General features: G+C 65.9%; 193 protein-coding genes, 2 pseudogenes and 3 riboswitches. Of the genes and pseudogenes, 114 read left to right on the top strand and 81 right to left on the bottom strand.

The window, feature by feature from the left end:
* Nucleotides 1–98: pseudogene (locus P0R31_RS20330) on the top strand (IS5/IS1182 family transposase); the annotation flags it as partial.
* 169 nt (nucleotides 99–267) lie between these two features.
* Here the strand turns inward: P0R31_RS20330 and P0R31_RS20325 are convergent.
* Nucleotides 268–1,179 carry an arginase family protein gene (locus tag P0R31_RS20325; protein WP_275515843.1) on the bottom strand — a complete coding sequence of 304 codons (912 nt, stop codon included), beginning with the start codon at nucleotides 1,177–1,179 and terminating at the stop codon, nucleotides 268–270.
* A 199-nt stretch (nucleotides 1,180–1,378) separates the two neighbouring features.
* Between P0R31_RS20325 and P0R31_RS20320 the strand changes: the two genes are divergently transcribed.
* Complete coding sequence (locus P0R31_RS20320) at nucleotides 1,379–2,353, top strand: magnesium transporter CorA family protein (protein WP_275515842.1); 975 nt, start codon at nucleotides 1,379–1,381, stop codon at nucleotides 2,351–2,353.
* Between the two features lie 40 nt (nucleotides 2,354–2,393).
* On the opposite strand, the gene P0R31_RS20315 is transcribed toward P0R31_RS20320, so the two are convergent.
* The gene (locus P0R31_RS20315; RefSeq protein ID WP_275515840.1) at nucleotides 2,394–3,020 is read right to left on the bottom strand and encodes an alpha/beta hydrolase; all 627 of its coding nucleotides are present in this window, start codon (nucleotides 3,018–3,020) and stop codon (nucleotides 2,394–2,396) included.
* Nucleotides 3,017–3,955 carry a ring-cleaving dioxygenase gene (locus P0R31_RS20310; RefSeq protein ID WP_275515838.1) on the bottom strand — a complete coding sequence of 313 codons (939 nt, stop codon included), beginning with the start codon at nucleotides 3,953–3,955 and terminating at the stop codon, nucleotides 3,017–3,019. Before P0R31_RS20310 ends, P0R31_RS20315 begins: the two co-directional genes overlap by 4 nt.
* 128 nt (nucleotides 3,956–4,083) lie before the next feature.
* Here P0R31_RS20310 and P0R31_RS20305 point away from each other — a divergent pair, with 128 nt between their 5' ends.
* Entirely contained in the window at nucleotides 4,084–4,998 is a 915-nt protein-coding gene (locus P0R31_RS20305; RefSeq protein ID WP_275515836.1) for a LysR family transcriptional regulator, read from the top strand.
* Here P0R31_RS20305 and P0R31_RS20300 read toward each other — a convergent pair.
* The 5 genes from P0R31_RS20300 to cobU form a co-directional block, all read right to left on the bottom strand.
* Nucleotides 4,991–7,684 carry a hybrid sensor histidine kinase/response regulator gene (locus tag P0R31_RS20300; protein ID WP_275515834.1) on the bottom strand — a complete coding sequence of 898 codons (2,694 nt, stop codon included), beginning with the start codon at nucleotides 7,682–7,684 and terminating at the stop codon, nucleotides 4,991–4,993. The two genes, P0R31_RS20305 and P0R31_RS20300, sit on opposite strands and share 8 nt — an antisense overlap.
* The gene (locus tag P0R31_RS20295) at nucleotides 7,681–8,715 is read right to left on the bottom strand and encodes an ABC transporter substrate-binding protein (RefSeq protein WP_275515833.1); all 1,035 of its coding nucleotides are present in this window, start codon (nucleotides 8,713–8,715) and stop codon (nucleotides 7,681–7,683) included. The genes P0R31_RS20300 and P0R31_RS20295 overlap by 4 nt, the downstream gene beginning before the upstream one ends.
* 125 nt (nucleotides 8,716–8,840) lie before the next feature.
* Nucleotides 8,841–9,473, bottom strand: a complete 633-nt coding sequence (gene bluB / locus P0R31_RS20290) for a 5,6-dimethylbenzimidazole synthase (protein WP_275515832.1) — start codon at nucleotides 9,471–9,473, stop codon at nucleotides 8,841–8,843.
* Nucleotides 9,474–9,477: 4 nt separating this feature from the next.
* Nucleotides 9,478–10,260 (bottom strand): adenosylcobinamide-GDP ribazoletransferase, encoded by a 783-nt coding sequence (gene cobS / locus P0R31_RS20285; protein WP_275515831.1) that lies wholly within the window; start codon nucleotides 10,258–10,260, stop codon nucleotides 9,478–9,480.
* The gene (cobU, locus tag P0R31_RS20280) at nucleotides 10,257–10,760 is read right to left on the bottom strand and encodes a bifunctional adenosylcobinamide kinase/adenosylcobinamide-phosphate guanylyltransferase (protein WP_275515830.1); all 504 of its coding nucleotides are present in this window, start codon (nucleotides 10,758–10,760) and stop codon (nucleotides 10,257–10,259) included. Before cobU ends, cobS begins: the two co-directional genes overlap by 4 nt.
* 120 nt (nucleotides 10,761–10,880) lie before the next feature.
* Here cobU and cbiB point away from each other — a divergent pair, with 120 nt between their 5' ends.
* Both cbiB and cobD read left to right on the top strand, forming a co-directional pair.
* A complete protein-coding gene (gene cbiB / locus P0R31_RS20275) occupies nucleotides 10,881–11,822 on the top strand; it encodes an adenosylcobinamide-phosphate synthase CbiB (RefSeq protein ID WP_275515828.1) in 942 nt (313 codons plus the stop codon).
* Nucleotides 11,823–11,833: 11 nt separating this feature from the next.
* A complete protein-coding gene (gene cobD / locus P0R31_RS20270; protein WP_275515826.1) occupies nucleotides 11,834–12,799 on the top strand; it encodes a threonine-phosphate decarboxylase CobD in 966 nt (321 codons plus the stop codon).
* Here cobD and P0R31_RS20265 read toward each other — a convergent pair.
* Nucleotides 12,788–14,236 carry a cobyric acid synthase gene (locus P0R31_RS20265; protein ID WP_275515825.1) on the bottom strand — a complete coding sequence of 483 codons (1,449 nt, stop codon included), beginning with the start codon at nucleotides 14,234–14,236 and terminating at the stop codon, nucleotides 12,788–12,790. The two genes, cobD and P0R31_RS20265, sit on opposite strands and share 12 nt — an antisense overlap.
* Nucleotides 14,237–14,243: 7 nt before the next feature.
* Entirely contained in the window at nucleotides 14,244–14,879 is a 636-nt protein-coding gene (gene cobO / locus P0R31_RS20260) for a cob(I)yrinic acid a,c-diamide adenosyltransferase (RefSeq protein ID WP_275515824.1), read from the bottom strand.
* 40 nt (nucleotides 14,880–14,919) lie between these two features.
* Nucleotides 14,920–15,140, top strand: a riboswitch (cobalamin riboswitch).
* 95 nt (nucleotides 15,141–15,235) lie between these two features.
* Here cobO and P0R31_RS20255 point away from each other — a divergent pair.
* From P0R31_RS20255 to cobJ, 7 genes are read left to right on the top strand one after another with little or no spacing between them, the layout of a single operon-like run.
* Nucleotides 15,236–15,610 carry a DUF1636 domain-containing protein gene (locus P0R31_RS20255; protein WP_275515822.1) on the top strand — a complete coding sequence of 125 codons (375 nt, stop codon included), beginning with the start codon at nucleotides 15,236–15,238 and terminating at the stop codon, nucleotides 15,608–15,610.
* A complete protein-coding gene (cobW, locus tag P0R31_RS20250) occupies nucleotides 15,607–16,671 on the top strand; it encodes a cobalamin biosynthesis protein CobW (protein WP_275515821.1) in 1,065 nt (354 codons plus the stop codon). The genes P0R31_RS20255 and cobW overlap by 4 nt, the downstream gene beginning before the upstream one ends.
* Nucleotides 16,671–19,919: a cobaltochelatase subunit CobN gene (gene cobN / locus P0R31_RS20245; RefSeq protein ID WP_275515820.1), complete on the top strand. Its 3,249-nt coding sequence runs from the start codon at nucleotides 16,671–16,673 to the stop codon at nucleotides 19,917–19,919. Before cobW ends, cobN begins: the two co-directional genes overlap by 1 nt.
* Nucleotides 19,916–21,079 (top strand): precorrin-3B synthase, encoded by a 1,164-nt coding sequence (gene cobG / locus P0R31_RS20240; RefSeq protein ID WP_275515818.1) that lies wholly within the window; start codon nucleotides 19,916–19,918, stop codon nucleotides 21,077–21,079. The genes cobN and cobG overlap by 4 nt, the downstream gene beginning before the upstream one ends.
* Nucleotides 21,079–21,708: a precorrin-8X methylmutase gene (locus tag P0R31_RS20235; RefSeq protein WP_275515817.1), complete on the top strand. Its 630-nt coding sequence runs from the start codon at nucleotides 21,079–21,081 to the stop codon at nucleotides 21,706–21,708. Before cobG ends, P0R31_RS20235 begins: the two co-directional genes overlap by 1 nt.
* Nucleotides 21,709–21,710: 2 nt before the next feature.
* The gene (locus P0R31_RS20230; protein ID WP_275515816.1) at nucleotides 21,711–22,442 is read left to right on the top strand and encodes a precorrin-2 C(20)-methyltransferase; all 732 of its coding nucleotides are present in this window, start codon (nucleotides 21,711–21,713) and stop codon (nucleotides 22,440–22,442) included.
* A complete protein-coding gene (gene cobJ / locus P0R31_RS20225) occupies nucleotides 22,439–23,173 on the top strand; it encodes a precorrin-3B C(17)-methyltransferase (RefSeq protein WP_275515815.1) in 735 nt (244 codons plus the stop codon). The genes P0R31_RS20230 and cobJ overlap by 4 nt, the downstream gene beginning before the upstream one ends.
* Here cobJ and P0R31_RS20220 read toward each other — a convergent pair.
* The gene (locus P0R31_RS20220; protein ID WP_275515814.1) at nucleotides 23,149–23,895 is read right to left on the bottom strand and encodes a cobalt-precorrin-6A reductase; all 747 of its coding nucleotides are present in this window, start codon (nucleotides 23,893–23,895) and stop codon (nucleotides 23,149–23,151) included. The two genes, cobJ and P0R31_RS20220, sit on opposite strands and share 25 nt — an antisense overlap.
* Between P0R31_RS20220 and cbiE the strand changes: the two genes are divergently transcribed.
* The 8 genes from cbiE (at nucleotide 23,894) to cobT (ending at nucleotide 31,095) form a co-directional block, all read left to right on the top strand.
* Nucleotides 23,894–25,075: a precorrin-6y C5,15-methyltransferase (decarboxylating) subunit CbiE gene (gene cbiE, locus P0R31_RS20215; protein WP_275515812.1), complete on the top strand. Its 1,182-nt coding sequence runs from the start codon at nucleotides 23,894–23,896 to the stop codon at nucleotides 25,073–25,075. The genes P0R31_RS20220 and cbiE overlap by 2 nt on opposite strands.
* Nucleotides 25,072–25,440, top strand: a complete 369-nt coding sequence (locus tag P0R31_RS20210) for a cobalamin biosynthesis protein (protein WP_275515811.1) — start codon at nucleotides 25,072–25,074, stop codon at nucleotides 25,438–25,440. Before cbiE ends, P0R31_RS20210 begins: the two co-directional genes overlap by 4 nt.
* Nucleotides 25,437–26,219 (top strand): precorrin-4 C(11)-methyltransferase, encoded by a 783-nt coding sequence (gene cobM / locus P0R31_RS20205; RefSeq protein WP_275515810.1) that lies wholly within the window; start codon nucleotides 25,437–25,439, stop codon nucleotides 26,217–26,219. The genes P0R31_RS20210 and cobM overlap by 4 nt, the downstream gene beginning before the upstream one ends.
* Nucleotides 26,219–27,529: a cobyrinate a,c-diamide synthase gene (locus P0R31_RS20200; protein ID WP_275515808.1), complete on the top strand. Its 1,311-nt coding sequence runs from the start codon at nucleotides 26,219–26,221 to the stop codon at nucleotides 27,527–27,529. Before cobM ends, P0R31_RS20200 begins: the two co-directional genes overlap by 1 nt.
* Complete coding sequence (gene cobA / locus P0R31_RS20195; protein ID WP_275515807.1) at nucleotides 27,526–28,257, top strand: uroporphyrinogen-III C-methyltransferase; 732 nt, start codon at nucleotides 27,526–27,528, stop codon at nucleotides 28,255–28,257. Before P0R31_RS20200 ends, cobA begins: the two co-directional genes overlap by 4 nt.
* Before the next feature lie 45 nt (nucleotides 28,258–28,302).
* Nucleotides 28,303–28,521: riboswitch (cobalamin riboswitch) on the top strand.
* 37 nt (nucleotides 28,522–28,558) lie between these two features.
* A complete protein-coding gene (locus P0R31_RS20190) occupies nucleotides 28,559–29,236 on the top strand; it encodes an energy-coupling factor ABC transporter permease (protein ID WP_275515806.1) in 678 nt (225 codons plus the stop codon).
* 46 nt (nucleotides 29,237–29,282) lie between these two features.
* Nucleotides 29,283–30,032, top strand: a complete 750-nt coding sequence (cobF, locus tag P0R31_RS20185; RefSeq protein ID WP_275515804.1) for a precorrin-6A synthase (deacetylating) — start codon at nucleotides 29,283–29,285, stop codon at nucleotides 30,030–30,032.
* Between the two features lie 10 nt (nucleotides 30,033–30,042).
* A complete protein-coding gene (gene cobT, locus P0R31_RS20180) occupies nucleotides 30,043–31,095 on the top strand; it encodes a nicotinate-nucleotide--dimethylbenzimidazole phosphoribosyltransferase (RefSeq protein ID WP_275515803.1) in 1,053 nt (350 codons plus the stop codon).
* A 6-nt stretch (nucleotides 31,096–31,101) separates the two neighbouring features.
* Here cobT and P0R31_RS20175 read toward each other — a convergent pair whose 3' ends face one another.
* Nucleotides 31,102–31,674, bottom strand: a complete 573-nt coding sequence (locus tag P0R31_RS20175; RefSeq protein WP_275515801.1) for a histidine phosphatase family protein — start codon at nucleotides 31,672–31,674, stop codon at nucleotides 31,102–31,104.
* Between the two features lie 72 nt (nucleotides 31,675–31,746).
* Nucleotides 31,747–31,949: riboswitch (cobalamin riboswitch) on the top strand.
* Between the two features lie 115 nt (nucleotides 31,950–32,064).
* Between P0R31_RS20175 and P0R31_RS20170 the strand changes: the two genes are divergently transcribed.
* From P0R31_RS20170 to P0R31_RS20125, 9 genes are all read left to right on the top strand, one after another.
* On the top strand, nucleotides 32,065–34,422 hold the full coding sequence (locus tag P0R31_RS20170; protein ID WP_275515799.1) for a TonB-dependent receptor: 2,358 nt from the start codon (nucleotides 32,065–32,067) through the stop codon (nucleotides 34,420–34,422).
* A gap of 12 nt (nucleotides 34,423–34,434) precedes the next feature.
* On the top strand, nucleotides 34,435–35,868 hold the full coding sequence (locus tag P0R31_RS20165) for a PepSY domain-containing protein (RefSeq protein WP_275515797.1): 1,434 nt from the start codon (nucleotides 34,435–34,437) through the stop codon (nucleotides 35,866–35,868).
* A 240-nt stretch (nucleotides 35,869–36,108) separates the two neighbouring features.
* The gene (locus tag P0R31_RS20160) at nucleotides 36,109–37,626 is read left to right on the top strand and encodes a PLP-dependent aminotransferase family protein (protein ID WP_275515795.1); all 1,518 of its coding nucleotides are present in this window, start codon (nucleotides 36,109–36,111) and stop codon (nucleotides 37,624–37,626) included.
* Between the two features lie 446 nt (nucleotides 37,627–38,072).
* Nucleotides 38,073–40,082, top strand: coding sequence for a hydantoinase/oxoprolinase family protein (locus tag P0R31_RS20155; RefSeq protein ID WP_275515794.1), 2,010 nt, complete (start codon nucleotides 38,073–38,075; stop codon nucleotides 40,080–40,082).
* Nucleotides 40,079–41,659 (top strand): hydantoinase B/oxoprolinase family protein, encoded by a 1,581-nt coding sequence (locus tag P0R31_RS20150; RefSeq protein WP_275515792.1) that lies wholly within the window; start codon nucleotides 40,079–40,081, stop codon nucleotides 41,657–41,659. Before P0R31_RS20155 ends, P0R31_RS20150 begins: the two co-directional genes overlap by 4 nt.
* A gap of 10 nt (nucleotides 41,660–41,669) precedes the next feature.
* Nucleotides 41,670–42,965 (top strand): aminotransferase class III-fold pyridoxal phosphate-dependent enzyme, encoded by a 1,296-nt coding sequence (locus P0R31_RS20145; RefSeq protein ID WP_275515791.1) that lies wholly within the window; start codon nucleotides 41,670–41,672, stop codon nucleotides 42,963–42,965.
* The gene (locus P0R31_RS20140; protein ID WP_430516848.1) at nucleotides 42,962–44,740 is read left to right on the top strand and encodes a long-chain-fatty-acid--CoA ligase; all 1,779 of its coding nucleotides are present in this window, start codon (nucleotides 42,962–42,964) and stop codon (nucleotides 44,738–44,740) included. Before P0R31_RS20145 ends, P0R31_RS20140 begins: the two co-directional genes overlap by 4 nt.
* The gene (locus P0R31_RS20130) at nucleotides 44,740–45,672 is read left to right on the top strand and encodes an N-carbamoyl-D-amino-acid hydrolase (RefSeq protein WP_275515790.1); all 933 of its coding nucleotides are present in this window, start codon (nucleotides 44,740–44,742) and stop codon (nucleotides 45,670–45,672) included. The genes P0R31_RS20140 and P0R31_RS20130 overlap by 1 nt, the downstream gene beginning before the upstream one ends.
* Complete coding sequence (locus P0R31_RS20125) at nucleotides 45,669–46,337, top strand: flavin reductase family protein (RefSeq protein WP_275515788.1); 669 nt, start codon at nucleotides 45,669–45,671, stop codon at nucleotides 46,335–46,337. The genes P0R31_RS20130 and P0R31_RS20125 overlap by 4 nt, the downstream gene beginning before the upstream one ends.
* Here the strand turns inward: P0R31_RS20125 and P0R31_RS20120 are convergent.
* Nucleotides 46,334–46,996 (bottom strand): aspartate/glutamate racemase family protein, encoded by a 663-nt coding sequence (locus tag P0R31_RS20120; RefSeq protein WP_275515786.1) that lies wholly within the window; start codon nucleotides 46,994–46,996, stop codon nucleotides 46,334–46,336. The two genes, P0R31_RS20125 and P0R31_RS20120, sit on opposite strands and share 4 nt — an antisense overlap.
* A 56-nt stretch (nucleotides 46,997–47,052) precedes the next feature.
* On the opposite strand from P0R31_RS20120, the gene hydA (P0R31_RS20115) reads away from it, so the two are divergent.
* The 13 genes from hydA (P0R31_RS20115) to P0R31_RS20055 all read left to right on the top strand — a co-directional run bounded on the left by hydA (P0R31_RS20115) (nucleotide 47,053) and on the right by P0R31_RS20055 (nucleotide 62,651).
* Nucleotides 47,053–48,522: a dihydropyrimidinase gene (gene hydA, locus P0R31_RS20115; protein WP_275515784.1), complete on the top strand. Its 1,470-nt coding sequence runs from the start codon at nucleotides 47,053–47,055 to the stop codon at nucleotides 48,520–48,522.
* A 16-nt stretch (nucleotides 48,523–48,538) separates the two neighbouring features.
* Nucleotides 48,539–49,513: an NAD-dependent epimerase/dehydratase family protein gene (locus tag P0R31_RS20110; protein WP_275515783.1), complete on the top strand. Its 975-nt coding sequence runs from the start codon at nucleotides 48,539–48,541 to the stop codon at nucleotides 49,511–49,513.
* Between the two features lies 1 nt (nucleotide 49,514).
* Nucleotides 49,515–50,264, top strand: coding sequence for an SDR family oxidoreductase (locus P0R31_RS20105; RefSeq protein WP_275515782.1), 750 nt, complete (start codon nucleotides 49,515–49,517; stop codon nucleotides 50,262–50,264).
* On the top strand, nucleotides 50,261–51,697 hold the full coding sequence (locus P0R31_RS20100; protein ID WP_275515781.1) for an NAD(P)/FAD-dependent oxidoreductase: 1,437 nt from the start codon (nucleotides 50,261–50,263) through the stop codon (nucleotides 51,695–51,697). Before P0R31_RS20105 ends, P0R31_RS20100 begins: the two co-directional genes overlap by 4 nt.
* A 119-nt stretch (nucleotides 51,698–51,816) precedes the next feature.
* On the top strand, nucleotides 51,817–53,436 hold the full coding sequence (locus P0R31_RS20095) for an ABC transporter substrate-binding protein (protein ID WP_275515780.1): 1,620 nt from the start codon (nucleotides 51,817–51,819) through the stop codon (nucleotides 53,434–53,436).
* A gap of 28 nt (nucleotides 53,437–53,464) precedes the next feature.
* Complete coding sequence (locus P0R31_RS20090; RefSeq protein ID WP_275515847.1) at nucleotides 53,465–54,499, top strand: ABC transporter permease; 1,035 nt, start codon at nucleotides 53,465–53,467, stop codon at nucleotides 54,497–54,499.
* Nucleotides 54,496–55,344 carry an ABC transporter permease gene (locus P0R31_RS20085; RefSeq protein WP_036005271.1) on the top strand — a complete coding sequence of 283 codons (849 nt, stop codon included), beginning with the start codon at nucleotides 54,496–54,498 and terminating at the stop codon, nucleotides 55,342–55,344. The genes P0R31_RS20090 and P0R31_RS20085 overlap by 4 nt, the downstream gene beginning before the upstream one ends.
* Nucleotides 55,341–57,011 (top strand): ABC transporter ATP-binding protein, encoded by a 1,671-nt coding sequence (locus P0R31_RS20080; RefSeq protein WP_275515779.1) that lies wholly within the window; start codon nucleotides 55,341–55,343, stop codon nucleotides 57,009–57,011. The genes P0R31_RS20085 and P0R31_RS20080 overlap by 4 nt, the downstream gene beginning before the upstream one ends.
* Before the next feature lie 146 nt (nucleotides 57,012–57,157).
* Nucleotides 57,158–58,762, top strand: a complete 1,605-nt coding sequence (locus P0R31_RS20075; protein WP_275515778.1) for an ABC transporter substrate-binding protein — start codon at nucleotides 57,158–57,160, stop codon at nucleotides 58,760–58,762.
* Between the two features lie 17 nt (nucleotides 58,763–58,779).
* Nucleotides 58,780–59,721, top strand: coding sequence for an ABC transporter permease (locus P0R31_RS20070; protein WP_275515776.1), 942 nt, complete (start codon nucleotides 58,780–58,782; stop codon nucleotides 59,719–59,721).
* Complete coding sequence (locus P0R31_RS20065; protein ID WP_036005259.1) at nucleotides 59,718–60,641, top strand: ABC transporter permease; 924 nt, start codon at nucleotides 59,718–59,720, stop codon at nucleotides 60,639–60,641. The genes P0R31_RS20070 and P0R31_RS20065 overlap by 4 nt, the downstream gene beginning before the upstream one ends.
* Nucleotides 60,642–60,672: 31 nt before the next feature.
* On the top strand, nucleotides 60,673–61,662 hold the full coding sequence (locus P0R31_RS20060) for an ABC transporter ATP-binding protein (protein WP_275515774.1): 990 nt from the start codon (nucleotides 60,673–60,675) through the stop codon (nucleotides 61,660–61,662).
* Complete coding sequence (locus P0R31_RS20055; protein WP_275515773.1) at nucleotides 61,659–62,651, top strand: ABC transporter ATP-binding protein; 993 nt, start codon at nucleotides 61,659–61,661, stop codon at nucleotides 62,649–62,651. Before P0R31_RS20060 ends, P0R31_RS20055 begins: the two co-directional genes overlap by 4 nt.
* Before the next feature lie 254 nt (nucleotides 62,652–62,905).
* Here the strand turns inward: P0R31_RS20055 and P0R31_RS20050 are convergent, their stop codons facing one another.
* The 11 genes from P0R31_RS20050 to P0R31_RS20000 form a co-directional block, all read right to left on the bottom strand.
* Nucleotides 62,906–63,193, bottom strand: a complete 288-nt coding sequence (locus P0R31_RS20050) for a YciI family protein (protein WP_100230901.1) — start codon at nucleotides 63,191–63,193, stop codon at nucleotides 62,906–62,908.
* 72 nt (nucleotides 63,194–63,265) lie between these two features.
* Nucleotides 63,266–64,240, bottom strand: a complete 975-nt coding sequence (locus P0R31_RS20045) for a sugar ABC transporter substrate-binding protein (protein ID WP_275515772.1) — start codon at nucleotides 64,238–64,240, stop codon at nucleotides 63,266–63,268.
* Nucleotides 64,241–64,281: 41 nt separating this feature from the next.
* Nucleotides 64,282–65,259 carry an ABC transporter permease gene (locus P0R31_RS20040; protein ID WP_275515770.1) on the bottom strand — a complete coding sequence of 326 codons (978 nt, stop codon included), beginning with the start codon at nucleotides 65,257–65,259 and terminating at the stop codon, nucleotides 64,282–64,284.
* Nucleotides 65,256–66,206 (bottom strand): ABC transporter permease, encoded by a 951-nt coding sequence (locus P0R31_RS20035; RefSeq protein ID WP_197946698.1) that lies wholly within the window; start codon nucleotides 66,204–66,206, stop codon nucleotides 65,256–65,258. The genes P0R31_RS20040 and P0R31_RS20035 overlap by 4 nt, the downstream gene beginning before the upstream one ends.
* Nucleotides 66,199–67,722: a sugar ABC transporter ATP-binding protein gene (locus tag P0R31_RS20030; protein WP_275515769.1), complete on the bottom strand. Its 1,524-nt coding sequence runs from the start codon at nucleotides 67,720–67,722 to the stop codon at nucleotides 66,199–66,201. Before P0R31_RS20030 ends, P0R31_RS20035 begins: the two co-directional genes overlap by 8 nt.
* Nucleotides 67,723–67,732: 10 nt before the next feature.
* On the bottom strand, nucleotides 67,733–69,127 hold the full coding sequence (locus tag P0R31_RS20025; RefSeq protein ID WP_275515767.1) for an FAD-linked oxidase C-terminal domain-containing protein: 1,395 nt from the start codon (nucleotides 69,125–69,127) through the stop codon (nucleotides 67,733–67,735).
* A gap of 51 nt (nucleotides 69,128–69,178) precedes the next feature.
* Nucleotides 69,179–70,063, bottom strand: a complete 885-nt coding sequence (locus P0R31_RS20020; RefSeq protein WP_275515766.1) for an intradiol ring-cleavage dioxygenase — start codon at nucleotides 70,061–70,063, stop codon at nucleotides 69,179–69,181.
* Between the two features lie 15 nt (nucleotides 70,064–70,078).
* On the bottom strand, nucleotides 70,079–70,981 hold the full coding sequence (locus P0R31_RS20015; protein ID WP_275515765.1) for an NAD(P)-dependent oxidoreductase: 903 nt from the start codon (nucleotides 70,979–70,981) through the stop codon (nucleotides 70,079–70,081).
* Nucleotides 70,982–71,002: 21 nt separating this feature from the next.
* Complete coding sequence (locus tag P0R31_RS20010; protein WP_275515762.1) at nucleotides 71,003–72,367, bottom strand: amidohydrolase family protein; 1,365 nt, start codon at nucleotides 72,365–72,367, stop codon at nucleotides 71,003–71,005.
* 4 nt (nucleotides 72,368–72,371) lie between these two features.
* Entirely contained in the window at nucleotides 72,372–73,451 is a 1,080-nt protein-coding gene (locus P0R31_RS20005; protein WP_275515761.1) for a maleylacetate reductase, read from the bottom strand.
* Nucleotides 73,448–73,771 carry a Dabb family protein gene (locus P0R31_RS20000; protein ID WP_275515759.1) on the bottom strand — a complete coding sequence of 108 codons (324 nt, stop codon included), beginning with the start codon at nucleotides 73,769–73,771 and terminating at the stop codon, nucleotides 73,448–73,450. Before P0R31_RS20000 ends, P0R31_RS20005 begins: the two co-directional genes overlap by 4 nt.
* A 107-nt stretch (nucleotides 73,772–73,878) precedes the next feature.
* Between P0R31_RS20000 and P0R31_RS19995 the strand changes: the two genes are divergently transcribed.
* From P0R31_RS19995 to P0R31_RS19965, 7 genes are all read left to right on the top strand, one after another.
* Entirely contained in the window at nucleotides 73,879–74,802 is a 924-nt protein-coding gene (locus P0R31_RS19995; protein WP_157282638.1) for a LysR family transcriptional regulator, read from the top strand.
* Nucleotides 74,803–74,815: 13 nt separating this feature from the next.
* Nucleotides 74,816–76,252 carry a xylulokinase gene (gene xylB / locus P0R31_RS19990; RefSeq protein ID WP_275515757.1) on the top strand — a complete coding sequence of 479 codons (1,437 nt, stop codon included), beginning with the start codon at nucleotides 74,816–74,818 and terminating at the stop codon, nucleotides 76,250–76,252.
* Between the two features lie 137 nt (nucleotides 76,253–76,389).
* The gene (locus tag P0R31_RS19985; RefSeq protein WP_275515756.1) at nucleotides 76,390–77,913 is read left to right on the top strand and encodes a sugar ABC transporter ATP-binding protein; all 1,524 of its coding nucleotides are present in this window, start codon (nucleotides 76,390–76,392) and stop codon (nucleotides 77,911–77,913) included.
* Complete coding sequence (locus tag P0R31_RS19980; RefSeq protein WP_275515755.1) at nucleotides 77,906–78,946, top strand: ABC transporter permease subunit; 1,041 nt, start codon at nucleotides 77,906–77,908, stop codon at nucleotides 78,944–78,946. The genes P0R31_RS19985 and P0R31_RS19980 overlap by 8 nt, the downstream gene beginning before the upstream one ends.
* 97 nt (nucleotides 78,947–79,043) lie before the next feature.
* Entirely contained in the window at nucleotides 79,044–79,991 is a 948-nt protein-coding gene (locus P0R31_RS19975) for an ABC transporter substrate-binding protein (RefSeq protein WP_275515754.1), read from the top strand.
* 149 nt (nucleotides 79,992–80,140) lie between these two features.
* Nucleotides 80,141–80,608: a MarR family winged helix-turn-helix transcriptional regulator gene (locus P0R31_RS19970; protein WP_275515753.1), complete on the top strand. Its 468-nt coding sequence runs from the start codon at nucleotides 80,141–80,143 to the stop codon at nucleotides 80,606–80,608.
* A 68-nt stretch (nucleotides 80,609–80,676) separates the two neighbouring features.
* Complete coding sequence (locus tag P0R31_RS19965; protein WP_275515752.1) at nucleotides 80,677–82,392, top strand: FAD-dependent oxidoreductase; 1,716 nt, start codon at nucleotides 80,677–80,679, stop codon at nucleotides 82,390–82,392.
* On the opposite strand, the gene P0R31_RS19960 is transcribed toward P0R31_RS19965, so the two are convergent.
* The 3 genes from P0R31_RS19960 to P0R31_RS19950 all read right to left on the bottom strand — a co-directional run bounded on the left by P0R31_RS19960 (nucleotide 82,357) and on the right by P0R31_RS19950 (nucleotide 86,647).
* Nucleotides 82,357–83,892: a glucosamine inositolphosphorylceramide transferase family protein gene (locus P0R31_RS19960; RefSeq protein ID WP_275515750.1), complete on the bottom strand. Its 1,536-nt coding sequence runs from the start codon at nucleotides 83,890–83,892 to the stop codon at nucleotides 82,357–82,359. The two genes, P0R31_RS19965 and P0R31_RS19960, sit on opposite strands and share 36 nt — an antisense overlap.
* Before the next feature lie 29 nt (nucleotides 83,893–83,921).
* Nucleotides 83,922–85,094, bottom strand: coding sequence for a glycosyltransferase family 4 protein (locus P0R31_RS19955; protein ID WP_275515748.1), 1,173 nt, complete (start codon nucleotides 85,092–85,094; stop codon nucleotides 83,922–83,924).
* A gap of 206 nt (nucleotides 85,095–85,300) precedes the next feature.
* The gene (locus tag P0R31_RS19950) at nucleotides 85,301–86,647 is read right to left on the bottom strand and encodes a lipopolysaccharide biosynthesis protein (RefSeq protein WP_275515747.1); all 1,347 of its coding nucleotides are present in this window, start codon (nucleotides 86,645–86,647) and stop codon (nucleotides 85,301–85,303) included.
* A gap of 407 nt (nucleotides 86,648–87,054) precedes the next feature.
* On the opposite strand from P0R31_RS19950, the gene P0R31_RS19945 reads away from it, so the two are divergent.
* The gene (locus tag P0R31_RS19945) at nucleotides 87,055–88,272 is read left to right on the top strand and encodes an FAD-dependent oxidoreductase (RefSeq protein WP_275515745.1); all 1,218 of its coding nucleotides are present in this window, start codon (nucleotides 87,055–87,057) and stop codon (nucleotides 88,270–88,272) included.
* A 19-nt stretch (nucleotides 88,273–88,291) separates the two neighbouring features.
* Here the strand turns inward: P0R31_RS19945 and P0R31_RS19940 are convergent, their stop codons facing one another.
* Both P0R31_RS19940 and P0R31_RS19935 read right to left on the bottom strand, forming a co-directional pair.
* Nucleotides 88,292–89,428, bottom strand: a complete 1,137-nt coding sequence (locus tag P0R31_RS19940; RefSeq protein WP_275515742.1) for a GNAT family N-acetyltransferase — start codon at nucleotides 89,426–89,428, stop codon at nucleotides 88,292–88,294.
* A 304-nt stretch (nucleotides 89,429–89,732) separates the two neighbouring features.
* The gene (locus P0R31_RS19935; RefSeq protein ID WP_275515739.1) at nucleotides 89,733–89,855 is read right to left on the bottom strand and encodes a hypothetical protein; all 123 of its coding nucleotides are present in this window, start codon (nucleotides 89,853–89,855) and stop codon (nucleotides 89,733–89,735) included.
* Nucleotides 89,856–90,443: 588 nt separating this feature from the next.
* Here P0R31_RS19935 and P0R31_RS19930 point away from each other — a divergent pair.
* Nucleotides 90,444–91,733, top strand: a complete 1,290-nt coding sequence (locus P0R31_RS19930; protein WP_275515738.1) for a c-type cytochrome — start codon at nucleotides 90,444–90,446, stop codon at nucleotides 91,731–91,733.
* Between the two features lie 65 nt (nucleotides 91,734–91,798).
* Here P0R31_RS19930 and P0R31_RS19925 read toward each other — a convergent pair whose 3' ends face one another.
* Together P0R31_RS19925 and P0R31_RS19920 are read right to left on the bottom strand one after the other, a co-directional pair.
* Nucleotides 91,799–92,098 carry a hypothetical protein gene (locus P0R31_RS19925; protein WP_275515736.1) on the bottom strand — a complete coding sequence of 100 codons (300 nt, stop codon included), beginning with the start codon at nucleotides 92,096–92,098 and terminating at the stop codon, nucleotides 91,799–91,801.
* Between the two features lie 51 nt (nucleotides 92,099–92,149).
* Nucleotides 92,150–94,120, bottom strand: a complete 1,971-nt coding sequence (locus tag P0R31_RS19920) for a 4Fe-4S binding protein (protein ID WP_275515734.1) — start codon at nucleotides 94,118–94,120, stop codon at nucleotides 92,150–92,152.
* A gap of 161 nt (nucleotides 94,121–94,281) precedes the next feature.
* Here P0R31_RS19920 and P0R31_RS19915 point away from each other — a divergent pair, with 161 nt between their 5' ends.
* From P0R31_RS19915 to P0R31_RS19870, 10 genes are all read left to right on the top strand, one after another.
* On the top strand, nucleotides 94,282–95,022 hold the full coding sequence (locus P0R31_RS19915) for a biotin/lipoate--protein ligase family protein (protein WP_275515733.1): 741 nt from the start codon (nucleotides 94,282–94,284) through the stop codon (nucleotides 95,020–95,022).
* Nucleotides 95,019–95,558, top strand: a complete 540-nt coding sequence (locus P0R31_RS19910) for a DUF6505 family protein (RefSeq protein ID WP_275515732.1) — start codon at nucleotides 95,019–95,021, stop codon at nucleotides 95,556–95,558. The genes P0R31_RS19915 and P0R31_RS19910 overlap by 4 nt, the downstream gene beginning before the upstream one ends.
* Nucleotides 95,555–96,562, top strand: coding sequence for a DUF6352 family protein (locus P0R31_RS19905; protein WP_275515731.1), 1,008 nt, complete (start codon nucleotides 95,555–95,557; stop codon nucleotides 96,560–96,562). The genes P0R31_RS19910 and P0R31_RS19905 overlap by 4 nt, the downstream gene beginning before the upstream one ends.
* Nucleotides 96,559–97,074, top strand: a complete 516-nt coding sequence (locus P0R31_RS19900; protein WP_275515730.1) for a DUF3305 domain-containing protein — start codon at nucleotides 96,559–96,561, stop codon at nucleotides 97,072–97,074. The genes P0R31_RS19905 and P0R31_RS19900 overlap by 4 nt, the downstream gene beginning before the upstream one ends.
* Entirely contained in the window at nucleotides 97,071–97,682 is a 612-nt protein-coding gene (locus P0R31_RS19895) for a DUF3306 domain-containing protein (RefSeq protein ID WP_275515727.1), read from the top strand. Before P0R31_RS19900 ends, P0R31_RS19895 begins: the two co-directional genes overlap by 4 nt.
* 128 nt (nucleotides 97,683–97,810) lie before the next feature.
* The gene (locus P0R31_RS19890; protein ID WP_275515726.1) at nucleotides 97,811–98,590 is read left to right on the top strand and encodes a molecular chaperone TorD family protein; all 780 of its coding nucleotides are present in this window, start codon (nucleotides 97,811–97,813) and stop codon (nucleotides 98,588–98,590) included.
* Between the two features lie 29 nt (nucleotides 98,591–98,619).
* Complete coding sequence (locus tag P0R31_RS19885) at nucleotides 98,620–98,829, top strand: twin-arginine translocation signal domain-containing protein (RefSeq protein ID WP_036005112.1); 210 nt, start codon at nucleotides 98,620–98,622, stop codon at nucleotides 98,827–98,829.
* 14 nt (nucleotides 98,830–98,843) lie between these two features.
* Nucleotides 98,844–101,786: a formate dehydrogenase subunit alpha gene (locus P0R31_RS19880; protein ID WP_275515725.1), complete on the top strand. Its 2,943-nt coding sequence runs from the start codon at nucleotides 98,844–98,846 to the stop codon at nucleotides 101,784–101,786.
* A 13-nt stretch (nucleotides 101,787–101,799) separates the two neighbouring features.
* Nucleotides 101,800–102,396, top strand: a complete 597-nt coding sequence (gene fdh3B / locus P0R31_RS19875) for a formate dehydrogenase FDH3 subunit beta (RefSeq protein ID WP_197946740.1) — start codon at nucleotides 101,800–101,802, stop codon at nucleotides 102,394–102,396.
* 40 nt (nucleotides 102,397–102,436) lie between these two features.
* Nucleotides 102,437–103,438, top strand: coding sequence for a formate dehydrogenase subunit gamma (locus P0R31_RS19870; RefSeq protein ID WP_275515723.1), 1,002 nt, complete (start codon nucleotides 102,437–102,439; stop codon nucleotides 103,436–103,438).
* 14 nt (nucleotides 103,439–103,452) lie between these two features.
* Here P0R31_RS19870 and P0R31_RS19865 read toward each other — a convergent pair whose 3' ends face one another.
* Nucleotides 103,453–103,653, bottom strand: coding sequence for a hypothetical protein (locus P0R31_RS19865; protein WP_275515721.1), 201 nt, complete (start codon nucleotides 103,651–103,653; stop codon nucleotides 103,453–103,455).
* 296 nt (nucleotides 103,654–103,949) lie between these two features.
* Here P0R31_RS19865 and P0R31_RS19860 point away from each other — a divergent pair, with 296 nt between their 5' ends.
* The 5 genes from P0R31_RS19860 (at nucleotide 103,950) to P0R31_RS19840 (ending at nucleotide 110,309) form a co-directional block, all read left to right on the top strand.
* A complete protein-coding gene (locus P0R31_RS19860) occupies nucleotides 103,950–105,014 on the top strand; it encodes a HoxN/HupN/NixA family nickel/cobalt transporter (protein ID WP_275515719.1) in 1,065 nt (354 codons plus the stop codon).
* The gene (locus P0R31_RS19855; RefSeq protein WP_275515717.1) at nucleotides 104,995–107,307 is read left to right on the top strand and encodes a TonB-dependent receptor; all 2,313 of its coding nucleotides are present in this window, start codon (nucleotides 104,995–104,997) and stop codon (nucleotides 107,305–107,307) included. The genes P0R31_RS19860 and P0R31_RS19855 overlap by 20 nt, the downstream gene beginning before the upstream one ends.
* Before the next feature lie 405 nt (nucleotides 107,308–107,712).
* Nucleotides 107,713–109,479, top strand: coding sequence for an SDR family oxidoreductase (locus tag P0R31_RS19850; RefSeq protein ID WP_275515716.1), 1,767 nt, complete (start codon nucleotides 107,713–107,715; stop codon nucleotides 109,477–109,479).
* Nucleotides 109,480–109,605: 126 nt separating this feature from the next.
* The gene (locus tag P0R31_RS19845; RefSeq protein ID WP_275515715.1) at nucleotides 109,606–109,824 is read left to right on the top strand and encodes a DUF6894 family protein; all 219 of its coding nucleotides are present in this window, start codon (nucleotides 109,606–109,608) and stop codon (nucleotides 109,822–109,824) included.
* A gap of 14 nt (nucleotides 109,825–109,838) precedes the next feature.
* Nucleotides 109,839–110,309, top strand: a complete 471-nt coding sequence (locus P0R31_RS19840) for a metallophosphoesterase family protein (RefSeq protein WP_275515713.1) — start codon at nucleotides 109,839–109,841, stop codon at nucleotides 110,307–110,309.
* Nucleotides 110,310–110,330: 21 nt separating this feature from the next.
* Here the strand turns inward: P0R31_RS19840 and P0R31_RS19835 are convergent, their stop codons facing one another.
* Nucleotides 110,331–110,519 carry a hypothetical protein gene (locus P0R31_RS19835; RefSeq protein WP_275515711.1) on the bottom strand — a complete coding sequence of 63 codons (189 nt, stop codon included), beginning with the start codon at nucleotides 110,517–110,519 and terminating at the stop codon, nucleotides 110,331–110,333.
* A 169-nt stretch (nucleotides 110,520–110,688) separates the two neighbouring features.
* Between P0R31_RS19835 and P0R31_RS19830 the strand changes: the two genes are divergently transcribed.
* Nucleotides 110,689–110,865, top strand: a complete 177-nt coding sequence (locus tag P0R31_RS19830) for a hypothetical protein (RefSeq protein ID WP_275501111.1) — start codon at nucleotides 110,689–110,691, stop codon at nucleotides 110,863–110,865.
* A 600-nt stretch (nucleotides 110,866–111,465) separates the two neighbouring features.
* Here P0R31_RS19830 and P0R31_RS19825 read toward each other — a convergent pair.
* The 3 genes from P0R31_RS19825 to P0R31_RS19815 form a co-directional block, all read right to left on the bottom strand.
* Nucleotides 111,466–112,467, bottom strand: coding sequence for a patatin-like phospholipase family protein (locus P0R31_RS19825; RefSeq protein WP_275515710.1), 1,002 nt, complete (start codon nucleotides 112,465–112,467; stop codon nucleotides 111,466–111,468).
* Nucleotides 112,468–112,666: 199 nt separating this feature from the next.
* Nucleotides 112,667–114,904 (bottom strand): glycogen debranching protein GlgX, encoded by a 2,238-nt coding sequence (glgX, locus tag P0R31_RS19820; protein WP_275515709.1) that lies wholly within the window; start codon nucleotides 114,902–114,904, stop codon nucleotides 112,667–112,669.
* A gap of 20 nt (nucleotides 114,905–114,924) precedes the next feature.
* Nucleotides 114,925–115,158 (bottom strand): hypothetical protein, encoded by a 234-nt coding sequence (locus tag P0R31_RS19815; RefSeq protein WP_275515708.1) that lies wholly within the window; start codon nucleotides 115,156–115,158, stop codon nucleotides 114,925–114,927.
* Between the two features lie 188 nt (nucleotides 115,159–115,346).
* On the opposite strand from P0R31_RS19815, the gene treZ reads away from it, so the two are divergent.
* Entirely contained in the window at nucleotides 115,347–117,158 is a 1,812-nt protein-coding gene (gene treZ / locus P0R31_RS19810; protein WP_275515707.1) for a malto-oligosyltrehalose trehalohydrolase, read from the top strand.
* A 26-nt stretch (nucleotides 117,159–117,184) separates the two neighbouring features.
* Here the strand turns inward: treZ and P0R31_RS19805 are convergent, their stop codons facing one another.
* Nucleotides 117,185–118,603, bottom strand: a complete 1,419-nt coding sequence (locus P0R31_RS19805; protein WP_271541019.1) for a cytosine permease — start codon at nucleotides 118,601–118,603, stop codon at nucleotides 117,185–117,187.
* Between the two features lie 266 nt (nucleotides 118,604–118,869).
* A complete protein-coding gene (locus P0R31_RS19800; protein ID WP_275515706.1) occupies nucleotides 118,870–119,364 on the bottom strand; it encodes a MarR family winged helix-turn-helix transcriptional regulator in 495 nt (164 codons plus the stop codon).
* 159 nt (nucleotides 119,365–119,523) lie between these two features.
* Between P0R31_RS19800 and P0R31_RS19795 the strand changes: the two genes are divergently transcribed.
* From P0R31_RS19795 to P0R31_RS19750, 10 genes are all read left to right on the top strand, one after another.
* The gene (locus P0R31_RS19795; protein WP_275515705.1) at nucleotides 119,524–120,801 is read left to right on the top strand and encodes an amidohydrolase/deacetylase family metallohydrolase; all 1,278 of its coding nucleotides are present in this window, start codon (nucleotides 119,524–119,526) and stop codon (nucleotides 120,799–120,801) included.
* Between the two features lie 9 nt (nucleotides 120,802–120,810).
* The gene (locus P0R31_RS19790) at nucleotides 120,811–123,204 is read left to right on the top strand and encodes a xanthine dehydrogenase family protein molybdopterin-binding subunit (protein WP_275515704.1); all 2,394 of its coding nucleotides are present in this window, start codon (nucleotides 120,811–120,813) and stop codon (nucleotides 123,202–123,204) included.
* Nucleotides 123,201–124,037 carry an FAD binding domain-containing protein gene (locus tag P0R31_RS19785; protein ID WP_275515703.1) on the top strand — a complete coding sequence of 279 codons (837 nt, stop codon included), beginning with the start codon at nucleotides 123,201–123,203 and terminating at the stop codon, nucleotides 124,035–124,037. The genes P0R31_RS19790 and P0R31_RS19785 overlap by 4 nt, the downstream gene beginning before the upstream one ends.
* Nucleotides 124,034–125,230, top strand: a complete 1,197-nt coding sequence (locus P0R31_RS19780) for a xanthine dehydrogenase family Fe-S subunit (protein ID WP_275515701.1) — start codon at nucleotides 124,034–124,036, stop codon at nucleotides 125,228–125,230. Before P0R31_RS19785 ends, P0R31_RS19780 begins: the two co-directional genes overlap by 4 nt.
* Nucleotides 125,231–125,306: 76 nt before the next feature.
* Complete coding sequence (locus P0R31_RS19775; RefSeq protein ID WP_275515699.1) at nucleotides 125,307–126,461, top strand: ABC transporter substrate-binding protein; 1,155 nt, start codon at nucleotides 125,307–125,309, stop codon at nucleotides 126,459–126,461.
* A gap of 278 nt (nucleotides 126,462–126,739) precedes the next feature.
* Nucleotides 126,740–127,612 carry a branched-chain amino acid ABC transporter permease gene (locus P0R31_RS19770; RefSeq protein ID WP_193760206.1) on the top strand — a complete coding sequence of 291 codons (873 nt, stop codon included), beginning with the start codon at nucleotides 126,740–126,742 and terminating at the stop codon, nucleotides 127,610–127,612.
* Nucleotides 127,609–128,655 carry a branched-chain amino acid ABC transporter permease gene (locus P0R31_RS19765; protein ID WP_275515698.1) on the top strand — a complete coding sequence of 349 codons (1,047 nt, stop codon included), beginning with the start codon at nucleotides 127,609–127,611 and terminating at the stop codon, nucleotides 128,653–128,655. The genes P0R31_RS19770 and P0R31_RS19765 overlap by 4 nt, the downstream gene beginning before the upstream one ends.
* A complete protein-coding gene (locus P0R31_RS19760) occupies nucleotides 128,655–129,437 on the top strand; it encodes an ABC transporter ATP-binding protein (protein WP_275515696.1) in 783 nt (260 codons plus the stop codon). Before P0R31_RS19765 ends, P0R31_RS19760 begins: the two co-directional genes overlap by 1 nt.
* Entirely contained in the window at nucleotides 129,430–130,134 is a 705-nt protein-coding gene (locus tag P0R31_RS19755; RefSeq protein WP_275515694.1) for an ABC transporter ATP-binding protein, read from the top strand. Before P0R31_RS19760 ends, P0R31_RS19755 begins: the two co-directional genes overlap by 8 nt.
* Nucleotides 130,127–130,459, top strand: coding sequence for a Rieske (2Fe-2S) protein (locus tag P0R31_RS19750; RefSeq protein ID WP_430516847.1), 333 nt, complete (start codon nucleotides 130,127–130,129; stop codon nucleotides 130,457–130,459). The genes P0R31_RS19755 and P0R31_RS19750 overlap by 8 nt, the downstream gene beginning before the upstream one ends.
* Before the next feature lie 122 nt (nucleotides 130,460–130,581).
* Here the strand turns inward: P0R31_RS19750 and P0R31_RS19745 are convergent, their stop codons facing one another.
* From P0R31_RS19745 to P0R31_RS19735, 3 genes are read right to left on the bottom strand one after another with little or no spacing between them, the layout of a single operon-like run.
* Entirely contained in the window at nucleotides 130,582–131,442 is an 861-nt protein-coding gene (locus P0R31_RS19745; protein ID WP_275515692.1) for an alpha/beta hydrolase, read from the bottom strand.
* Between the two features lie 24 nt (nucleotides 131,443–131,466).
* Nucleotides 131,467–132,834: an amidase gene (locus tag P0R31_RS19740; protein ID WP_275515691.1), complete on the bottom strand. Its 1,368-nt coding sequence runs from the start codon at nucleotides 132,832–132,834 to the stop codon at nucleotides 131,467–131,469.
* Complete coding sequence (locus P0R31_RS19735; RefSeq protein WP_275515690.1) at nucleotides 132,815–134,023, bottom strand: MFS transporter; 1,209 nt, start codon at nucleotides 134,021–134,023, stop codon at nucleotides 132,815–132,817. The genes P0R31_RS19740 and P0R31_RS19735 overlap by 20 nt, the downstream gene beginning before the upstream one ends.
* A 26-nt stretch (nucleotides 134,024–134,049) precedes the next feature.
* Between P0R31_RS19735 and P0R31_RS19730 the strand changes: the two genes are divergently transcribed.
* A complete protein-coding gene (locus tag P0R31_RS19730) occupies nucleotides 134,050–134,385 on the top strand; it encodes a hydroxyisourate hydrolase (RefSeq protein ID WP_225143130.1) in 336 nt (111 codons plus the stop codon).
* Here P0R31_RS19730 and P0R31_RS19725 read toward each other — a convergent pair whose 3' ends face one another.
* Genes P0R31_RS19725 through P0R31_RS19710 form a run of 4 tightly spaced genes read right to left on the bottom strand, consistent with a single transcriptional unit; the run spans nucleotide 134,386 to nucleotide 138,254 of the window.
* Nucleotides 134,386–135,201, bottom strand: a complete 816-nt coding sequence (locus P0R31_RS19725) for an ABC transporter permease (RefSeq protein ID WP_036004967.1) — start codon at nucleotides 135,199–135,201, stop codon at nucleotides 134,386–134,388.
* Nucleotides 135,201–136,064 (bottom strand): ABC transporter permease, encoded by an 864-nt coding sequence (locus tag P0R31_RS19720; protein ID WP_275515688.1) that lies wholly within the window; start codon nucleotides 136,062–136,064, stop codon nucleotides 135,201–135,203. Before P0R31_RS19720 ends, P0R31_RS19725 begins: the two co-directional genes overlap by 1 nt.
* 18 nt (nucleotides 136,065–136,082) lie before the next feature.
* Nucleotides 136,083–137,129: an ABC transporter substrate-binding protein gene (locus P0R31_RS19715; protein ID WP_275515687.1), complete on the bottom strand. Its 1,047-nt coding sequence runs from the start codon at nucleotides 137,127–137,129 to the stop codon at nucleotides 136,083–136,085.
* Between the two features lie 30 nt (nucleotides 137,130–137,159).
* Nucleotides 137,160–138,254, bottom strand: coding sequence for an ABC transporter ATP-binding protein (locus P0R31_RS19710; RefSeq protein WP_275515686.1), 1,095 nt, complete (start codon nucleotides 138,252–138,254; stop codon nucleotides 137,160–137,162).
* Between the two features lie 88 nt (nucleotides 138,255–138,342).
* On the opposite strand from P0R31_RS19710, the gene P0R31_RS19705 reads away from it, so the two are divergent.
* On the top strand, nucleotides 138,343–139,719 hold the full coding sequence (locus P0R31_RS19705; protein WP_275515685.1) for an amidase: 1,377 nt from the start codon (nucleotides 138,343–138,345) through the stop codon (nucleotides 139,717–139,719).
* Here the strand turns inward: P0R31_RS19705 and P0R31_RS19700 are convergent, their stop codons facing one another.
* Nucleotides 139,720–140,469, bottom strand: coding sequence for an aspartate/glutamate racemase family protein (locus P0R31_RS19700; protein WP_275515684.1), 750 nt, complete (start codon nucleotides 140,467–140,469; stop codon nucleotides 139,720–139,722).
* Nucleotides 140,470–140,471: 2 nt separating this feature from the next.
* Nucleotides 140,472–141,215 carry a GntR family transcriptional regulator gene (locus P0R31_RS19695; RefSeq protein ID WP_275515683.1) on the bottom strand — a complete coding sequence of 248 codons (744 nt, stop codon included), beginning with the start codon at nucleotides 141,213–141,215 and terminating at the stop codon, nucleotides 140,472–140,474.
* A gap of 165 nt (nucleotides 141,216–141,380) precedes the next feature.
* On the opposite strand from P0R31_RS19695, the gene P0R31_RS19690 reads away from it, so the two are divergent.
* Genes P0R31_RS19690 through hydA (P0R31_RS19670) form a run of 5 tightly spaced genes read left to right on the top strand, consistent with a single transcriptional unit; the run spans nucleotide 141,381 to nucleotide 146,158 of the window.
* Nucleotides 141,381–142,385 carry an ABC transporter substrate-binding protein gene (locus P0R31_RS19690; RefSeq protein ID WP_275515682.1) on the top strand — a complete coding sequence of 335 codons (1,005 nt, stop codon included), beginning with the start codon at nucleotides 141,381–141,383 and terminating at the stop codon, nucleotides 142,383–142,385.
* A complete protein-coding gene (locus tag P0R31_RS19685; RefSeq protein ID WP_275515680.1) occupies nucleotides 142,369–143,220 on the top strand; it encodes an ABC transporter permease in 852 nt (283 codons plus the stop codon). The genes P0R31_RS19690 and P0R31_RS19685 overlap by 17 nt, the downstream gene beginning before the upstream one ends.
* Complete coding sequence (locus P0R31_RS19680; protein WP_275515679.1) at nucleotides 143,220–143,996, top strand: ABC transporter ATP-binding protein; 777 nt, start codon at nucleotides 143,220–143,222, stop codon at nucleotides 143,994–143,996. Before P0R31_RS19685 ends, P0R31_RS19680 begins: the two co-directional genes overlap by 1 nt.
* Before the next feature lie 9 nt (nucleotides 143,997–144,005).
* On the top strand, nucleotides 144,006–144,737 hold the full coding sequence (locus tag P0R31_RS19675) for a maleate cis-trans isomerase family protein (RefSeq protein ID WP_275515677.1): 732 nt from the start codon (nucleotides 144,006–144,008) through the stop codon (nucleotides 144,735–144,737).
* Nucleotides 144,698–146,158, top strand: a complete 1,461-nt coding sequence (gene hydA / locus P0R31_RS19670) for a dihydropyrimidinase (RefSeq protein ID WP_275515676.1) — start codon at nucleotides 144,698–144,700, stop codon at nucleotides 146,156–146,158. The genes P0R31_RS19675 and hydA (P0R31_RS19670) overlap by 40 nt, the downstream gene beginning before the upstream one ends.
* A 27-nt stretch (nucleotides 146,159–146,185) precedes the next feature.
* Here the strand turns inward: hydA (P0R31_RS19670) and P0R31_RS19665 are convergent, their stop codons facing one another.
* The 22 genes from P0R31_RS19665 to P0R31_RS19560 form a co-directional block, all read right to left on the bottom strand.
* Nucleotides 146,186–146,812: an FMN-dependent NADH-azoreductase gene (locus P0R31_RS19665; protein ID WP_275515675.1), complete on the bottom strand. Its 627-nt coding sequence runs from the start codon at nucleotides 146,810–146,812 to the stop codon at nucleotides 146,186–146,188.
* Between the two features lie 3 nt (nucleotides 146,813–146,815).
* Nucleotides 146,816–148,390 carry an isochorismatase family protein gene (locus P0R31_RS19660; protein ID WP_275515674.1) on the bottom strand — a complete coding sequence of 525 codons (1,575 nt, stop codon included), beginning with the start codon at nucleotides 148,388–148,390 and terminating at the stop codon, nucleotides 146,816–146,818.
* A 19-nt stretch (nucleotides 148,391–148,409) separates the two neighbouring features.
* The gene (locus P0R31_RS19655; RefSeq protein ID WP_275515673.1) at nucleotides 148,410–149,258 is read right to left on the bottom strand and encodes an MBL fold metallo-hydrolase; all 849 of its coding nucleotides are present in this window, start codon (nucleotides 149,256–149,258) and stop codon (nucleotides 148,410–148,412) included.
* 30 nt (nucleotides 149,259–149,288) lie between these two features.
* Nucleotides 149,289–150,173, bottom strand: coding sequence for an amidohydrolase family protein (locus P0R31_RS19650; RefSeq protein ID WP_275515672.1), 885 nt, complete (start codon nucleotides 150,171–150,173; stop codon nucleotides 149,289–149,291).
* Complete coding sequence (locus P0R31_RS19645) at nucleotides 150,170–151,288, bottom strand: vWA domain-containing protein (protein ID WP_275515671.1); 1,119 nt, start codon at nucleotides 151,286–151,288, stop codon at nucleotides 150,170–150,172. Before P0R31_RS19645 ends, P0R31_RS19650 begins: the two co-directional genes overlap by 4 nt.
* Entirely contained in the window at nucleotides 151,285–152,166 is an 882-nt protein-coding gene (locus P0R31_RS19640; RefSeq protein ID WP_275515670.1) for an AAA family ATPase, read from the bottom strand. The genes P0R31_RS19645 and P0R31_RS19640 overlap by 4 nt, the downstream gene beginning before the upstream one ends.
* A gap of 10 nt (nucleotides 152,167–152,176) precedes the next feature.
* Nucleotides 152,177–153,199 carry a xanthine dehydrogenase family protein molybdopterin-binding subunit gene (locus P0R31_RS19635; protein WP_036023767.1) on the bottom strand — a complete coding sequence of 341 codons (1,023 nt, stop codon included), beginning with the start codon at nucleotides 153,197–153,199 and terminating at the stop codon, nucleotides 152,177–152,179.
* Entirely contained in the window at nucleotides 153,200–154,792 is a 1,593-nt protein-coding gene (locus tag P0R31_RS19630; protein WP_275515667.1) for a xanthine dehydrogenase family protein molybdopterin-binding subunit, read from the bottom strand.
* A gap of 9 nt (nucleotides 154,793–154,801) precedes the next feature.
* Nucleotides 154,802–155,278 carry a (2Fe-2S)-binding protein gene (locus P0R31_RS19625; RefSeq protein ID WP_275515666.1) on the bottom strand — a complete coding sequence of 159 codons (477 nt, stop codon included), beginning with the start codon at nucleotides 155,276–155,278 and terminating at the stop codon, nucleotides 154,802–154,804.
* Between the two features lie 6 nt (nucleotides 155,279–155,284).
* Complete coding sequence (locus tag P0R31_RS19620) at nucleotides 155,285–156,103, bottom strand: FAD binding domain-containing protein (protein ID WP_275515664.1); 819 nt, start codon at nucleotides 156,101–156,103, stop codon at nucleotides 155,285–155,287.
* 3 nt (nucleotides 156,104–156,106) lie between these two features.
* Complete coding sequence (locus P0R31_RS19615; RefSeq protein WP_275515663.1) at nucleotides 156,107–156,550, bottom strand: SRPBCC family protein; 444 nt, start codon at nucleotides 156,548–156,550, stop codon at nucleotides 156,107–156,109.
* Between the two features lie 2 nt (nucleotides 156,551–156,552).
* Nucleotides 156,553–156,990, bottom strand: a complete 438-nt coding sequence (locus P0R31_RS19610) for an SRPBCC family protein (RefSeq protein WP_011086163.1) — start codon at nucleotides 156,988–156,990, stop codon at nucleotides 156,553–156,555.
* An 11-nt stretch (nucleotides 156,991–157,001) separates the two neighbouring features.
* Nucleotides 157,002–159,917, bottom strand: coding sequence for a flotillin family protein (locus tag P0R31_RS19605; RefSeq protein WP_275515662.1), 2,916 nt, complete (start codon nucleotides 159,915–159,917; stop codon nucleotides 157,002–157,004).
* A gap of 27 nt (nucleotides 159,918–159,944) precedes the next feature.
* A complete protein-coding gene (locus P0R31_RS19600) occupies nucleotides 159,945–160,778 on the bottom strand; it encodes a phosphoenolpyruvate hydrolase family protein (protein WP_275515661.1) in 834 nt (277 codons plus the stop codon).
* Between the two features lie 3 nt (nucleotides 160,779–160,781).
* Entirely contained in the window at nucleotides 160,782–162,992 is a 2,211-nt protein-coding gene (locus P0R31_RS19595) for an ABC transporter permease (protein ID WP_275515660.1), read from the bottom strand.
* Nucleotides 162,985–163,767, bottom strand: coding sequence for an ABC transporter ATP-binding protein (locus tag P0R31_RS19590; protein WP_036023786.1), 783 nt, complete (start codon nucleotides 163,765–163,767; stop codon nucleotides 162,985–162,987). The genes P0R31_RS19595 and P0R31_RS19590 overlap by 8 nt, the downstream gene beginning before the upstream one ends.
* Entirely contained in the window at nucleotides 163,760–164,842 is a 1,083-nt protein-coding gene (locus P0R31_RS19585) for a branched-chain amino acid ABC transporter permease (protein ID WP_275515659.1), read from the bottom strand. The genes P0R31_RS19590 and P0R31_RS19585 overlap by 8 nt, the downstream gene beginning before the upstream one ends.
* Nucleotide 164,843: 1 nt before the next feature.
* The gene (locus P0R31_RS19580) at nucleotides 164,844–165,854 is read right to left on the bottom strand and encodes a branched-chain amino acid ABC transporter permease (protein ID WP_275515657.1); all 1,011 of its coding nucleotides are present in this window, start codon (nucleotides 165,852–165,854) and stop codon (nucleotides 164,844–164,846) included.
* A gap of 284 nt (nucleotides 165,855–166,138) precedes the next feature.
* Nucleotides 166,139–166,963 (bottom strand): helix-turn-helix domain-containing protein, encoded by an 825-nt coding sequence (locus tag P0R31_RS19575; RefSeq protein ID WP_275515656.1) that lies wholly within the window; start codon nucleotides 166,961–166,963, stop codon nucleotides 166,139–166,141.
* Nucleotides 166,964–167,087: 124 nt separating this feature from the next.
* Nucleotides 167,088–168,338, bottom strand: a complete 1,251-nt coding sequence (locus P0R31_RS19570) for an ABC transporter substrate-binding protein (protein ID WP_275515654.1) — start codon at nucleotides 168,336–168,338, stop codon at nucleotides 167,088–167,090.
* 198 nt (nucleotides 168,339–168,536) lie between these two features.
* Entirely contained in the window at nucleotides 168,537–169,532 is a 996-nt protein-coding gene (locus tag P0R31_RS19565) for an alpha/beta hydrolase (RefSeq protein WP_275515653.1), read from the bottom strand.
* Nucleotides 169,533–169,545: 13 nt separating this feature from the next.
* Nucleotides 169,546–170,481: an MBL fold metallo-hydrolase gene (locus P0R31_RS19560; protein ID WP_275515844.1), complete on the bottom strand. Its 936-nt coding sequence runs from the start codon at nucleotides 170,479–170,481 to the stop codon at nucleotides 169,546–169,548.
* Between the two features lie 230 nt (nucleotides 170,482–170,711).
* Here P0R31_RS19560 and P0R31_RS19555 point away from each other — a divergent pair, with 230 nt between their 5' ends.
* The 9 genes from P0R31_RS19555 to P0R31_RS19515 all read left to right on the top strand — a co-directional run bounded on the left by P0R31_RS19555 (nucleotide 170,712) and on the right by P0R31_RS19515 (nucleotide 181,503).
* Nucleotides 170,712–171,656 carry a LysR family transcriptional regulator gene (locus P0R31_RS19555; protein WP_275515652.1) on the top strand — a complete coding sequence of 315 codons (945 nt, stop codon included), beginning with the start codon at nucleotides 170,712–170,714 and terminating at the stop codon, nucleotides 171,654–171,656.
* Between the two features lie 310 nt (nucleotides 171,657–171,966).
* On the top strand, nucleotides 171,967–173,316 hold the full coding sequence (locus P0R31_RS19550; RefSeq protein WP_275515651.1) for an ABC transporter substrate-binding protein: 1,350 nt from the start codon (nucleotides 171,967–171,969) through the stop codon (nucleotides 173,314–173,316).
* 77 nt (nucleotides 173,317–173,393) lie between these two features.
* Complete coding sequence (locus P0R31_RS19545) at nucleotides 173,394–174,296, top strand: ABC transporter permease (RefSeq protein ID WP_275515649.1); 903 nt, start codon at nucleotides 173,394–173,396, stop codon at nucleotides 174,294–174,296.
* On the top strand, nucleotides 174,293–175,198 hold the full coding sequence (locus P0R31_RS19540; protein WP_275515648.1) for an ABC transporter permease: 906 nt from the start codon (nucleotides 174,293–174,295) through the stop codon (nucleotides 175,196–175,198). The genes P0R31_RS19545 and P0R31_RS19540 overlap by 4 nt, the downstream gene beginning before the upstream one ends.
* A 2-nt stretch (nucleotides 175,199–175,200) precedes the next feature.
* On the top strand, nucleotides 175,201–176,307 hold the full coding sequence (locus P0R31_RS19535; protein WP_275515647.1) for an ABC transporter ATP-binding protein: 1,107 nt from the start codon (nucleotides 175,201–175,203) through the stop codon (nucleotides 176,305–176,307).
* A gap of 21 nt (nucleotides 176,308–176,328) precedes the next feature.
* Nucleotides 176,329–176,820, top strand: a complete 492-nt coding sequence (locus P0R31_RS19530; protein ID WP_275515645.1) for a (2Fe-2S)-binding protein — start codon at nucleotides 176,329–176,331, stop codon at nucleotides 176,818–176,820.
* Nucleotides 176,821–176,822: 2 nt separating this feature from the next.
* Nucleotides 176,823–179,210 (top strand): xanthine dehydrogenase family protein molybdopterin-binding subunit, encoded by a 2,388-nt coding sequence (locus P0R31_RS19525; protein WP_275515643.1) that lies wholly within the window; start codon nucleotides 176,823–176,825, stop codon nucleotides 179,208–179,210.
* A gap of 11 nt (nucleotides 179,211–179,221) precedes the next feature.
* Nucleotides 179,222–180,019: an FAD binding domain-containing protein gene (locus P0R31_RS19520; protein WP_275515642.1), complete on the top strand. Its 798-nt coding sequence runs from the start codon at nucleotides 179,222–179,224 to the stop codon at nucleotides 180,017–180,019.
* Between the two features lie 17 nt (nucleotides 180,020–180,036).
* Nucleotides 180,037–181,503, top strand: coding sequence for an amidase (locus tag P0R31_RS19515; protein WP_275515641.1), 1,467 nt, complete (start codon nucleotides 180,037–180,039; stop codon nucleotides 181,501–181,503).
* 12 nt (nucleotides 181,504–181,515) lie between these two features.
* Here the strand turns inward: P0R31_RS19515 and P0R31_RS19510 are convergent, their stop codons facing one another.
* From P0R31_RS19510 to P0R31_RS19480, 7 genes are all read right to left on the bottom strand, one after another.
* Nucleotides 181,516–182,415 carry a LysR substrate-binding domain-containing protein gene (locus P0R31_RS19510; protein ID WP_275515640.1) on the bottom strand — a complete coding sequence of 300 codons (900 nt, stop codon included), beginning with the start codon at nucleotides 182,413–182,415 and terminating at the stop codon, nucleotides 181,516–181,518.
* Nucleotides 182,416–182,605: 190 nt separating this feature from the next.
* Entirely contained in the window at nucleotides 182,606–183,442 is an 837-nt protein-coding gene (locus P0R31_RS19505; RefSeq protein WP_275515639.1) for an ABC transporter substrate-binding protein, read from the bottom strand.
* 71 nt (nucleotides 183,443–183,513) lie between these two features.
* Entirely contained in the window at nucleotides 183,514–183,996 is a 483-nt protein-coding gene (locus P0R31_RS19500; protein ID WP_275515637.1) for a MaoC family dehydratase, read from the bottom strand.
* 9 nt (nucleotides 183,997–184,005) lie between these two features.
* On the bottom strand, nucleotides 184,006–185,589 hold the full coding sequence (locus P0R31_RS19495; protein ID WP_275515635.1) for an acyl CoA:acetate/3-ketoacid CoA transferase: 1,584 nt from the start codon (nucleotides 185,587–185,589) through the stop codon (nucleotides 184,006–184,008).
* Between the two features lie 4 nt (nucleotides 185,590–185,593).
* Nucleotides 185,594–186,736, bottom strand: coding sequence for an acyl-CoA dehydrogenase family protein (locus P0R31_RS19490; protein ID WP_275515633.1), 1,143 nt, complete (start codon nucleotides 186,734–186,736; stop codon nucleotides 185,594–185,596).
* Nucleotides 186,737–186,747: 11 nt separating this feature from the next.
* Nucleotides 186,748–187,116 (bottom strand): tautomerase family protein, encoded by a 369-nt coding sequence (locus tag P0R31_RS19485; RefSeq protein ID WP_275515632.1) that lies wholly within the window; start codon nucleotides 187,114–187,116, stop codon nucleotides 186,748–186,750.
* A gap of 3 nt (nucleotides 187,117–187,119) precedes the next feature.
* Complete coding sequence (locus P0R31_RS19480; protein WP_275515631.1) at nucleotides 187,120–188,217, bottom strand: LacI family DNA-binding transcriptional regulator; 1,098 nt, start codon at nucleotides 188,215–188,217, stop codon at nucleotides 187,120–187,122.
* 184 nt (nucleotides 188,218–188,401) lie between these two features.
* Here P0R31_RS19480 and dapA point away from each other — a divergent pair, with 184 nt between their 5' ends.
* From dapA to P0R31_RS19405, 15 genes are all read left to right on the top strand, one after another.
* Nucleotides 188,402–189,310 (top strand): 4-hydroxy-tetrahydrodipicolinate synthase, encoded by a 909-nt coding sequence (dapA, locus tag P0R31_RS19475; RefSeq protein WP_275515630.1) that lies wholly within the window; start codon nucleotides 188,402–188,404, stop codon nucleotides 189,308–189,310.
* A 15-nt stretch (nucleotides 189,311–189,325) separates the two neighbouring features.
* Nucleotides 189,326–190,516, top strand: a complete 1,191-nt coding sequence (locus P0R31_RS19470; RefSeq protein WP_275515629.1) for a CaiB/BaiF CoA transferase family protein — start codon at nucleotides 189,326–189,328, stop codon at nucleotides 190,514–190,516.
* Complete coding sequence (locus P0R31_RS19465) at nucleotides 190,513–191,676, top strand: acyl-CoA dehydrogenase family protein (protein WP_275515626.1); 1,164 nt, start codon at nucleotides 190,513–190,515, stop codon at nucleotides 191,674–191,676. The genes P0R31_RS19470 and P0R31_RS19465 overlap by 4 nt, the downstream gene beginning before the upstream one ends.
* Nucleotides 191,677–191,687: 11 nt before the next feature.
* Nucleotides 191,688–192,095 (top strand): MaoC/PaaZ C-terminal domain-containing protein, encoded by a 408-nt coding sequence (locus P0R31_RS19460; RefSeq protein ID WP_275515625.1) that lies wholly within the window; start codon nucleotides 191,688–191,690, stop codon nucleotides 192,093–192,095.
* A 3-nt stretch (nucleotides 192,096–192,098) separates the two neighbouring features.
* Nucleotides 192,099–192,527 (top strand): MaoC/PaaZ C-terminal domain-containing protein, encoded by a 429-nt coding sequence (locus P0R31_RS19455; protein ID WP_275515623.1) that lies wholly within the window; start codon nucleotides 192,099–192,101, stop codon nucleotides 192,525–192,527.
* A gap of 11 nt (nucleotides 192,528–192,538) precedes the next feature.
* Nucleotides 192,539–193,477: a dihydrodipicolinate synthase family protein gene (locus P0R31_RS19450; protein WP_275515621.1), complete on the top strand. Its 939-nt coding sequence runs from the start codon at nucleotides 192,539–192,541 to the stop codon at nucleotides 193,475–193,477.
* 438 nt (nucleotides 193,478–193,915) lie between these two features.
* Entirely contained in the window at nucleotides 193,916–194,752 is an 837-nt protein-coding gene (locus P0R31_RS19445; protein ID WP_275515619.1) for an ABC transporter substrate-binding protein, read from the top strand.
* 19 nt (nucleotides 194,753–194,771) lie between these two features.
* Nucleotides 194,772–195,503: an amino acid ABC transporter permease gene (locus P0R31_RS19440; RefSeq protein ID WP_275515618.1), complete on the top strand. Its 732-nt coding sequence runs from the start codon at nucleotides 194,772–194,774 to the stop codon at nucleotides 195,501–195,503.
* Nucleotides 195,500–196,291 (top strand): amino acid ABC transporter ATP-binding protein, encoded by a 792-nt coding sequence (locus P0R31_RS19435; protein ID WP_430516846.1) that lies wholly within the window; start codon nucleotides 195,500–195,502, stop codon nucleotides 196,289–196,291. The genes P0R31_RS19440 and P0R31_RS19435 overlap by 4 nt, the downstream gene beginning before the upstream one ends.
* A 12-nt stretch (nucleotides 196,292–196,303) precedes the next feature.
* On the top strand, nucleotides 196,304–197,233 hold the full coding sequence (locus tag P0R31_RS19430) for a dihydrodipicolinate synthase family protein (RefSeq protein ID WP_275515616.1): 930 nt from the start codon (nucleotides 196,304–196,306) through the stop codon (nucleotides 197,231–197,233).
* A gap of 235 nt (nucleotides 197,234–197,468) precedes the next feature.
* Nucleotides 197,469–198,419 (top strand): PDR/VanB family oxidoreductase, encoded by a 951-nt coding sequence (locus P0R31_RS19425; RefSeq protein ID WP_275515615.1) that lies wholly within the window; start codon nucleotides 197,469–197,471, stop codon nucleotides 198,417–198,419.
* Between the two features lie 17 nt (nucleotides 198,420–198,436).
* The gene (locus P0R31_RS19420; RefSeq protein ID WP_275515614.1) at nucleotides 198,437–199,777 is read left to right on the top strand and encodes a Rieske 2Fe-2S domain-containing protein; all 1,341 of its coding nucleotides are present in this window, start codon (nucleotides 198,437–198,439) and stop codon (nucleotides 199,775–199,777) included.
* Complete coding sequence (locus P0R31_RS19415) at nucleotides 199,774–200,250, top strand: aromatic-ring-hydroxylating dioxygenase subunit beta (RefSeq protein ID WP_275515612.1); 477 nt, start codon at nucleotides 199,774–199,776, stop codon at nucleotides 200,248–200,250. Before P0R31_RS19420 ends, P0R31_RS19415 begins: the two co-directional genes overlap by 4 nt.
* A gap of 7 nt (nucleotides 200,251–200,257) precedes the next feature.
* Nucleotides 200,258–201,874: an ATP-dependent acyl-CoA ligase gene (locus P0R31_RS19410; RefSeq protein ID WP_275515611.1), complete on the top strand. Its 1,617-nt coding sequence runs from the start codon at nucleotides 200,258–200,260 to the stop codon at nucleotides 201,872–201,874.
* A gap of 17 nt (nucleotides 201,875–201,891) precedes the next feature.
* Nucleotides 201,892–202,620 carry an SDR family NAD(P)-dependent oxidoreductase gene (locus tag P0R31_RS19405; protein ID WP_275515609.1) on the top strand — a complete coding sequence of 243 codons (729 nt, stop codon included), beginning with the start codon at nucleotides 201,892–201,894 and terminating at the stop codon, nucleotides 202,618–202,620.
* Nucleotides 202,621–202,703: 83 nt separating this feature from the next.
* Here P0R31_RS19405 and P0R31_RS19400 read toward each other — a convergent pair whose 3' ends face one another.
* The 4 genes from P0R31_RS19400 to P0R31_RS19385 form a co-directional block, all read right to left on the bottom strand.
* A complete protein-coding gene (locus P0R31_RS19400) occupies nucleotides 202,704–203,186 on the bottom strand; it encodes a MarR family winged helix-turn-helix transcriptional regulator (protein WP_275501198.1) in 483 nt (160 codons plus the stop codon).
* Nucleotides 203,186–203,680 carry a MarR family winged helix-turn-helix transcriptional regulator gene (locus tag P0R31_RS19395; protein ID WP_275515608.1) on the bottom strand — a complete coding sequence of 165 codons (495 nt, stop codon included), beginning with the start codon at nucleotides 203,678–203,680 and terminating at the stop codon, nucleotides 203,186–203,188. Before P0R31_RS19395 ends, P0R31_RS19400 begins: the two co-directional genes overlap by 1 nt.
* A 157-nt stretch (nucleotides 203,681–203,837) precedes the next feature.
* The gene (locus tag P0R31_RS19390) at nucleotides 203,838–205,403 is read right to left on the bottom strand and encodes an indolepyruvate oxidoreductase subunit beta family protein (RefSeq protein ID WP_275515606.1); all 1,566 of its coding nucleotides are present in this window, start codon (nucleotides 205,401–205,403) and stop codon (nucleotides 203,838–203,840) included.
* Nucleotides 205,400–207,559: an indolepyruvate ferredoxin oxidoreductase subunit alpha gene (locus tag P0R31_RS19385; RefSeq protein ID WP_275515605.1), complete on the bottom strand. Its 2,160-nt coding sequence runs from the start codon at nucleotides 207,557–207,559 to the stop codon at nucleotides 205,400–205,402. The genes P0R31_RS19390 and P0R31_RS19385 overlap by 4 nt, the downstream gene beginning before the upstream one ends.
* Nucleotides 207,560–207,686: 127 nt before the next feature.
* Between P0R31_RS19385 and P0R31_RS19380 the strand changes: the two genes are divergently transcribed.
* The 5 genes from P0R31_RS19380 to P0R31_RS19360 are packed head-to-tail and all read left to right on the top strand — an operon-like array spanning nucleotide 207,687 to nucleotide 211,959.
* The gene (locus tag P0R31_RS19380) at nucleotides 207,687–208,709 is read left to right on the top strand and encodes a carbon-nitrogen hydrolase family protein (RefSeq protein WP_275515603.1); all 1,023 of its coding nucleotides are present in this window, start codon (nucleotides 207,687–207,689) and stop codon (nucleotides 208,707–208,709) included.
* A 48-nt stretch (nucleotides 208,710–208,757) separates the two neighbouring features.
* A complete protein-coding gene (locus tag P0R31_RS19375; RefSeq protein ID WP_275515602.1) occupies nucleotides 208,758–209,864 on the top strand; it encodes a cupin domain-containing protein in 1,107 nt (368 codons plus the stop codon).
* Nucleotides 209,865–209,909: 45 nt separating this feature from the next.
* Nucleotides 209,910–210,818, top strand: coding sequence for a fumarylacetoacetate hydrolase family protein (locus tag P0R31_RS19370; protein WP_275515599.1), 909 nt, complete (start codon nucleotides 209,910–209,912; stop codon nucleotides 210,816–210,818).
* Nucleotides 210,818–211,255 carry an acyl-CoA thioesterase gene (locus P0R31_RS19365; RefSeq protein ID WP_275515597.1) on the top strand — a complete coding sequence of 146 codons (438 nt, stop codon included), beginning with the start codon at nucleotides 210,818–210,820 and terminating at the stop codon, nucleotides 211,253–211,255. The genes P0R31_RS19370 and P0R31_RS19365 overlap by 1 nt, the downstream gene beginning before the upstream one ends.
* Nucleotides 211,252–211,959: a hypothetical protein gene (locus P0R31_RS19360; protein ID WP_275515595.1), complete on the top strand. Its 708-nt coding sequence runs from the start codon at nucleotides 211,252–211,254 to the stop codon at nucleotides 211,957–211,959. The genes P0R31_RS19365 and P0R31_RS19360 overlap by 4 nt, the downstream gene beginning before the upstream one ends.
* A gap of 36 nt (nucleotides 211,960–211,995) precedes the next feature.
* Here the strand turns inward: P0R31_RS19360 and P0R31_RS19355 are convergent.
* A pseudogene (locus tag P0R31_RS19355) lies at nucleotides 211,996–212,202 on the bottom strand (IS701 family transposase); the annotation flags it as partial.

The following is a 212,202-nucleotide window of genomic DNA, read 5'->3' as shown; positions in this document are numbered from 1 at the left end:
GTCTCTCCAAAGACTTTGAGGGGTCTGCCGCCACCGAGCTTGCTTGGCTGCTCGTCGCCCATCTGAGGCTTCTAACTCGCCGCTTGGCCCGACCTTGAAGAGGTCTACGCTTTTTGAGTCAGGCTCTCAGGATGAGGATCGAATGCGTGGCGGCAGTTCCAACGGGCACTGATGCTGACTAGCCTCATCCTGAGGAGGCGCGTTAGCGCCGTCTCGAAGGACGAGGCGTGCGCGCAGGCCGCCGCCGCGATTAATATGTGGTAGCAGCTATACTGCCCGCCGCCCAATGCAACCCAGCGCATTGCAGATGATCCGCGCGACCGCGATGGCTCCCAGATTCTGCACGTCGCGCTCGGGAATGTATTCGACGATGTCCAGGCCAACTATTCTGGACTTTGCCGCGACGCCTCGTATGAGATCGACCACGTCGAAATAGGACAGGCCGCCGGGCTGTGGGACGAGCACGCCGGGGATGACCGAGGGATCGAGACCGTCACAATCGATGGTCACCAGGCACTCGCCGTCAGCCCGGATCGCGTCGAGCACGCTTTCTATTCCTTGGCGCTGGACATGCCTTGCCGTGAAGATCTCCGCGCCCCACGCCCTTGCATCGTCGAATTCGGCACGACCTGAGCCGCCGATGCCGCGCAAGCCGACCTGCACGATGCGCTTGACCCAGGGCAATTCGCTGGCGCGCCGCATCGTGCTGGAGAAGGTATAGCCCGATCCGTTGCGCTGATCACGCCAATCAAGATGGGCGTCGATCTGCAGGATGGTCAGTCCCTTGCTGTCCTGGAACGCCTCGAAGAAAGGGATCGGGACGGAGTCGTCACCGCCCAGGAGGATCGGAACGGCGCCAGCCGAAAGGACGGCCTGCGTGGCTGCTCTGATCGCATCACGGTTGCTCTCTGGCGTCATTGGGTCGGTCGGCACGTTTCCACCGTCCAAGACCCTCGTTTTGCTCGGATCAAGCAACTCGGCGTCCTGGTCGAAATCCCAACGGGTGAGATCGCTCTCATAGTGACGCAGCGCGCGACGGATGACGTCGGGCGCTTTTGCAGCATGGCTGGTCTGGCCTGCAAGGTACGGGGTGGCATCCGACGCGCCGAACAGGATCGCGTCGGCCGCCGGCAGTGCGGCGGTCAAGTCGCAGGCCTCAACACCCAGGAAAGTCGTCATGTCGGGATGCAGATGCACTACGCGTATCCATGGATCACCCGCGCGTCCGTTCAACGTGCATCGCTCGACCGTGTTCCGGTCGGTATCTCCGATGTCCCCTGGAATACCGCCGTCACTTGCAGGTCTTGAACGTCTGGAACTCTCATGCGTTAGTCGGCGGCGCCATCCGGCATGACGATGCGGCCACGGAGATCGGTTCTTGCTCAGACTTTACAGGTGGCCGTCCGACGACTGGCACGGCATCGGCGCGGAAATGCCCTCGGAGATCATCTGGGCCGATCTCTTGAATGGCACCGACGAGGAAAAGCAGTTCGTCGAGCGGCTGCTCGGCATCCGCATTCCCTCGGAGGACTCGCTCAGCGAGATCGAGGCGTCGAGCCGCCTGATCTTCGATCGCGGCACGCTCTATCTCAGCTCGCCCGCGGTCCGGGTCACCGAGGCGGGCGAGGCCGAGATCACGCCGGTGGGCTTCGTCATCGGTCCGCATGTGATGGTGACGGTGCGCTTTGCAGAGCTGCCGATCTTCGACGACATCGGCAAGCGCATCGGCTCCGATGACAGCCTGGAGAACGGCATGTGCGTGTTCGTCAGCCTGCTCGAGGCCATGATCGATCGCGGTGCCGATGTCCTGGAGCATCTCGGCGGCAAGGTCGATCAGCTTTCGCGGGGTGTCTTTAGGGGCGGGCTGGTGCGCACCCGGCGTCCGGTGCGCTCCAGCCGAAGGATGCGGGAGGCCCTGGAGACTGTCGGCGAACTGGCAGACCGGCTCGCCAAGGCGCGCGATGTCCTGCTCGGCGTGGGCCGCATCGCCGCGTTTGCCGGCGACGTCGGCAGCGAGTGGATCACGGCATCCTCGAAGAAGCGCCTGGAGGCCGTGTCCAAGGACGTCGTCTCGCTCAGCGATTACGAGACGCGATTGTCGGACAAGATCCAGCTGCTGCTCGATGCCGTGCTCGGCTTCATCAACATCCAGCAGAACGAATTGTTCAAGATCCTGACGATCGTGTCGGTCGTCGGTGTGCCGCCGACCATCATGGTCGGCGTCTGGGGCATGAACTTCAAGCACATGCCGGAATTGGATTGGAGCTTCGGCTATCCGCTGGCCTGGCTCGCAATCATCGCGAGCGGTCTGGTGCCGCTGATCTGGTTCAAGCGGCGCGGGTGGTTCGAGTGACGGCAGCGGCGCATCGTTCTAACGATGCGCCGCTGTTTGATCATGCGGCCTTGGCGTCGGCCTTGCTGATCCAGTCGCGGGCCAGCGTCACATCGGCTTGCGACAATTGATGGCCCGCCGGCAGCACCTTGTGGGTCACGCTCGCTCCTGCCTGCGACAGCAGCGCGGCGAGCCGTGCCGAATTGCTCGCCGGCACGATTGGATCAGCCTGCCCCGAGAGCAGCATTATCGGCTTGCCGCCAAGGTCAGCCTTGGGCGGATCCGATAGCGGCACCATCCCGCGCAGCAGGATCGCGCCGGCCAGCACGTCCGGCTGCAGCAGCAACAGCGCCGCGGCGATGTTGGCGCCGTTGGAGAATCCGACTGCGATCGGCGCGGCGAGGCCGTAGCGTTGCCGCGCCTCTGTGACGAACTCGCCCAGCTCGTGCGCACGGCGGGCTACGTCCTCCTCGTCGAACACGCCTTCGGCGAGACGGCGGAAGAAGCGCGGCATGCCGTGCTCGAGCACGCGGCCGCGCGGCGAGAGCAGGGCAGAGCCGGGCGAGATCATCTTGCCGAGGCCGAGCAGGTCGTTCTCGTCGCCGCCGGTGCCGTGCAACAGCAGCAGCGGGGGCGAGCCCGCGCTGGCCGCGGGCTCGAAACGATGGATGAATGAAGTCTCCGTCATGACGCGGTCTCTTCCAGATTCGGCAGAACGCCCTCGATCTGCTTGCGATGGGGCTCGAGGAAAGCAGGCAGCTTCAGCTCGCGGCCGAGGCTTGCCACGGGCTCGTCGACCGCGAAGCCGGGGATGTCGGTTGCGATCTCGAACAGCACGCCGCCGGGCTCGCGGAAGTAGATCGAGCGGAAGTAGTTGCGGTCGCGCTGCTCGGTCGGATGCAGGCCGTGATTGCTGACGAGCCTCTCGGCCATCTGGCCTTGCTCGGCATCGTCAGCGGCACGGAACGCGATGTGGTGCACCGAGCCGCCGCCCTGGTGGCCGCGCAGGAAGCCCTTGGCTTCGTAGATGTCGACGACGCTGCCCTCTGCATCGCCGGGTGCCTTGAAGCGGATCACCGAGCCCTCGCGCCCGGTCTCCTTGAAGCCGAACACGTCGGTGAGGATGGCCGCCGTCTTCGCCGCGCTGTCGAGCAGCAGGGTCACGCCGTGGAAGCCGCGGATCGCGTGCTCGGCCGGCACGTCGCCATTGCTCCAACCCGGCTCGTTCTCGGCACCTGATACCCCGACCAGCGCGAGCGCCATGCCATCGGGATCGGTGAACGGCAGCACGGACTCGCCAAAGCGCTTCTCCAGCGCCTCATACGCGATGCCCTTCTCGGTGAAGCGCTGCGTCCAATAGCCGAGCGAGCGCTGCGGTACGCGGAAGGCGGTCTGATGGGTCTCGCCGACGCCGCGGCGTCCGGCCGAGACGCCGGCCCACGGAAAGAAGGTCAGGATGGTGCCGGGGCGGCCGGTCTCGTCGCCGTAATAGAAGTGGTAGGTGCCGGGATCGTCGAAATTGACCGTCTTCTTGACGAAGCGCAGGCCAAGATCCCGCGTGTAGAAGCCGAAATTGCGGATGGGATCGCCGGCAATCGCGGTGACATGGTGCAGTCCAGACATCGTCGTTCTCCAGATTCGGGGAGCGGTCTTGCTCTGGCCGGAAATATCGTTCCGCTTTGGATTGGAGACAATCCATGCAAATATGACGGCTATGTCTACGATTTGGAAACAATCGACGGGGCGATCCCTTGGATAAGCTCGGCAGCCTCCGGGCCTTCGTGAAGGTGGTGGAAAGCGGCAGCTTTGCCGAGGCCGGCCGGCAGCTGCGGCTGTCGCGCTCGGCGATCAGCAAGTACATCGCCGACCTCGAGGAGAGCCTCGGCGTCCAGCTCCTGAACCGCACCACACGGCACGCCAGCCCGACCGAGAACGGCCAGCGCTATTTCGAGCGCGCGGTCGTGATCCTCTCGGAGATCGAGGCGGCCGACCAGGCGGTGACGCAGGCGCAATCGGCGCCGCGCGGGCTGCTCCGCGTCAACGCGCCGATGTCGTTCGGCACGATGCGGCTCGGGCCGGTGCTCGCCGATTTCATGGCGCGTTACCCGGAGCTGCAGCTCCAGATCGTGCTCAGCGACGACCTGCTCGATCCCGTGCAGGACGGCTTCGACGTGACGTTGCGGATCGCGGAGCTGGAATCCTCCAGCCTGATCGCGCGCAAGATCATGCCGGTGGCGCGCATGATCTGTGCGTCGCCGGATTATTTCGCCCGGCACGGCACGCCAAAACATCCGCAGGATCTGCGCGAGCATGCTTCGCTGACTTACGGCTTCCTGCTCACCGGCAATCAGTGGAAGCTCACAGGCCGCGACGGCGACCACTGGATCCAGCCGGCCTGGTCGCTCTGCGTCAACAATGCCGAGGTGCTGCGCGATGTCGCCATCAAGGGCAGGGGACTGGCGCTGCTGCCGGACTTCATTGCGGCCGATGCGTTGCGGAAAGGCGAGCTGCGGACAGTGCTGGATGATTATTCCGCGCCGCCGCTGGCGCTCTATGCGGTCTATCCGCCGACCCGGCACCTGTCAGTGAAGGTGCGGCTGTTCATCGATTTCCTGGTGGAGCGGTTCGGGCGGGAGGAGGGCGCGCGGGAGAGCCGGGCTAGCTGACCGAATGCTGCGGGGCCGGCTGAAGCAGATCGTCCAGCGCACGCATCGAGGCCCGTCGAAGCTCGGCGAGCTCACGCGCCGCATTCTCCTGCTCGTGCCGTGACATCACGGGCGCGGCTTCCTCGAGCTCGCGGCAGCGCTCGAACAGGCGGACGAGGCCGAGCGCGCTTGCCGCGCTGCCGAGCTGGTGCGCGGATCGTGCTAGCTGCTTGTGATCGCCGGCCGCCGCGGCCTTGGCGATGTCGTCGATCAGCCGCGCGCCCGTCTGCTGGAGAAGCTGCTGGAGCTTGTCGATTTGCGCGGCGCCCAGCAGCTCCCGCTGGTCGTCGAGGAAAGGCCGATCGATCAGTTCGGTCGCCGGGCGTTGCGCGGCTGCCGGCTCGGCCACCAGATCATCCTCGATCGCCTCGCGCAGCGCGTTGATCTGGATCGGCTTGCTGACGACCTTGGCGATGCCGGCGCCGGCAAGCCGATCGCGGGCGCGGCCGGAGACGTCGGCGGTCACGGCGATGAGGCGCGGCATCTTGGCAAGACCGAGCTCGCCGATCCTGAAGGCCGCCTCCACGCCGTCCATGTCGGGCATGTGCAGATCCATCAGGATGACGTCGAAGGCCTGATCGCGGGCGAGCTCGACGGCGGCGGCGCCGTTCCTGGCGATCATCGTGCGGTGGCCGAGCCGGTGCAGGATCGCTGCGCCGACCTCGCAATTGACGGGGGCATCGTCGACCAGGAGCACGCGGAGCTGCCGCGACGGCGGCGCAAGCGCGCCTTGCGCCACGCTGCTTCCGGCAAGCCCGAGCGGCACTTCGAGCGTGAACGTGCTGCCCGCGCCGGGCGCGCTCTCGACCTTGAGTTCGCCGCGCATCAGGCGGGTGAGACGGCGAGCGATCGCAAGGCCGAGGCCGGTGCCGCCGAAGCGACGCGCGATGCTGTCGTCGGCCTGGACGAAATCCTCGAAAATCCGCTCGTGCAGCTCGGGCGCGATGCCGATGCCGGTGTCGCGCACGATGATGCGCAGCAGGAGGTGATCGCCGCGCCGCTCGGTTGCCGCGCTCATGCTGATGCCGCCGCTCGGGGTGAACTTGATCGCGTTGCCGATCAGGTTGAGCAGGATGCGATTGAGCCTGACGGGATCGCCATGCGCGGCGGTGTCGACCGTTTCATCGCAGGCGAGATCGAAGCTCAGGCCCTTGTCCAGGGCTTGGGGACGCATCAGGTCGCCGGCGGCTTCGATGAGCTGGTCGAGACGGAAGTCGCGCGTCTCCAGCATTTCCGTGCTGGCCTCGAGGCGCGCATATTCCAGCACCGCATCGACCAGCGCGATCAGCGTTTCGCCCGACGCCGCCGCGGTGGCGAGATGGCGGCGCTGGGCCTTGCTGAGGCTGCCGTCGTCCAACAATTGCAGCACGCCCATGACGCCGTTGAGCGGCGTGCGCAGCTCGTGGCTGACGACGGCGAGGAAGCGCGACTTGGTCTCGTTGGCCGCCACCGCCGCACTGCGCGCGCGCTCGGCGGCGTCGTGCTCGGCGAGCGCGTGGTCGCGGGCTTTCTCCAGCTCGGAGGTGCGCTCGATCACCTTGCGCTCGAGCGTGGCATAGGATTCGCGCAGATGCGCCGCCATGCGGTTGAACTGCTCGCCGAGCGCCTCCAGCTCGTCGCCTGTCTTGATCGCGAGCCGCGAGTTGAGATCGCCGCTGCCGATCCGCCTGGCTCCTTGGGTCAGCAGCTGGATCGGCACGGTCATGCGCCGGCTGAGAACGAGCGAGACCAGCACCGCGCAGGCCAGCAGGATCACGAGGAGAAAGGTCGAGCGGCCGATCGAGGCATAGATCGGCGCGTAGGCTTCGGTGAGCGGCAGCTCGACGAACACCAGCCAGCCGAGCGAGGGTACCGTCGCATAGGTCGACAGCACGCGCTGGCCGGAGAGATCCTCCTTGACGAGGCCGCCCGAAGGCGGCCCGATGCCGTCTAGCGCGGCACGGACGTCGGCATGGCCGGAGAGATCGCTGCGCTGGAGCGCCCGCCATAAATCGGGATGCGCGATCAACACGCCCATGCGGTCGACGACATAGGCCTTGCCGGTGTTGCCGACCCTGATCCCCGCGACGAGGTCCCAGATGAAGCGCAGATTGACCTCGGCGACGATCACATTGGGGTCGCGCCCGGTGCCGCGCGTGGCGAGCGTCATGAAGGGCTCGGTGTCGGCGAAGAAATAGACGGGACCGTAATAGGCCCGACTGTCATTGGCGCCGCGGAAGGCGGCGGAGGCGGAGAGGTCGGCGTTGCTGCCGACCTTGTCGGCGATCCGGCGCGACACGCGCACCTGCTCGCGGCCTTCCGAATTGAGCTGGGCGATCTCCGCGATCGCAGGCGAGAGGCGCAGGAGGCGGATGGCGTTCAGCCGCTCGTCCTCGTGGGTCGACAGCTCCGGCGGCAGGCGCGCGAGCCACCTGATCTGGTTCTCGATCTGGCCGATGAACTGGCCGATCTGAATCGCTGCGGAGGCAGCCTGCTCGCGCTGGGTCGCCGCCAGCAGTTGCTTCTGCTCGCGATAGGAAAACCAGACGTCGAAGCCGGTGTTGATGGCAAGCGCCGCAAAGGCGAGGGCGACGATCGAGTAGAGGTACTTCCTGAACAGCCGGCCGGGGGGCGTGCGCGAATGGTCCTGGTCGCTGGGAGCGCTCACTCGCGGATCTCGTCGGCGCGCGCGAGCAGCGTGAATGGGATGGTCAAGCCGAGCGTGCGGGCGACCGTGCGGTTGATCAACAGCTCATATTTGCGCGGCGATTGCACCGGAAGATCGCCGGCTTTGGTGCCGCGCAGGATGAGATCGACATAATCGGCCGAACGCACCTCGAGCGTCGGCCCGTAGCTCATCAGCCCGCCGGCATCCATGAAGTAATGGAACGGATAGATCGTGGGAACGCGGTACTTGGCGGCTGCCGCGACGACGGCCTTGCGGTTGACGACGAGAAAGCTGTCGACCAGCGCAAGCATCGCCGCCCTGGGCGGGTCGGAGAAGCGCCTGATGGCGTCGTCGATCTCCGCCGGCGCGTTGGTGGGGGCGGCGACCGCGGACACGCCGGACGCTGCGGCCTCCTGCTCGATGGAGTCGAGAAAGAAGCGCCCGCCGCGCGGGGTGGTCGCCGGGTTGAACAGGACGCCGACGCGCGCGACGTCGGGCACGGCCTCGCGGATCAGCTGGAGCCACTTGCCGCCCATCTCCGCGGTGCTGTTGGTGAAGCCTGTGACGTTGCCGCCGGGATGGGCGAGGCTTTCGACGAAGCCGTTGCCGACCGGATCGTTCGCGGTCGCAAACACGACCGGGATGGTCTTGGTGGCGGCAAGGACGGCGGCGGTCTCGACCGTCGACCCCGTCAGGATCACGTCCGGTTTGAGGTCGAGCAATTCCTGGACGGCCATCTTCAGCCTGTCCGGCGCGCCGAAGGTGGACCGGAGCTCGAGGCGGAAGTTGACGCCTTCGACCCAGCCGCGCTGCCGCAAGCCGGCGACGAGATTGCCCAGGCGAGAGCTCGCGCTGTCGATCATGCCGCGTCTGGTCAGTTCGTCGTCGAGCGGCAATGCCGTGAGCGAGGCGACGATCCGCATACGATCCGGCGTTGCGCCGAGCGCGATCCATCCCACGACCGATGCAGTCGCGAGGCGAAGGACGTCGCGGCGATTGACCGCCGAGGAAACGAAAGATCGCTCCGTCATGGACTAAGTTTGCACGATCGCCTTGCCTTGCTCGATGCTTAGCTCGAAAGCGGGGTGCCCACAATCGGCGAAAGGCGCATGTGAATGTTCGTTCGCACGCTTTCGATCCGGCGCCCGGCGGGCGCCTAGCGCCGCAGCGTAAACTCCTCCGCGCTCCGCCGGTGTTCCCATTTCGCCTGCTCCAGCTCGGGCCGGTCGCACTCGATCTCGGGATAGCCGATGCAGAGATAGGCGATGAATTTCCACGAGGACGGCACGTCGAGGATGGCCTGAATGCGATCCGGATTGAGGATCGACACCCAGCCGATGCCAATGCCCTCGGCGCGCGCGGCGAGCCACATCGCGGTGATCGCGGCGACCACGGAATATTCCGTCGTTTCAGGCATGGTCGCACGGCCGAGGCCGTGACCGATGTCGCTGGCCTTGTCGGCGAACACGGCGAGGTGGCCGGGGGCCTGTTCGAGGCCCGACAGTTTCAGTGTGGCATAGCGCGCGGCCCGGTCGCCGGAATAGCAGCTCAGCGCGTCTGCGTTGCACGCCTTGAAATCGTCCGTGATCGCCCGGCGCCGCGCGGCATCGTCGACGACGACGAAGCGCCAGGGCTGGCTGAGGCCGACCGAAGGCGAGAGGCAAGCGGTCTCGATCAGGCGATCGATCGCCCCCTCCGGCAGCGGATCGCTGCGGAAGCGGCGCACGTCGCGACGCCACACGAACAGCTCGCGCAAGTGCTGGCGGAAGTTGTCGTCGAACTCGACCATGAGGTCATCGCCCCATCTGGAAGGACGCGGCCACCAGCAGAATCAGGATCTCGCCCGTCTGCTCGAACGCGCCGAGGATGTCGCCGGTCTGCCCGCCGATCTGGCGGATGGCAAGCCGCGCCAGCAGCAGGCCGGCAAGTGACAGCAGGATCAGGCCGACCAGCGCCTTGCCCGGCCCCAACGTCAGGGCAAGCGCAAGCGTTCCAAGCGCGAAGGCGATGGCCACGCTGCGCCCGGGCGGCGCCCCGGCGCCGGCAGAGAGGCCATCAGGCCGCGCCGACGGGACCAGCGACATGAAGGCCGGCAGGCCGGCGCGGGCAGCAACGTGCGCCGCGCACAGCGCGAGCATGACGGCCCATGGATTTGCGATCGTCGCAAGCGCGCTCCAGCGCAGGCCGAACGACAGGATCAGCACACAGACGCCATAGGTCCCGATCCGGCTGTCGCGCATGATCTCGAGCTTGCGCTCGCGCGTGCGGCCGCCGCCGAGGCCGTCCGCGGTGTCGGCAAGTCCGTCCTCGTGCAGCGCGCCGGTGATGAGGGCGGTTGTGGCTAGCACGAGGAGGGCGGCAAGGCTCGGCGTCAGTCCGAAGCGAATGGCGATCTTGTAAGTGAGGGCGCCGGCGAGGCCGACCAGCAGTCCCGCGACCGGCAGCGCCCACATTGCCCGCGCAACGGCGCCGTCGCCCGCAGGCGTCGAGGATGCCACCGGCAGGATCGTCACGAACGATGTCGCCATCCTGAGATCGGCGAGGATGTCCTTGAGAAGCTCGGCGCGCGGGATCATTTCAGTTTCATCGGCAGGCCGGCGACGACGAACTCGACCTCGTCGGCGACACCGGCAATGATCTGGTTCATGATTCCGGCGGCATCGCGAAAGCTGCGCGCGAGCGCGTTGTCGGGCACGATGCCGAGGCCGACCTCGTTGGTGACGAGGACGACGGGGCTGTTGAGGCGGGGCAGCGTGTCGGCGAGCTCTCTTACGTCTCGCTCCCAATCGCGCGCCGCATGCATCAGGTTGGAGAGCCACAGCGTCAGGCAGTCCACCAACCTCGCGCCGCCACCTTCGGTCGAGAGCAGCGCGGGCACGAGATCGAGCGGCACCTCGTGCTCGATCCAATCGGCTCCGCGTCGCGTGCGATGTCTTGCGATGCGTTCCTGCATTTCGCCATCGAGCGCCTCGGCCGTCGCGACGTAGACGGGCTGCCCGGCAAAGCTGCGCGCGCGCGCCTCCGCCCGGGTGCTCTTGCCCGATCGCGCTCCGCCGGTGATCAAGATGACGGCCATGAAGGTCTCCTGCCGCAGCACTAATCATCAAACGCGGCCAAAGACAAAGCCGAAATCAGGCAGCGAGGGGCTTGCACTCGGCCGCCGTCTTGCGCAACAGGGGCGGGACAGGAGCTAGATGTGGACTTTGCGGGCGCGATGGTGGTGGCGATGGCGGTGGATGCCCTTCTGGGCTGGCCGGCCTGGCTGTTCGCGCGGATCGGCCATCCCGTCACCTGGCTGGGCGGGCTCATTGCGGCCATCGACACCGCCTGGAATCGCGCGTCCGATCCGCCGGCATTGCGCCGAGCCGCGGGCGTCGCCGGCGCGCTTGCGGTGATCGCGCTCTCCATAGCGCTCGGCTGGGCGCTGCAATCACTGCTTCCTTCGGGCTGGGTCCAGATCGTGCTGATTGGCATGCTGGCGTGGCCGTTGGTCGCGCTGCGCTCGCTGCATGATCATGTGGCTGCCGTCGCCACGCCCTTGCTGGCCGGCGACGTTGCCGCAGCGCGCGAAGCGGTCTCGCGCATCGTCGGCCGCGATCCCGCAAGCCTCGATGACGCCGGCATCGCGCGCGCGGCGATCGAGAGCCTTGCCGAAAACGCCTCCGACGGCATCGTCGCGCCCGTGTTCTGGGGCGCGCTGTTGGGCTTGCCCGGTATCCTCGGCTACAAGGCGATCAACACGCTGGACTCCATGATCGGCCATCGCAGCGAACGGCACGAAGCCTTTGGATGGGCGGCAGCGCGAATCGACGATGTCGCCAATTTCATTCCGGCACGCCTGACCGGATTTCTGTTCGTGATGCTGGCGCCGCGAAGATCGGACGCGCTGGCGTGCATGACGCGCGATGCGCGACGGCATCGCTCGCCGAATGCCGGCTGGCCGGAAGCGGCGATGGCCGGCGGGCTTGGCGTGCGGCTCAGCGGCCCCCGCATCTATCACGCCAGCGCGACCGACGAGCCCTGGCTGAACGAGGGTGCGCGCGATCCCCGCGCCGCCGACATCGCGGAGGCGCTGACCGTCTATCGCCGCGCCATGCTGCTGGTCGCGGGCGTGCTTGCGATCCTGGCCTACGCGTGAAACAACGGGGCATGCGCGAGCACGGTGGAAATCTGGACCTGGCCCAGCAGCGTTTTGGCGGACGCGCTGAAGACTGGATCGATCTGTCGACGGGGATCAACCGGCTGCCCTATCCCGTGGGCGAGGTGAGCGCGCGCGCGTGGAGCGCGCTGCCGTCGCGTGCCGAGATCGAGGCATTGCATCAGGCGGCGCGGCACGGTTACCGCACGAGCGCACCAATCGTTGCGATGGGCGGCGCGCAGAGCGCCATTCAATTGCTGCCGCAACTCGCGGCGCCCGGGCGGGCGCGTATTTTCGGGCCGACCTACAATGAATATGCCGGCGTGCTGTCGGCCGCGGGCTGGGATGTCCAGGAGGTTGCGGAGCTCGATGCGCTTGGGGGTGCGGACCTCGCTATCGTCGTCAATCCGAACAATCCCGATGGTCGCCGCCATTCGCGCAAGGATCTGCTCGCGCTGCTGTCGCGCGTCGGCCGCCTCGTCATCGACGAGAGCTTTGCCGATGCTGATCCGCAATTGTCGCTTGCACCAGAAGCGGATCAGCCGGGACTGTTGATCCTGCGGTCGTTCGGGAAGTTTTATGGGTTGGCCGGCCTGCGGCTTGGCTTCGCCATCGGTCATGCCGCCGACATCGACAGGCTTGCCGCGATGTCGGGGCCATGGCCGGTCTCGGGCGCAGCCATCGCAATCGGCTGCCGTGCCTTGCGCGATGATGCCTGGGCGGAGGCAACGTCGGCGCGGCTCGCGCGCGACTGTGTTCGCCTCGATGGGATGGCGCATTCGCAAGGCTGGCGGCTCGTCGGCGGCACACCGTTGTTTCGCTTGTACGAAACGCCTGACGCGTTGGCCGCACAGGAGAAGCTCGCGCGCAGCCACATCTGGTCCCGCGTGTTCGCGCGAGAGCCGACATGGCTCCGCCTCGGGCTCCCCGGCAGCGAAGCCGAATGGACGCGCCTTGCCGAGGCCCTAGCGCGCTAGCGCGAGCAGGCCTTCGACGTCGAGATGCTTTTCCATGTGATCGGCCAGCGCCTCGAGCGCGCTCTCGACCCTGGCGTAATAGGGCTCGTCGCCCGCGGGAATGTCGAGCCTGGCGAGGTATGCCTTGCGGAAATTATCCGACGTGAACAGGCCGTGCAGATAGCTGCCCTGCACGCGGCCGTCCCTGGAGATCGCGCCTTCCGCCTCGCCGTCCAGCTTCGCGAAGGGGCGTGCGCGATCCGGGCCGTCGGTGCGACCGATGTGGATCTCGTAGGCCTGGATCGGCTGATCCGTCGCGGCATGCACGGCCGCAACGCGCGTGAGGGTTTTTTGCGGGCTCATCACGGTCTCGACATCGAGAAGCCCGAGGCCCGGCGTGTCGCCCGCGGGTCCCTCGATGCCATCAGGGTCGGCGACGCTGCGCCCCAGCATCTGATAGCCGCCGCAGAGGCCGAGCACGTGGCCGCCCCTGCGGTGGTGCGCGAGAAGATCGATGTCCCACCCCTGCGCGCGCAGGAAGGCAAGGTCGCCGCGGGTGGATTTTGAGCCAGGGAGGATCACGAGCCTGGCATCGCCGGGAATGGCTTCGCCCTGACGCACCATCACGAGATCGACGCCCGGCTCGAGCTTGAGCGGATCGAGATCATCGAAATTGGCGATGCGCGATAGCGCGAGGCAGGCGATCTTGCATTGGCCCGGCTTGCGCGCATCGCGCAGGCCGAGCACGTCTTCGGCCGGCAGCTCGCCGGCGCGCGGAAACCAGGGCAGCACGCCAAGGCCGCGCCATGCGGTCTTTTGCTCGATCAGCTTGTAGCCGTCGTCGAACAGGGTGGGGTCGCCGCGGAACTTGTTGATGACGAAGCCGGAGATCATCGCGGCATCGTCGGGGTCGATCACCGTCTTGATGCCGACCAGCTGGGCAATGACACCGCCACGGTCGATGTCGCCGACCAGCACGACCGGCACATTCGCCTTGCGGGCAAAGCCCATATTGGCGATGTCGGACTTGCGCAAATTCACCTCGGCCGGGCTGCCGGCGCCTTCGACCAGAACCAGATCGGCCCGCGCCTTCAACCGTTCGAAACTCTCCAGCACCGCGCCCATCAGCGACGGCTTCATCGCCGCGTAGTCGCGCGCGCGTGCGGTCGCGATGCGCTTGCCGTGAACCACGACTTGCGCGCCGACATCGGTCTCGGGCTTGAGCAGCACCGGGTTCATGTCGGTGTGCGGCTCGACACCGGCGGCGAGGGCCTGCAGCGCCTGGGCACGGCCGATCTCGCCGCCATCGACGGTGACGGCGGCGTTGTTCGACATGTTCTGCGGCTTGAACGGCAGCACCCGCAGACCGCGCCGCGCGAAGGCGCGCGCGAGGCCGGCGACGATGAGCGACTTGCCCACGTCCGAGCCGGCCCCCTGGATCATCAATGCGCGTGCCATCTTGCCTTCAAAACTCGACGCCGGCCTGCGCCTTGATGCCGGAGCGGAATGGGTGCTTGACCAAGGTCATCTCGGTGACGAGGTCGGCGATCTCGATCAGTTCGTCCTTGGCGTTGCGTCCGGTGAGCACGACATGCGTCATCTCGGGCTTCTGCGTCGTCAGGAACTCGACGACTTCGGCGATGTCGAGATAGTCGTAGCGCAGCGCGATGTTGATCTCGTCGAGCACGACCATCCGCAGCCGCTCGTCGAGGATCAGCTCCTTGGCCTTCTCCCAGCCGGCGCGCGCTGCGGCGATGTCGCGGGCACGGTCCTGCGTCTCCCAGGTAAAACCTTCGCCCATCGCGTGGAACTGGCAGAGATCGCCGAAATGGCCGGTGAGCAGGCGCCGTTCGCCCGTATCCCAGGCTCCCTTGATGAATTGCACCACCGCGCAAGGGAAGCCATGCGCCACGCAGCGGACGATCATGCCGAAGGCGGAGGAGGATTTTCCCTTGCCCGCGCCGGTATGAACGATGATCAGGCCCTTTTCGCCGCTCTTGGTCGCCATGATCTTGTCGCGGGCGGCCTTCTTCTTCGCCATTTTGGCGGCGTGGCGGGCGTCGGTTTCCTCGGTTGTTTGGGTCTCCGGTTCAGACGTCATCGGTCCCGGTCCTTCGGCTTGACAAGTGGCGGCCGCCGGCAAATGGTGGCCTGGCGCTGGTTCCTGTCCTATGACAGGCGAAGAGGGAATGCGATAGGGTCCGAATCGGCAGATCTGGATCCAAACTGCAGCCGCCCCCGCGACCGTGACCGGAGAGATGCCCGAAGCCACTGATTCCCTCGCGGAATCGGGAAGGCGGGGATCGAAGGGCCAAAACCCTGCTCCGCAAGCCGGGAGACCTGCCAGCGCGGACGAGTTTTGGACCGGCGGACGGGGTGTTCCGCGACGGGGAAGCGGGCCTTTCTGGAGAATGGTCCGTGCGCCTCATCGCCTCCCGCTGTTATCTGGAAGAGGCGATGACCGTCACACTTCATGTCTGCATCACCTGCCGCGCCGGCCAGACGCTTGGCGAGGGCGAGACGACGCCCGGCCAGCGCCTGCATGGCGCGATCCTCGAGGCCGGCGTGCCCGAGGGCGTCAGCGTGGTTCCCGTCGAATGCCTGTCGGCTTGCAGCCAGGGCTGCTCGGTCGCGCTCAGCGCGCCCGGCCGCTGGTCCTATGTCTATGGCCGCCTGTCCGATGTGAATGCGCAGGACGTGGTCGCGGGCGCTGCGGCCTACGCGGCGGCGCCCGACGGTATCGTGCCATGGCGCAGCCGTCCCGAAATCTTCCGCAAGCAATCGCTTGCCCGCATTCCCCCCATTGCCGTCGTGCCGGAGGCCGCCGAATGAATTCGCTCGCAAAAGTCCCGGTCACCGTGGTCACCGGTTTTCTCGGTTCCGGCAAGACGACGCTGATCCAGCATCTGCTCAGCAATGCCGGCGGCAAGAAACTCGCCGTGCTCGTCAACGAGTTCGGCAGCGAAGGCGTCGACGGCGAGATCCTGAAATCCTGCGCCGATGCGAACTGCCCGGAGGAGAACATCGTCGAGCTCGCCAATGGCTGCATCTGCTGCACGGTGGCCGACGACTTTATTCCGACCATGGAGCAATTGCTGGCGCGGCCGGTGCGGCCCGATCACATCCTGATCGAGACCTCGGGACTGGCACTGCCGAAGCCGCTGTTGAAGGCGTTCGACTGGCCGGAGATCCGCTCGCGCATCACGGTCGACGGCGTGATCGCGCTGGCCGACGCCGAAGCTGTCGCCGCCGGCCGCTTCGCGCCGGACCCGGCTGCGGTCGACGCGCAGCGCGCGGCGGACGACAATCTCGACCACGAGACGCCGCTGTCGGAGGTGTTCGAGGACCAGATCGCCTGTGCCGATATCGTGCTGCTGACCAAGGCCGACCTTGCGGGCGCGGCCGGAATCGAAGCCGCAAAGGCGGCGATCACCGCCGAGATGCCACGCCGCGTGCCGATGCTGCCGGTCACCGATGGCGCGATCGACGCGCGCGTCATCCTCGGCCTCGGTGCGGCGGCCGAGAACGATCTCGCCGCGCGGCCGTCGCATCATGACGGCGAGGAAGAGCACGAACATGATGATTTCGCCTCCGTCGTGATCGATCTGCCCGAGGTTGCGGATATCGATGCGCTGGTCGCCTCGGTCCAGAAGCTGGCGCGCGAGCAGAACGTGCTGCGGGCCAAGGGCTATATCGCGGTTGCGGGCAAGCCGATGCGCCTGTTGCTGCAGGCGGTCGGCGAGCGGGTTCGCCATCAGTTCGACAAGCCATGGGGCGCGGGTCACAGGCAGTCCAAGCTCGTGGTGATCGGCGAGCATGGCGATATCGACGAAGCCGCCATCAAAGCAGGACTTGGTATCTCAGGACTTGGTCTTTCAGGATCTGGCATCTGATGCACGTCGTCTTCCGCGAGAGCCGCGGTCTGGAGGAGACCGCGACGCCAAGAGACATCGGCCAGGACCCGGCCGATCTCGTGGTGCTCTCGTACTCGGATTCCGATCTCGCCGCGTTCGCCGCCGGCTGGCGGCGCGGCCGGGGCAGCCTGCCGCCGCTGCGGCTCGCCAATCTCGCCGAGCTGCGTCATCCGCTGTCGGTCGACACCTATATCGAGCGCACGCTGTCGCAGGCGCGCGGCATATTGGTGCGCCTGATCGGCGGAGAGTCTTATTGGGCGTACGGGCTTGCGGCGCTCCAGCAACTCGCGAAAGAACGCAACATCGTGCTCGCCGTGTTGCCGGCGGACGGCCGCGACGACACGCGGCTCGATGCGTACTCGACCCTGCCGGTTTCCACGCTGCGGCGGCTCAAGGTGCTCTGCGACACAGGTGGCCCGGTCGCCGCGCAAGCTGCGATTGCGCAGCTCGCGCTGGCCTCAGGCCTCTATGCCGGCCCTGTCATCGGCGAGATGACCGTGCCCGAGATGGGATTCTATGATCCCGCGCGCGGCGTCATTGCCGCGCCGGCGGGCGCCGAGGGCAAGCCGCGCGCGCTCGTGACGTTCTATCGCTCCTATCTCACGGCCGCCGATACCGGGCCGGTCGACGCTTTGATTGTTGCGCTGCGCGAGAAGGGATTTGACGCCTACGGCGCGTTCGTCACCTCGCTGAAGGCGCCAGGCGTTACCGACTGGCTGCGCGCGCATCTGGCGCAACATCCTGCGGCGGCGATCGTCAATGCGACGGCGTTCTCGGCCCTTGGCGACGACGGCACGACGCCGTTCGATGCCGCGTCCTGTCCGGTGTTCCAGGTCGCGCTCTCGACGGCGCGGCGCGAGGACTGGTCGGAGTCGCTGCGCGGCCTGTCCCCCGGCGATCTCGCGATGCATGTGGTGCTGCCGGAAGTAGACGGCCGCCTGTTCGCCGGCGTGGTGAGCTTCAAGTCGGCCGCGATGCGCGATCCGGATCTGCAATTCTCGCATCTGGCCCACAGGCCCGATGCGGAGCGCGTCAACGCCGTTACCGCGCGCGTCGCGGCTTGGCGGCGCCTCGCGGAAAAGCCGCCCGGTGAGAAGCGGCTGGCGATCGTGCTGTCGAACTATCCGGGTCGTCCGCACCAGATCGCGCATGCGGTTGGACTCGATGCACTGGCGTCGGTCGATGCGTTGATCTCCGATCTTGTGGACGCCGGCTTCGATGTTGCGCCAGTCCATGCGCTCGGCGAGACGCTGTTGAAGCAGAGCTTGACTTGGGGCGTCGCCGCTTATCGCGCCGAACTCTCCCGTCTCCCGCAATCCTTGCAGGACGATCTCGCGCAAGCCTGGGGCGCACCGGAGGATGATCCGAACTGTCGCGACGGCGTATTCCATTTCGCCGCAATCGCCTGCGGCCGGTCGGTCATCGCAGTCCAGCCCGAGCGTGGCGATGCGGCCTCGCGCGATGCCGACTATCACGATCTCGCCCGCACGCCGCGCCACGCCTATGTCGCGTTCTATCTCTGGCTCCGGCAGCAGGGCTGCGATGCTGTCGTGCATATGGGCGCACATGGCACGCTGGAATGGCTGCCCGGCAAATCCGTGGCGCTGTCGCAAGCGTGCTGGCCGGAAGCGCTGATCGGCGATCTCCCCGTCATCTATCCCTTCATCGTCAACGATCCCGGCGAGGCCGCGCAGGCCAAGCGGCGCATCGGCGCGGTCACGATCGGTCATCTGCCGCCGCCGCTTGAGACATCCGCGGTGCCGGAAGGTCTACGTCGGCTGGAACGGTTGCTCGATGAGTATTCGACCGCTGACGGCCTCGATCCCGCTCGTCGCCAACGCCTGATCGCGGCGATCCGCGACGAGGCGCGGGTGGCGGGCCTCGAAGACGATCTCGGCCTCGATGCCTCGGCAGCACCGGCCGAAGCCATCCCGCGGATCGACCGCTTCGTCTGCGATCTCAAGGAGAGCCAGTTCGGCGACGGCCTGCACGTGTTCGGCCGCGGCACGTGCGGCGAACAGGAGCGTGATGCGTTGCGTTCCGCGCTCGCCGGCAAACGCGTTGCGCCCGGGCCGTCGGGCTCGCCCTATCGCGGGCGCCAGGACGTGCTGCCGACAGGGCGCAACCTCTTCGCCGTCGATCCGCGCGCGGTGCCGACGCCGTCGGCGCATGCGCAAGGGATAAAACTCGCCGAAGAGCTTCTGCGCCGTCACTTGCAGGATCACGGCGACTGGCCGAAGGGTCTCGTCGTCGATCTCTGGGGGTCGGCGACCATGCGTACCGCCGGTGAAGAGTTTGCGATGGCGCTGCATCTGGCCGGCCTCGCGCCGCGCTGGGATCATGCGTCCGGCCGCGTCACCGGTTACGACATCATCGCGCCGGCCGAGCTCGGCCGCCCCCGTATCGACGTCACGCTCCGCATCTCCGGCCTGTTCCGCGATGTCTTCGCAGGGCTGGCGCAATTGTTCGAAGCCGCCGCCGAGGCGCTCGCGGCGCGCGAGGACGAGGGCGATGAGAATCCCTATCGCCAGCGTGCGTCCCGCGTGTTCGCGCCGCGGCCCGGACAATATGGCGTCGGCCTCTCGGCTATCCCGGATGCGTTCACGCCGGAGACGCGCGAGGCCGCGGGCGAAGCTTGGCTGTCGGCATCGTCCTGGGCGTTCTCTGCCGATGGCGCGATGCAGCCGGATCGCGCAGGTATCGAACAGCGTCTCGCGTCCGCCGACGCTTTTGTCCATATTCAGGACCTGCCCGAAACCGATCTGCTGCTGGCCGCCGACTATGCCGCGCATGAGGCAGGCATCGCCGCAGCAGCCGCGCACCTCGGGGCAGGCGCGCCGTCGCTCTATCATCTCGATGCGACACGGCCCGGCGAACCGCATGCGCGCACGCTGACGGAGGAGATCTCGCGGGTCGTGCGGGCGCGCGCGGCCAATCCGGACTGGATCGCCGGCATGATGCGGCACGGCTTTCGCGGCGCCGCCGAGATCACCGCGACGCTGGAGCACATGGCCGCCTTCGCGCATCTCGCCGGCGCGGTGCCGCCGCATCTGTTCGACCTCTATTACGAAGCGACGCTCGGCAACGACGACGTCCGTGCCTTCATGGCGCGCGAAAATCCGTCCGCACTCGCCGCGATGGAAACCTGCTTCACGCGCCTGCACGAGGCTTCGCTCTGGCGAACCCGTCGCAATTCGATTGCGGCGGCGCTGCGGGAGGCGTCATGAGCGCGGCCACGGTCAAGGGCTGGTGTCCCGGCGCGCTGCGCCCGATGCGATCGGGCGACGGGCTCGTGGTGCGCGTGCGTCCGTTCGGGGGACGCCTTGAAGCGCCGCAAATCTCCGGGCTTGCGGAACTCGCCGAGCGCTTCGGCAATGGTCTGATCGACGTCACGAGCCGGGCCAATCTGCAGATCAGGGGCGTTCGGGAGGACGGCCATCGTCCGTTGCTCGATGGTCTTGCGCAATTGGCACTGCTCGATCCCGACGCCGACATCGAAGCCAGGCGCAACATCCTGGTGACGCCGTTCTGGAGCAACGGCGACGAAACGCAGTCGCTCACGGCGGAGCTCGAAGAGGTGCTTACCGATTCCGGCCTGGCCCTTCCCACCAAGTTCGGCTTCGCCATCGATGACGGGCGGTCGCGCGTTCTCGCCGGCGATTCCGCCGACATCCGCATCGAGCGCGACCGCTCGGGCGGTCTCCTGGTGCGGGCGGACGGCGCAAGGCTCGGCCGCTCCGTCGATCGCGGCCAGGCTGTGAGCGCGGCGCTGGCGCTCGCAAGCTGGTTCCTCATCTCCGGCGGTGCGAAAGGCGGGCGTGGGCGCATGGCAGCTCACATCGCATCCGGCGCCGTGTTGCCTCATTCCTTGCGCGGCGAGACCGAGCCTGCGCCGGTGATGGCCGCGGTGCGGCCCGGGCACTATCCGCAAGGCGCGATGGTCGGGGTGGCGTTCGGGCAGATGCTGCACGCGACGCTGCATCAATTCTCTGCTTGCGGCCATGCGCTGCGCATGACCCCGTGGCGGATGGTGCTGAGCGAAGGCAAGCGCGAGATGCCGAACGGGACGGGTCTCATCACCGAGCCGTTCGATCCGGCCCTACGCGTCATCGCCTGCAGCGGCGCGCCGCGCTGCCGCGAGGCCCATGCCGATACGCGTGCGCTCGCAGCAGCGCTGGCGCCGCGCATCGCCGCCGACGCGCGGCTCCACGTCTCCGGCTGCGGCAAGGGCTGCGCCCATTCCGGCGCGGCTGCGGTCACGCTGATTGCGACGCGCGCCGGGTTCGATCTCGTCCGCGACGGCTCGACCCGCGACGCGCCGGCGCTGCGTGGGTTGAACGGCGCCGACATCGTCAGCGATCCCTCCATCCTGGTCGGAGGGAACTGATGCCGCACACCTACGAGACCGACGGCGCTGCGATCTACCGGCAATCCTTTGCCACCATCCGGGCCGAGGCCGATCTCGCCCGCTTCACGCCGGACGAGGAGCAGGTGGTTGTGCGGATGATCCATGCCGCCGGCATGGTCGGCCTGGAAGCGCATATCCGCTTCACGCCCGATATGGCGATTGCCGCGCGCGCGGCCTTGCAGAAGGGCGCGCCGATCCTGTGCGACGCGCGCATGGTCTCCGAAGGCATTACGCGCCCGCGATTGCCCGCTGCCAATGCCGTGATCTGCACGCTCGGCGATCCCGCCGTGCCCGCGCTGGCGCAGTCCATGCGCAACACGCGCTCGGCCGCGGCGTTGGAGCTGTGGCGGCCGCATCTTGATGGCGCGATCGTCGCGATCGGCAATGCACCGACCGCGCTGTTTCATCTGCTCAACATGCTGGAGGATCGCGACTGTCCGCGGCCGGCTGCGATCATCGGCTGTCCCGTCGGCTTCGTCGGCGCGGCCGAATCCAAGGCCGCGCTGATGGCCGATCCGCCGGCACCGGCGCTCACCGTCGAAGGCCGCCTCGGCGGCTCCGCGATCACGGTTGCTGCCGTGAACGCGCTGGCAAGCCGGAGCGAATAGCCATGGGACGCATCATCTGCTGCGGTCTCGGCCCCGGTGATCCCGATCTGATGAGCGTGCGTGCCGATCGCACGGTGCGAGGCGCCAGCCACGTCGCCTATTTTCGCAAGAAGGGCAGGCCGGGCCAGGCGCGCCGCATCGTCGAGGGCATGCTGGCGGGCGGCGTCACAGAATATCCGATGGAATATCCTGTGACGACCGAGATTGCTTTCGACAGCCCCGAATACGTGCAGCTGCTCGCAGGCTTCTATGACGAATGGGCCGAGCGCCTGGCGCGGCTTTCGCGCGCCGTCGACGTCGTCGTGCTGTGCGAGGGCGATCCCTACTTTTACGGATCGTTCATGCATCTGCACACGCGCCTGCAGGGCCGCGTCGAGATCGAGGTGATCGCCGGCATTCCCGGGATGGTCGGCTGCTGGAACGGCGTCGGACAGCCGATCGCGCTCGGCGACGACGTGACGACGGTGCTGATGGGGACGCTCCCCGAGGCCGAGCTCGAACGCCGCATGCGCGATTCCGATGCGCTGGTCGTCATGAAGACCGGCCGCAATCTGGCAAAGGTGCGCCGCGCGCTTCGCTCCGCCGGGCGGCTGGACGATGCCTGGCTGGTCGAGCGCGGCACCATGCCGGGCGAGCGCGTGGTGCGGCTCGCCGAGATCGACGCGGGCGATTGTCCTTATTTCGCAATCGTGCTCGTGCACGGCAAGGGCCGGCATCTGGACGCCGCCGAATGACGGGCACCCTGACCATCGCGGGCCTCGGTCCGGGCAGCGAGGCGCTGGTGACGCCGGAGGTCACTGCTGCGTTGGCCGCGGCGACCGACATCCTAGGTTATGCGCCCTATGTCGCACGCGTGCCGCCGCGGCCTGGGCTTACCCTGCATCCCTCCGACAATCGCGAAGAGCTGCTACGTGCGAGCGAAGCCCTGCGGCTTGCCGCCGAAGGCGGCCAGGTCGTGGTCGTCTCCTCTGGTGATCCCGGCGTGTTCGCGATGGCGTCCGCCGTGTTCGAGACCCTCGAACAGGCGCCGCAATGGCAGGGACTGCCGATCCGCGTGCTGCCCGGCGTCACCGCAATGCTGGCGGCAGCGGCACGCGCCGGCGCGCCGCTCGGCCATGATTTCTGCGCGATCAACCTTTCCGACAATCTCAAGCCATGGGCTGTGATCGAGAAACGCCTGCGCCTCGCGGCGGAAGCCGATTTTGCCATCGCGATGTACAACCCGCGCTCGGCGAGCCGGCCGGAAGGATTTGGCCGGGCGCTCGCGCTGCTTCGCGAGGCCGGCTGCGGCGAGCGTCTCATGATCTTCGCGCGCGCGATCAGCGCGGCTGATGAAAAGATCGAGATCGTGACGCTGAACCAGGCGACGCCCGAGATGGCCGACATGCGCACGCTTGTCATCCTCGGCAATTCGCAGACACGCCGCGTCGGCCGCTGGGTCTATGCGCCGAGGCGGGTAGAATGACCGAGCCATTGTATCACGTCGGTGACGCGCTCAACCCGTCGGCGCTCGGGAAGCTGCGGTCGCGCGATCATGATTACGGGAAGGCCCAGCGTGCGGGCCGCGTCGATCTTGGCGCGTGCGCCGTCGCCGCCGGAATTGCGGGCAACGATCCACGCGATGCCGCGCGTGCGCATCATCGCCAGCTCACTATGAAGCGTGAACGGTCCGCGCGACACGATCACATCGGCCGCGAAGGGCAGGGTCGCGTCGGGCGGGTCGACGAAGCGCAGCGTGTAGGCGTGCTGCGGCTTCGTCGCGAATGGCGCAACGTGCTGGCGGCCGATGGCGAGGAACACGTTTGCGGGTGCATCCGGCAGCGCGGCAACCGCAGCATTGACATCAGCCACCTCGATCCAGGTGTCGTCGGACGCCTTGATCCAGGGCGCGCGTTCGAGTGCGAGCAACGGCGTGCCCGTCTGCGCGCACGCCTCGACCGCGTTGCGGCTCATCTCGGCCGCGAAGGGATGCGTCGCATCGATCACATGCGTGATGCCTTCGGCGCGGATGTAATCCGCAAGTCCGCTCACGCCGCCGAAACCGCCGATGCGGGTCGGCAGCGGCTGATCGGCCGGCGCGCGGGTGCGGCCGCCATAGGAATAGACAGCGTCGATGCCGGCGCGCGCGATCTCCGCGGCGAGCAGGCTCGCATCGGCCGTTCCGCCCAGAATGAGGGCGCGAATCATGTCTGAGCCCTGGCTGACCATCATCGGTATCGGGGAAGATGGCCTTGCCGGGCTGTCGGAGGCAAGCCGAAAGGCGCTTGCCAAGGCCGAAACCGTGTTCGGCGGCGAGCGCCATCTTGCGCTTGCCGACATTGGCAGCCGCGGCCGTCCGTGGCCGGTGCCGTTCGATGCGAATGTCGTGCTGAGCTGCCGCGGCAGGCCGACGGTGGTGCTCGCCTCCGGCGATCCGTTCTGGCATGGCGCCGGCGCGAGCCTTGCCGAGAAGCTCGGTGGCGACGAGTGGATCGCGCATCCCGCACCTTCGACCTTCTCGCTCGGCGCCGCGCGGCTGGGGTGGCGGCTGGAGTCGACCATTTGCCTCGCCCTGCACGCTGCCCCATTCGAACGTCTCGTTCCGTATCTGGCGCGCGGTGCGCGCATCATTTGCCTCTTACGCGATGCCGCGGCGGTCGACGATCTCGCGAAATGGCTGACCGAGCGCGGCTGGGGCTCCTCCACATTCTGGACTCTCGCCGCCCTGGGCGGGCCGAATGAAAGCGTCGGAAAATATCGCGCCGAAAGCTGTACGCGTGCGCCGGACGGAAATCCGATCGCCGTGGCGATCGAGGCAGAGGGAGGGCAGGGCATTGCTCGCAGCTCGGGCCTGCCGGACGACGTCTTCGTTCACGACGGCCAGATCACCAAGCGGCCGGTGCGCGCGCTTGCGCTCTCGGCGCTGGCGCCGCGTGCCGGCGAGCGGCTGTGGGATATCGGCGCTGGTTCAGGCTCGATCTCCGTGGAGTGGGCGCTGGATGGTGGGACGGCGATTGCGGTCGAGGCGCGCGAGGATCGCGTCGCGAACATTCGCAAGAATGCGGCGGCCTTCGGTCTGGCACATCGGATCACAGTCGTCACGGGCAGGGCACCGGAAGCTCTTGCCGGGTTGCAAGCGCCGGATGCCGTCTTCATTGGCGGTGGTCTCGACGAAGTGTTATTTGATGCGATCTGGACGCGGCTCTCGCCGGGTACGCGGCTCGTGGCGCATGCTGTGACGCTGGAGACGGAAGCTCTGCTCGGCGAGCTGCATCAGCGTCACGGCGGCGAACTGATGCGGGCCGAAATTTCGCATGCCGCCCCGCTCGGCCGCTATCGGTCGTGGGAGGCAGCACGCCCCGTGGTGCAGTGGAGTGTGGTGCGATGAAAGTCGCCGGTTTAGGCTTCAAGCGCGACGTGACGCTGACTTCGCTGCGCGAAGCGCTGCTGGCTGCCGGCGGTACGGAAGGGCTTGCGGCGATGGCAACTGTCAGCGACAAGGCCGATACCGAGGCGCTGAAGCAGCTCGCACGCGAATGCGGCGTGCCGATCAGGGCCGTTCCGGCCGCGACACTGGCCGGGATCGACACCCCCACGCAATCGAAGCTCGTCGCGGAGAAGTTCGGCACCGGATCTGTGGCCGAGGCCGCGGCGCTCGCGGCCGCCGGTCCGCGCGCGCGGTTGATTGCAACACGGGTCGTCTCTCAGGATCGCGCCGCGACCGCCGCGATCGCGGAAGGAGACGGTCCATGACGGTGCATTTCATCGGCGCCGGCCCGGGCGCACCCGATCTGCTGACGTTGCGGGGCCGCGATCTGATCGCGGCCTGTCCGGTCTGCCTCTATGCCGGCTCGCTGGTGCCGGAGGGCGTGCTGGCGCATAGCCCGCCCGGTGCGCGCATCGTCAACACCGCGCCAATGTCGCTCGATGAGATCATCGCCGAGATCACAGCTGCGCATGCGGCAGGCCTGGATGTCGCGCGGCTGCATTCCGGCGACCTCTCGATCTGGTCGGCGATGGGCGAGCAGCTGCGCCGTTTGCGTGCGCTGGGGATTCCCTACACGGTGACACCCGGCGTTCCCTCGTTCTCGGCTGCCGCAGCCGCGCTGGAAGCCGAGCTGACGCTGCCCGGTCTTGCTCAGACGGTCGTGCTGACGCGCACGCCGGGCCGCGCCAGTGCGATGCCCGAGGGCGAGAAGCTCGCCGCGTTCGCGGCGACCGGCGCGGTGCTCGCGATCCACCTCTCAATCCATCTGCTCGACCAGGTCGTCGCCGAGCTCACGCCGCATTACGGCGCGGATTGCCCGGTCGCGATCGTCTGGCGCGCGAGCTGGCCGGAGCAGCGCATCGTGCGTGCGACGCTCGCAACGCTCGATGCGGCCGTGGGTGGCGAGATGGAGCGCACGGCGCTGATCCTGGTCGGCAAGACGCTTGGCGCTGCCGATTTTGACGAGAGCCGCCTCTACGCCGCCGATTACGACCGCCGCTACCGGCCCGTCGGTGCCGAGCCGCGCTTTCCGGAGGCGTCGTGATGGCGGCAAGCTTCGTCATCTCCGCGCCGGCCTCCGGTGTCGGCAAGACCACGCTGACGCTGGCGCTGGCCCGCGCCTGGCGCAATCGCGGCTTGAACGTGCAGTGCTTCAAGAGCGGCCCCGACTATATCGATCCCGCCTTCCACGCCGCGGCCACTGGGCGCGCCTCGGTCAACGTCGACAGCTGGGCGATGGATCGCAGCACCATCGCGCATCTCGTCAGCCGTGCTGCCGATGCAGATGTCGTGCTCGCCGAGGGATCGATGGGCCTGTTCGACGGTGTCGCTACGCGCGGTGTCTCCGGCACCGGCGCCACCGCCGACATCGCGGAGATGCTGGGCTGGCCCGTGGTTCTGGTGATCGATCCCTCCGGCCAGGCGCAGACTGCGGCAGCGATCGCCGCCGGCCTGCGCGATTACCGCGCCGGCGTGCGCCTCGCCGGCGTCGTGCTCAATCGCGTCGCCAGCCCGCGCCACGAGGATCTGGTGCGGCGCGCGCTGAACGAGGCCGGCATCAAAGTGTTCGGCGCGCTGCCGCGCCACGCCGAGATCAGCCTGCCGAAGCGGCATCTCGGTCTCGTGCAGGCCGAGGAGCAGGCGGAGATCGGCAAGCTGATCGACGAGGCCGCGCGCTTTGTCGCCGAGCACGTCGATCTCGATGCAGTGCTCCACGCGGCAGGCAAATGGTCGCCGCAAGCTGCGGCGAACGGCTTGAACGTGACACCGCCCGGCCAGCGCATCGCGCTGGCGCGCGATGCGGCGTTCTCCTTCATCTATCCGCATATGCTGGAAGCCTGGCGCGCAACGGGCGCCGAGATCGTGCCGTTCTCGCCGCTGGCCGATGAAACGCCCGATGCGAGCGCCGACGTGTGCTGGCTGCCGGGCGGCTATCCTGAGCTGCATGCGGGAAAGCTCGCGGCCAACACGCGCTTTCGCAGCTCCTTGCGCGCTTTCGCCGAGACGCGGCCCGTGCATGGCGAATGCGGAGGCTATATGGTGCTGGGTGCAGGCCTGACCGACGCCGACGGTATCAGCCATGAGATGGCGGGGCTGCTTGGTCTCGAGACCAGCTTTGCCAAGCGCCGCATGCATCTCGGCTATCGTCTTGCCGCACTGGCTGCGCCGATGCCGGGGCATCGGCCTGGCGCGCGCCTGCGTGGCCACGAGTTCCACTATTCGACCATCCTTGCGCAACCTGATACGCCACTCGCGGTCGTGCACGACGCCACCGGCGCGGTCATTGCCGAGACCGGCTCGCGCCGTGGCCATGCCACCGGCACGTTCTTCCATCTGATCGCGGAGGATCGGTGAGCGGCTTCGTCTCTTTCGTTTCCGCCGGTCCGGGCGATCCCGAACTCCTCACGGTGAGGGGCGCCACGCGGCTGCGCGAGGCCGACGTCGTGCTCTACGACGATTTGGCCTCCGGCGCGATCCTCGATCTCGCCCGGCCCGGCGCCAATCTCGTCGCGGTGGGAAAGCGGGCCGGGCGCCCTTCGACCAAGCAGCACCACGTCAACCGTCTCCTGGTCGACTATGCCGCAACCGGCGCGCGCGTGGTGCGGCTCAAGTCCGGCGATGCCGGCATTTTCGGCCGGCTCGAGGAGGAGATCGAGACGCTGCGCGAAGCCGGCATCGGCTACGAGATCATTCCCGGCGTCACCTCCGCCTGTGTCGCCGCCGCCCAGGCCGGCATTCCCCTGACCCGCCGGCATACCTCCCGCCGGGTGCAGTTCATCACCGGCGCTGACGTCACCGGCGAGCTGCCGCCCAATCTAAATTGGGCGGCGCTGGCCGATCCCGAGGCGACGACCGTGGTCTATATGGGCCGGCGCACCTTTCCGGCGCTTGCCGCAAAATTGATCGCGCACGGGCTCGCTCCTAACACTCCGGCGCTGTTCGCCGAATCCCTCGGGCGTCCCGACGAAAGGCTGGTCCGCACCACGATTGCCGAGCTCGCCGAGCAGCTTGGGCGCGGCGGCGCCGCTTCCACTGCCGCCGTCATCCTGTTCGGCGCGCTGGCGGGAGAATATCCGGCATGAGCGCTCCTGCAGCGGTTCGCCCCTTGACGCCCGCGATGCGAAAGGGGCACACAAGAGCGGCATGGTGCTCGACGCGGCGCAAAGCGCCGGAGCATAATCGGGAATGGGGAAGGGCGGACCCAGTTGCGGCGCCCAAAACCCCAGCCGCCCCCGCGACTGTAAGCGGTGAGGGGCTCCGAACCGCCACTGGACCGCAAGGTCCGGGAAGGCCGGAGAACCCAGTGAACCGCGAGCCAGGAGACCGGCCGTGCACGTATTGAGGCCAACGCCGTCGGGTGTGACGGCAGGAAGGAATTGAGCCATGCATATCGAACCCGGGATCGTGACGGGCGCCAAGCTCGTATTGAGTTATGCAACCGGCATCGCCGCAGGCGGCGTTGCCCTGAAGCTCGCGGTCGAGACCGTGCGCGAGCAGGGCATCGGCTCGTTCGCGGCGCGGACGCTGGCCACCACCGCTCTCGTCTTCGTTTTCTTCGAGATCCTGCCGCACTTCCCTGTCGGCGTCTCCGAAGTGCACTTCATCCTCGGCTCGACCCTGTTCCTGCTGTTCGGCGCTGCGCCTGCGGCCTTCGGCCTTGCGTTCGGGCTGCTGCTTCAGGGCATGCTGCTGGAGCCGGTCGACCTGCCGCAATACGGCATGAACGTCACCACGCTGCTGGTGCCGCTGTTCGCTATCCAGGCGATCGCCTCGCGGATCATTGCCCGCAACACCGCCTATGTCGATTTGAAGTACGGTCAGGCGCTGGCGCTTTCGACCACCTATCAGGCCGGCGTGATCGCCTGGGTGGCGTTCTGGGCGCTCTATGGCTCCGGCTTTGCGATCAGCAACCTCGCCAGCATCGCAACGTTCGCCGCCGCCTATGCGCTGGTCATCGTGATCGAACCGCTGGCCGATCTCGCCGTGCTGGCGCTGGCGAAGTCGCTGCGCGGCGTCACCGCGCCCGGCCTCGTCACCCCGCGCCTTCACAACGTGGCCTGAGAGACCAGCGAACGGGCGGCCGCTCTGGCCGCCCGTCGCGCGCGCGATGCTCACGCTCTCTCTGATAGGCATCGGTTGCGGCGATCCCGCGCAGCTCACGCGCGCCGCCGTTGACGCCATCAATGCGGCCGATCTCATCCTGATCCCGCGCAAGGGAACGACGAAATCCGATCTTGCTGATCTCAGGCGAACGATTTGCGCGGATGTCCTGACCAACGGCAAGACCGTCGTCGTCGAATTCGATCTTCCAGTCCGCGACGCCGGTGAAGCTGACTACCGCAAGGGCGTCGACGATTGGCACGATGCGGTGGCCGCCACCTGGTCGCAGACGATCGCTGGGCATCTCGAAGATGAAGGCAAGGTCGCGCTGCTGATCTGGGGCGATCCTTCGCTCTATGATTCTTCGCTACGCATTGCGCGGCGGCTCCATCCCTTGCCGAAGATCGAAGTCGTGCCAGGCATCACCTCGATCCAGGCGCTGTGCGCGGCGCACGCGCTGCCGCTCAACGACATCGGCGAGCCGTTCCTGGTCACGACCGGGCGGCGCTTGCGCGATGGCGGCTGGCCGGCGAATGTTGATACAATCGTGGTGATGCTCGACGGCGGCACGGCGTTCCAGTCGCTCGATCCGGCCGGGCTTCACATCTGGTGGGGTGCCTATCTCGGCATGCCCGATCAGATCATCATGTCCGGCGCGCTGGCCGAGGTCGGCCCGCGCATCGTCGCGTTGCGGCAAGAGGCGCGCGAGCGGCACGGCTGGATCATGGACAGCTACATTATCAAGCGCAGGCGTTGAGCGAGGCGGCATGCTTCCCGAATGGATTTATCAGAACTGCCCCGAGGTCTCCGTGGGTGATCGCGAGGCTGCCATTGCGCGGCAGGCGCAGCTGACGAAGCCGACCGGCGCGCTCGGCCGGCTCGAGCAGCTCGCGATCGAGCTCGCGGGCTTGCAGGCGACCGGGCAGCCGCGCGCTGCGTGGGTGCCGATCATCATCTTCGCGGGTGACCACGGCATCGTCGCGCAGGGCGTGTCGGCCTATCCGCAAGCCGTCACCATCGCGATGATGGCGAATTTTGCCTCCGGAGGCGCCGCGATATCGGTGCTGGCGCGCGAGCTGGGTTCGAGCCTCGAGGTGGTCGACGCCGGCACGCTGGCCGAGGCCCAGATGGCGGGAATCGTCACCGACAAGCCGCGCAGCGGCACCCGCGATTTCAGTGTCGAGGCCGCGCTCACGCCCAAGGAATTGGCCTTCGCCTTCGAGGCCGGCCAGCGCGCGGTCACGCGTGCGGCGCTCGATCGACCCGATCTCTTGATCTTCGGCGAGATGGGCATCGGCAACACCACGACGTCGGCGGCGATTGCTGCGAGCCTGCTCGGTGTGAGCGCCGGGGAGATCGCGGGCAGCGGCACCGGCGTCGATGCGGTCGGCCGCGCGCACAAGGCGCGGGTGATCGATGCGGCGATCGCGCGCCACGGCGTCACTGGGGCCTCGGTCGAGAAGATCCTGTGCGCGGTCGGCGGCCTCGAAATCGCGGCGATCTCGGGCGCGATCATCGCGGCCGCGCAACGCCGTATCCCCGTGTTGATCGACGGCTTCATCGTCTCGGTGGCGGCGCTGGCGGCGGCGCGCCTCAATCCGTCCTGCCAGCCGTTCCTGTTGCCCTCGCACCAATCGGCGGAGCAGGGACATCGGCTGGTGTTGCGCGCGCTGAACGTGCAGCCGCTGATCAGCCTCGATCTCAGGCTCGGCGAGGGGTCGGGGGCCGCGATCGCGCTGCCGCTGGTCCGCTCGGCCTGCGCACTTCACAATGGCATGGCGACGTTCGCGCAGGCCAACGTGCCGGATCGGCCGTCTTGATGCGGCTCAAGCCACGCGCTGGTTGACCGAGACGACGCGCCAGCCGCCCGCGAGCCGGTCGATCCGGGTCAGCGACAGCGGATCGATCACGAAGCGCAGCGCAGCTTCCGGTGTCAGATCGAGCGCGACGCAGAGCGCGGCCCGAATGGTGCCGGAATGGACGACCAGCGCCGCGGAGCCTGCGCCAATCTGCGCCAGGCCGAGGCGGACGCGGGCGACCTGATCCGCAAAGCTTTCGCCGTTCGGCGGCCGTCCGTGCGCGGGATCGCGCCAGACCTGCGCATAGGCCTCGCTGCCGGTCGCGGCGAGCTCGTCATGCCGATGGCCGGTCCAGTCGCCGAAATCCTGCTCGCCGAATTCGCTGACCAGCTCCGGTTCGAGTCCCAGGGCGCGCGCCGTCTCGACCGTGCGACGGGCCGGGCTGGCATAGCCGGCGACATCCGCGGGCAAGCGCTGCCTGAGAGCCGCCAATGCCGCGTGATCGCCGAGGTCGGCCCGCGCATCGGGTGCATGGATCGTCCCGGGCACGCCCGCGACGGCCGCATGCCTGATCAACCAGAGGAAGGTCTCGCCTTCCATGCTCATCTCCAGGGAAGTTGGTTGCTGTGGCCGCAACGCCGCAATTGGCACATTGACTCTGTCTTGGTGGTAATCCTAGATGCTCGCGACGGTTTTCCCGAGAGGGAATGAAAAGGGAATGCGGTGCGGGGAAAATTGTCCCCAATGCCGCGGCTGCCCCCGCAACTGTAAGCGGTGAATCCTTCGTCACGAGCCACTGGGTCCTCGGTCCCGGGAAGGCGACGAAGCGGTCACGACCCGCGAGCCAGGAGACCTGCCGTCAGCCGTGGTCACACGCGAAGATGTCGGTCGGGGAGTACAGACATTCGGCTTCATCGGACGGCTGCAAGGCCAAAGGTGAGACCTCGTTCGCTGTGACGTGCCACTGACGTCATACCGAGGTTTTGACCTGTGTCTTCCATCCGTATCGCACGACCGCGCCGCGTCCTGCTGGTTTCCGCCGCGTTCACGTCCTTTGCCGCTCTCGGTCCGCCTGCCGCTCTGGCGCAGCAGGCCCGAGAGTCGCTGCCGCCCATCGAGGTGTCGCCCCCCCAGGCGCGCAAGCCGGCCAAACCGGTAGCAGGAGCGGCGCAGAGCGCGCGCCGCGCGGCGGCGCGCAGGCCGGCGGCTGTATCCGCCGCGCCAAAACCCGTCGTGCCGGATTCGACGGTGCAGACGCCGCTCAACACCAATGCCGTTGCCGAAAGCGCCTCGCGGCTCGGCCTGACCGTGCGGCAGACGCCTGCGACGGTCGAGGTGATCTCCGCCGAAACCATGCGCGAGCAGGGCTATCGCACCGTATCCGAGGTGGCGCAGGGCGCCGTCGGCGTCAGCTCCGGCGACAACCCGGCCGAACCTTCCGCCTTCTCCATGCGCGGCTTCACCAACAGCCAGATCAACACGCTCTACAACGGCATCAAGATCGGTCCGCAGAACATGACCTCGCGGATCGTGGATACCGCCAATCTGGAGGCGGTGGAATTCCTCAAAGGCCCGGCCTCGCTGATTTCGGGCGAGGGCGCCGCAGGCGGCGCCATCAACTTCGTCACCAAGCAGCCGCACACCGGACCGATCAGCAACGAGGCCGATTTCTCCTGGGACTCGCTGAACTCGTTCCGTGCCCATTACGGCTCCGGCGGCAGCACCAATGTGCAGGGGCTGGACTATCGCTTCGACATCAGCCGCTCCACGCTCAACGGCTTTGCCGACGACACCAATGTCAAGACGTTCGGCACGTCCGGCCAGCTTAATTACCGCATCTCGGACAGTCTCAAGATCTGGGGCGCGCTCGAGTACCGCGAAGACCGCTCGAAGGCCTATTGGGGCGCGCCGCTGGTGCCGGTCGCCTTCAGCGGATCGCACGCGACGACGGGGATCGTCTCCGGCAATTACGTCTCGAACTACAACGGAACGAATCTCGGTGCCGTCACCATCGACGACCGCACCTTCAACACCAATTACAACGTTCTCGATAACCGCAACGTGGCGCAGGAAGTGTGGCTGCGTGGCGGCTTCGAGCTGAAGCTCGCGCCTGACCTCACGTTGAAAAGTCAAGCCTATGGCTATGGCGCCGAACGGACCTGGTTCAACAACGAGATCGAGGCGTTCAACTCGACCACGAACCTGGTCGATCGCGAGCGCTTCTATGTCGCCCACAGCCAGCGGCTGGTCGGCAACATCACCGACCTGATCTGGGACACAAATATCGCGGGCTTCGACAACCGGCTGGTCACGACGCTGTCGTCGAGCTATCTCGATTTCGTCAGGCCCGGCGCGGCAAACTTTCCCGGTGATTCCGTTTCGCTGGTCGACCCCAACCGCGGCTTCTACGGCCTGCTCACGACACAGCAGCAGACCGCGCGCATCGACAACGAGGCGCTGTCATTCGAGGACAGGCTCAAGCTGACGCGCAGCTTCGCGCTGATCGGCGGCCTCCGCGTCGAGCATATCGGGCTCGACCGCAATTCGACCGACAAGAACGGGATCGTGAAGGCGGGCTTCCCGTTCACGAAAGACTGGGCGCCGGTGACGGGGCGCATTGGCTATACCTGGGAGGCCGTTCCCGGCCTGACCTTCTTCAGCCAGTACGCCACCGGCGCCGACGTCGCAGCCAACAACATCTTCCTGCTCTCGCCCGCCCAGCCGCTCGACCTGACCACCGCGCGCACCTACGAGACCGGTGTCAAGCACCTGTTCTGGGACAACCGGGCGGAATGGTCGTTCTCGGCCTACGACATCCTGCGCAAGAACGTCTATGCGGCGGCCGGCGGCATGCAGCTGAACATCGCTGGGCGGCAGGAGTCGAAGGGCATCGAGCTTGCCGCCTCGATACGCCCGATCGAGCCGCTGCGGCTGTGGGGTAATATCGCCTATGTCGATGCGCGCTATGCCGACTACAATTTTGCCGGCGGCTCGTTCTCCGGCAACACGCCGCCAAACGTGCCGCGTATCGTCGCCAACGCCGGCGCATCGTACCGGTTCTTCACACCCTGGCCGGTGGAGCTCGGCATCACCGGCCGTCACGTCGGCGACCGCTACAACACCGACGCCAACGTCGTGACGATGAAGGCTTACACCGTGGCCGACGTCTACGCCTTCGTCGACATCCCCAAGACCGTGTTCAATGCAGTCGACCGGGCGCGCCTGACCTTCCGGGTCCGCAACATCACCGACAAGCGCTACGCGGTCTGGGGCGATCCGTTCTATCCGGACCAGATCCTGTTGGGCGCGCCGCGCACCTATGAAATATCGGCCGCGTTCAAATGGTGAGGCCTTGAGCGCATGATGGGCGCGATCGTCCTCGCGCATCGCTGGCTCGGCATCGCGTTCTGCCTGCTGTTCGCGATGTGGTTCGCGACTGGAATCGTGATGCACTTCGTTCCGTTTCCGTCGCTGACGGAAGCGGAGCGATTTGCCGGACTCGTGCCGGTGGATCGCGGCGAGATCAGGATTTCGGTCGCGGACGCCGTTGCGGCGAGCGGGATTGCCGATGCGACACGTGTTCGGCTGATCCAGCGGAGCGATGGACCGGTTTACGTCGTCTCCGGCCCCGCAGGCTCGCGAGCGGTCAGCGCCTCCGATGGAGGAGACGCGTCGGTGACATCAGCCGAGATCGCGCTCACCATCGTGCAAGCTTATTCACGTCAGCGCGGGCGCGACGCGCTACGCGCCGCGATCGTCGCGCGGTCGGACTACGATCAATGGAGCGTGCCGAACGGTTTTGATCGCCATCGGCCCTTGTTTCGCGCCGCTCTCGGCGATGCCCCTGGAACGGAGGTCTACGTTTCGTCGCTGACCGGCGAAGTTGTCCTGGATACGACGCGCAGCGAGCGCGCGTGGAACTGGGCCGGCAGCGTGCTGCACTGGATCTATCCGACGGTTCTGCGCAGCAGCTGGGCGCTGTGGGATCGCGTGGTCTGGACGCTGTCGCTGCTGGCCCTGATCGCTGCATTGCTTGGCGCGGCGCTCGGAATCGTGCGTGTGAGGATGCGGGGACGCCAGCTCTCGTCGCCCTATCGTGGCTGGCACGCCCTGCATCACGTCATCGGTCTTGTCGCGACCGTGTTCGTGCTGAGCTGGATCTTCAGCGGCTGGCTGTCGATGGATCACGGCCGGATGTTCTCGCGCGGGCAACTGACACCGGCTGAGGCCGCCGTGGTCGATGCCGCCCCGGATTGGCGAGACGCGTCGTCGCTCGATCCGCAGCCAATATCGCCGTTGGCCCGCGAGGTCGAATGGTTCGCCTTCGACGGGAAGGTCTATCGGCGCGATCGGATCGCGCTCGGCCACCAGACTTTGATCAGGGCAGGGGACGCGCCGCGCGATGGACCGGCGCCATACCTGGACAGGCAGGAGATCGGCGACCTGACGGCGCGCCTTGGCGCCGGCTGTGCCGCACCGTTCCTGCTCGCCGGCAACGACGACTATCCGGCGCAATCCGCACTTCCGGGGGCTCCTGTCTACCGCACGACCTGCGGCGATCTCTGGTTCGATGTCGATGCCGCCGATGGCAAGGTGCTGCAAAGACTGGACCCGTCGCGCCGCGTCTATCGCTGGCTCTACCGTGCGCTGCACACGCTTGACTTCCCGATTCTGCTGGCTCATGCGCGGCTGCGTGACGCTCTCATTGTCGGGCTCTGTACGCTCGGGCTGATGTTCTCCATCACCGGCATCGTCATCGGTTGGCGGCGCTTGCGGGCATGGTTGGCCGCCTGAGGCAGGCCGCAAAGGACACGTATGGGTCGGCAGAGCAGCGATGCGCCGAGCGGCAGCACGGTCTCTTTTCGCCGGCTGCCTTTCGGTGTAGCTCTGCGGCGGCTTGAAAACGGCGGACGCCCGGAATGACGGCGGCCCGGATGAGCGCTGCGACATCTGGGTTCTTGCCTGCGGCATTCCCGGGTATCGCAGCGCTAACCCGGGCTACGATCCCCTGCGTTGCCTGATGACCGGCGAGACATGGACAACAGCCGTCACCCCAGCAAGCGCGTGTCCCTTGCGGGAATGCACATCGACCGGACCTCGGCGGTGCCGCTGCATTTGCAGATCGCGGCTCACATCCGCGACGGCATCCTGCGCGGCGCCTTTGCGGCCGGAACGCAATTTCTGGGATCGCGCGAGATCGCGCGCGAATTGGGCTGTTCGCGCACTGTGGTGCTGACCGCCTGGGATCTGCTCTATGCCGAAGGCTATCTCGCATCGACGCCGCGCGGCAGTGTCATGGTGGCCGCCGTTGCGGCTGCGCATGTGGAGCCGCCGTCCGCCGCCTCGCCCGCGGCCGAGCCTGCCCACATGTCGGAGCGTTGGCGATCGCTGCTCGGCCTCGACTACGAGACCAATTGGCCGTCCGTGTTCGCCCCCGGCGCTCCCGACGTTTCATCGTTCCCGTTCAAGCAATGGTCGCGCCTGCTGCGCCAGGCCTGGCAAAATCCAAGAGAGCAGGAGTGCCTCGATCTTCCGCCCGAAGGCCATCCGCAATTGCGGAGCGAGATCGCGAACTTCCTCGGCTCCGTGCGCGGTCTCGTTTGCTCGCCGGAAGAGGTCGTCGTCACCTCCGGCACATCGGGGGCACTGGATTTCTGCAGCCGGATGATCCTCGATCCCGGCGACGAGGTCTGGGTCGAAGAGCCCGGCTTCGTCGAAGCGCGATGGGCGCTCACCGCGGCTGGCGCAAGGCTCGTTCCTGTACCGGTCGACGACAAGGGGCTGGTCGTCTCGGAGGGAATCCGGCGCGCACCGGGTGCGCGGCTGATCGTGGTCACACCGTCGCATCAATATCCGCTCGGGGTCAGCATGGGGCTGGAGCGGCGGCTCGAACTGCTCGACTGGGCGAACAAGAACGACGTCTGGGTGATCGAGGACGATTACAATTCGGAGTTCAGGCACCAGGACAGCATGATTGCCTCGCTGCGCTCGCTCGATCGCGAGGGCCGGGTAATCTATTTCGGCACCTTCTCGAAGATCATGATGCCGAACCTGCGGCTTGGATACCTCGTCGCGAACAGGCATTTCATCGCAGGATTCGCCAAGGGCCGCGCGCGCATCGACGTGCACACCTCCGGCATCGGACAATTCGCTTTGGCAGAATTCATGCGGGAAGGGCATCTGCTGCGCCACTTGCGCACAATGCGGCGGGTCTATGCTGCCAGGCGCGGGGCGCTGATCGATGCGATCGCAGCGCTGATGCCGGATGACCTGACCGTGTCCTCCGCCGTCACCGGCCTGCACCTGGTGGCGCTGTTCACCGAGACAATGCAGGCGCGGATGAGCGATCGGGAGGCGGCCGCGGTCCTGAAGCGGGCCGGCATCCACGTGCAACCGCTGGCGCAGAATTTTCTGGAACAGCCGACGCGGCAAGGCCTGGTGTTCGGCTACGGCCGGCTGCGCATCGAAGATGCTGCTCCGCTACTTGCGAGAATCGCAGCCTGCATCAGTGCCGCTTCTCGCAACGCACCATCTAATCCGCTCTCTTACTGATCGTACAATAGAGAGAGGCTGAGCCGACTGCCGTGCATAGCTCCTAGGCACCTGAAGATCCCCCGCCGCCGATTTGATCGCCTGCAAATTAGACAGCTGAACCGGTCGCTTGGATTGCGGTGCAACAGACATCGCGATTTACTCAGAGAAATCCGTGGTGCGCCGCACGTCTCCGGTGTGGACCAGCGCGCACTCGCGTGCTGTCTGTGCAGGCACCGCTGCACCAAAACGTGCACCCTTCGGCGCGCTGCGCCGCGCCGGCAGCTGCTGGCCCAGCGAATTGCGACAACTCTGGCCCTATCGTAGGCCAGCGCTCTGTCGCACGCTCGCAGACGATGGCATGAGAGGGGATGCATCATGAGCGCACTCGGTTCGGCATTCGAGGTTGCGATGGACGGGAAGGACCCGGCGCCGGGTCCGGACGTCACGCGTAGCTGACTGTGCAGATGAGCTACTCCGGCAATCACTGGGAGGTCGGCACCGATATCGGTGGCACCTTCACCGACATCATCGCGATCCGGCGCGATTCCGCGGAAGCGCGAATTGCGAAGGTGCCGTCGCGCCCCGACGCACCGGTGCAGGCGATGCTGGAGGCGATCGAGGCGGTGGGCCTGCGCAAGAGCGAGGTCAAGCGCTTCGTCCACGGCACCACGCGCGTCACCAACGCGATCGTCGAGAACCGGCTGCCGAAGGTGGCGCTGGTCGCGACCGAAGGCTTTGCCGACGTGCTCGAGATCGCCCGCTACCGCCGGCGCGATCTCTACCGTCTCGACATTCCCCCGAAATCGCCGCCCTTGGTGCCGCCTGAACGCTGCTTCGGGCTCGCCGAGCGCCTCGATCACGAGGGCCGGGTGCTCAAGTCGCTCGAGGAAGCGGAAATTGAACGCCTGGTGGCGTGGCTGAAGGGGACCGGCGTCCAGAGCGTCGCGGTCGCGCTCCTTCACGCTTATGCCAATCCGGTGCATGAAAAGATGATCGGCGAGCGGCTCAGGAGCGTCGTCGCCCATGTCTCGCTCTCGCACGAGGTCAACCCCGAGGCGCGCGAATATGAGCGGACCTCGGCAACCGTGTTCAACGCCGCCGCGATGCCGATCGCGGTCCAATATCTCAGCGAGCTGGAGCAGCGGCTGCCGATCGGGCCCGGCCTGCAGGTGTTTCACTCCGCCGGCGCCATGGTTCCGATTTCGGCGGTGAAGCAGCGTCCGCTGGTGATGGCGATGTCGGGCCCGGCGGCGGGCGTCTCGGCGTCGGTCAGCATCGCGCGCCAGCTCGGCTGCGCGCGCATGCTGACCTTCGACATGGGCGGCACCACGACGGACGTGTGCCTGATCGTCGACGGCCAGGCCGAAATGACCGACGGGCGCATGCTCGGCGACAAGCCGCTGCGCCAGCCGATGCTCGCGGTGCATTCGATCGGCGCGGGCGGCGGATCGATCGTGCGCAACGGTCCCGGCGGCCTGACGGTGGGGCCGGAGAGCGCCGGCTCCGAGCCGGGCCCGGCCTGCTATGGCCGTGGCGGCACGGAGCCCACCATCACCGATGCCAATGCCGTGCTCGGCTATCTCAATCCCGAGACCAAGCTTGGCGACCGCATCGGCATCGACATCGAATCCGCCAAGGGCGTCATCGCGCCGATTGCCCGCGCGCTCGGGCTGAATCTGACAGAAACAGCGCTCGGCATCATCAAGGTCGCGAACGCGACCATGGCCCGCGCGCTCCGCCGCGTCACGGTCGAGCGCGGCATCGACGGCCGCGATTGCACGCTGCTGGCCTTCGGCGGCGGCGGCCCGATGCATGCCGCGGGCCTCGCCGATCTCTACGGCATTGCGGAGGTGGTCGTGCCCAGTGCCTCGAGCGCATTCTCGGCGCTGGGCTGCCTCACCGCTGATTTCAGCTTCCTGCAGCAGCAGACCCTTCGCGCTGTGCTTGACGGCATCGATCTCGCCCGCGTCTCGGAACGGATCGAGGCCCTGATTGCCGATGCATCCGCGCCGCTGCTCGCAAACGGAGTTGCGAAGGCGGAGATCCAAGTCGAGCTGGTGGCCTTGATGCGCTATGCGGCGCAGAACGACGCGATTCCGGTGCCGTTCACACTGCCGGTCGATGTCGCCAGGCTGAAGCAGGATTTCCTGGCGCGGCATCATGAGCTGTTCGGCTATGCGACCGGTGAGCCCTGCGTCATCGAATCCGTGCGGGTGCAGGCGCGTCGCCCGTCGACGACCATCGTCAGCCGGCCGGCGACGGCGGCGAGGGCGGTGTCCATGGCCACGCGCACCTGCTCGTTCGACGGCTTCCACGACATCGCAACCGCGATCCTCGACCGCGCCTCGCTCGCCGAGACCATCAATGGTCCCGCCATCATCGAAGACGCCTGGTCGACGGTGGTGGTACCGCCGGGCTGGCAGGCGAGGCCCGATAAATCAGGCAATTTGTTCCTGACGCGGAGGGCGGCGTGAAGCTCGATCCGTTCGTCGTCGAGGTCATCAGGCACGGGCTCTCCGCCGCGGCGGAGGAGATGAGCCTCGTCATGACGCGCTCGGCGCGCTCGCCGCTCCTGCGCGAGGCCGGCGACCTCTCGTCTGCGATCACCGACGGCCATGGCGGCCTGGTCGGGCAGGGCCGCGACATCCCGATCCATCTCGGCGCGATGGCGTATACGATCCCTGAACTCTTGAAGGTGATGCCGCGTGATGGCTTGAACGACGGCGACGTCGTGATCTACAATATCGGCGCGCTCGGCGGCAATCATCTCAACGACGTCAAGGTCGTGCGTCCCGTCTTCTTCGAGGGCGAGATCGTCGCCTTCGCGGTCAGCCTCGCGCATTGGCCCGACATCGGCGGCACCTGGCCCGGCAGCTATTTCGCCAAGGCCGTCGATACGTTTCAGGAGGCGATGCGGATTCCGCCGGTGCTGATCGCGAGCGCTGCCGGCCTCAACACGCCAATTGTGCAGCTGCTCAAGGCGAATGTTCGCGATGCCGAATCCTGCGAGGGCGATCTTCTTGCTCAGATCGCGGCGACCAAGGCCGGCGAGAAGCGCATCGTCGAGCTCTGCCGCGAGCATGGCAAGGCCGTCTTTATGGCGGCGCAGTCGCGCCTGCACGATCTCTCCGAAATCGAGATGCGCGAGGCGCTGCGCGACCTGCCGGATGGCGTCTACGAGGGCGAGGATTATCTCGACGACGGCAGCGCAAACAACGCGCCGGCGCGCATCCATGTGAAGATCACCATCGCCGGGGATGAAGCGACCTTCGACCTCTCCGGAAGCTGCGACCGCGTCTCCAATTTCTGCAACACGACGCCGTTCATGGCGCGCTCGGCTGTCGCCTATGCTGCGCGCATCATGAGCGGACGCGACATGCAGCAGAATGCCGGCGCGCTGCGCCCTCTGACCATCATCACGCGCCCGGGCTCGATCCTCGAGCCCGGCTGGACCGCCTCCGTTGCCGCCGGCAATCACGAGACCTCCATGCGCATCGTCGATGCGATTTTCCGCGCCATGCAGGACACCATTCCCGAGCGCCTGTCGGCGGGCGGGGCGACCACCGCGGGCGTGCTGTTCTTCGCCGAGCCGCGGCCGAACGGGTCGTGGAAGATGCTCTATGAAGTCCATGGCGGTGGCGAAGGCGCGCGGCACGATCGGGCCGGCACGTCCGCAACCCGCGTCCATCTGTCCAACACCTCGAACACGCCGGTCGAGGTGATCGAGGCGAATTACGCGATCCGGCTCGAGCAGCAGGCCATTCGCCGGAATTCCGGCGGCGCAGGCGCGCATCGCGGCGGTGACGGCTCGGTCCGCACCTACCGCATCCTCGCGCCATCGATGCACCTGACCACCTGCGTCGAACGCATGGTGATGGCGCCCTGGGGCATGCAGGGCGGCGATTCTGGCAAGGCCTGCCGCGTCTCGCTGGTCCGGCAGGGCGCCAACGTCGCCATCGACGGCAAGTCGAACCTGGTGTTGCAGCAAGGCGATCTCGTCACGATCGAGATGTGCGGTGGCGGTGGCTACGGCGCCGTTCCGGCGGAGTGAGGCAGTGGCGATGAGCAGATTGTTGCGAACCGGGCTGAATGCGGGCGAGGCCGCGCCGATGGCCGTGGTCGGCGGCGAGGGCGTCTACTTTCACCTTGCGGACGGCCGCAAGCTGATCGACGGCAGCAACACCGGCGGCGGTCTCGGCCATCGCCATCCCGCAATGGTGGAAGCGATCCGCCGTGCGGCCGATACGCCCGTCGTCAACGAAGGCTGGACCTGGGTCGGCCGCGAGCAGGCCGCCGACGATCTGATGGCCATCGCCTTCAAGGGCGAAGAAGGTTGGGTCGGCGCGGTGCGCTTCTGCATCAGCGGCAGCGAGGCCAACGACATGGCGCTGTCGCTCTGCCAGGCGCTGACGCAGCGCTCGGCCCTGGCAACGCGCGAGCGCGCTTATCACGGCATCACCGGCCTCTCGCGCAGCATGACGGTGCAGCCACAATGGCACGGCGGGCTCGCGGTGCACGCCGGCGGCTCGAAGCTGCCGGCACCGATGGCGCCGGTGCGGATCCTGCCGGCGCCGGATGGGGCGATCTATGGCGCGCCGGCTAATAACGCGCCACCCAGCGAATATCTCGCGAATGCTCCGCGCCTGCTTGCGGACACGGCGGCGACGATCATCGACTACACCCAAGGCGGCATCTATTACGACGGTGCCTATCAGGACGAGGTCGCGCGCTGTGCGCGGCAGGCCGGGTCTTACTGGATTGCGGACGAGGTCGTCACCGGCGCCGGCCGCGCTGGGCGCTGGTTCGCGTTCCAGGGTGCGCAGAGCCGCCCCGATATCGTGACGCTCGGAAAGTCGCTCGGCGGCGGCGCGGCGGCCGTGGCCGCTGTGGTGGTGTCCAAGGACATCGTGGAGCGGCTCAAGGGCACGAGCTGGCAGAACTACGGCACGCTGCGTGGCCATCCGATCAGCATGGCGGCCGTCAGCGCCTATCTGAAGGTCGTCAGCGACGACAAGATTCTGGAACACGTGAAAGATCTGGAGAAGCTGTTCACCCGCCGCCTTCTCGCAATCGCGCAAAAGCACCCGAGCGTGCAGCGCGTGGCTGGGCAGGGGCTGCACTGGACGGTGGAACTGCACGGCCCGGACTGGCGGACTTGGCACGCCGACACCACCGAGGTGCCGATCGCCTCGCGCGTCGCGGAGCGCGCACTGGAAGCCGGCGCCGTGATCGGCACCAGCGGCGAGCAGACCTCGCTGTTCCTGGCACCACCGCTGGTGATTTCCGAGTGGGAGGCTAACCAGCTTCTGGACGCGCTCGACCACGGCCTCGATATCGCTGACGAGGAGCACGGGTGAACCACACAACGTCCCTGATGTCACCGGCCTGGCCGGCGGACGAGCCCTGGTATCTCGCGATGCCGGAGGGGACGCTCTACGACGCGCTGGCGCGTGCTGCACGTGAACGGCCAACGCATCCGGCGACAATGTTCTACGGCGCGAGCCTGAGCTACGCAGAGCTGCGCGACCGGGTCGATGCCATGGCCGGCTTTCTGCAAGGCGTTTGCGGAGTGAAGCGCGGCGATCGCGTCATGATCGCGCTGCAGAATTCGCCGCAATACGTCATCGCTTACTATGCGACGATGCGGGCGAACGCCGTGATCGTGCCGGTCAATCCCATGAACAAGACCACCGAAATCGCGTATCTCGCCGCGGACAGCGGCGCCAGGGTTGCAATCATCGGCAGCGAGCTAAGCAATGTGTTTGCACCGCTGGTGGGCGAGGCGATTACGCATGCGATTGTCGCCCAGTACCGCGACGAAGTTCCAGCCGCGACGCCCTACACGCTGCCATCATGCGTGACCGACGCGCCGTTGGAGCCGCCGTCATCACCGGGCTGGTATTCGTGGTCGCCCGTGATTGTGCAGGGCCTGCAGCCGGGTGCGATGGAGGCGGGGCCGGACGATCTCATGATCCTGCCCTACACGTGCGGCACGACGGGTGAGCCGAAGGCGTGCATGCACACCCATCGCAGCGCGCTGTTCACCGCCGTCTTGCAGGCGCGCTGGTATGGGCTCGATGGCAGTGACGTGATGACCGGCTTCATGCCGCTGTTCCATGTCGCGGGCATGCAGGGCTCGATGAATGCCGCCATCGTTTCCGGCGCCACGCTGCTGCTGATGGCGCGCTGGGACAAGGATCTGCTGCCGGATTTGTTCGAGACCTATGGGGTCACGTTCTGGAACGCTGCGCCGACCATGATCGTGGATGTGCTCGCCAGCGCCAGTTTCCGCGACAAATGTTTTGCGAAGCTCAAGGTGCTGACTGGTGGCGGCGCGGCGATGCCGACAGCCGTCGCGGAACGGCTGAAGGGGCGGTTTGGGCTCGATTTCGTCGAGGGCTACGGCATGACCGAGACGATGTCTCCGACGCACCTTAATCCGATGGCGGCGCCGAAGCGGCAGTGCCTCGGCATCGCCGTGCACGAGACCGACGCCAGGGTGATCGATCCCGAGAGCCTGGTCGAGCTCGATGACAATGTCGTCGGCGAGATCATCGTGCACGGGCCGCAGGTGCTGCAGGGGTACTGGAACAGGCCGCAGGCGGATGCTGAAGCCTTCATCGAGCGCGACGGCAAGCGGTTCCTGCGCACGGGCGATCTCGGCTACCGCGATGCCGGCGGCTATTTCTTCGCCGTCGATCGCCTGAAGCGGATGATCAATGTCAGCGGCTTCAAGGTGTGGCCGGCCGAGGTCGAGGCGGCGATGTACCAGAACCGCGCCATCCGGGAATGCTGCATCATTTCAGCGCCGGACGGCTATCGCGGCGAGACCGTCAAGGCGCTGGTGGTGCTCGATGACGCCGCGCGCGACGACGTCGGAGAGCGACATCGTCGGCTGGGCGCGCAGGGCGATGGCGAGCTACAAGGCGCCGCGCGCCGTCGTCTTCGTCGAGTCCCTGCCGCGCACCGCCAGCAACAAGATCAACTGGCGGCTGTTGCAGGATGCCGAATGGGGGCGGACGGCATGAAAGCTGCTTGGCTGGAATATCGGCACGGAGCCGCGTTATGCTCGGCGCGGCGGAAGATCCTGCAAGCCGACGCTTCCCCCCAGACATCACCAGGAACTCGCTGATGCGCATCGTCAATGTCGCCGCCGCCCAGATGGGCCCGATTCAGAAAGCCGACAGCCGCGAGGCCGTGGTCAAGCGCATGATCGCGCTGATGGACGAGGCGAAAGCGAAAGGCGCCGACCTGATCGTCTATCCCGAGCTGGCGCTGACGACGTTCTTTCCGCGCTGGTACGTCGAGGACCGCGCCGAGTTCGACATCTGGTTCGAGCGCGAGATGCCGAACGCGGCAACCAGGCCGCTGTTCGAGCGCGCGGCCCAGCACGGAATGGCGATGAATTTCGGCTATGCCGAGCTGACGCCCGACGGTCATCACTTCAACACAGCTATTCTCACCGACAAATCCGGCAAGATCGTCGGCAAATACCGCAAGGTGCATCTGCCGGGCCATGTGGAATACGACAGCAAGCGCTCGCATCAGCACCTGGAGAAGCGCTATTTCGAGCCGGGCGATCTCGGCTTCAAGGTCTGGCGCGAGCTCGGCGGCATCATCGGCATGGCGATTTGCAACGACCGCCGCTGGCCGGAGACCTATCGCGTCATGGGCCTGCAGGGCGTCGAGATGGTGCTGATCGGCTACAACACGCCGTCCGTGAATGCCGAGAAGAGCGAGGAGGGCGTCGAGAAGCGCCTGTTCCACAACCGTCTCTCGGTGCAGGCCGGCGCCTATCAGAATGCGACCTGGGTGGTCGCGGTCGCCAAGGCCGGCAATGAGGACGGTCATCCCTTGTTCGGCGGTAGCCTGATCGTCGATCCCAATGGCGAGATCGTCGCCGAGGCCAAGACCGAGGACGACGAGGTGCTGGTTCACGCTTGCGACCTCGATGCCACCACCTTCGGCAAGACCACGATCTTCGATTTCGCCCGGCATCGCCGCATCGAGCATTACGGTCTGATCACCAGCCAGACCGGCGCGGTGCCGCCGCCGGAGAAATGACGCCGATGACTGACAAGGGCATATCCTTGCGTGAGCTCGATCCGCGCGATCGCTACAAGCTGCTTTGCGGCGTGGTGGTGCCGCGGCCGATCGCGCTGGTGACGACGCTGGACGAGAACGGGGCGGTGAATGCCGCGCCGTTCAGCTTCTTCAACGTGTTCTCCGAAAGTCCGGCGCTGATTGTGCTCGGGCTGCAGCACAAGCCGGATCACTCGCCGAAGGACACCACCCGCAACATCCATCGCGACGGCGAGTTCGTGGTGCACATGGTCGACGAGGCGCTGTCGGGCGCGATGAACGAGTGCGCGGTCGATTTCCCCTCCGGCGACAGCGAGGTCGCCGCAGCGGGTCTTGCGACGCTTCCCTCTGTCGACGTGAAGGTGCCGCGTCTCGCCGCGGCGCCCTTCGCGCTGGAATGCCGGCGCCATGTCGTGCTGACCTTCTCGCCGGATCGCGAGCTCCTGGTCGGCGAGGTCTTGCGGGTTCACGCCCGCGAAGGGCTGGTCGATACCGCCAACATGTATGTCGATCTCGACGCCTACCGGCCGATCGGCCGCATGTTCGGCAATCTCTACACCACTCAGCGGGATACGTTTGCCCTTGTCCGCGAGAGCCATGCGCAATGGCTCGCGCGCCAGGGTGCCAAAGAGCTGAAGGACGCCTAGTGAGCCGAGAACTGCACCGTACCCAGCGCCATGGTAACGGCCGCCTGCGTCGGGTCGATGACGGGAATCCGCAGCGCGTCTTCCAGCGCACGGCGGTGGCGCGCCATGCCGGCGCAGCCCATCACGACGGCGCGGGCACCGTCCTCGTCGCGCAGCGCGCGGCCGACCTCGATCATTTTGGCGAGCGTACCTTCGCCCGAAGCGGTTTCGGCGACGCTCATGTTCAGCGGCCGCTCGCCGGAAAAGCGGTCGGTCAGGCCCATCTGCCTGAGATAACGCATGTGACGCGGGATCGAGCGCTGGGCGATCGCGATGACGCCGAAGGTCTCCGCGCGGGAAAGCGCCGTCAGCACGCCGCACTCGGCGATGCCGAACACGGGGCGGTCGGTGCCTTCGCGGCAGACCTGCAGCCCGGGATCGCTGTAGCAGGCGATGACGAAGGCGGCCGAGCTGTTGTCGCTTTCGACCAGCTTTCGCAGCGGGATCGCAACGCTATCGGCGTCCGCCTGGCTTTCGATGCCGAACGGACCCTCGGCCAGCGTCTGGCAGACCACTTCCGGCCCGCCCTCGAAATCGAGCGCCTTCAGCGCGTCCTCCAGCCCCTGCGTGACCTTGTGGTTGGAATTCGGGTTGATGACGAGAATGCGCGGCCGGGACATGATGGACTTCCTGCGAAATTAAGAGAACGTGCCTCGAGCCTATCACGGAGTGCCTCATGACTGAACCCGCTTACGACCTGATCATCCGCGGCGGCCGCGTCGCCACCACGACCGACGTCTTCGAGGCCGACGTCGCCATCTCCGGCGAGACCATTGCGGCCATCGGCCGCGGGCTTCCGCCCGGAAAGCGCGAGATCGACGCGCGCGGCAAGGTGGTGTTGCCCGGCGGCGTCGACAGTCACGCCCATATCGAGCAGCTGTCGGCTGCCGGCATCATGAACGCCGATACGTTCGAGAGCGCCACCGTCTCTGCCGCTTTTGGCGGCACCACCACGGTGATTCCGTTCGCGGCTCAACATGTCGGCATGAAGCTGCCACAAGTGGTCGAGGACTATCACGCCCTCGCGAAGAAGGGTGCGGTGATCGACTACGCCTTTCACATGATCATTGCGGACGCGACCAAGGAGACGGTCGAGGAGCACATTCCCGCGCTGGTGAAGCAGGGCCATGCCTCGATCAAGATCTTCATGACCTATGACCGCCTCAAGGTCGACGACGAGCCCTTGCTCGACATCCTTCTCGCCGCGCGTCAGTCCGGCGCGATGCTGTGTGCCCATGCCGAGAACCACGGCATCATCGCCTGGATGGTGAAGCGGCTGCTTTCGCGCGGCTACACCATGCCGAAATACCACGCCGTCAGCCACGCCCGCGTGTCGGAGGCGGAAGCCTTCACCCGGCTGATCGGCATGGCGGCGCTGATCGACCAGCCGATCATGATCTTCCATGTCTCGACCGCCGAAGGCGCCAAGGTGATCCGCGACTCGCGCGGGCAGGGACTCAAGGTCTTTGCCGAGACCTGTCCGCAATACCTGTTTCTGACCGCCGCTGATCTCGATAAGCCCGGCGCGGAGGGGGCGAAGTGGATGTGCAGCCCGCCGCCGCGCACGCATGCCGACCAGGAGGCGCTGTGGCAGGCGCTGTCGCTCGGCGACCTCCAGACCATCTCGTCGGATCACGCGCCGTATCGTTACGACGAGACCGGCAAGCTGCGCGCCGGCCCCAATCCCAACTTCAAGCAGGTCGCCAACGGCCTGCCGGGCCTTGAGCTGCGGCTGCCGCTGCTGTTCGATGCGATGGTGTCGAAGGGACGGCTGGGCCTCGAAAAGTTCGTCGAGCTGACCGCGACCGCCCCGGCAAAGATCTATAACCTGCATCCGCGCAAGGGCTCGATCGCCGTCGGCGCCGACGCCGATATCGCGATCTGGGATCCTAACCGCGAGGTCACCATCGCCGACGAGATGATGCACGACCTCGCCGGCTACACGCCGTTTGCCAGCCGCAAGCTGAAAGGTTGGCCAGTGTCGGTGCTCTCGCGCGGCCGCGTGATCATCGAGGGCAACAAGTGCCTCGCGAGCGCCGGCAGCGGAAAGTTCCTCGCGCGCAGCGGCGGCGAGGCGGCCAGGCCGACCGGCCGGCTCGTCGCCGACATGGATCCCGAACGGAATTTTGGGGCAGAGCTGCTGTGACGGTGGATCGCGCGCGATGAAGATCGTCATCTTCGGTGGCACCGGCTTTGTCGGCCTCAATCTGTCCGAGGTGCTGCTCGCACGCGGGCATGAGGTGACGCTGTATGATCGTGCAGCATTGCCGCCGTCCGCGCAGCGATCTCTTGCCGACTACGGCGCGCGGATAAATGCCGTGCAAGGCGATATCACCGACGCAGACACCATCGATGCCCTGATCGCAAAGGGCTGCGATGCGATCGTGCTCGGCGCGGCGGTTACCGCCGGCGATGACCTCGAACGGGTATCGCCCGCGCGCGTTCTCGAGATCAACGTCATGGCCCAGATCCCGATCCTCCAAGCCGCGATTCGCCATAGCGTTCGCCGTGTCGTGAATCTGTCATCTGCGTCGGCCTACGGCGCCGCGGGTGCGCGGGTCGACATTCTGGACGAGGAAACGCCGTGCGATCCCGTCTCGTTCTATGCCATCAGCAAGTTCACCTCGGAACGATCGGTGGCGCGGTACGCCGCACTTTTTGGCGGTGATTTCCTGAGTGTGCGGTTGACTGCGGTCTTCGGGCCGTGGGAGCGCCCCGGTTCAGTGCGCGATACGCCGAGCCTCCAATATCAGATATTGGCCGCATTCGCTCGCGGCGAGCCGGCCATCATGCCGGAGCCGGGTCTACGAGACTGGACTTACGCGCCGGACGCTGCCGAAGCTGTCGCGATTCTGGTCGAAGCCGAGCGCCCACGTCACCGGCTGTACAACATCTCGAACGGCGGGGTGTGGCCCGCATTGCAGTGGGGCGAGGCGTTCGCAGCATTGCATCCCGGCCTGGAGTGCCGGCTCGCGGCGCCCGGAGAGAAGACGGCCATCAAGCTGCACGGGCCCGATCGCGCGCCGCTCTCGGTCGCGCGAATGGCCGACGAATTCGGCTGGCGCGCGCGGTTCGGCTGTGCCGAGTCCGCTGCCGCAATGAGCGCCTGGCTGAAGCAGCACAAGGAGTGGATCTGAGATGCGGCTTGAGGGGCGCACGGCCATCATCACCGGCGCGGGCTCGGGCATCGGCCGCGCCAGCGCAAAACTGTTCGCGGAGGAGGGCGCACGCCTCGCTCTGGTCGATCGCGACGTCGCTGGCCTCGAGGAGACAATGAGCCTGGTCGGCGAAGCGACGATGCATGTCGGCGACGTCGGCGATGGCGCATTCGCCGAAACCGTCGTCGGCGACGTCGTGGCCCGGCATGGCCGGCTCGATATCCTCATGACGGCGGCTGGCTTCTCCTGTGGTGGCTCGGTGCTGACGACGAGCCTGGAAGACTGGGATGCGGTGTTCCGCGCCAATGTCGGTGGCACCTGGCTGTGGGCGCGGGCCGCGGTGCCGCAGATGCAACGGCAGAACAGCGGCTCGATCATCACGCTGGCCTCGCAGCTCGCCATTGCCGGCGGCAAGGGCAACAGCGCCTATATCGCCGCCAAGGGCGCGATCATCAGCCTGACGCGCACCATGGCGGTGGATTTCGCAACGGACGGCATTCGCGTCAACGCAATCGCTCCCGGCGCGATCGATACGCCGATGCTCCGCCGCAGCTTTGCCCGTCACGCCAATTCCGAGGCGGTGCGTGAAGCCTCGCGCAACCGTCACGCCATGAAGCGGTTCGGAGTGCCTGAGGAGATCGCGCAGACCGCGCTGCATCTCGCCAGCGATGCCTCGTCGTTCACAACGGGCACCGTGATGGTGGTCGACGGAGGCTGGCTCGCGGCATGAGTGGGACGCTGACCCAGCTCGAAGCCGATATTCGCGCCGATCTCGCGATGATCGCGCATCCCGGCGCGGCGTGGCTCGAACCGAAGACGGGGCCAGACGGCAAGCCGGCGCTGGATGTTCTCATCATCGGCGCGGGTCAGTCCGGCATCGCCATCGGCTTCGGCCTGCTGCGCTCGCGCGTCAGCAACATCCTGCTGATCGACAAGGCCGAGGAGGGCAAGGAGGGGCCGTGGCTCACCTATGCCCGGATGCCGACGCTGCGCAGCCCGAAGGACTACACTGGGCCCGACCTCGATATTCCCAGCCTGACCTACCAGTCCTGGCACGAGGCCCGCTTCGGCAAGGCGAGCTGGCAGGAGCTCGGCCTCATCGCGCGCGAGCATTGGGCGGAGTATCTGCTCTGGCTGCGGCGCACGGTCGGCTTGCCGGTGCGCAACGCTTGCGAGCTGCTGGAGATCGCGCCGGCGGCTGGCGGCCTGCTCGCTGCGCGCGTGAAACGGGCAGGAGGGGTCGAAACGCTCTATGCCCGCAAAATCGTGCTGGCGACAGGGCAGGAGGGCATGGGCGGCTGGATGATTCCGGAGCAGCTGATGCATCTGCCGGCGAGCTCTGTTGCAACCGTCGCCGACGACATCGATTTCGAAGGCCTGCGCGGCAAGCGCGTCGCCGTCATCGGTGCCGGCGCCTCCGCCTTCGACAATGCGGCGACTGCGCTGGAGGCCGGTGCCGCTGAAGTGCACCTGCTGTGCCGCCGTGCGCAGATCCAGGTGATCCAGCCCTATCGTTGGCTGACCTTTCGTGGCTTCCTGCGTCATCTCAGCGATCTCGACGATGCCTGGCGCTGGCGCTTCATGCGCAAGATCCTCGAAATGCGCGAGGGATTTCCGCAACCGACCTATGACCGCTGCGCGCGTCATGCCAACTTCACACTGCACGAAGGCGCGCCGGTCGAAGCTGCGCGCAAGACCGATAACGGCGTTGAACTCCAGACACCGCGCGGCGCCATCACCGCCGATCTCGTCATCTGCGGCACCGGCATCGACATGGACTTTGCCGGCCGCAGCGAGCTTGCCCAGTTCGCCGACAACATCGCCACCTGGGCCGACCGCTACCAGCCGCCGGAAGACGAACGCAACGAACGGCTCGGCCGCTTTCCCTATCTCGCCGACGACTATGCCTTCACCGAGCGCGTGCCCGGAAAGACGCCGTGGATCGCCGACGTCCATCTGTTCGCCATCGCCTCGACCATGAGCTTCGGTCCGTCGGGATCGTCGATCAACGCGATGACGACGGCCGTTCCAAAGCTGGTCCACGGCCTGACGCGCGGCCTGTTTCGCGCCGATGTCGAACGGCACTGGGATTCGCTCAGCGCCTATGACGTGCCGCAGGCCGTGGTGACGCGTCCAGCGCGAGAAATGGGGGAATCGCTGTGATCACCCATGCGCCGTCGCGACCTCGCGTCCCTCGAAATGTCCGATCGGACTGGCGCGCAACTTGCTTCCTTCTAAACCTGCCTTGCTGGCGTTCTCGTTCGAAATTCAGGGAAACACCAATGCGTTTTGTGTCTTTCAGACTGGCGACCTCAGTTCTCGCTACCACTGCGCTGTTGCTCATCGCCGCCGCGCCGTCGCAAGCGCAAACCAGGGCAGAGACCTTGCGCTACGTCACCGGCGCCTCCGTCAACACGCTCGATCCCAACATCCCCGGCTCGACCCGCGAATCCTTCGCGCTCAGCATGAGCACCTATGACCGGCTGGTGGCATTCGGCCGCAAGCAGCTCAACGGCAAATGGGTGTTCGACCTCGACACGATCACCGGCGAGCTCGCCGAATCCTATGACGTCAGTCCCGACGGCCTTAAGATCACCTTCCGCCTGCGCAAGGATGCAAAGTTCCAGGACGGCTCGCCGGTCACGGCCGAGGACGTCAAGTGGTCGCTCGACCGCTGCGTCACCGCGCCGATCCTCGGCAAGGCGCAGCTGCTGACGGGCTCGCTGACGTCGGCCGATCAGTTCAAGGTGATCGATCCCCTCACCATCGAGGTGACGCTTCCAAAACCCGACAAGCTTGCGCTGCCCAATCTCGCCACCGTCTACCCGATGATCATCAACTCGAAAGTGGCGAAAGAGCACGCGACGGCTGACGATCCCTGGGCCACGGCCTGGCTGAAGGAGCACACCGCCGGCAGCGGCGCCTATGCGGTCGAGAGCTTCAAGCCGGGCGAGCAGGTGATCATCAAGCGCAACGAGGCCTGGAACCGCGGATCGCCGGGCAAGCCGGCGTTCTTCAAGCGCGTCATCGTGCAATCGGTGCCGGAGCCGGCGACCCGCGCCAACCTCGTCGAGCGCGGCGATGCAGATCTCGTGCTCGACCTGCAGGCCAGCGACGTGCAGTCGCTGGAGGCCAAGGGCAAGCTCAAGGTAATCTCGACGCCGCAATACAACGCGGTCACCTACGTCTCGATGAACAACCAGATCCCGCCCTTCGACAACGTCAATGTCCGCCGCGCCATCGCATCCGCGCTGCCCTATGAGGACATGTTCAAGGCGGCCCTGTTCGGCCGCGGCGCGCCGCTGTTCGGTGCGACCTGGCCGGACGGCAAGCCGCTGAACGGCATCTATCCGTTCCAGCAGCCGGTGAAGTTGGATCTCGACAAGGCCAGGGAGTACCTCAAGGCAGCAGGTCTGCCCGAAGGCTTCTCGACCACCTTCAGCTTCAATGTCGGCCAGGCCGCGACGGCCGAGCCAATGGCCGCCCTCGTCAAGGAGTCTCTTGGCAAGATCGGCATCAAGGTCGACATCCAGAAGCTGCCGGACGCGCAGATGTCGACGCAGATCAACGAGAAGAAGCTGCCGTTCTTCACCGAAGGTATCGTCGCCTGGCTGCCGTCGACCGACTATTTCTACCGCAATTTCTACACCGGCAGTCAGCGCTGGAACTACTCTTCGATCAACAACCCGGACCTTGCCGCGATTGCGCAGCAGGCCCGCTTCGAGCCGGATAAGGCCAAGTACGAGGAAGCCGGCCGCAGGCTCAACGCGATGCATGTCGACCTGATGCCGCAGATCATGCTGTGGCAACCCAATCAGGATGCGGTGATGGCGCCGTCGGTCGAAGGCTACACCTACGAGTTCCATCGCCAGGTGGACTATCGCGATGTCAGCCGCAAGTGACACTTGCGGCCAGCAGGGACGCTGAATGGTGACGACCGGACTTGGTGCAACATTGGTGCGGGCGGGCAGGCGGCTGTTGTCGTCGCTACCGGCGTTGTTCGGTGTGCTGGTCTTCACCTTCCTGTTGATGCGCGTCCTGCCCGGCGACCCCGCGGTGTTCTTCGCCTCGGGGCCCAACGCCGGCAAGGAGGAGATCGAGCAGATCCGCAAGCAGATGGGGCTCGACAAATCCGTCCCGGAGCAGCTCGTGTTCTATCTCTCCGACATCGGCCACGGCAATCTCGGCCGCTCCATGATGACCGGCCAGCCGGTGCTGAAGGACCTGCGCGAGCGATTGCCGGCTTCGCTGGAGCTCACCTTCACCGCACTGCTGATCGCGCTGATCGCGGCAGTGCCGCTTGGGGTGCTGGCGGCGCTGCGGCCAGGATCGATCATCGATCACGGCGTGCGGCTGTTCTGCGCACTCGGCGTCTGCGTGCCGACCTTCGTCTCGGGCCTGCTCTTGATTTACGTCTTCTATTATCTGTTCGGGCTGGCCCCTGATCCGACCGGGCGCATCGACGTCTTCACCTCGCTGCCGCCACAGCGCACCGGCTTCCTCTCGATCGATTTCCTGCTCGCCGGCGACTTCGAGGGCTGGTGGGCGGCCTGCAGGCAGTTGATCCTGCCGGCGGTGAGCATGGCGCTGTTCGTGATCGCGCCGCTGGCGCGGATCACGCGGGCCTCGATGCTGGTCTCGCTCGGCAGCGATTTCGTGCGCACCGCGCGCTCGGTCGGATTGTCCTGGCGCAAGGTGGTCGTCACCTATGCGCTCCGCAACGCGATCCTGCCGGTCATCACCATCGCCGGCATCGTGTTCTCGACCATGCTGGGCGCCAACGTGCTGGTGGAGAAAGTGTTCTCCTGGCCGGGCGTGGCCTCCTATGCGCTCGACGCGCTGCTGTCGTCCGACTATGCGCCGGTGCAGGGTTTCGTGCTGCTGATGGCCAGCCTGTTCGTGCTGGTCAATCTCGTCGTGGACATCTGCTACGGCATCGCCGATCCCAGGGTGTCGATCGAATGACCAGCGCCACACTTCGCCATTCGGTCTGGATCCTGCGCGGCAATCCGCTCACGGCGGTGGCTGCGGCCGGGGTGACGCTGTTCGTCCTGGTCGCGATCTTCGGACCGTGGATCGTGCCCTACGATCCCGTGGCCTCGAACGTGTCGGAGGCGCTGCTGCCGCCGAGCGCGGCGCATATCGCCGGCACGGACCAGCTCGGCCGCGACGTGTTCAGCCGTCTCATCATCGCCGCGCGGCTCGACCTTGCCATCGCAGTCTCTGCGGTCGGAATCTCCTTCGTGATCGGGGCCGTCGTCGGCGCGTTCTGCGGCTATGCCGGCGGACGGCTCGATCGCGCTGTCGGCCGCTTCGTCGACGTCATGATGGCCTTCCCGCTGTTTGTGCTGGCGATGGCGATGGTCGCCGCGCTCGGCAACCGGATCGAGAACATCGTGATCGCGACCGCGATCATCAATCTTCCGTTCTACATCCGTTTCGCGCGCGCCGAGGTCAACGTCCGACGCAATGTCGGCTGGGTCGAAGCCGCACGCGCCTGCGGCGAGAGCCATTTCTCGGTGGTGCTGCGCTTCCTGCTGCCGAACATCCTGCCCGCAATGGCTGTGCAGATCTCGCTCAATCTGGGCTGGGCCATTCTCAATGCCGCCGGCCTGTCCTTCATCGGCCTCGGCGTCAAGCCGCCGACGCCGGAATGGGGCATCATGGTCGCGGAAGGGGCGCGCTTCATCTCCACCGGACGCTGGTGGTTGGTGGCCTTTCCGGGCCTTGCGCTGATGCTGGCCGTGCTGTGCTTCAACCTCCTCGGCGACGGCATGCGGGACATTCTCGATCCCCGGATGCGCACATGAGCGAGGACCTGCTCAGGATCGACGACCTCCACGTCGCGTTCTCGACGCGGCGGGGCATGGTCGAGGCCGTGCGCGGCGTCACGCTCACGGTCAAGGCCGGCGAGATGCTCGGCCTCGTCGGCGAGAGCGGCTCGGGCAAGTCGGTTACCGGCTTTGCGACGACGCGGCTGCTCGATGCAGCCGGCCGCGTCACCGGCGGCAAGATTCTGTTCCGTGGGCAGGACGTCACCAAGCTCCGCGGCGATGATCTGCGCCAGCTGCAGGGCGCCGCGATGTCGATGATCTTCCAGAATCCGCGGGCGGCGCTCAATCCGATCCGCGCGATCGGCCTGCAGATCGCGGACGCGATCCTCACCCACAAGCGCATCTCGAAGGAGGCCGCGCGTGCCGAGGCGCTGGACCTGCTGCGTGCGGTCCAGATCCGCGATCCCGAGGCGCGGATGAACGCCTATCCGCACGAGCTCTCCGGCGGCATGTGCCAGCGCGTCATGATCGCGATCGCGATCTCCTGCAATCCCGCACTGCTCATCGCGGACGAGCCGACGACAGGGCTCGACGTCACCACGCAGAAGGTGGTGATGGATCTCCTGGCTGACATTGCCGCCGCGCGAGGCATGGCGACGATCCTGATCACGCACGACCTCGGCCTTGCCGCGCGCTATTGCCGCCGTATCGCCGTGATGGAGCGCGGCCGCATCGTCGAGGAGGCGAGCCCCGGCATTCTCTTCGGCGCGCCGCAGCACGCTTATACGAGGCGTCTGGTTGCGGCATCGCCGACGGCGACGTCGCGGATCCAAGATCTCGTGACGGAGGAGGAGCGGGAGCGCTACGCGACTGTCGTCAGCAAGCCCAGGCAGGAACCCGCACACGGGACCCCGCCGCTGCTGGAAGTGCGTAAATTGGCAAAACGTTTCGACCAGGGCCCCGCTGCGGTTGCCGACTTCTCGATGACCATAGCGGGCGGCGAGAGCGTCGGGCTGGTCGGTGAATCCGGCTCGGGCAAGAGCACGACCTCGCGCATGATCTGCCGCCTGATCGATCCGAGCGAGGGCGACATCGTGTTCGACGGGCAGTCGATCGGGCATGTGGCGGCGCGCGATTTCCACCGCTCGCCGTTGCGCAAAGACATCCAGATGGTCTTTCAGGACCCGAACGAGAGCCTCAACCCGCGTTTCACGGCGTTCGATTGCATTGCCCATCCCTTGATGCGGCTCGATGGCATGCGCTCGGGCGAAGGCTTGCGCAAACGGGTGGAAGAATGCGCCGAGCGGGTCGGACTGCCGCTCGATCTGTTGCCGCGGTTTCCGCATCAGCTCTCCGGCGGGCAGAAGGCCCGCGTCGGCATCGCCCGCGCCATCGCCAGCAGGCCGCGGCTGCTGGTCCTGGACGAGCCGACCGCCGCGCTCGACGTCTCGGTGCAGGCGGTGGTGCTGCAGCTGCTCGATCGCCTCCGGCGCGAGAACGACATCGCGCTGCTGTTCGTCAGCCACGATCTCAACGTCGTACGCATGCTGTGCGACCGCACCATCGTGCTGCGCAACGGCGGCATCGTGGAGCAGGGCGAGAGCCGGGCGCTGTTCGATAATCCGAAGACGGACTACACGCGCAAACTGGTCGAGGCGATCCCGCATATCGAGACCGGGCCGACGCTGGCGGCCGCTCTGTGACTCGCGCTTCTGGACCGGCCAAATGGGGATGAGATCCCGCTGGCGAAGCCGCATCCAGTGGCATACCATTTGCTTGCAAATGGGTTCGGTTTCACTTGCCCTTTGCCAATGAATAGCTGGCATCACGGCATTTCTGGGAGGACTTCATGGATCGCAGGACGGTATTGAAGGGACTGGCTGGCGCGGGCAGCCTGGCGTTGACGGGTGGCCTGTCGGCCCCGGCGATCGCGCAGGGTGCCGCGGCGCGCACCCTGCGTTTCGTGCCCCAGGCCAATCTCGCCAATTTCGACCCGATCTGGGGCACGCAATATGTCGTGCGCAATGCCGCCGCGATGGTCTGGGACACGCTCTACGGCATCGATTCCTCGTTCCGGCCGCAGCGGCAGATGGTCGAGTCCGAGGAAGTGACCGACGACGGCACCACTTGGACGTTCAAGCTGCGGCCCGGCCTCAAGTTCCACGACGGCGAGCCGGTGCTCAGCAAGGACGTCGTGGCAAGTCTGACGCGCTGGTCGGCCCGCGATCCGATGGGCCTGATGATCAAGGCGCTCCAGCAGGAGCTCACGGCCGTCGACGACCGCACCTTCAAATGGGTGCTGAAGCAGCCCTTCCCGAAATTGCTCTACGCGCTCGGGAAGAACAATTCGCCTTGCAGCTTCATCATGCCGGAGCGCATCGCGCAGACCGATCCGTTCAAGCAGATTTCTGAATATATCGGCTCCGGTCCGCTGAAGTTTGCCAAGAGCGAGTGGGTCCCCGGTGCGAAGGCCGTGTTCGAGAAATTCGCCGACTATTCACCGCGGCAGGAGAAGTCGTCATGGCTGGCCGGTGGCAAGCAGGTGATGGTCGACCGCGTCGAGTGGGTGATCATGCCGGATCCGGCAACCGCGGCGGCCGCGTTGCAGAACGGCGAGATCGACTGGTGGGAGAACCCGATCGCGGATCTCGTTCCAGTTCTGAAGAAGAACAAGAATATCAGCGTCGATATCGGCGATCCCCTCGGCAATATCGGCTCGTTCCGCATGAACTTCCTCTATCCGCCGTTCAACGACGTCAAGGCGCGGCGGGCGGTACTGATGGCGCTCAGCCAGGAAGACTACATGCGCGCGATCGTCGGCGACGACAATTCGCTGTGGAAGCCGCTGCCCGGCTACTTCACGCCGGATACGCCGCTCTACACCGAAGTGGGCGGCGAGATTCTGAAGGGCAAGCGCGATCTGGACGCCGCCAAGAAGCTGCTCGCCGAGAGCGGCTATTCCGGCCAGCCGGTGACGTGCCTCGTCGCGCAGGACCAGCCAATCACCAAGGCGATGGGCGACGTCACCGCCGACCTGCTCAAGAAGCTCGGCATGAATGTCGACTTCGTCGCAACCGATTGGGGCACGGTCGGGTCCCGCCGCGCGCAGAAGACGCCTCCGGGACAGGGCGGCTGGAACATGTTCCACACCTGGCACGCCGGCGCGGACTGCGTCAATCCGGCTCCCTACACCGCCATTCGTGCTAACGGCGACAAGGCCTGGTTCGGCTGGCCCACCAGCGCGGCCACCGAAAAGGAGGTCGCCTCGTGGTTCGAGGCCAAGAACACAGACGAGGAGAAGGCCGCCATCGGCCGCCTCAACAAGGCGGCGATCGATGACGTCGTCTACGCGCCGACCGGTTTCTTCCTGAGCTACACCGCGTGGCGCAAGAACGTCTCCGGCGTTGCCAAGGGACCGCTGCCGTTCTTCTGGGGCGTGTCGAAGTCCGCATGATCGTGCGCTGAGGCCAGATGCTCTCCTACATCCTCCGTCGCATCGTTGCGACCTTGCCGGTCATGGCGATCGTCGCGCTGTTCGTGTTCAGCCTGCTTTACATCGCGCCCGGCGATCCGGCCGTGGTGATCGCGGGCGATCAGGCAAGCCCGGAGGATGTGGAGCGCATCCGCCAGAGCCTCGGACTGGACCGGCCCTTCCTGGTCCAGTTCGGAGGCTGGGTCTGGCGCATCCTCCACGGCGATCTCGGCACCTCGATCTTCACCAACCTGCCGGTCTCGGCGATGATCGGGCAGCGTCTCGGACCGACGCTGTCGCTGATGATCGTCACGCTGCTGCTCACGATCGTGGTGGCGGTGCCGCTCGGCGTGGTGGCGGCATGGAAGGCCGGCAGCCTGATCGATCGCGTCATCATGGGCTTTGCCGTGTTCGGATTCTCGCTGCCCGTCTTCGTGGTCGGCTACATGCTCGCCTACGTCTTCGCGCTGGAGCTGGAATGGCTGCCGGTGCAGGGCTACACGCCGCTCAGCTCCGGCTTCTGGCCGTGGCTTGAGAACCTGATCCTGCCGGCGATCGCGCTCGGCTGCGTCTATATCGCGCTGGTCGCCCGCATCACGCGGGCAGCCATGCTCGAAGTGCTGCAGCAGGACTATATCCGCACGGCCAAGGCCAAGGGCCTCGGGCAGGGCGGCATCCTGTTCATTCACGCGCTGAAGAACGCGGCGGTGCCGATCGTCACCGTGATCGGGATCGGCATCGCGCTCCTGATCGGCGGCGCGGTCGTCACCGAGAGCGTGTTCGCGATCCCAGGCCTCGGCCGCCTCACCATCGATGCCATCCTGCGCCGTGACTATCCGGTGATCCAGGGCATCGTGCTGCTGTTCAGCTTCGTCTACGTCCTCGTCAATCTGATGATCGACGTCGTCTACACGCTCGTTGACCCGAGGATCCGCTATTGACCGACACCACCGTTAATCCGCATTCGCTTCCGGCCGGCCTCGTCCTTGCGCCGCAACTGCCCGAGATCCTGCGGCCGGTCAGGATACGGCGCGGCTTCGTCGGCCTCCTGCGCGGCCACCCGACGGTCGCGATCGGCGGCGCGCTGCTGCTGATGCTGGTGCTGATCGCCGTCTTTGCGCCGTACCTCGGCACGGTCGATCCGACCGCGCTTGCGCCCGCCAAGCGCACCCGCGCGCCGTCGGCCGATTTCTGGTTCGGCACCGACGTGCTCGGCCGCGACATCTATTCGCGCGTGCTGTTCGGCGCGCGGGTCTCGCTCACGGTCGGTCTGTCGGTCGCGATCTGCGCCTCGGCGATCGGTCTTGCCATCGGCATGGTCTCCGGCTTCATCCGCTGGGCCGACGGCATCCTGATGCGGTTCATGGACGGGCTGATGTCGATCCCGCCGATCCTGCTCGCGATCGCGCTGATGGCCCTGACGCGCGGCAGCGTCGGCAATGTCATCCTGGCGATCACCATCGCCGAGATCCCGCGCGTCTCGCGCCTCGTCCGCAGCGTCGTGCTGTCCTTGCGCGAGCAGCCCTATGTGGACGCGGCCGTCGCCTGCGGCACGCGCACGCCGATGATCATCCTGCGCCACATCCTGCCAAACACGGTTGCGCCGATGCTGGTGCAGGCGACCTATATCTGCGCCAGCGCCATGATCACGGAGGCGATCCTGTCCTTCATCGGCGCCGGCACGCCGCCGACCATCCCGTCCTGGGGCAACATCATGGCCGAGGGCCGCGCGCTCTGGCAGGTGAAGCCCTACATCGTGTTCTTCCCGGCGGCGTTCCTGTCCGTCACCGTGCTCGCCGTGAATCTGCTCGGCGACGGCCTTCGCGATGCGCTCGACCCGCGCATGGCCAAAAGCCTGTGATGTTGTCTGTGATGGATCGAGGCTGATTGCGATGGCTTTGCTCGAAGTCGAGAACCTCCAGACCCATTTCCGTACGCCCGGCGGCATCAACCGCGCGGTCGACGGAGTGTCCTTCCATGTCAACGAGGGCGAGACGCTCGCCATCGTCGGCGAGTCCGGCTGCGGCAAGTCGGTGACGTCGATGTCCTTGATGCGGTTGATTCCGGAGCCGCCGGGCCGGATCGCAGGCAGCATCCGCTTCGCGGGCAGGGATCTCTTGAAACTGTCCGACCGCGAGATGCGCGCGATCCGCGGCAACGACATCTCCATGATCTTTCAGGAACCGATGACGAGCCTGAACCCGGTGCTCACCGTCGGCCGCCAGATCCGCGAGACCTTGATGATTCATCAGGGTCTCGACAAGCAGGCGGCGGAGGCGCATGCGGTCGAGATGCTGACGCTGGTCGGCATTCCCGAGCCGAAACGGCGCGTCGGCGAATATCCGCACCAGCTGTCAGGCGGCATGCGCCAGCGCGTGATGATCGCGGTCGCGCTGGCCTGCAATCCGAAGCTTCTCATTGCGGACGAGCCGACCACCGCCCTCGACGTGACGATCCAGGCGCAGATCCTCAAGCTGATGCTGGACCTGAAGCGCCGGGTCGGTGCGGCCATCATCCTGATCACCCACGATCTCGGCGTCGTCGCCGAGATCGCCGAGCGTGTCATGGTGATGTATGCCGGCCGCAAGGTCGAGGAGGCGCCGGTGGCCGAGCTGTTCCGCTCGCCGCGGCACCCCTATACGCAAGGCCTGTTGGGTGCGGTGCCGAAGCTCGGCTCCTCGCTCGCGGGCACTGCGACCCGCCTCGCCGAAATCCCGGGGCAGGTGCCCGACCTCCGCAAGCCCATCACAGGCTGCGTCTTCGCCGGCCGCTGTGCGCTCGCCACCGACGTCTGCCGCCAATATGCGCCGGGACTGGAAGAGAAGGGCCCGCGCCACATCGCTGCGTGCCATTACGCAGCCAAGGGAGCGATCGCGGCATGAGTGTTCCGCTGCTCCAGGTCAACGACCTCAAGAAGCACTTTCCGATCAACAAGGGCCTCTTCGGACGGCAAACCGAATTCGTCTACGCGGTGGACGGCGTCTCCTTCGAGATCGCGCGCGGCGAGACGCTGTCGCTGGTCGGCGAGTCCGGCTGCGGAAAATCGACGGTCGGCCGCGCCATCCTGCGACTGTTCGAGATCACCTCGGGCCAGGTCATCCTCGATGGCCAGAGGATCGACGACGCCGCACCGGGCACGATGCGCCAGATGCGCCGCCGCGTGCAGGTCGTGTTCCAGGATCCGTTCTCGAGCCTCAATCCGCGCATGCGCGTGCGCGACATTCTTGCCGAGCCGATCCGTAATTTCGGCCTCGCCAAATCTGCCGAGGATCTCGAGGTCCGTGTCACATCGCTGATGGACACGGTGCGCCTGCCGCGCGAGGCGCTGAACCGCAGGCCGCACGAATTCTCCGGCGGCCAGCGTCAGCGCATCGGCATCGCGCGGGCGCTGGCTGCCGAGCCCGAGCTGATCGTCTGCGACGAGGCGGTCTCCGCGCTCGATGTCTCGGTTAAGGCGCAGATCGTCAATCTCTTGCAGGATCTCCAGCGCGAGTTCGGTCTCGCGCTACTGTTCATCAGCCACGATCTTGCCATCGTCGAGCACATGACCCACCGCGTCGCGGTGATGTATCTCGGCAAGATCGTCGAGGTGGCCCCGCGCCGCGAGATATTTGCCGCGCCAAGGCATCCCTACACCAAGGCGCTGCTTTCGGCCGTGCCGCTGCCGGAGCCCGGAGCCCAGCGTAATCCCATCATCCTCAAGGGCGACGTGCCGAGCCCGATCAATCCGCCGAAGGGATGCCGCTTCCACACCCGCTGCCCGTTCGTGTTCGACCGCTGCCGGAGCGAGGAGCCGACGCTGCGCGCGGCTGGAGCCGAGCAGTGGGTGGCCTGTCATCTCGAAGAGGCTGCGCCGGCAATGAGCAGCTGAGGGGATCCGACGCCAGTCCGTGTCGCGTTAGTCGCGCCGACGCTTGGGCGGGTGCCCCGACGGCGGACGGGACTGACATCGGGCGATGATGGCACTATGCCCCTGTTTTGCCCGACGAGTCAAAATCCACCGCCGATTTGCGTCGGCATTGGCCTCGGATGCGAGGCCGCGCGGTGCATCGGAAATTCGTAAGCGGAAACAAGCCCCGTTCTACTGTGCATGGGGTTGTTTACGCACTTTCGTGGTGGCGGACCTCAACCCTGCCGGCGCAGGAAGCCGGTGATCGTGACTTTGTCCCAGATGCCGGCCGCGGCAAAGGGATCTGCGCGGTTGAAGGCTTCGACCTCGGCGCGGCCGGGAGCCTCGATCAGGAACAGGCTGCCGATCATGGTCTGGCCGTCGTCGGAGACGAGCGGACCGGACATCACGATCTTGACGCCGAAGCGCGAGGTGTCGCTGAGGAAAGCCTTGTGGGCGTCGTAATTGGCGAGCCGCGTCGGCAACGCGCCGGTGCGGTCGAGGGCGTGAATGGCGAACAGCATGCTGTCTCCGTTTCTTGGCTTCGTTGTTGGGACGGCCGCAGGCTGCGGCCGTCCGGGCTTGGGGTGACGGAGCTACTTCGCGCTGAGCTTGCCGGCGTCCTCGAAAGTCGGGCAGGTCCGCTGTTCCAGCGGCACGTCGAACGGCTGGTAATTGTCCTTGGTGATGACCGTCGGCTTCAGCACGATCTCGCTGATGACAGGCTGGCCCCGCAAGGAGCGGATCGCCATCATGGTGCCGAGGCAGCCTTGCGCAAAGCCGTTGTAGTCGCCGCTCGCCAGCAGCTTGCCGGACTTGATCGCGTCGATCGCCTCCTTGGTGCCGTTGATGCCGATCACCTGCGCCTTGCGGTTGGCGCCGTCGAGCGCCTCGATCGCGCCGACCGCCATGGCATCGTTGGCCGCCAGCACGCCGTCGATCTGCGAATTCGACTGCATCAAATTCTCCATGACCTGGAGCGCCTGGAGCCGCTGATAATTGCCGGGCTGCGAGGCCAAGAGCTTGGCGCCGGGGGCTTCCTTCAGCGCGTCGTTGAAGCCGCGCACGCGGTCGACATTGGTCAGCGAGCCCTTGACGCCCTCGATGATGACGATGTTGCCCTTGCCGCCGAGTGTCTTGAGCAGGAAGCGCGCTGTCTCCAGCCCGAGGCTGTAATCGTCGGCGCCGACGAAGGACAGGAACTTGCCGCCGGCCGAACGGTCGGTGATGTTGACGACCGGGATCTTGGCCTCGTTGATCTTCTCGACGCCCGGCACCATCGCCTTGTAATCGACCGGCGTGAACACGATCGCGCTCGGCTTCTTCACCACGACGTCCTCGATCTGGCTGAGCTGCTCGGGAATCGAGTCCGGCTTGGTCGGGATGTACTGCAGCGTCTTCGCGTTCAGCACCTTCGCCATGTTGTCGGCGCCGACCCGCACCGTCTGGAAGAACGGATTGGTCTGGTTCTTGGTGAAGACGGCGATGGTCTCGCCGTCCGCATGTGCCGCATTCGTGAACGCGGCCGCCATCAGCAGCGGCAGCGCCACATAGCCAATTGTCTTTCTCATGTTGCCTCCATCCCTCATTTTGCTTGTTGGATTGCTAGAACTCATTGCGCGCGGCGGCGGGTCTTCATGTCGAGCCAGACCGCGAGAATGACGATGACGCCGGTGACGAGCGGCTGCCAATTGGCGCTGACCGCGAGCAGGTTCATGCCGTTCAGCACCAGGGTCAGGATCAGCGCGCCGATGAAGGTGCCGAACACGGTGCCGACGCCGCCGAACAGCGAGGTGCCGCCGATCAGCACGGCCGCGATCGCCGGCAGCGTCAGGCTCTCGCCGATGTCCGCCTCGGCCGAATTGAGCCGCGACAGGAAGATGATCGAGGCAAGTCCCGCCATGGTGCCCGAGACCGCGTAGACCAGCAGCAGGCGCCGCGCGACCGGAATGCCGGAGAGCCTCGCTGCGACCGGATTGGCGCCGATCGCATAGATCTCCTGGCCCCAGACCGTGCGCTGCGCGAAGAACGTCCCGATCCCCAGGAACACCAGCAGCAGATAGACCGGGATCGGCAGGCCGAACAGATAGCCGCTGCCGATCTGGCGGAAGCCGGCTGGGAAGCCGTGCAGGGTCTCGCCCGCCATGTACCAATAGGTGAGGCCGTTCAGCACCCAGAGCATGCCATAGGTGGCGATGAAGGAGGGGATGCGGAGCGCCGTGACCATGACGCCGTTGATCAGGCCGACGATGCCGCCGCAGGCAAGTCCGGTGAGGATGCCGAGCGCCGGCGAGCCGGTCTTGTGGATCACGGTGCCGGCGAGGCAGGCGGACAGCGCGACATTGGCGCCGACGGAGAGATCGAGGCCGGCCGTGAGCACCACCAGCGTCAGGCCGGAGGCGATGAAGAAGGTCAGGCTCGCCTGCCTCAGCACGTTGAGGATGTTGCCGAGGCTCAGGAAGGAATCGCTGAGCACGGCGAGCACCGCGCAGATCAGGAAAGCCGCGAGCAGGCGATAGAACAGCTGGACCGCGTCCTGCGACAGGAAGGAGCGGGGCGGCGCGATGGCGCCCTTGGTGATGTCGGTCATGTGCGGCTCCTGAGGCCGTCGAGGAACAGGGCAACGATGACGAGCACGCCGACGCTGGCGACCTGCACCGAAGAGGGCAGCGAGATCAGGTTCAACCCGTTGCGCAACACGCCGACGGAAAGGACTCCGAGCAGCGTACCGAGCAGCCAGCCATTGCCGCGCTCGAACGAGGTGCCGCCGACGGCGACGGCCGCGATGGCATCGAATTCCAGACCGAGGCCGGCGGTGGGATGGCCGGAGTTCATGCGTGCGGTCATCAACAGGCCCGCGATGCCGGCCATGGCGCCGCCGATCGCATAGACCGCGATCAGCAGCCTGTTGGGCGAGAGCCCGGCATAGCGCAGTGCCTCGCGGTTGCCGCCGAGCGCGAAGATGTAGGTGCCGAAGCGGGTGTGATAGAGCAGGCCGTGAAACGCCGCATAAGTCACCAGCGCCATCACGATCGGCACGGGAATGCCGAGCAGCGTCGCCGAGTAGATGTCGCGCACGCTGTGGGGGATGCCGACCACGCTCTGGCCGTCGCTGACGATCAGCGACAGGCCCTGCGCCATGCCGAGCGTGCCGAGGGTCGCGACGAAGGGCGGTATGCCCAGAATGGCGACCAGCCAGCCGTTGGCAACGCCAAAGGCCGTGCCGACCAGAAGGCCGGCGCCGAGGCCCAGCAGCATCGACTTGGTCGCGAGCGACACGATCGCGACGCAGAGCGAAGTCAGCGTCAGCACCGCGCCCATCGACAGGTCCAGCCCCTCCGTCATGATGATGAGCGTCATCGGCAGCGCGAGCATGGTCAGGATGGTCGATTGCACCAGCACGTTGGAGAGGTTGGCGACCGAGAGGAAGCCGGGCGCGATTACGCTGAACAGCGCGATCAGCAGCACCAGCACCATGGCGACGCCGGGAATGCGTTGCAGCGGATTTGGCTCCGAAGCGACTGCGACCTCACGCATGATGCATCCCCAATCGCACGATGTTCTCCTCGGTCAATTCGTTGCGTGCCAGGTGTCCGGCAATGCGTCCCTCGCGCATCACGTAGGCGCGGTCGCAGACATGGCAGATCTCGACCTGCTCGGACGAGATCATCAGCGCCGCCGCGCCTTCCGCGACGAGGCGGTCGATCAGCGCGAAGATCTCCGACTTGGCGCCGATGTCGATGCCGCGCGTCGGCTCGTCGAAGATGAAAAGCTTCGAGCCGGCGGCGAGCCATTTGCCGATCACGACCTTCTGCTGGTTGCCGCCCGAGAGCAGGCCGACGGTCTGGCGTGCGCTCGGTGTCGCGATGCGGAGCTGCCGGATCAGGCCGTCGGCGGTGCGCTGGGCCGAGCGTTGGTCGAACAGCCCGCTCGGAAACAGCTTTTTCAGCGCCGACACCACCAGATTGTCGCTGACGGATCGCAGCAGCGCGAGGCCTTCGCTCTTGCGGCTCTCCGGGATCAGCGCGATGCCGCGGCGGGCGGCGAGATCCGGCTCGCCGGAAATGCTCTTGCCGTCGAAGATGATCTCGCCGGATGTCACGGGATCGGCTCCGAAGATGGCGCGGGCAACTTCGCTGCGGCCGGAGCCGACAAGGCCGCACAGCCCGACGATCTCGCCGCGGCGCACCTCGATGTTGATGTCGGAAATGCCGGTCGGCGCGGAGAGGTTCTTGACCTCGAGCAGCAACTCGCCGGGCTTATGGGCGAAATGGCGCGGATAGGTCATGTCGACGTTGCGGCCGACCATCATGCGCACCAGCTGGTCCGGCGTGACGTCGGCGGGCCGGACGCCGTCGATGCGGCGGCCGTCGCGCAGCACGGTGATGCGGTCGCCGAGCGCGAACACTTCGGCCATGCGGTGGGAGATATAGACGATGGCGACGCCGTCGGCCTTCAGTCGCGCGATCAGCGCGAACAAGAGCTCGGTCTCGCGGTCGGACAGCGCCGCGGTCGGCTCGTCCATGACGAGGATGCGGGCGTTCTGGCTGATCGCCTTGGCGATCTCGACCATCTGCTGCTGGGCGACGCCGAGCTTGTCGACGGTGGTGGCGGGATCGATGTCGAAGCCGATGGTCTCGAGCACGCGCTTTGCGTCGGCCAATATCCTGCGGCGGTCGATGGTGCCGGGAATGCGGCCCTTCGGCTCGCGTCCGAGGAAAATGTTCTGGGCGATGTCGAGATAGGGGACCAGCGAGAATTCCTGGAAGATCACGGCGATGCCGAGCTTCTGCGCATCGGCAGTCGAGGAGATCGCAACCCTCTCGCCGTTGTAATAGAACTCGCCCGCGTCGGCGCGATAGGCGCCGCACAGCACTTTCATCAGGCTCGACTTGCCGGCGCCGTTCTCGCCCAGCAGCATATGGACTTCACCGGGGTAGACGGCAAAGGACACGTCGTCGAGCGCCTTGACGCCGGGAAACTCCTTGCTGATGCCGCGCAGCTCCAGCAGCGGCGTGGGCGAGGTGACCTCGATCGGGAGCGCGTCGCTCATGGCGTGTTGCTCATGTTTTGGCTCCACTCGCAAAGATCTTTCCTGGGTTCATCAATCCGTCGGGATCGAGCGCCGCCTTGATCGATCGCATCACGTCCACGGCTTCGCCAAGCTCGTCGGTGAGATAATCGATCTTGCCGAGCCCGATGCCATGCTCGCCGGTGCAGGTGCCGTCCATGGCGATGGCGCGCGCGACCATGCGGGCCTGCAGCGCCTTGGCGCCTTCGGCCTCCTCGGGCTTTGTCGGATCGATCAGGATCAGCATGTGGAAATTGCCATCGCCGACATGGCCGACGATCGGTGCGGTGAAGCCGTGCGCGTCCGCATCGCGCCGCGTCTCGGTCAGGCATTCGGCGAGACGCGAGATCGGCACGCAGACGTCGGTGATCACGGCGCGTGCGCCGGGCCGCAGGCCGAGGCTCGCATAGAGCGTGTTGTCGCGGGCGTGCCAGAGCCGGCTGCGGTCTTCCTGCGCCTTGGCCCAGGCAAAGCCATGGCCGCCATGATCGGCCGCGATCGCCTGCGCCGCCTCTGCCTGCTCGGCGACTGACGTCTCGGAGCCGTGGAATTCGAAGAACAGCGTGGGGGCCTCGCGATAGCCGAGCTTGGCGTAGGCATTGATGCCGCGCATCATGACATCGTCGAGCAGCTCGATGCGGGCCACGGGGATCGCGGCCTGGATCACGGAGATCGCGGTGTCCACCGCATCGTGTAGGGTGTCAAAGCTGCAGACCGCGGCCGAGATCGCCTGCGGCACGGGGTGTACCTTCAGCGTGATCTCCGTGATGACGCCGAGCGTGCCTTCCGCGCCGACGAACATGCGCGTCAGATCATAGCCCGCCGCCGATTTCCGCGCGCGCCGGGCGGTGCGGATCACGCGGCCGTCGGCCAGCACGACCTCGAGCGCCATGACGTTGTCCTTCATGGTGCCGTAGCGCACCGCCATCGTGCCGGAGGCGCGCGTCGACGTCATGCCGCCGATCGAAGCGTCGGCGCCGGGATCGATCGGGAAGAACAGGCCGGTATTGCGCAGCTCCGCATTGAGCTGCTTGCGGGTAATGCCGGGCTGCACCACGACGTCCATGTCACTGTCGTGCACCGTGAGCACCTTGTTCATGCGCGCGAAGTCGAAGCAGACGCCGCCGGCGACCGCCGCCGCATTGCCTTCGAGCGAGGTCCCAGCACCGAACGGCACGATCGGCATGCCCGCACCGGCGCAGAGCTTGACGATTTCGGCGACCTCCTGCGTGGTCTCGGGGAAGACCACGATGTCGGGCGGCAGGCTCTGATAGTGCGACTCGCTCTGCCCGTGCTGATCGAGCACGCCGCGCGCGACGCTCGCGCGCGGACCGATCATGCCGGCAAGGCGCTCGGCCACAATGCCCGTGCTGACCCGCGGTCCCATCCTAAAGCTCCCGTCCCTGTTTTACGGACTCTTGTTGGTCCGTCGTTGAGCTTAAGCGGCTCTTGCGTTGCTTGCGACCTGCTTCAGGCCGAAATCATAGTTGAGATGAAAATAGTCGCGCTCCACCATGCGACCATCCGGCGCACGGCCGGCGGGATGGCGGACGAATTCGCGGATCAGGCTGTCCTTGACGCCGAACACCACGTCGCTATCGAGATATTGGTCGCCGGCAACGAAGACGTGCGTCACCAGCTGCTCGTAACCGGGCGCTGAGATCATGAAGTGCACGTGCGCCGGGCGCCAGGGATGGCGTCCCTGCACCTCGAGCATCTCGCCGACCGGTCCGTCATGCGGAATCGGATAGGCGGCCGGTTTGATCGACCAGAAATGGAAGCGGCCGTTGGCATCGGTGTGGAAGCGGGCGCGCATCGCGAGATCGTCGATCTTGTCGAGCTGCTGCACGTCGTAATAGCCGTCGTCGTCGGAGTGCCAGACGTCCACGACTGCGCCGGCCAGCGGCTTTCCGTCCACGGCCGAGACCGAGCCGGTGACCAGCATCGGATCGCCCTCCAACGGCCCGGAGATGTCAGCGCCGCTGTCCTTCTCCGGCGCGGCCTGGACGAAGAACGGGCCGAGCACCGTGGTCTCGGTCGCGCCTTCTGGCACCGGATGGTTGATGGCGTCGACCAGCATGGAGACGCCGAGCGTGTCCGACAGCAGGATGAACTCCTGGCGCTTGTCGTTGCACATGTGCCCTGTGCGGGTCAGGAAGTCGATGCCGTACTCCCACTCCTTCTGGGTCGGCCGCACCTCGCGGACGAAGGCGTGAAGATGCCGCACCAGCGCTTCGCTCACCTGCTTGATGCGCGGGTCGGTCGCGTCCGCGATCCGCTCCAGCACCGCATCCGTGATCGTGTTTTCGTTGAAGTTACGCATGTCAGCCTCCGTTTATCACAGCTTCGGTTCGCCGAGGCCGGACAGCCGTTCGAGATGCTTGACCGTCGCGATGAAGTCGGTGTCGCCGTCGCCTTGTGCGACCAGCGAGCCATAGGTCTCGCGCACTTGGGCTGCGAGCTGCAGCGGCACGCCGACGGCGTGGCCGGCGCCCAGGATCAGGTCGAGATCCTTGGCCATCTGCTTGCACGAGAAGGTGGACTCGAAATCGCGTGTCCGCAGCGGCGCGGTCTTGTACTTGACCATGGGGGAGGCGACCGCGCTGTCGTCGAGCACCTTCAAAATGTCCTGCCAGGCGATGCCGCCCTTGCGCGCCAGCGCCAGGCTCTCCGCCATCATTGCCGCCGACACCGCGATCATCAGGTTGACAGAGAGTTTGGCGTAGCGCGCTTCCTCGGCAGGGCCGAGATAGGTCTGAGCGCGGGTGAAGCCTTGGAACAGTGGCTTTGCGCTCTCGAAGGCGTCCTTTGGCCCCGAGACGAAGCAGGTCAGCGCGCCCGTGTGCACGATGCTGGCATTGCCGGAGACCGGCGCGCGCAGATAGGCAATGCCACGGGCCTGCGCGGCGGCCGCGACCTCAGCCGAGGCTTCGACGCTCACAGTGCTGGTTTCGATCAAGACGGCACCTTGTGCCATCGCGGCGATCAGGCCGGCGGGGCCGAGCAATGCGCCGCGCAGAGCGGCGTCGTCGGGCAGGGACGTGATCACTGCAGCCTTGCCGCTCACGGCCTCGGCCGGCGAGGCGGCACTCGCAATGCCTTGCGCGCGTGCCTCGCTGATCCTCGCCGCGCTCTGATCAAACGCGGTGACGGTGTAGCCGGCTTTCGCGACGAGCACCGACATCGGCAAGCCCATCTTGCCGATCCCGATGAAAGCAACTTGTTTCAGAGCGTCAGCCATCGTTCTGGTCCATTGGCGCCTTCAGGCGGCGCGTCCCTGTCGTTCGATATCCTGCACCAGCCGCCGGCCGGATTGCGCCAGCAGCTCCTTCTTCGTCTCGAGCCCCTCAACCAGCAGTCTGCCGTTCCTCTTCTGCCAAACGCCGCCGATCATGACAGACTCGATGTTGGTGAGGCTCGTCTGCATCACGACGGTTGCGATCGGGTCATGCACCGGATGAAGGTTGAGGTCGGAGGCGTTGATGATGACGAGGTCGGCGAGCTTGCCAGGCGTCAGCGAGCCGATCTGGTGCCCGCGGCCGAGCATGCGGGCGCCTTCCACCGTGATCCAGCGCAGCGCTTCGCGCACGGGAATCGTGGTCGTCGCCGGAATGGCGCCACTCGCTTTGCGCGATTCCGCATTGTCCAGTGCCCGCTGCATCGACAGCGCAACGCGCGCGGCGGAGAGGAGATCGCCGGCCAGCACGGATTCCAAGTCGATGCCGATCGTCGGCCGCACGCCGCGCTTCAGAAGGCGGCCGGTGATCGGAAAGCCATGGCCCTGGATCATCTCATTCTCGGGCGTCACCGAGAACGATACGCCGAGATCGACGAGACGAACGAGCAGATCATCTGGCAGATCGTTGCCATGGACGATGTTGATGCCGGGGCCGACCAGGCCGGCCTCGAGCAGCTTCTCCCAGCCGCCGGGCGTCTTCGCCGGACCGCCGCCCTGATGCATCGAAGCGATCAGGTTCAGCTCCCGCGCCAGGCGGAAATCGTGCATGGCGACGTCGAGCGTCGAATAATGCGGTCCGAGAATGGCGAGCCCCAGCGTGACGAGTCCGTCGCGGTCGCCGAGCGCGCCTGCCAGCAGCCGCTCGACCTCACGGCGCGGATGCGGCACTTCCGAGAAATGCGGCTCGCCCGGCTTTGGCTCGGGTTTCGGCGAGCCGTGGAAGAACGCGGCGCGGATGCCGCTTTCGACCAGGCCGCGCACGGCGGCATCGGTATGATCGGGCGTCGGGTTGTTGTGACACCAGTCGATCAGCGTGGTGACGCCGTGGTTGATCTGGTTCAGCGCGCCGACGAGGGTTGCGATGTAAATGTCGTCGGGCCGGAACACGGTGGCGAGGCCCGCATGCATGCGGCGGAAATATTCCAGCAGCGTCCAGTTCGCGGCAAAGCCGCGCAAGCCGGTCTGCCAGGTGTGCATGTGCGCGTTGATCAAGCCCGGAATGACGATGCGGCCGGCGCCGTCGATGACCTCCGTGTCGGCCGCAGCGTCGATCGACGGGCGCACGTCCGCGATCCGGCTGCCCTCGACCAGCACATCGCCGGTCCAGAGGTCGCCGATCGTGTCATCCATGCTGATGACGATCGCCGATTTGATCAGCGTGCGCCGCATCGTCTCACGCCGCCGCTTTGATGGCGCTTGGCGGCTCGCCGGCCCAGGCGCGTGCAATCAAGTCGCGAATGGCGCCACGCTCGAGCGGGCGCGGGTTCCAATAGGCGTTGGTGACGGCGAGATCGGCCGCCTTGTCGATGCCGCTCTCGGGCATGCCGACATCGCGCAGCGCGACCTTCGCGCCCAGTCGCTTGGCAAGATCGAAAAGTCCCTGCGATGCGTCGGCCGCGCCAATCGCGCGCCCGATGCGCGTCATCGCATCGGGTACCGCGGGGGCGTTGTAGGCCAGCGCGTGCGGGAGCACGATCGTGTGCGTTTCGGCGTGTGGCAGGTCGAACGTACCGCCGAGCGTGTGGCAGAGCTTGTGATGCAGCGCCATGCCGACCGTGCCGAGACAGACACCGCACAGCCAGGCGCCATAGAGCGCCTCGGTGCGGGGCTCGCGATCGTCGCTCCTGCCGGCAATGGCAGGCAAAGCACGCGCCAGCGCGCGGATACCTTCTTCGGCCATCAGCGAGGTGACAGGGTTGGCGTCGCGCGCGTAGAGCGCCTCGACCGCATGCGCGATCGCGTTGATGCCGGAGGTCGCGGCGAGGCTCGCCGGCAGCGTCAGCGTCAGGTCGACGTCGTAGATCACGGTCTCCGGCAGCACGGCCGCATCGCGCACCGTCGTCTTAAGCCCGTTCTCGGTCTGGCCGACGATCGGCGTCATCTCCGAGCCGGCATACGTCGTGGGGATGCAGAGCTGGTTGACGCCGGTGCGCAAGGCCAAAGCCTTACCGAGCCCGGTGGTCGAGCCGCCGCCCAGCGAGACGACGCAATCGGCCTCGCATGCCTTCATCGCCGCGAGCGCGCGTTGCGTGACCTCGACCGGCGTGTGCATGGTGGCGCCGGAAAAGATGCCGGCATAGAGCGGACCGAGCGCGGCCCCCAAGCTCTTGCCTTGTCCCTCCTGCTGCGGCGTCGTCAGCACCAGCGCACGCTTGCCGCCGAGCCGCTCGACCTCGGCCCTTGCGCTCGCCAGCGTTCCGCTGCCGAACACGACGCGGCAGGGCAGGTTTTCGAAGGTGAACGAACCGATCATGCGCCGGTCTCTTTGATGGGATAATCGACCTGGAAGCGCCCGATCCGCAAGTCGCCCAGCGCCTCGCGCACGCGCAGATGTTCCGGATGGTTGGCGTAGGCGGCAAGCGCCGCCTGGTCGGTGAATTCGGAGAACAGCACCACATCGCAGGCGTAGTCGACCGCGCTGACGTCCATGCCGACTTCGATATGGGTGAGGCCGTCGATCCGGCCCTTGAGGCCCTCGAACAGGGTCTTGACCTTGAGCCGGGCGGCGGAGCGCTCCGCAGGCGTATCGCCGCGCAGCCGCCACATCACGATGTGCCTGATCGGGCCCGACATTTCCCAGTTTCCTCGCCTGCAATGGTGCTTTGTTGGCGCCATTTTGCCTTGCAGAAAACGGAAATAAAGGTCAAAATTTGTAAGTCTCTTTTCCTGTTTATGCAAAAATGGACCGGCTGCTTCAACTCGAGGTCTTCTCGAAAACCGCTGAGCTCGGCAGCCTTTCCAAGGCCGCCGAAATTCTGCGGATGTCGAACGCCGCTGCGAGCCGCCATCTCAGCGCGCTGGAGGAGCGGCTGGCGGTCCGGCTGATCGAGCGCAACACGCGCCGGCAATGGCTGACCGAAGCCGGGCAGGAGCTGTTGCAACGTTGCAGCACGCTGTTGAACGAGCTCGCCGAAGCCGAGGACGCCGTCTCCGACCGCGCGCTGTCGCCGAAAGGCATGCTGCGCGTGACGAGTTCGCTGTCCTTTGCGATGATCTATCTCGCGCCGATGCTGCCCGCCTTCCGCGCGCTCTATCCTGATCTCAGCGTGCAGATCATCAGCGCAAACCGCTATCTCGACTTCATCGAAGCCGGCATCGACGTCGCGATCCGCACGCGCGAGCACGAGCCGGATTCAAACATCGTCGTCCGCCGCATCGGTCAGATGCACCGCGTGCTCGCGGCCGCTCCCTCCTACCTCGAGAAGCATGGCCGGCCCGAGCATCCCGCCGATCTCGCCCGTCACAACATGCTGATCTACAACCTCGCCAATGATCCCTATTCGCTGCGGCTGAGCCAGGGCAGCACGACGCAGACAATCCGGATCGCGCCGACGCTCGACAGCAATGACGGCCAGATCATCTGTGGTGCAGCGCGCGCGGGGCTCGGCATCCTGATCCAGCCGCTCTATATCGTGCAGGGCGATATCGCGGCTGGGCGGCTGGTGCCTGTCCTGAGGGATTGGCAGCTGCCGTTGCTCACCATGAACATCGCCTATCAGAACCGCGTCAGGCTGCCTGCCAAGATCAGGGTGTTCTCCGACTTCCTCGTCAGCTACATCCGGGAGCATTCGGAGCCGGGGATCTGGATCGACGCGGCGAAGTGAGCGGGAAGCAGCCATGTATCTCGGCATCGATCTCGGCACCTCAGCGGTCAAGACGGTTATCGTCGACGATGCCCAGCGCGTGATCGCAAGCGAGAGCCGGTCGCTCGCGACCGTCTCGCCGCAACCGGGCTATTCCGAGCAGGATCCGGCGCAGTGGATCGATGCGACCTTCGCCACGCTGGATGCCCTTAAGGCGTCGCATGCCGATGCGTTGGCAGCGGTCGCAGGCATCGGGCTGTCCGGCCAGATGCATGGCGCCACGCTGCTCGATGCGAGCTCGAGACCGCTGCGGCCCTGCATTCTCTGGAACGACGGACGATCGGCCAGCGAGTGCCGTGTCCTGGAGCAACGCTGGCCCGCCTTGCGCGAAGTGACGGGCAACAAGGCGATGCCGGGCTTCACCGCGCCGAAGCTGCTGTGGATCGCCGCGCACGAGCCCGAGATCTTCGCGGCGACGAAGCTCGTTCTTCTGCCAAAGGCCTATCTGCGACTGGTGCTGTCGGGCGAAGCCGTCGAGGACGTCTCGGGATCCCTATGGCTCGACGTCGCGCGCCGCGACTGGTCGGACGCAGCGCTGGCCGCGAGCGGCTTGTCGCGCGAGCACATGCCGCGCCTGGTCGAGGGATGCGCGCCCGCAACCACGCTGCGCAGCGAGCTCGCACGGCGCTGGGGCATGATCAGGCGGCCGGTGATCGCCGGCGGGGCCGGCGACAATCCGGCGGGCGCCATCGGCATCGGCGCGATCCGGCCGGGAGCCGCCTTCGTGTCGCTGGGAACCTCGGGTGCGCTCATGGCCCCGACCGACAGGATCGCCGCCAATCCCGACCGCGTCGTGCACACGTTCTGCCATGCCATTCCCGGCATGTGGATTCAGGCCGGCGCGATCCTCTCGGCGGCCTCCTGCCTCGCCTGGCTCGCGCGCCTGTTCGGCGCCACCGAGACCGAGCTGCTGGCGCCGCTTGGAGCACGACCGCGGGCGCCGTCGCCGGTGAGCTTCCTGCCTTATCTCGCCGGTGAGCGGACGCCGCACGACGACCCCGTCGTGCGCGGCATGCTGGACGGTCTGAGCCATGGCACCGATCGCGCGGCGATTGTGCAGGCGGTGCTCGAAGGCGTTGCCTTCGCGCTTGCCGATTGCCGCGATGCGCTCGCGGATGCCGGCATCGGGATTGCGGAAGCGGACGTGATTGGCGGCGGTTCGCGCTCTGCCTTCTGGCTCGCGGTGCTGGCGAACGTGCTGAACATTCCGATCCATCGCTTTGCTGGAGGTGAAACCGGCGCTGCGTTCGGTGCGGCGAGATTGGGGCGGCTTGCTGTCAGCGGTGAGGCAATCGAAGCGGTGTGCACACGTCCGCAACGCATCGAAACATTCGAGCCCGACCCTGCACTGGTTGATGCCTACGCCGAGCGGCTTCCCGCCTGGCGTGAACTGTATCGGCCGCGCCACTAGCTGGCCCAATCTGTTTGCATACTTCAGTATACGCGCCTTCGGTATTGCCCTGCGTCACCCGCTTTTGTTTAATGACCAAACCGCGTTGCCGAGAAACGAGACGCGGGTGGGAAACGCATTGTGTGCCGGGAGGCACGATGAACGATCCGATCCTCGAGATGCGCGGGGTGTCGAAGACCTTCTTCGGCATCAAGGCGCTGCGGGCCGTCGATCTCACCGTCTATCCCGGCGAAATTCACGCCCTGATGGGTGAGAACGGCGCCGGCAAGTCGACGCTGATGAAGATCCTGTCCGGCGCCTACCGGCCTGATCCGGGCGGCGAGATCCGCATCGAGGGCAGGACGGTGCGGATCGAAGGTCCGCTCGGCGGCCGCGCGGCGGGTATCTCCATCATCTACCAGGAACTGTCGCTCGCTCCCAATCTCAGCGTTGCCGAGAACATCTATCTGGGACGGGAAATATCCCGATCCGGCTTACTGGCGCGCGGCGCCATGCGCGAGGGCGTCGGCCCGATCCTGAAGCGCCTCGGCGCGGACTTCCTGCCCTCGACGCTGGTGGCGCATCTGTCCATGGGGCAGCGGCAGCTGGTCGAGATCGCGCGTGCGTTGCACGTCAGATCGAAAATTCTCATCATGGACGAGCCGACCACCTCGCTGTCGGCCGCCGAAAGCGAGCGGCTTTTCGCGCTGATCCGGCAGCTTCGCGCCGAAGGCCTTGCGATCATCTACATCTCGCATCGCATGGACGAGGTCTATGCGCTCGGCGATCGCGTCACTGTGCTGCGCGACGGCCGCCTGGTCGGCTCGCTCGACAAGCCCGAGATCCGCGCCGATACCATCGTTCGGCTGATGGTCGGTCGCGACGTCTCCTCGTTCTACAAGAAGGACCATGATCCGGAGGCGGGACGGGGGCATCCCGTGCTCGCGGCGATCGACATGGCCGATGGCGGCCGCGTCAAGGGTTGCTCGCTCATCGTGCACGCGGGTGAAGTGGTCGGCCTCGCCGGCCTGATCGGCGCCGGTCGCACCGAGCTTGCGCATCTCATCATCGGTGCCTCGCCAAAAACCTCCGGCCGGCTCGAGCTGGAGGGGCGTCCGGTCGAGATCCGCACGCCGGGCGAGGCGCTCGAGGCCGGCATTGCCTATCTGACCGAAGACAGGAAGGCGCTCGGCCTGTTTCTCGACATGTCGTGTCTGGACAACATCAACCTCGCCGTGCTCGGCCGCGATGCGAAGCTCGGCTGGTTTCTCGACCGCGACAAGGCACGCGAGCGCGCCGACCGCGCCTTTGCAGGCCTGAGCATCCGCGCCGCCAATGCCGGCGTTTCCGCCGGCGGCCTGTCAGGCGGCAACCAGCAGAAGGTGCTGCTGTCGCGACTGCTCGCCATCGCACCGAAGGTCCTGATTCTCGACGAGCCGACGCGCGGCGTCGATGTCGGCGCCAAGTCGGAAATCTATTCAATCATCGACAATCTCGCCAAGGCCGGCACCGCGATCCTCGTCATCTCGTCCGATCTGCCCGAGATCATCGGCATCTGCGACCGCGTCGTCGTCATGCGGTCCGGGCACATCGCCGGCGAGGTCCGCCGCGGCCCGCATTCGCCGCTGGCGCAGGAAGACATCATGGGGCTTGCCACGGGGATGGAGCATCTCGATGCCTGACAATGGTGCTGTGGAGGCAAAGCCGGCATCGACGACGACCAACGGCGCTGCCGCGGAAACAAGACGCCAACGAATGAGGATGCTGATCAGCGCGCTCGGCATGTTGCCGGTGCTGCTGATCCTCTGCATCGGCTTCAACGTGCTGTCGGAAGGCCGCTTCTTCACCGGACAAAATCTCGGCATCGTATTGCAGCAGGCCGCTGTGAACACCGTGCTCGCCGCCGGCATGACCTTCGTCATCCTCACCGGCGGCATCGACCTGTCGGTCGGCTCGATCCTGGCGGCTTCCGCGATGGCGGGATTGACGCTGTCCAAGGTGCCGGAGCTCGGGATGCTGTGGCTGCCGGCTGCACTGCTCACCGGCCTCGTCTTCGGCATCGTCAACGGCGCGCTGATTGCGCTGCTTCGCCTGCCGCCCTTCATCGTCACGCTCGGCTCGCTCACCGCGGTGCGCGGCCTGGCGCGGCTGCTCGGGGCCGACACCACCGTGTTCAATCCCTCCATTCCCTACGCTTTCATCGGCAACGGCTCGCTGACGCTCATTCCCGGCGTCGCGTCGATCCCGTGGCTCTCGGTGATCGCCTTGCTCGTCATTCTCGTCTCCTGGCTGGTGCTGCGCCGGACCGTGCTCGGCGTGCATATCTATGCCGTGGGCGGAAACGAGAGCGCCGCGCGGCTTGCGGGCATCAAGGTCTGGGCCGTCCTGATCTTCGTCTACGGCATCTCCGGACTTTTCGCCGGGCTCGGCGGTGCCATGCAGGCGGCGCGGCTCTATGCGGCCAACGGCCTCCAGCTCGGCCAGTCCTATGAGCTCGATGCGATCACCGCGGTGATCCTCGGTGGCACCTCGTTTGTCGGCGGCATCGGCTCGATCTGGGGCACGCTGGTGGGTGCGCTGATCATCGCCGTGTTGTCCAACGGCCTCATCCTGATCGGCGTCTCCGACATCTGGCAATATGTGATCAAGGGCCTGGTGATCATCGGCGCCGTGGCGCTGGACCGCTACCGGCTGCAAGGCTCTGCGAGAACTTGAGAGGCCACGCAGCGGCGTGCGCATGGCTTGAGTCGAGATTCCGTTGCGGCAACTGGTCTGCCGCGCCGGGGACGAAGACAGACCAGGGAGGAAGTCCATGTTGAAGACGATCATGCTCGGCGGCGCCGCAATGGCGCTCGTCCTGACCACCGCACCATCCTTCGCCAAGGAGCTCAAGTCGATCGGCGTCTCGCTGGGATCGATGGGCAACCCGTTCTTCGTCGCGCTGGCGAAGGGCGCCGAGTTCGAGGCCAAGAAGACCAATCCCAACGTGAAGATCACGGCGGTCGGCTTCGAATACGACCTCGGCAAGCAGGTCACCCAGATCGACAATTTCATCGCCGCCGGCGTCGACCTGATCCTGCTCAATCCGGGCGACCCCAAGGCGATCGGGCCGGCCATCAAGAAGGCGCAAGCCGCAGGCATCGTCGTCGTCGCGGTCGACACCGCGGCCGAGGGCGCCGATGCCACCGTGACCACGAACAACGTGCAGGCCGGCGAGATCTCCTGCCAGTACATCGTCGACAAATTGGGCGGCAAGGGCGACGTCATCATCGAGAACGGGCCGCAGGTCTCCGCCGTGATCGACCGTGTGGTCGGCTGCAAGAACGTGTTTGCGAAGAATCCCGGCATCAAGGTGTTGTCGAGCGACCAGGACGGCAAGGGCTCGCGCGAGGGCGGCCTCACGGTCGCGCAGGGCTATCTGACCCGCTTCCCCAAGATCGACGCCATCTTCGCCATCAACGATCCGCAGGCGATCGGCACCGACCTTGCGGCGCGCCAGCAGAACCGAACCGGCATGATCATCACCGCCGTGGACGGCGCGCCCGATATCGAGGCCGCGCTGAAAGATCCGCAGTCGCCGCAGATCCAGGCGTCCGCGTCGCAGGACCCGTTCTTCATGGCACGGCGGGCCGTGCAGGTCGGCGTCGGCATTCTCAACGGCCAGAAGCCGGCTTCGACCGTCGAGCTGCTGCCGTCCAAGCTCGTGACGCGGGACAACGTCGCCGAGTACAAGGGCTGGACCTCGGATCGCTCACAGTAAGGCATCGGGGACTTCCGAAGCACGAGGGGTGACGGGCGGCGGTTCGATCGTGCCGCCCGCGCCGGTACGCCCGTGCTGATCGGTAGTACGCCGCGATGCCTGTGCTAGCTTTCCACGATGTCGATCGCTCGATTCGGAAAGCAGATCCGGTGAAGTCCAGGACGTCAGGCACCGCGTGGCGGCATGCCAATATCGGCCGCCTGCTCAATAACGCGGTGCGGCGCTTCGAAGGCCGCGTGCTCGAATTGATGAGCGAGCGGGGCCACGACGAGACGCGCATCGCCCATGTCAGCCTCACGCGCAATCTCGACGTGGAGGGGACGCGGCTCACCGAGCTCGCCCGCCGCGCCTCCATGAGCAAGCAGGCGATGGGCGAGCTGATCGATCAATGCGCCGAGCTCGGCCTCGTCGATCGCATCGCCGATCCGACCGACCGGCGCGCGCGCATCGTCAGGTTCACGCCCACGGGGCGCAAATGGCTCGATGCGTTCCGCGATGCCGTCGACATTGCCGAGCGGGAGATGCGCGCCGAGCTCGGCAAGGCCAGGATGGACGCGATCCTGAAGGGGCTCGCGGTGTATGGCGCAGAGTTCGACACGCTCGACGATCCCAATTAGTCAGGTAGCTTGACGAAATGGTCAGGTAACCTTACCGTGCAGGATGATGTCGGTAGGGAGAAGCGTCCTTGGAAACCCGTCTGACGGCCGCGGTGCTCATCGTTGGCGGGGGCCCTTGCGGGCTGATGCTGGCCAACGAGCTCGGCCGCCGCGGCGTGTCCGCGATCCTGGTCGACGAAAAGCCGGGGACGGCCTTCAACCCGCAAGCCAATGCGACGCAGGCGCGCTCGATGGAGCATTATCGGCGGCTGGGCTTTGCCGACGAGATCAGGCGCGAAGGTCTGCCCGCGGACTACCCGACCGATGTCGCATATTTCACGCGCTATACCGGATACGAGCTGGCGCGGTTCGCGCTGCCGTCAGCGTCGCGGGCGGGTGAGCTGATCAGGGGCATGTCAGGCTCCTGGAGCGCGGCGGAGCTGCCGCATCGGGTCTCGCAGAAATATGTCGAGGCGGTGCTGCGCCGCCACGCCGAACGGCTGCCCGGAATCCAGCTCAACTACGGTCACCGGCTGATCGGCTACACCGAAAGCGATGATGGTATCGTCGGCGAAATCGAACGTCTTGATGATGGCAACCGCTTTCAGGTCCGGGCCGACTTCCTGGTCGGGGCTGACGGGCCGCGCTCGATGGTCCGGCAATCGCTCGGGATCGTCTATGGCGGCGAGACGGGGACGCAGCGCGATTTCATGGGCGGCCGCATGCTGGCGGTCTATCTCCGCTCGCCCGATTTCTACGCGCGTGTCCCCCACACGAAGGCATGGATGTACAATTGCTTCAACGGCGACCGCCGCGCCTTCATGGCCTCGGTGAACGGCTGCGATGAATTTGCGTTCCACACGCAGTTGCGCCCGGGTGAGGACGAAAGCGCGATCACGATCAACGAGGCGACAGCCGCGTTCCAGCGCGCCTGCGGTGCGCCGATCGATTGCGAAGTCCTGTCCTTCCTGACCTGGACCGCCGGTCACGCGCTGGTCGCGAACGGGATGCAGCGGGGCAGGGTCTTCCTCGGCGGCGACGCGGCGCATCTGTTCACGCCGACCGGCGGGCTTGGCTACAACACCGCGATCGAGGATGCGGTCAATCTCGGCTGGAAGCTCGCAAGCGTAATCAAGGGCGTGAGCCCGACGGCACTGCTCGACAGCTACGAGGTCGAGCGGCGTCCGGTGGCACTCCGCAATACCGATTATGCGCGGCGCTTCGCCGATTCGCTCGGCCTGTTCGCGCCGGCGCTGGAGATCGAGGATGCGACGGAGGCCGGCCAAGAGGCGCGGCGGATCGCGGGCGCCTATCTCGATCAGCATGCCCGCGCGGAGTTCAACATCCCCGGCATCACCTTCGGCGGGCGCTACGATGGCTCGCCGATCATCGTCCCCGACGGCAGCGAGCCGCCGCCTGATGCCGCCAACGTCTACGTTCCCACCGCCTGTCCCGGCGGCCGCGCACCGCATGCGTGGCTGGACGACGGCAAGTCGCTATACGACCTGTTCGGATTCGAATGGACGTTGCTTCAGTTTGGGGACGTCGTGTCGGCCCATGCGTCATTCGCCGAGACCATCCGCGCGATCGGGGCCGATGTAAAGCTCGTCACGCTGCCCAGATCGTTGCGCGATCTCTACGCGGCGGATCTCGCCCTGATACGTCCCGACCAGATCGTGGCCTGGCGCGGCAATGCATCGCAGGCCGGAACGATCGCACGTGTGCTCGGCCGCGCACTCGGGCGCGGTGCAAGCGAAGATGAGCGGCTGCTAGCCGGCAGCGGAGGGATTGGTTCGCGCAGGTGACACGGCTGACGGGATTGCGCTCGCAAAGAGACTGGTCTTGGGTTGGACGCGCGATCCGTCGATCAGTTCGAGCCGGCCGCAGCGGTTCAAGGTATGCAGCTTTCTGCCGGGCCATGCCGGTCCGGGCTTGAGAGAGTGGCGGACGATCTGCTTGAATGCCGTCGGCGACAGCTCGACCACTTCCGCCAGGGCAAGCGCTGCGCCGTATCCATCGGTGCAGTCCTGGACCGGTCGCCACAGTCTGTCATCGAGCGTGACGAAGTTTCCTGCCGGCCGCGTGCTGGCGCGGTCGATCAGGACGGGATTGCTGGCGTGGGGCAACCAGGGCCCCAGGAGGCGATCGGCGTAATAGATCGCCAGCGAATCCGAATAGCCACCCGTTCCGTCGCGCCAGGCGCCAAACAGATAATACAGGCCGTTGTGGCGCGTGATCGTGACGTCGGCCAGCTCGAGGCCGGAAAGGAGCGTTGCGTATCGCTCCCATTTGTCCGGAAACCGAGTGCATTTGTAGAGGGCGACGTCGCCGCGGGTCGAGCTCTCCGGGATCATCCACAGCTCGCCATCGTCCTCGATCAGGAACGGATAGGAGAGGTGACAGGGCTCATCCAGCACCGGCATCACCTCGCCGACCGGCCCCGCGTCGTTGAACGCGATCGCCGAAATGATGCCTTTTCCGACGCGGTGATCGAGATCCTCGAAGAAGACGAAGGTCCGTCCCTGCCACGTGACGGGAAAGGGATCGGCGTAGAAGTGGTTTCCAGGATCTCCCAGAACGTTCCAGCTTGGACCTGACAGGTCTCCGGTTTGCCAAACGCCTGGGCCGTCGTTGAAGCGCCATCCGATATGCCAATGCGGGGCATAGCAGCAGAGGCGATAGATCTCCTTGGCGATCGATACGGCAAGGCCGCGCGCCACGTAGCCAACGGGTCCGCGGCGCGGGACAGTTGAAGCGGGGCGCGGCAGGTGCGGCACGATGCGCGGCTTTCCCGACAGGATCGCCGCCAGCATGGTCAGGGTCCGCGCCATGACCGTTTCGAGCGCACCACTGAGGCCCGCAGCAATCTCACCGGACGGATGGCCGCAGTCGAGGACCGAACCGTCGATCTCGTTGACGATCTCGATCACGGGCAGATCGCCAGCGAGGATGGCGGCGAGCGCGGCATTTTCGCCTGCGACGCCATTGAACCGCGGCCGGAGATACAGCCGGGCCGGGCTCGCCGGATCGCGCGGGGCATTCGTGAAATCGACGATTACGTCGGCGGTGCCGATGCTGGCCCGTGCTGGTTCGGAGCTGATCGTCAGCCTGTCGGCGGCGCTGTGCTTGCCCTTGTGCAACACCATGCGTTCGAGCTCGAACAGCGCATCGAGACCTGCCGGCCGCGGCTCCGCCGTTGCCGTCCATGCAACTTGCACCGGCACGTCCCGGCCATCGACCGACAGTGTCCTGCGGTCCATCCAGCGCCGCGCGTAGTCACGTTCACAGCGAAACTCGATGATCATGTCGAGCCAATCTGTTCCGACGGATCAGGTCAAACGACCCGGTCGAGAATCCGGACGTATTCCTCGACCATGGCATCTACCGAATAGCGCAGCCGCAGGCCTTTGGCGTTTTGTCGCAGCTCGTCACGTAATTGCTTGTCGGTTACCAGCCTGGAGACCGCCGCGGAGAGTTTCGCATGATCGGAGGCATCGACGAAGAGTGCGGTCGGTCTGCCCTCGTAGGACAACACTTCGCGCAGCACGGGAAGATCGGTCACGACGGAGGGAACACCGGCGTTGGCGGCCTCGACCGCGGCCAGGCCGAAGGTCTCGGCCTGGGTCGGAAAGACGAACACGTCGAGGCAAGCGAGGAAGTCCGCCATCCGGCCAGGAGGAATCTCTCCAAGCAAATGCAGACGGTCCGAGACGTTCAAGTCGTTCGCGAGCTGCCTCAGCCGGGCCTCGTCGGCTCCCTGGCCGGCCAGCGCAAGATGCCAGGACGGTTGATCCGGCAGCAGGCCGATCGCCAGGTCGAGCCGCTTGTGCGGATGCAGCCGTGCTGCGCAACCGATCAGGACGCGGTCCGGCGGCAGGTTGAATTGACCTCGTGCCGCCTCCTTCGACAGGGTGAGCGCCTTGTCGTCGAAGCCGTGCGGCACATGGACCATGCGCGACCGGTAGGCCGCGGGGTAGCGCGAATATTCGCGCTCCATGTCCTTCGAATTGAGCGTGATGCAGTCGAAGAAGCCGAGGCTGCCCATGACGATGTCGGCGGTGCGGACCGGCCGGCTCATTGCCAGCGCGGACGAAACCTGATTGGCGACGATTGGCGCACGACTGACGAGGCGCGTGACGCCGGCGCCGATGACGTTGCCGAAATGCTGGAAGGTCAGGACGGCGTCGGGCCTGGTGGTCCTGATGTGGCGGCCGAGCGTCCACAGCATCCGCAGCAGCGCCAGCGGATTTCCCGGCCGGCTCGGCGCGCAATAGAGCGTCTCGGGCGGCTCGTCAAAGGAGTCCGATTTGCGGAAGAAGAACAGGTTGGTGACCCGGTAACCGCGCGCGGTCAGCCCGGCGCCGAGCAGCCGGGAGATCTCCTGTGCACCGGCGTTCTCGGCCTGGGTTTGCGCAAGAAGCACGTGGAGTTTTCGCCCACCGCCGTTTCGCGCAGGTGCCGCCGCGCTCGTCTCGTCCAGGTCCTTGTTCGGTTGATAGTGGAGCACGGATCCCGACCCGCTAAAGCAACGAAATCTTCACCTTCTTAACTCCGTACCTATCATGCGGGCATCTCGCGGACACCGGCTAGCAACAAACGGAGTTAATGCGGCTCCGTGGCGACGGCGTCGTTCGCGCAGGATTTCCGCTGGCTCCCCGGCTGGCGCGTTAACCAATCGGTCCTGCGCGTTGACCCCAGTGGCAAGTGACGACATCAGTCACGCGAGTCCGCGCTGCGAACGGCGTAGTTGCCGCGCCTCGACGCAGGAAAGCGCAACAGCACGAGAACGGAAGGATCCACCCCGCTGCGCCGGCGGCAGAGGACGTTCAGGGCGATGGTCGCGAGCGCGAGAGACACGGTCGTCGAAATCGCCGCGCCAAGCACGCCGAGGAAGGGGACCAGGACGAGAAATCCGACTAGCCGCAGCGCGACGTTGGCGGCGACCACCGGCACATAGATTCGCTCATGGCCGGTCAGCTGCAGGATCGCAGCCGATGGGCCGCCCGCCGCCTGGATCGCGGTTCCGGTTGCGAGCACGATCAGGACCGTGTGCTGCTCGGCGAAATGAGGTCCGAACAGGTTGAGGAGATACGGGCCGCCGATCCAGATCGTGGCGAGACCGGCGGCGACGCAGAGCGCAGTCACTTCCGCCATCAAGCGCGAGGTCCGCTCGAATTCTCCGTGGTTCTTGCTGAAATACAGCGATGGGAGCCGGCGCGCACCGAACGTGTAAAGCGCCGCGGACACCATGGCGAAGATGTTGGCGAGGCGCGAGGCGGCAAAGTAGATTCCCGCGGTCGTCGGATCCAGCATCCAGTAGACCAGAATGACGTCGAGATACTGGCTGGCCACTTCGAGGATCGATGCCAGCCAGAAGTGCAGGGCACTCGAGCGCCAGCGTGACGTCTCCGAGCGCGCCGGCGTACTGCGCAGATCCGGCAGCACGCGCGCGATGGATACGATCTGCGCAACAAGGCCAACCGACATGGCGATCGTCATCGCCGCGAACAGCTCGGCCGGATCGAGTTGGCGATGGGCGAGCAGCATGACGAGCAGGAACAGGACGACGATGGCCCGCCAAAGGAACTCGCGGTTTCCTTCGCCCATGAGAATGCTGACCAGCGAGCGCGCGATCTGGCTGCCGAGCATCAATCCGGCATTGACGGCCGTGTAGGCCGACACCGCAAGGATCAGCAGCCACCAGTCGCCTCTCATGCTCGCGATGATCGCGATCCCGCCGATCACGATCAGCATTGCGAGCGAGGCGATCTTCAAGCTCGATTGCAGCACGCCCTTGGTAAGGTCCGGCCTTTCGCCGACCTGATATTCGTTCAGGAATCGCACCAGCAGGGATTCCTGGCCGACCAGTCCCACGACGGCTGCGATCTGCGCGACCGACAGCCAGGTCGCAAAGATGCCGAAGCCGTCAGGCGACATCGTCCGCGCAGCCAGCGAGAACAACGCGAACGCGAGCACGCCGCTGCCGACCTTGAGCAGGATGGTCCCGGCGACACCGCGCGTGACGTCGCGCCGCATGAACTGGAGAATGGATGCGATCATGGAAGGGTTAAGGGAGCCGCGCTCCCCTGACGAGACATGTTCCGATACCGGCGAGAACCTAGCATGTCGAGCAATCGCGAGTGTTAATGGACGAGTTGGAGGATTTCGGCGATCGCGGTGATACGGGTTGCTTCGTTCTGGAACATCGCTGTCTCCATTGTCCAACATCTGGGAGTTCCAACTCGTGCGACGGACGGCATAACGCCGCATCGACGACTGAGAAGGCGAGATCTGGGGCTCGCGTGCAGAATGGATTCGGGACAGCAAGACGCGTGCCGCGGCGAGTCGGCGAACCGGGCACTTGCGGTCATTAACCTCAATCTCAGGAAATGTTCGCACCCGGCCCTGCGATGCGACATCAGGCGAGAGAATTGCACTGCAGACGCTTAACCGTGGGAGCCGGAGCCATGAAGAGAACCGTGACCGAGCCGGTCAACGGGGACGAGACCGCAACCATCGACTCGGACGTCGCCATCGTCGGTGGCGGCCTTGCGGGATCGCTTGCGGCGGCCGTGCTGGCGCGGGCGGGGCGTCGCGTCGCTCTGATCGACAAGCGGGCAGTCTATCCGGATGAGTTCCGGGTCGAGAAGATCGGCGGCCATCAGCTGGAGCTGCTCGGCAAGCTCGGCTTTCTCGATGCGCTCGAAGATGTCGCGTGCCGATATGATCAAGTGCTCAACATCCGTGAGGGCAAGGTGGTCGATGTCAGCGTCGGCAGGGCTTACGGATTTGCCTATGCCGATCTCGTCGCAATGGCGCGTCGCCAGCTTCCGGATCCTTCCAACCTGATCGTCGACGAGGTGACGGCGATTGGCAGCAGCGGCGATGTCCAGCATCTCGAGCTCGCCTCCGGACGGCGCGTGACGGCGCGCCTCGTCGTTCTGGCCACCGGCATGGCGGCAGCCCTGGGCTACAAGCTCGGCATCAGGCGGCGCGTGCTTGCCGAGCGCCATTCGGTGTCGTTCGGTTTCACGATCGCGCGCAAGGATGGCACCCCGTTCGATTTCGAGGCATTGACCTGTTACGGCGAACGCACCGCCGATGGCATCGACTATCTCAGCCTGTTTCCCGTCCACGCCGGAATGCGTGCCAATCTCTTCATGTTCCGCGATCCGACCGATCCTGTTATGCGCGAGTTGCGCCGCGAACCGGAGGCGACAGTCTTGCGCCTGCTGCCGGGATTGCGGAGCTACCTCGGCGATTTCCGTGTGACCGATCGCGTCCAGAACTGGGTGATGGATCTGACCGTCGTCGAGGGGCATCTCCGGCCCGGAATTGTGCTCATCGGCGATGCGTTCCAGACCAATTGTCCCGCGGCCGGAACGGGTGTCGCCCGCCTGCTCGTGGACGTCGACCGTCTCTGCACCGAATATGTGCCGCGATGGCTCGTGACTGCAGGCATGGGCCTGGAGAAGATCTCGCAATTCTATGCCGATCGCGACAAGATCGCGGCGGATCAGCAGTCGCTTAAGATGGCACGCTTTCGCCAGGCGCTGACCTCGCGCAACGATATCGGCTGGGACGTGCGGCGACGGTTGCACTTCCTGCGGCGCAGTCTTGCACACCGCGTCGATCAGATGCATCCGGGCTGGCTTGGGCGTGTCCGCGGCGCGCTGCGCGCTTGAACTCTGCGACCTTCGCCGGTCAGCGCGTGGGCGTCGCAGTGTGCGCGGGTTGGACCTTCAGATCCGATAGCCGCTTGGCCGCCAGTTTGAGCCAGGGCGCCTGCTTCAGCGCGAAGAGGGCGATTGCGCCTGCGGCGCTGCCGACCTGCGTGACCTCCCACATCGGTGAAGGCTGTGCGCCGAACGATTTCTTGTATGGCTCGTCGCCGATTGTGAAGTCGAGCATCTGATCTCCGCGCTCGATACAATCTCGCGCCACTTGTTCGAACGTCAGCGCGCCGATGGACTGGCTCCTGTAGCCGGCGATGTCGAAGGCGCTCATGATGACGAGGAAGCTGCCGCGGTGACACAATCCGAGCACGGCGGCGATCACTTCGCCGTCCATCTTCGTGGCATAGAGACGGACGAAAGAGCCAAGGCCCCGAAGGGCGACGTCGGAATAGAAGCCGTAATATTCGGGCCGCTGCAGCAGGTCTCCGTCGCCTTGTGCGTGAAAGCGCGGGCCGCGAAACTTCCTCATCACCTCCATCGTCTCGAGCACGGCGGCGCTGTCGCTGCAGCATGAGAAGCTCAGCGCGCCCTTCTTCTGCAGCTGGCGATATTTCTTGGCGAGCTCCTTCTGGTAGGAGCGATCCATCGCACTGGCCCGCCATTGCTCGTACGGCGCGACCAGAACCGTGGCGTAGGCGTTGGTGTTCATCGAAACGCGGCGGGACGTGGCCAGGAGGTCCTCGATCGGAAGCCGTCCGTCGGGCAGCTTGGCCATTCGCAGCAGATCGAAGGGACGGACAAGGCGCCGAATCTGCGCGCATGCAGCCGTGTCATGGAGCAATTGCGAGAACACGTCCGGGCTGCAAACCGGAGCCAGATAGTCGGAAACGCGCAAGTCGGCGAACTCGACGGTCCGTATCGGACCGCGCCGGATCCGAAGCAGCGGCAGCACCATCGCAAGGGCGCCGGTGTCGCGATGGCGCACCACGACGACCAGAGCCGTTGCATCCGTTTCCGGCGCGAGTCTGGTGTAGAGGCTATGCAACCAGACCGGATGCTGGAAGGCAGTGGCGGCCGAACGATCGAACAGCTCTGCATATTCCGGAGACAAAAAATCGAACGACGGCTCGATGGCGATGTCGAACGTGTTGCTGGGCTTATTCATGCGCACAAGGAAACCGGATCATCCGCGAACGTCGTTCGAACCGCATCTGCGCTTATACCAAGGCCGTTACAGGTCAGACACTGCCCCCGCGCGATTTGCGCCAATGCGTTCAACCATGCTCGTATGGTTACCAAATTCTAAAAGAAATGGCGCGTGGAGCGCGCCTTGCGCGGCGCCATCGTCTGCACAGCGCAGAGCAATGATCTACGATCCTCGACTGCAGGAAAGCTATGGTTCGCAAGGTCGAGCTCGTTCCCTCCGCTCCGATCCTCGGGCCGATCGGCTCAAGCGCGAGTGAGCCTTCTCAGAGACGCACCCCGGTGGTGGCAAACGCGTGCCCGGCGGGCTCCTGCACGCGATCGAGGATCACCATCCCAGCAACCGCGATCACCACGGCCGCGACGCAGCCAAGCAAAAAAGCCTTCATCCTCAGCCTCCCTCGATTGGACCACGCCATCTATACGACAGGGCCTGCGGCGAGCAAGCTCGTCGATCGCATCAGCCATCCGCCCGCTAGGGGCTTTTGAACACGGGATCGGCGGAAAGACGCATGGCCCATCGAGCCAAGGGACCGGAGCTCGGCGCTGCTGCTGCGCTGCACGATCCGGAACGGATGCGGGTCTTGCAAGTTTTCTGCAAGTCTGGTGAGCGCATCGGAGGCTTTGCGTGAAATTACCGAGAACGATTCTGTGCTTTGCAGCACTGTGCTTTGTCGAGGGTGCCCTGGCCCAGCCGGCGCAAACCAACTCGCCGGCGGCGCAAACGCCTCCCGAAGACAAGGGTCAGCTCCAGCCGCAAGGTTGGACTGGCCCTATCAATACCGGCTCGGGCGGTGCGCCGCCCGAAAGTCCCCAGGGCCAGAGTCCGCCTGGAATGCAGGCGGCGCCGGAGGGGTCGTCCAAGACCACGACGGCACCGGCCAAGTAGACCGTTTCAAGTAGACCGTTTCAGGATATTCATTTCCGTTGCCTGTTCTGGCAATCTCGATCGGGTGAATGTCAGCAGGCGGGCAGGAATGAACAGATCGGCTCTGTGCACGAAGGTGGCCGCAGTGCTGTGGGCCATCTTTGCCGCATCGTCCGTGCATGCCGACATGGTCGGACACGGCGGCCCGATACGGGCTCTCGCCGTCTCGCCCAATGGCGACAGCCTTGTCTCCGGCAGCTTCGACACCGCCGTCATCCGCTGGTCGCTCAGAACGGATACGGCAGAGCAAGTGCTGCGGTATCATGCCGATGGCGTCAATGCCGTCGCCTTTCTCAAAGACGGCCGCATGATCACGGCCGGCGCCGATGCGCGCATTGCGGTGTGGACGGCGGGCCGGCCGGAGCCGGACCGGGTGCTCGAGGGACATGTCGCACCGATCGCGGCGCTTGCTGCGTCGTCCGATGGGACGCTTCTCGCATCGGCGTCATGGGACCGGACAGTGCGGCTCTGGTCGCTGTCGGACGGCACATCCCGCGTGCTCGAAGGGCATACGCAGAACGTCAACGGTGTCGCTTTCCTGCCGGACGGCAGGCTCGTCAGTGTCGGCTACGATCTTGCGCTACGCATCTGGCGTCTGCCGGATGGCCAACCTGACATCGTGACTTTGCCGGCGCCGCTGAACGCGGTGGTTGTCGCGCCGGATGGTGAAATCGTCACCGGCGCGGTCGATGGCAGGCTACGCATGCTGACAGCGGACGGCAAGGTCAGCGGCGAGGTCGCGGTCAGTCCGACGCCGGTGGTGGCCTTGGCCATGTCGGCTGACGGTGCGCTGATCGCTGCGGCCGGGATCGGCGGCACCGTGGCGATCATCGTGCGCAAGTCGCGCAACCTGCTGCGCAGCCTGGTTGGGCCCGGGCTGCCGGTGTGGGCGGTCGCCTTCCTTGCCGATCGCGAGACACTGATGACGGGTGGTGCGGACGGCAGGATCAGGCGCTGGAATGCCCGCACCGGCGATCCCATCGGTTCAAGCCTGGTCGGCACACCGGCCGACCCGCTTGCGGCCTATGCCGGCGATCACGGCGCCGATGTGTTTCGGGCCTGTGTTGCCTGCCACACGCTCTCGGAGAAGGAGGTGCAGCGCGCGGGTCCCACACTTGCGGGACTCTACGGCCGCAAGATCGCTTCGGTGCCGGGATATCGCTTCTCTGATGCACTGAAGACGATGGACATCGTCTGGACGCCGGAAACCGTCGCACGACTGTTCGAAATCGGGCCGAATGCCTACACCCCCGGCACGAAGATGCCGGAGCAGCGCATCGGCTCGGCCGAGGACCGGCGCGCGCTCACCGAGTTTCTGGCCCGCGCGACCGCGAGATAAAGTATGATCCGGAAAAGTGCGAAGCGGTTTTCCGCAAAGATCATGCGTAAACTATTAGCGGCCGCTCAGATCGAATCCCAATTGTCCATCGGGAAATCCCTCATTTCGGGATGCTCCTTGAGGATCTGGATGACGTCGATCGTGGGGTGCTCCTTGAGCGCTTCCGCCACGCAATGATTGACGTACTTCCGGCGCGACAGCCAGGCGATCTTCTTGCCCTTGGCTTCGGCCTTGCAGGCGACGATCGCCTGCTTCACGGCCACCTTCTGCGCCTTGGTCAGCGGAGGCGCGGCAGCTTCAGCCACTCCGGCGGCGATAGCGATGAAGATCATGGACGTCGATAGAGCTGTGATCAAACGAGACATGGTGATGCTTCCCCCGGTTTCCGACCCTGCGAAGATGTCTGTTCGTCTTGTTTAGTCCTTGCCGTTGCGTTCGCGGAGATAATCATCCGTCGTTCGCGGCGGCGTTCGTTCCGGAACGCCCTTGAACGGATCGAATTGCTGTTCGCTCATGACCACGACGCGGCAGTCCGCGCACATCCTGAGCGCCTCGATTCGCTTGTCGCCGGCCGGATACATCCAGTGCCGGCCTTCGAGCTTGGCGGCGATGCGGTCGATCGTGCTCTTGACGCCGAAGGGCGTGCCGCAGCGGACGCAGAGCGCGGGCTCCTCTTCCTTGATGACAACGGCAGGCGCGCGCGCCGCCCGGAAATCGATCTGCGGCTTGAGGCTGATGACCTTTTCCGGACAGGTGCTCTGGCACAGGCCGCACTGCACGCAGGCATCCTCGATGAATTTCAGCACCGGCCGCTCGGGATCGTCGCGCAATGCGCCGGTCGGGCAGGCCGAGACGCAGGACAGGCACAGCGTGCAGCCGTCGGTGTCGACGCTGATTGCGCCGATCGGCGCACCTTGCGGCAGCGCGATCAAGTCGACCGGCTGCGGCGCCAGCCGATGCAGCTCGCTGAGGGCGAACCGCAAGAGATCGCGCCGCTTGCCGACGGTCTTGAAGGTTGCCGGCGCCGCGATTGCGGCGAGCGAGCCGATTCCGGTCAAATGCTCGCCGAGCGCGTCGGGATCGTCGGTTTCGATCGTAGCGAGGCGACGGCCCGCAAATCCAAGGCCGCCGAGGACCGCGTCGGCCATCGCGATCGTCTGCGTCAATCCGGTCACGTCGTGGCGCGGCTTGCCACGGAGCAGGAAGCGCACGGCAGAGACGCCATAGGCGAAGGCGCCGACGATCGCCTCCAGCCCGACCTGCGTAAGCTCGTTGACGGCAAAGGGAAGCACGTTCGCCGGCAGGCCGTCGCCATGCCGCGCGAGGGCGTCGATCAACGGCGTGCCGTGCGGGCTGTCGTGAAAGAGCAGCACCGCATTCGCGCCGCCGGCCTCGCGATAGGCGAGCAGCATGGCGCGAAGTTTATGGAGCTGCGTATCGGCGGGCGGCAGCGTGTAGGAGACCGCGCCGGTCGGGCAGGCCGCCGCGCATTGGCCGCAGCCCGCGCAGATATTCGGATCGATTGCGACATGATCGCCGACGGGCGTGATCGCCCCAGTCGGGCAAAGATCGAGACAGCGATGGCAGCCCGTGCGCTTCGAGCGCGAATGGGCGCAAAGCGCCGGCGCAACCTCGACATATCTGGGCTTGTCGAAGCTGCCGACGAGATCGCGCGCCGTCAGCACGGCGCGCAGCACCGCGGCGGGATCTTTCGCGTCGGCGCGGAGATAGCCGTCGCGCAGGTCGTGGGCGGGAAACAGTGGCGGACCGCCGGAAAGATCGAGCACGATATCGCAGCGCGAGGTGACCCCGCTTCGCGGCGGCTCGAGCACAAAGCGATTGCGCGAGGAGGGGCGGGGACGCGCATAATCGTCGATGACAAGCTCGAACGCGCCGAAATGTCCCTTCGCGGAGCGGATCGTGCCCTTCACGATCGGGAACACCGTGGCAACCGGCGGCACCGCGTCATCGAGCTGCTTCAGCATCACGGTGACGTCGAGGTGATCGGCAAGCAGGCGGCCGGCCTCGATCGCGGCCTCATCGCGCCCGTAGATCAGGATGACGCCCTCGCTCGACAAGGTGACGAGCGGATAGTCCGGGGCGGAGATGGAGGCGGATGCAAGCAGGGCGGCCATTTTTGCGCCGGCGTGCGCGCCGTCGCGGGACCAGCCGGCCGTCTCGCGGATATTGACGAAGCCGATCGCATCAGGCCGCTCGCCGGCCTCGTCCGAAAATTGCGCTGCCTGCTGCGTGCAGGCGACCGTCAACTCGCCTTCTGTCGCGGCCATGTTGCGGAAACGATCGAGCTCCGCCCCGCAGAGGTGGCGAAAGCTCTTGACCTCGCTGTTCGGACATCCGCGCCGAATCGCAGCCGCGTCGAGGGGCATCGTGTCTTCGCACGAGCAGATCAGGATGGTCTTCGACGGCCGCTCCAGGTTAACTCCTCCGCCTTTCGGACGACGACGGACTCGCGCCGGCCCTTCGCCTCGTATAGACATTATCCATCGGGAAGAAAAGGAAAGCGGAGGACGGCCTGCCGTCGATCCCAGTGAGCCATGTTTCCGCGGCGGAACCGATCCACCTGCCGCCGCCGTTCACATTGGTACGATTGCGCGAGAGCGGCGACGCTTTTGCCCATGCATGCCGCATCGCACCGCAGAGCGGCGCCGGAACGCTCGTCTATGTCGGGCGCTTCGACCTCGCCGAGTTCGCCGTGGTGCTCGAGCCGGCCGAGCCGTTGCGCAGCGCGCGGCGTGCGTTCTACGCGGGCATGGTCGCGCTCACCGATGCGCTTCGCGCCTATGCACCGCCGAGCAAGCCGATCACGATCGGCTGGCCGGATGCGGTCAGGATCGACGGGGGGCTGGTCGGCGGCGGACGGATGGGTTGGTGTTCCGGAGCTGACGAGGACGCGCCGCCGCCCTGGCTGGTCTTCGGCGCCATGATACGGACGGTTGCCATGAACGATGACGATCCAGGCGTCCACCCGCTGGCCTCGGCGCTCGACCAGGAAGGCTTTGGCGAGGCGGGCGCGGCGCAGATCACGGAGAGCTTCGCCCGGCATCTGATGCTGGCGCTGGACGGCTGGCGGGTCGACGGCTTCGACAGCGTCGCGCGCGACTATCTCACGCGAATGCCGCGTGAAAGGCAGACGATACAGCGCATAGATGATTGCGGCGACCTCCTGACGCGCCGCATCGGAACGGAGACGATCGAACGAAGCGACCTGGTCCGGGCGCTCGCGGTGCCGTCCTGGCTCGATCCAGCCCTCGGAGGACCGCGCCTGTGAAGCTCCTGCGTACCATCGCGCTCGATCCGTCCGACACTTTCGTGTTCGACGTGGCGGCAGAGCCGGGCGAATGGGCCGTCTCCGGCGCCTTCCGCTTCTGGGATTGCGATGGCGCGAAGCTCGAGGGCAAGGCCCGCGCGGCGTTTCGCGGTGGTTTCCTCGGGGTGCAATCCTGGGGCTGGTCGACGCTGGCGCAGATCGTTCCGGCGACCGCGGACGATTACCATGGCTTGGTCGATCTGCTGGCGAGGCAATTGGTCGATCGTTTCGGCGCGCCGGATATGGCGGCGGCGAAAGCGGCCGCGGAAGAGGAGGTCGCTTTCGCCCAGTCGCTCTGCAGCCATCCCATCAGCTCGCTTATTGCAGTGCACCGGACCTCGAGCGACGGGGAGGTCCGCGAGTCGTTCCGCCGGCTGCAGCTCCGGGAAGGGCAGGGGCATGGCAAGGCGTTCTCGTTCATCGAGATGGAGGACGACGTCCAGCCGGACGGCGATCTCAGGCTTGCGGATCTCGGCCGGGAGCCGATCGTCAGATGAACGATTTCTGGATCGCCTGTGGTCACCACCTGCTCGATCGCGACGAGGGCGGCGGGCTGCGTGTCACGGACGAGTTTCTCAAAGCCTATTTTGCCCGTCCCGAGCTGATGCCGCCGGACGACGCGTGCCCGGTCGAACGCCGGCTGCACCGCGATTTGCTCGCCGACCCGCGCCAAGCCGTCGGCGCCGGCGAGATCGCCGCGATTGCCGATGCGGATGCCAGGGAGAATTGGCAGTTCGTGCTGGCGTTCCGCGATCTTCTGCTGCGGCACCCGACGCTCGAAGCCGCCTATCTTGCCTGGGTGCGATCAGGGGCGAACGATCTGCCGCCGCTGTTCGTCAACCAGCTCGTGCACGTCATCCTGCGCAACGCGCTCGATGGCTGTGACGACCCGTTCGTGCTGCGCGCGGCGGAATTGTTCTTCCGGATCCAGCGCATCCTGCCGCATGAACACGCTTTGTTGCTGGGAGACGAGGAGGTCGTCGGCGGCCGGAGCCCGACCCCGGTGCTCTCGCTGATGTCGATGCTCGGCGCCACCACCGATGCCGTGGTCGAGGTATTGGGCGAGGAGAATGCGGAGGCCTATTGGCACCGGAGCGACCAGTTCGACATGGCTCTCGACCTGACCGCCGACGGCCGCGGACCTGTAGCGCTGGCGCAGGCGATGACGCGTTGGGTCTCCCATCTGCTCGGCATCGATGTCGTGATCGAGCCGCTACGGGCGCTGCACGAGGCGAAGCTGACCTGGTATGTCGGGCTCGATGCCGATGCCACGAGGCTCGGCGACCGTCTGTGGCGCGGCGAAGAGCTCGGCGAGCGCGACGCCGATCGCGTACTGGCGCTGTTCCGGCTGACGTTTGCGGATTCCAGCCGTGCCCTCGACGATGTCGGGGATGAGCCGGTCTATTTGATCCTGTCGATGACGGCGGATCAGAAGCTGCGGATGAAGCCACAGAATCTGCTGACCGGGCTGCCGGTGAAGCGGCTGGAGATGGCGACATGAGCCCCGCGGCATTGCCGTCCCTCTCGATTGTCGTCGGCGTCGTGGTCGAGCGGCGCAGGGCCGACTCGCCTTGGGTCGATTTCATCTGGCGCGGAATTGCCGTCCTGCCGGACGAGCCGGTGACGCAACCCTGGACCGTGCTTCGCGAGCAGGACGGCACGACCTTGTTCTATGCCGGAAGCGCGACCGTCGATCTCTATCCGTCGGAGACGGCGCGCTATCGCGACAATCTCGCCTCCGGCCGTCCGAGCATTTGGACCGTGCTGTCGCCCTCGGAAGGCGCCTGGCCCTATGCCGTCACCGCGGTGACCGCCGACCCCGCCGAGGGCGAAGGCTTTACCGAAGCCGCCGACAATCTCGTCGAGGCCGTGCCGATGCCGGAGGTGCTGCGCGAAGCGATTGAAAGCTTCGTGGCCGAGCACCATGTCGAGCGGGAATTCGTCAAGCGCAAGCGACGTCGTGCCGACCCGGAGGCGCTGGCGCGGCGCGAACATGAAGGCGGACAGGAATGAGTGAGGAGGACTTCCTTGCGCGTTGGTCCCGCCGCAAACAGCAATCGCGAGCGGAGCCGCCGAAGCCTGCCCCAGCGCAGCCGACGCCGCCGTCCGAAACAAAAAAGGACGAGACCGAGTTCGATCTGTCGAGCCTGCCGTCGATCGACGAGATCAATGCTGCCACCGACATCACGGCCTTCCTCGGCAAGGGGATTCCTCGGGAGTTGAGTCGTGCGGCCCTTCGCCGCGCTTGGGCGACCGATCCCGCGATTCGCGACTTCGTCGGGCTCGCGGAGAATGCATGGGACTTCAACGACCCGACGGCGATGCCGGGATTTGGCCCGCTGGATTGTTCCTCGGAGGAGCTGGCCGCACTGGTCGATCGCATTGTCGGCGGCGTGCGCGAGGCGGCTCAGTCTCTCGCAAATGCATCGATCGAATCGGCGGATTCTCCGGCGCAATCGCATCAAGCAGACGTAACTGTCGTTTCCAACGTCATTGAGCCGTCGGATGAGATGGAGCACCAAGCAATCCCTGCTGCAGTGCAACCGACAGTGGGTGAAAAACCTTTGGATCCTGCGGAGCCCGTGAGGTCCCGCACGCATGGTGGTGCACTGCCGCGCTGAACACGACCAAAGGCTATAGGGAACGGCTATGGCAAGCGATTGACCGTTGCAGGAACCCGGATTACGCTACCTACTGCTTTGTAACAAAAGCGATAATCGAGCAGACGGGACTTGGATGGGAGGTCCACGTGCGGGATGACGGGCTTGATCGAGCGATCGATGCCGCAGGCGGCATCGCTCAGCTTGCACGCAAAATAGGCATCAGCCAGCCGTCCGTGTCGAATTGGACCCGTGTGCCCGCACAACGGGTGGTTGCAGTCGAAGCGGCGACCGGCGTTTCCCGAAACGATCTGCGGCCCGATCTTTACGGTGAGCAAGCCGGCTCCGCCGAGCTCGTCGATCCCATCGACGCGGCGCGCGCGCACGAATACGCGCTGCTGGCCGTGCTGCTGTCTGCGCCTCCGTCGAAGCGCCTGCTCGAGCAGCTCGCCGCGCTCAGCGGAGACGCGACGCCGCTCGGGCGCGCGCATGCGGCGCTCGCCGACGCGGCCTCGAGCGCCGTCCCGTCAAAAGTCGAGCGGGAATATTTCGATTTGTTCGTCGGACTCGGCCGCGGCGAACTGCTGCCCTATGCGTCCTATTATCTCACAGGCTTTCTCAACGAACGGCCCTTGTCGCGCCTGCGCGGCGATCTGATGACGCTCGGCATCGAGCGTATCGCCAACAATTCCGAACCCGAAGATCACGCCGCCATCCTGTGCGAGATCATGTCGGGCCTTGCCGATGGCCGCTTCGATGCCTCGCATGAGGCGCAGCGCGCCTTTTTCGAAAAGCATGTGTCGCCATGGATGGGGCGGCTGTTCGCCGACATCGAGAACGCGGGGGCCGCCCGTTTCTATCGCGCAGTCGGCGCGCTCGGCCGCACTTTCATCGAAATCGAGACGGAAGCATTCACATTCGCCAGCTGACCGAGGCGCTTCGGTCCGGGAGAGATACGATGAGTGACGAGACGAAAGCAAAGGTTGGGCGCCGCGATTTCCTGCGAAAGGTCGGCTTGGGTACCGCCGGTGCCGGCGCGGCGCTTGCGACACCGTTGGTCGGGTCCGCCCAGGCCGACAGTGAAACCAACGATGAGAAGCGCAAGGCGCGCTACAAGGAATCCGATCACGTGAAGACGTTCTACCGCGTCAATCGTTATCCGGCCTGAGAGGGAGGCTGCCCGTGCTTATCAAGCGAACACACCAGCGCTCCGATCGCAGCGGTTCCGTCGCCGAATCCCTTGCGGGGCAGGGCGGGGGACTTGATCGCCGCACGTTCCTGCGCAAATCCGGCCTGGCCGGCGGCGCGCTCGCTGCGCTCGGGGCCATGCCTGTCGGCAACGTGCGAAAGGCGGAGGCGGCCGCCGCCGGCCCGCTCGCGGCCGGCGCCACCGTCAAGAAGAGCATCTGCACGCATTGTGCCGTGGGCTGCACGGTGACGGCGGAAGTCCTCAACGGAGTCTGGATCGGGCAGGAACCGAGCTGGGATTCGCCGATCAACCGTGGCTCGCATTGCGCCAAGGGCGCCTCGGTGCGCGAACTCGTGCACAGCGATCGCCGCCTGCGCTATCCGATGAAGCTGGTGAACGGGCAGTGGACGCGGGTGTCGTGGGACACGGCGGTGAACGAGATCGGCGACAAGCTGCTGCAGGTTCGCGAGAAATCGGGCAGCGATTCGGTCTATTGGCTCGGCTCGGCCAAGATGACCAACGAAGGAGCCTACCTGTTCCGCAAGTTGGGCGCGTTCTGGGGCACCAACAACACCGATCACCAGGCGCGGATTTGCCACTCTACCACCGTCACCGGCGTCGCCAATACCTGGGGCTACGGCGCGATGACGAACAGCATCAACGACATGCGCAACTCCAAGACGATGCTGTTCATCGGCAGCAACGCGGCGGAAGCGCATCCGGTCAGCATGCAGCACCTGCTCGAATCCAAGGAGCTCAACAAGGCGAATTTCATCGTCTTCGATCCGCGCCTGACCCGCACCGCGGCACATGCCACCGAATATGTCCGCATCCGTCCCGGCACCGACATTCCGGTGCTCTACGGCATGATGTGGCACATCCTGAAGAACGGCTGGGAGGACAAGGAATTCATCGCCCAGCGCGTCTACGGCTTCGACGACCTGCGCAAGGAGGTCGAGAAATGGAATCCGCAGGAGGTCGAGCGCGTCACCGGTGTGCCCGCCGCGCAGCTCGAGCGCGTCGCCAAGACATTCGCGACGGTCAAGCCCGCGACCATCATCTGGTGCATGGGCCAGACCCAGCACACCGTCGGCACCGCCAACGTGCGGGCGAGCTGCATCGCGCTGCTGATGACGGGCAATATCGGCAAGGCCGGGGCCGGCGCCAACATCCTGCGCGGCCATGACAATGTGCAGGGCGCGACCGACGTCGGCCTCGATATCGTGACGTTGCCGTTCTACTACGGCCTCGCGGAGGGCGCCTGGAAGCACTGGTCCCGGGTCTGGGAGGTCGACTACGACTATCTCGTCTCGCGCTTCGACGAGAAGAAGCAGATGGAGACGCCAGGCATCCCGCTGACGCGCTGGTTCGATGCCGCGCTGTTGCCGAAGGCGGACGTCGCACAGAAGGACAACGTCAAGGCCGTGTTCGTGCAAGGCCACGCCAGCAACAGCATTACCCGCATTCCCGAATCGCTAAAGGGCCTGAAGGCGCTGGAGCTGCTGGTGATCGCCGATCCGCACCCGACCACCTGGGCGTCTCTGGCGGTCGAGGCCGGGCGCAAGGACGGCGTCTATATCCTGCCCGTGGCGACGCAGTTCGAATGCGCGGGATCGCGCGTCGCCTCCAATCGCTCGATGCAATGGGGCGAGCAGATCGTCAAACCGATCTTCGAATCCAAGGACGACCTCGAGATCATCTATCTGCTGGCGAAGAAGTTCGGCTTCGCCGACAAGATGTTCAAGAACATCAAGGTCGAGAACAACCTTCCGGTCCCCGAGGACGTGCTGCGCGAGATCAACCGTGGAAGCTGGTCGACCGGTTATTGCGGCCAGTCGCCGGAGCGCATCAAGGCGCATATGAAGAACCAGCACAAGTTCGATCTGGTGACGATGCGCGCGCCCAAGGACGATCCGGACGTCGGCGGCGATTATTACGGCCTGCCTTGGCCGTGCTGGGGCTCGCCCGAGGTGAAGCATCCCGGCTCGCCGCTGCTCTACAACAACAATCTGCACGTCATGGACGGCGGCGGTGCATTCCGTCCGCGCTTCGGCATCGAGCGCGAGGAGAAGCTGCCCGACGGCACGACGCGGAAGGTGAGCCTGCTCGCCGACAAGTCCTTCTCCAAGGGATCGGAGATCGAGGACGGCTATCCCGAGTTCACGCTGGCGAGCCTGAAGAAGCTCGGTTGGGACAAGGATCTCACCGAGGCCGAGATGGCGACCATCCAGCGGGTCAACCCGGCCAATCCGGATGCGGTGTCCTGGGCGCTCGACCTCTCCGGCGGCATCCAGCGCGTCGCGCTGAAGCATGGCTGCGTGCCCTTCGGCAACGGCAAGGCGCGCATGAATGCGTTCGGTCTACCGGATCCGATTCCGGTGCACCGCGAGCCGATCTACACGCCGCGCGTCGACCTCGTCGAGAAGTATCCGACCTTGCCCGATGCCAAGCAGTTCCGTCTGCCCAACATCGGCTTCTCGGTGCAGAAGGCGGCGGTGGAGAAGGGGATCGCCAAGCAGTTCCCGCTGATCCTCTCCTCCGGACGTCTCGTCGAATACGAAGGCGGCGGCGAGGAAACCCGCACCAATCCGTGGCTCGCCGAATTGCAACAGGACATGTTCATCGAGATCAGCCCGGCTGATGCCGCTGACCGCGGCATCAAGGACGGCGGCTGGGTCTGGGTGAGCGGCGCCGAGAACAATGCGCGGGCCAGGATGAAGGCGATGGTGACCGAACGCGTCGGCAAGGGCGTCGCCTGGATGCCGTTCCATTTCGGCGGCTGGCTCGGCGGCAACGACCTGCGCAAGAACTATCCCGCCGGCACCGATCCGATCGTGCTGGGCGAGAGCGCCAACACGATCACGAGCTACGGCTACGATCCTGCAACCGGCATGCAGGAGCCGAAGGTCACGCTTTGTCAGATCGTCGCAGCCTGAGAGGAGCACGCACATGGCTCGGATGAAATTTCTCTGCGACGCTGATCGCTGCATCGAATGCAACGCCTGCGTCACCGCCTGCAAGAACGAGCACGAGGTGCCCTGGGGCATCAACCGGCGGCGCGTCGTCACCATCAACGACGGCAAGCCGGGCGAGCGCTCGATCTCGATGGCCTGCATGCACTGCACCGATGCGCCCTGCGCGGCGGTGTGTCCGGTCAACTGCTTCTACACCACGGCCGATGCCGTGGTGCTGCACTCCAAGGATCTCTGCATCGGCTGCGGCTATTGCTTCTACGCCTGTCCGTTCGGGGCGCCGCAATATCCGAAGGTCGGAAACTTCGGCTCCCGAGGCAAGATGGACAAATGCACCTATTGCGCCGGCGGCCCGGAGGCCGACGGCAGCAAGGAGGAATACGCGAAATACGGTGCGAACCGGCTGGCGGAAGGCAAGCTGCCGCTGTGCGCCGAGATGTGTTCGACCAAATCCTTGCTTGCGGGCGACGGCGAGATCATCGCGCAGATCTACAAGGAGCGCGTCATGAAGCGCGGCTACGGCTCGGGTGCGTGGGGCTGGAAGACCGCATATCGCGAGACAATCGAGTCCTGACGTGGGCAGCCGCAGGGCGCGCAAGACCGGGGAGGACGTGATGGCGTCGTTTGGAAGGTTCATTCGTCTGGCGCTGGGCGCCTGGGCGCTGCTTCTTTTGGTAAGCGTGGCGCCCGCGAGTGCTCAGCAGGTCAATCCGACTGCAAGCTCGGTCAAGGAGCAGCAGCTTCTGCAGGAGCTGAACCGGATTCAAGGGCGTGTCAGCATCCCGGATCAGCGGTCCGGCGTTCTTGAGCAGCCGCAGGGGCGGGAATGGCGCGAATTCCGCATGGTGACGCTGCCCTGGATCGGCGGCGTTGCCATCATTGGCATGATCGCCCTGATCATGATCTTCTATCTCACCCGCGGCATGGTTCGGCTGGAAAGCGGCCGCTCGGGCCGCACCATCGTGCGCTTCAACGGTTTCGAACGTTTCGTGCACTGGATGACGGCGACCTGCTTCATCATCCTGGCGATCTCCGGCCTCAACGTCACCTTTGGCCGGCAACTGCTTTTGCCGCTGATCGGTTTCGAGGCCTTTTCCGAATGGTCGCAATGGGCCAAATACGCCCACAATTATCTGAGTTTCCCGTTCACGCTGGGGGTCGTGCTGATCTTCCTGATGTGGATCGGCGGCAACATTCCCAGCAAGGTGGATATCGAATGGGCCAAGCGGGGTGGCGGCCTGATCGGGCATGACCATCCGCCGGCCAATCGCTTCAATGGCGGCCAGAAGTTGATCTACTGGATCGTCGTGATCGGTGGTGGGCTCGTCGCGGCGAGCGGCTATGCGCTGATGTTCCCGTTCTACGGCACGGGTATCGAAAGCATGCAGATGGCCCAGATCGTCCACTCCATTGTGGCGGTCCTGTTCGTCGCGGCGATGATCGGGCACATCTATATCGGCACCATCGGCATGGAAGGTGCGTTCGCGGCCATGGGCTCGGGCGAAGTCGACGTCAATTGGGCGCGCGAGCACCACAGTCTCTGGCTCGACGAGCAGATGGCGCGAACGGGACCGAACGACGGCCAGCCGCAACCCGCGACTGCAGCGGCCGAATAAAGCGCCCTGTCGGCCTACCGCGGCTCTTTCGCAAACAAGACGGAGCGGTCCTGCAGCTCCTGCTCGGGAAGCTTGTCGGCCCGGCCCGTCTGCATGTCGTGAATAGACGCCATCCCGGGGTGACCGGAATGAGGCACTGGATGCGGCCTGAACACGCTATTGGCCGCACCGGCGAGAAGCATGGCTGCGATTAGCGAGAGCATGAGGAGTTTCATGCGCGTCTCCGTCTGCCATCTCCACCCGGCACGATGAATACATCCGGATCGTCAAATCGGATGTGAGCCGCTTCACAGCGATCGGTTCCACTTGCATGGGCCGAGCTTCCCCTGACGACCGTCCTCGGCGCTGTGATCCCGCTGACGCGGAATTCTTCCCTCAAGCCAGCCGTTTGGCTTCCATTCCGTCGGATCGTCAGGGGTCAGCACGAAACTGGTCCGGCTCTTGCTCTTGCCAGTATGAGAAATTTTGATAAACGTCATACTGAAAAGGCGGGCGAATGGAACGAGTAGCGATGCGGACTTTGCGGGCGGTCGAGCCCGGAACGGCGGCGCTGCTCGGCGGGCTCGTCGCCGCCAACCTCGCCGCATGGGCCTGGGCCTTCACGCAGTTCGGCGACAGGCCGACGGTGATGGCGACTGCATTGCTGGCGTGGGTGTTCGGCCTGCGTCATGCCGTCGATGCCGACCACATTGCCGCGATCGACAACGTCGTGCGCAAGCTGATGCAGGGTGGGGAAACGCCGCGCAGCGTCGGCCTCTATTTCGCGCTCGGCCATTCCACCGTCGTCGTGGTGGCGACCATGCTGCTGGCATTGGGCGTCGTGAGCCTCGGCGGCGACAGCCTGCTCAAGGAGGTCGGCGGTCTCATCGGCACCTCGGTCTCGGCGCTGTTCCTGCTCGCGGTTGCCGCGATCAACCTCGTCATTTTCGTCGGCCTGTGGCGGACGTTTCGCGCGGCGCGGGAGCAGGGCGTTCACGATGCTGCGCAGCTCGATGCGCTGCTTGCCAGCCGCGGTGTCCTGGCCCGGCTGCTCGGCCCGATGTTCCGCCTGGTGACGAAGCCCTGGCACATGTACCCGCTCGGCTTCCTGTTCGGCCTCGGCTTCGACACCGCGACGGAGATCAGCCTGCTCAGCATCTCCGCCAGCGAAGCCGCACGCGGCGCCTCGCTCGCCGATGTGCTGGTTTTCCCCGCGCTGTTCGCGGCAGGCATGGCGCTGGTCGACACTGCCGATTCCGCGCTGATGGTGAGCGCCTATCGCTGGGCCTTCGTCGATCCCTTGCGCAAGCTCTGGTACAATCTCACGATCACCGGCGCCTCCGTCGCGGTTGCACTGTTCATCGGCGGGATCGAAGCGCTCGGCCTGATCGGCGAGCGGCTCGGTCTCTCCGGCGGCGCATGGGTGCTGGTCGAGGAGCTCAACGAGTCGCTTGCCAATGTCGGCTTTGTCGTGATCGCCCTGTTTGCGGTCGCATGGCTCGTCTCGGTCGTGCTCTATCGCCGCATGTTCGGGAACGAGCCTCGCCGCGCCGGCACGAAAGTTTTGGAATGCACCGATGCGACCGAGGCGGCCTGAGCACGGTCGTCGCGGCGGCGCTTTGACGGCACTCTCGGTCTTGGCGCTGATCGCGGATAACGGCCGCGCCTTTGCACAGCGCAATGACGCCTCACGCGAATTGCCGCCGGTCGAGGTCAGTGGCGGCGCCGCGCCCGGGCGCAAGATGACGGCCGCATCGCGCCGTGCCGCCAGACCGCACGCGGCCGGCCGCCGCATCTTCGTGTCTTCCGCGACGGCGCAGGCGTCGGATCCGCGCAGTGCCGGCTCGGGAGCAAGAGCCCCAGCCGGCATGGCCAGCGAGATCACTGTCTCCGGCGACGAGATCAACGCACGCCCTTTCACACGGCCGGGCGAGGCGCTCGAGGCCGTGCCGGGACTGATCGTGACGCAGCATTCCGGCGAGGGCAAAGCCAACCAATATTTCCTGCGCGGGTACAATCTCGACCACGGCACCGATCTTGCGATCACCGTCGACGGCGTCCCCGTCAACATGCGCACCCACGCGCATGGCCAGGGCTATGCCGATCTCAACTGGCTGATCCCGGAAACCATCGCCGCAATGGACGTGCGCAAGGGACCTTACTTCGCCGACGAAGGCGACTTCGCCTCGGTCGGAAGCGTTCACATCGGCCTGATCGACAGCACAAGGCGGCTGGCGCAGGTGAGCGCCGGCAGCTTCGGTTACCGCCGTCTGCTCGGCATGGATTCCGCGAAAGTTGGCGACGGTTCGCTGCTGGTGGCCGGCGAGATCGGTACCTACGACGGTCCGTGGGACAATCCGGACAAATTGCGAAAGCTCAACGGCCTCGTGCGCTACAGCCAGGGCACCGCGACCGACGGCATGTCGCTCACCGGCATGGCCTACGTCAACAAATGGAATGCGACCGACCAGGTGCCGCAGCGCGCCATCACCAGCGGCCTGCTCGGCCGGTACGGTTCGGAAGATCCGAGCGACGGCGGTCATGCCAACCGCTTTGCGCTGTCCGGGCGCATCGCGCAGACCGATGACATCGGTTCATGGAAGGCCAACGCCTATCTGGTGAAGAGCCAGCTCGACCTCTTCAACAATTTCACTTACTTCCTCGACGATCCCGTGCTCGGCGACCAGTTCCACCAGCACGACGACCGCCTGATGGCGGGCGCCAACCTCTCGCGCACGCTGAACGGCTCCTTTGCCGGCCTGCCGATGCAGACCACCTTCGGTCTGCAATCGCGTTATGATGCGATCGACCTCGCGCTCACCAATACGTTCCGGCGCGGCTTCACCGGCAATATCCGCAGCGACAAGGTCGGCGAGGGCAGCGTCGGGGTCTATGCCGAAAACACGGTGCGCTGGACCGACTGGCTCAGGACGACATTGGGCTGGCGCGGCGATTATTACGCCGCCGACGTCACCTCTCTGTTCAACGCCGCAAATTCCGGTCGCGCCGATGCCGCGCTCGGCAGCCCGAAATTCAGGATGGTGTTTGGTCCGTTCGACCGGACCGAATTCTTCCTCGGCGCCGGCTACGGCATGCACTCGAACGATGCGCGCGGTGCGACCACGACGGAGGATCCTACCGATCCCGCGACGAGGCTCACGCCGTCACCGCTCCTGGTGCGCACCAGAGGCGCGGAGGTCGGGGTTCGCAGCAGGATCGTTCCCGGCCTCGACAGCTCTCTCAGCTTCTTCCTCCTGGACCAGGATTCCGAGATCCTGTTCTCCGGCGATGCCGGCGATACCTCGGCAACCCGCGCCAGCCGCCGCTACGGCTTCGAGTGGACCAACCACTACCGGCCGCGGCCCTGGATCGACATCGATCTGGATCTTGCAATGACGCATGCGCGCTTCCGCGGCCATGACGGCGAGCAGGCCGCGGTCTATGCCTCGCTCGCCGGATATCCCGAGGCGCAGACCGGCAATGCGCCCGGCAACTACATTCCCAATGCCCCGGCGGTGGTGGCATCGGCGGGAATAACACTTGGCGAGAAGACGGGGTGGTTCGGCAGCGCGCGCTGGCGCTACATCGGCGCGAGCCCGTTGACGGCGGACAATGCGTTCCGCTCGCGGCCGACCGGCATCGTCAACGCGCGGCTCGGCTACCGCAGCGAGAACGGCTGGCGCATCCAGTTCGACGTGCTCAATCTCTTCAACAGCAAGGCGAACCAGATCACCTATGCCTATGGCTCGCTGTTGAAGACCGACACGCTCTATAATCTCTGCACCGCCAATGCCGCACCGGCCGCGGTCTGCGGGAACGGCGTGATGGACTATGTGCTGCACCCGGTCGAGCCGATGGCGGTTCGGGTCACTGTGGCCGGAACGTTTTAGGTCTATTGCGCGAGCACACTGGGCTCGCCTGTCAAAGGATTTGCCTTCACGGTTGCTCGGACATCGTCAGGCGGCCGCGTGCTGGAGGGCGCGTCCCGCGCGCGGCGATGGCCGGCACGAGCATGGCGCTTCCCCGGCGAGACGGAGCGCGAAATAGGCAATGGTCGCTTGAAGGCCGTCCTTCAGGGGCACCCTCGGATCTCCGCGCAGCGGCCGTTTCATCAAACACGCCCGGGCGACTGGGGTCCTGTCATTGCTGAGGTCCGAAACGGGCTGCAGGCCCGCCTCGAAGCAGGTAGAGCGACCGCAGCGATGTGATTTCCAGCCATTATTTCCAAGACATTGCTGAGGAACGAGCGCCGCGTACGCGATTTGGAGCAACGCCTTCGCGAGGGAAAGACGCTCATGCAAAGTTCCGACGCCGGTGTGTCGACTGCCAGCCTGTCGCAGGTGACCGACGATATCTGGATCGTGGACGACAAGCCGATCAACGCCGCCGGCCTGCAACTGCCCGTGCGGATGACCGTGATCCGCCTGTCGAATGGCGACCTCGTGCTGCATTCGCCGGTGAGATATTCGCCGGCTTTGCGCCAGGAGCTGGAGCGGCTGGGCACGATCAGATACCTGCTGGCGCCGAATATTGCGCACTGGATGTTCCTGCCCGAATGGCAAAGGCAGCTGCCACAGGCCGCGATCCTTGCCGCGCGCGGCCTTGCGGCGCGCGGGCAGGTGCGGGCGGCCGGCCTCCGTATTGATCGGGAGCTTGGGGATACGACGCCGGAGGAATGGGCTGCCGACCTCGAAACGGTATCGGTGAATGCACCGATGTTCTCGGAGATCGAGCTGTTCGACAGGCGAAGCCGGACACTGGTTCTGACAGATATCGTGCAGAACCTCGATCCCCACCACCTCAGCGCCTCGAACGCGGCTGCGGCGAACCTGCTCGGCATCGCCAAGCCGGATGGGAAGGCCCCGGTCTATCTGCGGCTGCTGCTGCGCCTCGGCGGCCGTTCGGTGCGGGTTGCGGCCGAGCGGCTCGTGAAGCTGGCTCCGGAGCGGGTCATCTTTGCGCATGGCGACTGGTTCGAAACGCAGGGAACGGCGCGGCTGCGGCGGTCCCTGCGCTGGATGCTTCCCGCGCGCGTCTCGGGACGCGAGCACGGGCAGCTGGTCGGCACGCGCGTCGTCATCACCGGCGCCTCCAGTGGAATCGGCCGCGCCGCGGCGCTGGCCTTTGCCCGCAACGGCGCAAGCGTGGTCCTCGCGGCGCGCCGCGGCGAGGTCTTGATGCGGCTTGCTGCGGAGTGTGAGGCGCTCGGAGGCCGGGCCCTGGCCGTGCCGACCGACGTCGCTGACGCGGAGGCGGTGCAGCGTCTGGCCGGTGCGGCAGACGAGGCCTTCGGCGGCATCGACGTCTGGATCAACAACGCCGGCACGGGCGTGTTCGGGGACTATCAGGACGCGGATATCGCGCTCCATCGCCGGACCATCGAGGTCAATCTGCTCGGCACCATGCATGGCGCCTTCGCGGTGCTTCCGATCTTCCTCCGCCAGAACCGCGGCGTCCTGATCAACAACATCTCGCTTGGCGGCTGGGCGCCGACGCCCTTTGCCGCAGCCTATACCGCCAGCAAGTTCGGCCTGCGCGGCTTCACCGCCAGCTTGCGTCAGGAGCTCCGGGGTCATCCCGACATTCATGTCTGCGGCGTCTTCCCGTCCATAGTCGATACGCCGGGCTTCGTTCACGGCGCCAATAGGTCCGGACGAAGGCTCGATCCTGGTCCGCTGCTTTATCAATCCGAGGACGTGGCCGAGACTTTCCTGCGCCTCGTCCGCGCGCCTCGTGACGAGATGGCGGTGGGGTGGCCGGCGCGCGCCGGGCAACTGGCCTATGCGATTGCCCCTGAGATCACCGAGAATATCATAGGAGCCGCATTCCGCTGGCTGCTGTCGCGCGCGCGTCCCGCCGCAAGAAACGAAGGCACCTTGCTCGAAGCGGGTCCGCAGGGCACGTCCGTCGACGGCGGCTGGCTGGTGCGCAAGCAGATTCCGCCGGCCGCGGTTCTCAGCAAGGGGCTCGTGGTGCTCGGGATCGCTGCCGGCCTGGCGTTCGCCGCATCGAGGGCGGGCCGTTCCAGACTTCGCGCGAGGACGCGGCGGCGCCGCGCCTGAGGCCCCCGGGCAATTCCCGCGCCGAGGATCGACGGCGATGCCCGCCCGCCGGACCGCAGATGGCTCCGGCGCCGGAACGAAGCCCCGAGACCGCGCGTTCCTGCGGGAACACCCGAGGACCAGACGTTGCCGCAGTATCATTTTGATTTGGTGGATTCTGAAACCGTAGCCGACGAGGGAGGTGCCGATTTGCCGGACGACATCAAGGCTCTGGATGTCGCCGAAGAGATTGCGCGGCGCCTGCTCGAGGAGCGTCCCGAGCTCAAGGGCCGCCACTTCTCGATCCTCGTCACCAACGAGGAGGGTGAGGAAATCGGCCGGATGCCGCTGGATGTTGTGCACTGAAGCCGTGATCTGACATGACGTTCAGGATTGGGGTGATCGCCGACACGCATGGACTGCTGAGGCCCGAGGCGGAGCGCTGCCTCGCCGGCGTCTCGCACATCATCCACGCCGGCGACATCGGCGCCCAGGCGGTGATGGACGGGCTTTGCCGCATCGCACCCGTCACCGCGATCAGGGGAAATGTCGACCGGGGCACGTGGGCTGAACGCTTTCCCGAAACACAAGCGCTGCGCCTCGGCGGCCGCAGCTTCCACGTCCTGCACGACCTCAACGAGCTGACGATCGATCCTGCCGAGCTCGGCATCGATGTCGTGGTCTCAGGGCATTCCCACCGCGCGCGGATCGAAACCGTCAACGACGTGCTTTATCTGAATCCAGGCAGCGCAGGGAAGCGACGCTTCAAGCTGCCGATTACGCTCGCAACGCTGGAGCTCGATTCCGGCGGGCCGCTGCGGCCCGTCATTCATGATCTCGACAGGATCTGACGCTAGGCCAGCGACCGCCGCCTAGTGTGTCTTCGATTTCTGCCAACGCTCCAGATCCACCGGCGGCCGGTCCGGATCGATCTGATCCTTCTCGGGATTGCCCTGCCAGGGCTTGTTGGTCTGCCGGTGCGTCGGCATGTCGGTCTGCCGGCGCGGATCGTCAAGCGTTGTCTCTCGCGGGTCGGTTTCAGGTTCGGTCGCCTTTGGCATGTGTGCTCTCCCGGAACTTGCGCGGTGCCGATAGGGCAACAACCCGAGCAGTATCAGCTCGTTCCAGCGGCTTTGTCATGGTTCCGGCTGCGGCGATCGGTTCAGGAACGACTCCGGGCGTCAATTCATTGCTCCATATCAGGATCGCGAAGCGATACAGGAGCAGAAGATGTCGAAAAAAATGCCTCCCGTCCCCGAAGAGCAGCGAAGCAACAAAGGGCCGGGTTCCGATCCCGCCGTCGAAACGGCGGAACGGGAGCCGGGCCGCGAGAACTTCGACACCCAGGGCCACCACGGCAACATCAAGCAGAACACGACCAATCAGGGCTATCAGCAGGACCGATGACGCTCGACCTCAGCAAACCCAGTGAGAGACACGCGATGAGCAGAATGGGTCTCGTGCTGGTCGCCGTATTGGCGGCCGCCACCGCCGGTCCCGCATGGGGACAGGGAGGCGGCGGTGGAGCGGGGGGAAGCGCCGGTGGCGGGGCGGCCGGAAGCACGTCGTCGGCGCCCGGGACCAACTCGGCCGGAACGGCTCAGTCGGGCGGTGGCGCAGGCCCAAGGGGATCGACGACGGTCGGGCGACCCGGCAATCCGGCAGGCGGCTCAAATGTCGGACGTATCGACGGGACGGTCACGTCCGGACCATCGCTGCAGGGCGACGACCAGATTCGCTCGGAGAGCTCCCGCGATTCCGAGGCGGATCGAAAGATCAAAGGCATCTGCAGGGGATGCTGAGTCCCTGATCAGGACGCCGGCTTGACCGGCGTCCAGGGAGAGCGTGAAGCCATCTGGGTCTCGCCGAAGGCAGCCGGGCGTCCGGTGCACAAGGCGCAGCTCCGGCGCCTGATCGCCTGCTTCGCAGTGCCGCCTCTCCCGCAAGCGCAAGCGGGAGGCGTGAACAGCACATCGCGGTATAGATTCAACCTAAAGCCATTCCGCTCTAGGGCCGCCGCACGCTGCAGATCTCGTTCGCGGTTGGCGCGATGCTTGCGGCATATTGCATGTCCAGAAAGCCGGCACGCCAGCGCTGCGCCATGGCCGTCTCCGACAGGTCGAAGGATTTTTCCGGTCCGGCCTCCTCGCGGCCCGGGCGGTAACTCAGGAGATAGACATCGTCCTCGTAGTGGAGGTCCTGAAGCTCGGCGCGGAGCTGGCGGGCTTCCAGAGCGTAGCCGAGACGCTGGAAGGTTTGGTTGCCGAAGGTCAAATCGCTCTTGCGCTCGGAGGCGGCCTCGAGCCCGTCAGGGACCTTGCCGTCGCGCGGAAACAGATCGATCACGTAGAGGCGGAGCGGGCCTGCAGTTTCGAGGATTGGATCGAACGGCGCGTTCAGCGAGAACCCGCCGTCGACGAGCCAGCGACCGGCGATCTGCACCGGAGCGAATTCGGGGAGAAAGCCGCAGCTGGCCAGGATGTGGTCCATCTCGATCCGCTCCGATGCGGAGTCGAACAACACGGCATCGCCGCTCTCGACGTCCGTGGCGCAGATCGTGATCCGCAGATCGCCGCCGTTCAGACGTCCGAAATCGATCGAGCGCTGCAGACGTTGGCGGGTCGGGCCGAGATCGTAGAGGCCGCCGTAGTGAGACGCCGGAATGGGGAGGCGAGGGTGGAAGAAGCCGGAATGACCGAGCACGCGCGTACTGATCGAGCTCAGCCACGCAAACGCGTGGCGGCCCGCGTTCGGCACGTCGGCTGGACTGCCTGGCGCATGCCAATAGCTGCGCAGATTCTGCAGCCGGTCGTCGCGCGCGCTCCCCGCGATCAGCGCGGCCGTGATGGCCCCTGCCGACGAACCGGTCACCCAGTCGATCGGTAGCCGAAGCGAACTGAGGGCTTCAAACACACCGCCATGATAGGCGCCGAGGCCGAGACCGCCGGAGAACGCGACGGCGGTGAGAGGACGCTCGGCGCCGCCCGGTGCAGCCGCACGGTCAGTCAAGACGGGTGCCAGTTGCGAGTCTGGAGGTCCGGGCGATCAGCGGTATCCCCTGTAGTGGCCCGCATAGGCGTAGAGGGATTGCCACTGTAAGGAATCGACATCTCCTCTCAAGCTCCAATTTCGACATTGAACGCGGCTCTTGACGCGGTGTTCCAAAGGCCCACTCAACACGAGGTCGATCGCTGATTGCGTCACGCCCCTACTCGGGCAGAGGCGTGTCGGCGATGTCCAGCAGCGCGCCGAGGCCTTGGCGGAGGCGCCGCGTCGCAATGCTGTCGTTGGCAAGGCCGAACACCACGAGCGAGCGCGCGGTCACCGCGTAAGCATGCCCGAACTCGAACTCGGCCATCGGCGCGTCGGGCCGATTGGTGTCGATCAGGCCGAGCCAGCTGTGTCCGTCGGTGACCTCCGGCAGGGTGAAGTTCACGACGTCGTGGTGCGCATTGTAGACCAGCAGCATGGTCGCATCCGAGCCGCGGCGCTTGATTCCGGTCTCCTGCGCGCGGCCGTCGAGCAGCATGCCGAAGCATTTCGCATTGCCGTCCTGCCATTGCTCGGTCGCCATCTCCTCGCCGGACGGCGACAGCCAGGTGACGTCCTTGACGTCGAGCTCCTCGTTGTGCGAGCCGACCAGAAAGCGGCTGCGGTAGAGGATCGGAAACGCCTTGCGAGTGGCGATCAGCTTGCGCACGAACTCGCGCAGGCTGCGGCCGTTGGCGGTGATGCCCATCCAGTTGAGCCAGGTGGTCTCGTTGTCCTGGGCGTAAGCATTGTTGTTGCCTTTCTGGGTGTGCCCGAACTCGTCGCCCGCGAGCAGCATCGGCGTGCCGTGGGACAGCAGCATCGTCGCCAGCAGATTCCGCTTCTGGCGCTCGCGCAAGGCGGTGATCTCCGGATCGTTGGTCGGCCCTTCGACGCCGCAATTCCAGGAATGGTTGTTGCTGTGACCGTCGCGATTGTCCTCGCCATTCGCCTCGTTATGCTTGTCGTTGTAGGAGACGAGGTCGTTGAGGTTGAAGCCGTCATGCGCGGTGACGAAATTGACGCTGGCCCAGGGCCGGCGTCCGCGCTTGTTGAAGAGGTCGCCGGAGCCCGAGACGCGTTTGGCGAAGTCGGCCAGGGTGCCCGGATCGCCCTTCCAGAAGGCGCGCGCCGTGTCCCTGAACTTGTCGTTCCACTCGGCCCAACCCGGCGGAAACTGACCGACCTGGTAGCCACCGGGCCCGATGTCCCAGGGTTCTGCGATCAGCTTGACGCTGGAGAGCACGGGATCCTGGCGGCAGGCGTCGAGGAAGCCGCCGCCTTCATCGAAGCCATAGGGTTCGCGCGCCAGGATGGTGGCGAGATCGAAACGGAAGCCGTCGATCCGCATCTCGGTCGCCCAATAGCGCAAGGAATCGGCGACGAGTTGCAGCACACGCTGATGCGAGAGGTTGACGGTGTTTCCGGTACCGGTGTCGTTGATGTAGTAGCGCTTCTTGTCCGGCAGCAGGCGGTAATAGCTGGCATTATCGATGCCCTTGAACGACAGGGTCGGGCCGAGCTCGTTGCCTTCGGCGGTGTGATTGTAGACGACGTCGAGAATGACCTCGATGCCATGGGCGTGAAACTGGTTGACCATCGCCTTGAATTCGTTGGCCGACGTCGCCTTCAGGTAACGCGGCTCCGGCGCGAAGAAGGCGATGGAATTGTAGCCCCAGTAATTGCGCAGGCCTTTCTCGACCAGATAGCTGTCGTCGACGAAGGCATGGATCGGCAGCAGCTCGGCGCTGGTGATGCCGAGCGAGCGCAAGTAAGCCGGGATTTCCGAATGTGCGAGGCCCGAGAACGTGCCGCGGTCGGCTTCCGGCACCAGCGGATGCAGCTGGGTGAAGCCCCTGACGTGCATCTCGTAGACGATCGTGCGCTCCCACGGCACTTCCGGCTTGCGCGCCACGCCCCAGGTAAAGGCGGGATCGATGACGCGGCATTTTTGCATCAACGGCGCGCTGTCGCGCTCGTCGTAGGACAGGTCCTTGTCGGCATGGTCGAGCCGATAGCCGAACAGCTCCGGCCCCCAGCGGAGCTGGCCAACCAGCTGCCTGGCATAGGGATCGAGCACGAGCTTGTTGGGATTGAAGCGGTGGCCGGCGTCGGGTTGGTAAGGACCATGGACGCGATAGCCGTAGACGGTGCCGGGGCGGGCGGAGGGCAGATAGCCGTGCCAGACCTCGTCGGTATATTCGGGAAGCTCGATCCGCTCGAGCTCGGTTTCACCGGCATCGTCGAACAGGCAGAGCTCGACCTTGGTGGCGTGGGCCGAGAACAAGGCGAAGTTGACGCCGAGCCCATCCCAGGTGGCGCCGAGCGGGAAGGGTCTGCCTTCGGTGATCCGGGTGCGGCGTAGGCGCGAGGCCGTCCGCGTCAGGGTGTCGTCTGAATGTGCTGGCTGGTCCATCTCTGCCCCCGAGGTGCCCGTCAGGATATCGGCGCCGTCGCGGCAATGGGCTCCACATCGGCCGGCTTGGACAGCGCGTTTGCTTTCTGCAGAGCGGCCTCCTTGCTGATGGCCGGAATCGAGTTGCCGATCCGCCCGACGATCGCGATCAGCTCAGCGTCCGAAAGTCCGAGCCGCTTCTTGACGAGGCGCACCTGGGCGCGGTCGGTCAGGTCGAGCTTGTTACGGATCAGTTGCGGCTTCGGGCGGCGCATGGCGGCGGCTCCTGTCTGGGATGGTAACCGTTGCGCTGCTGATTCCGTTCCCGTCGCCCTCCAAATGTCCGGCGTCGGCGCGTGGAGGAACGAACGCACACCGCTCCGCTTTGTCGCCCTGACGCGCGCAATTGCATGCCGAGGTGGGCATGCGGCGAAAGGGGACGGGCTTGAATCAGAGGCTGGGAATGGCCGAGCAAAGTCGGCGCCATGGTCCCCAGATCGTCGATCATGGGGTCTCGTTCAACCTGTGGGCACCGACGGCGCGATCGGTCGAGCTGCTCGAAATCGGCCAGCCGCCACGGCAGATGCTGCGCGATGCGCACGGCTGGTATCAGCTGCTCAGCCAAACTGCGCGCGCCGGTACGCGCTATCAGTTCAGGATCAACCAAGACCTCGTGGTCCCCGATCCCGCCTCATGCTTCCAGCCGGACGACGTCGGCGCGCCGAGCGAGGTGGTCGATACCGCCGCGTTGCGGGACCCGGTGCTCTATCCGGGCCGTCCCTGGGCGGAAGCCGTGATCTACGAGCTGCATGTCGGCACGTTCAGCGAGGAGGGGACCTATGCCGGGGTCGAGGAGAAGCTGCCTTATCTTCGCGATCTCGGCATCACTGCCATCGAGCTGATGCCGCTCAACGACGTCCCCGGGCGGCACAATTGGGGCTACGACGGCGTGCTCTTGAACGCGCCGAATGCCCGCTACGGCCGGCCGGAGGATCTCAAGCGGCTGCTGCGCGCGGCGCATGCGCTCGACATCATGGTCTATCTCGACGTCGTCTATAACCATTTCGGGCCGCAGCTGAACTATCTGCATCTCTATGCGGAGAACTTCTTCAACTCGCGCCACGCCACGGGGTGGGGGCCCGCCGTCAACCTCGAAGGAGCCGACGGCGCGTTCGTGCGCGGGTTCCTGATCGAGAATGCCCTGATGTGGCTGCGGGACTATGGGTTCGACGGTCTGCGCTTCGATGCCGTCCATGCACTGAAGGACGACTCCAAGCGTCATTTCCTGGTCGAGCTCGCCGAGACCCTGCGCAGCCAGCTGGCGGGCCGGCGCATCCATCTGATGCTGGAGAACGAGGCCAATCAGGCGCACCTTCTCGCGCGTTCGCAGGGACGCGCGACGTACTACGATGCGCAATGGGGCGACGATTTCCACAATGCGCTCCACGTCCTGCTCACGGGCGAGGACGAAGGTTATTACCGGGCGTTTGCCGACAAGCCGCTCGAGCATCTGGCGCGATCCCTCACCGAGGGCTTTGCCTATCAGGGCGAGGTGTTTCCCCTGCACCAGGCGCCGCGCGGCGAGCCGAGTGCTCATCTGCCGCCCGAAGCGACCATCTTCTTCGCCCAGAACCACGACCAAGTCGGCAACCGCGCCTTCGGGGAACGGCTGTCGCGGCTGGTCGGTCCGGACAAGCTGGAGCTCGCCCTCGCACTGGTTCTGCTCAGCCCGCACATTCCGATGCTGTTCATGGGCGAGGAAGCGGCCGCCGAAACGCCCTTCCTGTTCTTCGCCGACTGGACGGGCGAAGCTGCCGAACTGACACGGGAAGGCCGCCGCAAGGAGTTTTCGCACTTCAAGGCATTCGCGACCGCGGAAACGCGCGCCAGTATCCCGGACCCGTGCGACGAAACGACCTTCCACGCCTCCAAGCTGGACTGGACCAGCATCGAGCAATCGCCTTCCGGCACCAGGTTCCGGACGCTGACGACGCAGCTATTGACGTTGCGGCGCGAGAAGATCGTGCCGCTGATCAAACGTGGGTTGGTTTCGGCGCAGCGCCACTTGCTGGGCGCGGATCCCAGCATGGGCGGCGTGGATGTGCGCTGGCAGACGGAGCAGGGCGACGTTCTGCAGATCGTCGCCAATTTCGCCGACCACGAACTGCCGATGCCGTCACTGGTCGACGGCGAGAGCCTGTGGCGATTGCGCCCTCATGTCGCCGGAGCACTTGGGCCCGGCGACATGATCGTGAGGCTTGGCCGGAGGCGCTGACCCAAGACGAGGTCAGCGCTCTCAGCCTAACTGCCGGCACGGCTCGCGACGGCCGGTGAGGGCGAGGTCGCGAACTTGCCGAGCCCGAGGTAGACGAGGCCCGCCACGCCGATTCCGAACAACCAGCTCAGATCGGCGCCGCCGAGCAGATAGATCGAGATCGGCCCCTGCAGCGCGCTGACGAGGCCGTCCTGCACCAGCCATCCGGCAACGAGGCCGGCGAAGAACGCGATCATGCCGGCCCAGTTGATGTCGCCATAGGCGCTGCTCTCCGGCGAGCGATAGAGCTCGGCCACCTCGATCTTGCCCTTGCGCTTGATGAAGAAGTCGGCGAGCACCACGCCGGCCCACGGGCTCATCCACAACAGCAGGCTGATCATCCAATGGTCGAACGCCTTCGCGAAGGACGGCGCGAAGATGAAGTAGAGGGTAACCAGATAGCCGGCGACGCCGACGATGACGGTGAGCCAGAAGCGCGAGAGCTTCAGCCCCGCGCTCAGGGCCGCCAGCGCCGCCGAATAGACGTTGAGGATGTTGGTGGCGATCGGGCCGTGCAGCACCATCAGGAGGACAAGGATGCTGACGGGACCGCCGAACACCGCGCTGACCATCTTGGCGGGGTCCGTGTCCAGCGTCGTCGAGGCAATGGTCGCGCCGAGAATGCCGAGCCAGACCGTCGGCACGAACATGCCGACATAGCTGTACCAGAACACGGCTTTCGACGGCGTGGAGCGCGGCACGAAGCGCGAATAGTCGGAGGCCCAGGTGACCCAGGAAATGCCCCAGCCGACGCCGATGGCGGTCATTAGCATCGTCAGCATCGCCAGATGCGCGCCGGGCGGCAGCGAGGTGGTCAGGTTCCAGTTGACGACGCCGGGCCGCGTCCAGGCCAGCACGCTCATCAGCACCATGATGGCGATGGTCGGCGGCACCGTGTACTTCTCGAAGGTGCGGATCGCGTAGAAGCCGTAGACGCCGATCATCACCTGCACCGCCATCACCAGCGTGATGACGATCATCTCGACCAGCCAGGTGTCGGGCACGCCGAACTGGCCGAGGATGCCCATCGAGACCTTGACCGGGAAATAGGTGTTCACGCCGATCCAGCCCAGCGTCATCAGGAACATCAGGATGCTCGGCAGGTAGGCGCCGCGGACGCCGAAGGCGGACCGGCTCAGCACCATCTGGTTGACGCCGGTCTTGTGTCCCATCACCGTGAAGGTCGCGAAGATCGCGCAGCCCACGATGTTGCCGAGCACGATGACCGCGATTGTCTCCATCAGGCCGAGCTTGAGGATGATGCCGAGCGCGCCGAGCGCCCAGTTCACCGGCGCGATGTTGGCGCCGGCCCAGATCCACATCTGCTGCGGCCCGGAGGAGTCCCGGTCCGCGTCGGGAATTGGCTCGATGCTGTGAATATCAGCGCGAAGTTCGGAATCCGTCATGACATCCCCCAATACGAAGCACGCTTCGCATCATCGCAGCATAAATCGTGCCATGGGTCGCGGAGCGGCCGGGCAGGGTGCGTTTCGATGCCGGACGCAGCGAGGCTCGCCTCGGATGCAATTGCGTTTTCGAGCGCGGGGCATGCTGACGCGTCGGCCTGCCGCGGCACATCGGACCTGCCGCCGGATAGTGGCGATCGATGCACGGCCGGGCAGCGGTACGATGATAAATTAAGCAGCCCAACTCAAAAGCGCAGCACTCGCCTCTAGTCGAATAGGTCAGCGGCGCTGTCGCGACTGGGATTGCCGGCCACGATACGCTGCATCATCTCGATGAAGAGCGCCTGTTCCCGCTGGCTCAAATCGCCGAGCGTTGCGCGATGCGCCCGCCGTGCTGCGCCCTCGATCTTAACCAGCAGCGCGGCGCCGGCGGGCGTCAGGCGGCACAATCGCGCGCGCCGATCGTCCTTGTTCACCGCGCGCTCGACCAGGTTGCGCGCAGCGAGCCGCTTCAAGGCGCCTGTTGTCGTGGTACGATCCAGCGCGATATCGGCCGCCAAAGTGGTCTGATCGGCGGTTTCTCGCACCGCCAGCGCCGAGAGCAGGCTGTATTGCAGCGGCGTGACCTCGAATTCGCCGCAGGCTTCCTGAAACAGCGCGACGTGAATCTGGTGCAGCCGGCGGATCAAATAGCCGGGCCGTTCCGACAATGGCCAGGGGCGGTGCTTGCCCCCGCTGCGACTTTTCCTGGCTTGCCGCAATGCACGCTCTCCCAACCCCAGACCGTTCGCGCTTAGCTCGATTCGAACGCGCTCGCCACAACAGGATCATGGCACGAAGCTTGCTTTTGTCAAAATGCGAAGCATGCTTCGTAATTCGAGAGCGGGGCAACCGCCTGCGCAACAGTCAAGGAGAGCGCCATGTCCGTCACTGCCAGCTTCGATCTTCTGCTCCGGGGTGGCCGCGTGATCTGTCCGGCCTCCGGCATCGATGGCCTCAAGGACGTCGCCATCCGCAATGGCAAGATCGCGGCGGTCGCATCCGACATTCTGCCGACCAGCGCGAAGGAGGTCGTCGATGTCGGCGGCAAGCTCGTGCTGCCCGGTCTGATCGACACCCACGCCCACGTTTATCAATATGTCTCCGGCCGCTTCGGCATGAATCCCGACATGGTGGGCGTGCAGTCCGGCGTGACCACGCTGGTCGACCAGGGCGGTCCGTCCTGCATGACGCTGCCGGGCTTCCGCCATTTCATCGCGCAAGCCTCGGCCTCGCGCGTCTATGCGTTTATCTCCGCCTATCTCGTCGGCGGCCTCGAGGGCCATTTCTATCCGCAGCTCTACAGCCCCGATGGCGTCGACATCGATGCGACCGTCAAGGCGGCAATCGCCAATCTCGATCTCGTGCGCGGCATCAAGGCTCACGCGGAGATCGGCGGCTTCGCGCGCTGGGGCATTCGCGTCATCGAGATGGCCGCCGAGATCGGCAAGCGCGCCGACCTGCCGGTCTATGTGCATTTCGGCCAGCTCTGGGGCCTGCCCGAGAGCGGCGCCAATGGCGAGGATGCCGACACCATCCTCACCCGCGTGATCCCGCTGTTGCGCGAGGGCGACATTCTCGCTCATCCCTTCACGCGCCATCCCGGCGGCTTCGTCAATCGCGAGGGCGAGGTTCATCCGGTGATCCAGGCCGCGCTCGACCGCGGCCTCAAGGTCGATGTCGGTCACGGCAGCCATTTCTCCTATCGGCTTGCGAAGAAGGCGATCGCCGCCGGCATCATTCCGACCACGCTCGGCGCCGACATCCACGGCTACAACACCCACGTGCCCGCGCCGGCGGGAACGCCCGACCAGCACGAAGACGACGAGAACCATCCGTTCGCGGGCCAGGCCAAGTTCAGCCTGGTCCAGGCGATGAGCTCGATGATGGCGCTCGGCCTGTCGCTGGAGCAGGTGGTGCCGATGGTCACCTCCAATCCCGCGAAAATGCTTGGTCGCAGCCACGAGATCGGTGCGCTCAAGATCGGCATGGACGCCGACGTCTCCGTGCTCACGGAGAGAAACGGCCGCTTCGTGCTCAAGGACAACGAGAAGAACGAGGTGATTGCCGAGCGCCTGCTGCAGCCGGCCTTCTGCCTGCGCGCCGGCACGCGCTTCGATGCGGTCGCGCCGATCCTGCCGCAAGCCGTCGCGGCATAAGGCCGGGCGGTGAAGGAGAACGCGAAGTTGCGCAACGAGCGAGAATTTCCGCACGGAAAGACTGGGCAGGGCGTTGGCGCGCGGCTGCCGCGCAAGGAAGACGATCGCCTGATGCGCGGCCGCGGCCAATATGTCGGAGACGTCAGGCTCGCCGGTCTTCAGGACGTCGCCTTCGTGCGCAGCCCGCTGGCGCATGCGCGCATCCGCGGCATCCATGTGCCCGAACGCCATCGCGGCAGCGTGTTCACGGCAGCCGATCTCGTCGGCATCAAGCCGATAAGGGCGGTGTCGGGGCTGCCGGGCTTCAAGATCTCCGAGCAGCCGGTGCTCGCGACCGGCAAGGTGCGCCAGGTCGGCGAACTCGTCGCGATGTGCCTCGCGCCGACCCGCGCCGAGGCCGAGGACATCGCAGCCTCCGTGACGCTCGACCTGGAGGAGCTGCCCGCGATCCATGACATGCTGAAGGCGCGCGAGCCCGGCTCGGCGCTGGTGCACGAGCATTGGGGCGACAACGTCTTCCTGGAGACCAATTACGAAATCGACATCTCCACAGCGCTCGACGCGCCGATCAAGGTGACGCGCGAGATCTCGACGGCACGGCAATGCATGTCGCCGCTGGAAGGCCGCGGCGTGGTTGCGACCTTCGACAAGAGGCTCGACCAGCTCACGCTTCATTCGGCGGCGCAGATGCCGCACATCACGCGCAGCGGCCTCGCCGAATGCCTCGGCATGGAGGAGGGGCAAATCCGCGTCATCTCGCCCGACGTCGGCGGTGGTTTCGGTCACAAGGGAATTTTGCTGCCCGAAGAGGTCTGCCTGTCCTGGCTGACGATGCGCTGCGGCCATCCCGTCCGCTGGCTCGAAGACCGCCGCGAGCATCTCGTCGCCAGCTCCAATTGCCGCGAACATCATTACAAAATCACGGTCTATGCTGACCGTGACGGCACGCTGCGCGGCATCGACTGCGAAGCGACGGTGGATTCCGGCGCCTACTCGTCCTATCCGTTCTCGGCCTGCCTGGAGGCCGCGCAGGTCGCCAGCATCCTGCCCGGCCCCTACAAGATGCCGGCCTATCGCTGCCGCACCTTCTCGGTCGCCACCAACAAATGTCCGATCCTGCCCTATCGCGGCGTCGCGCGCACCGGCGTCTGCTTTGCGCTGGAATTGATGCTCGACCTCGTGGCGGCGGAAGCCGGCCTGGAGCCCGGCGAGGTGCGGCTGCGCAATCTGGTGCGCCCCGAACAGATGCCGTTCGACAACATCACAAAGAAGCATTTCGACAGCGGCGATTATCCGGAAGCGATGCGCCGCGCGCTCGCGGCCATCGACATCGACGCCATCCGCGCCAGGCAAAAGCAGGGCGAGGCCGACGGCCGCCGCATCGGCGTCGGCATCTCCATCTATTGCGAGCAGGCCGCGCACGGCACCTCGGTCTATTCCGGCTGGGGCATCCCGATGGTGCCGGGCCATGAGCAGGCCTCGGCGCGCCTGACGCCGGACGGTGGCCTTGAACTGCGCGTCGGCGTGCACTCGCACGGGCAGGGCATGGAGACGACGCTCGCCCAGGTCGCGCACGAAATCCTCGGCGTGGATGTCGCAAGCATCCGCATCGTCCTCGGCGACACCGCAATGACGCCGTATTCGACCGGCACCTGGGGCTCGCGCTCAATGGTGATGGCGGGCGGTGCGGTCGCGACCGCCTGCCGCGAGCTCGGCGAACGTGCGCGCCGCATCGGCGCGAAACTCTTGCAGCACGATCCGGCCTCCGTGGTGTTGCAGAACGGCGAGGTGCGCGGCGTCAACGGCAGCGTCAGCCTGAAGGCGATCGCCCACACCTGGTACCGCCGCCCGCAGGATTTGCCGCCAGACGTCGATCCCGGCGGGCTCGAGGTCACGCAGGGCTACAAGCCCGTGCGCGACAGCGGCACCTTCAGCTATGCCGCGCATGCAGCCGTCGTCGCGGTCGATCCCGATGTCGGCGAGGTCGAGATCCTCGACTATGTGATCGTCGAGGACGGCGGCGTTCTGGTCAATCCGCTCGTCGTCGACGGCCAGATCTATGGCGGCCTCGCGCAAGGCATCGGCACCGCGCTCTACGAGGAAATGCCGTTCGACGCCTCCGGCCAGCCGCTGGCGACGACGCTCGCGGATTACCTGCTGCCCGGCCCGACCGAGGTCCCGGCCGCGCGCCTCGACCACATGGAGACGCCGTCGCCCTATACGCAATTCGGGGTGAAAGGCATCGGCGAGGGCGGCGCCATCGCACCGCCCGCCGCGATTGCCAATGCCGTCAACGACGCGCTGCGCCCGCTCGGCGTCGAGCTGATGCAGTCGCCGATCACGCCGCATCGCATCGTCGCGGCCGTCCTGGCCGCGCGCGCGGCTGAGAGGAGCGCGGCATGAAACCGGCGCCCTTCGCTTACGAGCGCCCGCGCGATCTCCATGCCGCGCTGTCGATGCTGGCCGCAAGCAGCGGATCGGCGAAGATCATCGCCGGCGGCCAGTCGCTCGGCCCCATGCTCAATCTGCGGCTGGTGCAGCCGGAGCTGATCGTCGACATCTCCGGCCTTGCCGAGCTCAAGCGCGCAGAAGTCTCCGGCGACGAGCTCGTGCTCGGCGCCCTCGTCACCCATGCCGATATCGAGGACGGCCGCACCGCCGACGTGACCCGCGGCGCCATGCGGGCTGTCGCTGCCAACATCGCTTACCGCGCGGTGCGCAACCGCGGCACCATCGGCGGCTCGCTCAGCCATGCCGATCCCGCCGCGGACTGGATCTCGGCGCTGGCGGCCCTGGGTGCGCGCGTGACACTGCGCAGTCTTGCCGGTGCGCGATCGATGGCGGTCGAAGCGTTTGTGGTCGGTGCGCTGGAATCCGCGCTGCATGCCGGCGAGATCGTCGAGGCGGTCCACGTGCCGGCGCGATCGGCGGCGGCGCATTGGGGTTATGCCAAGAGCTGCCGCAAGACCGGCGAATTCGCCCATGCGATCGGTGCGATATTGGTCGATCCCGCGGCCGCCTCGGCGCGTATCGTGATCGGTGCCATCGATACGACGCCGATCGTCATCACTGATGCCGTCGAGCTGTTCGGCGGCAGGATTGCCGCCGACTACAAGCAGCGCTTCGATGTCCGTGCCGCCGATACCCTGCTCGCAAGCGCCGGCATCGACGATGCCGCGCAGCGCCACATCCATGTCAGCGTGCTGAAGCGCGCCGTTCTGGAGGCCGCGGCATGACCATGATCGCGCTTCAGGTCAATCGCCGCGCGGTGGAGCTGCACGCCGAGCCGCGCACCAGCCTTGCCGATTTCGTCCGCGACAAGCTCGATCTCACCGGCACGCATCTCGGCTGCGAGCACGGCGTCTGCGGCGCCTGCACCGTGCTGCTCGACGGTGTGCCGGCGCGCTCCTGCATCACCTATGCGGCAGCCTGCGAGGGTGCCGATGTCACCACGATCGAAGGCCTCGACGAGGACGAGATCACCACTGAGCTGCGCGCCGCCTTCACACGCGAGCACGCACTTCAATGCGGGTATTGCACGCCGGGCATGCTGGTCTCGGCGCGCGACCTCGTACTGCGTCTGCGCGACGCCGACGAGCGCCAGATTCGCATCGGCCTCAGCGGCAATCTCTGCCGCTGCACCGGCTATGTCGGCATCGTTCGCGCGGTGCAGTCGGTGATCGAGGCGAGGCGCGCGCGCAACGTCGCGCCGGTGGCGGATGGCGGCCGGACCGTCCTTGGTCCTGCCGGCTCGGGGCGAGCGGCAACCGCCCGGAACGAGCTGCGGCCTGCGCGGCACGCGCCAGCTCCGGCATCGGAAAGTGCCACCCCAAGCAGCATCCCCGACTTCACGCCGGCAACCGTGCTCGATCAGCGCTTCACGCTGCCGCATCCGCCTGCCAAGGTGTTCGCGATGTTCGAGGATATCGCAGGCATCGCCGCCTGCCTCCCTGGCGTATCGCTGTCGTCGACGCCAAAGCCGGAGCGCGTCGAAGGATCGATCCGCGTCAGGCTCGGACCGATCGGAGCAAGCTTCGACGGTGCCGCGCGCGTCGAGCGGGATCCCGCGACACTCTCGGGGCGCATCGTCGGCATCGGTACCGACCAGCGCAGCCATTCCGCGACGCAGGGCGAGATCCGTTACCGCCTGCTGCCGCGAGAAGGCGGGGCGGCGACCGCGGTCGAATTGTCGATCGGCTACACGCTGACGGGAATGCTGGCTCAGGTCGGTCGTCCCGGCCTCGTGCGAGACCTGGCAAAACGTCTCGTTGCGGAGTTCGCCGCCAATCTCGACCGCCACATCTCCGGCGCCTCGTCGGGGCAGGTAGCTCCGGCGGAGCTCAGCTTCTGGTCGATTGCATCGGACGTCTTGCGAGCCCGGCTCGCGCAAATATTTCGCCGCGCCTTCGGAAGAGGTGGCGCGGAATGATCGGCGCGCCGGCGCCGCGGAGTGAGGAAGCCTGGACTGCCTAGACATCAACAGCGTGGGATTTGGAGAGACAAACATGACACGAGCACTCGGACTGGTTCCGGCAATCGCGTTGGCGACGGCCTTGTTCGGCGGCGCCGCGGCGGCGCAGACCATCAAGATCGGCGTCAACGAGCCGCTCACCGGCGCGTTCGCGGCCTCAGGCACTTACGTCGTCAACGGCGCCAAGATCGCCGCCGACGAGATCAACGCCAAGGGCGGCATCCTCGGCAAGAAGATCGAGCTCGTGATCGAGGACAACAAGAGCAACCCGACGGAGGCCGCCGCCGTCGCCGAGAAGCTCATCACCAGCGACAAGGTGCCGGTCCTGATGGGCGCCTGGGGCTCGAGCCTGACGCTCGCGGTGATGCCGAAGCTGATGGAATACGAGACGCCGATGGTGGTGGAGACCTCGTCCTCCGGCAAGATCACGACGACGGGCAATCCGTTCATCTTCCGCATCTCGCCGCCCTCCGCGATCGAGGCGGCCGCGTTCAAGAACATCGTCGACAAGCTCGCGCTCAAGAAGGTCGACTTCCTCGTCATCAACAACGATTGGGGCCGCGGCACCGCCGAGGACTTCAGCAAGATGATGAAGGACAAGGGCATCACCATCGGCCTGGTCGAGACCATGGATCAGGGCGCGCAGGACATGAGCGCGCAGCTGTCCAAGATCAAGAGCTCGGATTCCGAGACCGTCATCGTCACCACCGCGGTCGATCAGCTGACCTTGATCTTCAAGCAGGCCGCGGCATTGGGCCTGAAGAAGCGCATCATCACCACCGGCGGCTCGCAGAACCCGGACCAGATCATCGCGCAAGCCGGCGCGGCCGCCAACGGCACCATGCATCTGACCACCTTCCTGCCCTGGTTCCCGGACAAGACGCCGAATCCCGAAGCCACCAACTATTTCATCGCGGAATGGAAGAAGCGCGGCTTCGATTTCGCGGGCTGCACCGAGAGTTTCCGTGGCTATGACGGCATCCGCACCGTGGCCGCCGCGATCGAGAAGGCCGGCAAGGCCGAGCCCGCCGCGATCAAGGCGGCGCTCTGGAACATCAACATCAAGGGGCTGAACGGCGACATCGTGTTCCGCAAGTCCGGCCCCGAGGGCAAGGAAAGCGGTCAGAGCCAGCCGAATGTCTATCTCATCGAGATCAACGAGGGCAAGATCGAGATGAAGACGCTCTAGCGCATGTCGGGTCTGACGGCGAGCCGCGACGCAGCTGCGCTCCCTCTCCCGCTTGCGGGAGAGGGCTGGGGAGAGGGTGTCTCCGCGGTGGGATTCCCCAAGAGGATAGAACCCTCACCCGGCGCAAGTGCGCCGACCTCTCCCGCAAGCGGGAGAGGTGACGCAGACCGCTGCGAGATCGAGTCAATCAAAGAGCCATCGGACTTTAGTGTCGGCCGGTCACAGGCGAGGACGGTAGGTCACCGCTCTCGCCGGATACGGACTAATCGGGAACAATCTTGAGCGAATTCCTCCAGCATTTGATCAACATGCTCGTGCTCGGCGGCACCTATGCGCTGCTGGGCATCGGGCTGACCTTGATCTTCGGCATCATGAACGTCGTGAACTTCACGCATGGCGTGCTCTACACGTTCGGCGCCTACATCATGTTCATCGTGGTGCAGCAGCTCGGGCTGAACTTCTTTCTCGCGCTGCCCGTGGCGGTGCTGGCCGGATGGCTGCTGGGGGCGGCGATCGAATTGACCTTGCTGCGTCCGCTGCGCGGCTCCGACATCGACACCACCATGCTGGTGATGATCGGCGCCTGGATCGCGATGCAGTCGGGCACGCTGTGGATCTGGGGAGGGGTCGCGAAATCGGTGGCGACGCCATTCCCGGAGGCGCCGCTGGTGCTCGGGCCGGTCTCGGTTTCATGGCTGCGCCTGTTCGTGCTCGCCGCGGCGGCCATGTTGATCCTGGTAACGTATCTGCTCATCAACAAGACCAGCCTCGGCCGCGCGATGCGGGCGACCTTCCAGGATCACGACACGGCGTCCCTGATGGGCGTCAATGTCGACATGATCTACACCTCGACCTTTGCGATCGGCTCCAGCCTCGCCGCCGCCGCGGGCGCGCTGCTCGGGCCGGTCTACGTGATCTTCCCGCAGATGGGCGATCTCGCCGCGGTCAAGGCTTTCGCCATCGTCATCCTCGGCGGCCTCGGCAACATCACGGGCGCTGTGATCGGCGGCTTCATCCTGGCGCTGGCCGAGGAACTCGGCGCCGGCTACGTCTCGTCAGGCTACCGCGACGCCATGGGCTTTCTCATCATCATTGCGGTGCTGATCTTCCGGCCGACCGGCCTGTTCGCGCGCGCGGAGCGCGTCGGATGAAGACGATCGTCACCATTCTCGCCGTTACGGCGCTGGCCTCGGTGCCGCTCTGGCTGCGCGATCCCTATCTGCTCAACGCGCTGATCACGACCGGCATCTTCGTCATCGGCGCGATGAGCCTCAATCTGCTGCTCGGCTTCACCGGCCAGCTCAGCCTCGGTCATATCGCCTTTTTCGGCATCGGCGCCTATGTCAGCGCACTGACATCGCTCGGTTTCGACATCGGCCTGCCCGGAGGCTTTCGGCTGGTTCACGCGCCCTGGCCGCCGATCATCGGCTTCGTGCTGGCGATCCTGATTGCAGGATTGTGCGGCTATTTCGTCGGTCTGTTGTCGTTCCGCGTCCGCGGCGCCTATTTCGTCATTGTGACGATCTCCTTTGCCGAGGTGGTCCGGCTGGTTGCGCTGAACTGGGTCGAGCTGACGCAGGGTCCATTGGCGCTGACCAATATCCCATCCATCGCGCTGCTCTTGCCCGGCTTTGGCGAGCTGACGCTGCGCACGAAATTCCACAACTATTATCTCGTCCTGGTCGTCGCGCTCATCGCCTATCTCCTGATCGCGCGCCTCGTTCATTCCCATTTCGGCCGCTCCATGCGTGGCCTGATGGAGAACGAAACGCTCGCCGTCTCGGTCGGCATCGACGTGACCAGGACGCTGACGATTGCTGCGGTGATCTCCGCCGCGATCGCCGGCGCGGCCGGGAGCCTCTATGCGCACTACATCCGGATCATCGACCCTGAAGTCTTCGCCTTCATCAACACCGTCACCATGGTGATCATGGTCATCAGCGGCGGCAAGGGCTCGCTGGCGGGGCCGGTCGTCGGCGGCCTGATCTTCGGCCTGCTGCCGGTGGCGCTACGTCCGGTGATGGCGCCGGAAGCGCAGTGGATCGCCTATGGCGGCGTGCTGATCGCCATCCTGTTCGTGTTGCCGCGCGGCATCGTGCCGTCGCTGGCTCAGCGGTTGACCCGGCGACGGAGCGGGACGACGACGTTGGCACCGGTCGGGCTCACCGAGACCGGTGCGAAGGAGCCGGCGTGATGACCGCGCGCAGCATCGCCATGACCATCGATCAGGTCGCGGTCCGCTTCGGCGGGCTGGTCGCGATCTCCGACATGAGCTTTGAGGTCGGCGAGGGCGAGATCGTCAGCCTGATCGGGCCGAACGGCGCCGGCAAGACCACCGCCTTCAATGTCATGACCGGCTTCCTGACGCCAAGCGCGGGCCGCGTCAGCTATCGCAACACTGCGCTCGCCGGATTGAAGCCGCACGAGATCGCCGATCTCGGCCTGATCCGCACTTTCCAGCGCACCAGCGTATTCCCGAACGACACCGTCTATGACAACCTCATGATCGGCCTGCACCGGCAGGGTCGGGTCCGGCTGCTTGACGCCATCCTCGGCCTGCCAGGCGCCCGCGCCTCGGAGCGCCGCTTACGGCAGCGGGCAGGCGAGCTGCTCGAATGGGTCGGGCTCGAACGCCGCGCCCACGATGCGGCGGGCTCGCTCTCCTACGGCGAGCAGCGTCTCGTCGGCGTCGCGCTGGCGCTGGCGGCGGAGCCGTCGATGCTGCTGCTCGACGAGCCCGTCTCCGGCATGAACGCCTCGGAGACGCACCGGTTCGTCGAGCTGATCCGCAGCATCCGCGACCGCGGCATCACGATTTTGCTGGTCGAGCACGACATGCCGATGGTGATGACCGTCTCGGATCGCATCGTGGTGCTCAACTATGGCCGCATCATCGCGGAGGGAACGCCGGAGGTGATCCGCAACAATCCTGCTGTCATCGAAGCCTATCTTGGACATGGAGCAGGACGTGCTTGAGATCCGCGACATGGTCTGCGGCTACGGTGGCGTCACCGCGCTGCGCGGCATCTCGCTCGACGTGAAGGCCGGCCAGCTGGTCGCCCTGATCGGCGCCAACGGCGCCGGCAAGAGCACGACGCTGCGCGCGATTTCCGGCCTGGTGCCGCCGCGCTCGGGCCAGATGAAGTTCGAGGGCATCGACATCACCGGCGCGAAGCCGCCGCGCGTGCTGGCGAGCGGCATCGCGCATTGCCCGGAAGGGCGGCGCGTGTTTCCGCATATGAGCGTCGAGGAGAATCTCGACATGGGGGCCTACCTCCGTCGTGGTTCGGGCGAGATCGCTGCCGATCGCGACCGCATCTACACGGAGTTTCCGCGACTCGCCGAGCGGCGCCGGCAGGCGGCGGGCACGCTGTCGGGCGGCGAGCAGCAGATGCTTGCGATCGGCCGCGCGCTGATGTCGCGGCCGCGCCTGATCATGTTCGACGAGCCGTCGCTCGGGCTCGCCCCCAATATCGTCGAGCGCACCTTTGCGATCATCCGCGGCATTCGCGATGCCGGCACCACGGTGCTGCTGGTCGAGCAGAACGCATTTGCCGCGCTCGAGATGTGCGACCACGCCTATCTGCTCGAGAACGGCCGTATCGTGCTGTCCGGCGCCGGGACCGAGCTGATCGCGAACGAGCATGTGCGCAAGGCCTATCTCGGTGGGTGACGAGGCCGGGTGGATTGCCGTCTGCGATCTCGACCGGCTGAAGGCGGAGATGATCGTCCGCGTCGCCGGGCGCGACCTGCTCGTGATCTGGAACGAGGGCGACGTCGTCGCCTGCGAACGGGCGTGCCCGCACGAGCAGGCGGATCTGGCCTTGGGGCAGGTGACGGCAGGGCGCCTCAATTGTCCCCGCCATGCGGCATCATTCGATTTGCGCGACGGCGCGATCAGTGCGGGATGGCCGAGCCGGCCGCTGCGGCTTTATCCGGCGCGGATCATGGGCGAGCGAATCTGGATTGAGCTGCAGGAGCGGCAGCCTGGGCGATGATGCCATCATGCCCCTGTTTTGCCCGACGAGTCAAAGCGGTCACGACGATGTCGATCGACCCTCAAAAAATTCGCCTTTGAAAACAACGGCATCGCTACTGTGCATGGGGTTGTTTTCGAAGTTTAGTCCAGCAGCCGCCGCGCAGCTTCCACCAGGACTCCGTCCGGCCGGCGCAGCGCCTCGAGAATGGTGAAATGGTCGGCGCCTTCGACCGAGATGAGCTTGCCCGGCGCTCCCGCCGCCGCGCGCTTGTCGTGGAGGTTGATGGAATCGCACACGAGCGCCGGCAGCTCGTTGCTGCCATAGGCGATGTCGAGGCGCTTCCGGATGACGGGCAGGTGCAGCGGCGATAGCGTGGCGATCTCCTCGTCCGTCAGCTTCAGCGCGTCGTTCAATCCCGTATCGCGGATCGGCGCGAGATCATAGACGCCCGAGAGCGCGAGCCCCGCATGGACACGCGGATGATCCAGCGCCATCGCAGCAAGATGGGCGCCGGCGGACCAGCCCGACAGCACGACCGGCCCGGCAACGCCGTACGACGCGCCATGCGCCGCGAGCCAGTCGAGCGCGCGCGGGATCTCGGCGACGATGTCGCTGAGGGACACCTCGGGCGCCAGCGAATAGCCGGGAATCGCAACCGACCAGCCATGCGCGGCGACGCCTTCGACGAGCATGGCGAACAGCTCGCGCGAATTGCGCTGCCAGTAGCCGCCGTGCAGGAACACCAGGCAGGGCGCGTCAGGCCTGGCGGCCGGGTAGAGGTCGATCTTGTTGTTGGCCCGCTCGCCATAGGGCAGGTCGAGATGGGACTTGAGCGTGCCCCGCAGCCGGCCTGAGGCTTCGTTGCGCTCGGCGATCAGGGCCGGGCTGTTCTTGACGGCTGCGTTGTTGTCATAGGCCGCGCTGCGCTCCGCCCGGGACAGCTCGGACCAGCGGTCGCGGGGGTCGAGCGGCCGAATTGTCGAATGAGCGTTCTCAACCATGGGAGTCTCCGTTTGTGTCAGTCACTACGCTCGCAAGATCGCTTCGATCTCTTGCGCTGCTGCGAGCAGCGGGCGGTCTTGCCCGCGCGCCGCGATGATCTGAAGGCCGAAGGGAAGCCCGCGCCGATCCGTTCCGCACGGAATCGAGATCGCCGGTAGGCGGGCATGATTGACGAACGGCGTGAACACCGCGTGGGCCCGCGGGCTTGCCGGTTTTCCGCCGATCATATCCGGGCCGAGCTGCGTCAGCGGCCAGGCGACGCAGGGGACGGTCGGCGCCAGCAGCAGGTCGACTTCGGTGAAGAACGCTGCGAAGGCATTGGCGATCGCGGTGCTCGCGAGCAACGCCGCCGCAACCTCCGCACCCGACCAGGAGAGCCCTCGCTCGATCTGCTTGGCGATGTCAGGATCGAAGACGGTCGGATCCTTGCGAAAGCGATCGCCGTGGAGCGCCGCGAGCCCCGCATGCTGCAGCGGCATGATCGCATCCTCCGTGGCGCCTGCCGGCCAGACGGGATCGCGTCGTGTAATGTGCAAACCTGCTGCGGAAAGCCGTTCGACGGCGGCGGTGAGGCCATTCGCGACGAGGTCGTCAATCGCGGCGTCGAGACCAAGGCGCGGCGAGAATGCGATGCGCCGGCTGCCGGTGTCTCTGGCCTGCTGCGCAACGACGGCGGACTCCGGATCGCGCGGATCGGCGCCGGCCATGGCTTCAAACGCCAGCGCGATGTCGGCCACCTCGGATGCGATCGGCGCGATGACGGAGAGGCCGAAGAACGGCTCGGCGAAACCTGGCCCATAGGGGATCGCGCCGTAGGACGGCTTGAAGCCGGCAACGCCGACATGGGCCGGCGGCCTGCGGCTGGAGCCGCCTGCATCGGTGCCGATCGCCAGCGGCACCAGGCTGGCCGCAACCGCTGCGGCCGGGCCGCCGGATGACCCGCCGGGCGTCAAAGCGGGATCGCGCGGATGCCGCGTCGGCCCATATAGCTGCGAGGTGGTGACGCCCTTGCAGGCGAACTCGGACGTCGCGCCGATGCCGACGACAACGGCGCCGGCCTTGCGCAGCCGCTCGACCGCGATGGCATCGCGCGGCGCGATGAAATCGCAGAACAGGCGCGAGCCCTGCGTCACGCGCCAGCCGCCGACCCAGATGTTGTCCTTGACGATCACGGGAACACCGGCGAGCGGCATGGCCTCGCCCATACGCAGGCGGTCATCGACCGCCGCAGCATCCGCCAGCGCGCGCGCAGGATCGATCGTGACGACCGCGTTCAAGGCCTTGGCGGCTTCGATGCGGCCGAGCGCGGCTTTCGCGGTCTCGACGGCATTGGTCCGCCCGGCGCTGACCTTGGCAGCGATCTCGCGCGCGCTATTTGTCCGCGTTGTCATGGTCTCCCCACATCAACGCCAATGTACCCCCGAGGGCAAGGCACGCCAGCGCGAAGAAGGCCATGCCGAGGCTGGCCACCCCATCCAGGATCGACAGCAGCGCGGGCGCCGCAAGGAGACCGGCATAGGACGCGGTCAGCACTGCGCCGGTGGTCTCGCCGATCCGGTCCTGCGGGGCGAGGCGGGCGATCTCGGCGACGAAAACGCCGTTCCAGCCCGACGCCGTCAGGCCGAACAATGCGGCAATGATGAATTGTCCGCTGCGGCCGAGCGAAGCGCCATTTAAGCCGAGCAGCGCGGCACAGAAGGCCATGCCGAGGCCGATGACGACGAGGACGGCGCGCGAGGCATCGAGCCGCATGGCGACATAGCCCCAGCCGAGACGGCCGACGAGACCGCCGGCTTGCGCGCAGGCGAGCGCCATGCCGGCTTCGATATGGCTGAGGCCGAGCTCGCGTGTGCCGAGCGTGACGAAGACCGTGTTGAGCGACACCTGCATCGCGCTGAACGGCATCGAGGCCAGCGCCAGCATCGCGATCCGCCGGTCCGCGATCACCAGCGTCACGCGCGCGCGGAGATCGAGCTTCGGCGGCGGGGCGACCTTGCCGGCATAGGCCGGCCGCAATCGTTCGAACAGCGCGATCGCCAGCAGCGCGGCGAAGCCCACGGCCGCGTAGCACCAGACCGGTCCGAACGCGATGGCGATCGCGGGCAGGGCCAGCGAGCCGCAGACCGCGCCGATCTGGTTGCCGGTCTGGCGCACCGAGAACACGAAGGCGCGCCGCTCGGCGGTGACCAGCCGCGCCAGCAGCGCTGCGCTCGCCGGCGTCTCCGGCCCCATCGCAAGGCCGATGCAGAGGCCTGCGGCCAGCAGGGCGGCGCTCGTTCCGAGCGAAGCCAGTGCCATGCCGACGACGATGGCTGCCGCGCACAGGCTCGCGATCCGCAGCGAGCCAAGGCGCGCGATGAAGCCGCCGCCCCAGAACGAGGCGGGGATGCCGACCGCGAACACCGCGGCGGAGAACATCGAGAGCTGCCAGACCTCGATATGGGCGCGCGGGGCGACCACGCCGGGTGCGAACAAGGCCAGCGCGACCAGGGCCTGAAGCGCGGTCATCGCCCCCAAAGCAGGTAACAGGGCCGGCAGCAGCGCAGGTGCTGGCCGAGCGGCCGTGTTTCCGTCTACCATGGCGGCGTGCTCATGGGAGGAACATTGTGGCAGGCGGTATTTCCATTCACGCGGTCGATGTGGCGAGCGGGCGCCCGGCGCAGGGGCTGCGCGTCGAGATCTGGCGGATCGATCCGGAGTCCCAGCGCATCGCCGACGGGCGGCTCGGCGCCAACGGCGTGCTCGATCATGCCGTTGCGCAAGGTGCCGGTGTGACGGAAGGCGAGTACGAGGTGCTGTTTCATCTCGGCGAGTTCTTTGGCGAGCGCGACGGCTTCCTCACCGTGACGCCGTTCCGCTTTCGCATCAAGAACGTTGACGAGCATTTTCATTTGCCGCTGAAATTTACGCGCTGGGGCTATTCGTTGTTCCGCGGCGCCTGATCAGTTGGTCAGCCGCCGCGACAGGCCGGTGACGCGCTCCATGACCGCGACCAGCGCGACGGTGGCGATGATCAGCACGCCCGACAGCGCTGCGATGGTGACATCCAGCTTGCCTTCGAGATCCTGCCACATCCGGATCGGCAGCATGTCGGTGGCGGCATCGCGCAGGAACAGCGACACCGGCACGTTGTCGAAGGACGACATGAAGGCGATGAAGGCGCCCGCGATGATGCCCGGCCGGATCAGCGGCAGCACGATGCGGCGGAACGTGTAGAGGCGGCTCGCTCCGAGCACGGCCGAGCTTTCGAGCAGGGTCGGCTCGAGCTGGGCCAGCGCTGCGACCGTATTGCGCACGACATAGGGCACGCAGACCACGGTGTGGCCGATCACCAGCGTCAGCGGTGACACCGGCAGGCCGACCAGCGAGAACAGCATCAGGGCGGCGAGGCCGAAGGCGAGCGCGGGCAGCACCAGCGGCGACATGAAGAGTGAATCGAGCAGCCGCGCCGACAGCGTCCGCGACCTGGAGATCGCCAGCGCCGCGGCGACGCCGAGGGTAACGGACAGGCCGGTCGCCCATAGCGCCACGATCAGGCTGTTCTTGGCGGCGAAGTGCAGCTGCCAGGCATTCCACAGCTCGACGTACCAGCGCAGCGAATAGCCGGGCGGCGGGAAGCGCAGCGAGAAGCCGCTCGTGAAGGAGACGATCAGCACCACGAGCGAGGGGGCGATGATGATGAGAAGCGCGATCATCGCGATCACGGTCATGACGAGCTCGAAGCTGATCGCCTCGAGCGTGCGCTTGCGGCCGCTCATCATGCGCCTCCATAGCCGCGCGACATGCGGCCGAGCGTGGTGAAGATGGAGACGACCGCGAGCACGGCGAGCAGGAAAATGATCGAGATCGCGGCTGCGAACGGCCAGTTCTGCAGCGTCGAGGCCTGCTGGTAGAGATACATCGGCATGAACAGCATCTGCCCGCCGCCGATCAGCGACTGGGTGATGAAGGCGGTGATCGCGGCGGCGTAGGTCAGCGTGCAGCCGGCGATGATTCCGGGCAGCGACAGCGGCAGCACGATCCGGAAGAAAGTGCGCCAGCTTCCGGCACCGAGCGAGCAGGAGGCATCGTCGAGATTGGGATCGATGCGGCTGAGCGCGGTGATCAGCGGCAACGTCATCAAGGGCATCTGCACCTGCGCCAGCGCGAGCACCACGCCGAACTGGGTGTAGAGCAGCTTTAGCGGGGTATCGATCAGGCCGAGCGATTGCAGCGTCGCGTTGATGATGCCCTGGCGACCCAGGATGACGATCCAGGCGAAGGTCCGGACCACGACACTGGTCAGAAGCGGCAGCAGCACGATCAGGATGATGACCGTCTGAAGCTTTGGCCCGACCCGCTGATACAGCCAGGCGATGGGAAAGCCGAGCACGAGGCAGACGGCCGTCACCTCGGCGCCCAGCAGCAGCGTCGAGCCGAGCACGCCGAGGCTGAAGGGATCGGTGAGGAAGTGCAGGTACTGGCCGAGCCCCCAATGGAGCCCGGCCGTGTCGTTGTGCAGCGACAGCCAGAACAATTGCAGCAGCGGCGCGACGAAGAAGATCAGGAAGAACAGCGCCAGCGGCGCTGCCAATCCCATTCCGTAGGACGTCACGTCCCGTGCTGCCGGTGCTGCGCCCATGACTTGAACCTCGGGGCTTTAGATCTTGATCTCGCGGTTGAAGCGTTCGATCCAGGCCGAGCGCTGCTCGTTGATCTTCTTCCAGTCCTGGAACACGAACTTCTTCTTCAGCTCGGCGGTGTCCTTGGCCAGCACGCGTGCAATCTCGCCGCCCATCGTCACCTTGGAGTTGGTCGGCACGATCAGGTAGGGCGGATTCATCAGCGTGGTCTGCACCTCCGGCGTCAGCGCCGCCTCGATCAGCTTAAAGGCGAGCTCGCGGTTCGGCGAGTTCTTGACGATGTGGATCGTGGTCTTGAAGGCGATGGCGCCTTCCTTCGGCGCCACGAACTCGACCGGCACGCCACGCGCCTTCAGGATCTGGATGGCGTTGAAATTGCCGGGCGAGATGTCGATCTGGCCCTGCTGGAACAGGGTCGCGAGCGCGCCGGGATTGGCGGCGACCGCGGCGAGGTTGGGCTTGAGCTCCTCCAGCGCCTTGAAGCCCGGATCGACATTGGCCTCGGAGCCGCCGCGCATCTTGGCGACCTCGACCAGCCAGCCGGTGCCGAGCGTCGAGTTGAGGTTGGTGATGCCGACGCGGCCCTTGAACTCCGGCTTCCAGAGATCGGCCCATGACGTCGGCGGCGTCTTGACCGCTTCGGGATTGTAGGTGAGGCCGACGACCTGGAAGAACGGGGCGGGGCCCATCGGCTCCTGTGCCTCGGCGATCAGGTCCTTGTAGTAGGCGCTCTTCTCGGCCGGATAGGGCTCGACCAGATCCTGGCCGACGGCGACGAGGGCAGGACCCGGATCGTGCAGCATGACGTCGATCGGCGGATTGGCTTTCGCCGCGTTGACCTTGGCGATCTGGTCGACCGAGAGCATGGGATCAAGCACCATCGCGGCGTCTGCGTTGGCCTTGCGGAACGCCGGCACCAGCACGGCCTTGTGCGCTTCCTCCCAGCTGCCGGTGAAGGTCGCAAACACCAGCGGACGCGCCTGGGCGTAGCTCAGGCCTGGAAACGCCTTCATGGCCCCGAGCGTGAGCGCCGTGGTCAGCAGGCTTCTGCGATTCATGATCATATCAAACTCCCCTCTGGACAAAGACTGGATCTAAAGCGTTGCGGGAAAGGCGTTGGCGAGCGATGGGGCGAGCGGTGCGAGGCGCACCGCAGCGCCGTTCTCCAGGGCGCGCGTCTCGCCGATGCGCGCCTGGGAAACCTTGACGCCGGAGCCATCGGCCGTGGTGACCTCGTGCACGACGGTGGCGCCCAGCGGCAGCGACATGCCAACGACGCCGGCAAAGCCGGTCTCGTCGCCGACGAATTGCAGGTGCTCGGGGCGGATGCAGACGGTGACGCGGCCGCCCTCGCTGAGCGCACCGCCTGCGGGACGCGCGATGATCTCCGCGCCGGCATCGAGGCGCACCTTCGCTGCCGTGCGGTCCGCTGAGACCACGATGCCGGGCATGCGATTGGTGGAGCCGACGAAGGTGTTGACGAACAGCGTCTGCGGACGGTCGTAGACGTCCGATGGCGAGCCGAACTGCTCGAGCTTGCCGTGGCTCAGCACCGCAACGCGATCGGCCATCGACAGCGCTTCTTCCTGGTCGTGTGTCACGATCAGCGTGGTGATGCCGGAGACGCGCTGCAGCCGCTTGACCTCGATCTGCATGTCCAGCCGCAAATTCTTGTCGAGCGCGGCGAAGGGCTCGTCGAGCAGCAGGATCGACGGCTTGATCGCGAGCGCGCGGGCGAGCGCAACGCGCTGCTGCTGGCCTCCGGAGAGCTGCCGCGGCAGCCGGTCGGCCATAGCAGGCAGCTGCACCAGCTCCAGCAGGCGCTGCGCCTCGCGCTGACGTGAGGCCTTGTCGATACCGCGGGCGGCGAGGCCATAGGCGACGTTCTCGCTGATCGACAGGTGCGGAAACAGCGCATAGTTCTGGAACACGATGCCGACGGCGCGCTTGTTCGGCGGCAACGCATCGACGATGTCGTCGCCGATGATGATCCTCCCTTGCGTCTGTGCGATGAAGCCCGCGATGATGCGCAGCAGCGTTGTCTTGCCGCAGCCGGACGGACCCAGGAGCGCGATGATCTCGCCGCCCTTGATATCGAGATTGATGTTCTCGACCGCAAGCGCGCCACTCGGATACCGGTGGGTGACCGCATCGACGACAAGCGATCGGCCGCTTGGCGCATCAACCATGGTGTTGCCTCCCGTTGCCCCAGAGGAGAAAGCAAGTCTCGTGCCCGCGCCTGTCGCTTTTCGGCGAGCGTTTTGGCATGGTGACCCCATGACATCGGATCGATCGATATGCGTCCTCACGGCGACAGAGCTCGCGCGCGCCATTGCGAGGGGCGAAGTGTCCTCCCGCGAGACCGTCGAAGCACATCTGGCGCGGATTGCGAGCCTCGGCCAATTGGCGGCGTTCGTGACGGTGGATGCGGACGGCGCGCGCCGCGCCGCGCAGATGTGCGATGCCGCCTCTGCGCCGATCGGCCCGCTGCACGGCGTGCCCATTGCGATCAAGGACCTCACCGACACTGCGGGACTTGCGACGACTTACGGATCGGTGCTGTTCCGCGATCACGTCCCGGCCGAAGATGATCTCGTCGTGGCGCGGCTGCCGCGCGCCGGCGCGATCATTCTGGGCAAAACCAACACGCCGGAGTTCGGCTTCGGCGCGGTCTGCACCAACAGATTGTGCGGGCCGACACGCAATCCGTTCGATCCGGTGTTGACCTCCGGCGGATCGTCCGGGGGCTCTGCCGTCGCGGTCGCATCCGGCATGGTGCCGCTGGCGCAGGGCACCGATTTCGGCGGCTCGGTGCGCACGCCCGCCAGCTTCTGCGACGTCGCTTCGATCCGGCCGACACCCGGCCGCATTGCATCGCCGCGCCGGCCGCTCGGCCGGGACGCGCTGGCGACCCACGGCTTCCTCGCCCGCGGTGTCGATGATCTGGAACTCGCGTTGTCGGTCTGCGGCGATGCGAATGATCCGCTCTCGCTCGGCAGTGCCGGTGGTGATCGTCCCATCGCCGGCCATCCTCGGATTGCCGTCACGCCCGATTTCGGTGTGGCGCCGGTTGCGCGCGAGGCTCGTGCGCGTTTCGCTGCGGCGTGCGAGGCGTTCGCGCGTGTTGCCGATGTCGAGCCATCCTCGCCCGACTGCGGCGGGGCGATCGAAGCCTTCCGCACGCTCCGCGCCGCGCACATAGCCAACGCTTACGGCGAGTTGCTGCGGACGCGGCGTGCGGAGCTCACGCCGACGGTGATCTGGAACATCGAGGCCGGCGCAAACCTGTCCGCACAGGACTACCTCGACGCCGAACGGCGCCGCACCGCGATCTATCGCAGCTTTCGCGAGCTGTTCACGCGCGTCGATTTCCTGGTCGCGCCGGCAGCGTCGGTCTTGCCCTGGCCGAATGAAATCGCCGACGTCACTGCCATCGACGGGGCCGCGCTGGAGACGCCGATCGACTATCTCGCCGTGACCTTCATCGTGTCGCTGGTCGGTTTCCCGGTGCTGACCCTCCCGGTGCCGCGCGGGGAGAATGAGCTGCCCTTCGGCATCCAGATCGTCGCACCGCCGGGATGCGAATCCCGCTTGTTTGCCTTCGGCCGGGTGCTCGAGAACGAATTGGGTTTTTCGCATCGCCGGCCGCTCTGATCAGCTGTCGCGATGCTCGAGCCGAGCGGCGAGCGCATCGGCAAGGCCGGTGGTCGGTTTGGCTGCGGGGCGGCGGAACGTGCCGGCAATGGCCTTGCGCAAACGCAGCGCGTGCAGCGCCTCGGCCTGCTTCACTGACGCTATGACCTGATCGACCACGGGGACGGGGATGCGGCCCGCGACGCGCTCGGCAAGGCCCGAGAGTGGGGCGCCGGCAAAGATCAGCACATCGGCCTCGTCCTCGACGACAGCGCGCCGGGCGAGCTCGACCAGCATGTCTTCCTTCTCGGTGCCGACCTCGGAGATCGCCTGAAACGGCGTATCCAGCATGCGGATGCCGGCGCAGCGCTCCCACAGCCCGTGGGCGCGGACGCATTCCTCGTACCAGGGCCCCAGCGCCTGCGCGAAGGTGACGATGGCGAAGCGGCGTCCGGCCATGCACGCGGTCAGCATCGCGGCTTCCGCCATGCCGACCACGGGAATGTCGAAGGTCTCGCGCGCGGCGAACAGGCCGGGATCGCCGAAGGCCGCGATGATCGCGGCGTCGACCTTCTTGTGCTGCTCGGCCAGCATCTCCAGCGCGATGGCGCCGCCGATCTGCGCTTCGGTGCGCGTGGCGATATAGGGCACGCCGCGGGTCGCGGTGCAGGGGATCAGCTCGGTGCCTGCCGAGGCGGCGCGCTGCCCGACGCCCAGCATCAGCTGCGTGACCTCGGTGCTGGTGTTGGGGTTGAGCAGGAGCAGCTTCATGATCATGCCGCCGGCCGCTTGGCCTGAGAGGCGGCGAGAACTTCCAGCAGCGCCGTGCCGGTCCGCGCGACGTGCGCGCCGAGCAGCCGGCCGGCCGCTTCGCCGTCGCGCGCTTCGAGCGCAGCCAGGATGCCGGCGTGCTCGTCAACTGAATTGCTCCAGCGCCTGTCGGCGCCGAGCGCGAGATAACGCGCACGTTCGGCGCGCGAGATCAGCGTCTCGTGCGCCTCGCGCAGCGGCGTATTGCGCGCCATGCGGACGATGGTGTTGTGGATCTCGCCGTTGAGGGCGAAATAATCGTCGAGCTTGCCGCTGCGGTGATGACCCTCCATCCGGGCCTGCAGCGTGCGCAGGCGGGCGAGATCGCGCTCGGTGGCGCGCTCCGCGGCGAGCTCTGCGGCGAGCCGCTCGATCCCGGCGAGCGCCTCGAACAATTCCGAGATGCCGTCGACCGCGATATCGGCAATGCGCGGGCTGCGGTTGGGACGGAGCTCGATCAACCCTTCCGCCGCGAGCACCTTCATCGCCTCGCGCAAGGGGGTGCGCGACACGCCGAGCTCCTTCGACAGCTTGGTCTCCTGGGTCTGCGAACCCGGCGGCAGTTCGCCGCGAATGATCATCGTCCGCATCCGCGCCGCGGCACGCTCATGCAGGCCCATCCGCTTGAGCTTGGGCGACTTTCGTCCCTTTGACGCTTCCAGTTTTGGCTGCACGCGTGCCTCGCTTCTCGGGTTGATACTAGCCATTTCCGGCCCGTCTGCTTGCCCAAAATACCGACGCAGACCGCTGAAAACAATGGCATATCGCGCAAATTGTATGCAGCATGCAAAAACCGGATTGCGCAGCGGCGAAGGCCGGCGGATGATCGATTCCGACGCGCGGGATGCTGCGGTTTCGAAACGGAGTGAGCAATGCGGACGAGTTTGCGACTGAGCCTCGTAGTGATGGCGGCGGTGCTTGGCGGAAGCGATCTCGCCTCCGCGCAAGCCGCGAAGATCAAGCTCGGCTACGCCAAATGCGCGCACTGCCTGCCGATGTCGCTCATCCCTGGCCTGGCGAAGGGCGTCGAAGTCGAGGCCACCGGCTTCAACTCGGGCAACGACGTGCTTACCGCGCTGGTGTCGAAGAGCATCGACGTCGCGCAGGTCACCTATCTCCACTACATCACCGCGCTCGACAAAGGTTTTGACGTCGTTGCCGTATCGGGCCAGATCAACGGCGGGTCGGAATGTCTCTCCTCCGCGAAACTGAGCCTTCCGCCTGATGACTGGGCCACGTTCAAGACGACCGTCGCGAAGGCGAAGAGCGACGGTCAGCCGCTCAAGGTCGCGGCGTCCCGCGGCAATGCGCAGGACATCCACATGCGCGGTGCGTTCCTCAAGCAGGGCGTCGATCCCAACAAGGACATCCAGTTCATCAACATCCCCAATCCGTCCGACCATCTCGCAGCGCTCCAGCGCGGCGAGGTCGACATGATCTGTTCGGTCGAGCCGTTCGCCTCGCAGATCCGCCTCGCCGGCGCCGGCAAGCATTTCGTGCTGCCGTACGAGCAGGCGGCCGGAAATCTCACGAATCTGATCGTGACCCGTTCCGACGTGATCGCGAGCCAGCGCGCCGGCGTCCAGGGCGTCGTCAGCGCCGTGGTCGAGCTCGACAACAAGCTGATTGCCGACAAGGCGCCGTGGATCGAGGTCATCAACAAGCTCACCGGTCTCGACAAGAACGTGGCGACCGAGGCGCTGAAGAATGCCTCGCCCGATCCGGCGATCCATCGCTCGCAGACGTTGGCGATCGCCGCGATGATGCGCGACCTCAAATACATCTCGAAGGACGTTTCCGCGGATGCGGAGAAGAACATGGACTATTCCTTCCTGGAGAAGGCCACCGGAAAAGCCAAGAATGACCTCGGTTACTGACGTCTCGCCCGCAAGGCCGGCGTTGCGGCTGACGCGGGCGTTCCATGGACTCGAGCGCCTCATCGTCCCTGCGCTGCTGGTCGCCGGCTGGGAGGCCTTTGCCCGCAGCGGCATGCTGCCGCCGGCGCTGCTGCCGGCGCCGAGCGCGGTGCTGCATGCGCTCGGCGACTGGGTGTTCGGTTTCGACGAGACCACGCAGACCTATTCCGGGCACTGGCTGCGCGATGCGCTCGCCAGTGCGCTTCGCGTGTTCGGCGGGTTTGCGCTGGCGAGCCTGCTCGGCATCCTCGCCGGCGTCGCGATCGGCTGGTCGCGCCTGTTCGAGAAGACGCTGGAGCCGACGTTGCAGATGCTGCGTCCGATCCCGCCGGTGTCCTGGATTCCGCTCGCCATCATCTGGTTCGGCATCGCTGACAAGCCGGCGATCTTCCTCGTCTTCCTCGGCGCCTTCTTTCCCGTGCTGATGAACAGCATCCATGGCGTGAAGACCGTGGACCACAATCTGGTGCGCGCCGGCGCGATGATGGGTGCCAATGGCTGGCAGATGCTGACCGACATCGTGCTGCCAGCGGCGCTTCCCTCGATCTTCGCAGGGCTTCGCATAGCGGTCGGCTCGGCCTGGATGCTGACGGTCACCGCCGAAATGGTCGCGGTGAAGAGCGGCCTCGGCTACGTGCTTTGGGATTCCTATTACTTCCTGCGCTACGACATCGTGCTGGCTGCGATGATCTCGATCGGGCTGCTCGGCTATCTCTCCGACCTCGGTCTCAAGGCAATCATGGCGCGCACGCTGCGCTGGCAGCAGACCACCACGGTGCAGGGCAGGGCGGGCTGATGGCGGCAATCGAGCTTCGCAACATCGTCAAAGTGTTCTCCGACAAGCGGCGCGGCCGTGACCTCCTCACGCTGGACAACATCAACCTCGACATCGAGGCCAACGACTTCGTTTGCCTGCTCGGCCCGTCCGGCTGCGGCAAGTCGACCTTGCTCAACATCATCGCCGGCTTCGAGCAGGCGACGTCCGGCCGCACGCTGGTCGACGGCAAGCAGGTGGAGCGGCCGGGCTCGGACCGCGGCGTGGTGTTCCAGCAGCCGACCTTGATGCCGTGGCTGACCGCGATCGACAACATCGCCTTCCACCTCAAGCTCAAGGGCATCGCCAAGGCCGAGCGCCACGACAGGGCGATGGAGTTCATCGATCTCGTCGGCCTGCGCGGTTTCGAGCACCATCATCCCTCCGAAATGTCGGGCGGCATGAACCAGCGCGTCGGCATCGCCCGCGCACTGCTGATGAACCCCAGCGTGATCCTGATGGACGAGCCGTTTGCGGCGCTGGACGCCCAGACCAAGCTCGAAATGCAGGAGGAGCTGGTCGCGATCTGGCAGAAGCGCCGCTGCACCATCGTGTTCGTCACCCACAGCGTCGACGAGGCGCTGGTGCTCGGCAACAAGATCGTGGTGATGACCAGGCGGCCGGGCCGGATCCGCGAAGCCGTCAATTTCGACCTGCCGCGCCCGCGCGACATAACCAGCCCCGAGTTCAATGACGCCAAGCGCCACATCCTGGCCTTGATCCGGGAGGAGTCGACGCGGCTTGCGCAGGCGTCGTAAGGTATCGCCATGCGCAAACGCCTCGGCATGATCACGCCGTCCTCCAACTCGGTGCTGGAGCCCGTCACCAGCGCCATGCTGGCCGGTGTCTCCGGCGTCACCGCGCATTTCTCGCGCTTCCGCGTCACCGAGATCGCGCTCGATGCCGCCGCGCTAAGCCAGTTCGATGCCTCGGTGATGTTGCCGGCGGCCGATCTGCTGGCGGATGCCAAGGTCGACGCGATCGCCTGGAACGGAACGTCCGCAAGCTGGCTCGGCGTCGGCCGCGACCGCAGCCTGTGCGAGGCGATCACGGCCCGCACAAATATCCCGGCAACGACATCGACGCTGGCCTGCATCGATGCGGCCCGCGCGCTCGGCGCGAGGCGCGTCGGCCTGGTCTCGCCCTATACCGACGACGTGCAGCGGCGCATTGCCGACGTCTGGGCCGAGGAGGGGATCGCCCCGCATGCCGAGCGGCATCTCGGCTTGCGCGACAACTTTTCCTTTGGCGAAGTCGCGCCGTCGACGATCACGGATATGATCCGCGCCGTAGCGGCGGAGGGGGCTGACGCGATCGTCATCCTCTGCACCAATCTCGATGGTGCGGCGCTTGCGGCCACGCTGGAGCGGGAGCTGGACATCGCCGTGCTCGATTCGGTCGCGGTGACGCTGTGGCGGAGCCTCTGTCTCGCCGGCGGCGATGTGACGGCCCTTGCGCAATGGGGGCGGATCTTCCAGACAATGCCAAATATCAGGTGACGGAGACATCAGTGACGCAGCTCGACCTCGCCATCCGCGGCGGCACCATCGTGACGGCCAGCGACGAGTTTCGCGCCGATATCGGCATTCGCGACAGCCGCATCGTCAGCATCGCCGATAGCATCGAGGGCGCGGCCCGCGAGATCGATGCGACCGGCCTATTGGCGCTGCCGGGCGGCATCGACAGCCACGTCCACATCTCGCAGCCCTCGGGCCCCGACGTGGTGATGGCCGACGATTTTGCCTCGGCGACGCGCGCGGCGGCGGCCGGCGGCAACACCATGGTGCTGCCCTTCGCGCTGCAGGAGAAAGGCACCTCGCTGCGCAGCTGTGTCGAGAACTATCGCAAGCTCGCCGAAGGTGAGTGCTACATCGATACAGCCTTCCATCTCATCATATCCGATCCGACTGCCGTGGTGCTGGGGCAGGAGCTGCCGGCGCTGGTCAAGGACGGCTACACCTCGTTCAAGGTGTTCATGACCTATGACGACCTCGTGCTCAGCGACAAGCAGCTGCTCGAAGTCTTCGAGGTCGCGCGCCGCGAGGAGGCGCTGGTCATGGTCCATTGCGAGGGCTACGACGCCATCCGTTTCCTGACCAGCAAGCTGGAGCGCGAAGGTCATATCGCGCCGTACTATCACGGCACCTCGCGGCCGCAGGCGGTCGAGCGCGAGGCGACGCACCGGGCCATCAGCCATGCCGAGGTGATCGGCGTTCCCATCATGATCGTGCACGTCTCCGGACGCGAGGCGATGGAGCAGGTACGCTGGGCCCAGCAGCGCGGCCTGCCCGTTCATGCCGAGACCTGCCCGCAATACATCACGCTGACGGCCGACGACATGAAAGGCCTCAACATGGACATCACGGGCGCGAAATATGTCTGCTCGCCGCCGCCGCGCGATGTCGAGAGCCAGGAGGCGATCTGGGAGGGCATTACGTCGGGCGTGTTCCAGACCTTCTCGTCCGATCATTGCCCGTTCCGCTACGACGACCCCAAGGGCAAGCTGACGCCGAACGCCCGCACCTCCTTCCGCTGGGTGCCGAACGGCATCCCCGGCGTCGAAACGCGGCTGCCGATCCTGTTCTCCGAAGGAGTCTCGAAGGGACGCATCACCCTGCAGAAGTTCGTCGAGTTGACCGCGACCAACCACGCCCGCATCTACGGCCTCTATCCGCGCAAGGGCTCGATCGGCGTCGGTTTCGATGCCGACATCGTTCTTTGGGATCCCAAGTTGAAGAAGCCGATCCGGCAGGCCGATCTGCATCACGGCGCGGATTACACGCCCTGGGAAGGTTTCGAGGTCACGGGATGGCCGGTGACGACGATCGCCAGGGGCCAGGTGGTCTGCAGCGAGGGGCGGATCGTCGGCGCCAAAGGCGCAGGCCAGGTGCTGAGCCGGGGCAAGTCGAGCCTGATCTGATCCAGTTCGACACGCTGTCATCGCGTTTCAGAAGGTCGCGGCGACCGCAGCGAGGCGTTGATGAGCCCTTTCACGGGCTTCATCGATCGGCGCTTGCGGTCCCGTGGTTGGACCGATCAGCACGAAGCGGACATTGCTGATCCCGATGAAGCGCAGGATTTCCCGCAAGTAGGGCGTTGCCATGTCGATGCGGCCGCGGTTCATGCCGGTGGCAAAATCGCTGCCGCTTGCGATGATCACCAGCGTCGGCCGGTCCTTGAGCAGCGGCAGATATCCCTGCGACGGATCGAACCGAAAGGTGAGGCCGGGCTGGACGATGATGTCGAACCACTGCTTCAGCTTGTAGGGAAGGCCGAAGTTCCACATCGGGGTCGAGATCAGCACGCGATCGGCAAGCGAGAAGCGCAGCGCCATTCGCTCGGCCTCGGCAAAGCTGTCGCGCTGTGCATCGGTGAAGCCCTGAGCCTTCATGCGCGCATATTTGGCCTCGACGATCGGACCGGTGAACTCCGGCATCCGCTCACGCCAGATGTCCACGACATCAATGTCCCAATCCGGCCGGGCCTGGCGGAAGCCGTCGAGGAAAACGAGCGCGGCGGCGGTCGAGACGGACTCGGCGCGCGGCGAGCAGGACAAGTGCAGGAGCTTTGCCACCGCTCATCCCAGCGCTCTGATCAAGGCGTCGGCCCTGGTCACCACCGCGACGTTCTGCATCGCAAAATTGATCGATGCGTTGTGCCAGTCGGCATTCATGGTCGAGCAGCAATCCTCGGGCACGATCATGAAATAGCCCTTGTCGGCGCCGGTCCGCGCCGTGTGCTCGATCGACATGTTGGTCCAGGCGCCGGTGTTGATGATCATGTCGCGGCCGGTCGCTTTCAGGATCGTCTCCAGCCGCGTGCCTTCCCAGGCGCTCATCCGCATCTTCTCGACAACGAAATCGCCGGGCCGGGGCTCGAGGCCTGAAACCGGGGCCGCGCCCCAGCTCCCGCGCACCATCGCCTTGCTGTCGACCAGGCCCTCGAACAACGGAGCGTTCAGCGTAACGCCGGGCGCGCCGGGCTCGACCACGAACCAGACATGGATGATGGTGACGCCGCGGGCGCGCGCGGCCTCCGCGAGGCGCCGCACATTCTCCACGACATGCTGCTGCTTGGCATGACCCGGCGCGCCCGACTCGGCGAAAGCCCCGCCGTCCATGATGACGTCGTTCTGGAGATCCTGAATGATCATGGCGCAGCGTTGCGGATCGAGCCGCATCTCGCCCTCGGTCAGAATAGGCGCGGCTGGCGATGAGCTCGGGCTTGTTCCGCCGCCAGCGCGCCTGCCACTCATATAGGGCTCATGCCGCGGGCCGACCCGGGTCGGGATCGCATACACCGAATGCGTCGAGGTAAGATAGAGCGTGCGGAAATCCGGCCCGCCCCAGGCGAGGTTGGCGACGAGCTCAGACAGGCGAACCTTGCCGAGCAGCTCGCCGCGCGGCGAATAGACCCAGACGCCGCCGGGCGCGGTGACCCAGACATTGCCGTGCTGATCGCACTTCATGCCGTCGGGCAGACCAGGCTCGAGCTCCGACTTGATGCCGCTCGCAAACACGCGCGCATTGGACAGCGAGCCGTCGTTGTTGACGTCGAATACGCGGATCAGGGCTTGCACGGTGTCGTTGACATAGAGCAGCCTCTCGTCCGGCGAGAAGCATAGCCCGTTCGGCTGGTCGAACAAATTGCGCTCGACCATGAGCTTCGGCTCGCCGCCGGGCACGACGCGATAGACGCCCTGGAAGCCGAGCTGGCGCGGCCGTTCGACGCCATAGACCGGCATGCGGCCATACCATGGATCGGAGAAATAGATCGCGCCGGATGAGTGCACGCAGACGTCGTTCGGGCTGTTGAGCTCCTGGCCGCCGAAATGCGAAGCCAGCACCTCGCGCCGTCCGTCCGGGCGTTCGCGGACCAGCGACGAGGTCGCGTGCTCGCAGACGATCAAATTGAGCTCGGCGTCATAGGTCATGCCGTTGCATTTGTTCGACGGGCGTTTGACCTCGACGACGCCGCGCCGCGCATCCCAGCGCCGCCGCACGTCGGCCGGCATGTCCGAGAACAGCAGATAATGATCGACCGGGTGCCAGATCGGCCCTTCCGTGAAGTCGAAGCCGGTGCCGATCTGTGCGACCGGCGCATAGGGGTCGATCAGGGTTTCGAACTCGCTTCGCAGCGTCACATGCGTCATCGGTCGATCCTCGACAACCTTAAGCCGGGAACCAGTTGCGCTGGGGGAGCGACTGCACGATAGGGCCGGGGACCTGATCATGCAGTCGCCCCACGACGTTGCCGCCTTCGATCTTGGCGGGCCGGTCGTGGACCGGGAGCAGGTAGCGCGAATTGCTGAGCAGCTTCTTGATCGCCGCCTTTTCTGCGCGCTTGGTGGTGCCATGGTTGCCGGTGGTACGCGGCTCCCAATCGTGGATTTCGTGGAAGGGCGTGACGATCTGGTCGTTGAAATCGTAGATCACATCGCCGCAGATGGTCGCAATGCCGTCGGCCGTGTGGACGATGATGTTCATCGAACCCTCGGTGTGGGCGTTGGCGGCATCGCAATAGACGCCCGGCATCAGCTCGATCGGTCCGGTGATCTCCAGATCCAGGAAGCGCAGCGCGCTCTTGGTGTGCAGGCGGTCGATCAGGTGCTTGATGTCCGGCGCGGGATATTGCGGATGCATCAACCCGGAGACGGAATATTCGAGCTCCTTGCGGTTGAGCACGACGGTCGTGTTCATGGGAAACAGATCGTCCTTGCCTGCGTGGTCAATGTGCAGATGGGTGTGGCAGACGAAGCGGACGTCGCCCATGCGCACGCCGTGGCGCGCGAGCTGGTTCTCTATCATGTTCTCATGATACTGGAGCCCGCGCATGCCCAGCGTCTCCATGATCTGGTTGGAGCGATAGCCGGTGTCGACCACGATCGGATAGGGGCCGCCGAGGATCAGGAAGCCGAGGGTGAGGACGCGGCGGGTGCGGCCGCAGTCGCGGCCGAGCACCAGAAAGCTCGATTCCAGCTCGATATCGCCGTAGTCCAGGATCTTGATCTCCAGCGCCATTCGTTTCCCTCCTGTCTCGTTTCTTGTCTGTCAAAGTCGATAGACGCGCGTCGCCGTCGTCCTGAAGATCGCATCCTGCTGCTCCGCACTGAACGTGGCGGCGGCTGCGCGAAAGGCTGCGACGAGCTCGCGATAACTGGTCCACAATTTCTCGATGGGAAAATTGGAGCCGAACAGGCAGCGCTCGGCGCCGAAGATCGCGACGGTATCAGTGAGCACGGCGGCGATATGCGCGGGATCGTTGCGATGGATGAAGGTGCCGAGCCCGGACAGTTTCGAGACCACGTTCGGACAGGTCGCGAGCCGGGCCATCCCGGCGCGCCAGGCCGCGCGTCCTGCCGGCGAGAGATCCTCGAGCATGCCGGCGTGCTGCAGGATGAACGTCACGTCGGGGCAGGACTCGGCGAGCTGTGCTGCATCCGGCATCTGCGGCGTGAAGACCTGCAGGTCGAAGCTCCAGTCGTAATCGGAAAGACGCGCGACGTTGCGACGGATCACCGGATCGGCGCAGAGATCCGGACGCGACGCGAACCGGTAGAGCGGGTTCTCGTGCCAGTGCAGCTGCATGCGCACGCCGCGCAGCAGCGGATAGCGCTTGAGGCGGTCGAGCTGCGGGCGGACGTCGTCGGCCGCGAAATTGGCGTAGGCGACGATGGCGTGCGGCCAGCCGTATTCGTCGGCCGTGCGCTGCACCCAGGCGGCCTCCTCCTCGAAATGCTCGGGCGCCCAATTGGTCTGCACATAGACGGAGCGGGTGACGCCGCTGTCCTTGAGATCGTCGAGATATTCCTGGATCGGATAATCGCGCCTAATAGGCTCGTACGGTCCGAAGATGCGGGGCTGCATGGGGCCGGTCAGCCAGGGCAGATCGGCCTGCCGCCAGATGTGATGATGGCCGTCGACAATACCGTTCACGCAGCTCTCCTTCCCAATGCCAGGACGTGGGCGACGATCGAGGCGCTCGACCCGCCGTCCACGAGATCGTCGACGAAGCGTTCGATCGCGACCAGCGCTTCGGTCTGCGGACGGAACGCGGGGCCTGTCGCGAGCGGCGTCAGCCAGCTCAGGCGCCAGGCCCGCCGCGACAGTTTCGCGACGGCGTCGCGAAGGGCGTCCGGCTCGCCGCGCTCGAGCCCGTCGGATAGGATGACCACGGCGGCGCCGCGGGCGTAGCCGCCGAACCGTGGGACCGCCAGGAAGGCTTGCAGCGCGTCGCCGATGCGGGTACCGCCGTCCCAGTCGCTGACCAGATGGGACGCAGCGCTCAGCGCCTGCTCGCGGCGTTTCAGCCGCAGCGCGCGGGTGACACGGGTCAGCCGCGTGCCGAAGGTGAAGACCTCGACATTCGGGGCGGCCTGCACCAGCGTGTGCGCAAGCTTCATATTCTCCTTGGTGCGGCTTTTCATCGAGCCGGAGACGTCGATCAGCAGCAAGACCTTGCGCGGGCGTTGCCGCCGCTTCATGTGACCGAGGCGCAGGATCTCGCCGTCGCTGCGGACGCTGTCGCGCAGGGTGCGGCGGAGATCGGCGAAGGGGCCGCGGCGCGCCCGCATGCGGCGGTGCCCGCGCCGCCGCGGCAGGCGCCGCGGCGCCTCGCGTGCCAGGCGTCGAAGGGCATCGGTCGTGGAGAGCTGCGCGAAGCGGCGCTCGACCAGCGCCTCGGTGCGCGATGCAGTCAGGCCGGACTCGTTGGCGTCGTCGGAGAGCAAGGGCTCCTCGTCGCCGCGACCTTCCTCCTGCAGACGGACGGTCTCGTCGTCTTCGCCGTCCTCGGCATGTTCGATCGCCTCGCTGCCGCGGAAATGCAGGTCGAACAGACGATCGAAGGTGGCGCGGCGCTCGGGCGACGGGGCGAGGGTGGCGAGTGCAGATTGCTTGATGTCCTCGAGCTTGCGCGGTCCGAGCAGCGCGATCGCGGCCAGGAACGCGGTCGTCTGCTCCGGCGCAACGGCGAAGCTGTTGGCGCGCAGCAGCGCGACGAAGGAAACAAAGGTGCGGGCAGCGCGCGGGAGCTGCAGCTCGGTGCTCATGCGGTCGCCTCCGCGAGCAGGGCATCGAGCCGGGGCGCGATGAAGTGCAGGTCCTCTTCGTCCTTCAGCGCCACGCCGATCGAGCGTTTGAAGGCATCAGGCCAGCGCGCGCCGCCCTTGTTGAGGAGGGTCGCGGCCTCGGCCCAGTCGACGGCTTCGGCGATGCCGGGGGCCTTGCTCAGCGGCTCGCGACGTAATCTCTCGACGGCCGCGACAACGGCGCGGGCCGTGGCTTCGGCGACGCTGGATGCGCGCATCATGATGATCCGCGCCTCCCGCTCGGCGCTGGGATAGTCGATCCAGTGATAGACGCAGCGGCGGCGCAAGGCTTCGTGCAGATCGCGCGTCCGGTTCGAGGTGAGCACGACGACAGGACGCTCGGCCGCGCGAACCGTGCCGCGCTCGGGAATCGAGATCTGGAAGTCGGAGAGGAATTCGAGCAGGAAGGCCTCGAACTCCTGGTCGGCGCGGTCGATCTCGTCGATCAGGAGCACGGTGGAATCAGGCGCCCGCAGCGCTGCCAACATGGGACGCTCGATCAGGAAGGTCTCGCCATAGATGTCGATGCTCTCATCGCCGGCCTGGCGGATCGCCAGCATCTGGCGCGGATAGTTCCACTCATAGAGCGCGGCAGATGCGTCGATGCCCTCGTAGCATTGCAGGCGGATCAGGCGGCGGCCGAGCACGGCAGCTATTGCCTTTGCCGCCTCCGTCTTGCCGACGCCGGGCGCGCCCTCCAGCAGCAGCGGCTTGCCGAGCGCAAGGCCAAGATAGGCGGCGGTCGCGAGCCCTTCGTCGGCGAGATAATACGCCGCGCGCAACGCCCTCTCCAGCGCCTCCGGGCTGTCGATGCCGACGATGTTGCTGCGAACCGCCACGGCCGATCCTCTAGCGCCGCGCTTGCGGCCGTGCGCCGCCTTGCGCCTTGATCGCGCGCAACACCTTTTCCGGGGTGATCGGCAGGTCGTCGATACGCACGCCGACTGCGTTGAAGATCGCATTCGCCACCGCCGGCAGCACCGGGTTGGCACACATCTCGCCAGGGCCTTTTCCCCCGAACGGACCGTCGGGGGCGGGACGCTCCAGCACGGCAATATCGTGCGGGCAGATGTCGCCGGGACCGGGCATCAGATATTCGACGAAGTCGCGGGGCCCGTGGACGGGATCGGGATAGTACGGCTCCGGCGTCTCGTAGAGCGCGTGACTGACGCCCATCCAGGCGCCGCCGACGAGCTGCTGCTCGACCAAGCGCGGATTCAGCGCGCGGCCGAGCTCGTAGGCGGAGTCCATCCGGACCATCGCGACCTCGCCGGTCTCGTCATCGACCTCGACCTCGGCGACGAGGCAGGCATGTGCGTAACAGGTCGCCGGTGACATCTCGCCGGTTTCGGGGTCGACGTCCGACAGCGGCACGAGAAAGATGCCGCGGCCGGAGATGGTCTTGCCCTGCTTGAACTGCGCGGCGATGGCGACGTCCTTGGTCGAGATCGAACGGTGCGGCGCGCCCTTGACGTGGATGTTGCCGCGTCCGTCGGTCTCGAGATCGGCGGCGTTGACCTCGAGCTCCTCGGCGGCGGCCTCCATCATCACGCCGCGCGCCTCGCGGGCGGCGGCCATCACGGCGTTGCCGACGCGATGGGTGCCGCGCGAGGCGAACGAGCCCATGCAATGCGGGCCGGTGTCGGAGTCCGCCGTGTCGACATAGACGTCCTCGACCGGCACGCCGAGCGTCTCGGCGCAGATCTGCCGCGTCACCGACTTCATGCCCTGGCCGAGGTCGATCGAGGACAGGGCCACGGTGAACTTGCCGCTGGGGTTGGAATGCACCAGCGCCTGGCTCGGATCGCCGCCGAGATTCATGCCGATGGGATAGTTGATCGATGCCATGCCGCGTCCGCGATGCCGGGTCATCTAGCGCCTCCTGGTGCCGAAGACGGAGGAGAAACGGGTGGCGCCGTGTGAAGGCGCGGCCGGGCGCGGCGGGGGAGGAGGCGGCGCCGGCGGCGGTGGCTCGCGCGGCGGCTCCCGCGTCGCGGTCATCGGCGCGCGATCATAGCTCGTGCGCTGCTGCACAGGCGCGGCCGGCCGCGCCCGGGAATCCGTCGGTGTCGGCGGGATCACGGCGCGGCTGCCGCCGCCGTCCTTGCGCGATGAGGCGCGCCTGAACTCGTCGCGGATCGGCCATTTGGCCTTTTCGGCCGCGACCTGGACGCATTCGATCAGAGCGGTGTTCTTGGCCTCGCGCCGGTGCGCCTTCATGTCGCCGTCGCGATAGGCGTTCAGAATCCGGAACTCCATGGGGTCCATGCCGACGAGGTTTGCGAGCTTGTCCATCTGGCATTCGATGGCGAAGTCCATCGCAGTGACGCCGAAGCCGCGCATGGCGGTCGCCGGCGTGCGGTTGGTGAAGACGCAATAGACGTCGCCATAGACGTTCGGGATGGTGTAGGGGCCCGGCAAGTGCGCGGCGCATTTCACCGCGGCATAGCTCGACAACCGCGTATAGGCGCCGCTGTCGAAAAAAGCGCGGATCTTGCGGGCGACGATGCGGCCGTCGCGCATCACGCCGTCCTTGATGTAGATGCGCTCGGCGCCGCGCGGAGGGCCGTATTGCATCTCCTCCTCGCGGCCGAACACGTAGCGCACCGGGCGCCCCGTCAGCATGGCGCCGAGGATCGCGAGCGGCTCGGTCAAGGTGTCGACCTTGCCGCCAAAGCCGCCGCCGACGGTGCCGCCGATGAAGTGGAAGGTGTTGGAGGGCACGTCGAGGATCTTGGCGCAGGTGTCGACCGAGAAGAACAGCGCTTGGGTCGAGGTATAGACGATGTAGCGGCCGTTGGTGTCGGGCGCGGCGATGGCGCCGTTGGTCTCGGTCGGCGCGTGCTCGATCGGCGACATCTGGTAGCGCTGCTCGAGCACATGGTCGGCGGTTGCGAGCGCGGCATCAGCGTCGCCGAAGCGCAGGCGCTGGTGATCGTAGACGTCGTGATAGATGAAGGCGTTCTTCGGATAGGTCTCGTTGACAACAGGCGCGCCGGGCTTGAGTGCGTCCTCGACGTCGAACACGGTCGGCAGCGGCTCGTAGTCGATCTTGACCTTCGCGATCGCCTCGAACGCCTCGCGCTCGCTATCGGCGACGATGGCAAGGATCGGCTCGCCCTTGTAGCGGACCTTGTCGACCGCCAGCGACGGTTCGTCGTCCTTGCCGAAGTTGATCAGGCTGAGCAGCGTGTTGAGGTTGCGTGGTACGTCCGCGCCGCGAATGATCCGGCGCACGCCGGCGGAGCGCTCGGCCTCCGTGGTGTCGATGCGGCGCAGCCTGGCATGAGCCTGGGTCGAGCGGACGACCTTCAGGTGCAGCATCCCCTGGAGGTTATGATCGCCAAAATAGCTCGACGTGCCCGTGATATGGCCGAGCATGTCCTGGCGCTGCGTGCCTTTGCCGATCTCCTTGAGATTGTCATCGCGCTCGTCGGCGAAGATGTCCTTGCGCATTTCCAGCATGGTCTGACCTCAGGCGCTGGCCCGGCCGCCCGCGGCGGCGAGGATGGCATTGATGATCGGCTCGTAGCCGGTGCAACGGCAAATGTTGCCGGAGATCGCCTCGACCACGTCCGCCCGGCTCGGGGCGGGATTGCGGTCGAGCAGCGCCTTTGCGGCCATCAGCATGCCCGGCGTGCAATAGCCGCACTGGGCGGCAAAGTTGTCGGCGAAGGCGCGTTGCAGCGGATGCAGGTTCGGGCCTTGCTTCATGCCGTCGAGCGTCTCGACCGAGCGGCCCGCAACGCTCTCGGCGAGAGTCAGGCAGGAGAGGTGAAGCTCACCGTCGATCACGACGCTGCAGGTGCCGCAGCCACCCTGGCCGCAGCCGAATTTCGGCGTCATGTCGCCGATCAGCTCGCGCAGCGCGACGAGCAGGTTGGTGCCGCCGTCGACGAAGATCGCGACGTCGCGGCCGTTGTGGCGAAACTGCAGGGGGATTTTTGTCATGGCGAGCTATTCCTGTCCCGACAGCAAGCGCCGCAAATGCACGCCGACGATCTCGCGGCGATACCAGGCGCTGCCGAGCGCGTTGTCGGATGGCGATGTTCCTTCCGTTGCTGCCGAAGCGGCCGCTGCGATGGTCGCAGTATCCAACGAGCGGCCCTCCAATGCGCGCTCGGCCGCGCGGGCGCGGATTTGGGTCGGCGCCATCGAGCCCAGCGCAATCCGCGCGCCCGCGATCCGTCCGCCGCTGACCGGCAGATGCGCGGCAAGCGTGATGACAGAGCCACCCTTCGGCTTGATGCGCGCGATCTTGCGATAACGGAACGCCTCGGTGCTGGCCGGCCGCGTGCAGGACACCGACAGCACCAGCGTCCCGGCCTGGCGCTCGCGCCCCTGCAGAAACTCCTCGATCGGAATATCGCGCGAGCCGAATCCGCCTTGAACCGCAATGGTGGCGTCGAGCGCCAGCAGCGCCACAGCGAAATCGCCGTAAGGGTTCGGCGCGAACAGATTGCCGCCGATTGTGCCCATATTGCGCACGGCGGGACCGCCGATCGAGCGGGCAGGGGCATGCAGGAAGGCGAGGTCGCGCTCGGCGAGCACGCGCGCGAAGGTCACGCCGGCACCGAGCGTGATGCGCGGGCCTGAGGCATCGATCCGGGTAAGCGCCTGGTCATGCGCCCGGACGATCGTCGAGATCGACACGTCGCCTTCGTTCAACGCACGCATCACCAGCGTGCCGCCGCCGAGATAGCGCGCGCTCCGGTCCGACGACAGCGCGCCCGCCGCCTCGCTCGCATTCGCAAAGGTCTTTACCGTCACGGCCATGGCTTAAGCGGCCTCCTTCAGATGGCGGCGGATCGCTTCGAATCCGGCCTGATAGATGTCCTCGGCGACCATGTGGGTGATGCGGTCCTTGTCCTCCGGCTTCGTCGTGAAGCGCGATTCCCAGTGCCAGAAGGTGCGGTCGCCATCGGTCACCGGCAGCAGCCGGACATGGGCGACGTAGTTGAACATCGGGACCGGCGTATCGAGCAGGCAATAGCTGAAGGTCTGCTCGAGATCGGACAGTGCCAGCAGCTGCTCGCGCAGCTCCGAGCCGTCCCTCAGCTTGAATCGCCGGACGCAGCCGATCTTGTCGGAAGCCTGCGCGCGTTCGATCGCGGAGGTCGCCACCGCCGGGTGCCAGCGGTCGTGACCGTTGAAATCGCGCAGCACGTGCCAAACCGCGTCCGTCGGAGCGTTCAGGATCGTGCTCTTGACGATATGCGGCACGGTTAGCCTCCGAACACGCGCTTCAGGGCGTCGAAGCCGCCCTGGAACACGCCGCCGCCGATATTGTTGACGAGCTCGGTCTCCCGTTCCGGCGCGCAGTCGAATTCCGCGGTCCATTCCATGAACGTCTGGTCGCCGTCGGTGACTGGCGTCAGGCGCAGGGTGGCGACGTAGTTCTCGACGCCCATCGGCGATTCCAGGATCGAGTAGGTGCAGAACATGTCGTAATCGGAGAGGCCGAGCAGCTTCTCGCGGATGCGGTCGCCGTTGCGCAGCCGGAAATCCCTGACACAACCGATCTTGTCGGAGGGCTCGCCGCCCTCGATCCGGCTTTCGGCGATGGCCGGATGCCAGTTCGGCAGGCCATTGAAATCGCGCACCCGCGCCCAGACGCGGTCGTTGCGGGCGTTGACGACGGTGGAGACGTAGACGCGGGCCATCGCTTAAGACCTCAGCTCTTCTTCCGCGGCCCGCGCTCGGCCGGCGGCTCGCCGCCCTCGGCCGCAGGCGGGGAGGTTGCCGGCTTGTCGCCACCGCTCCCGCCGCCACCGCTCTTGCGCGCGGCCTCCTTGATGCCCTGCATGTCGCGGGCCTCGCGGATCAGGCCGGGCATCTTGGCCAGACTGCCGCCTTCGACGCCGATGTCGGACAGGAGCGAGTCGATCAGCGGCGCCTGGACGCGGTAGCGCAGCGCCGAGTCGATCACCTCGTCGGTGGCGCTGCGGCCGCCATTGCCGTTGCCATGGCCGTTGCCGTTGAGCCCGTCGACCTGGAGGATGCGGATGCCCTCGATCTTCTCCATCGGCTTGACGCTCTCGCGCACGATGCCCTCGATGCGGTCGAGCAGCTTTCTGCGGAACAGCGAGTAGCGGGCCTGGTCGGTTAGCACGTTCTCGGCCTCGTTCAGCATGCGCTGCGCCTCCGCCTCGACTGCGGCGCGCACACGCTCGGCTTCGGCGGCGATGCGGGTCTCCTCCGCCTGTTTCTCCGCCAGCAGGACCTCCACGGTCTTGCGCCGTTTGGCGATCTCGCTTTCGCGGGCGGTAACGACGCGTTCGGCGGCTTCGGTCGCCCGAATCCGCGCCTCCTCGGCGGCGGCGCGCGCGGCCGACTCCTCCAGCGACTTCTGATGGATGGCGATGGCCTTCTCCATCAGCACCGTCTCGACGTCCTTCTCGCGATTGACCTCGAGCTTGCGCAGTTCGCGCTCGCGGCCGATGCGGGCCTCGTCGAGGCCGCGGTCGGAGGCGATGCGGGCACGTTCGACCTCCTCCCGCGCCGCGATCTCGGCCTCCTGGAGCGACTGCACGCGCGCGACCTCGAGTTGCTCGATCGCACGCCGCCGCTCGATGCGCGCCGCCTCCAGCGCCTGCTCGCGCGAGACGTCGGTCGTCTCGACCTCCTTGCGGGCGACGATCTCGGCCTGCCGGACCTGGCGGTCGGCGTCGATCCGCTCGGACTTCTTGGTCGACAGCGCGATGACGCGGTCCTCGTCCGCGATCTCGACCGCCTTCTTCTGCTCGATGTTGAGCACTTCGCGCTTCTTGGAGGAATTGATCCGCTCGGCCTCGAGCGCCAGGTCGACCGTGATGCGCTGCCGCTCGATGGCGTCGCGCCGCTTCAGCTCGGCGGCCTCCAGCACGCCCGTCCGCTCGATCTCCAGCGCGCGCGTCTCGCGTTCGGCCTGGATGCGCTCGGCCGCAACCGCCTTCTCCTGGGCGATGCGGGCCGCCTCGATCGCCTCGCGCGAGGCAATGTCGGCTTCCTCGACGGCGCGGTTGCGGGCGATCTCCAGCGAGCGCACGCGCTCCTCCTGGGCGATGCGCGAGGCTTCCGTGGTCTCGCGCGCGGCGATGCCGGCGACGTCCAGTGCCTGGTTGCGCTCGATCTCCAGCTGCCGAGTGTTCTGTTCGGCGGCGATGCGCTCGGCAGCCAGCGTCCGCTCGCGTGCAATGCGGGCGGCCTCGACCGCGCGCTGCGCCTCGATTTCGGCCTCCTGGATGGTCCGCACCTGCTGGATCTCCAGCGCGCGGGTGCGCTCGTCAGAGGAGATGCGCTCGACATTGACGATCAACGTCTGGGCGATGCGGGCCTTTTCGGTGGCCTCGCGTGCGGCAATCTCGGCCTCGTCCACCGCGCGCGTCCGCTCGATCTCTCGGCGGCGTGTCTCCTCTTCATTGGCGATGCGGGCGTCGGTGACGACGCGGTCCTGCTGGATCCGGGCTTTCTCGATCGCCTCGCGCGCGGCGATCTCGGCTTCCTCGATCGTGCGCATCCGCTCGATCTCGCGCTGGCGCACTTCGCGCTCCGAGGCGATACGCGTGGTGTCGATGGAGCGCTGGTTGGCGATCCGAGTCTTCTCGATCTCCTCGCGCGCCAGCAGCTCCTTTTCCTCGATGGTGCGGGTCCGCTCGATCTCCTTCTGGCGGGTCTCGCGCTCGGAGGCGATGCGGGCTTCCGCGATCGCCTGCTCATTGGCGATGCGGGCGCGCTCGATGGCCTCGCGGGCGGAGATCTGCGCCTGTTCGGCCTCGGTCTCGCGCAGGGCTCGCTCGCGCGCGACTTCGGTGCGTTGGAGCGCGCGGCGCATCTCGATATCGCGTTCCTGCTCCAGGCGCGCGGTCTCGCTCTCGCGCTCGATCTCCAGCGCCTGCCGTTCGGCCTCGAGGTTGCGGGAGCGGATCTTGATCATCGAATCCTGCTCGATGTCGTTGCGCAGCTTCCGCCTGGCCTCGATGTCCTCCATCAAGCGGGTCAGGCCTTCGGCATCGAAGCGGTTCGAAGGGTTGAAGAACTCGAGATCGGTCTGGTCGAGATCGGTGATCGCGACCGATTCCAGCTCGAGGCCGTTCTGGGCGAGAGCTTCCGCCGCTTCGGTCTTGACCCGCGCGACGTAGTCGCCGCGACGCTCGTGCATCTCCTCCATGGTCATCTCGGAGGCGACCGAGCGGATCGCCGAGATGAACTTGCCGGCCAGCAGTGCATGGAGCTGCCCGGGTTCCAGGGTGCGGCGGCCGAGCGTCGCGGCCGCGATCGAGACGGCTTCGCGGGTCGGCTGCACCCGGACATAGAAATCGGCCTCGATGTCGACGCGCATGCGGTCGCGGGTGATCACGGCATCCTGCTTCGAACGCACGATGCCCATCGGCAGCACGTTCATGTTGACGGGCGTGTAGTCGTGGATGAACGGCAGCACGAAGGCGCCGCCATTGATCACCACGCGTTCGCCGAGGAAGCCGGTGCGGACGAACGAGGTCTCCTTGGAGGAGCGGTGGTACAGCCAGTTCACGATATAGACGCCAACCACGATCACGATGATCGCGACGATCAGCCAGAGGATCAATTCACCGACCAGCATCCCTGACATCTTTCCCTCCCTCGAACCAATCAGGCGTCAGCGCGCGCCGATCGCCTTGAATTGCCGCACCTGTTCCGTCAGCGCCCGCTCCACCGGCAGCCGCTCCATCGAGGACGCGCCGTAGAAGCCGTGGCAATGACGGGTGTTCTTCATGATGAAATCGGCGTCGGCGGGATCGGCGATCGGGCCGCCATGCGCCAGCACCAGGATGTCCGGATTGACGCTGAGCGCGGCGCTGGCCCAGGTGTCGATCCGCGCCGGGCAATCCCCAAGCTTTGGCGCGGTCTGCGCACCGATCGTGCCGCCGGTGGTCAGGCCCATGTGGCAGACGATGATGTCGGCGCCGGCGATCGCCATCGCCGCGGCTTCCTTCTCGCTGAACACGTAGGGCGTGGTCAGCATGTCCTTGTCGTGCGCCTTGGCGATCATGTCGATCTCGAGCGCGTAGGACATGCCGGTCTCTTCGAGATTGGCGCGGAAGGTACCGTCGATCAGGCCGACGGTCGGAAAGTTCTGGACGCCGGCAAACCCGAGCGCCTTCAGCTGGTCGAGAAAGACGTCCATGTCGCGGAACGGATCGGTGCCGTTGACGCCCGCCAGCACCGGGGTCTGGCCGACCACGGGGAGCACTTCGCTCGCCATTTCCAGCACGATGGCATTGGCATCGCCATACGCCATCAGGCCCGCCAGCGAGCCACGTCCGGCCATGCGGTAGCGGCCGGAATTATAGATGACGATGAGGTCGACACCGCCGGCTTCCTCGCATTTGGCTGAGAGCCCGGTGCCGGCGCCGCCGCCGACGATCGGCTCGCCGCGCCTTGCCATGTCGCGAAACCTTTTCAGCAGCGCCGCGCGTTCAAACCTGGCCATCGGTCACCTCGCGAGTCTCCGCCGCACCCCGGTGCGCCCGAACAGGTTTCGGAATGCACCGACGATGGCGGCGGCGAAATCGGGATCGTTGATGTTCTTGGGGATACGAATGAGCTGGCGGTTGCCGGTCTGCCGCACGGTCCGCTCCAGCGCGCGGAACAGCGCGGCATCGGCATCCGGATCCCAGAACGGCTGGCCTCGCGCGTCGAGGGCGGAGACGCCGCCTTCGGGCAGGAAGAAACGCACCGGGCCATCCATCTGGTTGAGCCGCTCGCCGATCCAGCGGCCCATCCGCTCGTTCTCTTCCACCGTCGTCCGCATCAACGTCACCTGCGGATTGTGAACGTGGAATTTGCGGCCGCGATAGCGCTCGGGAATGGTGTCGGGCGCGCCAAAATTGACCATGTCCAGCGCGCCGACCGAGCCGACATAGGGCAGGCGGCTGCGGATGATCGCGCCAAAGCGGTCCTCGGTCGCTGGGAACACGCCGCCCATCAAGAGGTCGCAGACTTCAGTCGTGGTGAGGTCGATCACGCCGGCGAGCTGGCCGGACTCAACGAGCTTCTCCATCGAGCGTCCGCCGACGCCGGTGGCATGGAAGACCAGGCATTCGAAGTCGTCGCGCAGGTCGGCGGCGATCTTCTGCACGGCCGGCGTGGTGACGCCGAACATGGTGATGCCGATGGCGGGCAGCCCGCCGGCTTCGCGCGCCGTTGCGGCACGCGCGTCGAGCCGCGCCTTGACCATGCCGGCGAGCGCATTGGCTCCGTTGGCGAGCACTGCGCGCGAGATCGAGTTCAGCCCCTGCACGTCGGTGACCGAGTACATCATCGTGATGTCGGCCGGGCCGACATAGGGCCCGACATCGCCGGAGGCGACGGAGGAGATGATCAGCTTGGGCACGCCGACGGGGAGCGCGCGCATCCCCGGGGCGACCAGCGAGGCCGCGCCGGAGCCGCCGGCGGAGATCACGCCGGCGACATTGCCCTGGCGCCGCAACCAGTTGGCAAACGCATCCGCCATTGCTGTCACGGCGGCGCCACGGTCGGTGCCGAATACGGCGGAGCCGCCGCGGCCGTGGTTCAGGGCGATCTCCTGCGCCGAGACATCGCAGGATGAATGCTTGCCGCTGGTCGAGACGTCGACCAACCGCGTGCGCAGGCCGCTTTCGGCTATTATGTCGCGGATGTAGCGCAGCTCCTGGCCCTTGGTATCGAGCGTGCCGACGACCAGCACCACCGGCGGGCCCGAAGCCTGCGCCGCCACCGGTTCGCGCTTGCGCCGCGCCGTCTCGTCGAGCCGGGCGACTTGCGTCGAGAGCGTCCGGGCCGCGGCCTCGATGCGGGCGATCGGCACCGGTTGCGACCATCGCGTCGGCAGCGTCGGGTTGGAGATGTAGATGCGCACCGGCCCGTCGCGCCGTGGCGCCGGGGTCGGTTTCGCTTCGACGCCGGATGCGGCGACGTCGATATCCGGTTCGAGCTCCGCATGAAGCCCGACGCCGAGCAGGCGCTGCTGCAGCTCGCGGTCCGCGGCAAGGCGCGCGGAGTCGATGATGCGGTTGATGCGGCCGTTGACCATGATCGCGACGTTGCGCGAGATCGCGGTGGCGACGCCAATGTTCTGCTCGATGACGAGCACGGACATGTCACCGTCTTCGCCCAGCCGCAGCAGCATCTCCTCGACCTGCGCGACGATGACGGGTGCGAGGCCTTCGGTCGGCTCGTCCATGATGAGCAAGTGCGGATTGGTCAGCAGCGCGCGCGAGATCGCCAGCATCTGCTGTTCACCGCCGGAGAGCTGTCCGCCGCCGTGGCCCTTGCGCTCGGCGAGGCGCGGGAATGTGTCGTAGATGCGCTCGACGGTCCATGCGCCCGAACGCAGGCCGCCGGCGAGCTGCAGATGCTCGTCGACGCTGAGCGAGCGCCAGAGACGGCGTCCCTGCGGCACGTAGCCGACGCCGAGCCGGGCGATCTGGGCCGGCGGCCGGCGCGTGACATCCTCGCCGCGGACGCGGATCGAGCCGCCGCTCACGCCGACCAGCCCCATGATCGCCTTGCACAGCGTGGTCTTGCCCATGCCGTTGCGGCCGACGACGGAGAACACGCCGCTATCCAATGTGAGATCGACGCCTTGCAGCGCATGCGAGTGGCCGTAATAGACGTCGAGCCCGCGGACCTCGAGCGCAGGACTGCTGCGGCGGACCTCATTCATGGCCGCCTCCGAGATAGAGTTCCTGCACTTCAGGATCGGACTGGATCTCCTCCGGCAGGCCTTCCTTGAAGACGCGCCCGTTGTGCATCATCGTGACGCTCTCGACGACGCGTAGCGCGACGTCCATGTCGTGCTCGATGATGATGTAGCCGATGTGCGCGGGCAGGGAGGTCAGGATCTCGATCAGCTCGGCCCGTTCCGTCGGCGACAGGCCCGCGGCCGGCTCGTCGAACAGCACGAAGCGCGGCGCGCCGGCGAGCGCCAGCGCGATCTCGAGCTGGCGCTGCTGGCCGTGCGCGAGCTCGGCCACGCGCTGGTCCTTCACGGCGGACAGATGCACGGCCTGGACCAGGTTGTCGGCCGCATGCATCAACGCATCGTTCTGTCCCGGACGCAGAAACGAGAAGCGTCCGCGCGAGACGCCGCGGCAGGCGAGATAGACGTTGTCCTGCACGGTGAGGCCGGGGAACAGCGCCGAAATCTGGTAGGTGCGGCGCAGCCCGCGGCGGATACGCTCATAGGGCGGGAAATGCGTGACGTCCTCGCCGAAGAAGCGGATGGTGCCGGAGGAGGGCGGGAAGTCGCCCGTGATGCAGTTGAACAGCGTGGTCTTGCCCGCACCGTTCGAGCCGAGCACGGCGCGCCGCTCGCCCGGCCGCACGGTGATGGTGACGTCGGTCAGCGCGGCGAGCGCGCCGAACAGCCGCGTCACGCCGCGCAGCTCCAGCGCAGCGCCGGCACCGACTGCGGAGAGGCGTTGGGCGACGCTATCCATGGCCGCGACCTCCGCTGGCGCGGCTTACCTCGCGCCGTTGATGCTGGCGCCAGCGCTGCCACAGGCCGATGACGCCGTCCGAGGACCAGAACACGATGGCGAGGAAGCCGAGCCCGATCAGCAGGCGGAAGCGGTTGCCGTCTAGTCCGAGCCGGACCAGGAAGTCGAGCGCGAAGGTTCGCAGCAGCACGAAGATCAGCGCGCCGATGAAGGGCCCGATCGGGCGGGTGATGCCGCCGACGACGGCAATGATCAGCACGTCGATGCAGGCGCCGACGCTGACCGAACCCGGCGAGATCTGGCGATAGTTCCATACCTGGAGCACGCCGGCCAGCGCGGCGACGAAAGACGCGAAAGCATAGGCCGCGACACGGTGCGCATTGACGTTGAAGCCGAGCGCCGCCATGCGCCGCGGATTGTCGCGCACACCCTGGAGCGCCAGGCCGAACGGCGCGCGCGAGAGGTATTCGACCGCGAAATAGCAGAGCGCGGCGACGGCGAGCACGATGTAATAGAAGGGAATGTCGGCGCGCCAGTTCACGCCCCAGAAGTGCGGCGTGGCCACCGTGTTGATGCCGGTATGACCGTTGAAGATCGCCCAGTTCTGGTTGGTGAAATAATAGAAGGCCGCTCCGATCGCGAGCGTGATCATGATGGTGTAGATGCCTTCGGTGCGGACCGCGAGCGCGCCGCCGAGCGTGCCGAAGGCGGTCGCCAGCGCCAGCGCCATCGGCACCGCGAGCCACCAAGGCCAGCCCAGGCTGATATTCGGGTTGCCGCTGACGCCGAACACCGCGACCATGTAGGCCGAGAAGCCCGCGATAGTGAGCTGCATCAGGCTGACCATGCCGCCATAGCCGGCGAGGAACATCAGGCTCAGCGCCATGGTGCCGAGGATCAGCGTGGTCGCGAAGATCTCGATCAGAAAGAAGCTGCTCGCGATCAGCGGCATGATCAGGAGAATGGCCGCGACCGCCCAGGCGGCGGGGTTGTTGATCTCCGGCCATGTCCGGGCCGCGGGCTGCGCCTTGGTGGTGCGGCCTACGGCAACGGGGGCATCGTGGGCGAGCGACATCTCAGCGCCTCGCCAACAGGCCTTGCGGCCGGATCGCCAGCACCACCACCATGATCAGGAAGGTCACGACGATGGCGTAGGTCGGGATGTAGACCGAGCCGAGCTGCTCGGCGAGGCCGATGATCAGTGCGCCGAGCGCGGCGCCCGGGATCGAGCCCATGCCGCCCACGATCACGACGACGAGGGACGCCAGCAGGAAACGGATGTCTTCGCCGGGCGACAATGACTGGAAGGTGCCGCCGACGACGCCGGCGATGCCGGCAAGCCCCGCGCCGAAGGCGAACACGCCGACGAAGACGAGCTGGATGCGCACGCCGGTCGCGGCGAGAATGTCGCGGTCGTCGACGCCGGCGCGGATGATCATGCCGATCCGGGTGCGGTTGAGCGCGAGCCACATCGCGACGCCGATGACCACGGAGGCCACGAAGATCACGAGCCTGACGAGTGGATATCTGAGATAGACCGGATCGCCCGAGGATTTGATCGCAGTCACCAGCGGCAGCTCGATGGGACCGATCAGCCAGTTCGGGGTCTGGATCTGGTAGAAGTCGCCGCCGCAGGCCCACAGCATGAGATCGGCAAACACGATCGACAGCCCGATCGTCACCATGGTTTGCCTGAGATCCTGGCCCTCCATCCGGCGGAACACGATCACCTGCAGCAGCACGCCGACGACAGCGGTCAGGATAAAGGCGACGATGAAGCCGAGGATCCACGAGCCGGACGATGTGCTGATGGCGTAGCCGACATAGCCGCCGAACAGATAGAGCGAGCCGTGCGCGAGGTTGACGTTGCGCATCAGGCCGAAGATCAGCGTGAAGCCACTGGCAACCAGGAAGTAGAGGCCACCGAGCGTGATGCCGTTGAAGACCGCGTTGAGGAACACGCGCTTGCGGCCGATCGCCTCTTCCAGCCCCGGCGGCCAGACCGCGAAGACCAGCCAGAGCCCGACCGCAATCGCGATGATCGTAATCAGCGCCCAAGCCGGATGGCGTTCGACGAAGCGGCTCATGGCTTCACCTCGCCCGGCTTGCGGGGAGAGGTCGGCGCGTAGCGCCGGGTGAGGGGGAGTCTCCGCGGGTCAAACGGCCGCCGCGCTTGCGGAGACTTCTCCTCACCCCGACCCTCTCCCTGCAAGCAGGGTGAGGGGGCATGCAAACCGTTACCGGCTGCTGGCCCTGCCATGGACGAACGTCCTCCCGTCACTCGCGATCCTCTTTCGGGATCGCGTTGCCGGCATCCTAGCCAGACGGCGAGGGCGACGTTTGATCGTGAGTATCTTTTCGTGGCCTGCGCTCAGGCGCGCAAAACCTTGGCAGCGCGACGATAATCGGTCGGGGCCATCCCGACATTGGCGGCGAAGAAACGGGTGAAACCGCTCTGCGAGGAGAAGCCGAGATCGAAGCCGATATCGGCGATCGGCACCTCGCTCGCCACCAGCGCCTCGAGCGCCTGTTCCATGATCAGCGTGTTGAGATAGAGGTTCGGCGTGACGCCGGTCTGCACGCGGAACAGCCGGTAGAAATGCGGTCGCGAGAGGCCGGATTCGCGCGCTATGGTGTCGAGCTCGATTTCAGCGCCCGGGCTCTCCGACATCATCTTGATGCACTTGCGGACGCGAAAATCGGTAACGCCGCCTGCGCGCGGATCGCGCGCGATCTCGGCCTGCTGCCAGCTTTCGTCGTAGCAGATGTCGATCAGCCGCCTCAGCTCGGAATCGAGACTTGAGAGCGATGGTGCGCCGCACACGAGCGCGGCGGTCCGCCTGATGTGCTTGTCGAGTGCTGGCGTGCGCTTGAACTGGGTGCGGCCGAAGCGCAACCGGTCGGAGCCGGAGGCATCCGGCGCAAACCATTCGGCGTTGACGTAGAGCACGAAGAAGATGGCGCCGCCGTCAAGATCGGTCGGCAGAAAGTTGTGCGGCTCCCAGGGATTGACGGCGACGACCGACGTCTCGGTGAGATCGTAATGCCCGTCGGAGACGTCAATGCATGCCGACATGCCGCCGACATGGAAGATCAGATGACCTTCGCGATGGGCGTGGATATTGAAAGGGCGGTTCAACTGATAAACCGTCGCCCGGCCGAAGCGGCCGTGGAAGACGGCGAGCGCACGGCTCATGCCTTCCCCTCCCGAGCATTCTTGTCTTTTCGGCCAGCCTTCAACAACACCGCCGAGATTGCAAGAGCGGAGAGCGACCGCGTCAGCGAGTCGCTCCCCGGTTGCGTCTGCCTGACGTGATGCGTCAGTATTTCTTACATTCCGGCACGGTGCGGCTCGGCAGCCCGATCTTGGAAAACACGGCCGGGTCGTAGCCGAGCGTCTGGTTCACGTTCGGGATCACCTTCACGACCTTGCTGAACAGCGCGCCCTTGCCGTCGTCGACGACTTCGGTGACGAAGTTGGTGCCGATCGCCTGGCGGTTGGAGTCGAGCTTGATCTTGCCGTTCGGTGCGTCGAGCTCGATCTTCGCCAGTGCTTCCTTGTACTTGGCCTGGTTGTTGGAGAGATCGCCGTTGACCTGACGCAGTGCGAGGATCAGCGCCATGGTTGAATTGTAGTAGTTGGTGGCGAGCAGCGACGGGCTCGGGAAGCGCTTGTTGGGCGGGAAGGCGTCCTGATAGGCCTTCACGAACTTCTGCCAGCCCGGATCCTCCCAGGTGTCGGCCTGGCCGCTCGCCGCAATGGTTCCGACCAGCGCGTTCTTGGCGTTGCCCTTCGACGACAGGATGGTCTGATCGATCATGATGGAACCGCCCATCAGATGCGCCTTGCCGCCGGCCTGCTGATACTGGTTGAGGAAGTTGACGGCGTCGGCGCCGCCAAGCCCGAGATAGATGGCGTCGACGTCGTCAGGCAGGGCGGCGATGACGGAGGCGAAGTCCTTCGTTCCCAGCGGCACCCATTGCCGGTTGGTGACCTGTCCGCCCATGCCGCAGAACTCGAGCACCAGCCCGAACACCTGGGTATAGATGAAGGAATAGTCCTCGCCGACGGTCGCGATCTTGCGATACTTCTTCTCCTCATAGGCATATTTGCCGAGGCCGATCTGCCACTGCGCGCCGTCCATGTTGTAGCGGAAGAAGTTCGGTGCCGGGTCGACATAGGTCGTTTCCTGCGCGCCGGATGCGGCATTGATGAACGTCAGCCCGGGGTGGGACTTGGCAAAATTCTTCACCGCAATGCCTTCGTCGCCGGAGAGCGGCGACAGCAGGATCTGCACCTTGTCCTGCTCGATCAGCTTGCGCACGGCGCGAACGGCAGAGTCCGGCGTTGCATCGGTCGAAGCGACGATGAATTCGAGTTCCTTGTCGCCGACCTTCTTGCCGAGCACGTTGAGCGCGGTCTGATGGCCGCGCATGCCGTCCTCGCCGAGCACCGTGTACGTGCCCTCGAGCGTTGCGGTCACGCCCACCTTGATCTTTTCCTGGGCGATCGCCGCGCCCGAAAGAAACAGGCTGCTCAACGCGAGCAGTCCGATGCTGCATTTCGACATGTGCTCCTCCCCTGTGTCATCGCTTGTTGCCGCGACGAACCGTATGATGCCCGTGGCTCTCGAAGCCCGCGGCTTTGGAGGAAAGCTAACCGAAGTCGGATGCGCTGCACCCATCGCAACCTCGTTCGGCTTGACCGGCAGTCTCATTTTTGAATGTTGCGGCGCGAGTGATTTTTCGCGGTGCAGCAGGGACGCGCGCTAGCTGTAATCTTCGGCGAGAAACTGGTTGATCGCGTCGAACGCCTGCACGCGGTTCTTCTCCAGCAGCACCATGTGAGTGCCTTCGCCGATCTCGACCCATCGCCGGTATGGCGCGTGTTTCAGCGAAAGGAACAAGTCCTGCGCCGAAGCGATGGGCACGTCCTGATCCCATTCCGCGTGGACCAGGAGCACGGGCACGCGAATGTCGCCGGCATCATAGAGCCTCTTGCCGGCCGCCCAGTATTCGCGGATGTCCAGGATCGGACCGTTGACCGCACGCATGATGGCAGGCGTTTGCGCGCTGCCTGACGGGTCGGTCGCGAGCGAGATGTTGGCCCAGAGCTCGAAGCCGCCCGCCGGGATCAAGCTCGATCGTGCCGCTTCCGGCGCAGCCGAAAGCCAGCGCGTCCTGAAGTCTAGCACCGGAACCTTGCGATAGCCGCCGAGGCGCCCGCCGGCATCGATTGGAGCCGGACCCTGCAGCAACCAGAGCGGCGCGACCAGCGCCAGCTTGGCGACCTTGTCGTTGTTGCCTGCGGTGTAAGCACCGGCCACCGAGCCGCCCCAGGACATGGCAACCAGATTGAGGCGCGGGATCTTGCGTTGCTTGAGGATGTACGCGACGGCGCTGGCGAGGTCACGCACGCCGACCCCTGTGCGCACGAGCGGTGCGGACTGCTCCGGCGGCGCGTCCATCTCGGGCGGGCGGGTCGATTGACCATAGCCGCGCACGTCGAGTGCGAAGACGTCGTACCCATGGCGGGCGAGATGATCCATGAATGAGACGCCGCCGAGCGGCGTATCGAAAAGGCTTCCCGATGAATAGGTCGCGCCGTGCATCATCAGGATGGTCCGCTCGGCGGAGAAGGCCTCGAGCGCCGCGGGCCGCTTGTTGCGCAGGTGAAGCGAAATTCCGGCCGTGTCGCTTGGGATCATGAGATCCTCGACCACGATCTCGGGCCTGTCGGCGCGCGCGCTGGCGTGCTGGTTCATCATCGTTCTCCGTTCAGACGAATTGCCAGGTGAAGCGTCCTCCGGTCCGGCTGACGCGGCCGACCGATGACTGTGCGAAATGGGTGGTGAAGATGGTTGAGCCCCGCTCGGCAGCGTCCTCCAGCACGAAAGCGCGTGAGCGCAACGCGGCTTCCGGGAATTCGCAGAAGCAGGAATTGAGCGAAGGCTCATAGACCTGGAGCGGATGGTGCATCACGTCTCCGGCGAACAGCGCCTCCTCGCCAGACGAGACGAGCCGGATGGAGGCGTGATCGACGCTGTGGCCGGGCGTCGGGACGAACGAGATGCCCTCGATGGCCTCGCTCCCGTCCACCGCGATGAGCCTGGCAAGTCCGGCCTCGATCACCGGCCGGACGCTGTCGTCATAGACACGGTCGGCCGGCTTGCGCAGCGCGGGGCCGAGGGACCGGGCCGGGCGGGCCGCTCCGGTCGGCTCAGTGCCCGTCGCGAGGCTCTCGCCATAGGCCTGCTCGATTGCGGAGAAGACGTAGGTCGCATTCGGGAAGGTCGGGACCCAGCGTCCGTCGACGAGGCGGGTGTTCCAGCCAACGTGATCGCCATGCACGTGGGTGAGCAGCACGTAGTCGACCTGCTCCGGCGTGACACCCGCTGCGGCCAGCCGCGCCAGGAACGGCTCGTTGAGCCGGTGAAGCGGCGGAATCTCCGGCCGGTTCTTGTCGTTGCCGGTGGCCGTGTCGATCAGGATCGTGTGGTGCGGTGTCCGGACCAGCCAGCTGTGAATGCTTTGGATGAAGGTACCGGTCGCAGCATCGAACGAACCTGCCTCCAGCCGGTCGCGATGGCGCTCCAACGCCTGCGGCTCGCCTCCCGGATAGAGCGCATCGAATTTGAATGCTGCAAGCCGCAACTCGTCGATCCGCGTGATGGATGTTTCGCCGACCTGATAGGTCTTGGCCGCGTGCATCATCAAGATGACCTCCACTGGGGCCGCGGCGTAGGGCTGGTTGCCCGGGCCGCGGTGACGGTGAGGTACGAAGCGCGCCACGCCTTGGGGAGAGTCGCGGGCTCGATAGGTCCCATCGACATTGTCGATATCGGAAGGCACGCTGGCCCGGCTTTTCACGCCGCCGTTTTGGCCCTAACCCTCGTATCGCGGCTCGTCGGAGTCGCGATGTGCCCTAGACGGAGGTGGCACCGATGCAGGATGCGGAACACGGCCGGGGGCGGCCGGCCGATGATAACGATCTCGCCGAGATCGATCTTGGTCTGTTGCTGGCTCTGGAGGCTCTTCTGCGTGAGCGGAACGTGACGCGCGCGGCCTCCCGGCTCAATATCGGGCAGCCTGCGCTCTCGGCGCGGCTGAACCGGCTGAGGCAGATCTTTGCCGATCCGCTGTTCGTACCCGCCGCGAGCGGGCGCGGCGTCGTGCCGACGACGAGGGCGGTGGAGTTGCAGACGGCGCTTGCGGACGTGCTCGGCAAGCTCCGTCGCATGGTGGAGGGGCCGGCTGTGTTCGACCCCGCCAAGAGCCAGCGTACCTTCGTCGTTGCCATCCACGAGAATCCGGCCGTGACGCTGGCGCCCGGCTTGGTCGCGCGTTTGACCGCGATGGCTGAGCGGGCGCGGCTCGCCCTTGTTCACCCCGCGCGCGATGTCGTGGATCAGCTCGAAAGGGGAGAGATCGACATCCTGGTGACGGGCGCCGACCGCGCACATGGCGAGCTGATGCAGCGGCCGCTGTTCGAGGACGGCTTCCTGTCCGCACAGCGCAAGGGTCATCCGCGCGGCAACGGCCCGCTCGATCTCGACAGCTTTTGCGCGCTCGACCATCTGCTGATCTCCGCCGATGGCGGCGGTTTCTCGGGCCTGGTCGACGACGCGCTAGCGGTGCTCGGCCGCTCCCGGCGCGTTGCCGTCTCGATTCAGACCTATGCGCTGGCGCCCGTCATCCTCGCGCACAGTGACTGCATCTGCACCCTTCCGCGGCGCTTCCTGATCCGCTTCGCCCACGAGCTCGATCTCACGCCACCGCCGCTCGATCTGCCGCCCGCTCGCATCGTCGCGCTGTGGCACCCGCGCAATCAGGAGGACAAGGGCCACGCCTGGCTTCGCGAGTGCCTATACCAGGCGGCTGCAGCTTGATCGCGACGTGCCCTCACGTGGGGACGAGCGGCGCTGTCAGGTTCATCTCGCCTCAATGTTTCTGATTGTACGAATTAATGAGTCCATCAAGTTTGCATTCGTCGCGCCCGGTATACCGCCTGCCGCCTTCCTAAGCTGCGTGCCGAGATGACATGCAGCGCGATGAGTCATTAGTCGCGCTTATGCCGCGAATTTTTACTTCCAATTTTACTTCGCAGAATCCCGCCCATAGCCTCAAGCGCAACTGATCACATCCGCAGGGATCGCTGAAGGTCGTTGCGGCCGCTCATTGTAACCAACGAGGGTTGCCATGCTTGACAGGGACAAGGGGAATGCTGCTGCCGGCCATGCCGGAACGAAGCCGGGGGAAGCGAAAAAGCTGAGCCGCCGTACGTTGTTGAAGGGTGCCGCAGCAATTGCCGGCGCGGCCGCCGGGGCGGATGCGATCCGCGGTTTCCCGACCATCTGGGCGCAGGAGATCAAGGACATTGAGCTGCGCCATGTCGGCGTCTCCTATTCCGTGGTGAAGGCGATCGGCGACCAGGCCGCCAAGGACCTCGGCTTCAAGGTGACGATGCAGAACCTCGACACCTCCGCCTCCATCAACCGCTTCATAAGCCAGCCTAATACGGTCGACATCGCCGATCTCGAGGGCTGGCAGGCCAAGCTTGCGGCGAAGCGCGGTGTGATCCAGGGCATCGAGGTCAAGAAGATCAAGGAGTTCGACAACATCCTGCCGATCTTCACCAAGGGCGAGATCGACGGCCACAAGATCCCGCGCCAGGGCATCTCGCCCTATGAAGCCATGTACATCGCCAAGCCCGATGCGACCGACCTCAACGATGGCGTCACCGAATGGGCGACCTTCCTGCCGCAGGTCTACAACGCCGACTCGATCGGCTATCGCCCCGATCTCGTCGGCCATGAAGTGACCGAGTGGAAGGACCTGATTGATCCCAAGTTCAAGGGCAAGGCCGCGATCCTCGACGTGCCCGCCATCGGCATCATGGATGCCGCGCTCTGCTTCGAAAGTGCCGGGCTGATCAAGTACGGCAACAAGGGCAACATGACCAAGGAGGAGATCGACTTCACCTGCAACAAGCTGATCGAGCTGAAGAAGCAGGGCCAGTTCCGCGCGACCTGGACCACCTTCGACCAGTCGGTACAGTTGATGGCGGCGGGCGAGGTGATCATCCAGTCGATGTGGTCGCCGGCGGTGGCCGCCGTCCGCGTCAAGGAAATTCCCTGCGTTTATGCGCCCGTCAACGTCAAGAACGGCAAGGAAGGCTATCGCGGCTGGTGCAACGGCATGGGCCTGATGAAGCATCTCTCCGGCAAGAAGCTGGACGCGGCCTACGAATATCTCAACTGGTACCTCTCGGGCTGGCAGGGCGGCTTCGTCGCGCGCTACGGCTATTACAGCCCGGTGCCCTCGACTGCGAAGAAATTCCTCACCCCGGCGGAATGGGCGTTCTGGTACGAGGGCAAGCCTGCGCCGGAGGTGGTCAACGACCCCTATGGCGTTGCGATGGAGAAGGCCGGCACCAAGCGAGACGGCGGCTCGTTCCTCGACCGCGTCAAGAACATCTCGTGCTGGAATACGCTGATGGACGAGGCCGCCTACATGAACAAGCGCTGGAACGACTTCAAGGTGGCCTGAAACCTGCTTTCCCTGACACAAGGCGCCGGCGCGGCGACGCGCCGGCGGACGAGATCGACGTCAAGGCATTCGCTGACATGCAGCCAAGTCCAACTCAAAGTCCAGCTCAAAGTCCAACGCCATCGCGATCCAATCTGGCCGGCTGGCTCTACGTCTTGCCGCTGGTCCTGGTGCTTGTGCCGTTCTTCGCGGCGCCGATCCTGGTGGTGTTGGCGGCGAGCTTCTTCGCCACCGATGGCTTCGGTGGCCTGACGCCGGGCTTCACGCTGGCGAGCTATGTCGAGGTGCTGCATTCGGCGCTGACGCTGAAGCTGTATCTGGCGACCATCAAGTTCACGGTGCTGACCTGGATCTTCACTCTGATCATCGGTTTCCTCGTTGCCTATTTCCTGGTCTTCCACGTGCGCAACCAATTGCTGGCGATCGGCCTGTTCCTGCTCTGCACGGTGCCGTTCTGGACCTCGAACATCATCCGGATGATCTCGTGGATCCCGCTGCTCGGCAAGGAAGGCCTGATCAACCAGGTGCTGCTCGCGCTCGGCGTGATCCGCCAGCCGCTGGAGGTGCTGCTGTTCTCGGATCTCGCTGTGGTCATCGCCTATGTCCATCAGCTCACGATCTTCATGATCGTGCCGATCTTCAATTCCATGGCGCGGATCGACAAGAAGCTGATCGAGGCCGCGATCGACGCCGGCGCCAGCCGTTTCGACATCATGCGCCTGATCGTGGTGCCGATGTCCAAGAGCGGCATCGCGCTCGGCACCATCTTCGTGGTCTCGATCGTCATGGGCGATTTCTTCGTGGTCAAGGTGATGTCCGGCGGCGGCTCCGCCTCGGTGGTCAGTGCCTTCTACGAGGACGTCGGCGTGCTGCAATATCCGACCGCCGCGGCGAGCGCCGTGCTGCTGACGCTGGTGCTGGTCGCGATCGTCTCGCTGATCCTGCGCACCGTCGATATCAGGCAGGAGATCACGCGATGAGCGCGGTTCTCGCCGAGATGCCGGAGTCGGACGTGTCGAAGACGGTGGCGCCCGCGACGACCAAAGCGATCGCGCCGAGCAAGGGCGGCCGGCCCTGGACGTTCTACGTGCTGGCGGCGCTGTTTGCCTTCTACGTGATCGCTCTCTACGGCCCGATGTTCTGCATCTACATCCTGTCGTTCCAGGACATTCGCGGCGGACTTGTGTTTCCGATGAAGGGGCATTCGCTGCACTGGTTCGTCGACCTCTTCACGCAGGTGCGGACCGGCGACGTCAAGGGGTCTTTTGACCGCTCGATCAAGCTTGCGGTCATCGTCACCGTCATCACTGTGGTGGTCTCGTTCCTCGCCGGCCTCGGCTTTCGCAAGCGATTTCGCGGCGACACCTTTGTTTTCTACATGATGATCGGCAGCCTGGTCGCGCCCGGCCTCGTGCTCGGTCTCGGGACGGGACTCTTGTTCCAGGCGCTTGGGCTGAATGCGAGCTGGTACACGTCGGCACTGGGCGCGCAGCTGTCCTGGACGTTGCCGTTCGGCGTGCTCGTGATGTTCGCGGTGATGTCGCGCTTCAACCACGTCTGGGAAGAGGCGGCGTACGATCTCGGCGCCAGCCGTTGGCAGTCGATCCGGCTGGTGATGATCCCGGTCCTGGCGCCCGGCCTCGTCGCGGTGGCGCTGTTCGGCTTCACGCTGTCCTATGACGAGTTCGCCCGCAGCCTCCAGACGGCGGGCTCGCTGAACACCCTGCCGCTGGAAATCTGGAGCATGACGCTGAACGTCACCTCGCCCTCACTCTACGCGCTGGGCACGGTGACGACCATCGTCTCCTTCATCGTGATCGGTGCCAGCCTCGGCACCATAGTGCTGATCCAGAAGAAGCGCGGCAGCCGGGCAAAGGGATAGGAATGAAGAACGATCGCGGCGATATCGAGCTGGCAGGCGTCTGCAAGAGCTTTGACGGATTCACCAACGTCGTTGACGGCGTCAATCTCAAGATCGCGGACGGCGCCTATTGCTGCTTCATTGGCCCCTCCGGCTGCGGCAAGACCACGATCCTGCGCATGATCGCCGGGCATGACGACCCGACCGCGGGCGAGATCGTGATCGGCGGACAGAACGTCGTCGGGCTCGCGCCGGTGCAACGCCGCACCGCGATGATGTTCCAGTCTTACGCGCTGTTTCCGCATTTGACCGTGCGGGAGAACATCGCCTTTGCACTTCGCGTGCGCGGCCAGTCCAGGTCCGATCGGCTACGTGCAGCGGATGCCATGATTGAGAAGGTCAGGCTGACGCAGTTCGCCGACCGCTTGCCGGCCCAGCTTTCCGGCGGCCAGCAGCAGCGTGTGGCGCTGGCGCGGGCCGCCATCACCGAGCCGCGCGTGCTGCTGCTCGACGAGCCGCTGTCCGCGCTCGACGAGCAGCTCCGTGTCCAGATGCGCCAGGAGCTGCGGCGGATGCAGCAGGAGCTCGGCATCACCTTCATCCACGTCACCCATACCCAGCTCGAGGCGATTGCGCTGGCCGACCTTGTCGTCGTGATGGAGCAGGGCAGGATCAAGCAGGCCGGGCCTGCGCGCGAGGTCTATGCCCATCCGCGCGACCGTTACGTCGCCGAGTTCATGGGTGGCCAGAACGTGCTGTCGGGCAGGGTGGAGAAGGTGAACGGTGCGAGCTTCACGCTCGCGCAAGTCGCGCCTGATGCCATCGAGGTGCCGCTTCAGGCCCGCCCGACCGTCAGCGTCGGCGACAAGGTCGATATCGCCGTGCGGCGCGACGACGTCGCGCTGGTGCGGCCCGGCAGGGAGCTGCCGCCGGGCTGCACCACGTCGCTGCCGAGCCGCGTGCTCGCGATCGAATACCAGGGCTATTTCGTCAAGGTCATGCTCGACACCGTGCCGGACGACGAATTCGTCGCCTATGTGCCGGAAAAGGCCTTCTTCGCGGATCCCTTCACCGTCGGCGACGTCGTCATGGCCACATGGGCCAGCGGCAGCGCCCTTCCACTCGCCTAAAGACCCGCCGCGCACAGGAGCATGACCGTGCAGATATCCTTTACCCTCAACGGACGGCCGACAAATCTGGACGTCGAGCCGGCGACACTCGTCGCCGAGCTCCTGCGGGAGCAGCTCCATCTCACCGGCACCCATATCGGCTGCGACACCAGCCAGTGTGGTGCCTGCGTCGTGCATTTGAACGGTCTGCCGGTGAAGAGCTGCACGTTGCTCGCGCCCGCACTCGACGGTGCGACATTGCTCACGATCGAGGGCCTGACGGGCGCACCCGGCTCAAACCAGATGCATCCGATGCAGGAGGCCTTCCGGGAGCACCACGGGCTGCAGTGCGGCTTCTGCACGCCGGGCATGCTGATGACGGCCGTGGCGCTTGCGACCGAGAAGCCGGATCTGACGGAGGCCGACGTACGTCACGGCCTCGAGGGCAATATCTGCCGCTGCACCGGCTACCAGAACATCGTCATCTCGGTCATGGCGGGCGCTGCCGCCATGCACGATGCCAAGGGAGAGTGACCATGGGCAATGTGATCGGCATCGGTGCCGCACCGAAACGGAAAGAGGACCAGCGCTTTCTCACCGGCCGGGGCAATTACGTCTCCGACATCAAGCGTCCGGGCATGGCTGCCGGCGTGTTCGTGCGCTCGCCACACGGCCATGCGCTGCTGCGCGGCATCGACAAGAGTGCCGCGCTGGCATCGCCCGGCGCCATCGCGGTCCTGACCGGCGACGACGTCGCCGACGACGGACTGGGCTCGCTGCCGTGCGGTTGGGGCATCACGGATGCCAAGGGCGTGCCCATGAAGGAGCCGCCGTTCCCGATGCTGGCGCAGGACAAGGTGCGGTTCGTCGGCGATATGGTGGCCTTCGTCATCGCGGAAACTCCGGAGCAGGCCAATGCGGCGGCTGACCTGCTGAAGATCGATTACGAGGTGCTGCCCTCTGTGGTCGGCGTGCTGGAAGCCGTCAGGCCGGACGCGCCGCAATTGTTCGACGACGTGCCGAACAACATTTGCTGCGACTGGGAGCTCGGTGACAAGGCCGCGGTCGAGACCGCGTTCAAGAAGGCGGCGCATGTCGCAAGGCTCAGCCTCGTCAACAACCGCCTGATCGGCAACCCCATGGAGCCGCGCGCGGCCATCGCCGAATACGAACCGGGCACGGACCGCTACACGCTGTGGACCACCAGCCAGTTCCCGCATGTCGTGCGCTTCCTGATGGGCGCGCTGGTGCTGAACATCCCCCAGCACAAGCTGCGCGTGGTGGCGCCCGATGTCGGCGGTGGATTCGGTGTCAAGCAGTTCCACTACGGTGAGGAAGCTGTGATCACCTGGGCCGCCAAGCGGGTGAGGCGGCCGGTGAAATGGGTGGCGAGCCGCTCGGAAGGCTATGTCTCCGATCGCCACGGTCGCGATCACGTCACCGAGGCCGAGCTCGCGCTCGACGAGACCGGAAAATTCCTCGCCTTCCGCGTCAACACGCTGGCGAATATGGGCGGCTATCTTTCGACCTTCGGACCGAACATCCCGACCAATCTCTACGGACCGCTGCTCGGGGGCGTCTACACCACGCCGGCGATCTACTGCAACGTGAAGGTGGTGTTCACCAACACCGTGCCGGTCGACGCCTATCGTGGCGCCGGCCGGCCCGAGGCGACCTTCGTGCTGGAGCGCATCGTCGATGTCGCAGCCAGCGAGATGGGCATCGACCGCGTCGAGATCCGCCGCCGCAACATGATCCCGAAGGAAGCCTATCCGTACCAGACGCCGGTGCTGGTGCAGTACGATTCCGGCGATCCCATGGGCTGTCTCGACGGCGCGCTGGTCGCCGCCGATGTCAAGAATTTCGGCGTGCGCAAGGCGGCATCCGCCCGCAAAGGCAAGTTCCGCGGGCTCGGCTATTCCACCTATGTCGAAGCTTGCGGTCTTGCGCCCTCGCGCTTCGCCGGGCGGTTAGGGGCGCGCGGCGGCCTCTATGAAAGCGCCACGGTGCGCGTGCATCCGACCGGACAGGTCACGGTCATGATCGGCACGCACAATCACGGCCAGGGCCACGAGACGACGTTCGCGCAAATCGTCTCGGACAAGCTCGGCGTCGCGTTCGAGAATGTCGACATCGTGTTCGGCGATACCGACCGCGTCCAGTTCGGCATGGGCACCTACGGCTCGCGCTCGCTGGTCGTCGGCGGCGCCGCGCTGTCGAAGGCGACCGACAAGGTAATCGTCAAGGGCAAGAAGATCGCCGCGCATCTGCTCGAAGCGTCCGAGGCCGACATCCAGTTCGAGGCCGGCAAGTTTTCCGTTGCCGGCACGGACCGCATCAAGACGTTCGAGGAGATCGCGGGCGCAGCCTATGTGCCGCACAATTACCCGCTCGAGGTGCTGGAGCCGGGGCTTGAGGAGCAGGCCTATTACGACCCCGTCAACTTCACCTATCCTGGCGGCTGCCACATCGCCGAGGTCGAGGTCGATCCCGAGACGGGTACGGTGACCTTGGTGAACTATACGGCAGTGGACGACGTCGGCACGGTCATCAACCCGATGATCGTCGAGGGCCAGCTGCACGGCGGCATCGTGCAGGGAGTCGGCCAGGCGCTGTTCGAGAACGCAGTCTATGACGAAGGCTCCGGCCAGTTGTTGTCGGGCTCGCTGATGGATTACTGCATGCCGCGCGCCGACCATCTGCCGATGATGAAGGTTGCGACCCATTCGACGCTGTGCACGCACACGCCGATGGGCGTGAAGGGTTGCGGCGAGGTCGGCACCATCGGTTCGCCTGCCGCCGTCATCAATGCGGTGGTCGATGCGCTGTCGCATCTCGGCGTCACCCATGTTGACATGCCGGCGACCCCGAACCGGATCTGGCGCCTGCTGCAGAACGCGTCGCTGCCGGTCGCCGCGGAATAGGGAGGACGACAATGAAGCCATTTGCCTATCACCAGCCCGATCAGATTCCGGATGCGGCCAAGCTGCTGACCTCGATCGAGGACAGCAAGCTCGTTGCCGGCGGCATGACACTGATCCCGACGCTGAAGCAGCGGCTGGCCAGTCCGGCCGCACTGGTCGATCTGTCGAAGCTCGGAAGCCTCAAGGGCATCACCGACGACGAGGCCACCATCACCATCGGCGCCATGACGCCGCATGCGGTGGTGGCTGCCTCGAAGCTGGTGCAGACCAAGATCCCCGGGCTCGCGGCGCTGGCCTCGATGATCGGCGATCCCGCCGTACGCAGTCGCGGCACCATCGGCGGCTCGGTCGCAAACAACGACCCGGCCGCGGACTATCCCGCCGGCGTGCTCGGCCTTGGCGCCACCATCGTCACCAGCAAGCGCGAGATCGCGGCCGACAAGTTCTTCCTCGGCCTGTTCGAGACCGCGCTAGAGCTTGGAGAGATCATCACCGCGATCCGCTTTCCCGTGCCGGTCAAGGCGGGGTACGCGAAGTTCAAGGCCCCCGCCTCGCGCTATGCGCTCGTCGGTGTGTTCGTCGCGCAGTTCGCCGATGGCGTTCGCGTCGCGGTCACCGGCGCCGGGCCGGGCGTGTTCCGCGTGCCGCCGATGGAGGCGGCGCTGTCGGGCCATTTCGATCCGCCCGCGATCGCGGCGATCAAGATCGACACCGACGGCCTCACCTCCGACATCCATGCCGAAGCCGACTACCGTGCGCATCTCGTCACGGTAATGGCGAAGCGCGCCGTCGAAGCGGCGCTCAGCTAGCTCTCTCAGGGTTCATGATGACTGATGGTTCCGGCCGAACGGCCTTCCCGCCGGCGCCGACTGGCCTTGGCGCGCTCTCTGCAACCGAGATCGTAGCCGGTTATCGGCGCAAGGCATTCACGCCGCGCGATGTCGTGGACGACACCATCGCCGCGCTGAAGGTGACGAACGAAGCCTGCAACGCAATCGTGACCCCGATGTACGAGCAGGCGAGGGCGGAGGCCGATCGCATCACGAAGGAGATGCGCGCAGGCGAAGTCATGGGGCCGCTGGCAGGCGTGCCTGTCACGGTCAAGGATCTCGTGTTCGTCGCAGGCGTGCCGGCCTATGCCGGCTCGCCGATGAATACGGCGTTCGTGCCCGAGGTCGATGCCGCCGTGGTTTCCGCGTTGAAAGCGTCCGGCGCCATCATCACCTGCAAGACCACGACCTGCGAGTCTGGCTACAAGCTCACGGCGGACAGCCCGGTCACCGGCACCACGCGAAATCCCTGGAACCCCGGCCGCACCAGCGGCGGGTCGAGCGGCGGCGCGGCGGCAGGCGTTGCCGCCGGCTGCGGCCCGATTGCGATCGGCACCGACGGCGTCGGCTCGATCCGCGTGCCGTCGTCGTTCTGCGGCGTGTTCGGCCTGAAGCCGACCTTCGGGCTCGTCCCGCGCTCGCCCGGCTTCTCGCCGCCGTCCTGGGCCTCGCTCGCGCATACCGGGCCGATCACGCGTACGGTGGCAGACGCTGCGCTGACGCTGGAGATCATCGCCGGCTACGACATGCGCGATGCCGCAAGCCTTCCCGTGCCATCCCGCCGCTTCGATACCGGCGCCGCAGCACTGAACGGCATTCGCATCGCCGCCAGCGTCGATCTCGGTTATGCCGCCGTCAGCCCTGACGTGACGGCCGCATTCGGCGAGGCGCTCGCCATTCTCGATTCCTGCGGCGCGCAGGTCTCCATGGACGGCCCCGCTCTCGATCCCGACATTCTGGAGCGTACGCTGAAGCCGATCGCTTTCACCGAGCAGGCGGCGGCCGTCGCCGGCAAGACCACGGCCGATCTCGCCGGCTCCGAGGCCGCCTATCGCGATGTCGTCGGCGTCGGCCGGCGCTACAGTGGCACGGACTACGTCGAGGCAGGCTATCGCCGCGGGCAGGCGCGCAACGCCTTCGTCAAACTGTTCGAGCGCGTCGATGCCCTGGTGACGCCGACCGTCGCGGTGACCGCGTTCGAGGCCGGTCAGATCGGAGTCGGCAAGATCGATGGCCGCGAGGTCGACCCACATCTCGGCTGGTCGCCCTTCACCTGGCCGATCAATCTCGCCGGCCTTCCGGCGGCGACGCTGCCGTGCGGATTCGACCGCGACGGAATGCCGATCGGGCTGCAGATCGTCGCGCCCTGGCTCGACGAGCCCACCATCTTCCGCATCGCCGCCGCCTTCGAGGCGGCACAACCCTGGGCAAGGTTCTGGCCGCAGCTGGCCTTGCGCTCCTGATCGCATCGCGCTCTAGGACAGCTCGATCGGCGCGCCGCGGCCGCTCAGCTCTTCATCGAGCCGCAGATAGTGCGCGAGGTAATCGTGCAGCGCGGTCGCCGCTTTCGAGGTCGCGCCGCTTGACTTGTAGAGCAAGAGCTCGATCTTCGGCAGCGGCGGCAGCCCTTCTTTCGGCCCGATCTCGCGCATCGCCGGCACCAGCGCGCTGCGGCCGAGCACGGTGACGGCCATGCCGGCGAAGGCCGCGGCCTGTAGGCCGCCGACGCTTTCGCTGACGCAGGCGATGCGCCAGCGCAAATTCGCCCGCTCCAGCGTGTCGATGGCGTAGTCGCGATAGATGTTGCCGGGCGGCAGGAGCGCCAGCGGAATCGGACGCTCCAGATGGGCGGCGGATTGCTCGCCGGTCATCCATACCAGTTGTTCGCGCCGCACCACCTGGCCGCCGGTGAAATCATTCATGCGGGTGACGAGCGCGATGTCGACATCGCCGCGCTTGACGAGGCCGACCAGCGGGGTCGACAGCGCGCAATTGAGCTCGACCTGCACGCGCGGAAAGGATTTTCGGAACACGCTGAGGATCGACGGCAGCATGAACGCCGCATAGAGGTCGGGCGTGCCGAGCACGACCTGGCCCTCGATCTCCTGCGACGCCAATTGCGAGATCAGCTCGTCATGCAACCTCAGGATGGACTTGGCGTAGGTGAGAACGGTGGTGCCGTCGTCGGTCAGCGTCAGCCTGCGGCCGCCATGCTCGAACAATTGCTTGCCGGTGAGCTCCTCCAATCGCTGCAATTGCAGCGTGATCGCCGGCTGGGTGCGGCCCAGCCGGCGGGCGGTCTCGGTGATGCTGCCGGTCTCGACCACCGAGATCAGCGACCGGAGCATGCGGATGTCGAGGCTGATGAGATTCATGCGGTGTCCATGTCGCCCAGAATTTATGCAAGTTCCGTGCTACTGGCCGCTGAGCAGCAGTGCCCGCCCTTGCGTTCTGAACGCGCATCCCGGTTGAAGCCCACATGTGTGCACCTGGTCCCGCTCTAGTCCCTCGACAGGATATGATAAGTCCTTGGAGTATCGGTGCTATCAAGGCGACGCAGGCCTGTCAGTTGGTCGGCCCGTCGCCGCGAATGGCGAATGTCGTTGCCTTCAGCCTGGTCATGCCGAACTTGTCGAACAGCTTGTCATAGGTGCCGTCGGTGCGGATCGTGGTGAGAGCATCGGCGACGGCCTGTGCCAGCAGCTTGTCGCGAAAAGCAAAGGTGATATCGGTGCCGGCGATATCGCGAACCCAGATCTTGGCGATGCCTTTCTGTTCGAGCGAGTTGGCGGTCTCGTTGATGTTGAGCGCGGCCTCGAGCTGTCCGGCGCGCAGCGCCGCGGAGGTGGCGGTGACGGTGGTGAAGGTGCGCAGCTCGACCGGCTTGAGGCCCTTGGCTTCCATCGCCGTGCTGAACTCGCGCGCCTTGCGCTCGGTGTAGGTCGCCGATTCCACGCCGACCACGCGGCCGGCGAGGTCCTCGAATTTCTCCAGCTTCAGGCTGGAGGAGGGGTCGGTGTAGATGCTGATCGCCTGCTGCGCGTATGGCACGAGGTACATCATCTTCGAGCGTTCCTCGGTCCAGAACAGGCCGGTGTTGATGGCATCGAACCGGCCGGAGCGCAGCGCTGGGATCATCGGCGGGAAGTCCATACGCAGGAACACCGCCTCGACGCAGATGCGCTTGGCGATCTCGCGGGCGAGCTCGACGTTGAGGCCCTGCAGCTCGCCCTTGTCGTCGACGAATTGCTGCGGCGGCAGCGTCGGGTTGATCGACATCTGCCATTTCGGCGCTTCGATCAGGTTCGAGGCCGGCACTTTCGGCGTGCAGGTCTGGGCAGCGGCGGCCTGCGTCAGGCCGGCCAGAAGGGCGAGGGCGGACAAGGTTTTTGCAATTCGCATCTGAATACTCCGATCAAATCGTGGGTGGCAGAGGAGCCGTTCTCCGGCCCAAAGTCTTCTTCATTGTCTCGTCATGTGGCCGCCGCAGCACCGGCTTGCCGGGTCAGGATCAGTGAGATGTGGCGCGCCGCGGTCACCACCTCGTCGCGCTGGTTAAGGAGGTCGAGCGTCTCGACGACGATGCCGCGCGCGGGGTTCTTGGTCGGCCGCTTCTCGACGAAACGGAAGCGGACGCGCAAGCTGTCACCGGCGACGATGGGGCCCTTGAACTTCACCTCGTCCCAGCCGAGCGAGGCCACCGAGGTCTCCTCATACAGCTTCAGCTCCGACTTCAGCCCCTCCATCAGCGACAGGCCGTACAGCCCGTGGCCGATCACCGCGGGATAGCCGCGGGAACGCGCATAGGTGCCATCGACGTGCAGCGGATGATGGTCGCGCGTGATGTCGGCGAAGGCCGCGATATCGGCCTCCGTCACGGTGTGCACGGCGGTCTCGAACTCCGCGCCGAGCGCGATGTCCTCGTAACGGAGATTGATCGGGGCGCTCGTGTCCATGCTGATCCCTCAGGCAACCTTGCGCTGGCGCGCGGGGAGGGCCTTGAAACTCTTCGCGATGCCCATCGGCCCGGAGCGGAAGATGCGCGGGTCCATGTCCTTCAATTGCGGGCTGATGCGTGGGCGAAAGCCCATATGGGCGAGAATGTCCTCCTCCAGCCGCACGCCGGGCGCGATCTCGGTTAGGGTCACGTGGCCGCTCTCCAGCTCGAACACGGCACGCTCGGTGATGTAGCTGACGTGCTGGCCGCGCTGCGCGGCAAGCGAGGCGCTGAAGCTGATCTGGCCGACCTCAGGCACGAACTTGCGGAAGGCGCCGTCGCGCCGGATCGCGAGGCGGCCGTTCTCGACGCCGATATCGAACTTGCCGCCGGTCATGGTGCCGCTGAAGATCAGCCGCTTCGCGTTCTGGGTGATGTCGATGAAGCCGCCGGAGCCGTCGCGGCGCTCGCCGAAGCGGGTGACGTTGACATTGCCTGTTGCGTCCACCTCCGCGAAGGAGAGGAAGGCGCAGGAGAGGCCGCCGCCGTCGTAGAAGTCGAACTGATAGGCCTGGTCGAGAATGACGCGCGGATTGATCGCGGTGCCAAACTCGCGGGCATGACCCGGCACGCCGCCGACCACGCCGGATTCCACCGTCAGCGTGATCAGGTCGGAGATGCCTTCCTCGGCCGCGACATTGGGGATCATCGCGGAAATGCCTACGCCAAGATTGACGACGTCGCGCGGGCGCAGTTCGAAGGCGGCGCGGCGGGCGATCACCCGCCGTTCGGTGAGCGGATCGGGCGCGATCATCGCGACAGGCACCCGCGTCTCGCCACAGCGCGCGGGATCGTAGGCGGTGCCATAGGTTTGCATCTGCTCGGGCTCGAGCACGACGTGGTCGATCAGGAAGCCGGGAATCTTCACCATCTGCGGATGGATCGAGCCGCGCTTCACGATGCGCTTGACTTGGCAGATCACGGTGCCGCCGGCATTGTGCACGGCCTGCGCGATCGACAGATCCTCGCGCGTCGTGCCCTCGTGCTCCATGCTGATATAGCCGTCCTCGTCGGCCGAGGTGCCGCGGATGATCGCGACGTCGGGCGGGTTGGGGACGCGGTAGAGCAGCCAGGACTGGCCGTGCAGCTCGAGCAGGTCGACCAGCGGCGCAGTGGTGCGCTTGTTCATGCGCCCGCCGTCCTGGCGCGGGTCCATGTAGGTGTTGAGGCCGACATGGGTGAGCACGCCCGGATGTTTCGCGGCCATGGCGCGGCAGAGCTGACTCATCACGCCTTGCGGGAAATTGTAGGCGTCGATCAGCTCGTCGCGGACGAGGCGCATGAACGGCACCTGCAGCCCGAAATTGCCGCCGATGACGCGCGCGATCAGGCCTTCATGGGCGAGATGGCAGAGGCCCTTCTCGGTCACGGCGCCGACGCCGGTGATGTTGATCAGCGTCAGATTGTGCGGGCCCTGGCCGCCGAGAAAACGCTGCTCCAGTGCGTCAAGAATGGCTTCGGCAGCGCCGGTGCCGCCATTGCCGCCGACGATCAGCGTGTCGGTGTCCCGGATGAGGCCTGCAGCCTCTTTCGCCGTGATGATGCTCAGCATGCCCTCACGCGGCCCCCTTCTCGACCTGGCGGGCGATGATCAGCCGCTGGATCTGGTTGGTGCCCTCGTAGATCTGCGCAAGGCGCACATCGCGGAAGATGCGTTCGATGCGGTACTCGCGCGAATAGCCGTTGCCGCCGTGGATCTGCAGCGCGTTGGAAACGTGTTTCATCGCCATGTCGGTGGTGAACAGCTTGGCCTGCGCCGCCTCCTTGGCGATCGGCTCGCCGGCATCATGCAGGCGCGCGGCGTGGTGGATCAGGAGGCGCGCAGCCGCGATGTCGGTCGACATGTCCGCGAGCATGAACTGCACCGCTTGGAAGCCGATGATGGCCTGGCCGAATTGCTTGCGGTCCTTTGCGTAAGCCGTGGCATCCTCGAACGCGGCCTGCGCCATGCCGAGCGCCATCGAGGCCATCATCAGCCGGCTGAAGTTGAAATTGCTCATCGCCATCTTGAAGGCCTGGTTCTCCGGCCCCATCACGCTGTCCGAGGGCAGGCGCACGTCGGAGAAGGTGATCTGGCAGTCGTCGAGGCCGTGCATGCCGAGCAGCTCTTCGTTCTTGCCGCGCGCGATGCCGGGCAGGGCGCCGTCGACAAGGAGGCAGGAGATGGCGCGGTGGCCCGCGTCTGCGCCGGTGCGCGCGAACACCATGATACGGTCGGCGACGCCGCCGAGCGTCACCCAGGCCTTGGTGCCGTTGAGGCGCCAGCCGTTGCCGTCGCGCACCGCATTGGTGCGGATGCCAGCGACGTCGGAGCCGTAATCGGGCTCGGAGACGGCGGTGGCGGGAATGATGTCGCCGCTCAGAATTTGCGGGATCAGCGCCTTGTGCGCCTCGGTGCCGTGATGATCGAAGAACAGCACGGCCTCGACCGGGATCGCAAAGGCGTTGGCGACCGCGCCGGAGCAGCGCGCCAGCTCCTCCATCGCGATGCAGGCCGCCACCGCATCGAGACCGGCGCCGCCGGCGCCTTCGCGCAGGCAGATGCCGAACAGGCCGAGATCCGCCATGCCCTTGTAGAGGGTGCGGTCGAACCGGTCCTCGCGATCGATCGCCGCGGCGCGCGGCAGGATTTCTGCCTCCGCGAAGCGGCGGGCGGTCTCGCGTAGGGCCTTCTGGTCTTGGCTGTAGAAGCGGTCCATCGTGTGCCCCGTCAGTCGCTGGCGAGCTTGGAATCGTGGGAGACCTCGCTGCGGTCGCGATCGCAGAAGTAGACCGCGACGTCGTCGCCCGGCACGCCATAGGCGCTGCAGACGGCGCGGGTCAGCGCGATGGCGGCGGCGCGCCGCTCGGCCTCGCTGCGGCGGAAGGCGTGGATCTTGAGCAGGATGCGCTGACCGGTGGCCTCCGCGCCAAACCTGCCCGCATGGGCGTAGTCGTCAGGCGCAATGTTCAGGAAATAGAGCGTGACCGTGTCAGCTGTCACGCCGAACGCCGACATCAGGGCGTCGGTCACCGACATCGCCAGCGCGGTCTTGCGCTGGGCTGGAACTTGCGGGGCGAGCACTTCGACATAGGGCATCGATCAGACCTTCGCGGACTTGGCCGCAGACGATTTGGATGAAGACGATTTGGATTTGCTAGATTTCGCGGGGGCCGGGACGTCGATCCGGCGGCAGGAGTCGCGCTGGATCAGCCGGGCGCCGACGCGATATTCGCGCACGCCGTCACTGCCATTGCCCTTGCTATTTCCCTTGGCGTCCATGCGATGCAGCAGCCGGTCGACGGCGAGATTGGCGAGATCGCGCGCACCGTTGTCGACGATGCTGATGGCCGGACGATGCCATTCGAACCACGGCATGTCCTCATAACAGAGCAGCGAAAGATCATCGGGAATGGCGATGTTTCGTTCCGCGGTGACGCGCAGCACGCCGAGCGTCGCCTCGTGATTGGCGACGAAGATCGCGCTCGGCGGGCGGGCGAGGTCGAGCAGCTTGCGGGCGCAGGTCGCGCCGGTCTCGGGCACATAGTGGCCGGCATGGATCAGCGCGTCGTCCCTGGAGATGCCGGCTTCGCGCAGCGCGCGGACATAGCCGGACAAGCGTTCGCGGCCGGATGTGGTGTCCTGGCGGCCGACGATCAGCCCAATGCGCTTGTGCCCGAGCTCGATTAGATGACGCGTGCCCAGATAAGCGCCTTGCGGATCGTCGGCGAGCACGGTCTCGAGATCGGTCGCGTCGTCGCGCCGCACCAGGCAGACGATGGGCACGTCCTTGGACAGCGTCTCGAGCTGAGCGCCGTTCTTGCCCGTGGGCACCACGATCAGCCCGTCGATGCGGTGGTCGACCAGCGTGGTGAGCGTGTCGCTCTCGGCTTGCGGATCGTCGCCGCCGATGCACAGAAGCATCTGATAGCCCAGCGCCTTCAGGCGCGCCTGTACCACTTCTGCCATCACCTGGAACGAGGCGTTGGTGAGATTGTGGACGAGAAGAGCAACAAGGCGCGACTGCCCGGTCTTCAATCCGCGCGCGATCGGGTTCGGTCGATAGCCGAGCTCGCGCGCGATGCGCACCAGGCGCTGCTGCGTACGTTCGCTGGTCAGGCCGGTTCCCGTCAGCGCCCGGGAAGCTGTGCTGACTGAAACGCGGGCCGCCTGTGCCACATCTTTGAGCGTGACGCTCATCAAACCTGCCGATAGACTGCAAACGATTGCAGAAACGCTATGAGCTTATTCTACACGGATCAAGCTCAAAAAATGGATGGTGTTGCCCAATGCAGAGCCATTTATGCAAACGTTTGCATAGAGCTTGCGGATATTCCGCAGGCGGCGCCCGTCGTCTGAATTCATCCGAGCGCCCGGCAGTACTTTGATGAAGACGTTTCGCGGCACCTACACCGTCATGATCACCCCGTTCGCGGCAGCGGGCGAGGTCGATGTTGCGGCCTTGCGCGCCTTCGTCGACTGGCAGATCGCGGAAGGCATTCATGGGCTGATCCCGCTCGGCTCGACCGGCGAGTTCCTGTCCATGGACGACGACGAGAAGGCGCTCGTTGCGGAGGTCGTCATTCGCCAGGCCGCAGGCCGCGTGCCGGTGCTGATCGGCACCGGCGCGGAAGACACGCGCGAGGTGGTGCGTCTCAGTCGCCGTGCCGAAAAACTGGGGGCTGACGGCGTAATGATCATCCCGCCGTTCTATTCGACGCCGACCGACGACGAGCTCGTCCATCATTACAAGACGGTCGCCGATGCAATCGCGTTGCCGATCATGGTCTACAACAATCCGGCAACCGCCAATGTCGATCTCAAGCCGCCGCTCGTGGCGCGGATCGCCGAGATCGACAATTGTCTCTACATCAAGGAGTCGACGCTGGAGGTGACGCGGGTGCGCGACATCATCCGCCTCTGCGGCGACAGGATGACCGTGTTCGGTGGCATCCTCGGCTTCGAGTCCTTTGTCGAGGGCGCGCAGGGCTGGGTGGCCGTGGCCTCCAACGTCGTCCCGGCAGAGATGGCCCGCATCTTCAGCCTCGTCGCCGACCACGGCGCGATCAAGGAAGCGCGCGAGCTTTATCTGAAGTATTTGCCGGTGATCGATTTCGTCGGCGGCCAGGCCTATGTCGCCGGCACAAAGGCGCTGCTCGGTCATATGGGCTTTGCAGCCGGCCATCCGCGTCCGCCGCGCCTGCCGCTGCCGGCTGCGCAGGACGCGGCCGCCCGCAATCTGGTCGAAACCTTCGGTCTGACGTGGCGCGGTGCGTCCAACCAGGCTGCTTAGGTCAGGAGTACCCCAGTGAATCTGCTCGACGGCGTCAAGATCCTCAGCTTCAACCATTACCTCGCGGGCCCGCTGGCCGCGCAAACGCTCGCCGATCTCGGCGCCGACGTCATCGCGGTCGAGCCGATCGAGGGCGCGTTCCAGCGCAACTGGGCGGTCGCCAATCATTTCGTCGCAGGCGACAGCGTCAATCATCTGGCGACCGGGCGCAACAAGCGCAGCCTTGCCGTCGACCTCAAACATCCCGACGGCATCGCCGCGGTGAAGAAGCTGGTCGCGACCTCCGATGTCGTCATGGAGAATTTTCGCCCGGGCACCATGGCCAAGCTCGGCCTCGGCTACGACACGCTGAAGGCGATCAACCCCGGCCTGATCTATGCGGTTGCCACCGGCTTCGGATCGGACGGGCCGTACAAGGATCGCCCCGGCCAGGATCTTCTGCTCCAGGCGATGTCCGGCCTTGCGATGCGGACCGGGCGCGCCGATGGCGAGCCGACGGCGGTGGGTGCGGTGATCGTGGATCAGCACGCCGCCTCACTCTATGCCATGAGCATTCTGGCGGCATTGTTCGCCCGAACGAAGACGGGCAAGGGCCAGCTCGTCGAGGTGAACCTTTATCAGGCCGCGCTCGATCTCCAGGTCGAGCCGCTGACCGCCTGGCTGAACGGCGCGCCGTCGCCGACCTCGCGCGGTCCGGCCGGCATCGCTGCCTGGTTCAGCCCGGGGCCTTACGGCGTTCACGCCACGGCGGACGGCCACATGGCGATCTCGATGGCGTCCCCCGAGGCGCTCGCGGTCGCGCTCGAGAGCGAATCGCTCAAGCAGTTCGGCGACAGCGACAGTTTTTCGAAGCGCGAGGAGATCACGCGGATCGTTGCTATCAGACTGAAACAGAAGTCGACGGCCGATTGGCTGCCCGCGCTGGAAGCGGCGCGCATCTGGCATGCGCCGGTGCAGGATTATCGCGATCTCGAGTCCGATCCTCAGCTTAGGCATCTCGGCGTGTTCAAAAGCGTCGAGAGCGCAGGCGGCGCGCCGATCCGCATGGTCGCGCATCCCGCGCGCTATGACGGGCAGACGCCGGAGGTGCGGTTGGTGCCGCAGCGCCTCGGTGCGCAGACGCGCGAGGTGCTCGGCGAGATCGGCTACGCCGCCGCGGAGATCGACGCCATGGTTGCCGGCAAAGCCGTCGGGGTAGCGCGATGATCGATTTTTCAATCCCCGAAGAGACGCGCCTCCTGGTCGACACCGTCCGCCGCTTCGTCGAGACGGAGGTGCAGCCGCTCGAAGACGTCGTCGAGCAGACGGCCAAAGTGCCGGCCGATGCGCTTGCGGTCACCAAGGCCAAGGCGCAGAAGCTCGGCCTTTACGCCATGAACATGCCGGCGGATGTCGGCGGCGGCGGCTTGTCCTGCGTCGAGCATTGCCTGGTCGAAGAAGAGTTCGGCAAGACCTCGGATGCGCTGATCCGCCGCGTGTTCGGCCAGGTCTATCCGATGCTGATGGCCTGCAAGGGCGATCAGGTCGAGCGCTATCTGCTGCCGACGGTCAAGGGCGACAAGATCTGCGCCATGGCGATCACCGAGCCGGGCGCCGGCTCGGATGCTGCGTCGATCAGCACGACGGCGCATCTCGACGGCGACGAATGGGTGCTGAACGGCACCAAGCATTTCATCAGCGACGGCGACATCGCCGACTACATCATCCTGATGGCGCTGACCGACAAGGACAAGCGGGCCCGCGGCGGCATCACCCTGTTCCTGGTCGACCGAGCTACGCCCGGCTTCAAGGTCGCGCGCACCCAGCCGATGATGGGCCATCGCGGCTATGGCCATGCCGAGCTGAGCTTCGAGGATTGCCGCATCCCGAAGGCGGCCGTGCTCGGCGAGGTCGGCGGCGGCTTCAAGCTGATCATGCAGAGCGTGCTCCAGATCCGTCTCGCCCATATCGGCGCGCGTGCCGTCGGCATGGCGCAGCGCGCGCTGGAGATGATGCGCAGGCACGCCGGTGAGCGACGCCAGTTCGGCCAGCTCATCGGCGATTTCCAGATGGTGCAGAAGCTGATCGCCGATTCCGCCACCGAGATCTTCGGCGTCAAGATGATGGTGATGAACGCCGCCTGGGACATCGACCAGGGCCGGGATGCGCGCGACAAGGTCTCGATGATCAAGGTCGCTGCGTCGGAAATGCAGGGTCGCGTCGTCGATCGCGCCATCCAGGTATTCGGCGGCATGGGGTTCAGCAAGGACTTGCCGCTGGAGCGGATGTATCGCGACGCCCGCGTCACCCGCATCTATGACGGCACCTCCGAGATCCACCGCATGCTGGTTGCCCGCAGCACCATCAAGAACGGCTTGCAGCTCTAGGGAAGCGATCGATGTCTCACGCACCTCTCAAGCCCGGCGCCGCCTTCGCCTTCCGCAAGACCATGACTGTGGCCGAGCAGGCGATGTTCACCGGCATCAGCGGCAATCTCGGCGGCCTCTATGTCGATGCCGTCCGTGCCAGGAAAGCCGGCGCGTCGAACATGGTGGCCTTCGAGCTTGCCGTGGGCGGCCTCGCCACGACGTGCCTCAGCCAGCTCGGTGGTCCCACACGGCGGATCGGCAGTATCGCGCTGAATTTTGCCGCGCCCGTGATCGTCGGCGAGTCCGTCGAGGCCAGGGCCGAGATCGTGTCGGTCGCCGGCGATGATGCGGTCTGCCGGGTCACCTGCACGCTGTCGCCCTCAGGCGCGACGGTGGTGGACGGCACCGCAACCCTGGTTCCCTTTACGAAGGCCTGAGCCATGTACGAGCCAAAGTCCTTCGACGAACTCAAGGTGAATGACAGGGTCAGCCTGAGCAAGACCATCACCGAGGCCGATGGCGCGCTCTATATCGCCGCGACCGGCGATTTCGGCCCTGTTCATGTCGACGAGGTCTATGCCGGCGCGACGCGCTTCGGCCGCAGGCTGGCGCCGGGGATCATGGTCGCGGGCCTCTGCACCAGCATTCTCACCTCCGAGCTTGTCGGTACCATCGGCGTGTCGGTGGAGGACCGGTTCTGGTTCACAGGCCCCGTGTTCTACGGCGACACGCTCACCTTCGACGTCTGGATTGCTGAGCAGCACGACGAGACCCGCACGATCATCTGGGAGGCGAGCGCGCGCAACGAGGGCGGCCTCGAAGTGCTGAAGGCGCGCGCGAGCCTGAAATTTCCACGACGGAAACCATGATGAGCAAGACGATGAAGAAACCTGACTTGCGCGGCGTCACGGTCGCGACCTTGCTGCCCTTCAGGGACGACAGCTCGATCGACTGGGACGGTTATGCCCGCGTGCTGGACTATTGCGCGTGCCCGGATGGAGTCGCGGCAGTGTTCGTCAATGGCCACGCCGGCGAGGGCGGATCGCTTTCGGATGACGAGCGTCAGGCCGTGATCGAGCGGACGCGCCGGCAGATCGGCGCCAAGCCGCTGCTTTCAGGTATCATCGCGCATTCGACGGCGGAAGCGATCCACCAGGCCCAGCTCGCGGAAGCGGCCGGCGCCGATTGCGCCGTGTTGTTCCCGCCTGCGCCGCTCGGCGGCGGCGCCTCGGCGACCTCACGCGCGCCACTGGCTTTCGTGCAGGCGGTCAGCTCCGCGATCGGAATTCCGGTGTCGATCTTCCAATACCCGCTGGCGTCCGGCTTCGGCTATTCGCCGGAGACTCTGGCGAAGATCGCAGCGCTCGACAGCGTCATCGCCATCAAGGAAGGCAGCGATACCATGCTGGCGTATGACGAGAACCGGCGGGCGGTGAAGCAGGCCGACGCTTCCGTCGCGATCCTGCCGTCGAACTTCAACTGGTTCCTGCCGCAGCTCGCCATCGGCGGCGATGGCATTCTCTCCGGCCTCGTCAGCCTCGCGCCACATCTGTTCGTCGAATTGTGGCAGGCCTCGCTTGCCGATGACCTCAAGGCGATGCGCGCCGTCAACGAGCGGCTCTATCCGGTCGTCCGCGCCATCTACGGGCCTGCGCCGATCGTGGATATGCACACGCGCATGAAGGTCGGATTGAAGGCGCTCGGCCTGATCCGCAACGCCGATCCGCGGCCGCCGCTGCTGCCGGTCCTGCCCGCGCTGTGCGATGCCATCGCAACGACGGTCGGCGCCGCGCGCGCGGCCGGCGACATCCGCACCTAGCATGAGGGGCGAGCCGATGCCGGACGAAGCCTTCATCCATATCGTGCGGGTCGACATCGATCCCGAGCATGAGGCTGCATTCAACGCCTGGTACGAGCAGACGCATTTCCCCGATCTGCTCGCCTGTCCCGGCCGCTCTCGGCAAAGCGCTTCGTCTCCGTCGGCGACGGGCCGAAATATGCCGCCATGTACGAGGTCGCGGGCGGGTGGGCGTTCGAGACACCGGAATTCCTGAAGGTGAGGGGCTTTGGTCCGTTCGAATCCCTGGTGAAGAATTTCATGCGAATCCAGCTCAGGCCGATGTCGGGACCGGCTTAAGCAGGTCGAAGACGATGCTGCCGGCCGTGTCGCGAGATCCGGCCGGCCGCATCCAACAAGCATCGAGGGAATCCCGCGCGAGGAACTGCATCGGTCATTGGCGTCTTACTGGAGGTATCCATGGTCTCGACATTGTTTCGTTTGGGTGCGGCTGCCGCACTCGTTCTCGCATCCACGGCGGTGCATGCCGCCTGCACGCCCGCAATCACCAATGACAATCTGATCGCACCGGGCAAATTGCAGCTCTCCATCAACCCAACCAATCCGCCGCAACAATTCGTCGACAAGGACGGTCAGCTGCAGGGCCTCAACGTCGAGCTCGCCGCCGAGCTCGGCAAGCGGTTGTGTCTTCCCGTCGAACTCGTCCGGATGGATTTTCCTGCCATGATTCCCGCCTTGGGCGCAGCGCGCATCGACGGCGTCAATACCGGCATGTTCTGGACCGAGGAACGCTCGAAGCTGATGTACATGGTGCCGTATGCCGTTCAGGCGATCTCGGTCGTGGTCGCACCCGACAGCGGCACAAAAATTGCTACCGAAAATGATCTGATCGGAAAATCGTCCGCCGTCGAGGTCAGCAGCTACCAGATGAACTGGCTCAAGAAGCTCAGCGATGCCAGCGTGGCGAAAGGCGGAGCGGCCGTCGAGATGCGGACGTTCCCGACTGCAACCAACGTCGTCGCCGCGCTGCTTGCGGGCCAGGTCGACAATGCGCTGCTGGTCGACAGCGTGGCACGCGATCTCGTCGGCCGTGGTCGCGTGAAGGAAGTCCTGAGCGGGCTCGGCACGGCCAGGACCACGCTTGGTTTCCGCAACAAGACGGTCGCCGATACCGTGGTCAAGGCGCTCAACGCGATGCGCGCCGACGGCTTTTATCAGTCGCTGTTCGACAAGTTCGGCCTGACCGCCATGCCGGCCGATCAACCGCTCGCGATCGCCGGCCCCGGTCCGGCCTGAAACCCACGGAGACGAGCCGATGAGCTTTTTCAGTCCGACGGCCGCCGTCAGCTACTTCTTCAACTACTTCCTGATGAAGGGAGTGCTCGTCACCATCGGCTTGACGGTGGCGGCGGTCGTCGGCGGATTGATCCTCGGCATGGGCATCGCGTTGCTGCGCATGTCGTCCAATCCGGTGCTCGCGGGCGCCGCACGCTTCTACATCTGGTTCTTCCGCGGCACTCCGCTCTTGATCCAGCTCGTCGTGATCTACAGCGGTTTGCCGCAGCTGGGGATCAAATTCAGCGTGATCACCTGTGCGCTCGTCGGCCTCATCCTCAACGAGGCCGCCTATCTCGCCGAGATCGTGCGCAGCGGCTTCATGGCGGTGTCGGCGGGGCAGCGTGAGGCGGCCTGGGCGCTCAGCCTGTCGCCCTGGGTCACGTTCCGCCGCGTGACCCTGCCGCAGGCGTTCCGGCTGATGATCCCGCCGCTAGGCAACTCCATCAACTCGCTGTTGAAGGCGACATCGCTCGCTTCCGTGATCTCGGTTGAGGAGCTGATGCGCCGCAGCGACATGCTGATGCAGGAGCATTTCCAGATCCTGGAGGTCTATGCGGCTGCGACGGCGTATTATCTGATCCTCACCTCTCTATGGGATGCAGTTCAGCGCCGGCTCGAGAAGCATTTCGGTCGATCGAGTGCCGCGAAAACCAGGCGGGTCGCAGCGAGCGCGCCGGTTGCGCAGGCGAGTGCGGGGGCCCGGGCATGAGCGAGATGTCGATGAATACGGCCGAAGGTGCAACAGCTCGGCATCAGCTCCGTGAGGTGCCTGCGGTCCGCATGGAGGCGGTCTACAAGCACTATGGCGATTTCACCGCGTTGAACGAGGTCGATCTCAAGGTCGCCAAGGGTCAGAAGATCGTGGTCTGCGGTCCCTCAGGCTCGGGCAAGTCGACGCTCATACGCTGCATCAACCACATCGAGAAGCACGATGAAGGACTGATCTACGTCAACGGCGTCGAGCTCGATCATCAGCGCAAGAACATCGATGCGGTCAGGCGGGACACCGGCATGGTGTTCCAGAGCTTCAATCTGTTCCCGCACATGACGGTGCTGGAGAACTGCACCCTGGCGCCGATGACCGCGAACGGCATGAGCGAGGCCGAAGCCAAGGATCTTGCCATGCACTTCCTGACCAAGGTCCGGATTCCGGACCAGGCGGAGAAATTTCCCGGGCAGCTCTCCGGCGGCCAGCAGCAGCGCGTCGCCATCGCACGCGCGCTGTGCATGCGTCCCAAGATCATGCTGTTCGACGAGCCAACCTCCGCGCTCGACCCCGAGATGGTCAAGGAAGTGCTGGAGACCATGAAGAAGCTTGCGGAGGAGGGCATGACCATGTTGTGCGTGACCCACGAGATGGGCTTTGCCCGCGAGGTCGCCGACCGCATCGTGTTCATGAACGACGGCAAGGTGGTCGAGCAGGCCGCGCCGGATGAGTTCTTCAAGCATCCGAAGTCCGAGCGGGCGCGGACGTTCCTCGACCAGATCATTCACTAGATGTCGGTGGAGATGCGGACATTCGGCGATCGTCTGCGCGGCATCCATGCCGCCACCATCGTGCCGATGACGCCCGATTTCGAGATTGATGAGGCGCAGCTCGCAGCCCATCTCACCGCGGTGGCATCGACATCCGGCATCAACGGGCTCCTCGTCAACGGTCACGCCGGCGAGAATTTCGTGCTGTCGCTGGCCGAGAAGCGGCGCGTGGTCGAGCTGGCGCGTCGGCACGCACCGAAGGACTGCCTGATCGTATCGGGGGTCAACCATGAATCGAGCCTGGAGGCCGCGCGCGAGGCGGCCGCGCTGGAGCAGGCCGGCGCGGACGCGCTGCTGGTGTTTCCGCCCAACAGCTGGGCGCTCGGCCACGCCGATGAGTGCGTGATCGAGCATCACCACCGCATCCGCGGTGCGACGGCCGCGCCGCTGATGCTCTACGCAGCGCCCGTCGGCGCGGGAGCCATGGCTTATGCGCCACCGCTGCTGGAACGGCTCGTGACGGACCCTCGCTTCGTTGCGATCAAGGAGGGCAGTTGGGAGGTCGCCACCTACGAACAGAATCTCAGGCTGATCAGGAGACTGCGACCGGAGTTCGTCGTGCTGGGCTCGGGTGACGAGCATCTGCTGACGAGCTATCTCGTCGGCTCGGCCGGCAGCCAGGTCAGCCTCGCCTGCGTCGTTCCGCAGCTGGTCGTGAGCCTCTGGGCTGCGGCGGAGGCCGGCGATTGGGAGCGGGCGCGCGCCGCCCATGAGAAGATGTATCCGCTGGCGGTCGCGATCTATCGTGAGGCGCCCGGAGGGCGGGCGACCGTGCGACTCAAGGCGTGCCTGAAATTGCTCGGACGCCTGTCATGCGATGCGGCGCGGCCGCCGCAGACGGCGGCGACGCCGACCGAGCTAAAGGGGCTCGAGCTGGCACTGCGAACTGCCGGCGTGCTCTAAGTCGATGCCGAGCGCAGGACAGCGCATGATGCGCCGGACCTGGCGACCGACGGCAAAAAGAAGCGGTAGCGGGCGCCCAGGCTGGCCCCACCGACGTCGCCCAGCGGAAAGACCCTGAGAACCCGGCTGGCGGTTCATTGATTGCATCATCCGGACCTGTCCCGCGCTGACGATTGACAGCGAATTATTACATGTCTAAAAATATGCAAATTCATATAATCCGTGAGATGCCTGAATGGACGTGCATCCGCTCAAGCTCAAGGTCAGGTCGTATGTCGCGGAGACGCCGTTCATACGGAGCCTTGTGTTTGGTGTGGAGGACGGCGTCGTGCCGCAATGGCAGGCAGGTGCGCATCTCCGCGTCGCGCTCCCGAATGGCGGAGACCGGCCGTACTCGCTGATGGCGTTGCCGGGACTTCCTGAAGATGCGCTGGCGCTTGGTGTCCTGCGCGAGGAGGCTTCGAGCGGCGGCTCGCAGTTCATGCACGCGCTCAAGGTCGGCGACGTCGTGAAAGCGAGCGCGCCGGTCAACAATTTTCGCCTGCACGAGGGAGCAGCGCCGGCGCTGCTGTTCGCCGGCGGTATCGGCATCACGCCCGTTCTGTCGATGGCGGCGGAGCTGGCGGCGCGGGGAAGCTCATATCGCCTGCACTATGCGGGGCGCACGCCAGGATTGCTGGCGTTCCTGCCGCAATTGCAGGAGATCTGCGCCGGAGGGCTGTCCGTCCACTACGACAACGATGAATCCCGCCTCGACATTGCCGCGGCGCTCGGCGATGCCGCAGCAAACGCCCACGTCTATGTCTGTGGCCCTTCGGGCATGATCGACGCGGTGAAGGCCGCAGCGGCCGCGGCCGGCGTGTCAGCGGATCGCGTTCATTACGAGCTGTTCAAATCCGAACAGACGTCGGCGCCCGACCGGCCGTTCGAGGTCGAGATCAAGTCGACCGGGCAGGTCGTCGGCGTTGCTGCGGGGCAGACCATCATCGAGGCGCTGGAGGCGGCTGGTGTCGACGTGCTCTACGACTGCCGGCGCGGCGATTGCGGCATTTGCCAGTGCGGCGTGATCGCGGGAGTCCCCGATCATCGCGACGTCATCCTCAGCGACGAGGAGAGGGCGTCCAACAAGGTCATGCAGATCTGCGTGTCACGCGCGAAGTCGGAACGACTGGTGCTGGATCTCTAGGGGAGACGAGGGACGCCATGAAAAGATACGGCGGGAATGCCCACGCGATTGCGGCGCTGGTGCGCGAGGCCGAGGTGCATCGCGACGTCTATGTCGACCCCGAGATCTTCGAGCTCGAGATGGAGCATCTGTTTCCCAACAGCTGGGTCTATGTCGGCCATGCCAGTCAACTTGCAAAACCCGGCGATTTCATCACGGCCAATATCGGCCGGCAGCCGGTCATGGCCAGCCGCCATAGCGACGGCTCCATCCATGTGTTCTACAATCGCTGCCCGCACAAAGGCGTGAAGATCGCGTCCGAACCCTGCGGCAACACCGGAAAGTTCTTCCGCTGCCCTTATCACGCATGGTCTTTCAAGACCGACGGCTCCCTGCTCGCGATCCCGCTGAAGAAGGGCTACGAGGGCACCGGCTTCGGCGACACCCAGGCCAATGAGGGGTTGTCGAGGGTCAGGAACGTCGTCATCTATCGCGATTTCATCTTCGCTCGCCTGAGCGATGACGGCGTCTCCTTCGAGGATTATTTCGGCGAAAGTCTTTCGACCATCGACAACATGGTCGACCGCTCGCCGGAGGGGAAGCTCGCAGTCCAGGCGACGCCGATCCGCTACATGCACACGTGCAATTGGAAGATGCTGGTCGAGAACCAGACCGACACCTGCCATCCGATGGTGGCGCATGAGAGCTCGGCCGGCACCGCCGTCAAGGTCTGGAAGCGCGAGCAGGGCGATTCCACGGAAACACCGATGGCGGTGCAGCTCTACGGTCCCTTCATGAGCCCGTACGAGTTCTACGAGCAGAGCGGCATCCGGATCTGGCCGAACGGCCACGGCCACACCGGCGTCGCCAATTCCATCCATTCGAACTATTCGGACATCCCGGGCTACCTCGACCAGATGGTGGCAGCCTATGGCGAGCAGCGTGCGCATGAGATCCTTGGCGAAGTCAGGCACAACACCGTCTACTTCCCGAACATCATGGTGAAGGGCGCTGTCCAGATCCTGCGCAATTTCATACCGATCGCGGTCGACAAGACGCTGGTCGAGAGCTGGGTCTATCGCCTGGTCGGCGCGCCCGACAAGCTTTACGAGCGCGCATTGATGTACAACCGCTTCATCAACGCGCCGACCTCGATCGTCGGCCACGACGACCTCGAGATGTACGAGCGGGCGCAGGAGGGACTGAAGTCCAACGGCAATCAATGGGTCAATCTGCGGCGGCTCTACGACGGCCATGAAGAGCAGGACGTCACGGCGGTGATCAACGGCACGTCCGAGCGGCAGATGCGGAACCAGTTTCACGCCTGGGCGAAATTCATCACCATGGGCATGGGCGAGCGCATCGAGGCCGCGGAATGATCGGCGAGAACACCATCACGGACTTCATCTATCGCGAGGCCGAGCTGCTCGACACGATGGAGTGGCAGGCTTGGCTCGATCTGTTTCACCCCGAAGGGCGTTATTGGATGCCGCTCGAATGGCAGCAGCAGGATCCGGTGCTGCAGCCGTCACTGATGTACGAGGATCTTTTGCTCCTGAAGGTGCGGGTCGAGCGGCTCGCCGGCGAGCGCACCTTCAGCCAGAAGCCGAAGAGCCGTTGCCATCATCTGCTCCAGGCACCGCGCATCGTCGCGTGCGATCCTGCTGCCGGCGTGTTCAAGGCACGGACCTCCTACATCTACACCGAGACGCGCGGCGATATGCTGGAGCGCTATTCGGGATGGGCCTCGCACGAGCTCGTGCAGGTCGGCGATGCCCTGAAGATCAAGCTCAAGCGTGTCGATCTCGTCAATTTCGATGCGCCGTTCGGCAACATCCAGCTTTTCATGTGAGACTGCCTTGACCGCTGCGACCACTGTCCATGCCCGTTTTCAAGAGACCGCGCTCCGCCGTGGCGAGGCGGGTTTCCTCAACGTGCTGCCGGAGACCGCAGGCATCTACGGCATTGCGGCGGGCGAGATTTCCTACCGCGCGATGCTCGACCGGGTCGAGCGCCGGCGCGTAGCGTTTGCGAGCCGCGGCTACGGCGAAGGCCACCGGGTCGGGCTGCTGCTCCAGAACAGGCCTGTCTTCATCGAGCTGTGGTTCGCGCTCAATGCGCTCGGCGTCTCGGTGGTGCCGATCAATCCGGACCTCCGTCTCAGCGAGCTCGAATACATCATCGGACATTCCGAGATGAATGCTGCGTTCGTCCTCACCGAACGGCGCGAGGAGGTGGAGCTGGCCGCGCATCAGGCCGGCCGGCCGATCCCTGTCGTGGACGATCGGGACGACATTCCCGCACCCTTCGGCGGCGCGCGGCCCCCGGCCGCCGCAAGCGAGGGGAGCGAATGCGCGCTGCTCTATACGTCGGGGACGACGGGCCAGCCCAAAGGCTGCGTCCTCGCCAACGAATACTTCCTGCATTGCGGTAACTGGTATCGTGACGTCGGCGGGCTGATCGACCTCAAGCCAAACGGCGAGCGTATGATCACGCCGCTGCCGCTGTTCCACATGAACGCGATGGCGGTGTCTTTGATGGCGATGCTCTCGGTCGGCGGCTGCCTGACCATGCTCGATCGCTTTCACCCGCGCAGCTGGTGGGCCTCGGTGCGCGACAGCCGTGCCACCTGCCTGCATTATCTCGGCGTGATGCCCTCGATGCTGATGAGCGCGCCGCCATCGGAGCTGGATCGCGCGCACAGCGTGCGCTTCGGCTTCGGCGCCGGTGTCGACAAGCTGCTGCATGCCGCGTTCGAGCAGCGCTTCGGCTTTCCGCTGCTGGAGGCCTGGGCGATGACCGAGACCGGCAGCGGCGGCGTCATCGCCGCCAATGTCGAGCCGCGCAAGGTCGGCACCAGCTGTTTTGGTCGCCCGGCCCCCGAGATCGAGGTTCGGATCATCGATGACGGCGGCAATGATGCCCCTGTCGATGTGCCCGGCGAGCTGTTGGTGCGGCGCGCCGGCGCTGATCCGCGCTACGGCTTCTTCCGCGAATATCTCAAGAACGAGGCTGCCACCACCGAGGCGTGGGCCGGCGGCTGGCTGCACACCGGCGATATCGTGTCGCGCGATGCGGACGGCGACCTGCACTTCGTCGATCGCAAGAAGAACGTGATCCGTCGCTCCGGCGAGAACATCGCCGCGGTCGAGGTCGAATCCGTCCTCAACCGCCATCCCGCGATCCGGCAGGCCGCGGTTGCGGCGACGCCGGATCAGGTGCGCGGCGACGAGGTTGCGGCGGTCATCATCACTGAGAAGGCCGGCGCGGACCGCGCGCTCGCCGAAGAGATCGTGCGCTGGAGCCTTGAGCAGATGGCCTATTACAAGGCGCCGGGCTGGATCTGCTTCGTCGACAGCCTGCCGCTGACCGCGACCGAGAAGATCCAGCGCGGCGGGTTGAAGGATTTTGTCGGGAAGCTGATGCGCGAGGGCGCGTTCTTCGACCTGCGCGACCTCAAGAAGCGGCAAGTCTGATCAAAGAAGGTCTGATCATGAGCGAGATCCGCACCACCCTCATCACCGGCGGCAATTCGGGGATCGGCGAGGCCCTGGCGAAGAAGCTCGTCGAGCGCGGGCAGCGCGTGGTCTCGGTCGGGCTGGAGCAGCCCGGCTGGACCCATGATCTGCTCGCGGCCTATCGCGCCGACCTCACCAATATCGAACAGACGCGTGCGATCGCGCAGGAGATCTGCCGGGATCACGCCGTCGATAGCCTGGTCCACAATGCCGGGGTCATCCTGCCGAACCTGCTGCCCGACGCCAAGCCGGAAGACATATTGATGCTGGCGCAGTTGCATCTGGGCGCGCCGATGCTCCTGACCCAGGCGGCGCTGGAAGGGATGCGTGCGCGCCGCTTCGGGCGCATCGTGTTCGTCTCTTCGCGCGCCGCGATGGGGGCAGTGACGCGCTCGGCCTATTCGGCCACCAAGGCCGGCGTGCACGGCATGGCAAGGACCTGGGCGCTGGAGCTTGCCGCGAGCGGCATCACCGTGAATGTCGTCGCGCCGGGACCGATCCTGACCGATAACTTCTGGGGCGTCATCCCGAAGGGCTCCGAGCAGCAGGAGCGGATGGCGCGCAACGTTCCGGTCGGGCGGCTCGGCTCGCGCGAGGATGTCGCGCACGCCATCTCGTTCTTCCTCGACGAGCACTCCGATTTCGTCACCGGCCAGGTGCTCTATGTCTGCGGCGGCACCAGCCTCGTCGGACTTGGGCCGTAGAGCATGATCCGGACCCGGAGGGCCGCGCTAGCGCAAATTGCGTAGCGGTGTTCCGAAAAGATCATGCTGCAGACAAGAGCCCATCAGATCTGGTTCTGGCGGATATTCTCAACCATCTTGGCCAGCACGCGCGCGCAGACCTCGATGTCGTCGGGCTCGATGCCCTCGACCAGCTTGTCGTAATTGTTCGCCATGATCGGCCAGATCTTGCGCAGCAGCGCTTCGCCCTCCGGCGTCAGGCCGACGACGCGGCGGCGCTGGTCCTCCTCGGCGATCTCGCGCTTGACAAGGCCTGACGACACCATGGACTCGACCATGCGGCTCGCCGTCGACTGCTCGGTCACCGCGAGAACGGCGACCTCGTTGACGGTGAGGGTCTTGTAGATGAACAGTACCGACAGCGTCCGGAACACGACATTGTTGATGCCGTGCTCGCTCAAATCGCGGTTCTGATCCAGGTTCCAGCGATTGGCGAGCCGGTTGAACAGATACGGAATATAGGTTTGCAGCTGGTCCCTGGTCCTCGGCGGACCCGACTTCCATCTGCTCTTTGATTCTCTGGCCATTATCTCTTGCGACTTTGCTTCTTGCTCTCGGTATGAAGTTTCGAGGAAAGCGATCTCAGCACGGACAGCGCGGTGTCCAGCTCCCGGGCCGAGACGTTCTCGAGCCGTTTGGCGAGATGCTTCTTGTGGATTTCGGCCGCCTTCCGGAACAGCGCTTCGCCTTTCGGCGTCAGGCGCACGATGAACGACCGCCGGTCCTCGCTCGACATCTCCCTGCTGATGAGGTCGTCGGCGAGAAGACGTTGCACCAGTCCCGAGACATTGCCGCCGGTCACCTTCAGGTTTTGCGACAATTGCCCGAGCGCCAGGCCATCCTGGCAGCGATCGAGCTGGGCCAGCACGTCGAATTTTGCCAGCGACAGGCCGAACTCCGAACTCAGCATCGAATTGAGCGAGGCGAACAGCTCGCCATGCAGCGACAGCAATTGGAGCCAGAGCCGGGTTTCGATCTGCCCAGGGACGGGAACAACGTTCTCCTTGAGTGCTGCCGGCATCGCATGACCATCGAGTACAGAATGTCTCGTCGAGTGAAGGGGAATTACCGCGGGTCTTTCGCTCCGATTAACAACCTGAGAATCGTAGTCAAGCGGTCTGATCCTGACCTCCTGCGGGGCTAACGGCAATCCAATCCTGCGTCCGGCGCCCGTGGAATCATGCGAAAGTCTTGATGGTCTGGATCACGCCGTCGAGCGCCGTTCCGGCGCTGTCCTTCAGCGCGGCCTCCCGCAGGCGGCGCGCCCAGTCGGCGGCATCCTCGCGGCGCTCCACCAGCTTGATCGCCGCGAGCGTCCTGTCGAATTTCGACAGCCCCCGGCTGTGGGTGTCTGAATAGCCTTTGACGAGGCGTCGGCATTGCAGGATCTCGACACCGAGCTGGTAATTGGTGCCGACCGCCTCGGTCGCGGCCTTGAGCCATGAATCCCGGTGCGCCGTCTCGACGGCGTGACGCAGCGAGCGGCGGCGCAGGCCGCGCATCCCGCCGACGACATAGAGGGCCAGGAACCAGGGCAGCGAGTAGGTTCGCACCCGCCGTCCCCGGTTGACGCGGCGATCGAGCCAGCCGAGCAGGCGCGGCCGCGCGCCGAGCCAGCGGCCGAAGCCTGCCGGCAGCATGCCCATCACTTCCTCCATGCGGGGATGCATGAACTCGGTGGTCTGGAGCACCTGTCCATTCGACATCTCGAGCTCGCTCTCGATGCGGGCACGGCGGCCGGCGCGCGTCTTGAGGTCGGCGACGCGGATGACGTCGTCATAGGTCATCGCGTTGGCGAGGTACTTTGCCGCGGTTTCCGTGAAGGCATAGGCATGTGCGCCACCACCGGCGTTTCGGTCGGCTGCGTGCAACGTCTTGAGGATGTCGAGATATTCGCCACCATAGGCGACGTCCTGGAAGTCGATCACCTTCCGTAGGCCTGCACGAGCCATGCCGAGTGCAGGCTCTGGCAATTCCTGATTCAATCGTGCGACGAGTTCGCCGAGTTGCGGATCAGGCGTCGCCGAAGAGGCGATATTGTCGACCGGTTTGGCTTTCGCGGGCGCCGCAAGTTCGGTCGGGCCGGCCTTGACCCGCTCGAAAGCGGCCTCGAAAGTCTCGACGCTGGCCTTGGCGCCTTTGCCGCCTTTGCGGATGACGTCGAGGTAGCTGTCGCGGCTGAACGGCAGCACGCCTGCGCCTGCGAGCGCGCCGAACATGGCGGCCGAGATGACGCTGCCATGCGCGATCGCCAGCGCGTTCAGGTCGAAGATGATCTCGGTCTTCGCCGCAATTCCGATGGCGCCGGTCACGGCGCCGCCGTCGGCGATGCCGTTGCCCGGTGCGATCTTCTCGCCGATCGCGAACGACCGGTGGTTGGACGCGATCAGCGTGGTGCGATCCGGCGTCACGAGGCCGCGCAGGATCGATCGCCCGGCCTCCATGAATTCCGCCGCCATCACCACGTCGACGTCGCCCGGCGTCGGCATCAGCGACAGGATCGGCTTGCGGCCGTCGAGCGGCGGCATCGCCTCGATATAGTAGATGGTGGCGCCGGTGCGCTGGGCGACGCCGGGCACCGAGGTGGACTGCGCGACCCAGCCGTGGTTCTCGGCGAGCTGGACGATCCAGTCGGTGAGGACGCCGCCGCCCTGGCCGCCCATCGCGACGATTGCGATCGAGATCGGCCGCTCCGTCGCTTCGCCTGCGGCGGGGAGGGCCAGCCGGACCGTCTCGTCTCTCATGCCAGCGCCTCGAGTGCCGGCCGCCGCCGGTCGCGCCGACGCTGCAGCCAGCCGATCACGCTCATGGCGACCTTGGACTTGAACATGTCCCAGCGCGTTGGATTGTGGATGACGTCGGCGCGATAGAACGAGGGGCAGAGCACGGCGGCCTCGGAGACCTCGCCGCAATTGCCGCAGCCGACGCAGGAATTGTCGATCGCCGCGACCGGATCGTCGCGCAAGGGGTCATCGAGCTGCTTCACCGACAGTGACGGGCAGCCGGAGAGGCGGATGCAGGCATGGTCGCCGGTGCAGACGTCTTCGTCCACGCCAAAGCGCTCCTTGACCACGCGCGTTCCGTCCTTGATCGCCTTGCTGATCTGCGGCTTCACGCGCCGCTGCTTGTTCAGCATGCATTCGGAGGACGCGACGATGACCTTCGGGCCTTCCTCCTTCGTCGTCAGCGCTTCCTTCAGCGTGTCGCGCATCTTGCCGACGTCGTAGGTGCGGTCGAGCTGGCGCACCCACTGGCCGCCGATGCCCTTCACCGCCTGCACGATCGAGTTGTTGGTCTTGCGGCGCTTGTTGATCGCGCGCGAGGACAGGATGTCCTGACCGCCCGTCGCCGAGGTGTAGTAATTGTCGACGATGACGAACACGCCGTCATGCTTGTTGAATACGGCATTGCCGATGCCGCTGGTCAGTCCGTTGTGCCAGAAACCGCCGTCGCCCATCACCGCGATCGAGCGCTTGTCGGCCTTGACGTTGAAGGCCGAGGTCGAGGCCGGGCCGAGGCCGAAGCCCATCGTGGTCGCGCCGATATTGAACGGCGGCAGGATCGAAAACAGATGGCAGCCGATGTCCGCGGAGACGTGGTGCTGGCCGAGCTCTTCCTCGACCAGCTTCATGGCGGCGAAGATCGGACGTTCCGGGCAGCCGGTGCAAAGCCCGGGCGGGCGCGCCGGCACCACCTGCTTGAGCTTCTCGACCGCGGGGTGATTGAGCACGGGCGTTGCGTCCGGCGCCGGCGGCCGGTTGCCGAGCAGCCGCGGCTCGGTCTTCTCGAGGAACTCCCTGACGCCGCCGAGCAGCACCTGCGCGGTGTAGTCGCCGCCCATCGGCAGCACGTCCTTGCCGTGGACGCGCGCCTGGATGTCCTTGCGGCGCAAGACCGTATTGATCGCCTGCTCCAGATATTCCGGCTGGCCTTCCTCGACGATGAGCACGGCGTCCTTGTCGAGGCAGAATTCCGCAACCTCGGCGTCGATCACGGGGTAGGTGACGTTCATGATGTAGAGCGGGATCTGCGTGTTGCCATAGGCATCCGACAGCCCGAGATATTGCAGCGCGCGGATGACGTTGTTGTACATGCCGCCCTGCATGATGATGCCGACCTTGCCCTGCTTCGGCCCCATATACTCATTCAGCTTGTTGTCCCGAATGAATCCGATAGCCGCGGGCATCCGCGTCCTGATCTTCTCCTGCTCGTGCTCATAGGCCGCCGGCGGCAGCACGATGCGGCCAACGTCACGCTTGGGATTGTTGAGCGCGTCCTTGATGGTGTGCGCCGGCCTGACATTGTCCTTGCAGGCGAAGCTGCCGTGCATGTGGCAGGCGCGCACGCGCACCTCCAGCATGACCGGCGTGTTGGAGACCTCGGAGAGCTCGAAGCCCTTCTCGATCAGGTTGACGATGCATTCATGCTCGGGGCGGGGATCGAGCAGCCACATCTGCGACTTCATCGCGAAGGCGTGGGTACGCTCCTGCATGATGGAGGAGCCTTCGCCATAGTCCTCGCCGACGATGATCATGGTGCCGCCGGTGACACCGCCCGAGGCGAGGTTGGCAAGAGCGTCGGAGGCGACGTTGGTGCCGACGGTCGACTTCCACGCAACCGCGCCGCGCAGCGGATACATCACCGATGCCGACAGCATCGCCGCGGCGGCGGCTTCGTTGGCCGAGCTCTGGAATACGACGCCGAGATCGTCGAGCACGTCCTTGGCGTCGGCCAGCACGTCCATCAGATGCGAGATCGGCGAGCCCTGGTAGCCGCCGACATAGGCGACGCCCGATTGCAGCAGCGCCTTGGTGATGGCGAGGATGCCTTCGCCGCGGAACGTGTCGCCATTGCCGAGCCTGAGATCCTCGACCTCGCGAGCGAAAGACCGTTCAGCCATTGCACCCTCCAGAAATATGCGATAGCATACGTTTACATGTGAAGTAAGTCAACGCCGCGCCATGCTGTCACGCTTGCGGATGCTCCCTCCGACAAGGCGGTCATGAGCCAGCGACAGGGTAGGGCCGATGCTGAAGCTGCCTCGCTTTAAAGCTGCCGCCGTCCAGGCTTCACCAGTCTATCTCAACGCGAGCGCGACCGCGGAGAAGGCGGCTTCACTGGTCCGTGAGGCCGCAGCCAATGGGGCGAAGCTCGTCGCCTTCCCCGAAGTGTTCGTTCCCGGCTATCCCTATTGGAACTGGATCACCGATCCCGTCACGGGCAGTGCCTGGTTCGAGAAGCTCGCCAAGGCGTCGGTGCTGGTACTGGGGCCGGAGGTCGAAATCGTCCAAAAAGCCGCGCGCGATACGGGATGCCACGTCGTGCTCGGCGTGAACGAGCGCAGCCCGATCTCGCTCGGCGCGATCTACAATACGCTGGTTTTCATCGGGCCCGACGGGGCCTTGCTGGGCAAGCATCGCAAGCTGGTGCCGACCTGGGCAGAGAAGCTGACCTGGACCGGCGGTGACGGGTCGAGCCTGCGCGTCTATGATACCGAGATCGGGCGTCTCGGAGGCCTGGCCTGCGGCGAGAACACCAATACGCTCGCGCGCTTTGCTCTGCTCGGGCAGGGCGAGCTCGTGCACGTCGCCAGCTACATCTCGCTTCCCGTCGCGCCCCCCGACTATGACATGGCGGAGGCGATCAAATTGCGCGCGATTGCCCACTCCTTCGAAGGCAAGATCTTCACAATCGTCTCCTGCTCGACCGTGTCGGAGGAGATCATCGCGGCGATGGAGACCGTCGTTCCTGACGCGCGCGCGCGTCTGCAACGGAAATCGAGCGCATTCTCCGGCATCATCGGGCCGGACGGGCGCGTGGTCGGCGATCCCTTGATCGACGACGAAGGCATCGTCTATGCCGACATCGACCTCGAGCGCTGCATCCAGCCGAAGCAGATGCACGACATCGTCGGGCACTATAACCGGTTCGACATTTTCGATCTGCGGGTCAACCGTCGTCCGCAGACGCCGCTCGGTCTGGCAGAGGCGGAAGCCGTCGCCGGACCGGAGCAGGCGGGCTTCGCGTCGATTCCAGGTCGATCGGAATGACGGCGGGTTCGCTCGAGGGTGCGGGATCATCAGGACTTGGAGGATAGGATGCGCGAGAACGTGATCGGCCGGGCCAATGTCGAGGACACCCCCGAGCTCGAGGCCTATTACAAGGATCTCGAAAGGTACGAAGCCGGAGCGCTCTGGACCGTCGCCAACAAGATCGAGCCGTGGGCGCCGCAATCGGCCTCAGTTCCCGTGCTCTGGCGCTACAAGGATCTGCGCGAGCACGTGCTGCGCTCGGTCGAGCTGGTCTCGCCCGAGAAAGCCGGCCGGCGGGTGATCTATCTCAACAATCCCGGACGGCGCGACGTGTCGGCCGCGGTCGGCTGGCTCTATTCCGGATTGCAGGTGATGCATCCCGGCGAGGTCGCCACGGCCCACGCCCACTCGGCCTCGGCGCTGCGCTTCATCATGGAGGGTGCGGGCGCCTACACCATCGTCGATGGTCACAAGATGACCCTGGGCGCGCGGGATTTCGTGCTGACGCCGAACGGCACCTGGCACGAGCATGGCGTCGAAGGCAACGGCTCGGTCTGCATCTGGCAGGACGGTCTGGACATCCCGCTCGTCAACGCGCTGGAAGCCAATTTCTTCGTCGTGCATCCGAAGCTCCAGCAGGAGCCCTCCGGCTATCCCGTGGACGACATGACCCGGACCTGGGGCAATCCCGGTCTTCGGCCGGCGGACTCGCGCTGGTCGAAGGGCTACTCGCCGATGTTCAAATATGAGTGGGAGCCGACCTACGAGTCCTTGCAGAAATATGCGGCCGCGACCGATGGCTCGCCTTATGACGGCATCCTCATGAATTACGTCAACCCGATCACTGGCGGCCATGTGATGCAGACCATCGGCGCCAGCATGCAGCTGCTGCGGCCCGGCGAAAAAACAAAATCGCACCGGCACACCGGCAGCTTCATCTACCAGGTCGCCAAGGGGCGCGGCTATTCGATCATCGGCGGCAAGCGGCTCGAATGGGAAGAGCGCGACATCTTCTGCGTTCCCTCCTGGGCCTGGCACGAGCATGGCAATGCTTCATCGAACGAGGATGCCTGCCTGTTCTGCTTCAACGACCTGCCCGTCATCGAAGGCCTCGGGCTCTATCGGGAAGAGGCCTATGGCGACAACGGCGGATACCAGTCGGTTGCCGCCTGACATGCCCTTGCAAAATTCAACCAGAACAGCCGGATAGAAGCTTTCATGCGTCTCGTCACCTACACCTTGGGCTCCAGCGGCGCCCGTCTTGGCGCCCTCGTCAATGGACTGGTCGTCGATGTCGAGCACCTTGGTGCGTCCAGCGGCGTGACATGGCCGAATGACATGCTGTCGTTCATCGACAACAGCGTGACCCTGCTGCCAGCGCTTAAGGATGCACTGGGTGACGCCGATGGCCGCTTCCCGGCCGGCTCGGCGGTTGCGGTCGAGGATGTCAAGCTGCAGGCGCCGATCCCGCGGCCCCGGAAAAACATCTTCGGCATCGGGCTGAACTACCGGGCGCATGTGGCGGAATCCGCCAAGAGCCTGGATACGGACAAGGACCTGCCGAAGCAGCCGGTCGTCTTCTCCAAGCCGCCGACCTCGGTGATCGGTCCGGGCGCGGCGATCCAGCACAATGCGAGGATGACGCAGCAGCTCGACTGGGAGGTCGAGCTCGCCGTCATCATCGGCAAGACCGCAACGCGCATCGCGGCCGACAAGGCGATGGACCACGTCTTCGGCTATTCGGTGATGATCGACATTTCCGCGCGCGACAATCGGCGCGCCGGACAGTGGATTTTCTCCAAGGGCATGGACACGTATGCGCCGTTCGGCCCCTGCATCGTGACCGCGGACGAGATTGCTGATCCACACGATCTGCGGCTGTGGCTGACCAAGAACGGGGTCATGAAGCAGGACTCCAACACCAAATACATGATCTTCGACATTCCGGTGCTGATATCGGACATTTCGTCGGGCATGACGCTCGAGCCGGGCGACATCATCGCCACGGGTACGCCGGAAGGCGTCGGCGCCGGCATGAGCCCGCAGGAATGGCTCTGGCCGGGCGACGTGGTCGAGGCCGGCGTCGACGGCGTCGGCGTCATCCGCCACCCCGTTGTTGCGATCTGATGACGAATTTTTCGTTCGAGCGCGAGCTCAGGTTCGGAGACTGCGATCCCTCGGGGATCGCGTATTTCCCGTCATATTTGAACATTCTCAACGGCGTCGTCGAAGATTTCTGGGCTGGAATCGGTTTTCCATGGCCGGAGCTGATCACGGTCCGGAAGATCGGAACGCCCACGGTGCACCTGAACTGCGATTTCTCCCGGCCGTCGATGTTCGGCGATCTCCTGACATTCAACCTGCGCATCATCAGGGTCGGTGGGGCGTCTCTCCATCTGGACCATGTCATTTCCGGCGCGAATGGCCCGCGCTGGCGCGCGCGCCAGATCCTTGCTGCGACCTCGCTGGTCGATCATCATGCGATCCCATGGCCCGATGACATTCGCGCCGCACTGATGGCGCATGTGAGCACGGGCGAGGGGACGGAGGCTATGCCCGCATGATCTCGCTGTTCATGACATTCTCGGAGTCCACAGGCGAACGGCGAGTTCTTCCCGATGAGGTTGCCGCTGTGGCGGAGCTCGTCGGATCGATCCCCGACATGACCGAGGCCCTGCTGTTCACGCCGCTCGAACAGTCGGTCGACCATCCTTACAGGGACGACGGCGCCGGCCCCGCCTTCGCGCTTCAACTCCGGTTTCCCGACCTGTTCGCCTGCGAGGCGGCGATGGACCGCGGCGGCGTCCTTGCCGGCCTCGCAACAGGGGCCGGGCTATCCGGCCTCACGGGACTCGATGTCACACACCAGGTGATGCTGACGCGCGCGTTTCCGGTCGATGTCGCGGAACATCGGGCGGGAACGACGACTCCGTGCAGCTACCTCGTGCACTATCCCGGCCCGGCCGAGGATATGAACGCCTGGAACCTGCATTATCTGGAGCACCACCCGTCGATCATGCGGACCTTCCCGAACGTCCGCCAGATCGAGATCTACACCCGCATCGACTGGGTCGACCGGCTGCCATCGCAGCGCGTCGAGCACATGCAGCGCAACAAGCTGGTGTTCGACAGCCCGCAAGCCCTCGTGCACGCACTCGGCTCCGACGTGATCAAGCACATGCGTGCGGACTTCGTGAAATTCCCGCCATTCGCGGGTGGCAACAAGCACTTTCCGATGCTGACCAGAGTGGTGCGGGCGAGGTCCTAGCACTACTTTGGCAGATTCTATTTGCGCCCGTGTTTTTCAAGGATTTGTTTTCGGCAGTAGGGACACCGTTGAGGCGGCGGCCGAAGGATGAGATCGACGATGGCGTGACGTACGGCGGGCATGGTTGGCTGAGGCGGTGGCCCGTTGATTCTTTTTTTTCCGCCCCGCGTGGGCGAGGCGACGATGTTGCAGGAAGGCGTAGGCGATCATTGTCATCAGGGCGTGGCGATGAAGACCCTGCCA

The organism is Bradyrhizobium yuanmingense (assembly GCF_029167105.1).
Lineage (GTDB): Bacteria > Pseudomonadota > Alphaproteobacteria > Rhizobiales > Xanthobacteraceae > Bradyrhizobium > Bradyrhizobium yuanmingense_A.
This window is presented reverse-complemented; position numbering and strand designations above follow the sequence as displayed.

Bases quoted from the DNA above. Each gene is read 5' to 3' on its own strand.
- P0R31_RS19505 (WP_275515639.1), bottom strand. From the start codon at position 183,442: ATGCGAATTGCAAAAACCTTGTCCGCCCTCGCCCTTCTGGCCGGCCTG.
- P0R31_RS19545 (WP_275515649.1), top strand. From the start codon at position 173,394: ATGCAGCCAAGTCCAACTCAAAGTCCAGCTCAAAGTCCAACGCCATCG.
- P0R31_RS19445 (WP_275515619.1), top strand. From the start codon at position 193,916: ATGGTCTCGACATTGTTTCGTTTGGGTGCGGCTGCCGCACTCGTTCTC.
- P0R31_RS19600 (WP_275515661.1), bottom strand. From the start codon at position 160,778: ATGGCCAGGTTTGAACGCGCGGCGCTGCTGAAAAGGTTTCGCGACATG.
- cobT (WP_275515803.1), top strand. From the start codon at position 30,043: ATGCTTCCCGAATGGATTTATCAGAACTGCCCCGAGGTCTCCGTGGGT.
- P0R31_RS19835 (WP_275515711.1), bottom strand. From the start codon at position 110,519: ATGCCAAAGGCGACCGAACCTGAAACCGACCCGCGAGAGACAACGCTT.
- P0R31_RS20110 (WP_275515783.1), top strand. From the start codon at position 48,539: ATGAAGATCGTCATCTTCGGTGGCACCGGCTTTGTCGGCCTCAATCTG.
- P0R31_RS20040 (WP_275515770.1), bottom strand. From the start codon at position 65,259: ATGACCGACATCACCAAGGGCGCCATCGCGCCGCCCCGCTCCTTCCTG.
- cobD (WP_275515826.1), top strand. From the start codon at position 11,834: ATGCGCGAGCACGGTGGAAATCTGGACCTGGCCCAGCAGCGTTTTGGC.
- P0R31_RS19625 (WP_275515666.1), bottom strand. From the start codon at position 155,278: ATGACAAAAATCCCCCTGCAGTTTCGCCACAACGGCCGCGACGTCGCG.
- P0R31_RS19525 (WP_275515643.1), top strand. From the start codon at position 176,823: ATGGGCAATGTGATCGGCATCGGTGCCGCACCGAAACGGAAAGAGGAC.
- P0R31_RS20190 (WP_275515806.1), top strand. From the start codon at position 28,559: ATGCATATCGAACCCGGGATCGTGACGGGCGCCAAGCTCGTATTGAGT.
- P0R31_RS19405 (WP_275515609.1), top strand. From the start codon at position 201,892: ATGAGCGAGATCCGCACCACCCTCATCACCGGCGGCAATTCGGGGATC.
- P0R31_RS19485 (WP_275515632.1), bottom strand. From the start codon at position 187,116: ATGCCCTATGTCGAAGTGCTCGCCCCGCAAGTTCCAGCCCAGCGCAAG.
- P0R31_RS20010 (WP_275515762.1), bottom strand. From the start codon at position 72,367: ATGCGGCGCACGCTGATCAAATCGGCGATCGTCATCAGCATGGATGAC.
- P0R31_RS19375 (WP_275515602.1), top strand. From the start codon at position 208,758: ATGCGCGAGAACGTGATCGGCCGGGCCAATGTCGAGGACACCCCCGAG.
- P0R31_RS19390 (WP_275515606.1), bottom strand. From the start codon at position 205,403: ATGAGAGACGAGACGGTCCGGCTGGCCCTCCCCGCCGCAGGCGAAGCG.
- P0R31_RS19795 (WP_275515705.1), top strand. From the start codon at position 119,524: ATGTCCGTCACTGCCAGCTTCGATCTTCTGCTCCGGGGTGGCCGCGTG.
- P0R31_RS19980 (WP_275515755.1), top strand. From the start codon at position 77,906: ATGCCTGACAATGGTGCTGTGGAGGCAAAGCCGGCATCGACGACGACC.
- P0R31_RS19620 (WP_275515664.1), bottom strand. From the start codon at position 156,103: ATGGCCGTGACGGTAAAGACCTTTGCGAATGCGAGCGAGGCGGCGGGC.
- fdh3B (WP_197946740.1), top strand. From the start codon at position 101,800: ATGGCTCGGATGAAATTTCTCTGCGACGCTGATCGCTGCATCGAATGC.
- P0R31_RS19425 (WP_275515615.1), top strand. From the start codon at position 197,469: ATGGACGTGCATCCGCTCAAGCTCAAGGTCAGGTCGTATGTCGCGGAG.
- P0R31_RS19490 (WP_275515633.1), bottom strand. From the start codon at position 186,736: ATGGACCGCTTCTACAGCCAAGACCAGAAGGCCCTACGCGAGACCGCC.
- P0R31_RS19550 (WP_275515651.1), top strand. From the start codon at position 171,967: ATGCTTGACAGGGACAAGGGGAATGCTGCTGCCGGCCATGCCGGAACG.
- P0R31_RS19775 (WP_275515699.1), top strand. From the start codon at position 125,307: ATGACACGAGCACTCGGACTGGTTCCGGCAATCGCGTTGGCGACGGCC.
- P0R31_RS19645 (WP_275515671.1), bottom strand. From the start codon at position 151,288: ATGAGCACCGAGCTGCAGCTCCCGCGCGCTGCCCGCACCTTTGTTTCC.
- P0R31_RS19935 (WP_275515739.1), bottom strand. From the start codon at position 89,855: ATGAAGGCTTTTTTGCTTGGCTGCGTCGCGGCCGTGGTGATCGCGGTT.
- P0R31_RS19535 (WP_275515647.1), top strand. From the start codon at position 175,201: ATGAAGAACGATCGCGGCGATATCGAGCTGGCAGGCGTCTGCAAGAGC.
- P0R31_RS19590 (WP_036023786.1), bottom strand. From the start codon at position 163,767: ATGGATAGCGTCGCCCAACGCCTCTCCGCAGTCGGTGCCGGCGCTGCG.
- P0R31_RS19630 (WP_275515667.1), bottom strand. From the start codon at position 154,792: ATGCTGGAAATGCGCAAGGACATCTTCGCCGACGAGCGCGATGACAAT.
- cobJ (WP_275515815.1), top strand. From the start codon at position 22,439: ATGACGGGCACCCTGACCATCGCGGGCCTCGGTCCGGGCAGCGAGGCG.
- P0R31_RS19700 (WP_275515684.1), bottom strand. From the start codon at position 140,469: ATGAAGCTGCTCCTGCTCAACCCCAACACCAGCACCGAGGTCACGCAG.
- P0R31_RS19455 (WP_275515623.1), top strand. From the start codon at position 192,099: ATGTACGAGCCAAAGTCCTTCGACGAACTCAAGGTGAATGACAGGGTC.
- P0R31_RS19570 (WP_275515654.1), bottom strand. From the start codon at position 168,338: ATGTCGAAATGCAGCATCGGACTGCTCGCGTTGAGCAGCCTGTTTCTT.
- P0R31_RS19610 (WP_011086163.1), bottom strand. From the start codon at position 156,990: ATGGCCCGCGTCTACGTCTCCACCGTCGTCAACGCCCGCAACGACCGC.
- P0R31_RS20210 (WP_275515811.1), top strand. From the start codon at position 25,072: ATGAAAGTCGCCGGTTTAGGCTTCAAGCGCGACGTGACGCTGACTTCG.
- P0R31_RS19465 (WP_275515626.1), top strand. From the start codon at position 190,513: ATGATCGATTTTTCAATCCCCGAAGAGACGCGCCTCCTGGTCGACACC.
- P0R31_RS20230 (WP_275515816.1), top strand. From the start codon at position 21,711: ATGGGACGCATCATCTGCTGCGGTCTCGGCCCCGGTGATCCCGATCTG.
- P0R31_RS20100 (WP_275515781.1), top strand. From the start codon at position 50,261: ATGAGTGGGACGCTGACCCAGCTCGAAGCCGATATTCGCGCCGATCTC.
- P0R31_RS20265 (WP_275515825.1), bottom strand. From the start codon at position 14,236: ATGGCACGCGCATTGATGATCCAGGGGGCCGGCTCGGACGTGGGCAAG.
- P0R31_RS19710 (WP_275515686.1), bottom strand. From the start codon at position 138,254: ATGGTTGATGCGCCAAGCGGCCGATCGCTTGTCGTCGATGCGGTCACC.
- P0R31_RS19830 (WP_275501111.1), top strand. From the start codon at position 110,689: ATGTCGAAAAAAATGCCTCCCGTCCCCGAAGAGCAGCGAAGCAACAAA.
- P0R31_RS20325 (WP_275515843.1), bottom strand. From the start codon at position 1,179: ATGACGACTTTCCTGGGTGTTGAGGCCTGCGACTTGACCGCCGCACTG.
- P0R31_RS20030 (WP_275515769.1), bottom strand. From the start codon at position 67,722: ATGAGCGACGCGCTCCCGATCGAGGTCACCTCGCCCACGCCGCTGCTG.
- P0R31_RS19540 (WP_275515648.1), top strand. From the start codon at position 174,293: ATGAGCGCGGTTCTCGCCGAGATGCCGGAGTCGGACGTGTCGAAGACG.
- P0R31_RS19635 (WP_036023767.1), bottom strand. From the start codon at position 153,199: ATGACCCGGCATCGCGGACGCGGCATGGCATCGATCAACTATCCCATC.
- P0R31_RS20120 (WP_275515786.1), bottom strand. From the start codon at position 46,996: ATGTCCCGGCCGCGCATTCTCGTCATCAACCCGAATTCCAACCACAAG.
- cobU (WP_275515830.1), bottom strand. From the start codon at position 10,760: ATGGCCGTCATCTTGATCACCGGCGGAGCGCGATCGGGCAAGAGCACC.
- hydA (WP_275515784.1), top strand. From the start codon at position 47,053: ATGACTGAACCCGCTTACGACCTGATCATCCGCGGCGGCCGCGTCGCC.
- P0R31_RS20105 (WP_275515782.1), top strand. From the start codon at position 49,515: ATGCGGCTTGAGGGGCGCACGGCCATCATCACCGGCGCGGGCTCGGGC.
- P0R31_RS20070 (WP_275515776.1), top strand. From the start codon at position 58,780: ATGCTCTCCTACATCCTCCGTCGCATCGTTGCGACCTTGCCGGTCATG.
- P0R31_RS20080 (WP_275515779.1), top strand. From the start codon at position 55,341: ATGAGCGAGGACCTGCTCAGGATCGACGACCTCCACGTCGCGTTCTCG.
- P0R31_RS19925 (WP_275515736.1), bottom strand. From the start codon at position 92,098: ATGTCTCGTTTGATCACAGCTCTATCGACGTCCATGATCTTCATCGCT.
- P0R31_RS19785 (WP_275515703.1), top strand. From the start codon at position 123,201: ATGAAACCGGCGCCCTTCGCTTACGAGCGCCCGCGCGATCTCCATGCC.
- P0R31_RS19520 (WP_275515642.1), top strand. From the start codon at position 179,222: ATGAAGCCATTTGCCTATCACCAGCCCGATCAGATTCCGGATGCGGCC.
- P0R31_RS20075 (WP_275515778.1), top strand. From the start codon at position 57,158: ATGGATCGCAGGACGGTATTGAAGGGACTGGCTGGCGCGGGCAGCCTG.
- P0R31_RS19495 (WP_275515635.1), bottom strand. From the start codon at position 185,589: ATGCTGAGCATCATCACGGCGAAAGAGGCTGCAGGCCTCATCCGGGAC.
- hydA (WP_275515676.1), top strand. From the start codon at position 144,698: ATGGGGGCGGATCTTCCAGACAATGCCAAATATCAGGTGACGGAGACA.
- P0R31_RS19430 (WP_275515616.1), top strand. From the start codon at position 196,304: ATGCGGACATTCGGCGATCGTCTGCGCGGCATCCATGCCGCCACCATC.
- P0R31_RS19740 (WP_275515691.1), bottom strand. From the start codon at position 132,834: ATGACAACGCGGACAAATAGCGCGCGCGAGATCGCTGCCAAGGTCAGC.
- P0R31_RS19780 (WP_275515701.1), top strand. From the start codon at position 124,034: ATGACCATGATCGCGCTTCAGGTCAATCGCCGCGCGGTGGAGCTGCAC.
- P0R31_RS20035 (WP_197946698.1), bottom strand. From the start codon at position 66,206: ATGCGTGAGGTCGCAGTCGCTTCGGAGCCAAATCCGCTGCAACGCATT.
- P0R31_RS20165 (WP_275515797.1), top strand. From the start codon at position 34,435: ATGATGGGCGCGATCGTCCTCGCGCATCGCTGGCTCGGCATCGCGTTC.
- P0R31_RS19760 (WP_275515696.1), top strand. From the start codon at position 128,655: ATGACCGCGCGCAGCATCGCCATGACCATCGATCAGGTCGCGGTCCGC.
- P0R31_RS20095 (WP_275515780.1), top strand. From the start codon at position 51,817: ATGCGTTTTGTGTCTTTCAGACTGGCGACCTCAGTTCTCGCTACCACT.
- P0R31_RS19500 (WP_275515637.1), bottom strand. From the start codon at position 183,996: ATGGACACGAGCGCCCCGATCAATCTCCGTTACGAGGACATCGCGCTC.
- P0R31_RS20005 (WP_275515761.1), bottom strand. From the start codon at position 73,451: ATGATCGGTTCGTTCACCTTCGAAAACCTGCCCTGCCGCGTCGTGTTC.
- P0R31_RS20235 (WP_275515817.1), top strand. From the start codon at position 21,079: ATGCCGCACACCTACGAGACCGACGGCGCTGCGATCTACCGGCAATCC.
- P0R31_RS19580 (WP_275515657.1), bottom strand. From the start codon at position 165,854: ATGAGCCGCTTCGTCGAACGCCATCCGGCTTGGGCGCTGATTACGATC.
- cobF (WP_275515804.1), top strand. From the start codon at position 29,283: ATGCTCACGCTCTCTCTGATAGGCATCGGTTGCGGCGATCCCGCGCAG.
- P0R31_RS19360 (WP_275515595.1), top strand. From the start codon at position 211,252: ATGATCTCGCTGTTCATGACATTCTCGGAGTCCACAGGCGAACGGCGA.
- P0R31_RS19895 (WP_275515727.1), top strand. From the start codon at position 97,071: ATGAGTGAGGAGGACTTCCTTGCGCGTTGGTCCCGCCGCAAACAGCAA.
- P0R31_RS19945 (WP_275515745.1), top strand. From the start codon at position 87,055: ATGAAGAGAACCGTGACCGAGCCGGTCAACGGGGACGAGACCGCAACC.
- P0R31_RS19480 (WP_275515631.1), bottom strand. From the start codon at position 188,217: ATGAGCGTCACGCTCAAAGATGTGGCACAGGCGGCCCGCGTTTCAGTC.
- cobW (WP_275515821.1), top strand. From the start codon at position 15,607: ATGAATTCGCTCGCAAAAGTCCCGGTCACCGTGGTCACCGGTTTTCTC.
- P0R31_RS20145 (WP_275515791.1), top strand. From the start codon at position 41,670: ATGAGCAGATTGTTGCGAACCGGGCTGAATGCGGGCGAGGCCGCGCCG.
- P0R31_RS19575 (WP_275515656.1), bottom strand. From the start codon at position 166,963: ATGAGCCGTGCGCTCGCCGTCTTCCACGGCCGCTTCGGCCGGGCGACG.
- P0R31_RS20055 (WP_275515773.1), top strand. From the start codon at position 61,659: ATGAGTGTTCCGCTGCTCCAGGTCAACGACCTCAAGAAGCACTTTCCG.
- cobN (WP_275515820.1), top strand. From the start codon at position 16,671: ATGCACGTCGTCTTCCGCGAGAGCCGCGGTCTGGAGGAGACCGCGACG.
- P0R31_RS19440 (WP_275515618.1), top strand. From the start codon at position 194,772: ATGAGCTTTTTCAGTCCGACGGCCGCCGTCAGCTACTTCTTCAACTAC.
- cobM (WP_275515810.1), top strand. From the start codon at position 25,437: ATGACGGTGCATTTCATCGGCGCCGGCCCGGGCGCACCCGATCTGCTG.
- P0R31_RS19515 (WP_275515641.1), top strand. From the start codon at position 180,037: ATGACTGATGGTTCCGGCCGAACGGCCTTCCCGCCGGCGCCGACTGGC.
- P0R31_RS19415 (WP_275515612.1), top strand. From the start codon at position 199,774: ATGATCGGCGAGAACACCATCACGGACTTCATCTATCGCGAGGCCGAG.
- P0R31_RS19995 (WP_157282638.1), top strand. From the start codon at position 73,879: ATGGACCGGCTGCTTCAACTCGAGGTCTTCTCGAAAACCGCTGAGCTC.
- P0R31_RS19510 (WP_275515640.1), bottom strand. From the start codon at position 182,415: ATGAATCTCATCAGCCTCGACATCCGCATGCTCCGGTCGCTGATCTCG.
- cobO (WP_275515824.1), bottom strand. From the start codon at position 14,879: ATGACGTCTGAACCGGAGACCCAAACAACCGAGGAAACCGACGCCCGC.
- P0R31_RS20085 (WP_036005271.1), top strand. From the start codon at position 54,496: ATGACCAGCGCCACACTTCGCCATTCGGTCTGGATCCTGCGCGGCAAT.
- P0R31_RS19595 (WP_275515660.1), bottom strand. From the start codon at position 162,992: ATGAATGAGGTCCGCCGCAGCAGTCCTGCGCTCGAGGTCCGCGGGCTC.
- P0R31_RS19385 (WP_275515605.1), bottom strand. From the start codon at position 207,559: ATGGCTGAACGGTCTTTCGCTCGCGAGGTCGAGGATCTCAGGCTCGGC.
- P0R31_RS20220 (WP_275515814.1), bottom strand. From the start codon at position 23,895: ATGATTCGCGCCCTCATTCTGGGCGGAACGGCCGATGCGAGCCTGCTC.
- P0R31_RS19560 (WP_275515844.1), bottom strand. From the start codon at position 170,481: ATGATGCACGCGGCCAAGACCTATCAGGTCGGCGAAACATCCATCACG.
- P0R31_RS19920 (WP_275515734.1), bottom strand. From the start codon at position 94,120: ATGCCCCTCGACGCGGCTGCGATTCGGCGCGGATGTCCGAACAGCGAG.
- P0R31_RS19870 (WP_275515723.1), top strand. From the start codon at position 102,437: ATGGCGTCGTTTGGAAGGTTCATTCGTCTGGCGCTGGGCGCCTGGGCG.
- P0R31_RS19745 (WP_275515692.1), bottom strand. From the start codon at position 131,442: ATGGTTGAGAACGCTCATTCGACAATTCGGCCGCTCGACCCCCGCGAC.
- P0R31_RS19365 (WP_275515597.1), top strand. From the start codon at position 210,818: ATGACGAATTTTTCGTTCGAGCGCGAGCTCAGGTTCGGAGACTGCGAT.
- cbiE (WP_275515812.1), top strand. From the start codon at position 23,894: ATGTCTGAGCCCTGGCTGACCATCATCGGTATCGGGGAAGATGGCCTT.
- P0R31_RS19705 (WP_275515685.1), top strand. From the start codon at position 138,343: ATGACATCGGATCGATCGATATGCGTCCTCACGGCGACAGAGCTCGCG.
- P0R31_RS20160 (WP_275515795.1), top strand. From the start codon at position 36,109: ATGGACAACAGCCGTCACCCCAGCAAGCGCGTGTCCCTTGCGGGAATG.
- P0R31_RS20200 (WP_275515808.1), top strand. From the start codon at position 26,219: ATGGCGGCAAGCTTCGTCATCTCCGCGCCGGCCTCCGGTGTCGGCAAG.
- P0R31_RS19395 (WP_275515608.1), bottom strand. From the start codon at position 203,680: ATGCCGGCAGCACTCAAGGAGAACGTTGTTCCCGTCCCTGGGCAGATC.
- P0R31_RS20025 (WP_275515767.1), bottom strand. From the start codon at position 69,127: ATGGGACCGCGGGTCAGCACGGGCATTGTGGCCGAGCGCCTTGCCGGC.
- P0R31_RS20155 (WP_275515794.1), top strand. From the start codon at position 38,073: ATGAGCTACTCCGGCAATCACTGGGAGGTCGGCACCGATATCGGTGGC.
- P0R31_RS19690 (WP_275515682.1), top strand. From the start codon at position 141,381: ATGCGGACGAGTTTGCGACTGAGCCTCGTAGTGATGGCGGCGGTGCTT.
- P0R31_RS19530 (WP_275515645.1), top strand. From the start codon at position 176,329: ATGACCGTGCAGATATCCTTTACCCTCAACGGACGGCCGACAAATCTG.
- P0R31_RS19960 (WP_275515750.1), bottom strand. From the start codon at position 83,892: ATGATCATCGAGTTTCGCTGTGAACGTGACTACGCGCGGCGCTGGATG.
- P0R31_RS19940 (WP_275515742.1), bottom strand. From the start codon at position 89,428: ATGAATAAGCCCAGCAACACGTTCGACATCGCCATCGAGCCGTCGTTC.
- P0R31_RS19435 (WP_430516846.1), top strand. From the start codon at position 195,500: ATGAGCGAGATGTCGATGAATACGGCCGAAGGTGCAACAGCTCGGCAT.
- P0R31_RS19865 (WP_275515721.1), bottom strand. From the start codon at position 103,653: ATGAAACTCCTCATGCTCTCGCTAATCGCAGCCATGCTTCTCGCCGGT.
- P0R31_RS20310 (WP_275515838.1), bottom strand. From the start codon at position 3,955: ATGTCTGGACTGCACCATGTCACCGCGATTGCCGGCGATCCCATCCGC.
- P0R31_RS19555 (WP_275515652.1), top strand. From the start codon at position 170,712: ATGCAGGATGCGGAACACGGCCGGGGGCGGCCGGCCGATGATAACGAT.
- P0R31_RS19460 (WP_275515625.1), top strand. From the start codon at position 191,688: ATGTCTCACGCACCTCTCAAGCCCGGCGCCGCCTTCGCCTTCCGCAAG.
- P0R31_RS19860 (WP_275515719.1), top strand. From the start codon at position 103,950: ATGCGGACTTTGCGGGCGGTCGAGCCCGGAACGGCGGCGCTGCTCGGC.
- P0R31_RS20255 (WP_275515822.1), top strand. From the start codon at position 15,236: ATGACCGTCACACTTCATGTCTGCATCACCTGCCGCGCCGGCCAGACG.
- glgX (WP_275515709.1), bottom strand. From the start codon at position 114,904: ATGGACCAGCCAGCACATTCAGACGACACCCTGACGCGGACGGCCTCG.
- P0R31_RS20045 (WP_275515772.1), bottom strand. From the start codon at position 64,240: ATGAGAAAGACAATTGGCTATGTGGCGCTGCCGCTGCTGATGGCGGCC.
- P0R31_RS19855 (WP_275515717.1), top strand. From the start codon at position 104,995: ATGCGACCGAGGCGGCCTGAGCACGGTCGTCGCGGCGGCGCTTTGACG.
- P0R31_RS19725 (WP_036004967.1), bottom strand. From the start codon at position 135,201: ATGAGCGGCCGCAAGCGCACGCTCGAGGCGATCAGCTTCGAGCTCGTC.
- P0R31_RS19905 (WP_275515731.1), top strand. From the start codon at position 95,555: ATGAACGATTTCTGGATCGCCTGTGGTCACCACCTGCTCGATCGCGAC.
- P0R31_RS19975 (WP_275515754.1), top strand. From the start codon at position 79,044: ATGTTGAAGACGATCATGCTCGGCGGCGCCGCAATGGCGCTCGTCCTG.
- treZ (WP_275515707.1), top strand. From the start codon at position 115,347: ATGGCCGAGCAAAGTCGGCGCCATGGTCCCCAGATCGTCGATCATGGG.
- P0R31_RS19805 (WP_271541019.1), bottom strand. From the start codon at position 118,603: ATGACGGATTCCGAACTTCGCGCTGATATTCACAGCATCGAGCCAATT.
- bluB (WP_275515832.1), bottom strand. From the start codon at position 9,473: ATGGTCGAGTTCGACGACAACTTCCGCCAGCACTTGCGCGAGCTGTTC.
- P0R31_RS19765 (WP_275515698.1), top strand. From the start codon at position 127,609: ATGAAGACGATCGTCACCATTCTCGCCGTTACGGCGCTGGCCTCGGTG.
- P0R31_RS19565 (WP_275515653.1), bottom strand. From the start codon at position 169,532: ATGAACCAGCACGCCAGCGCGCGCGCCGACAGGCCCGAGATCGTGGTC.
- P0R31_RS19685 (WP_275515680.1), top strand. From the start codon at position 142,369: ATGACCTCGGTTACTGACGTCTCGCCCGCAAGGCCGGCGTTGCGGCTG.
- P0R31_RS19840 (WP_275515713.1), top strand. From the start codon at position 109,839: ATGACGTTCAGGATTGGGGTGATCGCCGACACGCATGGACTGCTGAGG.
- xylB (WP_275515757.1), top strand. From the start codon at position 74,816: ATGTATCTCGGCATCGATCTCGGCACCTCAGCGGTCAAGACGGTTATC.
- P0R31_RS20000 (WP_275515759.1), bottom strand. From the start codon at position 73,771: ATGTCGGGCCCGATCAGGCACATCGTGATGTGGCGGCTGCGCGGCGAT.
- P0R31_RS19720 (WP_275515688.1), bottom strand. From the start codon at position 136,064: ATGGGCGCAGCACCGGCAGCACGGGACGTGACGTCCTACGGAATGGGA.
- P0R31_RS19850 (WP_275515716.1), top strand. From the start codon at position 107,713: ATGCAAAGTTCCGACGCCGGTGTGTCGACTGCCAGCCTGTCGCAGGTG.
- P0R31_RS19985 (WP_275515756.1), top strand. From the start codon at position 76,390: ATGAACGATCCGATCCTCGAGATGCGCGGGGTGTCGAAGACCTTCTTC.
- P0R31_RS19380 (WP_275515603.1), top strand. From the start codon at position 207,687: ATGCTGAAGCTGCCTCGCTTTAAAGCTGCCGCCGTCCAGGCTTCACCA.
- P0R31_RS19675 (WP_275515677.1), top strand. From the start codon at position 144,006: ATGCGCAAACGCCTCGGCATGATCACGCCGTCCTCCAACTCGGTGCTG.
- P0R31_RS19585 (WP_275515659.1), bottom strand. From the start codon at position 164,842: ATGTCGCTCGCCCACGATGCCCCCGTTGCCGTAGGCCGCACCACCAAG.
- P0R31_RS19660 (WP_275515674.1), bottom strand. From the start codon at position 148,390: ATGACGCATGTGACGCTGCGAAGCGAGTTCGAAACCCTGATCGACCCC.
- P0R31_RS20020 (WP_275515766.1), bottom strand. From the start codon at position 70,063: ATGCGTAACTTCAACGAAAACACGATCACGGATGCGGTGCTGGAGCGG.
- P0R31_RS20125 (WP_275515788.1), top strand. From the start codon at position 45,669: ATGACGCCGATGACTGACAAGGGCATATCCTTGCGTGAGCTCGATCCG.
- P0R31_RS19420 (WP_275515614.1), top strand. From the start codon at position 198,437: ATGAAAAGATACGGCGGGAATGCCCACGCGATTGCGGCGCTGGTGCGC.
- P0R31_RS19680 (WP_275515679.1), top strand. From the start codon at position 143,220: ATGGCGGCAATCGAGCTTCGCAACATCGTCAAAGTGTTCTCCGACAAG.
- P0R31_RS20050 (WP_100230901.1), bottom strand. From the start codon at position 63,193: ATGCTGTTCGCCATTCACGCCCTCGACCGCACCGGCGCGTTGCCGACG.
- P0R31_RS20130 (WP_275515790.1), top strand. From the start codon at position 44,740: ATGCGCATCGTCAATGTCGCCGCCGCCCAGATGGGCCCGATTCAGAAA.
- P0R31_RS20315 (WP_275515840.1), bottom strand. From the start codon at position 3,020: ATGACGGAGACTTCATTCATCCATCGTTTCGAGCCCGCGGCCAGCGCG.
- P0R31_RS19815 (WP_275515708.1), bottom strand. From the start codon at position 115,158: ATGCGCCGCCCGAAGCCGCAACTGATCCGTAACAAGCTCGACCTGACC.
- P0R31_RS19450 (WP_275515621.1), top strand. From the start codon at position 192,539: ATGAAGAAACCTGACTTGCGCGGCGTCACGGTCGCGACCTTGCTGCCC.
- P0R31_RS20295 (WP_275515833.1), bottom strand. From the start codon at position 8,715: ATGACGGAGCGATCTTTCGTTTCCTCGGCGGTCAATCGCCGCGACGTC.
- P0R31_RS19900 (WP_275515730.1), top strand. From the start codon at position 96,559: ATGAGCCCCGCGGCATTGCCGTCCCTCTCGATTGTCGTCGGCGTCGTG.
- P0R31_RS19930 (WP_275515738.1), top strand. From the start codon at position 90,444: ATGAACAGATCGGCTCTGTGCACGAAGGTGGCCGCAGTGCTGTGGGCC.
- cobS (WP_275515831.1), bottom strand. From the start codon at position 10,260: ATGATCCCGCGCGCCGAGCTTCTCAAGGACATCCTCGCCGATCTCAGG.
- P0R31_RS19715 (WP_275515687.1), bottom strand. From the start codon at position 137,129: ATGATCATGAATCGCAGAAGCCTGCTGACCACGGCGCTCACGCTCGGG.
- P0R31_RS20060 (WP_275515774.1), top strand. From the start codon at position 60,673: ATGGCTTTGCTCGAAGTCGAGAACCTCCAGACCCATTTCCGTACGCCC.
- P0R31_RS19370 (WP_275515599.1), top strand. From the start codon at position 209,910: ATGCGTCTCGTCACCTACACCTTGGGCTCCAGCGGCGCCCGTCTTGGC.
- P0R31_RS19400 (WP_275501198.1), bottom strand. From the start codon at position 203,186: ATGGCCAGAGAATCAAAGAGCAGATGGAAGTCGGGTCCGCCGAGGACC.
- P0R31_RS19695 (WP_275515683.1), bottom strand. From the start codon at position 141,215: ATGGCTAGTATCAACCCGAGAAGCGAGGCACGCGTGCAGCCAAAACTG.
- P0R31_RS20015 (WP_275515765.1), bottom strand. From the start codon at position 70,981: ATGGCTGACGCTCTGAAACAAGTTGCTTTCATCGGGATCGGCAAGATG.
- cobG (WP_275515818.1), top strand. From the start codon at position 19,916: ATGAGCGCGGCCACGGTCAAGGGCTGGTGTCCCGGCGCGCTGCGCCCG.
- P0R31_RS19885 (WP_036005112.1), top strand. From the start codon at position 98,620: ATGAGTGACGAGACGAAAGCAAAGGTTGGGCGCCGCGATTTCCTGCGA.
- P0R31_RS19735 (WP_275515690.1), bottom strand. From the start codon at position 134,023: ATGGTAGACGGAAACACGGCCGCTCGGCCAGCACCTGCGCTGCTGCCG.
- P0R31_RS19950 (WP_275515747.1), bottom strand. From the start codon at position 86,647: ATGATCGCATCCATTCTCCAGTTCATGCGGCGCGACGTCACGCGCGGT.
- P0R31_RS19655 (WP_275515673.1), bottom strand. From the start codon at position 149,258: ATGGCGCTGGAGATCAAGATCCTGGACTACGGCGATATCGAGCTGGAA.
- P0R31_RS19605 (WP_275515662.1), bottom strand. From the start codon at position 159,917: ATGTCAGGGATGCTGGTCGGTGAATTGATCCTCTGGCTGATCGTCGCG.
- P0R31_RS20175 (WP_275515801.1), bottom strand. From the start codon at position 31,674: ATGGAAGGCGAGACCTTCCTCTGGTTGATCAGGCATGCGGCCGTCGCG.